This window comes from Pseudomonas baetica (assembly GCF_002813455.1).
GTDB classification, from domain to species: domain Bacteria; phylum Pseudomonadota; class Gammaproteobacteria; order Pseudomonadales; family Pseudomonadaceae; genus Aquipseudomonas; species Aquipseudomonas baetica.
The window spans coordinates 5,848,212-6,073,838 of the sequence record NZ_PHHE01000001.1; the positions used below are offsets into that span (position 1 = coordinate 5,848,212).

215 protein-coding genes, 1 tRNA gene, 1 other RNA gene and 9 pseudogenes (2 of these 226 running past the window's edge) are annotated in these 225,627 nt (G+C 58.2%); 114 read left to right on the forward strand and 112 right to left on the reverse strand.

Features of this window, described 5'->3' with window-relative positions; all coding sequences use genetic code 11:
* From ATI02_RS27085 to ATI02_RS27180, 20 genes and pseudogenes are all read right to left on the reverse strand, one after another.
* Positions 1-138: the beginning of a phage tail assembly protein gene (locus tag ATI02_RS27085; protein WP_100847861.1), read on the reverse strand. The gene continues 192 nt to the left of window position 1, outside the view; the window shows 138 of its 330 coding nt (coding positions 1-138); it begins with the start codon at positions 136-138; its stop codon lies beyond the left edge, outside the window.
* Positions 139-163: 25 nt separating this feature from the next.
* Positions 164-679 (reverse strand): phage major tail tube protein, encoded by a 516-nt coding sequence (locus tag ATI02_RS27090; protein ID WP_100847862.1) that lies wholly within the window; start codon positions 677-679, stop codon positions 164-166.
* A gap of 15 nt (positions 680-694) precedes the next feature.
* Complete coding sequence (locus ATI02_RS27095) at positions 695-1,864, reverse strand: phage tail sheath protein (protein ID WP_100847863.1); 1,170 nt, start codon at positions 1,862-1,864, stop codon at positions 695-697.
* 106 nt (positions 1,865-1,970) lie between these two features.
* Positions 1,971-2,537: a tail fiber assembly protein gene (locus tag ATI02_RS27100; protein ID WP_100847864.1), complete on the reverse strand. Its 567-nt coding sequence runs from the start codon at positions 2,535-2,537 to the stop codon at positions 1,971-1,973.
* A gap of 223 nt (positions 2,538-2,760) precedes the next feature.
* Entirely contained in the window at positions 2,761-4,047 is a 1,287-nt protein-coding gene (locus ATI02_RS27105; RefSeq protein ID WP_100847865.1) for a phage tail protein, read from the reverse strand.
* Entirely contained in the window at positions 4,040-4,663 is a 624-nt protein-coding gene (locus ATI02_RS27110; protein ID WP_100847866.1) for a phage tail protein I, read from the reverse strand. The genes ATI02_RS27105 and ATI02_RS27110 overlap by 8 nt, the downstream gene beginning before the upstream one ends.
* On the reverse strand, positions 4,663-5,574 hold the full coding sequence (locus ATI02_RS27115) for a baseplate assembly protein (RefSeq protein ID WP_100847867.1): 912 nt from the start codon (positions 5,572-5,574) through the stop codon (positions 4,663-4,665). Before ATI02_RS27115 ends, ATI02_RS27110 begins: the two co-directional genes overlap by 1 nt.
* Positions 5,571-5,915, reverse strand: coding sequence for a GPW/gp25 family protein (locus ATI02_RS27120; RefSeq protein WP_100847868.1), 345 nt, complete (start codon positions 5,913-5,915; stop codon positions 5,571-5,573). Before ATI02_RS27120 ends, ATI02_RS27115 begins: the two co-directional genes overlap by 4 nt.
* Positions 5,912-6,484 (reverse strand): phage baseplate assembly protein V, encoded by a 573-nt coding sequence (locus tag ATI02_RS27125; protein ID WP_100847869.1) that lies wholly within the window; start codon positions 6,482-6,484, stop codon positions 5,912-5,914. Before ATI02_RS27125 ends, ATI02_RS27120 begins: the two co-directional genes overlap by 4 nt.
* Before the next feature lie 88 nt (positions 6,485-6,572).
* Complete coding sequence (locus ATI02_RS27130) at positions 6,573-6,863, reverse strand: type II toxin-antitoxin system RelE/ParE family toxin (protein ID WP_100847870.1); 291 nt, start codon at positions 6,861-6,863, stop codon at positions 6,573-6,575.
* Positions 6,826-7,089 (reverse strand): CopG family ribbon-helix-helix protein, encoded by a 264-nt coding sequence (locus ATI02_RS27135; RefSeq protein WP_100847871.1) that lies wholly within the window; start codon positions 7,087-7,089, stop codon positions 6,826-6,828. Before ATI02_RS27135 ends, ATI02_RS27130 begins: the two co-directional genes overlap by 38 nt.
* Positions 7,090-7,330: 241 nt before the next feature.
* The gene (locus ATI02_RS27140) at positions 7,331-7,786 is read right to left on the reverse strand and encodes a phage virion morphogenesis protein (RefSeq protein WP_100848506.1); all 456 of its coding nucleotides are present in this window, start codon (positions 7,784-7,786) and stop codon (positions 7,331-7,333) included.
* Positions 7,783-8,259, reverse strand: a complete 477-nt coding sequence (locus ATI02_RS27145) for a phage tail protein (protein ID WP_100847872.1) — start codon at positions 8,257-8,259, stop codon at positions 7,783-7,785. The genes ATI02_RS27140 and ATI02_RS27145 overlap by 4 nt, the downstream gene beginning before the upstream one ends.
* Before the next feature lie 109 nt (positions 8,260-8,368).
* Positions 8,369-8,851, reverse strand: a complete 483-nt coding sequence (locus ATI02_RS27150) for an NADPH-dependent FMN reductase family protein (protein ID WP_100847873.1) — start codon at positions 8,849-8,851, stop codon at positions 8,369-8,371.
* A gap of 109 nt (positions 8,852-8,960) precedes the next feature.
* Positions 8,961-9,275 carry a phage holin, lambda family gene (locus ATI02_RS27155; protein WP_100847874.1) on the reverse strand — a complete coding sequence of 105 codons (315 nt, stop codon included), beginning with the start codon at positions 9,273-9,275 and terminating at the stop codon, positions 8,961-8,963.
* Positions 9,276-9,320: 45 nt separating this feature from the next.
* Positions 9,321-9,513: pseudogene (locus ATI02_RS27160) on the reverse strand (tail protein X).
* Positions 9,513-9,983, reverse strand: a complete 471-nt coding sequence (locus tag ATI02_RS27165) for a head completion/stabilization protein (RefSeq protein WP_100847875.1) — start codon at positions 9,981-9,983, stop codon at positions 9,513-9,515. The pseudogene ATI02_RS27160 and the gene ATI02_RS27165 overlap by 1 nt, the downstream one beginning before the upstream one ends.
* 104 nt (positions 9,984-10,087) lie before the next feature.
* Entirely contained in the window at positions 10,088-10,786 is a 699-nt protein-coding gene (locus ATI02_RS27170; protein ID WP_100847876.1) for a phage terminase small subunit, read from the reverse strand.
* 10 nt (positions 10,787-10,796) lie between these two features.
* Complete coding sequence (locus ATI02_RS27175; protein WP_100847877.1) at positions 10,797-11,804, reverse strand: phage major capsid protein, P2 family; 1,008 nt, start codon at positions 11,802-11,804, stop codon at positions 10,797-10,799.
* 43 nt (positions 11,805-11,847) lie between these two features.
* Positions 11,848-12,678, reverse strand: a complete 831-nt coding sequence (locus ATI02_RS27180; protein ID WP_100847878.1) for a GPO family capsid scaffolding protein — start codon at positions 12,676-12,678, stop codon at positions 11,848-11,850.
* 154 nt (positions 12,679-12,832) lie between these two features.
* Here ATI02_RS27180 and ATI02_RS27185 point away from each other — a divergent pair, with 154 nt between their 5' ends.
* The 6 genes and pseudogenes from ATI02_RS27185 (at position 12,833) to ATI02_RS27210 (ending at position 19,597) form a co-directional block, all read left to right on the forward strand.
* Positions 12,833-14,590: a terminase ATPase subunit family protein gene (locus ATI02_RS27185; protein WP_100848507.1), complete on the forward strand. Its 1,758-nt coding sequence runs from the start codon at positions 12,833-12,835 to the stop codon at positions 14,588-14,590.
* An 11-nt stretch (positions 14,591-14,601) separates the two neighbouring features.
* On the forward strand, positions 14,602-15,627 hold the full coding sequence (locus tag ATI02_RS27190; RefSeq protein WP_238156301.1) for a phage portal protein: 1,026 nt from the start codon (positions 14,602-14,604) through the stop codon (positions 15,625-15,627).
* Positions 15,628-15,790: 163 nt separating this feature from the next.
* Positions 15,791-17,059 carry an HAD hydrolase-like protein gene (locus ATI02_RS27195; RefSeq protein WP_100847880.1) on the forward strand — a complete coding sequence of 423 codons (1,269 nt, stop codon included), beginning with the start codon at positions 15,791-15,793 and terminating at the stop codon, positions 17,057-17,059.
* Positions 17,060-17,235: 176 nt separating this feature from the next.
* Positions 17,236-18,008 (forward strand): annotated as a pseudogene (locus ATI02_RS32855) (DNA-processing protein DprA).
* 921 nt (positions 18,009-18,929) lie between these two features.
* Positions 18,930-19,250: a YbjQ family protein gene (locus ATI02_RS27205; protein ID WP_095191317.1), complete on the forward strand. Its 321-nt coding sequence runs from the start codon at positions 18,930-18,932 to the stop codon at positions 19,248-19,250.
* A gap of 161 nt (positions 19,251-19,411) precedes the next feature.
* Entirely contained in the window at positions 19,412-19,597 is a 186-nt protein-coding gene (locus tag ATI02_RS27210; protein ID WP_100847881.1) for a hypothetical protein, read from the forward strand.
* Between the two features lie 194 nt (positions 19,598-19,791).
* On the opposite strand, the gene ATI02_RS32860 is transcribed toward ATI02_RS27210, so the two are convergent.
* On the reverse strand, positions 19,792-20,013 hold the full coding sequence (locus ATI02_RS32860) for a hypothetical protein (protein WP_244196567.1): 222 nt from the start codon (positions 20,011-20,013) through the stop codon (positions 19,792-19,794).
* On the opposite strand from ATI02_RS32860, the gene ATI02_RS27215 reads away from it, so the two are divergent.
* Together ATI02_RS27215 and ATI02_RS27220 are read left to right on the forward strand one after the other, a co-directional pair.
* On the forward strand, positions 19,936-21,087 hold the full coding sequence (locus ATI02_RS27215) for an ISL3 family transposase (RefSeq protein ID WP_341866118.1): 1,152 nt from the start codon (positions 19,936-19,938) through the stop codon (positions 21,085-21,087). The two genes, ATI02_RS32860 and ATI02_RS27215, sit on opposite strands and share 78 nt — an antisense overlap.
* A gap of 155 nt (positions 21,088-21,242) precedes the next feature.
* Complete coding sequence (locus tag ATI02_RS27220; protein ID WP_100847883.1) at positions 21,243-21,614, forward strand: glycine zipper domain-containing protein; 372 nt, start codon at positions 21,243-21,245, stop codon at positions 21,612-21,614.
* 46 nt (positions 21,615-21,660) lie between these two features.
* Here the strand turns inward: ATI02_RS27220 and ATI02_RS27225 are convergent, their stop codons facing one another.
* Positions 21,661-22,992, reverse strand: coding sequence for an IS4 family transposase (locus ATI02_RS27225; RefSeq protein ID WP_100845672.1), 1,332 nt, complete (start codon positions 22,990-22,992; stop codon positions 21,661-21,663).
* Positions 22,993-23,184: 192 nt separating this feature from the next.
* On the opposite strand from ATI02_RS27225, the gene ATI02_RS27230 reads away from it, so the two are divergent.
* Together ATI02_RS27230 and ATI02_RS32865 are read left to right on the forward strand one after the other, a co-directional pair.
* Positions 23,185-23,607, forward strand: coding sequence for a glycine zipper domain-containing protein (locus ATI02_RS27230; protein WP_100847884.1), 423 nt, complete (start codon positions 23,185-23,187; stop codon positions 23,605-23,607).
* A 106-nt stretch (positions 23,608-23,713) separates the two neighbouring features.
* A complete protein-coding gene (locus tag ATI02_RS32865) occupies positions 23,714-23,896 on the forward strand; it encodes a hypothetical protein (protein ID WP_100848508.1) in 183 nt (60 codons plus the stop codon).
* A gap of 112 nt (positions 23,897-24,008) precedes the next feature.
* On the opposite strand, the gene ATI02_RS27240 is transcribed toward ATI02_RS32865, so the two are convergent.
* A complete protein-coding gene (locus ATI02_RS27240) occupies positions 24,009-24,395 on the reverse strand; it encodes a hypothetical protein (protein WP_100847885.1) in 387 nt (128 codons plus the stop codon).
* A pseudogene (locus ATI02_RS33400) lies at positions 24,392-29,260 on the reverse strand (RHS repeat-associated core domain-containing protein). The gene ATI02_RS27240 and the pseudogene ATI02_RS33400 overlap by 4 nt, the downstream one beginning before the upstream one ends.
* A 245-nt stretch (positions 29,261-29,505) precedes the next feature.
* Here ATI02_RS33400 and ATI02_RS27250 point away from each other — a divergent pair.
* Positions 29,506-30,201 carry an HAD-IA family hydrolase gene (locus ATI02_RS27250; RefSeq protein WP_100847886.1) on the forward strand — a complete coding sequence of 232 codons (696 nt, stop codon included), beginning with the start codon at positions 29,506-29,508 and terminating at the stop codon, positions 30,199-30,201.
* 83 nt (positions 30,202-30,284) lie between these two features.
* Here the strand turns inward: ATI02_RS27250 and ATI02_RS27255 are convergent, their stop codons facing one another.
* Entirely contained in the window at positions 30,285-31,031 is a 747-nt protein-coding gene (locus ATI02_RS27255) for a 3-oxoacyl-ACP reductase family protein (protein WP_095189419.1), read from the reverse strand.
* Between the two features lie 126 nt (positions 31,032-31,157).
* Here ATI02_RS27255 and ATI02_RS27260 point away from each other — a divergent pair, with 126 nt between their 5' ends.
* Positions 31,158-32,084 (forward strand): LysR family transcriptional regulator, encoded by a 927-nt coding sequence (locus tag ATI02_RS27260; RefSeq protein ID WP_095189420.1) that lies wholly within the window; start codon positions 31,158-31,160, stop codon positions 32,082-32,084.
* Positions 32,085-32,204: 120 nt separating this feature from the next.
* Here the strand turns inward: ATI02_RS27260 and ATI02_RS27265 are convergent, their stop codons facing one another.
* From ATI02_RS27265 to ATI02_RS27275, 3 genes are all read right to left on the reverse strand, one after another.
* Entirely contained in the window at positions 32,205-32,933 is a 729-nt protein-coding gene (locus ATI02_RS27265) for an aspartate/glutamate racemase family protein (RefSeq protein ID WP_095189421.1), read from the reverse strand.
* 55 nt (positions 32,934-32,988) lie between these two features.
* Positions 32,989-34,527: an NCS1 family nucleobase:cation symporter-1 gene (locus ATI02_RS27270; RefSeq protein WP_100847887.1), complete on the reverse strand. Its 1,539-nt coding sequence runs from the start codon at positions 34,525-34,527 to the stop codon at positions 32,989-32,991.
* A gap of 577 nt (positions 34,528-35,104) precedes the next feature.
* Positions 35,105-35,839, reverse strand: coding sequence for a phosphoadenylyl-sulfate reductase (locus ATI02_RS27275; protein WP_100847888.1), 735 nt, complete (start codon positions 35,837-35,839; stop codon positions 35,105-35,107).
* A gap of 164 nt (positions 35,840-36,003) precedes the next feature.
* On the opposite strand from ATI02_RS27275, the gene thrH reads away from it, so the two are divergent.
* Positions 36,004-36,621 carry a bifunctional phosphoserine phosphatase/homoserine phosphotransferase ThrH gene (thrH, locus tag ATI02_RS27280; RefSeq protein ID WP_095189423.1) on the forward strand — a complete coding sequence of 206 codons (618 nt, stop codon included), beginning with the start codon at positions 36,004-36,006 and terminating at the stop codon, positions 36,619-36,621.
* An 87-nt stretch (positions 36,622-36,708) separates the two neighbouring features.
* Here the strand turns inward: thrH and pabB are convergent, their stop codons facing one another.
* The 4 genes from pabB to rloA form a co-directional block, all read right to left on the reverse strand.
* Positions 36,709-38,052, reverse strand: a complete 1,344-nt coding sequence (pabB, locus tag ATI02_RS27285; protein WP_100847889.1) for an aminodeoxychorismate synthase component I — start codon at positions 38,050-38,052, stop codon at positions 36,709-36,711.
* A 311-nt stretch (positions 38,053-38,363) separates the two neighbouring features.
* Positions 38,364-39,350: an alpha-L-glutamate ligase-like protein gene (locus ATI02_RS27290; RefSeq protein WP_095189425.1), complete on the reverse strand. Its 987-nt coding sequence runs from the start codon at positions 39,348-39,350 to the stop codon at positions 38,364-38,366.
* Entirely contained in the window at positions 39,350-40,885 is a 1,536-nt protein-coding gene (rloB, locus tag ATI02_RS27295; RefSeq protein ID WP_095189426.1) for an osmotic stress tolerance membrane protein RloB, read from the reverse strand. The genes ATI02_RS27290 and rloB overlap by 1 nt, the downstream gene beginning before the upstream one ends.
* Before the next feature lie 5 nt (positions 40,886-40,890).
* Positions 40,891-41,427 (reverse strand): retropepsin-like aspartic peptidase RloA, encoded by a 537-nt coding sequence (gene rloA, locus ATI02_RS27300; protein WP_095189427.1) that lies wholly within the window; start codon positions 41,425-41,427, stop codon positions 40,891-40,893.
* Positions 41,428-41,767: 340 nt separating this feature from the next.
* Between rloA and ATI02_RS27305 the strand changes: the two genes are divergently transcribed.
* From ATI02_RS27305 to prpD, 6 genes are all read left to right on the forward strand, one after another.
* Positions 41,768-42,490 carry a GntR family transcriptional regulator gene (locus ATI02_RS27305; protein ID WP_185037038.1) on the forward strand — a complete coding sequence of 241 codons (723 nt, stop codon included), beginning with the start codon at positions 41,768-41,770 and terminating at the stop codon, positions 42,488-42,490.
* Entirely contained in the window at positions 42,487-43,380 is an 894-nt protein-coding gene (prpB, locus tag ATI02_RS27310; RefSeq protein ID WP_100847891.1) for a methylisocitrate lyase, read from the forward strand. The genes ATI02_RS27305 and prpB overlap by 4 nt, the downstream gene beginning before the upstream one ends.
* Before the next feature lie 145 nt (positions 43,381-43,525).
* Positions 43,526-44,653 (forward strand): bifunctional 2-methylcitrate synthase/citrate synthase, encoded by a 1,128-nt coding sequence (gene prpC / locus ATI02_RS27315; RefSeq protein WP_100847892.1) that lies wholly within the window; start codon positions 43,526-43,528, stop codon positions 44,651-44,653.
* A 204-nt stretch (positions 44,654-44,857) separates the two neighbouring features.
* Complete coding sequence (gene acnD / locus ATI02_RS27320; RefSeq protein ID WP_100847893.1) at positions 44,858-47,452, forward strand: Fe/S-dependent 2-methylisocitrate dehydratase AcnD; 2,595 nt, start codon at positions 44,858-44,860, stop codon at positions 47,450-47,452.
* A gap of 54 nt (positions 47,453-47,506) precedes the next feature.
* Positions 47,507-48,697 carry a 2-methylaconitate cis-trans isomerase PrpF gene (gene prpF / locus ATI02_RS27325; protein ID WP_100847894.1) on the forward strand — a complete coding sequence of 397 codons (1,191 nt, stop codon included), beginning with the start codon at positions 47,507-47,509 and terminating at the stop codon, positions 48,695-48,697.
* 189 nt (positions 48,698-48,886) lie between these two features.
* A complete protein-coding gene (gene prpD / locus ATI02_RS27330) occupies positions 48,887-50,371 on the forward strand; it encodes a 2-methylcitrate dehydratase (RefSeq protein ID WP_100847895.1) in 1,485 nt (494 codons plus the stop codon).
* A 3-nt stretch (positions 50,372-50,374) separates the two neighbouring features.
* On the opposite strand, the gene ATI02_RS27335 is transcribed toward prpD, so the two are convergent.
* Both ATI02_RS27335 and ATI02_RS27340 read right to left on the reverse strand, forming a co-directional pair.
* Positions 50,375-51,103 (reverse strand): alanyl-tRNA editing protein, encoded by a 729-nt coding sequence (locus tag ATI02_RS27335; RefSeq protein WP_095189434.1) that lies wholly within the window; start codon positions 51,101-51,103, stop codon positions 50,375-50,377.
* A 15-nt stretch (positions 51,104-51,118) separates the two neighbouring features.
* The gene (locus ATI02_RS27340) at positions 51,119-52,057 is read right to left on the reverse strand and encodes a DMT family transporter (RefSeq protein ID WP_100847896.1); all 939 of its coding nucleotides are present in this window, start codon (positions 52,055-52,057) and stop codon (positions 51,119-51,121) included.
* Between the two features lie 89 nt (positions 52,058-52,146).
* Here ATI02_RS27340 and ATI02_RS27345 point away from each other — a divergent pair, with 89 nt between their 5' ends.
* Positions 52,147-53,556, forward strand: coding sequence for an aminotransferase-like domain-containing protein (locus tag ATI02_RS27345; protein WP_100847897.1), 1,410 nt, complete (start codon positions 52,147-52,149; stop codon positions 53,554-53,556).
* 102 nt (positions 53,557-53,658) lie between these two features.
* On the opposite strand, the gene ATI02_RS32145 is transcribed toward ATI02_RS27345, so the two are convergent.
* Both ATI02_RS32145 and ppsR read right to left on the reverse strand, forming a co-directional pair.
* Entirely contained in the window at positions 53,659-53,820 is a 162-nt protein-coding gene (locus ATI02_RS32145) for a hypothetical protein (protein ID WP_157815151.1), read from the reverse strand.
* A 268-nt stretch (positions 53,821-54,088) separates the two neighbouring features.
* Complete coding sequence (gene ppsR, locus ATI02_RS27350) at positions 54,089-54,907, reverse strand: posphoenolpyruvate synthetase regulatory kinase/phosphorylase PpsR (protein ID WP_095189437.1); 819 nt, start codon at positions 54,905-54,907, stop codon at positions 54,089-54,091.
* Positions 54,908-55,081: 174 nt separating this feature from the next.
* Between ppsR and ppsA the strand changes: the two genes are divergently transcribed.
* The 8 genes from ppsA (at position 55,082) to ATI02_RS27390 (ending at position 63,341) form a co-directional block, all read left to right on the forward strand.
* The gene (gene ppsA, locus ATI02_RS27355) at positions 55,082-57,457 is read left to right on the forward strand and encodes a phosphoenolpyruvate synthase (RefSeq protein ID WP_095189438.1); all 2,376 of its coding nucleotides are present in this window, start codon (positions 55,082-55,084) and stop codon (positions 57,455-57,457) included.
* A 199-nt stretch (positions 57,458-57,656) separates the two neighbouring features.
* Positions 57,657-58,646 (forward strand): alpha/beta fold hydrolase, encoded by a 990-nt coding sequence (locus ATI02_RS27360; protein WP_100847898.1) that lies wholly within the window; start codon positions 57,657-57,659, stop codon positions 58,644-58,646.
* 224 nt (positions 58,647-58,870) lie between these two features.
* Positions 58,871-59,362 (forward strand): ribonuclease E activity regulator RraA, encoded by a 492-nt coding sequence (gene rraA / locus ATI02_RS27365; RefSeq protein WP_100847899.1) that lies wholly within the window; start codon positions 58,871-58,873, stop codon positions 59,360-59,362.
* A 21-nt stretch (positions 59,363-59,383) separates the two neighbouring features.
* A complete protein-coding gene (locus ATI02_RS27370) occupies positions 59,384-60,379 on the forward strand; it encodes a divalent cation transporter CmaX (RefSeq protein ID WP_100847900.1) in 996 nt (331 codons plus the stop codon).
* A 63-nt stretch (positions 60,380-60,442) separates the two neighbouring features.
* Entirely contained in the window at positions 60,443-60,691 is a 249-nt protein-coding gene (locus ATI02_RS27375) for a CrfX protein (protein WP_095189442.1), read from the forward strand.
* A 2-nt stretch (positions 60,692-60,693) separates the two neighbouring features.
* Positions 60,694-61,518, forward strand: coding sequence for a mechanosensitive ion channel family protein (locus tag ATI02_RS27380; RefSeq protein WP_007916401.1), 825 nt, complete (start codon positions 60,694-60,696; stop codon positions 61,516-61,518).
* A 90-nt stretch (positions 61,519-61,608) separates the two neighbouring features.
* Entirely contained in the window at positions 61,609-62,199 is a 591-nt protein-coding gene (sigX, locus tag ATI02_RS27385) for an RNA polymerase sigma factor SigX (RefSeq protein WP_011333251.1), read from the forward strand.
* Between the two features lie 107 nt (positions 62,200-62,306).
* Positions 62,307-63,341, forward strand: coding sequence for an OmpA family protein (locus tag ATI02_RS27390; protein ID WP_100847901.1), 1,035 nt, complete (start codon positions 62,307-62,309; stop codon positions 63,339-63,341).
* A 93-nt stretch (positions 63,342-63,434) separates the two neighbouring features.
* On the opposite strand, the gene cobA is transcribed toward ATI02_RS27390, so the two are convergent.
* The 6 genes from cobA to ATI02_RS27420 all read right to left on the reverse strand — a co-directional run bounded on the left by cobA (position 63,435) and on the right by ATI02_RS27420 (position 72,999).
* Positions 63,435-64,202, reverse strand: coding sequence for a uroporphyrinogen-III C-methyltransferase (gene cobA, locus ATI02_RS27395; protein WP_100847902.1), 768 nt, complete (start codon positions 64,200-64,202; stop codon positions 63,435-63,437).
* A 13-nt stretch (positions 64,203-64,215) separates the two neighbouring features.
* The gene (locus tag ATI02_RS27400; protein ID WP_100847903.1) at positions 64,216-66,930 is read right to left on the reverse strand and encodes a nitrate reductase; all 2,715 of its coding nucleotides are present in this window, start codon (positions 66,928-66,930) and stop codon (positions 64,216-64,218) included.
* Positions 66,930-67,247: a nitrite reductase small subunit NirD gene (nirD, locus tag ATI02_RS27405; protein WP_095189446.1), complete on the reverse strand. Its 318-nt coding sequence runs from the start codon at positions 67,245-67,247 to the stop codon at positions 66,930-66,932. Before nirD ends, ATI02_RS27400 begins: the two co-directional genes overlap by 1 nt.
* Entirely contained in the window at positions 67,244-69,697 is a 2,454-nt protein-coding gene (nirB, locus tag ATI02_RS27410; RefSeq protein ID WP_100847904.1) for a nitrite reductase large subunit NirB, read from the reverse strand. Before nirB ends, nirD begins: the two co-directional genes overlap by 4 nt.
* Before the next feature lie 412 nt (positions 69,698-70,109).
* Positions 70,110-71,780, reverse strand: coding sequence for a bifunctional protein-serine/threonine kinase/phosphatase (locus tag ATI02_RS27415; protein ID WP_100847905.1), 1,671 nt, complete (start codon positions 71,778-71,780; stop codon positions 70,110-70,112).
* 7 nt (positions 71,781-71,787) lie between these two features.
* Positions 71,788-72,999, reverse strand: coding sequence for a nitrate/nitrite transporter (locus ATI02_RS27420; RefSeq protein WP_100847906.1), 1,212 nt, complete (start codon positions 72,997-72,999; stop codon positions 71,788-71,790).
* Positions 73,000-73,035: 36 nt separating this feature from the next.
* Here ATI02_RS27420 and ATI02_RS27425 point away from each other — a divergent pair, with 36 nt between their 5' ends.
* Positions 73,036-73,191: a hypothetical protein gene (locus ATI02_RS27425; protein ID WP_238156293.1), complete on the forward strand. Its 156-nt coding sequence runs from the start codon at positions 73,036-73,038 to the stop codon at positions 73,189-73,191.
* A 143-nt stretch (positions 73,192-73,334) separates the two neighbouring features.
* Here the strand turns inward: ATI02_RS27425 and ATI02_RS27430 are convergent, their stop codons facing one another.
* Both ATI02_RS27430 and ATI02_RS27435 read right to left on the reverse strand, forming a co-directional pair.
* Positions 73,335-73,910 (reverse strand): ANTAR domain-containing response regulator, encoded by a 576-nt coding sequence (locus ATI02_RS27430; RefSeq protein WP_007916390.1) that lies wholly within the window; start codon positions 73,908-73,910, stop codon positions 73,335-73,337.
* A gap of 15 nt (positions 73,911-73,925) precedes the next feature.
* Complete coding sequence (locus ATI02_RS27435) at positions 73,926-75,137, reverse strand: CmpA/NrtA family ABC transporter substrate-binding protein (RefSeq protein ID WP_100847907.1); 1,212 nt, start codon at positions 75,135-75,137, stop codon at positions 73,926-73,928.
* 234 nt (positions 75,138-75,371) lie between these two features.
* Here ATI02_RS27435 and ATI02_RS27440 point away from each other — a divergent pair, with 234 nt between their 5' ends.
* Positions 75,372-76,391 carry a quinone-dependent dihydroorotate dehydrogenase gene (locus ATI02_RS27440; RefSeq protein WP_100848509.1) on the forward strand — a complete coding sequence of 340 codons (1,020 nt, stop codon included), beginning with the start codon at positions 75,372-75,374 and terminating at the stop codon, positions 76,389-76,391.
* A 236-nt stretch (positions 76,392-76,627) separates the two neighbouring features.
* On the opposite strand, the gene rmf is transcribed toward ATI02_RS27440, so the two are convergent.
* Positions 76,628-76,843 (reverse strand): BatR family protein, encoded by a 216-nt coding sequence (gene rmf, locus ATI02_RS27445; RefSeq protein ID WP_003223300.1) that lies wholly within the window; start codon positions 76,841-76,843, stop codon positions 76,628-76,630.
* A 532-nt stretch (positions 76,844-77,375) separates the two neighbouring features.
* Here rmf and rlmKL point away from each other — a divergent pair.
* The gene (rlmKL, locus tag ATI02_RS27450; RefSeq protein ID WP_100847908.1) at positions 77,376-79,646 is read left to right on the forward strand and encodes a bifunctional 23S rRNA (guanine(2069)-N(7))-methyltransferase RlmK/23S rRNA (guanine(2445)-N(2))-methyltransferase RlmL; all 2,271 of its coding nucleotides are present in this window, start codon (positions 77,376-77,378) and stop codon (positions 79,644-79,646) included.
* A 148-nt stretch (positions 79,647-79,794) separates the two neighbouring features.
* Positions 79,795-82,176 (forward strand): sensor domain-containing diguanylate cyclase, encoded by a 2,382-nt coding sequence (locus ATI02_RS27455; protein ID WP_100847909.1) that lies wholly within the window; start codon positions 79,795-79,797, stop codon positions 82,174-82,176.
* 136 nt (positions 82,177-82,312) lie between these two features.
* Here ATI02_RS27455 and dacB read toward each other — a convergent pair whose 3' ends face one another.
* Positions 82,313-83,773, reverse strand: a complete 1,461-nt coding sequence (gene dacB / locus ATI02_RS27460; RefSeq protein ID WP_100847910.1) for a D-alanyl-D-alanine carboxypeptidase/D-alanyl-D-alanine endopeptidase — start codon at positions 83,771-83,773, stop codon at positions 82,313-82,315.
* Between the two features lie 234 nt (positions 83,774-84,007).
* Here dacB and ATI02_RS27465 point away from each other — a divergent pair, with 234 nt between their 5' ends.
* Positions 84,008-84,352: a YggL family protein gene (locus tag ATI02_RS27465; protein ID WP_095189455.1), complete on the forward strand. Its 345-nt coding sequence runs from the start codon at positions 84,008-84,010 to the stop codon at positions 84,350-84,352.
* A gap of 129 nt (positions 84,353-84,481) precedes the next feature.
* Here the strand turns inward: ATI02_RS27465 and ATI02_RS27470 are convergent, their stop codons facing one another.
* A complete protein-coding gene (locus ATI02_RS27470) occupies positions 84,482-85,672 on the reverse strand; it encodes a benzoate/H(+) symporter BenE family transporter (protein WP_100847911.1) in 1,191 nt (396 codons plus the stop codon).
* A gap of 356 nt (positions 85,673-86,028) precedes the next feature.
* On the opposite strand from ATI02_RS27470, the gene ATI02_RS27475 reads away from it, so the two are divergent.
* Positions 86,029-86,793: a GntR family transcriptional regulator gene (locus ATI02_RS27475; RefSeq protein ID WP_007961054.1), complete on the forward strand. Its 765-nt coding sequence runs from the start codon at positions 86,029-86,031 to the stop codon at positions 86,791-86,793.
* Positions 86,794-86,938: 145 nt separating this feature from the next.
* Here ATI02_RS27475 and guaD read toward each other — a convergent pair whose 3' ends face one another.
* The 4 genes from guaD to xdhA form a co-directional block, all read right to left on the reverse strand.
* The gene (gene guaD / locus ATI02_RS27480; RefSeq protein ID WP_100847912.1) at positions 86,939-88,243 is read right to left on the reverse strand and encodes a guanine deaminase; all 1,305 of its coding nucleotides are present in this window, start codon (positions 88,241-88,243) and stop codon (positions 86,939-86,941) included.
* Positions 88,244-88,256: 13 nt separating this feature from the next.
* The gene (gene xdhC / locus ATI02_RS27485; protein ID WP_095189458.1) at positions 88,257-89,114 is read right to left on the reverse strand and encodes a xanthine dehydrogenase accessory protein XdhC; all 858 of its coding nucleotides are present in this window, start codon (positions 89,112-89,114) and stop codon (positions 88,257-88,259) included.
* A gap of 118 nt (positions 89,115-89,232) precedes the next feature.
* Positions 89,233-91,632 carry a xanthine dehydrogenase molybdopterin binding subunit gene (xdhB, locus tag ATI02_RS27490; RefSeq protein ID WP_100847913.1) on the reverse strand — a complete coding sequence of 800 codons (2,400 nt, stop codon included), beginning with the start codon at positions 91,630-91,632 and terminating at the stop codon, positions 89,233-89,235.
* A complete protein-coding gene (gene xdhA, locus ATI02_RS27495) occupies positions 91,625-93,079 on the reverse strand; it encodes a xanthine dehydrogenase small subunit (protein ID WP_100847914.1) in 1,455 nt (484 codons plus the stop codon). The genes xdhB and xdhA overlap by 8 nt, the downstream gene beginning before the upstream one ends.
* 290 nt (positions 93,080-93,369) lie before the next feature.
* On the opposite strand from xdhA, the gene ATI02_RS27500 reads away from it, so the two are divergent.
* From ATI02_RS27500 to ffs, 6 genes are all read left to right on the forward strand, one after another.
* Positions 93,370-94,029 carry a GntR family transcriptional regulator gene (locus tag ATI02_RS27500; protein ID WP_095189461.1) on the forward strand — a complete coding sequence of 220 codons (660 nt, stop codon included), beginning with the start codon at positions 93,370-93,372 and terminating at the stop codon, positions 94,027-94,029.
* A 2-nt stretch (positions 94,030-94,031) separates the two neighbouring features.
* Positions 94,032-97,520 (forward strand): chromosome segregation protein SMC, encoded by a 3,489-nt coding sequence (smc, locus tag ATI02_RS27505; protein ID WP_100847915.1) that lies wholly within the window; start codon positions 94,032-94,034, stop codon positions 97,518-97,520.
* A 259-nt stretch (positions 97,521-97,779) separates the two neighbouring features.
* Positions 97,780-98,640, forward strand: coding sequence for a cell division protein ZipA (gene zipA / locus ATI02_RS27510; RefSeq protein ID WP_095189463.1), 861 nt, complete (start codon positions 97,780-97,782; stop codon positions 98,638-98,640).
* 148 nt (positions 98,641-98,788) lie between these two features.
* Positions 98,789-101,143 (forward strand): NAD-dependent DNA ligase LigA, encoded by a 2,355-nt coding sequence (gene ligA, locus ATI02_RS27515; RefSeq protein WP_100847916.1) that lies wholly within the window; start codon positions 98,789-98,791, stop codon positions 101,141-101,143.
* Between the two features lie 182 nt (positions 101,144-101,325).
* On the forward strand, positions 101,326-102,489 hold the full coding sequence (locus ATI02_RS27520; RefSeq protein ID WP_100847917.1) for a zinc-binding metallopeptidase family protein: 1,164 nt from the start codon (positions 101,326-101,328) through the stop codon (positions 102,487-102,489).
* A gap of 146 nt (positions 102,490-102,635) precedes the next feature.
* Positions 102,636-102,732: signal recognition particle sRNA small type (gene ffs, locus ATI02_RS27525), an RNA gene on the forward strand.
* A gap of 209 nt (positions 102,733-102,941) precedes the next feature.
* Here ffs and ATI02_RS27530 read toward each other — a convergent pair.
* Complete coding sequence (locus ATI02_RS27530) at positions 102,942-103,691, reverse strand: substrate-binding periplasmic protein (RefSeq protein WP_095189466.1); 750 nt, start codon at positions 103,689-103,691, stop codon at positions 102,942-102,944.
* Between the two features lie 145 nt (positions 103,692-103,836).
* On the opposite strand from ATI02_RS27530, the gene dnaX reads away from it, so the two are divergent.
* Both dnaX and ATI02_RS27540 read left to right on the forward strand, forming a co-directional pair.
* Positions 103,837-105,924 (forward strand): DNA polymerase III subunit gamma/tau, encoded by a 2,088-nt coding sequence (gene dnaX / locus ATI02_RS27535; protein ID WP_100847918.1) that lies wholly within the window; start codon positions 103,837-103,839, stop codon positions 105,922-105,924.
* Positions 105,925-105,991: 67 nt separating this feature from the next.
* On the forward strand, positions 105,992-106,330 hold the full coding sequence (locus ATI02_RS27540) for a YbaB/EbfC family nucleoid-associated protein (RefSeq protein WP_093103000.1): 339 nt from the start codon (positions 105,992-105,994) through the stop codon (positions 106,328-106,330).
* Positions 106,331-106,388: 58 nt separating this feature from the next.
* Here the strand turns inward: ATI02_RS27540 and ATI02_RS27545 are convergent, their stop codons facing one another.
* Positions 106,389-107,720 carry an IS4 family transposase gene (locus ATI02_RS27545; RefSeq protein WP_100845361.1) on the reverse strand — a complete coding sequence of 444 codons (1,332 nt, stop codon included), beginning with the start codon at positions 107,718-107,720 and terminating at the stop codon, positions 106,389-106,391.
* A gap of 309 nt (positions 107,721-108,029) precedes the next feature.
* On the opposite strand from ATI02_RS27545, the gene ATI02_RS27550 reads away from it, so the two are divergent.
* From ATI02_RS27550 to ATI02_RS27560, 3 genes are all read left to right on the forward strand, one after another.
* Complete coding sequence (locus ATI02_RS27550; protein WP_100847919.1) at positions 108,030-109,064, forward strand: NADPH-dependent curcumin/dihydrocurcumin reductase; 1,035 nt, start codon at positions 108,030-108,032, stop codon at positions 109,062-109,064.
* Positions 109,065-109,130: 66 nt separating this feature from the next.
* The gene (recR, locus tag ATI02_RS27555; RefSeq protein WP_095189469.1) at positions 109,131-109,733 is read left to right on the forward strand and encodes a recombination mediator RecR; all 603 of its coding nucleotides are present in this window, start codon (positions 109,131-109,133) and stop codon (positions 109,731-109,733) included.
* Positions 109,734-109,934: 201 nt separating this feature from the next.
* Positions 109,935-111,083 (forward strand): acyl-CoA dehydrogenase family protein, encoded by a 1,149-nt coding sequence (locus tag ATI02_RS27560; RefSeq protein WP_095189470.1) that lies wholly within the window; start codon positions 109,935-109,937, stop codon positions 111,081-111,083.
* Positions 111,084-111,193: 110 nt separating this feature from the next.
* On the opposite strand, the gene ATI02_RS27565 is transcribed toward ATI02_RS27560, so the two are convergent.
* The gene (locus ATI02_RS27565; protein WP_100847920.1) at positions 111,194-111,742 is read right to left on the reverse strand and encodes an adenine phosphoribosyltransferase; all 549 of its coding nucleotides are present in this window, start codon (positions 111,740-111,742) and stop codon (positions 111,194-111,196) included.
* A gap of 78 nt (positions 111,743-111,820) precedes the next feature.
* Entirely contained in the window at positions 111,821-112,555 is a 735-nt protein-coding gene (gene fnr, locus ATI02_RS27570; RefSeq protein WP_100847921.1) for a fumarate/nitrate reduction transcriptional regulator Fnr, read from the reverse strand.
* A gap of 154 nt (positions 112,556-112,709) precedes the next feature.
* Between fnr and ATI02_RS27575 the strand changes: the two genes are divergently transcribed.
* On the forward strand, positions 112,710-113,192 hold the full coding sequence (locus ATI02_RS27575; RefSeq protein ID WP_095189472.1) for a hypothetical protein: 483 nt from the start codon (positions 112,710-112,712) through the stop codon (positions 113,190-113,192).
* Here the strand turns inward: ATI02_RS27575 and hemN are convergent.
* The 7 genes from hemN to ATI02_RS32150 all read right to left on the reverse strand — a co-directional run bounded on the left by hemN (position 113,189) and on the right by ATI02_RS32150 (position 120,657).
* A complete protein-coding gene (hemN, locus tag ATI02_RS27580) occupies positions 113,189-114,571 on the reverse strand; it encodes an oxygen-independent coproporphyrinogen III oxidase (RefSeq protein ID WP_100847922.1) in 1,383 nt (460 codons plus the stop codon). The genes ATI02_RS27575 and hemN overlap by 4 nt on opposite strands.
* Positions 114,572-114,771: 200 nt before the next feature.
* Positions 114,772-115,455: a sulfite exporter TauE/SafE family protein gene (locus ATI02_RS27585; RefSeq protein WP_100847923.1), complete on the reverse strand. Its 684-nt coding sequence runs from the start codon at positions 115,453-115,455 to the stop codon at positions 114,772-114,774.
* A complete protein-coding gene (gene ccoS, locus ATI02_RS27590; protein WP_095189475.1) occupies positions 115,448-115,660 on the reverse strand; it encodes a cbb3-type cytochrome oxidase assembly protein CcoS in 213 nt (70 codons plus the stop codon). Before ccoS ends, ATI02_RS27585 begins: the two co-directional genes overlap by 8 nt.
* Positions 115,661-115,682: 22 nt before the next feature.
* Entirely contained in the window at positions 115,683-118,133 is a 2,451-nt protein-coding gene (locus ATI02_RS27595) for a heavy metal translocating P-type ATPase (RefSeq protein ID WP_100847924.1), read from the reverse strand.
* Between the two features lie 123 nt (positions 118,134-118,256).
* Positions 118,257-118,796: a FixH family protein gene (locus tag ATI02_RS27600; RefSeq protein ID WP_095189477.1), complete on the reverse strand. Its 540-nt coding sequence runs from the start codon at positions 118,794-118,796 to the stop codon at positions 118,257-118,259.
* 11 nt (positions 118,797-118,807) lie between these two features.
* Complete coding sequence (gene ccoG, locus ATI02_RS27605) at positions 118,808-120,223, reverse strand: cytochrome c oxidase accessory protein CcoG (RefSeq protein ID WP_100847925.1); 1,416 nt, start codon at positions 120,221-120,223, stop codon at positions 118,808-118,810.
* Positions 120,224-120,480: 257 nt separating this feature from the next.
* The gene (locus ATI02_RS32150) at positions 120,481-120,657 is read right to left on the reverse strand and encodes a hypothetical protein (RefSeq protein ID WP_157815152.1); all 177 of its coding nucleotides are present in this window, start codon (positions 120,655-120,657) and stop codon (positions 120,481-120,483) included.
* A 318-nt stretch (positions 120,658-120,975) separates the two neighbouring features.
* Between ATI02_RS32150 and ATI02_RS27610 the strand changes: the two genes are divergently transcribed.
* The gene (locus ATI02_RS27610; RefSeq protein WP_100848510.1) at positions 120,976-121,977 is read left to right on the forward strand and encodes a metallophosphoesterase family protein; all 1,002 of its coding nucleotides are present in this window, start codon (positions 120,976-120,978) and stop codon (positions 121,975-121,977) included.
* Between the two features lie 55 nt (positions 121,978-122,032).
* Here the strand turns inward: ATI02_RS27610 and ccoP (ATI02_RS27615) are convergent, their stop codons facing one another.
* The 8 genes from ccoP (ATI02_RS27615) to ccoN (ATI02_RS27650) all read right to left on the reverse strand — a co-directional run bounded on the left by ccoP (ATI02_RS27615) (position 122,033) and on the right by ccoN (ATI02_RS27650) (position 128,930).
* Positions 122,033-123,016, reverse strand: a complete 984-nt coding sequence (ccoP, locus tag ATI02_RS27615; RefSeq protein WP_095189479.1) for a cytochrome-c oxidase, cbb3-type subunit III — start codon at positions 123,014-123,016, stop codon at positions 122,033-122,035.
* Positions 123,013-123,198, reverse strand: a complete 186-nt coding sequence (locus tag ATI02_RS27620; RefSeq protein WP_003175465.1) for a CcoQ/FixQ family Cbb3-type cytochrome c oxidase assembly chaperone — start codon at positions 123,196-123,198, stop codon at positions 123,013-123,015. Before ATI02_RS27620 ends, ccoP (ATI02_RS27615) begins: the two co-directional genes overlap by 4 nt.
* Before the next feature lie 5 nt (positions 123,199-123,203).
* On the reverse strand, positions 123,204-123,812 hold the full coding sequence (gene ccoO, locus ATI02_RS27625) for a cytochrome-c oxidase, cbb3-type subunit II (RefSeq protein WP_095047713.1): 609 nt from the start codon (positions 123,810-123,812) through the stop codon (positions 123,204-123,206).
* Complete coding sequence (gene ccoN / locus ATI02_RS27630; RefSeq protein WP_095189480.1) at positions 123,812-125,254, reverse strand: cytochrome-c oxidase, cbb3-type subunit I; 1,443 nt, start codon at positions 125,252-125,254, stop codon at positions 123,812-123,814. The genes ccoO (ATI02_RS27625) and ccoN (ATI02_RS27630) overlap by 1 nt, the downstream gene beginning before the upstream one ends.
* 481 nt (positions 125,255-125,735) lie before the next feature.
* Positions 125,736-126,689, reverse strand: coding sequence for a cytochrome-c oxidase, cbb3-type subunit III (ccoP, locus tag ATI02_RS27635; protein ID WP_095189481.1), 954 nt, complete (start codon positions 126,687-126,689; stop codon positions 125,736-125,738).
* Positions 126,686-126,883, reverse strand: coding sequence for a cbb3-type cytochrome oxidase subunit 3 (locus tag ATI02_RS27640; RefSeq protein WP_095189482.1), 198 nt, complete (start codon positions 126,881-126,883; stop codon positions 126,686-126,688). The genes ccoP (ATI02_RS27635) and ATI02_RS27640 overlap by 4 nt, the downstream gene beginning before the upstream one ends.
* A 3-nt stretch (positions 126,884-126,886) precedes the next feature.
* Complete coding sequence (gene ccoO, locus ATI02_RS27645) at positions 126,887-127,495, reverse strand: cytochrome-c oxidase, cbb3-type subunit II (protein WP_003223389.1); 609 nt, start codon at positions 127,493-127,495, stop codon at positions 126,887-126,889.
* A gap of 10 nt (positions 127,496-127,505) precedes the next feature.
* Positions 127,506-128,930, reverse strand: a complete 1,425-nt coding sequence (gene ccoN, locus ATI02_RS27650; RefSeq protein WP_100847926.1) for a cytochrome-c oxidase, cbb3-type subunit I — start codon at positions 128,928-128,930, stop codon at positions 127,506-127,508.
* Positions 128,931-129,025: 95 nt separating this feature from the next.
* Between ccoN (ATI02_RS27650) and ATI02_RS27655 the strand changes: the two genes are divergently transcribed.
* On the forward strand, positions 129,026-129,706 hold the full coding sequence (locus tag ATI02_RS27655) for an alpha/beta family hydrolase (protein ID WP_100847927.1): 681 nt from the start codon (positions 129,026-129,028) through the stop codon (positions 129,704-129,706).
* Positions 129,707-129,924: 218 nt separating this feature from the next.
* On the opposite strand, the gene ATI02_RS27660 is transcribed toward ATI02_RS27655, so the two are convergent.
* Positions 129,925-131,172, reverse strand: coding sequence for an IS256 family transposase (locus ATI02_RS27660; RefSeq protein ID WP_095191982.1), 1,248 nt, complete (start codon positions 131,170-131,172; stop codon positions 129,925-129,927).
* A 318-nt stretch (positions 131,173-131,490) separates the two neighbouring features.
* Between ATI02_RS27660 and ATI02_RS27670 the strand changes: the two genes are divergently transcribed.
* Both ATI02_RS27670 and ATI02_RS27675 read left to right on the forward strand, forming a co-directional pair.
* Positions 131,491-132,653 (forward strand): IS3 family transposase gene (locus tag ATI02_RS27670; RefSeq protein ID WP_095191983.1). Its coding sequence is split into 2 segments (ribosomal slippage): positions 131,491-131,746 and positions 131,746-132,653, totalling 1,164 coding nucleotides; the frame shifts between segments, so codons are not numbered across the junction.
* A gap of 33 nt (positions 132,654-132,686) precedes the next feature.
* Entirely contained in the window at positions 132,687-133,052 is a 366-nt protein-coding gene (locus ATI02_RS27675) for an avidin-fold protein (RefSeq protein WP_100847929.1), read from the forward strand.
* A gap of 702 nt (positions 133,053-133,754) precedes the next feature.
* Here the strand turns inward: ATI02_RS27675 and sseB are convergent.
* Both sseB and ATI02_RS27690 read right to left on the reverse strand, forming a co-directional pair.
* The gene (sseB, locus tag ATI02_RS27685; protein WP_202864028.1) at positions 133,755-134,555 is read right to left on the reverse strand and encodes an enhanced serine sensitivity protein SseB; all 801 of its coding nucleotides are present in this window, start codon (positions 134,553-134,555) and stop codon (positions 133,755-133,757) included.
* Between the two features lie 128 nt (positions 134,556-134,683).
* Complete coding sequence (locus ATI02_RS27690) at positions 134,684-136,810, reverse strand: TonB-dependent receptor family protein (RefSeq protein ID WP_100847930.1); 2,127 nt, start codon at positions 136,808-136,810, stop codon at positions 134,684-134,686.
* Between the two features lie 274 nt (positions 136,811-137,084).
* Between ATI02_RS27690 and ATI02_RS27695 the strand changes: the two genes are divergently transcribed.
* From ATI02_RS27695 to ATI02_RS27710, 4 genes are all read left to right on the forward strand, one after another.
* Complete coding sequence (locus ATI02_RS27695) at positions 137,085-137,414, forward strand: hypothetical protein (RefSeq protein ID WP_100847931.1); 330 nt, start codon at positions 137,085-137,087, stop codon at positions 137,412-137,414.
* Positions 137,415-137,470: 56 nt separating this feature from the next.
* Entirely contained in the window at positions 137,471-138,424 is a 954-nt protein-coding gene (locus ATI02_RS27700; protein WP_146166122.1) for a hypothetical protein, read from the forward strand.
* Between the two features lie 2 nt (positions 138,425-138,426).
* The gene (locus tag ATI02_RS27705; RefSeq protein WP_100847933.1) at positions 138,427-139,491 is read left to right on the forward strand and encodes a hypothetical protein; all 1,065 of its coding nucleotides are present in this window, start codon (positions 138,427-138,429) and stop codon (positions 139,489-139,491) included.
* 194 nt (positions 139,492-139,685) lie between these two features.
* On the forward strand, positions 139,686-141,881 hold the full coding sequence (locus ATI02_RS27710) for an OsmC domain/YcaO domain-containing protein (RefSeq protein WP_095191922.1): 2,196 nt from the start codon (positions 139,686-139,688) through the stop codon (positions 141,879-141,881).
* Between the two features lie 66 nt (positions 141,882-141,947).
* Here the strand turns inward: ATI02_RS27710 and ATI02_RS27715 are convergent.
* The 3 genes and pseudogenes from ATI02_RS27715 to ATI02_RS27725 all read right to left on the reverse strand — a co-directional run.
* Positions 141,948-142,055, reverse strand: a pseudogene (locus tag ATI02_RS27715) (GNAT family N-acetyltransferase); the annotation flags it as partial.
* A gap of 6 nt (positions 142,056-142,061) precedes the next feature.
* Complete coding sequence (locus ATI02_RS27720) at positions 142,062-142,556, reverse strand: PaaI family thioesterase (protein WP_100847934.1); 495 nt, start codon at positions 142,554-142,556, stop codon at positions 142,062-142,064.
* A 67-nt stretch (positions 142,557-142,623) separates the two neighbouring features.
* Positions 142,624-142,872 (reverse strand): hypothetical protein, encoded by a 249-nt coding sequence (locus ATI02_RS27725; protein ID WP_100847935.1) that lies wholly within the window; start codon positions 142,870-142,872, stop codon positions 142,624-142,626.
* A 169-nt stretch (positions 142,873-143,041) separates the two neighbouring features.
* On the opposite strand from ATI02_RS27725, the gene ATI02_RS27730 reads away from it, so the two are divergent.
* From ATI02_RS27730 to ATI02_RS27745, 4 genes are all read left to right on the forward strand, one after another.
* Positions 143,042-143,680: an ATPase gene (locus ATI02_RS27730; RefSeq protein ID WP_100847936.1), complete on the forward strand. Its 639-nt coding sequence runs from the start codon at positions 143,042-143,044 to the stop codon at positions 143,678-143,680.
* A gap of 86 nt (positions 143,681-143,766) precedes the next feature.
* Positions 143,767-144,108 carry a hypothetical protein gene (locus ATI02_RS27735; RefSeq protein WP_095191918.1) on the forward strand — a complete coding sequence of 114 codons (342 nt, stop codon included), beginning with the start codon at positions 143,767-143,769 and terminating at the stop codon, positions 144,106-144,108.
* A gap of 239 nt (positions 144,109-144,347) precedes the next feature.
* Positions 144,348-145,475 carry a saccharopine dehydrogenase family protein gene (locus ATI02_RS27740; protein ID WP_095190969.1) on the forward strand — a complete coding sequence of 376 codons (1,128 nt, stop codon included), beginning with the start codon at positions 144,348-144,350 and terminating at the stop codon, positions 145,473-145,475.
* A 1-nt stretch (position 145,476) separates the two neighbouring features.
* Positions 145,477-145,968 carry a DUF2269 family protein gene (locus tag ATI02_RS27745; protein ID WP_100847937.1) on the forward strand — a complete coding sequence of 164 codons (492 nt, stop codon included), beginning with the start codon at positions 145,477-145,479 and terminating at the stop codon, positions 145,966-145,968.
* A gap of 227 nt (positions 145,969-146,195) precedes the next feature.
* Here ATI02_RS27745 and ATI02_RS27750 read toward each other — a convergent pair whose 3' ends face one another.
* The 5 genes from ATI02_RS27750 to ATI02_RS27770 form a co-directional block, all read right to left on the reverse strand.
* Complete coding sequence (locus ATI02_RS27750) at positions 146,196-148,367, reverse strand: TonB-dependent siderophore receptor (RefSeq protein ID WP_100847938.1); 2,172 nt, start codon at positions 148,365-148,367, stop codon at positions 146,196-146,198.
* A gap of 280 nt (positions 148,368-148,647) precedes the next feature.
* Positions 148,648-149,487 (reverse strand): glutathione-dependent disulfide-bond oxidoreductase, encoded by an 840-nt coding sequence (gene yghU, locus ATI02_RS27755; RefSeq protein WP_095190966.1) that lies wholly within the window; start codon positions 149,485-149,487, stop codon positions 148,648-148,650.
* Between the two features lie 136 nt (positions 149,488-149,623).
* Positions 149,624-150,007, reverse strand: a complete 384-nt coding sequence (locus ATI02_RS27760) for a hypothetical protein (protein WP_095190965.1) — start codon at positions 150,005-150,007, stop codon at positions 149,624-149,626.
* A gap of 49 nt (positions 150,008-150,056) precedes the next feature.
* Positions 150,057-151,100: an alpha/beta hydrolase family protein gene (locus ATI02_RS27765; RefSeq protein WP_100847939.1), complete on the reverse strand. Its 1,044-nt coding sequence runs from the start codon at positions 151,098-151,100 to the stop codon at positions 150,057-150,059.
* 105 nt (positions 151,101-151,205) lie between these two features.
* Positions 151,206-152,174 carry a LysR family transcriptional regulator gene (locus tag ATI02_RS27770; RefSeq protein ID WP_100847940.1) on the reverse strand — a complete coding sequence of 323 codons (969 nt, stop codon included), beginning with the start codon at positions 152,172-152,174 and terminating at the stop codon, positions 151,206-151,208.
* 127 nt (positions 152,175-152,301) lie between these two features.
* Here ATI02_RS27770 and ATI02_RS27775 point away from each other — a divergent pair, with 127 nt between their 5' ends.
* The gene (locus ATI02_RS27775; RefSeq protein ID WP_095190962.1) at positions 152,302-152,577 is read left to right on the forward strand and encodes a DUF2798 domain-containing protein; all 276 of its coding nucleotides are present in this window, start codon (positions 152,302-152,304) and stop codon (positions 152,575-152,577) included.
* 22 nt (positions 152,578-152,599) lie between these two features.
* Here the strand turns inward: ATI02_RS27775 and ATI02_RS27780 are convergent, their stop codons facing one another.
* Positions 152,600-153,370: an APH(3') family aminoglycoside O-phosphotransferase gene (locus ATI02_RS27780; protein WP_100848512.1), complete on the reverse strand. Its 771-nt coding sequence runs from the start codon at positions 153,368-153,370 to the stop codon at positions 152,600-152,602.
* Positions 153,371-153,568: 198 nt separating this feature from the next.
* Here ATI02_RS27780 and ATI02_RS27785 point away from each other — a divergent pair, with 198 nt between their 5' ends.
* Both ATI02_RS27785 and ATI02_RS27795 read left to right on the forward strand, forming a co-directional pair.
* The gene (locus tag ATI02_RS27785; RefSeq protein WP_100847941.1) at positions 153,569-155,356 is read left to right on the forward strand and encodes a thiamine pyrophosphate-requiring protein; all 1,788 of its coding nucleotides are present in this window, start codon (positions 153,569-153,571) and stop codon (positions 155,354-155,356) included.
* A gap of 132 nt (positions 155,357-155,488) precedes the next feature.
* A pseudogene (locus ATI02_RS27795) lies at positions 155,489-155,955 on the forward strand (DUF72 domain-containing protein).
* Positions 155,956-156,047: 92 nt separating this feature from the next.
* On the opposite strand, the gene ATI02_RS27800 reads toward ATI02_RS27795, so the two are convergent.
* On the reverse strand, positions 156,048-156,266 hold the full coding sequence (locus ATI02_RS27800) for a hypothetical protein (RefSeq protein ID WP_095190959.1): 219 nt from the start codon (positions 156,264-156,266) through the stop codon (positions 156,048-156,050).
* An 86-nt stretch (positions 156,267-156,352) separates the two neighbouring features.
* Positions 156,353-157,288 (reverse strand): LysR substrate-binding domain-containing protein, encoded by a 936-nt coding sequence (locus ATI02_RS27805; protein WP_100847942.1) that lies wholly within the window; start codon positions 157,286-157,288, stop codon positions 156,353-156,355.
* Between the two features lie 206 nt (positions 157,289-157,494).
* Between ATI02_RS27805 and ATI02_RS27810 the strand changes: the two genes are divergently transcribed.
* The 5 genes from ATI02_RS27810 to ATI02_RS27830 all read left to right on the forward strand — a co-directional run bounded on the left by ATI02_RS27810 (position 157,495) and on the right by ATI02_RS27830 (position 162,784).
* Positions 157,495-158,424, forward strand: coding sequence for a LysR family transcriptional regulator (locus ATI02_RS27810; RefSeq protein WP_100848513.1), 930 nt, complete (start codon positions 157,495-157,497; stop codon positions 158,422-158,424).
* A gap of 116 nt (positions 158,425-158,540) precedes the next feature.
* A complete protein-coding gene (locus ATI02_RS27815) occupies positions 158,541-160,052 on the forward strand; it encodes a GMC family oxidoreductase (RefSeq protein ID WP_100847943.1) in 1,512 nt (503 codons plus the stop codon).
* A gap of 19 nt (positions 160,053-160,071) precedes the next feature.
* A complete protein-coding gene (locus tag ATI02_RS27820; RefSeq protein ID WP_095190970.1) occupies positions 160,072-161,529 on the forward strand; it encodes an aldehyde dehydrogenase family protein in 1,458 nt (485 codons plus the stop codon).
* A gap of 98 nt (positions 161,530-161,627) precedes the next feature.
* Entirely contained in the window at positions 161,628-162,557 is a 930-nt protein-coding gene (locus tag ATI02_RS27825; RefSeq protein ID WP_238156292.1) for a catalase family peroxidase, read from the forward strand.
* A complete protein-coding gene (locus ATI02_RS27830) occupies positions 162,554-162,784 on the forward strand; it encodes a putative antibiotic biosynthesis monooxygenase (protein ID WP_047302112.1) in 231 nt (76 codons plus the stop codon). Before ATI02_RS27825 ends, ATI02_RS27830 begins: the two co-directional genes overlap by 4 nt.
* A gap of 43 nt (positions 162,785-162,827) precedes the next feature.
* Here the strand turns inward: ATI02_RS27830 and ATI02_RS27835 are convergent, their stop codons facing one another.
* The 6 genes from ATI02_RS27835 to ATI02_RS27860 all read right to left on the reverse strand — a co-directional run bounded on the left by ATI02_RS27835 (position 162,828) and on the right by ATI02_RS27860 (position 168,575).
* A complete protein-coding gene (locus ATI02_RS27835; RefSeq protein WP_095190955.1) occupies positions 162,828-164,507 on the reverse strand; it encodes an MFS transporter in 1,680 nt (559 codons plus the stop codon).
* A gap of 193 nt (positions 164,508-164,700) precedes the next feature.
* A complete protein-coding gene (gene phnE, locus ATI02_RS27840; protein ID WP_095190954.1) occupies positions 164,701-165,468 on the reverse strand; it encodes a phosphonate ABC transporter, permease protein PhnE in 768 nt (255 codons plus the stop codon).
* Complete coding sequence (locus ATI02_RS27845; RefSeq protein WP_100847945.1) at positions 165,465-166,289, reverse strand: PhnE/PtxC family ABC transporter permease; 825 nt, start codon at positions 166,287-166,289, stop codon at positions 165,465-165,467. Before ATI02_RS27845 ends, phnE begins: the two co-directional genes overlap by 4 nt.
* Positions 166,283-167,080 (reverse strand): phosphonate ABC transporter ATP-binding protein, encoded by a 798-nt coding sequence (locus ATI02_RS27850; protein WP_100847946.1) that lies wholly within the window; start codon positions 167,078-167,080, stop codon positions 166,283-166,285. The genes ATI02_RS27845 and ATI02_RS27850 overlap by 7 nt, the downstream gene beginning before the upstream one ends.
* The gene (locus ATI02_RS27855) at positions 167,077-167,940 is read right to left on the reverse strand and encodes a putative selenate ABC transporter substrate-binding protein (protein WP_095190951.1); all 864 of its coding nucleotides are present in this window, start codon (positions 167,938-167,940) and stop codon (positions 167,077-167,079) included. The genes ATI02_RS27850 and ATI02_RS27855 overlap by 4 nt, the downstream gene beginning before the upstream one ends.
* Positions 167,941-168,173: 233 nt before the next feature.
* Positions 168,174-168,575 carry a RidA family protein gene (locus tag ATI02_RS27860; protein ID WP_100847947.1) on the reverse strand — a complete coding sequence of 134 codons (402 nt, stop codon included), beginning with the start codon at positions 168,573-168,575 and terminating at the stop codon, positions 168,174-168,176.
* A 114-nt stretch (positions 168,576-168,689) separates the two neighbouring features.
* On the opposite strand from ATI02_RS27860, the gene ATI02_RS27865 reads away from it, so the two are divergent.
* The 6 genes from ATI02_RS27865 to ATI02_RS27890 all read left to right on the forward strand — a co-directional run bounded on the left by ATI02_RS27865 (position 168,690) and on the right by ATI02_RS27890 (position 174,663).
* A complete protein-coding gene (locus ATI02_RS27865; protein WP_244196554.1) occupies positions 168,690-169,646 on the forward strand; it encodes a LysR family transcriptional regulator in 957 nt (318 codons plus the stop codon).
* 165 nt (positions 169,647-169,811) lie between these two features.
* On the forward strand, positions 169,812-170,867 hold the full coding sequence (locus ATI02_RS27870) for a radical SAM protein (protein WP_238156291.1): 1,056 nt from the start codon (positions 169,812-169,814) through the stop codon (positions 170,865-170,867).
* A gap of 135 nt (positions 170,868-171,002) precedes the next feature.
* Positions 171,003-172,025 (forward strand): transcriptional regulator SouR, encoded by a 1,023-nt coding sequence (locus tag ATI02_RS27875; protein WP_095190949.1) that lies wholly within the window; start codon positions 171,003-171,005, stop codon positions 172,023-172,025.
* Between the two features lie 152 nt (positions 172,026-172,177).
* Positions 172,178-173,341, forward strand: a complete 1,164-nt coding sequence (locus tag ATI02_RS27880; RefSeq protein ID WP_095190948.1) for a hypothetical protein — start codon at positions 172,178-172,180, stop codon at positions 173,339-173,341.
* 486 nt (positions 173,342-173,827) lie between these two features.
* A complete protein-coding gene (locus ATI02_RS27885; RefSeq protein WP_100847948.1) occupies positions 173,828-174,193 on the forward strand; it encodes a DUF6124 family protein in 366 nt (121 codons plus the stop codon).
* Positions 174,194-174,303: 110 nt separating this feature from the next.
* Complete coding sequence (locus tag ATI02_RS27890; RefSeq protein WP_100847949.1) at positions 174,304-174,663, forward strand: DUF6124 family protein; 360 nt, start codon at positions 174,304-174,306, stop codon at positions 174,661-174,663.
* Positions 174,664-174,733: 70 nt separating this feature from the next.
* Here ATI02_RS27890 and ATI02_RS27895 read toward each other — a convergent pair whose 3' ends face one another.
* Positions 174,734-175,762: an alpha/beta fold hydrolase gene (locus ATI02_RS27895; RefSeq protein ID WP_100847950.1), complete on the reverse strand. Its 1,029-nt coding sequence runs from the start codon at positions 175,760-175,762 to the stop codon at positions 174,734-174,736.
* Positions 175,763-176,080: 318 nt separating this feature from the next.
* Between ATI02_RS27895 and ATI02_RS27900 the strand changes: the two genes are divergently transcribed.
* A tRNA-Gln gene (locus tag ATI02_RS27900) sits at positions 176,081-176,155 on the forward strand.
* Between the two features lie 114 nt (positions 176,156-176,269).
* Here the strand turns inward: ATI02_RS27900 and ATI02_RS27905 are convergent.
* Positions 176,270-178,258 (reverse strand): peptidase U32 family protein, encoded by a 1,989-nt coding sequence (locus ATI02_RS27905; protein WP_095190945.1) that lies wholly within the window; start codon positions 178,256-178,258, stop codon positions 176,270-176,272.
* A gap of 211 nt (positions 178,259-178,469) precedes the next feature.
* Positions 178,470-178,850, reverse strand: coding sequence for a RidA family protein (locus ATI02_RS27910; protein ID WP_100847951.1), 381 nt, complete (start codon positions 178,848-178,850; stop codon positions 178,470-178,472).
* 139 nt (positions 178,851-178,989) lie between these two features.
* Here ATI02_RS27910 and ATI02_RS27915 point away from each other — a divergent pair, with 139 nt between their 5' ends.
* From ATI02_RS27915 to ATI02_RS27930, 4 genes are all read left to right on the forward strand, one after another.
* Complete coding sequence (locus ATI02_RS27915; RefSeq protein WP_157815153.1) at positions 178,990-179,796, forward strand: GNAT family N-acetyltransferase; 807 nt, start codon at positions 178,990-178,992, stop codon at positions 179,794-179,796.
* Positions 179,797-179,799: 3 nt separating this feature from the next.
* Positions 179,800-181,308, forward strand: coding sequence for a hypothetical protein (locus ATI02_RS27920; protein WP_100847953.1), 1,509 nt, complete (start codon positions 179,800-179,802; stop codon positions 181,306-181,308).
* A gap of 388 nt (positions 181,309-181,696) precedes the next feature.
* Complete coding sequence (locus ATI02_RS27925; RefSeq protein ID WP_420875250.1) at positions 181,697-182,065, forward strand: cupin domain-containing protein; 369 nt, start codon at positions 181,697-181,699, stop codon at positions 182,063-182,065.
* Positions 182,066-182,296: 231 nt separating this feature from the next.
* A complete protein-coding gene (locus tag ATI02_RS27930; RefSeq protein WP_100847955.1) occupies positions 182,297-185,596 on the forward strand; it encodes a hypothetical protein in 3,300 nt (1,099 codons plus the stop codon).
* Positions 185,597-185,619: 23 nt separating this feature from the next.
* Here the strand turns inward: ATI02_RS27930 and ATI02_RS33405 are convergent.
* Both ATI02_RS33405 and ATI02_RS27940 read right to left on the reverse strand, forming a co-directional pair.
* Positions 185,620-185,733 (reverse strand): annotated as a pseudogene (locus ATI02_RS33405) (alpha/beta hydrolase); the annotation flags it as partial.
* Positions 185,734-185,770: 37 nt separating this feature from the next.
* Positions 185,771-186,001, reverse strand: a pseudogene (locus ATI02_RS27940) (helix-turn-helix domain-containing protein); the annotation flags it as partial.
* Between the two features lie 244 nt (positions 186,002-186,245).
* On the opposite strand from ATI02_RS27940, the gene ATI02_RS27945 reads away from it, so the two are divergent.
* On the forward strand, positions 186,246-187,349 hold the full coding sequence (locus ATI02_RS27945) for an alkene reductase (RefSeq protein ID WP_238156300.1): 1,104 nt from the start codon (positions 186,246-186,248) through the stop codon (positions 187,347-187,349).
* 47 nt (positions 187,350-187,396) lie between these two features.
* On the opposite strand, the gene ATI02_RS27950 is transcribed toward ATI02_RS27945, so the two are convergent.
* The 5 genes from ATI02_RS27950 to ATI02_RS27970 all read right to left on the reverse strand — a co-directional run bounded on the left by ATI02_RS27950 (position 187,397) and on the right by ATI02_RS27970 (position 193,044).
* The gene (locus ATI02_RS27950; RefSeq protein WP_100847957.1) at positions 187,397-188,281 is read right to left on the reverse strand and encodes a LysR family transcriptional regulator; all 885 of its coding nucleotides are present in this window, start codon (positions 188,279-188,281) and stop codon (positions 187,397-187,399) included.
* A 100-nt stretch (positions 188,282-188,381) separates the two neighbouring features.
* The gene (locus ATI02_RS27955; RefSeq protein WP_100847958.1) at positions 188,382-189,398 is read right to left on the reverse strand and encodes a LecA/PA-IL family lectin; all 1,017 of its coding nucleotides are present in this window, start codon (positions 189,396-189,398) and stop codon (positions 188,382-188,384) included.
* Between the two features lie 480 nt (positions 189,399-189,878).
* Positions 189,879-191,041 (reverse strand): IS3 family transposase gene (locus tag ATI02_RS27960; protein WP_095191983.1). Its coding sequence is split into 2 segments (ribosomal slippage): positions 189,879-190,786 and positions 190,786-191,041, totalling 1,164 coding nucleotides; the frame shifts between segments, so codons are not numbered across the junction.
* Positions 191,042-191,750: 709 nt separating this feature from the next.
* Complete coding sequence (locus ATI02_RS27965) at positions 191,751-192,800, reverse strand: tyrosine-type recombinase/integrase (protein ID WP_100847959.1); 1,050 nt, start codon at positions 192,798-192,800, stop codon at positions 191,751-191,753.
* Position 192,801: 1 nt separating this feature from the next.
* Positions 192,802-193,044 (reverse strand): DUF4224 domain-containing protein, encoded by a 243-nt coding sequence (locus tag ATI02_RS27970; protein ID WP_100847960.1) that lies wholly within the window; start codon positions 193,042-193,044, stop codon positions 192,802-192,804.
* A gap of 273 nt (positions 193,045-193,317) precedes the next feature.
* Here ATI02_RS27970 and ATI02_RS27975 point away from each other — a divergent pair, with 273 nt between their 5' ends.
* Entirely contained in the window at positions 193,318-193,539 is a 222-nt protein-coding gene (locus tag ATI02_RS27975; protein WP_100847961.1) for a hypothetical protein, read from the forward strand.
* A gap of 31 nt (positions 193,540-193,570) precedes the next feature.
* Here ATI02_RS27975 and ATI02_RS27980 read toward each other — a convergent pair.
* Together ATI02_RS27980 and ATI02_RS27985 are read right to left on the reverse strand one after the other, a co-directional pair.
* A pseudogene (locus tag ATI02_RS27980) lies at positions 193,571-194,041 on the reverse strand (TRM11 family methyltransferase).
* A 49-nt stretch (positions 194,042-194,090) separates the two neighbouring features.
* The gene (locus ATI02_RS27985) at positions 194,091-194,417 is read right to left on the reverse strand and encodes a hypothetical protein (protein ID WP_100847962.1); all 327 of its coding nucleotides are present in this window, start codon (positions 194,415-194,417) and stop codon (positions 194,091-194,093) included.
* Positions 194,418-194,507: 90 nt separating this feature from the next.
* Between ATI02_RS27985 and ATI02_RS27990 the strand changes: the two genes are divergently transcribed.
* On the forward strand, positions 194,508-195,173 hold the full coding sequence (locus tag ATI02_RS27990; RefSeq protein WP_100847963.1) for a DUF4145 domain-containing protein: 666 nt from the start codon (positions 194,508-194,510) through the stop codon (positions 195,171-195,173).
* Between the two features lie 36 nt (positions 195,174-195,209).
* Here ATI02_RS27990 and ATI02_RS27995 read toward each other — a convergent pair whose 3' ends face one another.
* Complete coding sequence (locus tag ATI02_RS27995) at positions 195,210-195,524, reverse strand: phiTE_072 family protein (RefSeq protein ID WP_238156289.1); 315 nt, start codon at positions 195,522-195,524, stop codon at positions 195,210-195,212.
* 71 nt (positions 195,525-195,595) lie between these two features.
* Between ATI02_RS27995 and tnpB the strand changes: the two genes are divergently transcribed.
* Together tnpB and tnpC are read left to right on the forward strand one after the other, a co-directional pair.
* Positions 195,596-195,955 (forward strand): IS66 family insertion sequence element accessory protein TnpB, encoded by a 360-nt coding sequence (gene tnpB, locus ATI02_RS28000; RefSeq protein ID WP_244196544.1) that lies wholly within the window; start codon positions 195,596-195,598, stop codon positions 195,953-195,955.
* Positions 195,956-195,973: 18 nt separating this feature from the next.
* Complete coding sequence (gene tnpC / locus ATI02_RS28005; protein WP_100845498.1) at positions 195,974-197,485, forward strand: IS66 family transposase; 1,512 nt, start codon at positions 195,974-195,976, stop codon at positions 197,483-197,485.
* A gap of 29 nt (positions 197,486-197,514) precedes the next feature.
* On the opposite strand, the gene ATI02_RS28010 is transcribed toward tnpC, so the two are convergent.
* Entirely contained in the window at positions 197,515-197,877 is a 363-nt protein-coding gene (locus ATI02_RS28010; RefSeq protein ID WP_420875248.1) for a phiTE_072 family protein, read from the reverse strand.
* Positions 197,878-197,935: 58 nt separating this feature from the next.
* On the opposite strand from ATI02_RS28010, the gene ATI02_RS28015 reads away from it, so the two are divergent.
* Positions 197,936-198,616, forward strand: a complete 681-nt coding sequence (locus ATI02_RS28015; RefSeq protein ID WP_100847964.1) for a hypothetical protein — start codon at positions 197,936-197,938, stop codon at positions 198,614-198,616.
* 567 nt (positions 198,617-199,183) lie between these two features.
* On the opposite strand, the gene ATI02_RS28025 is transcribed toward ATI02_RS28015, so the two are convergent.
* The gene (locus ATI02_RS28025; protein WP_100847966.1) at positions 199,184-199,960 is read right to left on the reverse strand and encodes a DUF2786 domain-containing protein; all 777 of its coding nucleotides are present in this window, start codon (positions 199,958-199,960) and stop codon (positions 199,184-199,186) included.
* Positions 199,961-200,026: 66 nt separating this feature from the next.
* On the opposite strand from ATI02_RS28025, the gene ATI02_RS28030 reads away from it, so the two are divergent.
* Together ATI02_RS28030 and ATI02_RS28035 are read left to right on the forward strand one after the other, a co-directional pair.
* Complete coding sequence (locus tag ATI02_RS28030) at positions 200,027-200,731, forward strand: hypothetical protein (protein WP_100847967.1); 705 nt, start codon at positions 200,027-200,029, stop codon at positions 200,729-200,731.
* Positions 200,732-200,800: 69 nt separating this feature from the next.
* A complete protein-coding gene (locus ATI02_RS28035) occupies positions 200,801-201,079 on the forward strand; it encodes a hypothetical protein (protein ID WP_100847968.1) in 279 nt (92 codons plus the stop codon).
* A 12-nt stretch (positions 201,080-201,091) separates the two neighbouring features.
* Here ATI02_RS28035 and ATI02_RS28040 read toward each other — a convergent pair whose 3' ends face one another.
* Positions 201,092-201,493, reverse strand: coding sequence for a hypothetical protein (locus ATI02_RS28040; RefSeq protein ID WP_100847969.1), 402 nt, complete (start codon positions 201,491-201,493; stop codon positions 201,092-201,094).
* 95 nt (positions 201,494-201,588) lie between these two features.
* Here ATI02_RS28040 and ATI02_RS28045 point away from each other — a divergent pair, with 95 nt between their 5' ends.
* Positions 201,589-201,993 (forward strand): hypothetical protein, encoded by a 405-nt coding sequence (locus tag ATI02_RS28045; protein WP_146166121.1) that lies wholly within the window; start codon positions 201,589-201,591, stop codon positions 201,991-201,993.
* 34 nt (positions 201,994-202,027) lie between these two features.
* On the opposite strand, the gene ATI02_RS28050 is transcribed toward ATI02_RS28045, so the two are convergent.
* The 4 genes from ATI02_RS28050 to ATI02_RS28065 all read right to left on the reverse strand — a co-directional run bounded on the left by ATI02_RS28050 (position 202,028) and on the right by ATI02_RS28065 (position 205,013).
* Positions 202,028-202,342, reverse strand: coding sequence for a hypothetical protein (locus ATI02_RS28050; protein ID WP_100847971.1), 315 nt, complete (start codon positions 202,340-202,342; stop codon positions 202,028-202,030).
* Between the two features lie 81 nt (positions 202,343-202,423).
* Positions 202,424-202,732: a hypothetical protein gene (locus tag ATI02_RS28055; protein WP_100847972.1), complete on the reverse strand. Its 309-nt coding sequence runs from the start codon at positions 202,730-202,732 to the stop codon at positions 202,424-202,426.
* The gene (locus tag ATI02_RS28060; protein ID WP_238156288.1) at positions 202,729-203,031 is read right to left on the reverse strand and encodes a hypothetical protein; all 303 of its coding nucleotides are present in this window, start codon (positions 203,029-203,031) and stop codon (positions 202,729-202,731) included. The genes ATI02_RS28055 and ATI02_RS28060 overlap by 4 nt, the downstream gene beginning before the upstream one ends.
* A gap of 416 nt (positions 203,032-203,447) precedes the next feature.
* Positions 203,448-205,013, reverse strand: coding sequence for a methyl-accepting chemotaxis protein (locus ATI02_RS28065; RefSeq protein ID WP_095190032.1), 1,566 nt, complete (start codon positions 205,011-205,013; stop codon positions 203,448-203,450).
* Between the two features lie 377 nt (positions 205,014-205,390).
* Between ATI02_RS28065 and ATI02_RS28070 the strand changes: the two genes are divergently transcribed.
* Positions 205,391-206,553, forward strand: a protein-coding gene (locus tag ATI02_RS28070) for an IS3 family transposase (RefSeq protein ID WP_095191983.1) whose coding sequence is annotated in 2 segments (ribosomal slippage) — positions 205,391-205,646 and positions 205,646-206,553 — 1,164 coding nt in all. Because the reading frame shifts where the segments join, the coding sequence is not laid out codon by codon here.
* A 217-nt stretch (positions 206,554-206,770) separates the two neighbouring features.
* On the opposite strand, the gene ATI02_RS28075 is transcribed toward ATI02_RS28070, so the two are convergent.
* A complete protein-coding gene (locus ATI02_RS28075; protein ID WP_238156287.1) occupies positions 206,771-207,154 on the reverse strand; it encodes a DUF2388 domain-containing protein in 384 nt (127 codons plus the stop codon).
* Positions 207,155-207,498: 344 nt separating this feature from the next.
* On the opposite strand from ATI02_RS28075, the gene ATI02_RS28080 reads away from it, so the two are divergent.
* The gene (locus tag ATI02_RS28080) at positions 207,499-208,539 is read left to right on the forward strand and encodes a ParA family protein (protein WP_100847974.1); all 1,041 of its coding nucleotides are present in this window, start codon (positions 207,499-207,501) and stop codon (positions 208,537-208,539) included.
* 255 nt (positions 208,540-208,794) lie between these two features.
* Here the strand turns inward: ATI02_RS28080 and ATI02_RS28090 are convergent, their stop codons facing one another.
* Positions 208,795-209,583: a LexA family transcriptional regulator gene (locus ATI02_RS28090; RefSeq protein WP_100848515.1), complete on the reverse strand. Its 789-nt coding sequence runs from the start codon at positions 209,581-209,583 to the stop codon at positions 208,795-208,797.
* A 116-nt stretch (positions 209,584-209,699) separates the two neighbouring features.
* On the opposite strand from ATI02_RS28090, the gene ATI02_RS28095 reads away from it, so the two are divergent.
* The 26 genes and pseudogenes from ATI02_RS28095 to ATI02_RS28220 form a co-directional block, all read left to right on the forward strand.
* Positions 209,700-209,903 (forward strand): Cro/CI family transcriptional regulator, encoded by a 204-nt coding sequence (locus ATI02_RS28095; RefSeq protein WP_025110113.1) that lies wholly within the window; start codon positions 209,700-209,702, stop codon positions 209,901-209,903.
* A gap of 81 nt (positions 209,904-209,984) precedes the next feature.
* A complete protein-coding gene (locus ATI02_RS28100) occupies positions 209,985-210,407 on the forward strand; it encodes a phage regulatory CII family protein (RefSeq protein ID WP_095189993.1) in 423 nt (140 codons plus the stop codon).
* Between the two features lie 201 nt (positions 210,408-210,608).
* Positions 210,609-210,746 (forward strand): annotated as a pseudogene (locus ATI02_RS33410) (helix-turn-helix domain-containing protein); the annotation flags it as partial.
* A 79-nt stretch (positions 210,747-210,825) separates the two neighbouring features.
* On the forward strand, positions 210,826-211,407 hold the full coding sequence (locus tag ATI02_RS28110; RefSeq protein ID WP_420875247.1) for a DnaT-like ssDNA-binding domain-containing protein: 582 nt from the start codon (positions 210,826-210,828) through the stop codon (positions 211,405-211,407).
* Positions 211,404-212,075 carry a replication protein P gene (locus ATI02_RS28115; RefSeq protein ID WP_100847976.1) on the forward strand — a complete coding sequence of 224 codons (672 nt, stop codon included), beginning with the start codon at positions 211,404-211,406 and terminating at the stop codon, positions 212,073-212,075. The genes ATI02_RS28110 and ATI02_RS28115 overlap by 4 nt, the downstream gene beginning before the upstream one ends.
* A complete protein-coding gene (locus ATI02_RS28120; RefSeq protein WP_095189990.1) occupies positions 212,068-212,277 on the forward strand; it encodes a hypothetical protein in 210 nt (69 codons plus the stop codon). The genes ATI02_RS28115 and ATI02_RS28120 overlap by 8 nt, the downstream gene beginning before the upstream one ends.
* Positions 212,268-212,570 carry a nuclease domain-containing protein gene (locus ATI02_RS28125; protein ID WP_100847977.1) on the forward strand — a complete coding sequence of 101 codons (303 nt, stop codon included), beginning with the start codon at positions 212,268-212,270 and terminating at the stop codon, positions 212,568-212,570. Before ATI02_RS28120 ends, ATI02_RS28125 begins: the two co-directional genes overlap by 10 nt.
* A complete protein-coding gene (locus ATI02_RS28130; RefSeq protein WP_100847978.1) occupies positions 212,567-213,847 on the forward strand; it encodes a tyrosine-type recombinase/integrase in 1,281 nt (426 codons plus the stop codon). Before ATI02_RS28125 ends, ATI02_RS28130 begins: the two co-directional genes overlap by 4 nt.
* A 2-nt stretch (positions 213,848-213,849) precedes the next feature.
* Positions 213,850-214,164 carry a hypothetical protein gene (locus ATI02_RS28135; RefSeq protein ID WP_146166120.1) on the forward strand — a complete coding sequence of 105 codons (315 nt, stop codon included), beginning with the start codon at positions 213,850-213,852 and terminating at the stop codon, positions 214,162-214,164.
* Positions 214,165-214,166: 2 nt separating this feature from the next.
* A complete protein-coding gene (locus ATI02_RS28140; protein ID WP_100847980.1) occupies positions 214,167-214,520 on the forward strand; it encodes an antiterminator Q family protein in 354 nt (117 codons plus the stop codon).
* 193 nt (positions 214,521-214,713) lie between these two features.
* Positions 214,714-215,259, forward strand: a complete 546-nt coding sequence (locus ATI02_RS28145) for a hypothetical protein (protein WP_100847981.1) — start codon at positions 214,714-214,716, stop codon at positions 215,257-215,259.
* 184 nt (positions 215,260-215,443) lie between these two features.
* Complete coding sequence (locus ATI02_RS28150) at positions 215,444-215,788, forward strand: phage holin family protein (protein ID WP_100847982.1); 345 nt, start codon at positions 215,444-215,446, stop codon at positions 215,786-215,788.
* Positions 215,789-216,096: 308 nt separating this feature from the next.
* Complete coding sequence (locus ATI02_RS28155; RefSeq protein ID WP_095189985.1) at positions 216,097-216,666, forward strand: terminase small subunit; 570 nt, start codon at positions 216,097-216,099, stop codon at positions 216,664-216,666.
* A 4-nt stretch (positions 216,667-216,670) separates the two neighbouring features.
* Complete coding sequence (locus ATI02_RS28160; RefSeq protein ID WP_095189984.1) at positions 216,671-218,662, forward strand: phage terminase large subunit family protein; 1,992 nt, start codon at positions 216,671-216,673, stop codon at positions 218,660-218,662.
* Position 218,663: 1 nt separating this feature from the next.
* Positions 218,664-218,870, forward strand: coding sequence for a phage head-tail joining protein (locus ATI02_RS28165; RefSeq protein ID WP_041481045.1), 207 nt, complete (start codon positions 218,664-218,666; stop codon positions 218,868-218,870).
* On the forward strand, positions 218,870-220,351 hold the full coding sequence (locus ATI02_RS28170; RefSeq protein WP_100847983.1) for a phage portal protein: 1,482 nt from the start codon (positions 218,870-218,872) through the stop codon (positions 220,349-220,351). The genes ATI02_RS28165 and ATI02_RS28170 overlap by 1 nt, the downstream gene beginning before the upstream one ends.
* Positions 220,348-221,502 carry a head maturation protease, ClpP-related gene (locus ATI02_RS28175; RefSeq protein WP_100847984.1) on the forward strand — a complete coding sequence of 385 codons (1,155 nt, stop codon included), beginning with the start codon at positions 220,348-220,350 and terminating at the stop codon, positions 221,500-221,502. Before ATI02_RS28170 ends, ATI02_RS28175 begins: the two co-directional genes overlap by 4 nt.
* Entirely contained in the window at positions 221,499-221,843 is a 345-nt protein-coding gene (locus ATI02_RS28180; protein ID WP_064391001.1) for a head decoration protein, read from the forward strand. The genes ATI02_RS28175 and ATI02_RS28180 overlap by 4 nt, the downstream gene beginning before the upstream one ends.
* A 62-nt stretch (positions 221,844-221,905) precedes the next feature.
* Positions 221,906-222,901, forward strand: a complete 996-nt coding sequence (locus tag ATI02_RS28185; protein WP_100847985.1) for a major capsid protein — start codon at positions 221,906-221,908, stop codon at positions 222,899-222,901.
* A gap of 2 nt (positions 222,902-222,903) precedes the next feature.
* Positions 222,904-223,224 (forward strand): head-tail joining protein, encoded by a 321-nt coding sequence (locus ATI02_RS28190; protein WP_100847986.1) that lies wholly within the window; start codon positions 222,904-222,906, stop codon positions 223,222-223,224.
* Entirely contained in the window at positions 223,221-223,886 is a 666-nt protein-coding gene (locus ATI02_RS28195) for a hypothetical protein (RefSeq protein ID WP_095189979.1), read from the forward strand. The genes ATI02_RS28190 and ATI02_RS28195 overlap by 4 nt, the downstream gene beginning before the upstream one ends.
* Positions 223,879-224,391: a hypothetical protein gene (locus ATI02_RS28200; RefSeq protein ID WP_095189978.1), complete on the forward strand. Its 513-nt coding sequence runs from the start codon at positions 223,879-223,881 to the stop codon at positions 224,389-224,391. Before ATI02_RS28195 ends, ATI02_RS28200 begins: the two co-directional genes overlap by 8 nt.
* Positions 224,388-224,972, forward strand: a complete 585-nt coding sequence (locus ATI02_RS28205; protein WP_095189977.1) for a phage baseplate assembly protein V — start codon at positions 224,388-224,390, stop codon at positions 224,970-224,972. Before ATI02_RS28200 ends, ATI02_RS28205 begins: the two co-directional genes overlap by 4 nt.
* Positions 224,973-225,028: 56 nt before the next feature.
* Positions 225,029-225,280 carry a hypothetical protein gene (locus tag ATI02_RS28210; protein WP_095189976.1) on the forward strand — a complete coding sequence of 84 codons (252 nt, stop codon included), beginning with the start codon at positions 225,029-225,031 and terminating at the stop codon, positions 225,278-225,280.
* A gap of 5 nt (positions 225,281-225,285) precedes the next feature.
* Positions 225,286-225,612: a GPW/gp25 family protein gene (locus ATI02_RS28215; RefSeq protein WP_095189975.1), complete on the forward strand. Its 327-nt coding sequence runs from the start codon at positions 225,286-225,288 to the stop codon at positions 225,610-225,612.
* Positions 225,609-225,627 carry the 5' end (the start) of a baseplate assembly protein gene (locus ATI02_RS28220; RefSeq protein ID WP_095189974.1) on the forward strand. It continues 869 nt past the right edge of the window, so the window shows 19 of its 888 coding nt (coding positions 1-19); its start codon is at positions 225,609-225,611; its stop codon lies off the right edge, out of view. Before ATI02_RS28215 ends, ATI02_RS28220 begins: the two co-directional genes overlap by 4 nt.

Below are 225,627 nucleotides of genomic sequence, written 5' to 3' on the forward strand. Positions count from 1 at the left end.
GCCGCGCAGTTCGCCCGATTGGGGTTTGCGCAGAGTGAGCGTATCGATCGTGGTTTTGCCGCGAGTGATGGGTGTGTCGAGGGTGACGCTGTTGTCATCGGCAGAAGGGGTGGTTTCGTGTATTTCGGTAGTCTGCATGGGAGTGTCCAAAGGTTTGGGAAGGTCAGAGACCGATCGCGGCACGCTGCTTTTCGAGCATGTCGACGCCGTTCACTTTCTCGATGAAATTGAGCAGATCGATCTCGATGATTTCTTCGTTATCGACGATGAGCTTGTAGTAGGAGCAGGTGGTGGTGATGCTGTGTTCGGTGTCTTCGCCAGGTTGGTTGTCGCCCATCTCGATGGTCTCGTGACGGCCGCGCATGACTACTTCCACTGCACTGACATCGCCGGTGTCGTCTTGCTGGAAGGCGCCGGCAAAACGCAGGGCGATACCTGAAGCATTCACGGCGCCGAACTGGCGCAGCGCGATCAGATCCATCCCGCCGGTCTTCCATTCGAACTGGATGCCGTCGTCGGAGAAACCCAAGTCAGCCTTGACCGGGCCGTTCATGCCGCCGCCGCGATAGCTCTCCATTTTGCGGCCGAGCGGCGGCAGGGTGACGGACTTGACCACGCCGACGTAGCTGTTGGCATCGTTGAACAGGTTGAGGTTTTTCAGTTTGCGCGGCAGGGCCATGGCGCCGTTCTCCGGTTAGCGGTTGATCTGGCTGGCGAAGTTGATGAGGTAGCGGTCGGTGATGCGTTGACGCAGGGTCAGGTCTTCCAGCGGCGGGATCGGCGTGTAGTCATAATCCAGCCAGAGCTTGCCGGCCTTGAGGGTGTCTTTGGTATTGATGTCTTCGGGATACCAGCAGCCCCCGCCGACCAGATACCCTGCCGCGACCTTGGTGCGAAATTCGGCGTTGACCGCCTCGATCATGTCGCGCACCAGTGAGGCGTGCATGGGCTTGTCCATCGCCCACATCTGCGCGCCGGCCATGGTGTCGGCCAACACTTGCGCGGTGCGGGTGTAGTTCTCGAAAGCGAACTGCGGATCGTCGCTGCAGGTGCGGCTACCCCAGAACCGAAAGCCGCCCTCGTTGATCAGCGTGGTGACTTCGTGGCCGTTGAGGTAGTTGGCATCGGTCACCGGGTTTTGCAGATCCCAGAACACGTCGGCGTTGATGCCGGTGACGCCATTCACGGCGACGTTGGATAAGGTTTTGTGCCAGCCGGTTTGCTGATCGATCTTGGCGCGCAGGCCTAGCGCATTGGCCACCGCGCTTGCGTTCACAGTCTTATTGGTAGCGGTGTTCCAGTTGAGGAAGTCAGGCCAGATGACCATGGCTTCTCGCGCCCCGAAGTTGCGACGGTAAGTAACGGCCTCTTCTTTGGTCTGGCAGTCCCAGGCGCTGATGTAGGCGAATGCGCGTAATTGTTGAGCAAGTGCCGTGAGGGCGGTGGCCACGGGCAGCGAGTCGAGTCCGGGCACGCCCAGAATGCGCGGCACCAATCCCAATCGGGATTTAGCGGCAAGCAGCGCTTTCATACCGGTGTATTTGCCGGACTCGGTAGTGGTACCGATCAAGGCGCTGGCCGTTTCCGCTTCGTCCTGACCTTCCTTTACGCGCACGACGATGACGTAGGGTTTGGTCTGATTGGCAATAGCTTGCAGGCTGACGGCCAACGTACCTTTTTCTCCGGCCTTGCCAATGGCGCTCTGAACGCTGCTGATGAGTACCGGCGTGTCCAGTGGAAAGGTCGCGGCATCGGCATCATCGGCGGTGCAAACCATGCCGATGACGGCGGTCGGGATCGTGCGGATCGGGCGTGAGCCATCGTTGAGTTCGATGACTCGGACGCCGTGAAGATAATCGGACATGGAAGCGGCCTGTGCGGTGAGCGTGAAGTCGATGCACAGGTTGCCGCTGGAGGATGATTACTTCACGCAGTGGGCGTTGTAGTCAGGTTGGATACAGCACGCAGCTCTACCGGCGTCGATGCTGGTCAGGAGGTGTTGGCCAATCGATGACGTAGGGGAACTGTTTCTTCTGTTCGATTCGGTTGAGCTCAACGCTGTAGCGCATCCACGTTCCCAACCATTCCTTTTCGGAGTCCGTCGCGCTACCGAGCTGCTGAGCGTATTGCAGCGGGGCAATGCGCAACTGTGCTTCGCGTAATAACTCGTCTCGACGATCGAAAGCCTGCATGGATTGAGTAGCGCGTTGAGCCGGTTCGTCGAGAGCCCACTTACCGCTTTTCCAGATGAAATGTTCGCCGGGTCGAGGTTGGCGAGTGAAGCCTTCGGGCAGATCCCCAAGCGTGTGCCAGGTGTGTTCACTGCCGTCGTCAGTCCGAAAGACTGATCCGCGCAAGTCTCGAGTCTGCTGAGGTTTGCCATCAATCATGGCCCAGACGTGTTCAAGTTTCGCAGGTGCAAGCGCTTTCGACAGTTGCACTGCATTGCCGGGCACTTGCGGGCCAAAACCGGGAATGGGAGGAAATGTTACGGGGCCGGATAATGCGCCGGCGTCGTCTATCAAATAGGTAATCACTGGAACCTCAAATCATCTTGATACAGCCGGGGTAGGCGATGTTTCGTGGACGGGTTTCGGCGTCGCCTATACGGCCGATGTAGGGGGGCGAAAAGTTGTGAGAAACGATGTGCTGCAAACGTGCGCTCCCGCGCGCGACCGATGCAGGGACCAAGGAAAGATGGTCGCCGGTACCTTCGCCGAGCGAAGCAGAATGGGTGTGTTGTTCGAACGCGTCAGAAGTCTATGAGCCGGGCACTCGTCCCGCGACTTTCCAGGTACCGGGGCCTTCTGATTCAGATTTTGATGAAACGACGATTTCCCAGTCCCTCACCGCAATTATTTTGGTGCCACGGGCAAAAGTCCCGCCTTCAAATGGCATCCCGGGTATGAGCGTTGTTTGCGCTCTTACCTCAGTGATGACGGGGCTGCCTATTGTGGCGATGCCGGTAAGTGTGGTTTTTTCGACGTAGCGACCTTGATCGAGCACCCTTAGAAATTCCCCTCGCGCCTCCGGTGAGCGAAACGTTTTCTTTTCGTCTCCACTGCTCCATGCGCCTTCCATGCGTCGCTCTTTGTCCGGATAGAGCATTCCCGAGCGCTGAGCGTGGTCCCATAGCCACGGCCATTCATCTCGTTTGAGCAACTGACCGTTTAAAGCGCCGTAGCCACCTGGGTTGAACACCGTGGTGGTTTCAAAAACCGGGCGCCCCAAAGGCGTACTGTCGAAGCGGCCGACGGGCCACCAACTTCCGGCGCCGTCGCTGCGCAAATGCCACCAATCGCCTGCTCCCATCAACACGAGAAACGGGTAGCCCGAGGGCTTGAGATGAGTGTGAAATTTCAGGGTGTCTTTCTCGGAGGCTTTAACCGTTAACCGGTGGATGCTGTTGTCTTTGCGGTGGACGATGACGTCGCGGGTGCCCAAGGCCGCGTTGGCGGAGGGGAGCTCAACGGACAGCGGGGCAACGCTGGCATCAATCAAAACGATGCCCAGCTCATTGGGCTTCAGGCTTCTGGAAGACGACACGGATGTAAAAACAGGCCCGGCGCGGACCGAGCGATCAACATAGTCACGGGTAGCCATCACCACCGACGGATCAATCTTCAGATGAATATTTGACGTACCGCTGGTGATGATGTGCATACGCACCACTTGGTTTCGACCGGAGCCTTGAACGAGCAGCGGCTTGTAGCTTGGCGCGACGTTGGCAACTGCCGAGAACACGCCATCATCGTCTTCGAGTGCCAGTTCGCGAATCCACCAGCCACCCACATCCGGAGGAAGTACCAACTCGGCGATGAGGACGTTTTCGTCGGTCGCTGAAACGTACAACTGGTTGAGTTGGGCGCGGTATCGCTGATTGATCAGCTTGGTTTGCGCCGTACTGGGCACAGGGTCGGTGCCGTTGGCGTCACCGATCAGCATATAGCTCGGCTGCCACGGAACGCCGAGGGCGTCGCAGTTGGTTTTCTTGGCGGCGCCCAACATCGTGAGCATGCCGCCGAAAATAGAGTTCTGATCAACCATGGGGGTAAACATCCAGTTCGTCGAGGGTGTATAGGCTCAAGCCGCTGTAGCCCCGGACTGAAACGTCGATATCCGGGTTGTTCCACGGGTACACGTCGATATCGTCACCGTCGGAAACGGCGACACCAACGAACGCGTCGAGTCGGGTTTCGAGAATGATGTCGAGGCCGGTCAGGTGGCGGGTGAGGGGCTTGGCGTCGTCGATGAGCCACACCAGTTCCTGGTACATGGCTTCGGTGATGCCGGAGTCGAGGACGCCGATGCGTAAGGTGAAGGTGCCGGGTGTGCCGTGTGGGATGGTCTGCCACCATTCAGCGATTTCAATCAGGTATCCCAGCGGTTCGACCACTCGGCGTAAGGCGCCGATCGTGCCCTTGTGCGAGTGGACGTAGTACGCCGCGCGGCAGGCTGCGCGCTTGGCGGATTCCGGCCATTTGCTGTCCCAGCGATCTACGGAAAAAGCCCAAGCCAGGTAAGGCAGCAAGGGCAGGGGGCATTGGTCAGGGTTATAGAGTGTGCGCAGCGGAATGGGCACGCGTTGGATCTGCACCAACGCTTGCGCGGCTTGGTACTCCAGTGGCGTTGAATTGCGGGGTAGAAGTGGCTGGTAGGTCATCACTCAAACCCCAGCGACAGATCGACATGCGTGCAGTAGGGCGCCTGATATTTGGTGGCGACGATGTCGACCCAGTTCTCCAGCACGACCTTGCGGACGCCCTCGACGTGCAGCGCGGCGTGGACGATGGATTCGGACACCTCCAGCGCCAAACGGCGACGCTGATGGACGAATTGGAGCAGCTGCGCTTCCGCGGCAGCGAGGATCAGTTCGGTTTCCGGGCCGTTGGTCAGCAGGTAGAGCTTGGCTTTGACCTGGTAGTTGAGGATCTTCGCACTCTGAACGGTGAGGCGATCCGCAACGGGCCGGCGGTCATCGTCGCTGAGGTAGGTTTTGACCTTGTCGAGCAGCGTTTGCGATGCAGTGCCATTCCCTAAAATCGACTGCACGGTAACGACGGCTTCGGCCGGCGCGGGGCTTTCAGCGGTGGCGTCGGCGACCTGACCGTCAACGGAGCGGGCGTGGAAGATGTAGCTGTTGCGCGGGCCGGCGGTGCTGAGGCCTTCCCAGGCCATTTGGGCGCGTTCCCTTAAGCTGTCGTCACTTTCCATCAATCTGGGAACTGGCGGGGCGGCTGTCGGGTTCGCGGCCTGAATAATCAGCCGTTTCACGTTGAAGTTGGCGGCAAGCTGTTCGAGGTCAGTGCCCTTGGCCAAGGCCAGCATGTTGGCCACGGACGCCTCGTTGACTCGCTGACGCCAAATCATCTCGCGGTAGGCATTTTCCTCAAGCAGCTTGGTTAACGGCTCCGACTCCATGTTGAGGCGGACGGCAATCTGGGCCTGTTGGTCGACCGGCCAGAGGCTGATGGCGTAGGCCTTGCGCTCGGCGAGGATCTGCTCGTAGTCGATCTGTTCAACGACTTGCGGGGCCGGGAGCTGGCCGAGGTCGATGGCGACGAAAGTGTTCAAACGCTACCCCCCAGTTGCAGAGTCACGCTCAGGCTCAGCGGCTGGTTGCTGTCGACAATAGTGCCCTCAATATCCAGTGACGCTTGGCCTTGCAGATTTGCCCCGACAAATTGCACTCGATTGAGGCTGATGCGAGTTTCCCAGCGCATCAGCGCCATGACGGTGGCGGCGTAGACCTGCAAGCGGGTGACGTCGTTGAAGGGTTGATCAATTAACTCGGGCAGGAGGCTGCCGTACTCGCGGCGCATGACGCGGGTGCCGATGCGGGTGGTCAGGATGTCGGTGATGGACTGGGTGATGTGTTCGACCAAACCGAGGGCTGCGCCGGTTTCTCGGTTCATTCCGGTTTCCCCGTTTTCGCGCTACCGGGCATGACATTCCCGTGCAGGTGCTTCACCAGACTGATGCCGGCTGCGATGACATCTTCGGACACGGTGACCATGCCGGTGACGTTCTGGTTGCCGGTCTGGGTGTAATCGCCCTCATGGGTGATCGGGCCGACGATGTGGATGCCGCCCGTGCTGACCAAGTTTGTAGTGCCGCCTTCGGCCAGCGTGGCGTTGAGGTGGTGCGCGATGCTGTCGTACTCAATGACGGTGCCGTCACGGTAGGTGCAGCGGTGCAGGCCTTCGCGGTCGCCGTTGGCCGGGATGTTGTCGCTGAACAGGCCGGTCAGGACGATGCCGTTGCCGAGTTGGCCGGAGGGGCTGAATAGGATGACTTGCTCGCCTTCGGTGGGTGGGTTCCATTCGCGGTCGGCGCCGGCTCGGGCAGCGACCCATGGGAGCCAGCCGGTGGTGAGCGTTCCGGTTTTGACCTGCACGCGCGGGGGCTTCATCTGGACGGCAGCGATGGTGCCGAGGCGGATGAGGTTTTCGATCAGGCGGGCGAGGGTGGCTAAGTCGTTCATGGCGCCGATGGTGGCGCCACGCGTGCGGGAGTGCAGCTTTTGAGGTTTGTAGGGTTGATACCTACAAACTCATATCCCTACATCACGGTCACCAGTCTTCGGAGCGTTCGGTGCGTTCGTGAAGGATACGAAGAATCTGTACTTCGTTCCCAACCACACGATAAGGGGCAATAAACGGGAATCTGGACAGAACCAACTCTCTAACGTCTGGCGCTTGAGAGGGTCTGCCCAAGCCTGTAAAGGTTTCTAGTCGTTCTAATGACTCAAGTATTTGAGCTACTACGCCGTCCGCTGACTCGGCCCCTATGCGAGTTGCGTAATACTCATGAATCGACTCTAGATCACTGTCCGCTTTGTCCGTCAATGCGATGTTTGGCACGATTCACCCATTTAGCCTTAACGGCTTTCAGATCTGTGAGGTTGCCTGCATCAGCGTCAGCGATACCTTCGGCGATTGCGTTGATGTGCCAAGACTCGGACTCAACGTAACGGGCCAAGGCGCGTTTTAGGTGATATTGACGGTCACGGTCAGTGGCTTCCGCCAACTGGTCAAGCTGTTCGACCAATACCTCTTCGACACGAAACGACAGCACAGGCGAAGCCATAATATATCCCTCTCTCGCATCTGTATACAGTTGCCATTAGTGTCAACACTGTAAACTATAGCCGAGCAGATAAACAACAATTTTGTTGTATTTATGTATTTTTGTCGGTTCTGTTAGTGCCGTAAACACTGGGCGAAGCCGGGTCTGAATTCAAAAACGCCATACACAGCCGGGTTTTGTATCAAACCTATCCTGCGGAAAGGTTAGGTTACCGTTCGTCGGAACTTCCGTTTCATTACTTCTACGTCAGATGGAGTATCAGGCCATCGCGGATCAGATCAATATCTGCTTCGGTGAAACCGATGACTTCCCTTTGTTCGTATCGCACGTTAGGAGCACTGCGATCCGCCCGGTCTTTTAAGCCGAACTGATGCACTCGAGCAATCCGGGCAATCCGACCGGTGAACCCGACGCTGATAGCACTCCCATGGCCTTGCACCTTAAGAAAGCTTGCCTTACGCAACTTCTGAAACATCTTCACTTTTCGCTTAACCCGACCCTGTTTACCGCGCAGGTTGCGTTGCTTGCGTGGCGCATACTTACTGCCGTCCGGGTTCTGCTGAGCAATGATCCGCTGTTGCTGACTGCGACGCAGGGCCTGGCCGATGCTGCGGGCCAGTTTGTTGCGCGATGTCGGTTCAAGCTGCCCGAGCAATCCCGCAGCCCAGTCCTCCAATGCTTCCAGTCGGTTTGTCATTTCGGCAGAACCCATTCACTACCGGTGCCTTGGGCGCCGGGTATCCAGTTCGGATCGAGGAAGTTGGCAGCCCGTTGTGGTTCGCCGGGATGGCGGATGGTGGTGTTGCCCTGGTCGTCCTTGCCTACCATCACACGCTCAGTCAGGGGCAGCGTCAAGCTCATATCAACTTTGCTGTTGTCGAGAATGTCGGCCTCGAACTGGATGCCATCAGCGGCCTTACTCGGCTTCTCCAGCAACTCGGACTGATAAACGCTCAACCACCCAAGCAACGGCAGCATGACGCTGTCGGGATGGCCGGCGAAGTCGGTGAGGATGACCTGTAGGTCGAAGCTGTACTCGAACGACAGCGTCTTCGCTGCGGTGCAGCGGATCTTGCCGTGGTCGATGAAGATCAGCAGGCGGTCGGGGTTGTGCTTGAGTTCTGCCACGGTCGCGAGCAGATGGGCCTTCAGGCTATCGGGCTTGTTCATGGTTGGGTCTGCCGATGTTGGTAGCCTATGTACACTTGGCTGGTGCACGCTGCCCGTGCGAGCTTGTTCATGCCGCCGGCGATTCGTCGTGGTGACTCTTCGAGAGTAATCATTTGAGGAACTCGCCGAGGTATAGCAGGCGGAAGTCTTCACGGCTGTATGACGAACGAGCTTCCTTGAGTATATGAGACATATCGAACGGCCAGGTGTATCTACGGTAGTGCCCGCCGTGGGCTGCAATCAGCCTTAACAGCATGTCGTTTTCTACAGGCAGTCCCGCCTCTCGCAAGCGTTTCGGTGTTGTCGCATAGTAGGCTCCGGGCCGGATTTCAATCGAATCCAGCCAGTCGAATTCGTCGTAAAACCAGACTGCATCGTCGGGATTTTCGTCAGTGGGTAACTCTTCGCCATCTTTCAGAATTGCAGCGCCCGGCAAGCGCCGCCGCGTATCCTCAACCAGCCCCGTTAAGGTGACGAAGCAGACACGCTGGCCGGCCTCAAGGTGAGTCTTCGCATGTTGAATGAGTCGCTCGGTTTTCCCTGTTTGCCTCGGGCTGATATCGAGATAGGCAATTCTGTGTGTTTGACTCATGTCGCCTCCGCCTGACGGCATTGGCAGTCACCGTATTCCTCATAGGTGCGCAGTGAACTGACTCGAAGGGTGCACAACGCCTGCACCCGGTCACAATGGACGAGGAGCGTCATAGTTGGTCTACCTTTCGGTTGAAAATTCTTTTGGCCGCAGCGCGTGTTCCTTCGACGCCGAGTAACCCGATAACTCCGCCGAAAAATGGTGCAGTCGAGGCCGGAATCTCTAGGAGCGCCAGCCCGTGACTGGCAGACAGCGCGAGGGCGCCGCAAAGGGGAGCCTCAATCATCATGCGGCGCACTGTGCCGCCGCCATAGATCACGCGAAGACTCGCGATGACCAGGGCTAGAAGACCGGAGTAAATAGCGGGCCAGTTCTGTTCGAGCCAAGCGGGGAGCCAAGCCCAGGTGTCGGGGCGGTAAGACATACTTCCATCCATGATCAGAGTGATTGGGTTCAGAGGCGCGGCGGTTCAGCTCCATAGATTCACCATTTGCCGTTTCGGGCATCCGCACCAGAAGTCCTTGCGGCAAAATCGGGCCGTGGTCGGCGAGTCCGGGGTTGGCTTCGAGCACTGCTTCGCTCACGCCGGCGGTACGGCCGTAGTGACGCCAACACAGGGCATCGACGGTGTCGTTTTGTTGGGCGCGGATGCTGACGGCCATCAGATCAGCTCCACGGTGGTACGGCCGAGGCCGAGGAAGTCGCGCACGGCCCAGCGCTGGTCGCGGCGCAATTCGTCGATGCTCGGGGTCAGTTCTTCGGCGTTCTGGTTGCCGCTGTTAGTGCTGTCGTAGGAGCGGTAGCGCTCGCAGATTTCCGCACCGGTCGCGGCGTAGATCACCCTTTGGTAGAGGTGAACGAGTTCAGATTTCTTCTCGATTTGTTCGGCCGGTACGTCCGCGAGAGTGGCGTAGCCTTCGGCCTGCTTGGCGCGGCGCCATGTGGTGAACTCGCGGTTCACGCTGATGGCGGCGGCGATGGTCGCGGCTTCCAGACGGATCGGCGTGACACTGGAGTCGATGCGCAAAGTGCCGCGCACGTCGTCGAGATCGATCGACGGCCAGAAGGGGTCGGTGTTGATGTGGCCGCTGGTGACCGGAGTACTGTTGCCGCCCGCTACGAATCCGCTCATGAATCTGCGCTCTGTTGTAGGTCGCCGGTGGTCGGGGCTTCACGTTCAGGAGGAGTGGCCTGGCCGATCCGCCCCGAGCCGGCGGGGTGCGTGGGGACGCTCGGTTAGCTGCCCGCGGCAGCGAGTTTGTTGAGCAGGCGTTCGGCCCGCTCCAGATCCTTTTTGCCACCGCAGGCGTCGTGCAGGTCGATGGCTTTTTTCAGCAGGTCAATGCCGGCTTGTACCTGACCGGGTTGGCCGGGGCGCTCGTCGTTGACGCCTTCCAGCGTTGCGCGGCCCATGGCGAGGAATAGCTTGGCGCATGCCTGATCGGGCATATCCTCGGCGTCGGTAAGTTCAGCGGTGCGTTGCAGAATCGCGAGCTCAAACGATTCGCCGACTTTCAGCGCCTTGAGCGCGACGGTGGCGATTTCTTCCGCGACCAGGCAGCCGGTGGTGCGTTCGAACCGGTCAGGCATGATCAATTTGTGTTTGAGTACGTAGTCGGCAATGTCGAGGGCGCCGTTGAAGTCTTCGGCGTCGATGCGCCAGACCATGATGGTGGTCAGCACTTCATCTTGTGCGCCTTTGCCGCCCTCGAGCACGCCTTGCACGTAGGGGATGTAATCGGGCAGCAACTGACGCTTGAGTTCGGCTTTGCCCTGGTTGGATTGCACCTGTTTCAGGCGCAGACGGTCTTGCAGCAGTTGATTGAGCTGATGTTCGTAGGCCGTGGCGCCGGCCATGGTTTGAGTGGGGTTAGCCGCTGCCGCTTCGATGGCGGCACTGACACGAACAAAATGGCGACGGCAGGGATTGGTCATGGTGTCCGCCTCAGCTCAGGGTGATGTTTTCGGCCATGGCGGCGCAGCCTAGATCTTCGATCACGTAGCTTTCGTTAACCGATTCGAAGTTCTCGATGCGGTCGCGTTTGGCGTTGTCGACGACGGTGCGGCGGCGGGTGCCTTCTTGCCAGTAGATCGACAGGTTGTCGAGGCGAGTCACCAGCAGGCCGTTGGCCGGGAAGTGCGGTACGCGCACAGCCGGCAGATTGCCCAATCGCTTTTGGCTGGTGACGATGTCAGCAGCGAGCATTTCGGTCGGCGCCTGAGTCTTGTTGATGATCGGGAAGTATTTGTCGGCCAATAGTTGGCGGCCGCAGATGACCACCAGATCGGTGTCTTCCTGATACCAAGGGTCGATGAACTCGTTGACCATGCTGACAACCAAGGCGTCGATGTTTTCGAAGTCCTTGCCGGCGCCGATTTCGATCTTGCCACTGCCTGCCACAACTTCGGCCATGACGCGGGCTTCGTTTTCAATGCGCATTTTTTGCAGCCAGCCGATGTTGACGTCCTGCAATAACGGGTTGGTTGCCGGGTTCGAAGTGGCGGCGCGACTGGTGCCGTTCCAGCCGATCATGATCCGGTTGAGCGCCTGAACCTTGATGATCGCGTCACGGATGCGCGCCTGAAAGTCTTTGAATTTCGCCCACTGATCCAGCTTCTGGTAACGCAGGCCGGTGTCAAAGTTGGTTTGGGTGCAGGTGTACCCGCGATTGTCCAAGCTGCTCGGGTCACGGGGTTCGCGATCCTTCACGGTGGTGTCGGTGGTGCTGGCAATGGTGCCGTCGATACCGATGCCGATCTTCTCGCCAGACTGCTCAGATACGCCGTAGATGTTGATCGAGGTGAGGAACGCGCTTGATTCCTGAATGCGGGTTTCGAGCGTCTGGGCAACGCTCGGTGCCGCGGTGAATTTGGTGGTGACGTCGCTCACGCCGTGCAGTTGGGCGAGCTGCTGCAGGTAAGCATTGAACAGAACGCGTGTGTCGTTGCGCATGGTGGTCGTCCTTGGTTATTCGGGGCTGTGGCGGGGCTGACTTTCAGCAGTCAGTCACGACCGAGTTGTCGCCACCGGTTACCGGAGGGCGCGTCTTTTGATTGGGGTCTTGGGTGGTGGAGAGCTGGGTCTTCATTTCGGTGAAGTCTTTGCTCAGTTGATCCAACCGGGTTTGCAGGCTTGTCGAAAACTTCTTCTCGGCTGCCATCTGGGCGGGCAGATCTTTGACGTGTTCGGCGACGGTTTCGACTGCTTGGCTGATGTGGGCGAACTCGTTTTCATCCTTGCTTTGCTTGCCGCCGAGCAGGTTCCTCACCGTGCTGAGTAGGTGAGCGCCGATGCTCGGTTTTTCTTCGAATTCCTCGAACGTCAGCTCTGTTTCCAGCGCCTCGGTGAACATCGAAGTCGCAGAGTAGTGGCGATCCTTGAACGGACTGACGTCCGGTTTCTGGGCCGAGAACGACAAGACGTCGGTGCCAAGGCTGGCCGGTGAATCGGTCACGCCAAGACCCACGATGTAGGCCTCACCGGTATCAGCGAAGCTGTCGTCGATTTCGATTGAGGTGTAGATCTTCTGTTTTGCTTTGTTCATGGCGATCAGGTCAGCCGTCGGCTCGACCTGGGCGAACAGGGCCAGTTTCTTTTGTCCGTTGATGTCCACTTCCTCGGTTCTCACCGCCAGAACATCGCCGTAGGCCTTGAATGGGCTGTCGGGTAGCAAGCTACGGAAATGCTCAAGCCAGATCCGCGCGCCATAGGTGGACGGGTTGAAGTTCTTCGCAGCCTGTTCCAGCCAGTTGCGTTTGATGGTGCGCTTGTCCGAGGTAGCGCCCTCGACGGCGACGCGGAACCAGTTGCTGCGGAATTTCTTCATGTCGGGAAACCTCATTTGCTTGGGCGCTGATTGCCTGCGATGAGGGGCATGGTCGTGACGCGCGCGAGTTGCGGCAATGAGGCGGGACTGTAGGGAAGGGCGGTACAAGAGGCGCCGCTATTGAGTCGTCGGCATGGGCGGCAGCATCGCGGCCATGATTACGACCGCACTGCTGCCCATGGATCCGCGCCGCCAATCCAAGTTTCTGTATTGGATGGGGTGGCGCGTCTGCGAGATTGCCGAGGCTACTGGCGAAAAGGAAAAGACGCTACATAGCTGGAAGGCCCGCGATCAGTGGGACCGCGCCGACAATGTCGAGCGAATCGGCGGGGCACTGGAAGCGCGGTTAGTGCAACTGATCCTCAAGGACGGGAAAAGCGGCAGCGATTTCAAAGAGATTGATTTGCTGCACCGGCAGTTGGAGCGGCAGGCGCGCATCCAGCGCTTTCAGGGGGGCGGTACCGAAACCGACCTCAACCCGAATCTAGCGAAACGCAACGCCGAGCCGAAGAAAAAGGCCGTCAAGAACGAGATTGACGAAGACCAGATCGAGCTGCTGCGTGAGGCCTTTATCGATGGCTGTTTCGACTACCAGAAAGACTGGTACCGCGCCGGCAATCAGCGCACCCGCGTCATTCTCAAGAGTCGGCAGATCGGCGCGACTTACTACTTCGCCCGCGAGGCGTTCATCGATGCGCTGGAGACCGGCCGCAACCAGATTTTCCTGTCGGCTTCGAAGAACCAGGCCTACCTGTTCCGGGGCTACATTCAAGCGTTCTGCCGCGAGATTATCGGCGTCGAGCTGACTGGCGATCCCATCGTTTTGCCCAACGGCGCCGAGCTGTTTTTCCTCGGTACCAACGCCCGCACTGCCCAGGGCTATCACGGCAATTTCTACTTCGATGAGTTCTTCTGGACGTTCAAGTTTGAAGAGCTGAATAAGGTCGCCTCGGGCATGGCGATGCACAAGAAGTGGCGCAAGACCTACTTTTCTACGCCGTCGAGCATGGCCCACGAGGCGTACACCTTCTGGACGGGCGAGCGCTTCAACAAGGGCAAGCCCGCCGCACAGCATACGAAGGTTGACGTGTCCCACGGTGCGCTCCAGCAGGGCCGGTTCTGTGAGGATCGGTTGTGGCGGCAGATCGTCACGATTCTGGATGCGGAGCGGGGCGGTTGTGACCTGTTCGATATTGAGGAACTGCGCCGCGAGTACAGCCCCGAGGCGTTCGCCAACCTGCTGATGTGCGAGTTCGTCGACGATGGCGCGAGCATCTTTCCGCTGACCCTTTTGCAGTCGTGCATGGTGGACAGTTGGGTCGAGTGGGCCGAGGACTACAAACCCTTCGCCATGCGCCCGTTCGGCGACCGCCAGGTTTGGATCGGCTATGACCCGGCCGAGACGGGCGACTGTTCCGGCATGGTGGTGGTCGCGCCGCCACTGGTTCCGGGCGGCAAGTTCCGCATCCTCGAGCGTCACCAGTTCCGGGGCATGGACTTCGCCGCGCAGGCCGCGTTCATCAAGAGCGTCTGCGACCGCTACTGGGTGACCTACATCGGGATCGACGTGACCGGTCTGGGCAGCGGCGTGGCCCAACTGGTGCGCCAGTTCTTCCCAGCAGTGACTACCTTCAGCTACTCGCCCGAAGTCAAAACCCGCCTCGTACTCAAGGCCTACGACGTAATCCACAAGGGACGGCTCGAATTCGACGCCGGCTGGACCGACATGGCCCAGTCGCTGATGGCAATCCGAAAGACCATCACCGCCGGCGGACGCCAGTACACCTACACCGCCGGCCGTAACGACAACACCGGCCACGCCGACCTGGCCTGGGCGCTCTTTCACGCATTGCACCACGAACCGCTTGAGGGGCAGACCACTGCCAACACCGGGCGCATGGAGATTTACTGATGACCGAACAAATGGCCAACCAGACGTTGCCCGCGACTACACCCGCCACAGGCGCCGGGACTCAGGTGTTTTCCTTCGGCGAGCCGACGCCGGTGCTGGGTGGTCGGGAGGTTTTCGATTACCTGGAGTGCTGGTTCAACGGGCGGTGGTATGAGCCGCCGCTTTCGCTGGATGGGCTGGCTCGTTCGGTGGGGGCGAGCGTGCATCTGCATTCGGGACTGATGTTCAAACGCAATCTGTTGAGCAAGACGTTTATCCCGCATCCGCTGCTGTCGCGGGCTTCGTTTGAGCAGTTTGCGTTGGATTTTTTGTGCTTGGGTAATGGCTATTTCGAGGGGCGTCGGTCGCGGTTGGGCGGGGTTCGGAAGCTGGATACGCCATTGGCCAAGTACATGCGTGCTGGGCCGGACGGGCAGTTTTACCAGGTGCGTGGGTGGAAGGATGAGCATGCGTTTGAGCCGGACAGCATTTTTCATCTGCGTGAGGCGGATCTGCATCAAGAGATTTATGGGTTGCCGGAGTGGATCAGTGCTTTGCAGTCGGCGTTGTTGAACGAGTCGGCGACGTTGTTTCGGCGCAAGTATTACGAGAACGGTAGTCACGCTGGTTTCATCTTGTACATGACGGACGCGGCCCAGACAGAGGCGGACATTGATGCATTGCGCAAGGCTCTGAAGGAATCGAAGGGGCCAGGAAATTTCCGGAATTTGTTCGTGTACTCGCCGACCGGCAAAAAGGACGGGATTCAACTGATTCCGGTGAGCGAGGTGGCGGCTAAGGATGAATTCAACTCGATTAAGAATCAGACTAGGGATGACGTGTTGGCGAGCCTCCGGATTCCACCGCAGTTGATGGGTATTGTTCCGCAGCACGCAGGTGGCTTTGGCTCGGTTAAAGAGGCATCTGAGCTTTGGGTTTGCAATGAGCTGCTACCACTCCAAGCTAGATTTGAACAAGTCAATGAGTGGTGCTGCGATGAGGTAATAAGATTCACTTGTTCAGGAGTTTTCTTGAGTAATCGCATAACCAAAGTGTGATCTAAAAATCCGTGCAATCTATAGATAAAAACTATCGAATGGCTGATTTAGATAGATAAAATCAGTCGCATGAAAGCTCAATTGTAATGATGTCGTATTGACATGTTGCATGTAAAAGCGCGAGGCTTGGCCATCTAAGGACTGATTTACAGGGAATTTCTAGATGGTTGATTTAATTATATTTGATTTGGACAACACTCTCGTAAAGACTGACGATCTTATAGAGTTTCGCGGCAAAGAAAATGTCAATGTAAGTGATGAGGACTACTTGGCGCGACTGAGAGCAAAAGCTACATCGCTCCAGCGGAGAATATTATCTAGCGATTTTTTTATAAAGCTTTCTGAAAGCCTCCCTAGTGTACAAGTTGCTGTTGTTACTCGATCTCCTCGAGCTTACGCTCGGGAATTATTGAATATCGTATACCCTGAAATCAAGTGGGCAGCTATCGTAGGCTATGAGGATGTCGATCGACCTAAGCCTCAGCCGGATGGATTGTATCTAGCGGCAAAGCATGCGGGAGTAGATGACCGAGAAAAGGTTATCCTCGTTGGCGATGATGTAAGTGATGCGGACGCTGCGTATAGAGGAGGATGCTGGTTTGTCTTAAGTGAAGTAGGGCTGGCGAAACCAAGTTATGCCGCACGCAATAGAATTCCTGATGCGATCGTGAAGAAGGAAAATACGCTACTTCGTGCTATTACTTCAATTAAGTCAAAGTTGCCATGGCTTGAGAAGGTTGTGTTGGAAGAGCCTTTAGATGAAAATTATCCCGAGCGTGTTTGTGCAACTTCACATTTTACACCGGATGGTTTTGGGGAACCCGGGAAACCCTTTCGAGTGCTTTCGCTTGGACGTTTGTTTGCTGAGCATCAAGCAACAAAAAACAAAAGAGAGTGGCATTTATTAACTGACGAAATTCTTAAATATAAAGATACCGATACATTTCCTCAGGAGTGGGCAGTCTGTGTTCGGGATGCTATGCAGAATCAGATATCAGCACTAAGGGAAAGTGAGGGTTTTTTACAGAGGCGAAAAAAATACAAATATGAAGTTATTGTAACAGTTGCGCCCTCGAAATTAGGTAGAAAGCCTAGGATGGAGAACTTCCTTGCCTATATTGAAGAGGCGAATAGTCATGATGCAATCAGTGACGGTGTCGTGAGTTTTGCACCCACTGCATTCAAATTTTCGGATGCAGCCAAATCACACCATGGCGAGTTCCTAAACGGTGTGCAGCGATTTGAGAACGTACGAGATTGTCTGAGTTGTGAAAATCCCGAGCAGTTCGACGGCAAAGTGGTGTTTGTCCTAGATGATGTGGTTACTACTGGAGCAACTCTTTTCTTCATGGACAAAATCTGCAGGGATAATGGCGCTGTGCATGTGATTTGCGTATGCTTAGCGCAAACGATTTCAATCAAGGATAGGTGATGTTAAGCCAGAACGCCTTTTTAGCTCTAGTGCTCAGCGCATTGAAGGGTATCGGTGCAAGTACTATTAATAAGGCGCTTTCTTTACATAATCCGAATGGGACAATTTTTGAGTTGTGCGAGATGGCATCTTCGCTTCGAAAAATCCCATTTGATGCATCTATATATGACGCAGCGATGAGTAGCGCTGAGTTTCAGAAGAAAGCCGCAGAAACAAATGGGATTGAAGTTGTATCCACATTGGACGGAAAATATTCAGAGTTGTTGCGTGGTTCTGGTTCGGCTCCCGCGTTGTTATTTTTACAAGGAAACTCTCAGTTATTAAACAAAAAAAGTGTTGCGGTGATTGGTACTCGCGAACCTACTGAACACGGCAAGATAATAGCTCAGCGAATTACTGAGTATGTCGTGGGTCAGGGATGGGTGATTGTCAGTGGCTTAGCCATTGGGTGTGATGCTATCGCGCATAGACAAGCATTAGATAGCGGGGGGGGACAGTTGCGGTACTTGCACATGGTTTGCAAATGATCGCTCCGCGCCAGAATCAGGAGTTGGCTAGAGATATCGTATCGAAAGGGGGACTTCTAGTTTCTGAGTTTGCGTTCGGCGTAAAAGCTTCTGGACCTAACTTTGTGATTCGAGATAAAACTCAGGCAGGGCTTTCTAGTGGTGTAATCATGATTCAGTCTGATTTGAAGGGCGGGAGCCTACATGCGTCTAGAAGCGCTATTAAGTTTGGTCGCAGTTTAATTGTTCCGTATCCAACTGTGCGAGATATAGAAAATGCAGAGCCGAAGATATCTGCAAATTTGATGCTTTCAGAAGGTGATAGTGTCGCTCGATGTAACTTGTTAAAGGCGACAGCTTCTGAGTTAAGCAACTTGATGGTCTTGAAAAGCAAGTTTGATTATCCAGATATGCTCAAGAGTCTAGATCGAGTTATTAAATAAAACTACTAGAAGTCGCGTGAAACTGCTTTGTTTACATAATATTTACTGGGCAATTTGCACGGTGAAATTTTATTGGCGCGCGTCGTCGTCCCCCCACCTCGCCTACGGGCTAAATGGGTCTTTTTTTCCGCAGTCCTGCGATCCGCCGAGCGCAGCCTCGGCTGGGCTTTGTGATGCTGAATGAAGTAGACAAAAAGCCTGCGAATCCCTGCGAAGGGTAGGGTACCCGATGCATTTTCCCTGGCTCGTTTGTTCGTCAGACATGAGGCACCGTCAGGCGCTGATTTTCAGCAGCCCAGTCGGAAAAAAGTAATGTGGTAATTCGGATATCGGTCGACCGCTGAAAGCCCCGTTTTCATTGGTTTTACTGAATTACTTCAAAAAGTAATTTTGAGTAATGAAAAGGTAATGTTGGCGTAAGTTGCTGATTTATAAGAGGTAAATGAATAGAAAAATTACTCCCTTAAAAGGTAATTACCTTACCTTTACATTACTTAAAAATTACCTTGTGCCGATACCTTGCAGGTCAGTTGAATCAAGGCTCTTAGGCCGGTTATTTGATTTAGTTACCGAAATTACCTTTTTCCGATGCCGTTCCCAAAAAAACGGGTAACCACCGTATCGCCCTTTGCGCGTTCGACTGCCGCACAAATCTATGGGACTGCCATGGGAACCCTTGCGCGCTAACTATCGCCCTGAAACCCTTAAAAACCGGGGCCAGACTTCGCGAAAATTGTAATCGGGCGGTTTCGAATCTCTCCTTCACCGCCATATTCGATTACACAAAACCCCTGATTTCGGAAGAAGTCAGGGGTTTTGTGGTTTCTGGCGTCTGCATTTTTTGGGCGTCAACTGAAAATCGGCTTCATCCTCGATTGAATTACAATCGCGGTTTTTATCTGCCAGAAAAGGACTGTTTCCATGATCATTTCCACCACTCAAGCCATCGAAGGCCGTCAGATCACCGCCTATCTGGACATAGTCAGTGCGGAGTCGGTGCAGGGCGTCAATGTGATCCGCGACATGTTTGCCGGCATGCGTGATTTTTTTGGCGGTCGGTCGCAAACGCTGGAGCGGGCATTGAAAGAAGCTCGCATTCAGGCCACGGACGAGATCAAGGAACGAGCGCGTGCCTTGCAGGCAGATGCGGTGGTCGGATTGGATTTCGAGATCAGCATGCCGGCGGGCAAGGGCGGCATGGTTGTGGTGTTTGTGACGGGAACAGCGGTGAAGCTGCGCTGAGCGGCCGCCGCGGCGTTGAATTTTTGTAGGCCATTCGTCGGGCGTCAGGCGTTCTGAATAACAAGTCCATTAATGACCAGCTAGTCTCAAAATCCTGAGGGGTCGATATTTTTCAGGCAAGATGGTTTGCCGGTGTCGACCTATTACGAAGGGGAGAGGGCATGACTCAACCGTATATCGAAGACGATGGCGCTGAATTTTCCTTCAACAACTGCGTACGCTGCGGACAGAGCGAGTACCAGTCGGGTTTTGGTGAAGACACGATTCAGAACGCCAAAATCAAATCCATGGCGCCGAAAGGGCCGAAGGCGAAATTCCTTCCCAAGGTGGCGCGGGCCAGAAAATAAGCTTTCTCGACATAAACCCCGTCATTGAACGGGGTTTTTTTACGTCTGATCGGTGACTTCCGAAACGTTCTACGAATGGTTTAAAGAACTCGGTTTTTTTTCACAAACTTTTCACGTAGTCCGGATTAAGGTGAAGCCATCCGTTAGAAAGCAAGTCTCCAGCCCGTCTCCCCAGCGGGCTTTTTTTTGGTTCTTCACGGAATCCCGGGAAACACAGAAACAAGAACGCCGATTTGCTTGATGATGTTCGTGCGAGCAAACACATCTAACAAACCGGCGTTCTTATGCGCGATATTAATACTTTCCTTCCTTTTTGGGAGGGCTTTTCTGTCGTCACGATCAAGCCTGATGGTGATGCCCTCCTGATCGATCTTACACCCCACGCCACCCGATTCCCTTCCTGTGGTGGGTGCCAAAAACCCTGTTCAACCACGCATGAGTATTGCCAGCGAGTCATTCGTGATTTACCCATTCTCGGTCGCGCAGTACGCCTGAGCGTTTTGCTCCGACGCGTTGGTTGCCGCGACTGTGGCAAACGCATGGAGGCCGTCAGTTGGCTGGATCGCTATGCCCGTATGACACGGCGTCTGGCAGAGGCGGTCATTCAAGCCTGTGAACGCCTTCCCACGTTGCACGTAGCGCAGATGTTTGGGCTGCATTGGGAGACCGTTCGGGTGCTGGAGCGTCGAGCCTTGCAAGCAGCATTGAGCGTTTTGCCAAAGGCGCAACCGCGACGCTTGGTGATGGACGAGTTCGCATTATTCAAAGGTCATCGTTATGCCAGCGTTGTTCTGGACGCGGATACGCGACGGGTGCTGTGGATCGGCGAAGGCCGCAGCCGGGCGGCGGTCAGGCCATTTTTCGAAGAGCTGGGGCCAGAGGGGTGCGCCCGAATCGAAGCGGTGGCAATGGACATGAACACCGCTTTTGATCTGGAGGTTCGTCAGCACTGCCCAAAAGCGCGAGTGGTCTACGATCTTTTCCATGTGGTGGCCAAATATGGCCGAGAGGTGATTGATCGGGTTCGCGTCGACGAAGCCAATCGACTGCGTCACGACAAGCCGGCCCGAAAGGTCATCAAGCAAGCGCGTTGGCTGCTCCTGCGCAACCCGCAGAACCTGAAAACACCGGAGCAACAGGTCCGCTTGGAGGATTTGCTGGCGGCCAACCAAGCGTTGATGACGGTCTACTTGATGAAAGCTGAACTCAAAACGCTCTGGACGCCAAGTACCGCCTGGGGCTGGAGATCAGCCTGGAAGCAATGGCTGCGCCACGCTGATGAAAGCGCGATACCGGCTCTGATCCTGTTCGCCAAACGGCTAAAGGGTTATTGGCGGGGAATCGTCAGCCGGGTTCGCTGGCCGATGCACACGGGGCAGTTGGAAGGCATAAACAATCGAATAAAGGTTATCAAACGGATGGCGTACGGTTACCGGGATAGCGAATTCTTTTTCATGAAAATCAAGAGCGTCTTTCCCGGTAATCCGTGAAGAACCTTTTTTTTGCCTGTCGTAAAACCTTTTCCAGAATCGCTGTCAAATCGGCGCCAAGTGCTTGCTGCGCTTTGGTTCCGTCTGGACTTTTGCGCAGCTACGGCATTAAATCCCGCCCCCTTTTTGTCATCCCGATTTTTGAGGTTTTCGTCATGCGTTTAACACTGCCTGCTCTGGTTCTGGGGCTTTTCGTTGCTCAAGGTGCGATGGCTGCCGGTGACGGCACCGCTGCGCTGGGCGGTGGTCTGGGTGGCGCGCTGGGTAATGTCGTCGGCCAGAAAATGGGCGGCAGCACCGGCGCCGCGATTGGTGCCGGTGTGGCGGGCGCAGCGGGTAGTGCAGTGGCGGCACGCAAAGGCAGCCGGACCAAAGCGGCCATCGGCGGCGGTGTTGGCGCTGCCGGCGGTTCGGTGATCGGCAACAGCCTGGGCGGCAGAAATGGCGCCACCATCGGTGCTGGTCTGGGTGGTGCTGCGGGCGGCGCGGTGGGCAGCAACCTGTCCAAAGGCCACAAGCGTCACTGAGATTGATTGCGTGCCAGAAAAGCCCGACTGGATGTCGTAATGCTGTTCACTTAAGCGGAGCAGCCTTACGGTCCACCGGAAACCGGGTTTTTGAGATCTTCACCGTCCTTGGCCTCGAAGGCCTTGGACGGTGATCCAGAAACAGCCCGCCAACGCCTTTTCTAAGTTCCGCCAACCGTCTACCCGTCGCTGAAACAGGATTGGCCGCTGCCATTACGATCAACTGCACGGCGATGTACTGGCAAGCCGGCTTGAAACGGATGTCCGACGGCGCTCGACCAAACGCGACTGCTGCCTGACTTGCCTCCCGACGAATCACGTTGTAAGCCAGCAACAACCCCCACACTTCCTGGTAGATCAAATCGACCTTTTTGCTGCGCAAGGTCATTGCGTTTTGCTGCATTGAGCTTTTGATATCCCTGAAGCCCAATTCGATTTCCCAGCGCTCCTGATAAAGCTTGGCAACAGACTTGGTGCTGTAGATCTTGGCCGGCAACGACGTCATGACTGTTTTTACTTTGCCTTGAATTTCATAACTGACTTCACGCGCCTCCCAGTGTGTAGGAAGAGTCGGATTTCGCTTTCTGGCTTGCGGCGACACTTTCATACGCACCAAACGATCATGCTGGTTGTAACGGGCTACCTCCTCGCAAACCAATCCCTTTTTTGCCGGAATCAGCCAATGACGGTGACTGCCGTCGCCGCTCAGGCTGAGCATGAGATCGGCGCTCCAGAACCCTTTATCGAATAGCGTCACGGAGTGGTCGGGGATCTGCTGCAAAAACTCATCGGCCAGACGCATTTCGCTGCGTCGGTAAGGGCTAAGCTGTGCATCCAGGATCAGGTGTGAACGCACATTCATCAGCGCCACCAGGCGCAGCATGGGAAAGGGAGTCTGGCGGTCGGTCGAGGTGTTTCCAGAACCGAAATGGTCTCGCAACTCCGGTGTATCCGGCGTGCGCAGAAGCGCACCATCGACTGCAAATACTTGCAGATCCTGCCAGGCATCATCGGGATAGCGCTGCGCGCCCCATTGAGTACCCGTTTTGCGAAACAACCACTCAACCGGGTCGGCCCCCAGCCGCTTGCGGGCTTCGGATACACCGCTACGGGCCAATAGATGGTCAGAAGCCAGACCTTGGGCGCAGATGTTCAAACGTCGGGCGACCTCATGAACGGGCTCGTCGCGAAACAATGCCATGCCGAGCACCAGCCAGAGCACTTGGTCGGCAGGCAAGCGACGCCGTCGGATAGTGGCCTGGCTGGACAGATCCAGCGCAGACGCGACCCACTCGATGGGAATATTTTGAGTGAATGTGCTCAAGTCACAGAAGTTGAAAAGGTCGCCGAGGTCGAGCAAGTCCTGTTGAACAGACATAAAAAATCCGATGCCAGAGATCTGACATCGGATTTTCGAAGAAGCCCGGCGAGGATTCAAATGCTTAAGTGAACAGCATTAGGCTTGATGCCGGGCTTTTTCATGCCTGAACGTTTTTACGGAAAACGTCTCCAATCGTATATAAGTCCATACTTCGTCGGACTGTCCCGATTCGGGAACTGTGAGGTTCATATGCGTTTGTCATTATCTGCACTGTTTTTCGGATTGTTGGTTGCCCAGGGCGCGATGGCGGCCGGGGATGGTTCCGCAGCGGCTGGCGGTGGGCTGGGTGGCGTGCTGGGCAATGTGGTCGGCGGGCAACTCGGTGGCAGCACGGGGGCTGCGGTCGGTGCGGGTGTGGGTGGCGCGGCGGGCAGCGCCGTCGGCGCGAATAAACGCAGTCGTACGGAAGCCGCCATTGGTGGTGGCCTTGGTGCAGCTGGCGGCTCAGTGATCGGTAACAGCCTGGGCGGTTCGACCGGTTCGGCTGTTGGTGCCGGATTGGGTGGCGCGGCGGGTGGTGCGGTGGGCAACAACTTGGGTGACGATGGTGGGAAGTCTCATTCTGATGGTGGTCATAAGCATAAGAACAAGCATAAAAACAAACATCATTGATTGATGATTGGATAGGAACCCGGCCTTGTGCCGGGTTTTCCGTTTCTGCAGGTTCGACTCGGGAACGATTGGCAGCAGGGCCTTTCGAACGTCATACACTCCGCGAATACATGAGGTTTGCCATGACTCCCGAACCGAAGGCAAGGAAGAGAAAGGTCCAAGTGGACTGCCGTTTATCAATGATCCGGGGAATGAGGATCCGGGGTCGCAGATGGATGCTCCGGTGCCGCTGATTGATTCGGATGATGAATTGGATGGCGAGTTTGATGAGGATGAAGATGAGCAGTGAGCGAATGCACGGGTTACTCCCCGGGGTCGCTAGCGTGTTAAAGCCTTTAATTCTCAGGGGCCTGTCGGTGCAGGCCCTGTGAGTGTTAGGTAGAGTTGTGTGGTGTCATGAATTAAAAGGACTTTAACCATGCACGATAGAACGCCTTTTGGTCCTCTATGTTATTTGTTAGGTCTCTGTCTTCGTAATCGAAAATGCGAACTATATCTTCCTCTTCTGAGGGACGTCCTTCACGGAGCTCATAGGCAGTAAGTCCGCAGGACATTTGTGAACTCATGCTTGACGGGTGGACGTTGATTTTAGAACCCTTACATAAAAAAGTAACCTCTGGAAATTCTGACCTCAGCGCACCAAAACAGCCATAAAGATCGTAAGACGTATAGGTTTTTTTTAGGCCATCTTTTCTTGTAAATGTTAGCGCTCTATTCCTTCTGTCACATTCAATAAAAGCTGCTTCCAGACCTTCAGCTGTTTTAATCTGAATTTCTATCGGTTTCATTGTTTACTCCTGTTTGGGTTGAGCACTGAATAACCTTTATAGCTGCCATCTTCGTAGACTGGCGTGGCTCCTACAATGTCTTTACTTTTAATACCCCCTGGAACTGCAATTTCTACTTCACGTCGATGGGGTGAAAGGGCACCAAGTTCTTTGTTTACGTCAATCCCTTTAACGTTCTTCAGTACATATATGTAACCGTCGGCAATGCCGTAGCCCGTAGCAAATTTTGCTGCCTGCTGTTCTGAGAAAGAAGTACTCACATACCAGCTTGGTGGAATTTTATTGTCCAAAGCATGCAGGAAAAGATCTTTACTATCGCCCCATGGTTCAAATCCGGCATCAAAAATTTCCCATGGTTCTCGATCATCGCCTCGGTACAAATAATGGTTTTCTTGTTTCGGGGCTGGAGTTGCAGGTGCCCCTTCCTCTACACCGACTTTGCTAAAAGTGTGGACTTCACGTGAGGGTTTTCCGCAATTATCCCCACCCGGACAATCACTCAACCCCAACGGATCCACCCACCCCGTCGGATTCGGCACGTACTGGTACTGATTAATCCCACCCGCCAATTTGATCGGGTCCGGCGTCAAATACCGTCCCAGCCTTGGGTCGTAATACCGGTGCCGGTTGTAATGCAGCCCACTTTCCCCATCGAAATACTGCCCCTGAAAGCGCAGCGGCTGGTCCAGGTAGTCCTCGCCGGCGAGGGTGATCGCGGCGACTTTGCCGTAGGCGTCGTATTGCGCCGACCAGACGATTTCGCCGCTGTAGTCGGTGAGTTCCTGCGGGGTGCCGAGGTGGTCGAGCTGGTAGTAGAACGGGCAGGCTTTTTTCGGGCCCTTGCCATCGAGTAGCGCCAGCGGGCGAAAGGTGCCGGGTTCGTAGACGTAGCTGCGGTACTGGCTTTGGCTGCTTTCGGCGACGAGGTGATCGCCTTGCCAGAAGAACTCGGTGGTGGTGCCGTCGACGGTTTTGCGGATGCGTCGGCCGAAGGCGTCGTATTGGTACGTCGCGGTTTTGCCGTCGGGACGGGTCAGGCCGATGAGCCGGTGCTGGCTGTCGTAGCGGTATTCGGTGACGAGTTTCTGCCCGGTGCCACGGCGTTCGCGGATCAGGTTGCCGAAGGCGTCGTAGTCGTAGTGGCGGTCGCCCTGCATCAGCAGGCGGTTGCCTTTTATCTGCGTCGGGCCGGGGCGGTCCTGCATCAGCAGGTTGCCGGCCGGGTCGTGAGCGAAGGATTCCGGCAGTTCATCGCGTGAGTGTCGTACGCGAATCTGCCGGTCGAGGGCGTCGTAGCCGTAGGTGCGCTGGCCGTGGCGGGTGTCGGCGATGTGTTGCAGATTGCCGTTGGCGCTGTAGGCATAATCGCGCCGATACAACGAAGCGTGCTCATGGCCTACGGCGTGAGCGAGCAAACGGCCCTGATCGTCGTAGGCATATTCGCTGAGCAGCAGGCCTTGCTGACGATGCTGTTCGCGACCGGCGCGGTAGACATGCTGCGTCAGTGGCGCGCCGTTGAGGTGGATCGCGGTCAGCGCACCGCCCTTGGCGTAGTGGTAATCGAGCTTGCTGTTGTCCGGCAGACGCTGGCGCTTGAGCTGGCCGCAGGCGTCGTAGGTGTAACGCAGGGTGCCCCAGCCTTGATGCTCGGTGATCAGCCGGTCCTGCAGGTCGTATTCGAAGGCCAGTGGGTGTTTCTGGCCGTCGTCGACGCCGGTTAAACGACCGAGGCGGTCGTAGCGGTATTCGACCTTGATCCCGTCCGGCAGGGTTTTGATCAGCAAGCGTCCGGCGGTATCGCGCTCGTATCCGGTGACCAACGTCGAGCCGTCATCGCCGAACTCGGTCTTTTCCAGCAGGTGACCATTGAGGTCATAGGCGTAGGCCGTGCGCCGACCGTCGAAGCCGGTTTCCTGTCGGATCAGTCCGGTGGACGTGTAGTCCAGACGGTACTTTTCGCCGGACTCGTTTTCGATCTCGGTGAGCAGCAGTTGCGCATGGTCGTAGCGGTACTGCACCCGCGTGCCGTCTGGGTTGATCCGCCGCGAAACCAGATGCAGGTCGTCGTCATATTCGTAGCGGGTGATGCGCCCGAGTTCGTCGCGTTCAGCCGTGACTTGACCATATGAGCCGTAGCTGTAGGCACGGGTGGCCCCGCCCGCAAACGTGGTATGCACCAGTCGGCCCACGGCGTCCCAATGCTGACGCGTGATCGCGCCATGTTCGTCCTGCGTTGTGCTCCGTCGCCCGAGCGCATCGTAGGAAAAACGCCGCACGCCACCGTCGGGCAGCGTCTCTTCAGTCAGTTGGCCGAGGTCGTTCCACACCAGCACATGGCGGCTGGTGTCCGGGTAACGGATCGATAGCAATTGCCCACGGGCGTCGTAGTGGTAATGGCTGACATGACCGTCAGGATCAACCGCTTCGGTGACATCGCCCTGGGCATTGCGCCGATACGTCCACACTGCTTCGCCACGCGAGCGGCTGTGCAGGAAACCGTTGCGGTACTCGTAGGACGTTGGCTCGTCATCCGGCGGAAGCAGCGCGATCAGCCGTCCGACATCGTCGTAGCGGTATTCGGTGATGGCGCCTAAAGGGTCCTGCTCGGCGATCAATCGGCCCTGATCGTCGTAAGCCTTGAGGTGCTCGCCACCGTCAGCCTCGACCTTGCGCACCAGTCGTGCCCGGTCGTCGTGGACGTAGGTTTCTTCGGTGCCGTCGACGTAATGCACCGCAACACTGCCGTCGTCGCTCCAGACATAACGCGTGTTCATCTGCGAGAACGACGCCCAATGGCGCACGCAACGCGCCGACTTCCCGGCCCGTTCCCACTCCCAGAAGAAACTCGCGCCGCCGGTCAACTGGCGCTGGAGGATGACGTGTTGATCGTCGTAGTCGTAGCGCTCGCTGTCGCCGACGGCATTACACGCTTCGATCAGGTGCTGATAAGCGTCGTAGCGGTAACTGACGAGGGTTTGCTCAGTGAGCCAAGGCTCGGCCAGGTTCTGCGACGGGTCAAAACGCTGGTAATCAACCGCGATCAGATGTGAGCGGTCGTAACGCAACAACAACGCCCGGCCCGCGCCATTGTCCAAACGCTCAATGCGATCCTGCCGATCCCGCAAAATACGCAGACGGTTGTCATACGCATCACTGATCGCCGTCAGCCGCCCGGTGCGAAAGTGATAAAACCGCGCCGCATCCCCCGCCAGCGCAAGAATCAACTCCTGCGGTTCATCCCCGAGAAAAATCGCCGCCCGCGACAGACTGTTGTGAATCGCCGGCCGCTCGACATTCGGCGCTGGAAACTGCGTGCGACGATTTTCGTGATCCACCCAAACAACAAAATCGCCATCAAACTCCAGCCGATGCGCCAGCGAATGGCTCCAGCCAAAACCCAGCCCGACATCGATCTCGGCGGCGCTGGTGCGATACAACCGGGTGAACTCGAACGGCAACACGCCATCGAGCACACCATCGGTCAGGGTCAACAGTTCTTCACCCGTGACCATCGACACCGGGCAGCCATTGGTGCAGGTCGAGGGCACGCAATCGGCGCTGTCGCCGTTGGGGTTTTTCGCCTGATTCGGTGCGTCGTCATGAGGCTCATGACGCTCCATCCGGCTCGAACCGCCAGACTTGTCTCGCGCAAGAGGCGCCGGGTTCGGCACCGTCAACACGAGCGAATCGGCTTGACGAATGTTCAGCGGTATCGACGGCGTCGGTTTCAGCTCAACGTCACGCGCGTGGAACATCAGCGGCTTTAAAGCGCCCGCGTGGTTATTCAGTTGCGGCGCAGAAGTCAGCTCCGCCAGCCGCAACGCGGACGCCGCCAACCATTCCCGCGCCCTCGGCGACTTGATCTTTGCCAGCACCTTGCTGCTCAAACGCAAGGGCACGCCGACGCCACCCGACAACCCCATCAGCAGAAAGCTGATCAGCAGTTCGACACGAACTTCGGCAACCACTTCGGCCAGATATTGCGGCGGCAGCATCTTCAGCCAACTGGTGAACGCAGCCAGATGAATGAACAGCAGCGGCTCGTCGCTGAGGATCAGCAGACCGTTGGCGATGGCCTAGCTGGAGGCTTGCAGCAGTGCCTGGAGTTCACTATCGCTCAGGTATTCCAGCAGCTTTTCGCTGTTGGCCTGCAAGTCGGCAAGCAGGGCGAACACTTGCCTGATGTCATCCCAAACGCCATTCAGGGCGCTCTCGAAACCGCGCCAATCGGCTTGTTGCAACTGACCGTAACGGTCAACAAATCCTGCGCTGGAAAACGCCGTCCACAGCGGTTGAAACCCTGTCCACTCACCGCGCAACCAGCCCTCAAGGCCATCGATGATGCCCTGATAGGAGGCATACAACGTCTTGACATGATCGGGGGAAACATCGGGAAAGAAGGTGATGCGATAACGCTGGCCCCGATCACAATCGTTGACTTGCAGAATGCCGCTTGGCCCGATGGTGTGATTGAGCGGTTCGCCAAAGGTCAGAACACCGCCAACATCGGCAACCACAGGTTCGAGCGTTACCGGGGTGTTGCCAATTGGCACGAACCGCGCGGCGTCGAACATGTGCACCAACGTCAGCGGCCCACTGGCGGGGCACATGACCACCGATGAACTGAGTGGTTTGCGGGACCCCAGTGGCGCACTGAGGCGCACGTCGTTGCCGACGGTAAATACCTGTTCGACATCCAGCGCGGTTCCTGTCCAGAACTGCTCGGCCCAGGCCTCGTAGTTGTTCAGGCACAGACGGAACTCGCGGATCAGGGTGTCGAAGTCGGGGTGTTGGGGGTTGAGGGCGGCAACCACCAGCAGGCCGATGCTGTTGTTCAGGGGCAGAAGCCGATCGGGTGGAAGCATTCGCAGTCTCTCGCGCACGTCAAAAAGGTGCGGGGACTTTGCGGGGGATCAATCAGGAAAGAAGTCGGGCGAGTAGGCGATGCTTGTAGGATGTTTCGCTAAATGTTCGCGAGTTGTTCATCGTCACAACGGACATTGACCGTTGCTCAATGTCTGCTGCGCTCGTTATGCTGCTGAACCCATTAATCAGATCCGCGCCGCGGCGCTATTCGCCGCCCGGGATGTCTTTGATAACGGATCCGATGATGAATGCACCGCTGAAGGCGTTCGGCCCGATAAAGGCCGTGATTTTCGATATGGACGGTTTGTTGCTGGACACCGAGGGCATTTACACCGAGGTCACCTCGCTGATTGCCGGGCGCTACGGGCGGACTTTCGACTGGAGCATCAAGCAGAACATCATTGGCCGTGGCGCCAACGATCTGGCCAACTACGTGGTGCAAGCGCTGGATCTGCCAATCACCGCCGAAGAATTTCTGGTGATCCGCGAGCCGCTGATGCGTGAGCGTTTTCCCACGGCGCAAGCCATGCCCGGTGCCGAGGAGCTGATTCGCCACCTCAAGGCGCACAACATTCCAATCGCCGTGGGTACCAGTTCGTCGCGTCAGTCGTTCGGTCAGAAGACCACGTTGCACCGTGACTGGTTTGCGCTATTCGATTTCATCGTTACGGCGGACGATCCGGAAGTCGGTGCGGCCAAACCGGCACCGGATATTTTCCTCACCGCAGCACGTCGCCTGGGTGTAGCGCCTGAGGATTGTCTGGTGTTCGAGGACTCGCCGTTTGGCGTGACGGCTGCGAAAGCGGCAGGGATGACCGCGATCGCCATTCCCGATGCGGCCATGGCTGATGAAAAATACGCCCACGCCGACGGGATTCTTCGCTCATTGAAAGGGTTTATCCCGAGCGCCTGCGGCCTGCCGGCACTGGAGTGGAGCTGATCGAGCGATCATTCGATAAACAAAAAACGCCGCCCCTCCGTTAAAGGAGGGGCGGCGTTTTTCGTACAGACGACGCAGACCGGTCAGGCGCCGAAACCACCGTCGATGGTCAGGCTGGCACCGGTGATGTAGCCGGCTTCCGGCCCCGCCAGATAGGCGACGAAGCTGGCGATTTCTTCGGCTTTACCGTAGCGACCCACGGCCATCAAGGGAATCAGGCTGTCGGCGAATTCGCCGTGCGCCGGGTTCATGTCGGTGTCGACCGGGCCGGGTTGCACGTTGTTGATGGTGATGCCGCGTGGGCCGAGATCGCGGGCCAGGCCTTTGGTCAGGCCGACCAGTGCTGATTTGCTCATCGCATACACACCGCCACCGGCGAAGGGCATGCGGTCGGCGTTGGTGCTGCCGATGTTGATGATGCGGGCGCCTTCACCCATGTGTTTGGCCGCTTCCTGCGAGGCGATGAATACGCTGCGCACGTTGATCGCCAGGGTCTGGTCGAAATCTTCCAGAGTGAAGTCTTCCAGCGGGGCGACGGCCAGTACGCCGGCGTTGTTGACCAGGATGTCGAGGCGGCCAAAGGCTTCGACAGTGGCGCTGACGGCATGACGGATGGCTGCGGCGTCAGCGCTGTCGGCTTTGATCGCCAGGGCTTTGCCACCGTTTGCGGTGATGCTGTTCTGCAATTCTTCAGCTTTTGCGCTGGAGCTGACGTAAGTGAAGGCAACTGCAGCGCCTTCAGCGGCCAGGCGTTTGACGATGGCGGCGCCGATACCGCGGGAACCGCCTTGAATCAGAGCGACTTTGCCGCCGAGGTGTTGAGTGGTCATGTTCGATCTCCAGAATATTCAAGGCGGGAAGCCTTGTTGTTGGAGCCGAGTATCGACCTCTGATCCACAACCCACTAGCCCATGATTGCTATAGTCTGTGTAAACCGAAAGTTTACAGTGGTGAGCATGGAAAACTTCAACAGTATCGAATGCTTCGTGCGCAGCGCTGAAGTCGGCAGCTTTGCCGAAGCGGCACGGCGCTTGAGCCTGACCCCGGCGGCGGTCGGTAAAAGTGTGGCGAAACTTGAGGCGCGGCTCGGCGTGCGCTTGTTTCAGCGTAGTACGCGTAGCCTGACGTTGACCGAGGCGGGGCAGCTATTTTTGAGTCAGGTCAGTGCCAGTCTGACGACCATCCAGAACGCGGTGGCTAATCTGGCCAGTGTCGAAGGCCTGCCAGCGGGGACTTTGAAAGTCAGTATGGGCACGGTGTTCGGACGCTTGTACGTCGTGCCGTTGCTGGAAGAGTTTTTACGTCGTTTTCCGGCGATCAATCCTGATTGGCATTTTGATAACCGTCAGGTCGATCTGATCGGGCAGGGGTTCGATGCGGCGATTGGCGGAGGGTTTGAATTGCCCCAAGGCGTCGTCGCACGCAAATTGGCACCCGCGCATCGCGTGTTGGTGGCGTCTGCTGACTATCTGGAAAAGCACGAGGCGATCGCCGAGCCGGACGACCTGCAATATCACGATGGCATTCTGATTCGTTCGCCGCAAACCGGTCGAGTGCGCTCTTGGCAGTTGATCAGTAGTGGCAGTCAGCTCTGTCGACCACTGACCCTGAAGACGCGAATGACCATGAGCGATTCCGAGGCAGCCTGCGCGACGGCGGCGCAAGGTCTGGGGATTGCACTGGTGAGCATGCCGTTTGCGGTGGGTTATCTGGAGGCGGGCACGTTGCAGCGGGTGCTGCCGGACTGGTACATCGATGACGGCAATATTTCGATCTACTACGCCGAGCATAAATTGTTGCCGGGCAAGACGCGGGCGTTTGTGGATTTTGTGATTGAGCAGTTTGCGCAGCAGGGGCTGGCTCAGCGGTTCAGTGCTGTTTGAGCAAGGCTTGAGACCGAGTTGCCCCATTCGCGAGCAGGCTCGCTCCCACAATTGGAATGCATTTCCCCTGTGGGAGCGAGCCTGCTCGCGAATGGGTCGACTCGGTCTCCGATGATGAACTCAGCGAGCAAACCGCTCCGCCCAGCCAATGATCTTCTTCGGGCGCGGCGTCGCATATGTCCGCACCTTGGACGTCGACAACCCCAAGCGCACCAGCGCCTCCGCAATGGTCACCGCCGCCGTCACTCCGTCCACCACCGGCACCCCGGTACGTCGACGAATCTGCTCATCCAGCCCGGCCATACCGCCACAACCGAGGCAAATCACTTCGGCCTTGTCCTGTGTCACTGCTAGTTCAGCCTGATGCACGATCGCCTCCAGCGCGCGTTGTGGCTCATGTTCCAGTTCCAGCACCGCCAAGCCACTGGCCCGCACAGATGCACAGCGATCCCAAAGGCCAGAGAGTTTCAGGCGATCTTCAATCAGCGGCACGGTGCGATCCAGCGTCGTCACCACCGAATAAGCGTGACCGAGAAACATCGCCGTACTGGCCGCCGCGTCGGTGATATCCACCACTGGCACGTTGAGCAGTTCCTGCAAGCCTTCACGGCCATGTTCGCCATAGCCGGCCTGAATCACCGCGTCGAACGGCTGATCGTAAGACATCACCCGATCCATTACGGCGATGGCGGCCAGATAGCTTTCGAAGTTGCCTTCAATCGAGTCGGCGCCGAAGTGCGGCGTCAGGCCGACGATCTCCGTGCCGGGTGAGGCGACGGCCTGCGCCGAGCGGGCGATGGCCTGGGTGATGGATTCGGTGGTGTTGACGTTGACCACGAGAATACGCATGGAAAGTCCTTATGGCAGGGTGGTTCTGCGGCCCGAAAAGCGGGCCGCCAAAGGTTTAGTGACAGACGTTGTCGACTGCGATGGCTTCGCCACTGACGTCGGCGTAGTGCGCTTGGCGTTTGGCGATGATCAGGTAGAGCATGGCGGCGATGCCGGCACCGATCAGCCAGGAGAATGGCGAAACACTGTGGAAACCCGGTACCAGGGCCAGAACAATGGCGATCAATGCCGCCGGAATAAACGCCGCCACGGCGCGTAAATTGACGCCTCGGCTGTAGTAATAAGCGCCATTCGGGTCTTCGCTATAGAGCTGCGGGACGTTGATCCGGCCTCTGCGGATCAGCCAGTAGTCGACCATGATCACCCCGTACAACGGGCCGAGCAGGGCGCCGAGACCGGACAGGAAGTACACGATCACCAACGGGCTGTTGTAGAGGTTCCACGGCAGGATCAGCACGGCGATGGTCGCGCTGATCAGCCCGGCGCGGCGGAAGGTCAGGTACTTCGGCGCCAGGTTGCTCAGCACGAACGCCGGGGCGACGAAGTTGGCCATGATGTTCACCGCCACCGTGACGATCAGGAACGCCAGGCAACCCAGCACCAGGAAGAACGTGTTGGGGATCGAGGCAATGATCTCGGTCGGGCTTTCGATGATCCGGCCGTTGATTTGAAATTGCGCGCCACACAGCAGGACGGTAATTGCCGCGAACAGCAGAATGTTCACCGGCAAGCCCCAGAAATTTCCTACCTTGATGGTCTTGCGGCACGGCGAGGAGCGGGCGAAATCGCAGAAATTGAGGATCAACGTGCCGTAGATCGCCAGCCACAGTGCACCGCCGGCAAAAATGTTGCGCCACATCTCGCCGCCGGTCAGTGGTTCGCGAATTGACCAGGCGATGGTCGCGTTGGCTTGCGTGTACATCCACACGGCGAGAGCGGCAACAGTCAGCAGAATCACGGGACCTGCAAACGCTTCGTAGCGGCGAACCATCTCCATGCCGTAGGCGAGGATCGCCAGTTGCACCAACCAGATCGCCACGAAACACACCCAGCCCAGCGTCGACAGGCCGAGGATCGAGTTGTGGTCGTAATCGGCGAAGCCGGGATGCACTGCCGTGAGCAACACGCGAAACACCACTGACGCAAGATACGTCTGAATCCCGAACCAGGCGATGGCGATAACCGCCCGGATCAGCGCAGGAATTTGCGCACCGTGGATGCCGAAACTGATCCGGCTGATCACCGGAAACGGCACCCCGGTTTTCTGCCCCATGTAACCGGACAGGTTCATGAAGAAGTACACCAGCGCCGCACCGATCCCCAACGACAGCAGAATCTGCCAGCCGCCCAGGCCCAGCGCGTAGAGGCCGATGGCGAATGAATAGTTGGCGATGTTGTGCACGTCGTTCGTCCACAGGGCAAAGATGCTGTATTTGCCCCAGCGCCGACCTTCGGCCTTGGTCGGTGCCAGGTCGCTGTTGTGCAGGCGCGGGCTCAGTTGCAGCGGCTCGTCCAGCCCGTCGTGGGGCAAGGGTTGATCGAGGGCAGAGGAGGGCAGATTCAGCGCGATGTTATTCGAGAGACTTGTACGCATTCCGGCAGGCTCCTGATGTTCAGGGCCGCGATGACTGTGCATGAGCCGTCGGGCTCGACATATCTTCGTCGCGGCAGTGAAAGCATCACTGGTTACGGGGCATCTGCAGCCTGTACGGGATAGGGCGCTTCAGGCTTGCGGATCGAAAGTGTGCATGTTTTGCAGTTTTGTATACAAAACATGTATGCACTAAAGCCAGAACTATGCCAGTTGGCGATCTATGAATAGCGTCGCTCATTTCGAAAGGTTATCGACTGACGCTAAGTGCCTGAAATCAGGTGAGTAAAAATTGACCACTTGAACAGGTATTTATTTTTTTCAGAAGGGTATGGCGGGGATGGAACGAACGGGCTTTTTAGAAGGGATGTAACTTTTCAGGGCGCGCAAATAAAAAGTGCACACATAAATGGCACTGATGGTGACATTCCTGTGTACACATTTTTGGCGTGCCACTGCGAAACAAATGTGGGAGCGGGCTTGCTCGCGAAGGCGTCTTTTCAGTCAACAAATCCAGTGACTGAAAGACCGCTTTCGCGAGCAAGCCGGCTCCCACAGGGGACGTCATTGCGGCAAAGGTTTACGCCTTGCTGATGATATTCCCCGCATGCAACCCGCATTCTTTCTGGGTCGCTTCTTCCCACCACCAACGGCCTTCGCGCTCGTGCTGGTTTGGCAGGACCGGGCGGGTGCACGGTTCGCAACCGATGCTGATGAAGCCGCGTTCATGCAGGCTGCTGTACGGCAGCTCAAGCATGCGGATGTAGCCCCAGATCTCTTCGCTGGTCATCTGTGCCAGCGGGTTGAACTTGTACAGGGTGCGTTCCGGCGTGGAGAACGCCGTATCGATTTCCATCACGGCAACGGCGCTGCGCGTGCCCGGGCTCTGGTCGCGGCGCTGGCCGGTGGCCCAGGCTTTGACGCCAGACAGTTTGCGCCGCAGCGGTTCGATCTTGCGGATCCCGCAGCATTCGCCATGGCCGTCCTTGTAGAAGCTGAACAGGCCTTTTTCCTTCACGAACGGCTCGAGTTTCGTGTAGTCCGGCGAGACCAGTTCGATGTCGATCTTGTAGTGTTCGCGCACCTGATCGATGAAGCGATAGGTTTCCGGATGCAGGCGGCCGGTGTCGAGGCTGAACACCTTGACGTTTTTGTTCAGCTTCCAGGCCATGTCCACCAGCACCACATCCTCGGCGCCACTGAAAGATATCCACAGCTCATCACCGAACTCGGCAAACGCGAGTTTAAGGATGTCTTGAGCGGATTTGTTGGCATAGGTCGTGGCGAGTTCCACGACATCGAACGTTGGGCTCATCAGGGCGGCTTCCTACAGGTCGGTGGCGCTGGGCGCTCTATATGGCGGCGATGTTAACAAAAAGTGGCGGCGCTCGGGGCGTCCTGTGCGTTGCGTGCTTGAGTTTGAGTCGCTAGAGTTCGGCTTCGCTCGACTCAAATAATCAATACAAACGGGAGTGTTTTGTGGAAATTGCTTGCCTGGATCTTGAAGGGGTGTTGGTGCCGGAAATCTGGATCGCCTTCGCCGAAAAAACCGGAATCGAATCCCTCAAGGCCACCACCCGGGACATCCCCGACTACGACGTGCTGATGAAGCAGCGTCTGCGCATTCTCGATGAACACGGCTTGAAGCTGTCGGACATTCAGGAAGTGATCGCCACGCTCAAGCCGCTAGACGGCGCGGTGGAGTTCGTCAACTGGCTGCGCGAGCGCTTCCAGGTGGTGATTCTCTCGGACACCTTCTATGAGTTCTCCCAGCCGCTGATGCGCCAACTGGGCTTCCCGACCTTGCTTTGCCATCGTCTGATTACTGATGAAACCGGGCGGGTAACCAGCTATCAGTTGCGTCAGAAAGATCCGAAACGGCAGTCGGTGCTGTCGTTCAAGAGTTTGTATTACCGGGTGATTGCGGCGGGGGATTCGTATAACGACACGACGATGCTGGGCGAAGCGGATGCGGGGATTCTGTTCCATGCGCCGGACAATGTGATCCGTGAGTTCCCGCAGTTTCCGGCGGTGCACACCTTCGATGAACTGAAACAGGAATTCCTCAAGGCTTCTAATCGCGACCTGAGTTTGTAGTCGTCTGGAAGGACGCTTTCGCGGGCAAGCCCGCTCCCACATTTGAAATGCATTCCAAGTGTGGGAGCGGGCTTGCTCGCGATGCTTTTAGAGGTTCTGCAGGGTTTTCAGGAGGATTTTCACTTTAGTGATCGACTCCTGATACTCGGCCTGCCAGTCCGAATCCGCGACAATCCCGCCGCCACCCCAGCAGCACACCTGCCCATCCTTGACCAGCAGACTGCGAATCGCGATGGAGCTGTCCATCTCGCCGCGCACGTCCAGATACAGCAGCGAGCCGCAATACAACCCGCGCCGGGTCGGCTCCAGCTCATCGATGATCTGCATCGCGCGAATCTTCGGCGCGCCGGTGATCGAGCCGCCGGGGAAGCTGCCGGCGATCAGGTCCAGCGCGTCACGATCCGGCGCCAGTTCGCCGGTCACGCTGCTGACCAGATGATGCACGTTCGGATAGCTTTCCAGGTTGAACAACTCCGGCACCCGCACCGAGCCGATGCGGCAGCTGCGACCGAGGTCGCTGCGTAGCAAGTCGACGATCATCAGGTTCTCCGCGCGATCCTTGGGGCTGGCCAGCAGTTCGGCGGCGTTGGCGGCGTCTTCGGCGGGCGTCAGGCCACGGGGGCGGGTGCCCTTGATCGGGCGGGTTTCCACTTGGCGCTGGCTGACTTTGACGAAGCGCTCTGGGGACAGGCTCAACACAGCGCCGCCGTCGGGCAGGCTCTGGAAACCGGAAAACGGGGTAGGGCAGGCTTTGCGCAACGCACAATAGGCCAGCCATGGATCGCCTTGGCATTGCGCACGGAAACGCTGGGCAAAGTTGACCTGATAACAGTCGCCGGCCTGAATGTAATGCTGAATGCGTTCGAACGCCTGACGGTAGTCGTCAGCCGAAAGGTCGGCGCTCATCGGCTGGTTCAGCGTGAACGGTGTCAGCGAGGTCGAGGCCGGTTCAGAGAACAGCTTGATCAGGCGTTGCCGCTCACTGTCGCCCACCGACGGATGAAAGACCAATTGGCTGGTGGCGTTCTGGTGATCGCTGACCAAGGCCCAGTCATACAACCCGAACCGCGCGTCGGGCAATTGCAGATCATCCCGTGCCTGGCTCGGCAGGTTTTCCAGGTGCCGACCGAAGTCATAGCTCAGGTAACCGATCAAACCGCCGGCGAACGGCAGTTCATAACCGGCAGGTATGTGCGCTTCACCCAAACGGCTCAGAATGTCGCGCAAGCGTTGCAGAAAATGGCTGCCGCTTTCATCCGGCGACACCGCCAATTGTTCCATCGGCCAGGCGCTGAGCAAGTCATAACGGCCACGCTCGGCACTCGGCCGGCCACTGTCGAGCAGCACGGCACCGGGGGCGTTGCGGATTGCCGCGAAGTAGTCGGCGGGATTGGCACGGTAGGGCAGTGGGTGTACGGAACAGGTCAACATGGGCGGGGCAGATCGGCCATCGAGGCGGGGTGGGGATTGTAGTCTTCTGTGGGAATTGCTCCTAGAGGGGATGTCGGGGATTGGCAGATTGGCGGCAGGGTTGAGCCTTGTGGTGGCAGGGGAGCCGCTTTCGCGAGCAGGCTCGCTCCCACAGGAGGATGGATTCCAAAGTGGGAGCGGGCTTGCTCGCGAAGGCCGTGACTCAGATTCGGATCAACCTTATCGCCGCCATGGACGCTCTGCGTCCACTGTGACGCGGAGCGTCACGGGATGCATTCCCACGCAGAGCGTGGGAACGATCATCGGGGGGATCAGCCTTCGACGGCTGGAATATGCCCAAACATTTCCTGGGTAAACGCCACCCGCTCTTCAACCGACTCGGTCACGCCACGCGCTTTGAGCTCTTCCAGTCGTGCTTCCACCGCATGGGTACGCAACGTCAGCCCGCAGTCGTTGGCAATCTGAATGTTCAGCCCCGGCCGCGCATTCAGCTCCAGAATCAGCGGGCCCTTTTCCTGGTCGAGCACCATGTCCACGCCGATGTAACCCAACCCGCACAGCTCGTAACAACCAGCGGCGAGTTTCATGAAACCGTCCCAGTAGGGCAGTTGCACGCCGTCCACCGCGTTGGTGGTGTCCGGGTGTTTGGTGATGATGTTGTTCAGCCAGGTGCCGCGCAGTGTCAGGCCGGTCGCCAGATCGACGCCGACGCCGATGGCGCCCTGGTGCAGGTTGGCCTTGCCGCCGGATTGACGGGTTGGCAGACGCAACATGGCCATCACCGGATAACCCATCAGCACGATGATGCGAATGTCCGGCACGCCTTCGTAGCTGATGCTTTTGAAAATCTGATCCGGGGTCACGCGGTATTCGATCAGCGCGCGATCGCGATGGCCGCCCAGCGAATACAGACCGGTGAGGATGCTGGAGATGTGATGTTCCAGCTCCTCGTGGGCAAGGATCTTGCCCGACACCGTGCGATAGCGTCCTTCGAAACGGTCGGCAATCACGATGATGCCGTCACCGCCGGCGCCCTGGGCCGGTTTGATCACGAAGTCGCTGCGCCCGCCGATGATCTCGCCGAGCTTGTCGATTTCCTTCTCGGTGGAGATCACGCCATACAGTTCCGGCACATGAATGCCAGCCGCGATGGCGCGTTCCTTGGTGATGATCTTGTCATCGACGATTGGGTACAGGCTGCGCTTGTTGTACTTGAGCACGTAGTCGGCATTACGCCGATTGATGCCCATGATGCCCCGGGCCTCCAGAGCCTTCCAGGTCTTCCAGAAACCGAACATCAGTGATCAGCCTTGTTCAGGAACGCCTTGAAACGCACCAGCTCGGTCAGGCGGTAACCGCGATAGCGACCCATTGCCAGCATGAAGCCCACCAGAATCAGCAGGATCGCCGGGAAAGTGAACACGAAGTAAACCAGTTCCGGCACAGTCATGATCAGGTGTGCCAGAGACGCCGCAAACAGCGTACCGATCGCGACTTTCATCGCATGGCTGGCACCGCGTTCTTCCCAGGTGATCGACAGGCGTTCGATGGTCATGGTCAGAATCACCATCGGGAACAGCGCCACGGACAGACCGCGCTCCAGCCCGAGCTTATGGCTGAACAGACTGATCGCCGCGATCAACACCACCACAAAGGTCAGCACCACCGACAGTCGCGGCAGCATTTGCAGCTTCAGGTGTTCCAGGTACGAACGTAACGACAGGCCCAGCGCCGTGATCACGGTAAACAGCAGGATGCCGAAGCCCAGTTGCGTTTCACGGAAGGCGAGGGCGATCAGTACCGGGGTAAACGTGCCGAGGGTCTGCAGGCCGATCAGGTTGCGCAGGATCAGGATCACCAGCACGCCGATCGGGATCATCACCATGATCATGAACGTTTGCTGAGTCTGCAGCGGCAAGCCGTATAGCGAATATTCGAGGAAGTTGGCGTCGGTGTTTTCGTCGGTCAGCTTGGCCAGACGAATTGCGTTCATCTCGCTGTTGTTCAGGCTGAAGGTCACGTTGGCTTTCTTGCCGCCGTCGACGGTGATCAGGTTTTCATCGCCGGTCCACCACAACAGGCGGTCGGTCGGCAGGCCCTGTTCGCCGGTTTCCGGGTTGAAGTACAGCCAGTCGTTGCCGTTGAAGCTGCGCAGCCACAGTTCAGGGGTTTGTGGCTGGTCGGCGACGAGGCGGATGGTGTGGACTTTTTCCACCGGCACGTGGGCGATGGACAACAGCAGTTCGACGATTTTGGCTTTGTGCGGCGTCGACGGGTCGCCGGCCAGCAGCAGCTTCACGTTGTCATCGTTGACGTTGTTGACCCGTTTGATCGCCTCGCCAATGAAGGTTTCGACGTCGGCCGAGTGTTGGCGGATCGGCGCGAGCAGGGCTTCGGCAGCGATCTTTTCCGGGCCTTCAATGGCGATGCTGTCGCGGAAGGTCGGGCCCTTGATCTTGGATTTTTCGGCGGTGTAGCGCTTGGTCAGCACCAGACGGTAATAAAGGGTCTGGTTGCCCTTGGCCCGTCGCGCCGACCACGTCACCTTGCGGTTGCCATCGACGCGGTTCACGGCCACGCCGTAGTTATTGGAAATGAAGCTCTCGTTGAGGCTGACGTAATCGCGGCTCAGCGGCGGCACGAACATCTGGATCTTCACCGGATCCTTGGTGCTGGCGACGAACTCGACTTTGGCGTCGATGTTCCACAAGTCGTCGGTGGCGTCTTCGGTCACCGGGATGCCGAGCACGAAAATCTGATAGGCCGTAACCGAAACGCCCAGTAACACCAGAATGGTGATCAGGATTTTCAGGTGGAAGGTTAGAGAACGCATGAAAATTACTCGGCGGTATGAGCGGCGATGGTGCAGGCGGGTTTGCCTGCAGCGTATTTAAGGCTTGGATCGACCAGCGCGTCGAAGCGTTTCAGCGCTTCGGAGCCGATCAAAAGCGGGTATTGGAACGCACTTCGGTCGGTCAGGTTCACTTCGATGCTGCGCAGCGCCGTGCCCATGCAAATATCCAGCTCGATTACCGGGCGGGCGGTGTACTTTTTGCCTTCTTCCGGATCGTAGTCGCCAGCGCGACGCTTGATCTTGCTGACCCGGGCCAGCGGTCGTTCGATCGGGTGCGAATGCGCGGCGTCGATGGCCAGATAGAAGCGCACCCAGGATTCGCCGTCGCGTTTGAAACGTTTGATGTCGCGGGCGCTCAGCGACGCGGTTTTCGCCCCGGTGTCGAGCTTGGCCGCGACTTCCAGATTGATGCCATCAAGGGACGCGTATTCGTTGAGGCCGTACACGGTTTTTTCCCCCGCCGCAGCGAGGCCGGGCAGGCAGAACAGAGCAAAAAATGTGGGGAAAGGCTTGAGTCTCATAAATCCTGGTGCGCAGCGTTCCGTTTTCGGTTCAGGTCGTTGGCAAAAGTTGCGCAAGACCCTTCGTGTGCCTATCAGCTTTTTATGACAAGCCGTACAAATGGCCAGCAAATGCGGGCGGCATTCTAGCACGGTGGTTTTATGGCGCCAGCGCCTGCGCCGGTCTATAACCCTTTGGGAACCTTGTGGGAGCGAGCCTGCTCCCACAGGGATTAATCGACCAATGGGAGATTGCCTACGGTTATTAGACGATTGTCGACAATATCTATTTATCCTTTGACTGGTGCGGGCTAATTGGCTAGTTTTTGCCGCACTGGATTTAAAGGTGTCGACAATCATGCTGGATCAACTCGATCCCCCGGTCATCAGCGGCGACGATTCCGAGACGCTCTCGGAAAACGTCTTCCGGCGTATTCAGGCGGCCATCGTCAAAGGTGAGATCGCCCCGGGCAGCAAAATCTCCGAGCCGGAACTGGCGCGCACCTATGGCATCAGCCGCGGGCCGCTGCGTGAAGCCATTCATCGTCTGGAAGGCCAGCGCCTGCTGGTACGTGTACCGCACGTCGGCGCGCGAGTGGTGTCGCTGAGCCACGCCGAACTGATCGAACTCTACGAAATCCGCGAATCCCTCGAAGGCATGGCTTGCCGTCTGGCGGCCGAGCGCATGAGCGTCGAAGAAATCGACGAGCTGCGCCGGGTGCTGGAAACCCATGAGCGCGACGCGGCGTTTCAAGCGGGCGTCGGCTACTACCAGCAGGAAGGCGATTTCGATTTCCATTACCGGATCATTCAGGGCAGCGGCAACCGCACGCTGACCCAGATGCTCTGCGGCGAGCTTTATCAACTGGTGCGTATGTACCGCATCCAGTTTTCCACCACGCCGAACCGCCCACGCCAGGCGTTCGCCGAACACCACCGGATTCTCGATGCCATCGCCGACCGTGACGGCGAGCTCGCGGAATTGTTGATGCGCCGCCACATCGGCGCCTCGAAACGCAATATCGCCCGTCATTATCAGGACGGCGCCCACAATAAGACAGCCACTGAACGAGGTGAGTCATGAGTTCCAACCCGAACACTCCAGGCCAGCGTTTCCGCGATGCGGTCGCCAGCGAGCACCCCTTGCAAGTGGTCGGTGCGATCAACGCCAACCACGCGCTGTTGGCCAAACGTGCCGGATTCAAGGCGATCTACCTGTCCGGTGGCGGGGTGGCCGCAGGCTCGCTCGGCGTTCCTGACCTGGGTATTACCGGTCTGGATGATGTGCTGACCGACGTGCGCCGCATCACCGACGTTTGCGATCTGCCGCTGCTGGTGGACGTCGATACCGGTTTCGGTTCGTCGGCGTTCAACGTGGCGCGCACCGTCAAGTCGATGATCAAGTTCGGCGCGGCGGCGATTCACATCGAGGATCAGGTCGGCGCCAAGCGCTGTGGCCACCGTCCGAACAAAGAGATCGTCAGTCAGCAGGAAATGGTCGACCGCATCAAAGCCGCCGTCGATGCTCGCACCGATGACAGCTTCGTGATCATGGCGCGCACCGATGCGCTGGCCGTTGAAGGCCTGGAATCGGCACTGGATCGCGCTGCGGCGTGCATTGAGGCCGGTGCCGACATGATCTTCCCGGAAGCCATCACTGAACTGGAGATGTATAAGCTGTTCGCCAACCGTGTGAAGGCGCCGATTCTGGCCAACATCACCGAGTTCGGCGCGACGCCGCTGTACACCACCGAGCAACTGGCCGGCGCCGACGTGTCGCTGGTGCTGTATCCGCTGTCGGCGTTCCGCGCGATGAACAAAGCGGCGGAAAACGTCTACACCGCGATCCGCCGCGACGGCACGCAGCAGAATGTCATCGACACCATGCAGACTCGCATGGAGCTCTACGATCGTATCGATTACCACACCTTCGAGCAGAAGCTCGACGCGTTGTTTGCACAAAAGAAAGGCTGATTCAAACCCTGTGGGAGCGAGCCTGCTCGCGAAGGACGCCAACGATAACGCGGTGTCCTTGATGGACCGAGGTGTTGCGACAACCTTCGCGAGCAGGCTCGCTCCCACAAGTTTCCCCTAACAAATTCAAAAATTGGAGACAGCAATGGCCGAAGCAAAAGTACTCAGTGGCGCCGGGCTCCGGGGCCAGGTTGCCGGGCAAACCGCACTGTCCACCGTAGGCCAGGCCGGTGCCGGGCTGACTTATCGCGGCTACGACGTGCGCGAACTGGCCGCAGACGCACAATTCGAAGAAGTGGCGTACCTGCTGCTGTACGGCGAACTGCCGACCCAGGCGCAACTCGACGCCTACCAGAACAAGCTGAGCAAGCTGCGCGACCTGCCGCAAGCGCTGAAAGAAGTGCTGGAACGCATCCCCGCCGACGCCCACCCGATGGACGTGATGCGCACCGGTTGCTCGTTCCTCGGCAACATCGAACCGGAGAAAGACTTCTCCGAACAACGCGACAAGACCGACCGTCTGCTGGCCGCGTTCCCGGCGATCATGTGCTACTGGTATCGCTTCAGCCACGACGGCAAACGCATCAACTGCGTCAGCGACGAACCGACCATCGGCGGCCACTTCCTGCACTTGCTGCACGACAAGAAACCGAGCGAGCTGCACGTCAAAGTGATGAACGTCTCGTTGATCCTCTACGCCGAGCACGAATTCAACGCCTCGACCTTCACCGCCCGTGTTTGCGCTTCGACCCTGTCCGATCTGTATTCCTGCGTCACGGCGGCCATCGGTTCGCTACGTGGCCCGCTGCACGGCGGCGCCAACGAAGCCGCGATGGAAATGATCGAGCGCTTCACGTCGCCGCAAGAGGCGATCAAAGGCACCCTCGGCATGCTTGAGCGCAAAGACAAGATCATGGGCTTCGGCCATGCGATCTATAAGGACAGCGATCCGCGCAACGAGGTGATCAAGGGCTGGTCGAAAAAACTCGCGGACGAAGTCGGTGACGAGGTGCTGTTCGCGGTTTCCGAAGCCATCGACAAGACCATGTGGGAGCAGAAAAAACTGTTCCCGAACGCCGACTTCTACCATGCCTCGGCGTACCACTTCATGGGCATCCCGACCAAGCTGTTCACGCCGATCTTCGTCTGCTCGCGCCTGACCGGCTGGGCCGCGCATGTGTTCGAGCAACGCGCCAACAATCGCATCATCCGCCCAAGCGCCGAGTACACCGGCGTCGAACAGCGCAAGTTCGTGCCAATCGAACGTCGCTGAATGGTGAGCCCTCCGCATCGGTAACTGGATAAACCGGGAACCAATGTGGGAGGGGGCTTGCTCCCGAATGCGGTGTATCAGTCAATGAGGCTTCAATGACACACCGCATTCGGGAGCAAGCCCCCTCCCACCATTGACCGAGTCCACTTCAGTGCCGGTGCAGTGCTCACCCTTTGCAATCACCGTGACCCGAGTCCTGACCCGATGAACACAGAATTCCGCAAAAACCTGCCCGGCAGCCCGCTGGATTACTACGACACCCGCGCGGCAGTCGATGCGATCCTGCCCGGCAGCTACGACACCCTGCCGTACACCTCCCGCGTGCTGGCGGAAAACCTCGTGCGTCGCTGCGATCCGGCCACGCTCACCGATTCCCTGAAACAACTGATCGAACGCAAACGCGATCTCGACTTCCCGTGGTTCCCGGCGCGTGTGGTGTGCCACGACATTCTTGGTCAGACCGCACTGGTCGATCTCGCCGGCCTGCGTGACGCGATTGCGTTGCAGGGTGGCGACCCGGCGCAAGTCAACCCGGTGGTGCCGACGCAACTGATCGTCGACCACTCGCTGGCGGTAGAGGCGGGCGGGTTTGATGCGCAGGCGTTCGAGAAAAACCGCGCCATTGAAGATCGCCGTAACGAAGACCGTTTCCACTTCATCAACTGGACCAAAAAGGCCTTCAAGAACGTCGACGTGATCCCGCCGGGCAACGGCATCATGCACCAGATCAACCTGGAGAAAATGTCGCCGGTGATCCAGGTGCGTGACGGCGTAGCGTTCCCCGACACCTGCGTCGGCACCGACAGCCACACCCCGCACGTCGATGCGCTGGGCGTGATCGCCATCGGCGTCGGTGGGCTTGAAGCCGAAAGCGTGATGCTTGGCCGCGCCTCGTGGATGCGCCTGCCGGAAAGCGTCGGCGTCGAACTGACGGGCAAGCTGCAACCTGGCATCACCGCCACCGACATGGTGCTGGCGCTGACCGAATACCTGCGTAAGCAGAAAGTCGTCGGCGCGTGGCTGGAGTTCTTCGGCGAAGGCGCCTGCGCGCTGACCCTCGGCGACCGCGCGACCATCTCCAACATGGCCCCGGAATACGGCGCCACTGCCGCGATGTTCTACATCGATCAGCAGACCATCGATTACTTGAAACTGACGGGGCGCGAAGACCAGCAGGTGCAACTGGTCGAGCACTATGCCAAAACCACCGGCCTGTGGGCTGACAGCCTCAAAGGCGCGCAATATGAGCGTGGTTTGACCTTCGATCTGTCATCGGTCGTGCGCAACATGGCCGGCCCGAGCAACCCGCACGCTCGCGTCGCCACCAGCGATCTGGCCGCCAAAGGCATCTCTGGTCAGTGGGAAGATGTGCCGGGCCAGATGCCCGACGGCGCAGTCATCATCGCCGCCATCACCAGTTGCACCAACACCAGCAACCCGCGCAACGTGATTGCCGCCGGCCTGATTGCGCGCAATGCCAACAAACTTGGCCTGACCCGCAAACCGTGGGTGAAATCGTCGCTGGCACCGGGCTCGAAGACCGTGGCGCTGTACCTCGACGAAGCCGGGTTGACCACCGAACTGGAACAGCTCGGTTTCGGCGTCGTCGCGTTCGCTTGCACCACCTGCAATGGCATGTCCGGCGCGCTGGACCCGGTGATCCAGCAGGAAATCATCGACCGCGACCTCTACGCCACCGCCGTGCTCTCCGGCAATCGCAACTTCGACGGCCGGATTCATCCGTACGCCAAGCAAGCGTTCCTCGCTTCGCCGCCGCTGGTGGTTGCTTACGCGATCGCCGGCACCATCCGTTTCGACATCGAAAAAGACGTGTTGGGCGTGGTCGATGGCAAGGAAATCCGCCTCAAAGACATCTGGCCGAGCGACGAGGAAATCGACGCGGTGGTGAAGTCTTCGGTCAAGCCTGAGCAGTTCCGTCAGGTCTACATCCCGATGTTCGCTGTCCACGAAGACACCGGCCCGAAAATCACGCCGCTGTACGACTGGCGCGAGATGAGCACTTACATCCGCCGTCCGCCGTACTGGGAAGGCGCGCTGGCTGGCGCGCGGCCGCTCAAGGGCATGCGCCCGCTGGCGGTGCTGCCGGACAACATCACCACCGATCACCTGTCGCCCTCGAACGCGATCATGCTCGACAGCGCCGCCGGTGAGTACCTGGCGAAAATGGGCCTGCCGGAAGAGGATTTCAACTCTTACGCAACGCACCGTGGCGACCACTTGACTGCGCAGCGCGCGACGTTTGCCAACCCGAAACTGTTCAACGAAATGGTGGTGGAAAACGGCAAGGTCAAACAGGGTTCGCTGGCCCGTGTCGAGCCGGAAGGCAAAGTGATGCGCATGTGGGAAGCCATCGAAACCTACATGGAGCGCAAACAGCCGCTGATCATCATTGCCGGCGCCGATTACGGTCAGGGTTCGTCCCGCGACTGGGCGGCCAAAGGCGTGCGGCTGGCCGGTGTTGAAGCAATTGCCGCTGAAGGTTTCGAGCGCATTCACCGCACCAATCTGGTGGGCATGGGTGTGTTGCCGCTGGAGTTCAAACTCGGCACCGACCGTCACACTCTGGCCATCGACGGCAGCGAAACTTACGACGTGATCGGCGATCGCAAGCCGCGCGCCGATCTGACGCTGGTGATCCACCGCAAGAATGGCGAGCGTGTCGAGGTGCCGGTGACTTGCCGTCTCGATACCGCTGAAGAAGTGTCGATCTACGAGGCCGGCGGCGTGTTGCAGCGCTTCGCCCAGGATTTCCTCGAAGAGTCGGCGGTTGCCGTTTAAATCATCGGATGTGGGCGTGGGATTTTAAGTCTCGCGCCTTCGTTAAGGAGCACCATGGCCCACGCACCTCAAATAAAGATCCCCGCCACCTACATGCGCGGCGGCACCAGCAAAGGCGTGTTCTTCAGCCTCAAGGATCTACCCGAAGTCGCGCAGACTCCCGGCCCGGCCCGTGATGCCTTGCTGCTGCGCGTGATCGGCAGCCCCGACCCGTACGACAAGCAGATCGACGGCATGGGCGGCGCTACGTCCAGCACCAGCAAAACCGTGATCCTGTCGAAAAGCATCAAGGCCGATCACGACGTCGATTACCTGTTTGGTCAGGTCTCCATCGACAAACCGTTCGTCGACTGGAGCGGCAACTGCGGCAACCTCTCGGCAGCGGTCGGTTCGTTCGCCATCAGCAACGGTCTGGTCGACGCCAGCCGCATTCCGCACAACGGTGTTGCCGTGGTGCGCGTGTGGCAGGCCAACATCGGCAAAACCATCATCGCTCACGTGCCGATCACCAACGGCGAAGTGCAGGAAACCGGTGATTTCGAACTCGACGGCGTGACCTTTCCCGCCGCCGAAGTGCAAGTCGAATTCATGAACCCGGCGGCGGAAGAAGAGGGCGGCGGCGGTTCGATGTTTCCCACTGGCAACCTGGTCGATGAGCTGGAAGTGCCGGGTGTCGGCACGTTCAAGGCAACCATGATCAATGCCGGGATCCCGACGATCTTCGTCAACGCTGAAGACATCGGCTACACCGGCACCGAACTGCAAGGCGCGATCAACAGCGACCCGAAAGCGTTGCAGATGTTCGAAACCATCCGTGCTTACGGTGCGCTGCGCATGGGCCTGATCTCCAATCTGGATGACGCGGCCAAGCGCCAACACACACCCAAAGTGGCGTTCGTGGCCAAGCCTGTGGATTACCTGGCGTCCAGCGGCAAAGCCGTGGCGGCTGGCGATGTTGATTTGCTGGTGCGCGCGTTGTCGATGGGCAAGTTGCACCACGCGATGATGGGCACGGCGGCGGTGGCGATCGGTACCGCAGCAGCCATTTCCGGTACCTTGGTCAACCTTGCCGCGGGCGGTGTTGAACGCAACGCCGTGCGCTTCGGTCATCCGTCCGGGACCTTGCGCGTCGGCGCCGAGGCCAACCTTGAAAACGGTGAGTGGGTCGTTAAGAAAGCCATCATGAGCCGCAGTGCGCGGGTGTTGATGGAAGGTTACGTCCGGATCCCCGGTGATTCTTTCTGACCCGGCACCGAACAAAACTGTAGGAGTGAGCCTGCTCGCGATAGCGCACTGACATTCAGCATCAATGTTGCCTGACACGCCGCCATCGCGAGCAGGCTCACTCCTACAGTTATCTGCATTTCAGCCATAAGAAATCGTTAGCCCTGAACCGAGGTCCCATCAACGAACCACTTCAAGAGTGAATCGAACATGAGCGCCAACGTCGACCTGAACAACCGCCCCGACTACGACCGTGTCCTGCAGGACATCGCCGATTACGTCCTCACCTACAAAATCGAATCCACCGAAGCCCTCGACACCGCCCGCAATTGCCTGATGGACACGCTCGGCTGTGGCTTGCTGGCCCTGCGTTTCCCCGAATGCACCAAACACCTCGGCCCCCTCGTCGAAGGCACTGTCGTGCCGTTTGGCGCGCGGGTTCCGGGTACCAGTTATCGCCTCGACCCGGTGAAAGCCGCGTGGGACATCGGCTGCATCGTCCGTTGGCTCGACTACAACGACACCTGGCTCGCCGCTGAATGGGGGCATCCGTCGGACAACCTCGGCGGCATTCTTGCGGTGGCTGATCACCTTTCGCAAAAACGTCTGGCCAATGGCGAAGCACCGATGACGATTCGCGATGTGCTCGAAGCGATGATCATGGCCCACGAGATTCAAGGCATCATCGCCCTGGAAAACTCCTTCAACCGCGTAGGACTCGACCACGTCATTCTGGTGAAAGTCGCCTCGACCGCTGTGACCGCCAAACTGATGGGCGCCAACCGCGAGCAACTGCTGTCGGCGTTGTCCCATGCGTTTGCTGATGGGCAGGCGTTGCGCACCTATCGCCATGCGCCGAATGCCGGTTCGCGAAAATCCTGGGCGGCGGGGGATGCGTCAAGCCGTGGCGTGCGTCTGGCCGACATCGCCCTTCGCGGCGAGATGGGCATTCCCGGTGTTTTGAGCGCTAAACAGTGGGGCTTCTACGACGTGCTGTTCAGCCACACCAACAACGATCTGGCGTTGAAGCCGGAGGACAAACGCAGCTTCAGCTTCTCGCGCCCTTTCGGCAGTTACGTAATGGAGAACGTGCTGTTCAAGATCAGCTTCCCCGCCGAATTTCACGCGCAAACGGCCTGCGAGGCCGCCGTCACCCTGCATCCACAAGTGCGCAATCGCCTGCATGAAATCGACCGGATCGTCATCACCACCCACCAATCGGCGATCCGCATCATTTCCAAGGTCGGGCCGCTGGCCAACGCCGCCGACCGCGATCACTGCATCCAGTACATGACCGCCGTGCCGCTGGCGTTTGGCGATCTGGTGGCCGAGCAATACGAAGATGACTTCCACAAGGCCCATCCGATCATCGATGTGCTGCGCGAAAAAATGGTCATCGTCGAAGAGCCGCGCTTCACCCGCGAATACCTGGAAGCCGACAAACGCTCGATTGCCAACGCCGTGCAGGTGTTTTTCAAGGACGGCTCAAGTACCGACAACGTGGTGGTGGAATACCCGATCGGCCATCGTCGCCGTCGTGCCGAGGGCATTGCGCTGCTCGAAGACAAGTTCAAGGCGAACCTGGCAACCCGTTTCACTGGGCAACGCAGCGGCGAGATCTTCGCGCTGTGCAAAGATCAGGCGCAGCTTGAGGCGACTCCGGTGAACCGCTTTGTCGATCTATTCGTGATCTAAGGCTCATGCAAACCGCAGGATCACCCTTCGGTTGGTCCTGCTCTTTTTCTCGATTTTTTCGCAAAACACCCGGCCGATTTCCCGGGTGTTCTGCACGTGGGTGCCGCCACAGGGCTGGATATCGATGCCGATGACTTCAACCAGCCGCAGCTCACCCTGAATCGCTGGGGGTTTAACCGTTTGGCTGGCGGTTTTTTCCAGCAGTGCGGGGTATTCCGAGGCGGGCATCGACAGAGTGGTGACTGGAATGGCCTGCTCGATCAGCGCGTTGAGGTCGCGGGTGAGGCTGTCCTTGTCGAGGGTCATTTCCGGCAGGTCGAAGTCCAGACGTCCCTTGTCGGCGCTGATGCTGCATCCCGTCACCGGTGCATTGATGATCGAGCCCAGCAGGTGCAGGCAGGTGTGCATCTTCATGTGTTGATAACGACGCGCCCAGTCGAGGCTGGCATTGAGCAGGGTGCCGACGCACAGTTGAGGCGGGCATTGCGCCACGTTGTGCCAGATGATCGATGGCAGCAACGGGTCGCGCAGCGTTTCCGTCACTTCGATCCGTGTGCCATCCGGCAGGCTGAAGTGTCCGGTGTCCCCCGGCTGCCCGCCACCGGTGGGATAGAACAGCGTGTGTTCGAGGACGACGGCCTGATCAACCACCGCGATCACCCGCGCGCTGAACTCACGCTGGTAGGGGGCGTTGTTAAACAGGCTGAGGGTTTCCATGGTGTGTACCGACATTTGAACCTCCGATGTTCAATGCATGGTTTTTCGACGTTTGGCTTGCAATTTGGTGATCGCAAAACCGCCCAGCAGGATGGCCGAATAGAGCATCAGCTCCCGAGAGATTTTCGTGCCTTCGTACCCGGCGCCGATGATCACGGCGAACACCGGAAAGATGATGAAAACGAACGACAGCAGGACCGGACTCAAGCGTTTGAGCAACACGAAATAGACGATGAAGCCGCCGACCGACGCCACCAGTCCGAGGTAGAGCAGGGCGCCCCACGAGCGTGGAGTGATGGTGGCGAACGTCGGGTTTTCTAGCGACAGGCCAGCGACCAGCAGCATCAAACCGGCGATACCAATGGGCAGGGTGTTATAGGTGATCACGCTGATCGCGCTGCCGTGCTTTTTGGTCACCACGTAACACAGCGCATGCATGATCGCCGCGCTGAGAATCGCAACCACACCGAGCCATTCCGCCTGATCCAGATGCAAACCCTGGCTGCGGATAATCATGAACAGACTGCCGAAACCAATAGCGATGCCGAGCATCTGCGCCGGGTGGATTTTCTCGCGCAGAAACAGCGCAGAGAAAATCAGGATGAACACCGGCATGCAGCTGAACAGCAAGGCTGTCAGGCCTGACGACACATGCATCTCGCCATAGTTGAGCAGGTAGTAGGGCAGGCTGAAATACGACAGCGTGACGAACACAAAGAACCAGCGACTCTGCCGGGGGAACAGCAGCGGCTCCTTGCGCAATACGGCGAAGCCGAGGAACAGCGGAAAGGCAATCAGAAAGCGCAGCCCGGCGGCGGTCAGGGGCGGCACGCTTTCCACGGCAATCTTGATCCCCAGCCAGGTCGTGCCCCAGCTCAGGCAGACGATCAGAAACAGGAGGCTGGTGATCAGCCCGGTCAGCCACGGGCGGGCAATGTTCGACGGCGTGCCGATGGTGGCGGTGGACATGCTTTGAGCTCCTGCGGTGACATTGACCTGGTATGGGAAAAGGTCTATCCCTGATTGCACCTGTTTTGAGTACGCTATTCGGGGCCAGAATGACTGTCAAAGTAAGTATTGCCATGGTGTCAATCCTCCGTGATGGCCTCGCCCATGGCGTTGGCGTGAAGTACAAGCGCCTCGCCGACGCGGTCGAGAAGGCCATCGCTGCCGGTGTTATCGAGGCGGGTTGCAAGTTGCCGCCCCACAGGTTGTTGGCCGATAGCCTCGGCGTGACCATCGGTACCATCAGTCGTGCCTACGGCGAACTGGAGCGTGTGGGATTGGTCGTGGCCCGTGTAGGAGACGGCACTTACGTGCGTCAGCGCGGGATGGAGCGCCCGCAGGACAAGGGCTTTCGCAATGTCAGCGATGAGCCGCCAGCCTGCCTCGACATGAGTCGGAATCAGCCGATTCCCGGGCAGGAAACGGCTTTGATGAGCCAGACCCTACAGGCGCTGGCCGGTGATCCGCGCCGCTTGCAGCAGTTGACGGGATACACCGCCGAAGGAGGGCTGCCACGGCATCGAGCGGCGGGTGCCGAATGGCTGCGCCACGGTGACTTTGTCCCGCACACCGATCAGGTGCTGTGCGTCAACGGTGGCCAGCATGGCCTGCTTTGCGCATTGATGGGTTTGCTCAAGGCCGGTGACACGGTGGTCACCGAGCATTTGTCCTACCCCGGATTGATCAGCGTCGCACGTCAGCTCGGGATCAAACTGATCGGTGTAGGGATGGATGACGAAGGATTGTTGCCGTCTGCGCTGGAGGAAGTTTGCCGTCAGCACCGCGTCTCGGCGTTGTATTGCACGCCAACGATCCAGAATCCGACGGCTGCGGTCATGTCGGTCCCTCGGCGTGAGGCGATTGCCGAGGTATGTCGCCAGCACAATCTGCTGATCCTCGAAGACGACGCCCACGCGGTCCTGGATCGCCAGCGGCCGTTGCCACTGAGTTATTTCGCCCCGCAACGATCGGTGTTGATCGGCAGCTTGAGCAAGGCGGTTTCAGCGGGTTTGCGGGTTGGATATCTGCATGCGCCGCAAGCGTTGATCGGGCGTATCAGTTCAGCCATTCGCGGTACCTGCTGGATGGCCAATCCATTGACCATGGAGGTGGCGAGTCTGTGGATCGAAAACGGCATGGCCGAGCGCTTGCTGGATGAGCAGATCGGCGAGATCGGCCGGCGCAAGGCATTGGTGGCGGGAGCGCTGGAGGGATTGAGCTACAAGACACATACCCACAGCCCGCATTTCTGGCTGCAAGTGCCTGAGTTGTGGCGCGCCTCGCAAATTGCCGCGGAATTGAAAGAGAACAACTATCTGGTGGCGACCGCTGAGGCGTTTGCGGTGGGGCATGCGGCGGTGCCGCAGTGTATTCGGGTGAGTGTGTGTAATTCGGTGGGGGATGATGGGTTGTTGCTGGGTGGGTTTGAGGCTTTGGCCCGGGCATTAACAGAGACCGCGTAATCGTTCTTCGCGAGCAAGCCCGCTCCCACAGGTTTCTCTGGTGTTTGCAAAACTTGCATTCACAACAAATCCCTGGGGAGGACACTGACTGAAACCGCGTAATCATTCATCGCGAGCAAGCCCGCTCCCACAGGTTTCTCTGGTGTTTGCAAAACTCGCATTCACCACAAATCCCTGTGGGACGGCATTGACTGAAACCGTGTAATCGTTCTTCGCGGGCAAGCCCGCTCCCACAGGTTTTTCTGGTGTTTGCAAAACTTGCATTCACCACAAATCCCTGTGGGAGGGCATTGACTGAAACCGCGTAATCGTTCTTCGCGGGCAAGCCCGCTCCCACAGGTTTCTCTGGTGTTTGCAAAACTCGCATTCACCACAAATCCCTGTGGGACGGCATTGACTGAAACCGTGTAATCGTTCTTCGCGGGCAAGCCCGCTCCCACAGGTTTTTCTGGTGTTTGCAAAACTTGCATTCACCACAAAATCCTGTGGGAGCTGGCTTGCCAGCGAAGGCGTCAGACCAGACACCGCCAATCTATTTGAACCGCCGCTCCACGCCTTTCTCCACGAGAATCTTCGCCGAAATCTCTTCCACCGAAAAATGCGTGGAGTTGATGTTCGGGATGTTCTCGCGGCGGAACAGGTTTTCCACTTCGCGTACTTCGAATTCGCACTGGGCGTAGCTCGAGTAGCGGCTGTTGGGTTTGCGCTCGTTGCGGATCGCGGTGAGGCGGTCCGGGTCGATGGTCAGGCCGAACAGCTTGTGCTGGTGCGCGCGCAGGGCCGCTGGCAGGGTCAGGCGCTCCATGTCGTCTTCGGTCAGCGGGTAGTTGGCCGCGCGGATGCCGAATTGCATGGCCATGTACAGGCACGTCGGCGTCTTACCGCATCGCGACACGCCCACTAGTATCAGATCGGCCTTGTCGTAATAGTGGGTGCGCGCGCCGTCGTCGTTGTCGAGGGCGAAGTTCACCGCCTCGATACGCTCCATGTAATTGGAGTTATGGCCGATCGAATGGGATTTGCCAACGGTGTAGGAAGAATGCTCGGTTAGTTCCTGTTCGAGAGGCGCCAGGAAGGTCGAGAAAATGTCGATCATGAAACCATTGGACGTTGCGAGAATCTCACGGATGTCCTGATTGACGATGGTGTCGAAGATAATCGGCCGAAAGCCGTCTGTTTCGGCGGCTTTGTTGATTTGTTGTACCATGGCCCGCGCTTTATCCACGCTGTCGATGTACGGTCGCGTGAATTTGCTGAAGGTAATGTTTTCGAACTGCGCCAAGAGGCTTTGACCCAGGGTTTCGGCGGTGATGCCGGTGCCATCGGAGATAAAGAAAGCAGATCGTTTCATTTGCACCTTGGGCCTTAAGCTAGTGACGATTCTTGGATATGATAGGCGCGATTTGCCGGCCGCCATTGGCCCGCATTCTCACTTATTTTCCAGGTCCAGGCCATACAACCGGCCAACGCTCCCCCGAGCTGCCGGTTTCTGAGCTTTTCCAACACAGTTAGTGGAGAGATCACCTTGGTAGAGTACGTAGTTTCCCTCGATAAGCTCGGCAAACACGATGTTGAGCATGTGGGGGGCAAGAACGCATCCCTGGGCGAGATGATCAGCAACCTGGCAGGTGCCGGTGTGTCGGTCCCTGGCGGCTTTGCCACCACCGCGCAGGCCTATCGCGACTTCCTCGAACTGAGCGGTTTGAACGATCAGATCCACCAGGCCCTCGATGCTCTGGACGTCGATGACGTCAATGCTCTGGCCAAGACCGGCGCTCAGATCCGCCAATGGATCATGGAAGCCGAATTCCCCGAAAAACTGAATGCCGAGATCCGCACCGCGTTCGCCGCGCTGTCGGCCGGTAACCCTGACGTGGCCGTGGCCGTGCGTTCTTCCGCCACCGCCGAGGACTTGCCGGACGCGTCTTTTGCCGGTCAGCAGGAAACCTTCCTGAACATCCGTGGTGTGGAAAACGTTATCCGCGCCGCCAAAGAGGTGTTCGCCTCCTTGTTCAACGACCGTGCGATTTCCTACCGTGTGCACCAGGGCTTCGACCACAAACTGGTCGCCCTGTCGGCTGGCGTGCAGCGCATGGTGCGTTCGGAAACCGGCACTGCCGGTGTGATGTTCACCCTCGATACCGAATCCGGTTTCCGTGACGTGGTGTTCATCACCGGCGCTTACGGTTTGGGCGAAACCGTCGTTCAAGGCGCGGTCAACCCGGATGAGTTCTACGTGCACAAGGGCACGCTGGAAGCCGGTCGTCCGGCGATCCTGCGTCGCAACCTGGGCAGCAAAGCGATCAAGATGATCTACGGCGACGAGGCCAAGGCCGGTCGTTCGGTCAAGACCATCGACGTCGACAAGGCTGACCGCGCACGTTTCTGCCTCAGCGACGCTGAAGTCAGCGAACTCGCCAAGCAAGCGATGATTATCGAAAAGCACTACGGCTGCCCGATGGACATCGAGTGGGCCAAGGACGGTGATGACGGCAAGCTGTACATCGTGCAGGCTCGTCCGGAAACCGTGAAAAGCCGCACTCAGGCCAACGTCATGGAGCGTTACCTGCTAAAAGAAACCGGCACCGTGCTGGTTGAAGGTCGCGCCATCGGCCAGCGCATCGGCGCTGGCAAGGTACGCATCATCAAGGACGTGTCCGAGATGGACAAAGTCCAGCCGGGCGACGTGCTGGTCTCCGACATGACCGACCCGGACTGGGAACCGGTGATGAAACGCGCCAGCGCCATCGTCACCAACCGTGGTGGCCGCACCTGCCACGCGGCGATCATCGCCCGTGAATTGGGCATTCCTGCCGTTGTCGGTTGCGGCAACGCCACCCAACTGCTCAAGGACGGCCAAGGCGTGACCGTGTCCTGCGCCGAAGGCGACACGGGTTACATCTTCGAAGGCGAGCTGGGCTTCGACATCAAGAAGAACTCCGTCGACGCCATGCCGGAGCTGCCGTTCAAGATCATGATGAACGTCGGCAACCCGGACCGCGCTTTCGACTTTGCGCAACTGCCGAACGCCGGTGTGGGCCTGGCCCGTCTGGAGTTCATCATCAACCGTATGATCGGCGTGCATCCGAAAGCACTGCTGAATTACGACGGTCTGCCGCAGGAAATCAAGGAAAGCGTCGACAAGCGCATCGCCGGTTACGACGATCCGGTCGGCTTCTACGTCGAAAAACTGGTTGAAGGCATCAGCACCCTCGCTGCCGCGTTTGCACCGAAGAAGGTCATCGTGCGTCTGTCGGACTTCAAGTCCAACGAATACGCCAACCTGATCGGCGGCAAGCTGTACGAGCCGGAAGAAGAAAACCCGATGCTGGGCTTCCGTGGCGCTTCGCGTTACATCAGTGAATCGTTCCGTGACTGTTTCGAACTCGAATGCCGCGCGCTGAAACGCGTGCGCAACGAGATGGGCCTGACCAACGTCGAAATCATGGTGCCGTTCGTGCGCACCCTCGGCGAAGCCAGCCAGGTGGTCGATTTGCTGGCCGAGAATGGCTTGAAGCGCGGCGAGAACGGTTTGCGCGTCATCATGATGTGCGAACTGCCATCGAACGCGATTCTCGCGGAAGAATTCCTTGAGTTCTTTGACGGTTTCTCGATCGGTTCCAACGACCTGACTCAACTGACCTTGGGTCTGGACCGTGATTCGGGCATCATCGCGCACCTGTTCGACGAGCGTAATCCGGCGGTCAAAAAACTGTTGGCCAATGCGATTGCCGCCTGCAACAAGGCTGGCAAGTACATCGGTATCTGCGGTCAGGGCCCGTCCGACCACCCGGATCTGGCCAAGTGGCTGATGGAGCAGGGCATCGAAAGCGTGTCGCTGAACCCGGACACTGTGCTGGAAACCTGGTTCTTCCTCGCGGAAGGCCAGACACCGGCTTAAAGAGTATGTGAACGGCCCGCTTTCCTTGTGGGAGCGAGCCTGCTCCGGGCGGCGTTCCGACGAAGACGGAGCAACATTCAACAGTGATGTTGGCTGACACTCCGCTTTCGCGAGCAGGCTCGCTCCCACAGGAGGCGGGTTTTGAGATTCAAGTAGGGCGGGCTCCTGTAGATGCCGCCCTTTTTTGTGCAAGAGCATTATGCAAAGCAGCAGCAACCTATTTCCTGTCGCCCTGATCAGCGCCGAACGACGCGGCGATCTGAGCGAAGACGTTTATCGATTGAAACCCGGCAACAGCCCGGACTGGTCTGTGGAAATCGCCGTCACCCGACTGGGCATGGCCGATGAACCGGCGGTGCGCGGCGTGCCGGTGATTCTGCTGCATGGCAGTTTTTCCAACCGGCGCTTCTGGTTTTCGCCCAAAGGTCTGGGGCTGGGCGCGTATCTGGCGCGTCTGGGCTTCGACGTGTGGATTCCGGAGATGCGCGGCCACGGCCTGTCGCAGCGTAACGAGGAGTACCGGCGCAATCGTGTTGCCGACTACGCTCGCTACGATCTGCCGGCGATTGCCGCGTTTGTCCGTGAGCAGAGCGGGCAGGTGCCGCACTGGATCGGTCACTCGCTGGGTGGCATCACGCTGGCGGCCGCGCTCGGTGGCGAATACCTGGGCGAGCCTGCCGTGGCTTCTGCGGCGTTTTTCGGCACGCAAGTGAGCCGCACCTATTGGCCGCTGAAAATTCCGCCGGTGGAGTGGAGCAGCCGCTTCATTCTCAAGCGCTTTGCGCAGCTGTCCGGTTCACGTTTCAAGCGCGGCCCGGAAGACGAGCCGATCGGCCTGGCCATTGAAAGCATGCGTTGGTATGGCCTGTTCGGTCGCTTTGGCGACAAGGACAAGGATTGGTGGGCAGGGCTTGCCGACGTTCAGGTGCCGGTGCTGGCGGTCAGCGCTGCGGGGGATCACCAGGACCCGAGTTGGGCTTGCCGCAAACTGTTCGAACAGGTGGGCTCAGAGCATAAGCAGTTCATCGAGTTGGGGCGCACTCAGGGCTTCAAGGACAACTTCGGGCATGTCGAGATGCTCGTGAGCAAGGCCGCGCAGGCCGAAGTCTGGCCGTTGGTGGCGTGTTGGTTGAACGATCAGCGCACGCCATTGCTGGGCGAGAAGCCGGATCTGGCCGCTGCCGTCTGATGGAGCGCTCTAAAAGGGCGTTTCGTTCGGATCGGCTTGCGGCTAAGATATGACGCATTGTGCGGTTCTGGTCATATTGGGTGGCTGTTTCGCTATTGCGTTTCAGCGTTTGTTCAGGTTTGTTCAGCGACCATTGGATGAACTAAGGTAAACAGCGACCGCCGGGACTCGTTTCAAAAGAGTGCGGCATCCTTGATCGTCTTCCTTTTTACAGGAGTTTTTCGATGAACCATTACCTCACGCCTGACCTGTGCGACGCCTATCCGGAGCTGGTGCAGGTGCTGGAACCGATGTTCAGCAATTTCGGCGGCCGTGATTCGTTCGGCGGCGAAATCGTGACCATCAAATGCTTCGAAGACAACTCGCGGGTCAAGGAGCAGGTCGAGCTCAAGGGGAATGGCAAGGTACTGGTGGTCGACGGTGGTGGTTCGCTGCGTCACGCCCTGTTGGGGGACATGCTGGCCGAGAAAGCCGCGAAAAACGGTTGGGAAGGGCTGGTGATCTACGGTTGCATCCGCGACGTCGATATCATTGCGCAGACCGATCTGGGCGTGCAGGCCCTTGCTAGCCACCCGAGGAAGTCCAACAGGCGCGGGCTCGGCGACCTTGATGTTCCAGTCACTTTTGCCGGTGTGACGTTTCACCCGGGCCACTACATCTATGCGGACAACAACGGCGTAATCATCTCGCCGAGCCCGCTGAAGATGCCTGAATAAGCTTTCGACAAAGGGATGCGGATGTTCGAGGAAGAAAACGCGCAGTGGGGGCTGGTGCATGCCCTGGTGCTGGACGGTAAAGGCGGTGCGCGTTCGATAGCCCGGACTGAACTCGACGATTTGCAACTGCAGGCCCATGAAAGCCTGTGGCTGCATTGGGACCGCAGTCATCCGCAAACCCAGACCTGGCTACGCAAATCCAGCGGCCTCATTGAGTTCACCTGCGACCTGCTGTTGGAAGAGAACACCCGGCCGCGTCTGTTGCCGTTGCCGGATTCCGAGCTGCTGCTGTTCTTGCGCGGGGTCAACCTCAATCCGGGCGCCGAGCCGGAAGACATGGTCTCGGTGCGGATTTTTGCCTCCGCTCAGCGCGTTATCTCCCTGCGTTTGCGTCCGTTGCGTGCCACTGATGAATTGCTGGCGATGCTGGAGGAGGGCAAGGGCCCGAAAACCTCTTCTGAGCTGATGCTTTATCTGGCGCAGTTGCTCACTAACAAGGTGCAGGATCTGGTCACTTGCCTCTCGGAAATCGCCGATGAGGAAGAAGAAAAAATGGATGCCGACGAACGGTATACCCCTGAGCATGGCGCCATTTTGCACATCCGTCGCAGGGCGGCCGGACTGAAGCGGTTTCTTGCTCCGCAACGGGATATTTTCGGACAACTGACGCGGATAAAACTGCCTTGGTTTGTCGATGACGATGCCGACTACTGGAACGAATTGAACAACAGCCTGACCCGCTATCTGGAAGAGCTCGAATTGACACGAGAGCGCGTGGGGCTTGTGCTGGAGGCTGAAGACCGGCGTTTGAGCCTGCGCATGAATCGCACGATGTATCGCTTCGGCATCATCACCTGCATCTTCTTGCCGATGAGTTTTATCACCGGGCTACTGGGTATCAATGTCGGCGGAATTCCCTTCGCGAGTAGCCCTTATGGTTTCCTGATTGCCTGTTTGACGGTGCTCGCAATGGCCTTCGGACAATGGTGGTTATTCCGCCGTTTGCGCTGGGTTTGAAAATGGCGCATGTGACCCGACCAAATTTGCCCGCGTCTTTCACAGACATCACGAGAGGTGCGTATGCACGATCCGTTTGAACAGTCTTTGCGCGACATGCTCAACGCTTCGCCGTCCAGCCGCGACGACGATGCATGCCTGGGGCGCGTACTCAAAACCGCCAACCGCCAGGTGGGTGCCGGTGATCTGTTCAGCCTGCTGGGCCGCTGGCTGCCCGCGCTGATGATCGCCCTGAATAATGGATCGGCCCATGTGTCGCCGGTTTCCCGTCTTCGTAAACCTGTTGCTCGCACTGCTGATAAGGCTGATTGAATATGGAACTTGATCTCTGGACTCAGAGCCTCGTCACTGCAATGACTGCGTTGTGGACCAAAGTCGCCAACTTCATCCCGAACCTGTTCGGCGCACTGGTTGTGCTGCTGTTGGGTTTCGTCGTGGCCAAGCTGCTCGACACCTTGTTGTCCAAGTTGCTCGCCAAGCTGGGCCTGGATCGCCTGATGGGTGGCACCGGGCTGACCAAATTGATGTCACGTGCCGGGCTGCAAGTGCCGATCTCGACCCTGATCGGCAAGATCGTCTATTGGTTCGTTCTGCTGATTTTTCTGGTTTCTGCAGCAGAATCCCTTGGACTTGAGCGAGTTTCAGCTACGCTGGACATGTTGGCGCTGTATTTGCCGAAAGTATTCGGCGCCGCGCTGGTGTTGCTGGTAGGCGTTTTGCTCGCACAATTGGCCAATGGGCTGGTGCGCGGGGCGGCAGAAGGCGTAGGCCTGGACTACGCTTCGGGGCTGGGGCGAATTGCTCAGGGGCTGGTGATCATCATCAGCATCTCGGTCGCGATCAGTCAGCTTGAAGTGAAGACTGACCTGCTGAACCATGTGATTGTCATCGTATTGATTACCGTTGGTCTGGCCGTTGCGCTGGCCATGGGCCTGGGAAGCCGGGAAATTGCCGGTCAGATTCTTGCGGGAATCTATGTGCGTGAGCTGTATCAGGTTGGGCAACAAGTGCGTGTTGGCGAGGTCGAAGGCCAGATCGAAGAGATCGGCACGGTTAAAACCACATTGCTGACCGATGAGGGTGAGCTAGTCTCTCTCTCCAATCGGATCCTGCTGGAACAGCATGTGAGTAGCCGCTAACCCGGCAAACCCTGCTAATGTATGCCGCCGCGAAATGCCAGCTGATGCTGGTTGCGGTGGACATTGACCTGACTGTCGGCACGACTTGTTTTGAATAAAGCCCAAACGCTATCCACGCGCTACGACCCCCGCGAACTCTCTGATGAGGAGTTGGTCGCGCGCTCGCATACCGAGCTTTTTCACGTAACGCGCGCTTATGAAGAACTGATGCGGCGTTACCAGCGAACATTATTTAACGTTTGTGCGAGATATCTTGGGAACGATCGCGACGCAGACGATGTCTGTCAGGAAGTCATGTTGAAGGTGCTGTACGGCCTGAAGAACTTCGAGGGCAAATCGAAGTTCAAGACATGGCTATACAGCATCACGTACAACGAATGTATTACGCAGTATCGGAAGGAACGGCGAAAGCGTCGCTTGATGGACGCATTGAGTCTTGACCCCCTCGAGGAAGCGTCCGAAGAAAAGGCGCCAAAACCCGAGGAGAAGGGCGGGCTTGATCGCTGGCTGGTGTATGTGAACCCGATTGACCGCGAAATTCTGGTGCTACGATTTGTCGCAGAGCTGGAATTTCAGGAGATCGCAGACATCATGCACATGGGTTTGAGTGCGACAAAAATGCGTTACAAACGTGCTCTAGATAAATTGCGTGAGAAATTTGCAGGCATTGCTGAAACTTAGTTCGGCGCAAATATCTCTTACGTGTAGGCAAGTTCTGATAGACTTGCCGCCGAGTTGTCCCCCGGTTTGCGGGACTGCTTCACAATCACCAGATGGGGATTTAACGGATGAAACTGAAAAACACCTTGGGCTTGGCCATTGGTTCTCTGATTGCCGCCACTTCGTTCGGCGCTCTGGCACAAGGCCAAGGCGCAGTTGAAATCGAAGGCTTCGCAAAGAAAGAACAATTCGACAGCGCTCGTAACTTCAAAAACAACGGCAACCTGTTCGGTGCCTCTGTCGGTTACTTCGTAACTGACGACGTTGAACTGCGTCTGGGCTACGACGAAGTGCACAACGTACGTGCCAACGATGGCAAGAACGTAAAGGGCGCTAACACCGCTCTGGACGCTCTGTACCACTTCAACAACCCGGGCGACATGCTGCGTCCGTACGTTTCGGCCGGTTTCTCTGACCAGAGCATCGACCAGAACGGTTCGAACGGTCGCAACCGTTCCACCTTCGCCAACGTTGGCGGCGGTGCCAAGCTGTACTTCACTGACAACTTCTACGCCCGCGCTGGCGTTGAAGCTCAGTACAACATCGACCAGGGCGACACCGAGTGGGCTCCAAGCGTCGGTATCGGTGTGAACTTCGGTGGCGGCTCCAAGCCTGCTGCTGCTCCAGTTCCAGCACCAGCTGAAGTCTGCTCCGACAGCGACAACGACGGCGTTTGCGACAACGTTGACAAGTGCCCGGACACCCCAGCCAACGTAACTGTTGATGCTGACGGCTGCCCAGCAGTTGCTGAAGTTGTTCGTGTTGAGCTGGACGTTAAGTTCGACTTCGACAAGTCGGTTGTGAAGCCAAACAGCTACGGCGACATCAAGAACCTGGCTGACTTCATGAAGCAGTACCCATCCACCAGCACTACTGTTGAAGGTCACACTGACTCCGTCGGTCCTGACGCTTACAACCAGAAACTGTCTGAGCGTCGTGCAAACGCCGTTAAGCAGGTTCTGACCAATCAGTACGGTGTTGAATCGTCCCGCGTTCAGTCTGTTGGCTACGGCGAATCCCGCCCAGTTGCTGACAACAAAACTGAAGCTGGCCGTGCTGTTAACCGTCGCGTAGAAGCGCAGGTTGAAGCTCAAGCTAAGTAATTAGCTGCCGCTGCGAGAAAAGCCCGGCTTAGGCCGGGCTTTTCTTTGTCTGCGATTTGGCTACTACTAAAAGATCCCAGCCTGCGGCAGCTGCTACAGGACGTATGCACCTCCCATGTAGGAGCTGCCGAACGCTGCGATCTTTTGATCTTGCGCAACAGCAGCAACAGTACCAATCACCAGGATGGCCGGACTTTTCAGCTCAAACGCAGAGGCATCCAACTCCATCGCCAGCAGATCACTGCGGCACTCCCGCTGCTCTGGCAAAGATGCATTCTCGATCATCGCCACTGGCGTATCCGCCGCCATGCCCCCCGCCAGCAGTTGTTCACGAATCTCGCCGAGCTTGGCCACCCCCATGTAAATCACCAGCGTCGTCCCGCCCTGCGCCAGTGCCTGCCAGTTCAATTGGCTGTCGTCCTGGGTATGCGCGGTCACCAGCGTTACGCCGCGCGCCACACCGCGCAACGTCAGAGGAATATCGCACTGCGTCGCCCCCGCCAGCCCGGCGGTAATGCCGTTGACCAGCTCTGCCTCGACACCACGTTCACGCAACCACTGCGCTTCCTCGCCGCCCCGGCCGAAAATGCATGGATCCCCGCCCTTGAGTCGCACCACGCATTTGCCGTGACGGGCATATCTCAACATCAAGCGGTGGATGAACGCCTGCGGTGTCGAGCGGCAACCACCACGCTTACCCACCGCAATGATTCGCGCGGTGGGGCAGTGTTCAAGCACCGCGTCGTTGACCAGGTCATCAATCAACACCACATCGGCTTCGCGCAAGGCGCGCACTGCTTTGAGGGTCAGCAGTTCCGGATCGCCAGGGCCTGCGCCCACCAGCCAGACTTTTGCATTCATGGTGTTTTCCTCATCAGATGGCGGCAATCGGCTGCACATCGGCGGCCAGCAAGCGTTTTATTTCCGGGACGCACGAGCCGCACTGCGTGCCGCATCCCAATTGGTTTTTCAAACCTTGTAGATCCAGGCCTTGGCGGATGCCGGCACAGACTGCGTTGAGGCTGACGTTTTTGCAGTTGCACAAGGTTCTGTCGCTGGCGATGTAGCCCGCGGCGCTGCCCGGCGGCGCGCTCATTGGCGCCAGTAGCCAGCGGCGCAGTTGCTCGTCTGCACGGCCTTCCAGCCACAGGCCTTGCAGCCAGTGCCGGGCAAGGGTTTCGCCGGCCAGGCGAATGGCGGTGATCCGGCCGTTTTCAATGCGTACACGCTTGCCGATGGCCCGGCGTGGGTCGTCGTAGGCCAACACCGGCCCCTCGATCAGTGACAGACATTGGTCGATTTCACGCAGCAATTGCGGATCCGGCGCTTCGCTGCTGGCTGCGCGTATCAGCAATGCCGATCGCTCACGTCCGACAAGGCTGAGACTCACGTAGGAAAACGCCTCACAGAGCGGTCGTAGCGCCTCGAAATGCCGTTGAACGTCACCCTCGATCAGTGCGAAAAGCTGCCACGGCAGATTGACCGACTCCAGGCGCACGCCGCTGTGCTTGAGTTCCGGTTGCTTGGACAGAGGATCGAAGGCCGACAGGGTCAGGCTGTTCACGCCGCCCTTGAGAAAACGGTCGCCCCAATGCATCGGCAAAAACGCCTGACCCGGGCGCACGCTGTCATCGCTGCCAACCGCGACGATCACTGCGCCGCGACGGCTTTTCAGATTGACCAGATCCCCCGGCTGCAAACGATGCCTGCGCAATTCGTCCGGGTGCAGGCTCAACACCGCTTCACTGACGTGGCCGAACAATTGCGCAGCAGTGCCGGTGCGGCTCATGCCATGCCACTGATCGCGCAGGCGGCCGGTGATCAACGTCAGCGGGAAGCGCGCATCGCGTTGCTCCTTGGCGGCGCGATACGGATCGGCGATGAACTGTGCCCGCCCGTTGGCCGTAGGAAAAATACCGTCGCCATACAAGCGTGGCGTCCCCTGTTTGGCGCCGGCAGGGAAGGGCCACTGTTGCGGCCCGATCTCGTCGATCAAGGCATGGCTGATCCCCGACAGATCCAGATCACGTCCACGGGTCAGCAGTTTGAACTCATCAAACAGCTGCGCGGGTTGATCAAAGGCAAACAGGCTTGGCGCTTGTGGGCGCAGACGTTTCTCCAGGCGCTGTGCGAAATCCACGGTGATCGCCCAGTCCGGCCGCGCTTCACCCGGTGCGAGAACAGCTTTGCGCACGTGGGAAATCCTTCGCTCGGAGTTGGTGACTGACCCTTCCTTCTCGCCCCAACTGGCGGCGGGCAACAGCAGGTCGGCGAATGCAGCGGTTTCGGTGGTGCGAAACGCTTCCTGCAACACCACAAAGGGGCAAGTTTCCAGCGCCGTCCGCACCGAGCTCTGGTCCGGCATCGATTGCGCAGGATTGGTGCAGGCAATCCACAACGCCTTGATCTGGCCGCTGCGCACTTGCTCGAACAGTTCAATGGCGCTCAGCCCCGTGGTTTCCGGCAACCGGTCAACGCCCCAGTAAGTCGCCACTTCAGCACGATGCTCAGGATTGGCGGCTTCACGATGGCCGGGCAGCAGGTTTGACAGACTGCCGGTTTCCCGGCCACCCATGGCATTCGGCTGACCGGTGAGGGAGAAAGGTCCTGCTCCGGGACGGCCGATTTGCCCGGTGGCCAGGTGCAGATTGATCAGCGCGCTGTTCTTCGCGCTACCCGCGGTGGACTGGTTCAAACCCATGCACCACAACGACAGGAAACCCGGCGAAGTGCCCACCCATTCGGCGCACTGCTGTAACTGCTCGACACTGATCCCGCACAGTTGCGAAACCATTTGCGGAGTGTAATCACGTACCAGACTTTTCAGTTCCGCCAGACCGTCGGTGTGGGCCTTGATAAAGTCGCGGTCGACCCAGTCTTCCCACAGCAGCAGATGCAAAATCCCATGGAATAAAGCGACATCGGTACCAGGCAAAATCGCCAGATGCAGATCCGCCAGGTCGCAGGTGTCGGTGCGTCGTGGATCGATAACGATGACTTTCATCTGCGGGCGCTGGGATTTGGCTTCTTCCAGCCGACGAAACAGCACCGGATGGGCGTAGGCCATGTTGCTGCCGACGATCATCACGCAATCGCTGAGTTCCAGGTCCTCATAGCTGCACGGCGGCGCATCGGCGCCGAGGCTGCGTTTGTAGCCGACCACCGCCGAAGACATGCACAGCCGCGAATTGCTGTCGATGTTGTTGGTGCCGACCAGCGCCCTGGCGAGTTTATTGAACGCGTAGTAATCCTCGGTGAGCAATTGCCCGGAGATGTAGAACGCCACGCTGTCCGGGCCGTGTTCGGCGATGGTCTCGGCGAATACATTGGCGGCGTGCTCAAGCGCCGTATCCCAATCCGTGCGGCTGCGCGCCAGCCCCTTGCCCAGGCGCAGTTCCGGGTACAGCGCTCGCGCCGTAAGGTCGCCGGTCAGGTGCAGGGTCGAGCCTTTGCTGCAGAGTTTGCCGAAGTTGGCCGGATGTGCCGGATCGCCGCTGACGCCGAGGATGCGCTCGCCGTCATGCTCGATCAGCACGCCGCAGCCGACCCCGCAGTAACAGCAGGTCGAGGCGGTCGTCTGGCGGTTCATCAGATTGCGTCCCGCAGGGCCAGTTGCACCCGGCCGTTTTCAACCCGGGCCGGGTGGTGGTGCGCGCAACCGACGTCAGGTGCCTGAGCTTCGCCCGACGCCAGATCAATCTGCCAGTTATGCAGCGGGCAGGCCACGCGTTTGCCGTAGATCAATCCCTGTGACAATGGCCCGCCCTTATGTGGGCAGCGGTCGTCGAGGGCGAAAACCTCATCGTCACTCGTACGAAAAATCGCGATGTCCCCTTTGGGCCCGGCAATGATCCGCGAACCGAGGGCGTTGATGTCTTCCAGAGCACAGATATCGAGCCAGTTCATGCCGGCACCTCCAGGTTTTTCACGGAAATCACGTCGAATTCTTTCTTCAGTTGCGGCTGCGCCAGACGTTCTTTCCACGGATCCTGTTCAAACGACAGGGAGAATTGCAGGCGTTCGTTCAGCGCTTTGCGACGTTCCGGGTCTTCCAGCACGGCTTTCTTGATGTGCTCCATGCCGACCCGTTGCAGGTAGTGCACGGTGCGTTCGAGGTAGAAGGCTTCTTCGCGATACAGCTGCAGGAAGGCGCCGTTGTATTCGCGGACTTCTTCGGCGGTTTTCAGCTTGACGAAGAACTCGGCGACTTCGGTTTTGATCCCGCCGTTGCCGCCGATGTACATCTCCCAGCCGGAATCGACGCCGATGATGCCTACGTCCTTGATCCCCGCTTCCGAGCAGTTGCGTGGGCATCCGGAGACGGCCAGTTTGACTTTGTGCGGCGACCACATGTTGAACAAGTCGTGCTCAAGCTCGATGCCCAGTTGCGTCGAGTTCTGCGTGCCGAAGCGGCAGAACTCGCTGCCGACGCAAGTCTTCACGGTGCGGATGGATTTGCCGTAGGCATGACCGGACGGCATGTCGAGGTCTTTCCAGACGCCGGGCAGATCCTGCTTTTTGATGCCGAGCAAGTCGATGCGCTGGCCGCCGGTGACCTTGACCATCGGTACGTTGTACTTGTCCGCCACGTCGGCAATCCGCCGCAGTTCCGAAGGGTTGGTCACACCACCCCACATCCGTGGCACCACAGAATAGGTGCCGTCTTTCTGGATGTTGGCGTGGGCGCGTTCGTTGATCAGGCGCGATTGCGGATCGTCCTTGGCTTCGCCGGGCCAGGTGGAAATCAGGTAATAGTTGAGCGCCGGGCGGCACGTCGCGCAGCCGTTCGGCGTGCGCCAGTTGAGGTAGCTCATGGTGCCGGCGATGGTCAGCAGATGCTGCTCGCGAATGGCCTGACGAATCTGCCCGTGATTGAGGTCGCTGCAACCGCAGATGGCTTTTTCGCTTTTCGGTTTGACGTCGGCCGCGCCGCCGACGGTGTTGATCAGGATCTGTTCGACCAAACCAGCGCAGGAACCACAGGAACTGGCAGCCTTGGTGTGTTTTTTCACCTCGTCGACACTGAACAGGCCGTGTTCCTGAATCGCTTTGACGATGGTGCCCTTGCACACGCCATTGCAGCCGCAGACTTCAGCGGTGTCGGCCATGCTCATGGCTTTGTCCTGGCCCTGATGTCCTACATCGCCTAAAGCGTTTTCTCCAAACATGAGGTGATCGCGGATCTCGCCGATGGCGTGATTCTCACGAATCTGCCGGAAATACCAACCGCCATCTGCCGTATCGCCGTACAGACAGGCGCCGACCAGTACGTCATCCTTGATCACCAGTTTTTTGTACACCCCACCGATCGGGTCGGAGAGGGTGATGGTTTCGGTGCCTTCGCCGCCCATGAAGTCGCCGGCGGAAAACAGATCGATGCCAGTAACTTTCAATTTGGTCGAAGTCACCGAGCCTTGGTAACGAGCAAAGCCCAATTGCGCGAGGTGGTTGGCGCAGACCTTGGCCTGTTCAAACAGCGGCGCGACCAGGCCGTAAGCAATGCCGCGATGGCTGGCGCATTCGCCGATGGCATAGATGCGCGGGTCGTAGGTTTGCAGGGTGTCGTTGACCAGAATCCCGCGATTGCAGGGGATGCCGGCCTTTTCCGCCAGTTCGGTATTGGGGCGAATGCCGGCAGCCATCACCACCAGATCGGCAGGGATGATGTCACCGTTCTTGAATTGCACCGAACCGACGCGGCCATTGCCGGCGTCGTGCAGGGCCTGAGTCTGTTCGCACAGGCGAAAGTGCAGGCCACGGGATTGGAGGGCGGTTTGCAGCAGTTGGCCGCTGGTTTTGTCCAGTTGCCGCTCCAGCAGCCATTCGCCGAGGTGCACCACGGTGACGTGCATGCCGCGCAGCATCAGGCCGTTGGCGGCTTCGAGGCCGAGCAGGCCGCCGCCGATCACTACGGCGTGCTTGTGGGTTTTTGCGGTGTCGATCATCGCCTGGGTGTCGGCGATGTCGCGATAACCGATCACACCCTGCAAGGTGTTACCGGGGATTGGCAGGATAAACGGCGTTGAGCCGGTGGCGATCAGCAAACGATCATATTCAGCCTCGGTACCGTCTTCGGCGATTACCCGGCGCTTGACCCGGTCGATCTCCACCACTTTGCGGTTGAGCAGCAACTTGATGTTGTTTTCCAGATACCAGTCGAGGTCGTTGAGCACGATCTCTTCAAAGGTTTGCTCGCCGGCCAGCACCGGCGACAACAGAATGCGGTTGTAGTTGGTGTGCGGTTCGGCACCGAAGACTGTGATGTCGTACAGCTCGTTGCTCAGCTTGAGCAGTTCCTCCAGGGTGCGGACCCCGGCCATGCCATTGCCGATCATCACCAGTTTGAGTTTTTTCATCAGGTTCTCCGGGGGAGCGGCGGCTGGCCTCTTGTGGGCAGTCAGGCCTTGCTCGAGAAATTTTGCGCAAACAAAAAAAGGCGTCCCGCTAGTTGCCTAGCGAGGACGCCTTTGTCCTGGTCCCGTTCTCTCGGGAAGCGCAGCCTTCGTCGTTGAAGGCTGGGCTTTATGTGTGTGTTGAGAGGGGTAATGCAGTGGTTGTGCCAAGTGGGGGTGGGGGCGGGTTTATTGGGGGTTCGCGGGTTTTGAGGGTGATTTTCTGCACTGAATCGAGGCGGGTTGCTCGTTCGTGGGGCGTTGAACTGATGGAATTTCAGTGCCTGTAAGGACGCCTTCGCGAGCAGGCTCGCTCCCACATTTAAAATGCATTCCCCTGTGGGAGCGGGCTTGCTCGCGAATGGCGCGACGCGGTTCAACTGTGAAACAACAAAACCAGCAGCACCAGATTTCCCAATAGGGCCACCAACGCCATCGTCCGCCACACCTTCAACGGCTCACGCTCCAGCAACGGCCGAGGCCGCACGCTCAAACTGCGGCGCTCTCCCTGTTCCAGTACCAACAACCATTCTTCCGCTGTTTCAAAGCGTTGCTGCGGATCAGCCGCCACCCCGCGCTCCAGGCTCTGTGCCAGCCATTCCGGCAGATCCGGTCGATAACGACCGGCACTCACCGGCAGACCAAAGCGTGGCCGCTGAAAGGCTTCGATCTCGCCATAGGGAAAGTGCCCTGTGAGCAGGAAATACAGGGTCACGCCCACTGCATACAAGTCCTGTTGCGCACTCGGCGGATCACCGCGAAAGCCTTCCGGGGCGATATAACTCGGTGTTCCCGGCAGCGTTGACGGTGCGTCTTCGGACAGTCCCGGACAATACGCCAGGCCAAAATCCAGCAGCCGCAGCTCACCGTCATCCCCCCCATGCAGATTTTCCGGTTTGATGTCCCGATGCAGAATCTGCCGCCGATGCAGCAGCCCCACCGCACGCAGCAGTCGCTCCGCCAATTCCTGCCACTGCGCCAATGGCAGCGGGCCGTTGCGCGCGAACAGCTGCGCCAGCGTCGTCCCCGAATATTCCCGCATCACGTAGTACACATGCTGTCGCTGAGGGCAGGCGTGGACTTCAGGAAAATGCCGCCCGGCCACGCGCTTGAGAAACCATTCTTCCGCCAGCAGCGCTTGCCCCGCCATGGGGTCATCGGCTGAATGCGCGGGAAGGGTTTTCAGTAGCCACGTCTGGTCTTGTCCATCGAGGACCCGATACAGCAGCGACTGCTGGCTCTGTCCGACTACGCCCTGCACCTGCCAGCCTTCGAAAGACTGGCCGGGTTTGAGCGGCGGCGGCAGCGGCCATTGCTGCAGATGGATCAAGGCATCGCCGATGCTCGCTTCACCGACGGCATCGACCCGCACCAGCAAAGCGCTGGCGTTGTCCTGACTGCCGGCCAGATGGGCGGCGGCGACCAGTGTTTTTGCGGCGCTGTGCAGATCCGGTTGATCGCGCAGAATCGCCGCAATCGCGCTATCGCCCAGCGTCGCCCAGACGCCGTCACTGAGCAGCACGAAACACTCGCCGTCGTGCAATTCGCCATCGAGAAAATCCAGTACCAAGTGCTGATCCAGCCCCAGCGCACGCTTGAGTACATGTTGCATACCCTGCTGATCCCAAACGTGATCGTTGGTGATTCGCTGCAAGCTCTCGGCGTGCCAGCGATAGACACGGCAATCGCCGACATGGGCCAAGGTAAAACGCCGACCGCGGATGACCAAAGCGCTGACAGTGGTGAGCAGCGGCTGCCCACCACCATTGGCCTGCAACCAGCGGTTCTGCGCGAGCAGCAAGCGATCCAAGGCCTGTGCCACGCCCCAGGTTTGCGGGGTGGCGTAGTAGTCGAGCGCCAGTGCCTGCAAAGTCGAACGCGCGGCGAGGCCGCCATCGGCGCACTGGCTGACGCCGTCGGCGATGGCGAACAGATAGCCTTTGCTCGCTGCCAGCGCCGGAGCGGGCGTGACCAGACGCAAGGCGTCCTGATTCTCCGCTCGCGGGCCGGTGGCGCTGGCTTCGGCGAAACTCAGTTGCAGGGCCATTGATTGCTCAGACCCGCGCCGCCGTCACGGCTGCCGAACCCCAGGTGGTTCTCCAGCGGCGCTTGACACCGTGCAGACCGAACCACGCTAATACCCCCAGGCTGGCGAACAACCACAGCGCCCATTGATAACTGCCGGTGCTTTGTTTGATTGCTCCCATGCCGGCGGCCAAGGCAAACCCACCGATACCGCCGGCCATGCCGATCAGCCCGGTCATCACGCCGATTTCCAGGCGAAAACGCTGCGGCACCAGTTGGAATACCGCGCCATTGCCTGCACCCAGACCGAGCATGGTGCAGACGAAAAGGGCCAGCGCCGCGTAGGAACTTGGCAGATTAAAGCCGACGATGGCGATGCAGATGGCCGCCACGGTGTACATCCCCAACAACGTGCGGATGCCGCCGAAGCGATCCGCCAGTGCGCCGCCCAATGGCCGCATCAGGCTGCCGCCGAACACGCAAGCCGCGGTGTAATAACCCGCCGTGACCGGGCTCAAGCCGTATTGATCGTTGAAGTAACCGGGCAGGGCGCTGGCCAGGCCAATGAAGCCGCCGAAAGTCACGCTGTAGAAAAACATGAACCACCAACTGTCGCGGTCGCCGAGGGCCTTGAAGTAGTCGGCGACGGCTTTGGCTTTCGGGCGTTGCGGCGCGTTTTTCGCCAGCCAGGCGAACAACACCAGCGTGATGATCAACGGAATCACTGCGAAGCCGAAGACGTTGCCCCAGCCGAAGGACGCGGCGAGTACCGGTGCGAGCAGTGCAGCGAACACGGTGCCGGAATTGCCCGCACCGGCAATGCCCATGGCTTTGCCCTGATGTTGCGGTGGATACCACTGCGAGGCCAGTGGCAGGGCCACGGCAAACGACGCGCCGGCCATGCCGAGGAACAGGCCCAGAACCAACGCCTGTTCGTAACTGTGGATGCCGAGTTTCCAGGCGCCAAACAGCGCGCAGATGACAATCACCTGGCCGATCAGCCCAGCGGTTTTCGGCGACAGGCGATCGGCGAGCATGCCCATTGCGAAGCGCAGCACGGCGCCGGCAAGGATCGGCGTGGCGACCACCAACCCACGTTGTTGCGTGGTCAGGTGCAGGTCGGCGGCGATTTGCACCGCCAGCGGGCCGAGCAGGTACCAGACCATGAAACTCAGGTCGAAATAGAGGAAGGCCGCGAACAGGGTCGGGGTGTGGCCGGATTTCCAGAAGCTTGAATTCATCGCGCACCTCAGCTGAAAAGAGTCTCGAAAGGAGTCATGCACAGCAGGTGGGGCGCCGCCACGGCCGCACCACCGGCCCCGGTCTGTGGGGCCAAAACGCAAAAACGCCGCTACCTGGATCGCCTGAAAGCGATGGAGGTGAGCGACGTCTTTGTCGTGGGTGGGGCAACCGCCGTTGGTTACCTGTGCTGAATGCTTAGCGAGATTTGTGCCAACAGGTTGAGACCGAGACGCAGCCTATCGCTGGCAAGCCAGCTCCCACAGGTTCTGTGGTGTTCGCAAATCCTGTGGGAGCTGGCTTGCCAGCGATGAGGCGCGTACAGGCTCAGCAAACCTCAGCCAAGCAACTCACTCATCGCAATGATCTGCTCCGCCACCTGAATCAGCTTCTGCTGCCTGCTCATCGCCTGGCGGCGCATCAAGGTGTAGGCCTCTTCCTCGTTGCAGTCCTTCATCTTCATCAACAAACCCTTGGCCAGTTCGATGCGCTTGCGCTCAGCCAATTGCTGATCACGCGCCTGCAACTGCGCGCGCAAGGCCTGATCGCTCTCGAAACGGGCCATGGCCACATCAAGAATCGGCTGCAAACGCTGTGCGTGAATGCCTTCGACGATGTAGGCACTGACCCCGGATTTGATCGCCTGACGCATCACGCCGGGGTCATGTTCATCGGTAAACATCACGATCGGCCGAGGCTGATCGCGGCTGACCAATACCACTTGTTCCATGACGTCGCGGCTCGGTGACTCGGTATCGATCAGGATCACATCCGGGCGCACTGTTTCGACGCGTGCCGGCAGGTCGATGGTCAGCCCGGACTCGTCGATCACCTCGAAGCCGGCCTCGGTCAGCGCGGCTTTCAGGCGCCCGACTTTTTTTGCGGTGTCGTTGATCAGCAGAATGCGCAGCATGTTCGCGGTCTCCTGTCAGCGGCGGGCGAGAAGGCGAGCGTCGTCGCTCAGGGCGTGCAGCTTGAAGCTGCGGGCGTACCCGGCTGGATCGCTGCCGTCCCAGATTTTGCCGTCGAGCAACTGACTGCTGCGCATGTCCGTGCCCCACGCGGCGACGCCCACGGCGGTTGCCGCTTCGCGATAGATGTCCAGTTGCTGCACCTGACCCGCCACGGCGAGGTAATCCGGGTCTTCGCGCAGCAAACCCCAGCGACGGAACTGGGTCATGAACCACATGCCGTCGGACAAGTACGGCAGATTCACTTCTCCCTTAGCGTGAAAGCGCAACGCGTGTGGATCCTGCCAGCGATTGCCGAGGCCATCGGCGTAATCGCCGAGAAAACGCGGCTCGATGCAGGCCGCGGGGGCGTCGAGGTATTCCGGCGCACTCAACAGTTGCGCGGTGCTGCGGCGGTTTTCCGGGCTTTCTTCGATGAAGCGGCTGGCTTCAAGGATCGCCATCACCAGCGCCCGCGCGGTGTTCGGGTACTGCTCGACGAAGGCGCGGGTGCAGCCGAGGACTTTTTCCGGGTGATCGGGCCAGATGGTCTGGCTGGTGGCCAGGGTGAAACCGAGATCCTGCTGCACCGCGCTGGCGGCCCACGGTTCGCCGACACAGAATCCGTCGATGCGCCCGGCCTGCAGGTGCGCGACCATTTGCGGCGGTGGCACCACCACGCTGTCGACATCCTGTAATGGGTGAATGCCCTGGCTCGCCAGCCAGTAATAAAGCCACATCGCGTGTGTGCCGGTCGGGAAGGTCTGGGCGAAAGTCAGTTTTGCGCGGGATTGGTGCACGTGGCGATCCAGCGCTTCAGGACTGCTCACGCCGAGGCTTTGTAGGCCGTGGGACAGGTTGAGGCTCTGACCGTTTTGGTTGAGGCCCATCAACACGGCCATGTCGGTGGATGCGACGCCGCCGATGCCCAAATGCACGGCGTAGATCAAACCGTACAGGCTGTGGGCGGCATCGAGTTCGCCGCTGACCAGTTTGTCGCGCAAATTGGCCCATGACGTCTGACGTTTCAGGTTCAGCGTCAGGCCATAAGGCTGGGCGAAACCCTGAGTGGCGGCGACGACCACCGAGGCGCAATCGCTCAGGGCCATGAAACCGAGGTTGATCGCGCTTTTTTCCGGGGCGTCGCTGCCGTTGACCCAGGCCAGTGGCCCGACGGAGGGTTCATTCATCGCATGCACCTGCAAAAGCCGCCTTGAAAAAAAACGTCGCCCCAGGCTTTGCGCAGGCAAACCCGAAGACGACGCCATTGTCCTTGCCTGCACGCCGTCATTGGCCTGCCGGCTGATAACAAGGAGGGTGCAAGGCATATGCCAGTCGCGCTGATTTGCGCATGCGCCTCGCGCGGCAGGTGGATGCCCGGCTATAATCGCCGCCTCTTTTCGCCGCCCGAGTCATCGCCGCCCATGTATTCCCTGGCCCGTCAGCTGTTGTTCAAACTTTCCCCGGAAACCTCCCACGATCTGTCGCTGGATCTGATCGGCGCGGGTGGGCGTTTGGGCCTCAACGGCTTGCTGTGCAAGGCGCCGGCGAAGGTGCCGGTGACAGTCATGGGTCTGGACTTCCCGAACCCGGTAGGGTTGGCAGCCGGTCTGGACAAGAACGGCGCGGCCATCGACGGCTTTGCGCAGTTGGGTTTCGGTTTTGTCGAAATCGGCACCGTGACCCCGCGTCCGCAGCCGGGCAACCCGAAACCACGGATCTTCCGCCTGCCGGAAGCCGAGGCGATCATCAACCGCATGGGCTTCAACAACCTCGGTGTCGATAACCTGCTGGCGCGGGTGGCTGCAGCAAAATATAAAGGCGTGTTGGGCATCAACATCGGCAAGAACTTCGATACGCCGGTTGAGCGTGCGGTTGACGATTACCTGATCTGCCTGGACAAAGTCTACGCCCACGCCAGTTACATCACGGTCAACGTCAGCTCGCCGAATACCCCGGGCCTGCGCAGTCTGCAATTTGGTGATTCGCTAAAGCAGTTGCTCGCGGACCTGGCCACGCGCCGCGCTGAACTGGCCTTGCGTCATGGCAAGCATGTGCCGTTGGCGATCAAGATCGCGCCGGACATGACCGACGAAGAAACCGCGCAGGTGGCGCAAGCGCTGATCGAAACCGGCATGGACGCAGTGATCGCGACCAATACCACCCTGAGCCGTGTTGGCGTTGAAGGCATGGAGCATGGTGACGAGGCGGGCGGCCTGTCCGGCGCGCCAGTGCGTGACAAGAGCACCCACACGGTGAAAGTGCTGGCGGCTGAGATGGGTGGTCGGTTGCCGATTATTGCGGCGGGCGGAATTACTGAAGGCAAGCATGCGGCAGAAAAGATCACGGCCGGTGCGAGCCTGGTGCAGATTTACTCGGGCTTCATCTATAAGGGCCCGGCGTTGATTCGCGAATCCGTAGACGCGATCGCCGCCCTGCGCTGATCCTTGTGGGAGCGAGCCTGCTAGCGAAGGAAGTGTATCTGTCGCTAATAATGTGACTGGACGAAGGCTTTCGCGAGCAGGCTCGCTCCCACAGGGTTGTGCCCGGCACAAGAAACTGCAGGCATAAAAAAGGGCTCCTCGAAGGAGCCCCTGGGCCGAAGCCCGCCGTCCGGGAAGGACGTGCGTGGTTAATGCGGTACAAATTCAGATTGTCGTGTCGGAATTAATGCCCTGTGTCAGCCGACGGCGTGAAGTTCGTTGAGTCTGTGGATTCCCGCAGTGCCGGTCATACCGTCCCAGTTGTCGCCGCGTCCTTCTCGCCAGCCGTTGATCCAGGCTTGACGTACCGACGGTAGAGTAAATGGGCAAAGCTCACGGGATTTGCCACCAACGCCATATTGATATCCGCGCAAAAATGCTCTTTCCAACGGATCACGCTTAAGTCTTCTCATAGGGTGTTTCCCTCACTTGTTGACTGTTTGTGTCGCGTTGACCTCAACCGAGGTCTGGCAGAAAAAACTCTGCCTTGGGGCGGCTCGCTGCCGGCGTGGCGAGCCAAGGTGTTGACGCCGTTGCGACGTCAACCTGTGGTCAGTTCTAACCAATGAGTCACAGCGATGGAATGACCGTTTTGTCATAAGGACGTAACGAAAAAGATGCTATAGCGATAAGTAACCGTGTATTTGTTCAATGTTTATTGAGCAAACCCCGGTATGATCGGCCTCGCGCTGGATGATGGGGTTAATTCTTTAGTGAGAATGACCTACGGGTGCAGTCGGGTACTATTCGACGAAGGGTTGCTTTGAGTCATTTTGTTGCACCAACTTTTTTCTCTGTCCTTGCATCTAAGCTCTTTTAACCCGAGCAGCGGGGATGGAACGGCACACCTTCGTGCCACGCGGGCGTTCTTGTAGAAAAGCGCCTGATTGAAAACCGGGTCGGCAATGCGTTGCCGATCCACTAGCCAAAGGCTCTGGAAATACCATGTCCGACCGTTTCGAACTCTTCCTCACTTGCCCCAAAGGCCTTGAAGGCCTGCTTATCGAGGAAGCCGTCGGGCTTGGCCTTGAAGAAGCCCGCGAGCACACCTCCGCCGTGCGTGGCATGGCGACCATGGAAACCGCTTATCGCCTGTGCCTCTGGTCGCGTCTGGCCAACCGCGTGTTGCTGGTGCTCAAGCGCTTCCCGATGAAGGACGCTGAAGACCTGTACCACGGCGTGCTCGACGTCGAGTGGCAGGATCACATGCTCAGCGATGGCACCCTGGCCGTCGAATTCAGCGGCCACGGCTCAGGCATCGACAACACCCACTTCGGCGCCTTGAAAGTCAAAGACGCCATCGTCGACAAACTGCGCACCCCGCAGGGCGACCGTCCGTCGATCGACAAGCTCAACCCGGATCTGCGCATTCACTTGCGCCTGGATCGCGGCGAAGCAATCCTTTCTCTCGACCTTTCCGGCCACAGCCTGCACCAGCGCGGCTATCGCTTGCAGCAGGGCGCGGCGCCGCTGAAGGAAAACCTCGCGGCAGCGATCCTGATCCGTTCCGGCTGGCCACGCATTGCGGCCGAAGGCGGCGCACTGGCTGACCCGATGTGCGGTGTCGGTACGTTCCTGGTAGAAGCCGGCATGATCGCCGCCGACATGGCACCGAACCTGCGTCGTGAGCAGTGGGGCTTCACCGCGTGGCTTGGTCACGTCCCGGCGCTGTGGAAAAAACTCCATGAAGAAGCTTCCCAGCGTGCGGCTGCCGGTCTGGCCAAGCCACCGCTGTGGATTCGCGGTTACGAAGCTGATCCACGCCTGATTCAACCGGGTCGCAACAACGTTGAGCGTGCGGGCCTGAGCGAGTGGATCAAGATCTACCAGGGCGAAGTGGCGACCTTCGAGCCGCGTCCGGATCAGAACCAGAAAGGTCTGGTGATCTGCAACCCGCCGTACGGCGAGCGTCTGGGTGATGAAGCCAGCCTGCTGTATCTCTACCAGAACCTCGGCGAGCGTCTGCGTCAGGCCTGTCTGAACTGGGAAGCGGCGGTGTTCACCGGCGCCCCGGATCTGGGCAAGCGCATGGGCATCCGCAGCCACAAACAGTATTCGTTCTGGAACGGCGCGCTGCCGTGCAAGCTGCTGCTGATCAAAGTGCTGCCGGATCAATTCGTCACTGGCGAGCGTCGTACTCCGGAGCAGCGTCAGGCCGAGCGTGAGCAGGCCGCTTACGATCAAACCCCGGACGAGCCGCAAGAGCGCAAGTTCAACAAGAACGGCAACCCGATCAAACCAACGCCAGCCCCGGCGCCCGTGATCGAGCAGCCGCGCTTGAGCGAAGGCGGGCAGATGTTTGCCAACCGCCTGCAAAAGAACCTCAAGGCGATGAGCAAGTGGGTCAAGCGTGAAGGCATCGATTGCTACCGCGTCTACGATGCCGACATGCCGGAATATGCTATGGCCATCGACCTGTACCACGATTGGGTGCACGTCCAGGAATACGCCGCGCCGAAGTCCATCGACCCGGAAAAAGCCTCGGCCCGCATGTTTGACGCGCTGGCGGCGATTCCTCAGGCGTTGAACGTCGACAAGAGCCGCGTGGTGGTCAAACGCCGCGAGCGTCAGAGCGGCACCAAGCAGTACGAGCGTCAGGCTGCGCAGGGCAAGTTCAATGAAGTCAGCGAGGGCGGCGTGAAGTTGCTGGTCAACCTCACCGACTACCTCGATACCGGTCTGTTCCTCGATCACCGGCCAATCCGCATGCGCATTCAGAAAGAGGCCGCCGGCAAGCGCTTCCTCAATCTGTTCTGCTACACCGCGACGGCCAGTGTGCACGCGGCCAAGGGTGGCGCGCGCAGCACCACCAGTGTCGACCTGTCGAAAACCTACCTCGACTGGGCACGTCGCAACCTGTCGCTGAACGGCTATTCGGACAAGAATCGTCTGGAGCAGGGTGACGTGATGGCGTGGCTGGAAAGCTGCCGCGAAGAGTACGATTTGATCTTTATCGATCCGCCGACGTTCTCCAACTCCAAGCGCATGGAGGGTATTTTCGACGTGCAGCGTGATCAGGTGCAGTTGATCGACCTGGCCATGGCCCGTCTGGCACCGGGCGGTGTGCTGTACTTCTCCAACAACTTCCGCAAGTTCCAGTTGGAGGAGAACCTGGCCGAGCGTTACGCGGTCGAGGAAATCAGCGCGCAGACCATTGATCCGGATTTCGCGCGCAACACCAAGATCCACCGCGCCTGGAAAATCACGGCTCGTTGACGCTTGAGCTGGTTGGATCCACAGAGCCTTGATTTTTAAAGGCTCTTGGATCCGTTCAGCGCTAGCCAAATTAATGGCTAATAGCTATAAATCACTCATGGCCAAAGGGGGGCCTTCCCCGGAATAACTGGCGTAGTGAGTTGCCCTTATGTCGTTGCACCCCGTGCGCCCGAAGATTCTGGGTTTTATCAGCGAAGACGTCTCGGCCTGGCTGGTCGCGATGCTGGTATTGCTCGCCGGCGGGATTCTCACGGGGCTGCTTGCCTGGGCGACCTTCAATCAATTTCAGCACCAACTGCGTCAGCGCTTCCAACTGCTGGCCAATGAGCGTTACAGCCGCATCGAAGAGCGCTTTCAGGATCAGGAACAACGGCTCGATGGTCTGCGCCGCTTCTTCGCCAACTCCGAATCGGTGTCCCGTGCCGAATTCGACGGTTATACCCAACCCTTGTTGCTGCGTACCCAGGCCTATTCGTTTGCGCCCAGGGTCAGCGCTGCCGAGCGCGCCGCGTTCGAACAGCGTGTGCGTGATGAAGGCCTGAGCACCTTTACGATTCGTGAACTCAACACGCAGGGCGAATTGCAACTGGCCGCCGACCGTGATGAATACGTGCCGGTGCTATACAGCCAGACGCAAAGCCGCCTTGGCTCGCCGCTGGGTTACGACCTGCTGGCGCAACCCCTGCGCCGCGACACCCTGCAGCGTGCCGACAAACTCGGCAATCTGGCAGTGTCGCAACCGCTGCATTTGGTGAGCATCGAGCCGTCCTATGCGCGCGGTGTGCTGCTGGTCGCGCCGGTGCTGCGCGAAGGCAAGCGACCGCCGTCGGGCTACGTGATGGCAGTGATCAGCATGCGCCAGTTGTTGGCAGATGGCTTGCCGGATGCGTTCCACGACTATTTGTCAGTGCGCATTCTCGACCTGTCGACCAATGATCAACACGAGGTGTTGTTCGAGTCCACCAATGAACCGGCCCCCAGTGATCTGGCGGTGACGCGGCTGGTGCGTATGGCTGACCATGACTACCAGGTCGACATCCTGCCAAGCGATGCCTTTATCCAGGCCAACCATTCCTCGGTCGGCAGCGTGATCATTCTGGGTGGCTTGCTGAGTGTGCTGCTCAGTGCGTTGCTTTATGTGCTGGTCAGCCAACGCCAGCGGGCCCTGCGCCTGGTCGAGTTGCGCACGCAGGAATTGCACGAGCGTGAACAGGAGCTGCGCGGCACTCACGGGCAGCTGCGTGGCGTGCTGAATGCCGCCACCCAAGTGGCAATCATCGCCACCGATTTGCGCGGCGTGATCAACACCTTCAACCCCGGCGCGGAACAGATGCTCGGCTACAGCGCTGGCGATGTCGTCGGCCGCATGACCCTGGAAAATCTGCATCTGCCACGCGAGTTGATGGCACGTTCCGCCGAGTTGAGCGCGCGGTACGGCAAGCGCATACCCAACTGTCACGCGATGCTGGTCGAGGGCGGTGAAGTCGGCGGCCATGAGGCCCGTGAGTGGACGCTGGTGCGCAGCGATGGCAGTCATCTGCCGGTGAACATGCTCGCTACCCCGGTCCTGGACGAGCAGGGCCTGTGGGTCGGGCATCTGGCAATCTGCATCGATATTACCGAGCGCAAGCGCGTACACGAGGCGCTGGCGGCGCGGGACGTGTTGTTAAAGAAGCTCAGCGCCCACGTTCCGGGCGGTATCTATCAATGCAAAATGGAGTTCGGCGGGCGTTTCAGCGTGATCTATGCCAGCGATGGTATTCGCGATATTTACGAGCTGGAGCCGGACGTGCTGTTGCTCGACGCCGAGGCGATCTTTTCTCGCATCCACCCGCAAGACATCACCCGTGTACGTACGTCGATCCGTGATTCGGCCGACGACCTCAGCCCATGGCGCGAGGAGTACCGTGTGCAGTTGCCCGAACGCGGCCTGCGCTGGGTGCGCGGTGAGGCGACGCCGGAAGAGCTGCCCGGCGGCGGGGTGCTGTGGCATGGCTACATCTCGGACATTTCCGACCTCAAACGCGTGGAGGAAGAACTGCGCGCGTTGTCGGTGACCGATTCATTGACCGGTATTCATAACCGCCGCTACTTTCAGGAGCGCCTGACCACCGAAATGGCCCGAGTCGAGCGCGGCGGTGGTGAGCTGTCGGTGATCATGCTCGACATCGACCATTTCAAACGCATCAACGACCAGTACGGCCATGCCGTCGGCGACCGGGTACTGCAAGCCGTGTGCGAACGCATCGGCCATCGCTTGCGGCGCACCGATGTGTTCTGCCGCTTGGGTGGCGAGGAGTTCATGGTGTTGTGCCCGGACATCGACGGCCAACACGCGTACAGGCTGGCCGAGGAGTTATGGCGTGGCTTGCGCAGTGCACCGGTGGATGTGGTCGGCGTGGTGACCGCGAGCTTCGGTATCGCCAGTTGGCGACCGGGCGAGGGCGCCGATTCGCTGCTGCTGCGCGCCGATTCCGGTGTGTACATGGCGAAGCAGCGCGGGCGGGATCGGGTCGAGCAGATGAGTTAGGCCCTGCCACCAAACCAATGTGGGAGCGAGCCTGCTCGCGAAGGCGGTGTATCAGTCAGCACATTTATTGACTGACCTGACGCCTTCGCGAGCAGGCTCGCTCCCACAGGGTTTTGTGGTGTTGCTTGAACTTGGGTTACAGGACCGAAGCCGTCTGGGCCGTCTTCGGCTGGCGATACAGATCCAACAGCACCTGATCCAGCACCGACGACGCACCAAACGGCGCCTTGTCGTTGAGGATCGCCACCACCGCCCAGGTATTGCCATTGACGTCGCGGCTGAAACCGGCAATCGCGCGCACGGTGTTCAGGGTGCCGGTCTTGACGTGGGCTTCGCCGCGCATCGCGGTGGTCTTCAGGCGTTTGCGCATGGTGCCGTCGGTGCCGGCGATCGGCAACGAGCTGATGTATTCGGCGGCATACGGGCTGTGCCATGCCGCCTGCAGCATGCCAGCCATCTCGCGGGCGCTGACGCGTTCAGCGCGGGACAGACCGGAGCCGTTTTCCATCACCAGATGTGGCGCGGTGATGCCTTTCTTCGCCAACCACTGACGCACCACACGTTGCGCGGCTTTGGCGTCGTCACCGTCGGCGTCGTTGCGGAATTTCTGCCCCAGGCTCAGGAACAGTTGCTGGGCCATGGTGTTGTTACTGTATTTGTTGATATCGCGGATGATTTCCGCCAGATCCGGCGAGTAGGCGCGGGCCAGCAGCTTGGCGTTTTTCGGGGTCGCCGCGAGACGATCCTTGCCCTGAATGCTGCCGCCCAGTTCCTTCCAGATCGCGCGCACGGCGCCCGCGGTGTAGGTCGCGTGGTCGAGCAGCGACAGGTAGGTTTGCGAACTGCAACCTTCGCCCAGTTGCCCGGCGACGGTGACGGTCACGCTGCCATCGGGTTGCGCCACCGGGTTGTAGCGCACACCACCGGTGCATTGCTTGGAGTTGAGGGCTTTGACGGTGTTCTCGATGCGGATGCTGGCAATCGGCGGTTCCACCGAGATCAGCACACGCCCACCATCGTTGCGGGCGACAAAGCGCAGGGCCTTGAGGTTGACCAGCAGCGAGTCGGGCTTGACCAGGAACGGCTTGTTCTCGTCGTTGCCGTCGTCATTGAATTCCGGCAGTTGCGGCTGCACGAAGAAGTTGCGGTCCAGCACCAGATCACCGGTGATCTGCGTCACGCCGTTGGCGCGCAGGTCACGCATCAACAGCCAGAGTTTTTCCATGTTCAGTTTCGGATCGCCGCCACCCTTGAGGTAGAGGTTGCCGTTGAGGATGCCGCCGTTCAGGTCGCCGTCGGTGTAGAACTCGGTTTTCCATTGATGATTGGGGCCGAGCATTTCCAGCGCTGCATAAGTGGTGACCAGTTTCATGGTCGAGGCCGGGTTGACCGACACGTCGGCGTTGTACACGGTCGGGTTGCCCGGGCCGTCCAGCGGCACCATGACCAGCGACAGGGCCGAAGGCTGCAGCTTGCTGGCCTTCAGGGCTTTTTCGACGTTAGGCGTGAGGGAAGTGTTGATGGTGGCAGCAGAAACAGGCAGGGCCAGAGGAAGAAGAAGGCCGGCCAGCAATAGAGGACGCAACGATTTGATCATATGAAATAAAACCCTGCAGAAGAGGGGAAAAAAGGCGAGGACATGGATGAAAAAGCCCTCAGTGGTCATGAAAGTGTCGGCATTATGCCCCAAGGTGTTACCGCTTGTGCCGTCCCGGAGGGGGCTAATCGGTGATTTTTTTACAGGCGGTCGGCCGCAGCGTCCATAGAGGCGGGCAATTGACGTCTTAAACTGGTAAAGTGCCCGCCGTATTTACTTAAGAGGATTGTTCCAATGGCGACTAACCGTTCCCAGCGTCTGCGCAAAAAACTGTGCGTTGATGAATTTCAAGAGCTGGGTTTCGAACTGAACCTGGACTTCAAAGAAGACTTGTCCGAAGAAGCCATTGACGCTTTCCTCGAAGCATTCATCAAAGAAGCCATGGAAGCCAACGGTCTGGGTTATGTTGGCGGCGACGACTTCGGTCTGGTATGCCTGCAGAAGCGTGGCTCGGTCAACGAAGAGCAGCGTGCTGCCGTTGAAGCCTGGCTGAAAAACCGTTCCGAGCTGACCAAGGCTGAAATCAGCCCGCTGCTGGACGTTTGGTATCCGGAAAAGCCGATCAACGCGGCTAAGTGACACTGAAAAAAACGGCGACCTGAAGGTCGCCGTTTTTTTTCGTGAATCAAAAGATCGCAGCCTGCGGCAGCTCCTACATGGGAATGGTGTACACCCTGTAGGAGCTGCCGCAGGCTGCGATCTTTGCTTTTAAGCTTTACGCCAATTCAAAATCACCAACGTCAAAACCCCCGCCACAATCCCCCAGAATGCCGAACCGATGGAAAACAGCGTCAACCCTGACGCCGTGACCATAAAGGTGATCAGCGCCGCCTCACGTTCCTTCACCTCGGTCATGGCAATGCTCAAGCCATTGATGATCGAACCAAACAACGCCAGTGCGGCAATCGACAGCACCAGTTCCTTCGGCAGCGCGGCAAACAATGCCGCCAATGTGGCGCCGAACACCCCGGCGATGCCGTAGAAAATTCCGCACCACACCGCTGTGGTATAGCGCTTGTTACGATCTTCATGGGCGTGCGGCCCGGTGCAGATTGCCGCGCTGATGGCGGCGAGGTTGATGCCGTGGGAGCCGAATGGCGCCAGCAGCAGCGAGGCGATGCCGGTGGTGGTGATCAGCGGCGAGGCCGGGACGTTGTAGCCGTCGGCACGCAGCACGGCGATACCAGGCATGTTTTGCGAGGTCATGGCGACGACAAACAGCGGAATGCCGATGCTGATGGTTGCGGCGAGGGAGAAGTGCGGCGTTGTCCACACCGGCGTCGCCACTTCCAGATGAAAACCGCTGAAGTCCAGCAGCCCCATGAAACCCGACAGCGCCGTGCCGATCAGCAGTGCGGCCAGCACGGCATAACGTGGCGACAGGCGTTTGACCAGCAGATAAGTGAAGAACATCCCCAGCACCAGACCGGTGCGGTGTTGCGCGGCGACGAAGATTTCGCTGCCGATCTTGAACAGAATTCCCGCCAGCAGCGCGGCCGCCAGTGAGGCCGGAATCTTTTTGACCAGTCGTTCAAAACTGCCGGTCAACCCGCAAATGGTCACCAGCACGGCGCAAGTGATGTAGGCGCCGATGGCTTCGCCATAACTGACGCCACTCAGACTGGTGATCAGCAACGCCGCCCCTGGCGTCGACCAGGCAATGGTGATCGGCGTGCGATAGCGCAGCGACAGGCCGATCGAGCACACCGCCATGCCGATCGAAATCGCCCAGATCCACGAAGAAATCTGCCCGCTGCTCAGGCCCGCCGCTTGCCCGGCCTGAAACATCAGCACCAGTGAACTGGTGTAGCCGGTCATCATCGCGATGAACCCGGCGACGATGGCCGAGGGCGATGTGTCGGAGATGGGGCGCAGTTGCGTGTGCGTGGCGTCGTTCATGACGGCGGTGTTCCTTATATCAATGAAGATCCCCGCCACAGCGCAAATCCTTGTGGGAGCGAGCCTGCTCGCGAAGGCGGTGTGTCAGTCGACATTCATTTTGAATGTGACATGGCTTTCGCGAGCAGGCTCGCTCCCACAGGGATTGTGTGCTGAAGGCGGATTCTGCGATCAAGCCTAAACTCAATCGTAACGGATCGTTGCAATACAGCCGTGGTCACAAACAGCCATACAGTCGTGTTGCCACCATCCATTGTGTACAATCGCGCTGTTTTTTACGCGATACTTGCCAGCGACCTACTGTGCCGTATTACAGTCACGGTCTATTCGCCGCAGTTCTCCCGACTCGAGTGCCCATGAACGAACAGTTGCAACCCCTCAAGAAACAACCGCGAGCAGGCAAAGCCGGCCGCAGCGGAACCCAGGACGATATTGTCTACGCGCACATCTTCGAGGCCATCCTCGAACAGCGTCTGGCGCCCGGCACCAAGTTGAGCGAAGAAGCGCTGGGGGAAATCTTTGGGGTCAGCCGCACCATCATTCGCCGCGCCTTATCGCGTCTGGCCCATGAAGGCGTGGTGCTGTTGCGGCCAAACCGTGGCGCCGTGGTTGCAAGCCCGAGCGTTGAGGAAGCTCGCCAGGTGTTCATGGCCCGCCGTCTGGTCGAGCGTGCGATCACTGAACTGGCTGTGCAGCACGCTACCGCCGAACAGATTGCCGAGCTGCGCCAGATGGTCAACGATGAGCGCGACAGCTTCTCGCGCGGTGATCGCGGCGCCGGTATTCGTTTGTCGGGTGAATTTCACCTGAAACTGGCGGAAGCGGCGAAGAACGCGCCGTTGATCAGCTTCCAGCGCAGCCTGGTCTCGCAGACCTCGCTGATCATCGCCCAGTATGAAAGCGGCAACCGCTCGCATTGTTCCTATGACGAACACACTCAGTTGATCGACGCCATCGAAGCGCGCAACGGTGAGCTGGCGGTCGACCTGATGATGCATCACATGGATCACATCGACAGCAAGCTTAACCTCGACGAGGAAAGCGCTTCGGATGATCTGCATGCAGTGTTCTCGCATTTGTTGCAGACCAAGAAGCCGGGGCGTCCTGCGGCGAAGCTTTGAGCTGATACCGAGTCGCGGCCTTCGCGAGCAAGCCCGCTCCCACAGGGGAATGCATTTCAAATGTGGGAGCGCGAAGGTGTCCTGACAGGCAATAAAAATCCCCCGGGGTGAACGCCACCGGGGGATTTTTTTGCCTGGGGAAAACTCAGCGCTGATGCACCAGCGCACCCGCCGCATACGTCTGCTGCACCGTGCGGTCATCGCCCAGCGTCATCAACACAAACAACGTCTCGGCAATGTTGTTGGCCTGCTTCAAGCGATAGCTGAGCAGCGGTGTGGCGTTGTAATCGAGCACCAGGAAGTCGGCATCGCTGCCCGGTTGCAGGTTGCCGATCTTGTCTTCCAGACGCAGTGCCCGCGCACCGCCCAGTGTGGCCAGGTACAACGACTTGAACGGACTCAACCGCGCACCTTGTAACTGCATGACTTTGTAAGCTTCGTTCAGGGTTTGCAGCAGGGAAAAACTGGTGCCGCCGCCGACGTCAGTGCCGAGGCCGACATTCAATTTGTGCTTCTCGGCCATCGGCAGGTTGAACAAACCGCTGCCGAGGAAGAAGTTAGATGTCGGGCAGAACGAGATCGCCGAGCCGGTTTCCGCCAGACGCGCGCACTCGTCATCGCACAGGTGTACGCCGTGGGCGAATACCGAGCGCTCGCCGAGCAGTTTGTAGTGATCGTAAACGTCGAGGTAGCCCTTGCGCTCCGGGAACAGTTCCTTGACCCACTCGATTTCCTTGAGGTTCTCGCTGATGTGGGTCTGCATGTACAAATCCGGGTATTCGGTCAGCAATTGCCCGGCGAGGGTCAGTTGTTCCGGGGTACTGGTCGGGGCGAAACGCGGGGTGACTGCGTAGTGCAGACGACCCTTGCCGTGCCAGCGCTCGATCAGCGCCTTGCTCTCGACGTAGCTCGATTCGGCGGTGTCGGTCAGATAGTCCGGGGCGTTGCGGTCCATCATCACTTTGCCGGCGATCATGCGCAGATCAAGCTTCTCGGCCGCTTCAAAGAAAGAGTTCACCGACTGCGGGTGCACGCTGCCGAACACCAGTGCGGTGGTGGTGCCGTTGCGCAGCAGTTCCTTGATGAAGATGTCGGCGACGTCGTCAGCGTGGGCCTTGTCACCGAACTGGCTTTCGCACGGGAAGGTGTAGGTGTTCAGCCAGTCGAGCAGTTGTTCGCCATAGGCGCCGACCATGCCGGTTTGCGGCAGGTGGATGTGGGTGTCGATGAAGCCTGGAGTAATCAGCGCATCTTGATAGTGGTTGATCTCGATGTCCGCCGGCAGGGTCGGCAGCAGTTCGCTGGCGTGGCCGAGGGCGCTGATCTTGCCGCCATCGACCACCAGCAGGCCGTCCTCGAAATATTCGTAGGAGGCTTCGATCCCGACGTCGGCGGGGTCGGCGATGCTGTGCAGGATGGCGGCGCGGTAGGCTTTGCGAGTCAGAGGCATGAGGGTTCTCTAATCAATTTGAGGCTTTGAGTTTGGCGGCTTCACTGCGGCGCGAAACGGGCAGCAGTTTGGCAATCGGTTCGGCGCTGGCGGTGTGCTGGCCGAAATTGGCGTTATAGGTGGCGATGATTTCGCCGGCGATGGAGATGGCGATTTCCACAGGCAGTTTGCCTTTGACTTCGCTGATGCCCATCGGGCAGCGCATGCGTTGCACGACGCTGGCGTCGAAACCGCGATCACGCAAGCGGTGTTCGAATTTGGCGCGTTTGGTCTTCGAGCCGATCAGGCCGAACCAGGTGAAATCGTTGCGCTTGAGGATCGCGGCGGTCAGCTCCAGATCCAGCTGATGGTTGTGGGTCATGACGATGCAGTAGCTGCCGGCGGGCAGGTCATCGATTTCATCCACCGGCTCTTCGGCGACGATTTTACGCACGCCATGGGGAATCTGTTCGGGGAATTCCTCTTCCCGCGAATCGATCCAGCGCACCCGGCAGGGCAGGCTGGCGAGCAACGGTACCAGTGCGCGGCCGACGTGGCCGGCACCGAACACGGCGATCTGCGCCTGCACCTGGCCCATCGGTTCGAACAGCAACACGGTGGCGCCACCGCAGCATTGGCCCAGACTGGCGCCCAGGCTGAAGCGCTCCAGATGGGTGTCCTGCTTGCCGCTGGCGAGCATCTCGCGGGCGATCTGCATGGCTTTGTATTCCAGATGCCCGCCACCGATGGTGTCGAAGATCTGTCTGGCGCTGACGACCATTTTCGAGCCGGCATTGCGTGGCGTCGAGCCGAGTTCTTCGATGATCGTCACCAGCACACAGGGTTCGCCCTGGTTCTGCAGGTCGGCGAGGGCGTCGATCCAGTTGTACATAGTTCACCCCTACAACATCGTTGTCTGTTCGGGCCTCTTCGCGAGCAGGCTCGCTCCCACAGGGGAATGCATTCCAAATGTGGGAGCGAGCCTGCTCGCGAATGGCCGCGCCTCGGTCCTAGAGCGGAGCCAACTCGGTTTCAGCTTCAACGGCTTTCACCGCTTTCAGCTGGCGCATCTGCTCACACCCCCACAACACCCGCTCGGGTGTCGCCGGCGCATCGATCTGCGGCTGATGCTTGTAGTCACCGAGGCTCGCCACTGCATCCTTGATCGCACACCACGCGGCAATCCCGAGCATGAACGGCGGCTCACCCACAGCCTTGGAATGGAACACCGTGTCTTCCGGGTTCTTGCGGTTTTCCACCAGCTTCACCCGCAAGTCCAGCGGCATGTCCGCCACGGCCGGGATCTTGTAGCTGGCCGGGCCGTTGGTCATCAGCTTGCCTTTGTTGTTCCAGACCAGCTCTTCCATGGTCAGCCAGCCCATGCCCTGCACGAAGCCACCTTCAACCTGACCGATGTCGATGGACGGGTTCAGCGAGGCGCCGACGTCGTGAAGAATGTCGGTACGCAGCATCTTGTACTCGCCGGTCAGGGTGTCGACGATCACTTCGCAGCACGCCGCGCCGAAGGCGAAGTAGTAGAACGGACGGCCGCGGGCCTGGCTGCGGTCGTAGTAGATTTTCGGGGTCTTGTAGAAACCGGTGCTCGACAGCGAGACCTGATTGAAATACGCCTGCTGGATCAGCGCTTCGAAAGTCAGGATGTGATCGCGAACGCGCACATGGCCGTTGTGGAATTCGACGTCTTCTTCGCTGACTTTGAAGTGCCGTGCGGCAAATTCGACCAGACGTTGTTTGATGATCTCGGCGGCATTCTGCGCGGCTTTACCGTTAAGGTCAGCGCCACTCGACGCAGCGGTCGGCGAGGTGTTGGGCACCTTGTCGGTATTGGTCGCGGTGATTTGCACGCGGTCGATTTCGACCTGGAACACTTCGGCCACGACCTGCGCGACTTTGGTGTTCAGGCCTTGGCCCATTTCCGTGCCGCCGTGGTTCAGGTGGATGCTGCCGTCGGTGTAGATGTGGATCAGCGCACCGGCCTGGTTGAGGAAGCTCGCGGTGAAGGAGATGCCGAATTTCACCGGGGTCAGCGCCAGGCCTTTTTTCAGGATCGGGCTGTTGGCGTTGTAGCGACGAATCGCTTCGCGGCGCTCGGCGTACTGGCTGCTTTCTTCCAGTTCGGCGGTCATCTCTTCGAGCATGTTGTGCTCGACGGTCTGGTAGTAATGGGTGACGTTGCGTTCGGTCTTGCCGTAATAGTTGGCCTTGCGCACGGCGAGTGGATCGAGGTTGAGGTGGCGGGCAATCGCGTCCATCACTTCTTCGATGGCGACCATGCCTTGCGGGCCACCGAAACCACGGTACGCGGTGTTCGACGCGGTATTGGTCTTGCAGCGGTGACCGTTGATGGTCGCGTCGCCGAGGTAGTACGAGTTGTCCGAGTGGAACATCGCCCGGTCAACGATCGACGCGGACAAGTCCGGCGAGCAGCCGCAGTTACCGGCCAGGTCCATGTTGATCCCGTGCAGGCGCCCGGTGCTGTCGAAACCGACGTCGTACTCGACATAGAACGGGTGACGCTTGCCGGTCATCAGCATGTCTTCGACGCGCGGCAGGCGCATCTTGGTCGGCTGACCGGTGAGGTGCGCGACCACCGCGCACAGGCACGCCGGGCTCGCGGCCTGAGTTTCCTTGCCACCGAAACCGCCGCCCATGCGGCGCATGTCGACGACGATCTTGTTCATCGAAACGTCGAGCACTTCGGCGACCAGTTTCTGCACTTCGGTCGGGTTTTGCGTGGAGCAGTAAACGATCATGCCGCCGTCTTCGGTTGGCATCACCGAGGAGATCTGCGTCTCCAGATAGAAGTGTTCCTGACCGCCAATGTGCAGCGTGCCTTGAATGCGGTGTTCAGCCGTGGCCAACGCACCGGCCGAATCACCACGTTGGTGGGTGTGGCTGTCGAGCACGAAGTGGCGTTTGCGCAGGGCTTCAACCACGTCGAGTACAGGCTCGAGATCTTCGTATTCGATGATCGCGGCCATTGCCGCTTTGCGTGCGGTTTCCAGATCTTTCGCCGCCACGGCCAGCACCGGTTGACCGACAAATTGCACGTCATCGATGGCCAACAGCGGATCGCCGGGCATCAACGGGCCAATGTCTTTCAGGCCCGGTACGTCTTCGTGGGTGATGGCAATGCGCACGCCTTCGAAGGCGTAGCAGGGCTTGGTATCGATGCTGATGATTTTTGCGTGGGCGCGGTCCGACAGGCGTGCATACAGGTGCAACTGATTCGGGAATTCCAGCCGATCATCGATGTACTGCGCTTCACCGGACACATGCTTGGCGGCGCTGTCGTGCTTGACGCTGCGGCCGACACCAGTGGTCAGGTCCTTGGCGAACAGCTCGGCCAATTCAGCCTGGGTCTTCTCTACGGCGTGATGGTTAGACATAAGCGGTCACCCGAGTCTCGATGTGCGGTGTTTGCAGTTCGATGAAGTATTTGCGCAGCAGGTTCTGCGCGCTGAGCAGGCGATATTCCTTGCTGGCGCGGAAGTCCGAGAGCGGCGTGAAGTCTTCGGCCAGTGCGGCGCAGGCGCGTTCGATCACGGTGTTGTTGAACGGTGCACCGATCAGCACGGCCTCGCAGTGGGTGGCGCGTTTCGGGATCGCGGCCATGCCACCAAACGCCATGCGCGCATCGGTGATCACACCGTTTTCGACGCGCAGGTTGAACGCGGCGCAGACGGCGGAGATGTCATCGTCCAGACGCTTGGAGACTTTGTAGGCGCGGAACAACTGCTCGGCGCTGGCGCGTGGGACGATGATCTTCTCGATGAATTCACTTTCCTGACGGGCCGTGACTTTGTAATCGATGAAGTAATCTTCCAGGTTCAGGGTGCGGCGGGTTTCGCCTTTGCACAGCACCACCTGTGCGCCGAGGGCGATCAGCAGCGGTGGCGAGTCACCAATCGGCGAGGCGTTGCCGATGTTGCCGCCGAGGGTGCCCTGGTTGCGGATTTGCAGGGAGGCGAAGCGGTGCAGCAATTCGCCGAAGTCCGGGTATTCGGCGTTCAGCGCTTCGTAGCAGTCGGAGAGGGCGGTGGCCGCGCCGATTTCGATGCGGTCGTCGAAGCGGTCGATGCGCTTCATCTCGGCGACGTTGCCGACGTAGATCATTACCGGCAAGGTGCGGTGGAACTGGGTGACTTCCAGTGCCAGATCGGTACCGCCGGCGAGCAGTCGCGCTTGTGGATAAGCGTCATAGAGATCGGCCAGATCGGCGACGGTCAGCGGCACCAAGCAGCGTTTGTCACCGCTGTTGAGTTCGCCGATATCGGTCGGGGCAATGGCTTTGAGGCGAGCGATGGTGTCCGCTTCGCGGGCATCGAACTGGTCCGGTTGCTTACCGCAGCAGGATTGTTCGGCAGCGGCCAGAATCGGCCGGTAGCCGGTGCAGCGGCAGAGGTTGCCGGCCAGCGCTTCGTGGGCTTTGGCCTGATCCGGGGCATCACTGTTCTTTTGCAGGGCAAACAGCGACATGACGAAACCGGGGGTGCAGAAACCGCACTGCGAACCGTGGCACTCGACCATGGCTTTTTGCACGCTGTGCAGTTCGCCTTGGTGCTTGAGGTCTTCGACGCTGATCAGTTGCTTGCCGTGCAGCGACGAAACGAACGTCAGGCACGAGTTGAGGCTGCGATAGCGAATGTGTTCGCGACCATCGTCATCCGTTTGCAACTCGCCGACCACCACGGTGCAGGCGCCGCAGTCACCGCTGGCGCAACCTTCTTTGGTGCCGGATTTGCCTACGTGTTCACGCAAGTAATTGAGCACAGTCAGATTCGGGTCCAGGGCGTGCTCGCTACGGAGTTCCTGGTTAAGTAAAAACTGGATCACGGAAGGCCTCGCAGACTCATTATTGTTGTTAACCGACTTGAGCCGAATTTAGCATCTCTGACTTTTCGGTCAATGGTTTTCTGACCTAAAGGTCAAGAAAACGCATTTCGTCGATCAGCAACGTGTCTATTCAGTATTGACCCTCATTGAGTCACCTGGTTTTTTGTTTGTTTTTCTATAGAAAGTTGCGGGATTCGTGCCAAAAACCGCTGAGTGGGCACTCCGCCATGCCCGTGCATTTGCGCTACACTGCGCCGCTTGTGCAGATCGATAGAGTTTGAAGGACAACCATGACGTTCAAGGCGCCGGACAGCCTCGCCGAGCAAATTGCTCACCACCTCGCCGAACGCATCATTCGTGGCGAAATGAAGCCGGGAGAGCGCATCCAGGAACAGAAGGTCACGCTGGCACTGAATGTCAGCCGCGGATCGGTCCGCGAAGCCTTGCTGATCCTCGAGCGCCGTCACCTGATCGCTATCCTGCCGCGCCGTGGCGCGCACGTCACCGAACTGACGGCGCACAAGGTGCAGAGCCTGTGCACGCTGATGAGCGAGTTGTACATCCTGCTCGGCAACTCGGTGGCCGATGGCTGGCAGACCCAGGCCGACATGGCGCCGTTCGTGCAGATCCAGCAGCGCCTGACCGCCAGCTACGAGCGTCAGGACATCCGCGCGTTTGTCGATGACAGCTTCGCGGTGATGCGCGCCGCCTATCCGTTTGCCAACAACCCGTACCTGCAAGAGACCGTCGAGAACCTGCAACCGGCCATGAGCCGCGCGTACTTCCTCGCCCTCGAACAGCGCAAGGCCGAAATGAGCGAATTCCTCGAACTGTTCGAACGCTTGCTGGCCGCTGTGCTTGCCCGTGATCTGCCGCAGATCCGCATCGTGCTGACGGCTTACGCCCAGCGCAGTTGCGATCTGGTGGTGTCTGCCCTGACGGTCGCCTAAGCGTGCGGCTCAAGTGCATCAAACTGGCGGGATTCAAATCCTTCGTCGACCCGACCACGGTGAACTTCCCCAGTAACATGGCGGCGGTCGTCGGGCCGAACGGTTGCGGCAAGTCGAACATCATCGACGCCGTACGCTGGGTGATGGGCGAAAGTTCGGCGAAGAACCTTCGTGGCGAGTCGATGACCGACGTCATCTTCAACGGCTCGACCAGTCGTAAACCGGTGAGCCAGGCGAGCATCGAACTGGTGTTCGACAACTCCGACGGCACACTGCTGGGCGAATACGCGGCTTACGCGGAAATCTCCATTCGCCGCAAAGTCACCCGCGACAGCCAGACCACGTATTACCTCAACGGCACCAAATGCCGTCGTCGCGACATCACCGATATCTTCCTCGGCACCGGCCTCGGCCCGCGCAGTTACTCGATCATCGAGCAGGGGATGATCTCCAAGCTGATCGAGTCCAAACCTGAAGATCTGCGCAACTTTATTGAAGAAGCCGCGGGCATCTCAAAGTACAAGGAACGTCGGCGCGAGACCGAAAACCGCATCCGCCGCACCCATGAAAACCTCGCCCGTCTGACTGACCTGCGCGACGAGCTTGAGCGTCAACTCGAACGCTTGCACCGCCAGGCCGAGGCCGCCAAGAAGTATCAGGAATTCAAAGCCGAGGAGCGTCAGCTCAAGGCGCAGCTGTCGGCCTTGCGCTGGCAGGATCTGAACGATCAGGTCGGCCAGCGCGAGTCGATCATCGGCACCCAGGAAGTCAGTTTCGAAGCGCTGGTTGCCGAGCAGCGTAACGCTGACGCGGCCATCGAGCGCCTGCGCGACGGGCACCATGATCTGTCGGAACGCTTCAATCTGGTGCAGGGACGCTTCTATTCGGTCGGCGGCGACATTGCCCGGGTCGAGCAGAGCATCCAGCATGGTCAGCAACGCTTGCGCCAGTTGCAGGACGACTTGAAAGAAGCCGAGCGCGCGCGCCTGGAAACCGAATCTCACCTGGGTCATGACCGCACGCTGCTGCTGACCCTCGGCGAAGAGCTGGACATGCTCACGCCCGAGCAGGAAGTCACCAGCGCCGCCGCCGAAGAGGCCGCCGCTGCGCTGGAAGATTCCGAAGCCGTCATGCACGGCTGGCAGGAGCAGTGGGACACGTTCAACCTGACCGCTGCCGAACCGCGCCGCCAGGCCGAAGTGCAGCAGTCGCGCATCCAGCAACTGGAAACCAGCATGGAGCGCCTGGCCGACCGGCAGAAACGCCTCGGCGAAGAGCGCGCGCTGCTGTCGGCCGATCCGGAAGACGCGGCGATCATGGAACTCAACGAGCAGCTCGCCGAGTCCGAAGCGACCCTCGAAGATTTGCAGACCAGCGAAGAGGCCCAAGTCGAAAAGCTCGAACAACTGCGTCAGGAGTTGCAGCAAGCGTTGACCGCGCAGCAACAGGCGCAGGGTGATTTGCAGCGCCTCAACGGTCGCTTGGCTTCTCTGGAAGCCTTGCAGCAAGCCGCGCTCGATCCGGGCACCGGCACCGCCGAATGGCTGAAGGAACACAACCTTGCTGAACGTCCGCGTCTGGCCGAAGGCCTGAAGGTGGAAGCGGGTTGGGAGCTGGCGGTGGAAACCGTGCTCGGCGCGGATCTGCAAGCGGTGCTGGTCGATGATTTCAGCGGCTTCGATCTGTCCGGTTTCACCCAAGGCGATTTGCGCCTGCTCAGCCCCGGCACCGATGGCGCACGCGTGGCCGGCAGCTTGTTGGATAAAGTCGAGGCGCAGATCGATCTGTCGCCGTGGCTCGGTCAGGTCAAACCGGTCGACAGTCTGGAGCAGGCGTTGGCCTTGCGCGGTCAGTTGAGCGCCGGGCAGAGCCTGATCAGCCGCGACGGCTACTGGGTCGGTCGGCACTTTCTGCGCGTGCGTCGCGCCAGTGAAGCCGAAAGTGGCATGCTCGCCCGTGGCCAGGAAATCGAGGCGCTGCATCTGGAACGCGAAGAGAAAGAAGCCACCGTCGAGGCCATGGAAACCCGCCTGCAAACCCTGCGTGCGCAACAGCGTCAGCAGGAAAACGGTCGCGAACATTTGCGTCGTTTGCTGCAGGACGAAGCCCGTCAGCAAGGTGAATTGAAAGCCCAGTTGTCTGCCGGCAAAGCCAAGGCCGAACAACTGACGCTGCGCCGCACGCGTCTTGATGAAGAGCTGGTCGAACTCGGTGAACAACGCGAGCTTGAGCACGAACAAGTCGGCGAAGCGCGCATGCAATTGCAGGAAGCGCTGGACGCCATGGCGCTGGATACCGAGCAGCGTGAATTGTTGCTGGCCCAGCGCGACAGCTTGCGCGAACGCCTCGATCGCGTGCGTCAGGAAGCGCGGCAGCACAAGGATCACGCGCATCAGTTGGCCGTGCGGCTCGGATCGTTGCGCGCCCAGCACGACTCCACGCGCCAGGCGCTGGAACGTCTGGAAATGCAGGCCGAGCGTCTGACCGAAAAGCGCGAACAGTTGAGTCTGAATCTGGAGGAGGGCGAGGCGCCGCTGGAAGAGCTGCGCCTCAAACTTGAAGAGCTGCTCGACAAACGCATGACGGTTGACGAGGAACTCAAGACCGCGCAGATCGCCCTGGAAGATGCTGATCGCGAACTGCGCGACGCGGAAAAACGCCGGACTCAAGCCGAGCAGCAATCGCAACTGATCCGTGGCCAGCTCGAACAGCAACGCATGGAATGGCAAGCCCTGACCGTGCGCCGCAAGGCATTGCAGGATCAACTGCTCGAAGACGGCTACGATCTCAATGGCGTGCTTGCGACGTTGACGGCGCAGGCCAGTGAACGCGAAGCCGAAGAAGAACTCGAACGGATCAATGCGCGGATTCAGCGCCTGGGTGCGATCAACCTCGCGGCCATCGACGAATACACGCAACAATCGGAGCGTAAACGTTATCTGGATGCTCAGGACGCCGATCTGGTCGAAGCCCTGGAGACCCTGGAAAACGTTATCCGCAAGATCGACAAGGAAACCCGCAACCGTTTCAAAGATACCTTTGATCAGATCAATGGCGGTTTACAGGCACTTTTTCCAAAAGTTTTCGGTGGTGGACGGGCGTATTTGGAACTGACGGGCGAAGATCTACTCGATACAGGGGTAACGATCATGGCGCAGCCGCCAGGAAAGAAGAACAGCACCATCCATTTGCTCTCCGGCGGGGAAAAAGCCCTGACCGCACTGGCACTGGTTTTTGCGATCTTCAAATTGAATCCGGCGCCGTTCTGCATGCTCGATGAGGTTGACGCGCCACTGGATGACGCTAACGTTGGACGCTACGCACGATTGGTCAAAGAGATGTCGCAGACCGTGCAGTTCATCTATATCACCCACAACAAGATCGCCATGGAAATGGCCGAGCAGTTGATGGGCGTAACGATGCATGAGCCAGGTTGTTCGCGACTGGTAGCCGTGGATGTCGAGGAGGCGATGGCGATGGTGGACGCCTGAGCCAATGTGGTGTCGGAAAGGTATTAGAGGGTTGTAGGACTTTTTTACCGGCTTCGACTTGCTGGCCAATCGACATATTCGCGCAAGCCAATGAGACAGACGGTGTAAAGTTGTCTTTGGTCGTGCTAGTTTAATGTCAATTTTTCGTATACGTGGGCAAAACGCCTGTCAGAACATAGAGTTGGCGCCACGTTTTAAAGCGGTTTGCACAGTGTAAACCCCTTATTTTTCGGCATTTTTTATAGAGGCACGGGATTACATGGAAATCGGTCTGCGCGAGTGGCTGATCGTCATCGGCATCATTGTGATAGCCGGTATTCTTTTCGATGGCTGGCGCCGTATGCGCGGCGGCAAGGGAAAACTGAAATTCCGTCTTGACCGAAGTCTGTCCAACCTGCCGGACGAGGACACCAGCGCCGAGCTGTTGGGCCCGGCCCGCGTTCTGGATACGCACAAAGAACCGCAACTGGACGAGCACGATCTGCCGTCGGTGAGCATGCCGGCCCGCGAAGCACGCGAGCCTCGCGAATCCGGTTCGAAACGTGGCAAGCGCGGCAGCAACGGTCCGGCCCAGGGCGACCTGAACCTCGACCTGGACCTGGACGGCGGCCCGAGCTTCAGCAGCCGTGACGACTTCGTCGAAGACAGCAAGCCTGCGCCTGCCGTGGTCGACAAGGATCAGCCGCAAGCTGAAGAAGTTTTGGTGATCAGCGTGATCTGCCGCGACGCCGCCGGCTTCAAAGGCCCGGCGCTGTTGCAGAACATTCTGGAAAGCGGTCTGCGTTTTGGTGAAATGGACATTTTCCACCGTCACGAAAGCATGGCCGGCAACGGCGAAGTGCTGTTCTCCATGGCCAATGCGGTCAAGCCGGGCATCTTCGATCTGGACGACATCGACCATTTCAGCACCCCGGCCGTGAGCTTCTTCCTCGGCCTGCCAGGTCCGCGTCATCCCAAGCAAGCCTTCGACGTGATGGTGGCGGCAGCTCGCAAGCTGTCGCAGGAACTGAACGGCGAGCTGAAAGATGACCAGCGCAGCGTCCTCACTGCGCAGACCATCGAGCACTACCGTCAGCGCATCGTCGAATTCGAACGCCGCGCATTGACCCAGAAGCGCTAAAGGCCAAGATCAAAAGATCGCAGCCTTCGGCAGCTCCTACAGAGGAACGCGATCCCTGTAGGAGCTGTCGAGAGCAACGAGGCTGCGATCTTTAAATGATGAAACTGGAGCAGCCTCGGCTGCTCTTTTGCTTTATGAGAGAACACCCATGACCGCCGCCAAAAACCGCATTCTAGAGCTGCGTGCTGAACTCGATCAGCACAACTACCGTTACCACGTCCTCGACGAGCCGAGCATTCCGGACGCCGAGTACGACCGGTTGTTTAGAGAGCTGAAGAATTTAGAGGATGAGCATCCGGAGTTTTTCAGTTCGGACTCTCCAACTCAAAGGGTTGGCAGTGTAGTTAGTTCTGTCTTCACAAAGGTTCAGCACGACGTTCCCATGTTGAGCCTGGACAACGCGTTCAGTGAAGCCGAAATGATCGATTTTGATCGGAGAGTGGGGAAGGGGCTAGGCCTCGCTTCTGGAGATCTATTCGGTCCAGGGGAAGTCGAATATAGCTGTGAGCCGAAACTAGATGGTTTAGCGATTAGCTTGCTCTATGAGGATGGAAAGCTAGTTCGCGGTGCTACGCGCGGTGATGGTGCTGTTGGTGAAGACGTGACTGCTAACGTGCGGGTTGTTCGCAGTATCCCGTTAAAACTTAGTGGAAAGGATTGGCCGCGACTTTTAGAGATTCGTGGCGAAGTATTCATGACTAAGGCGGGGCTCGATAAGCTTAATGAGACGCAGGCTGAGGCTGGTGCAAAGCTCTTCGCAAATCCGCGTAACGCCGCTGCTGGCAGCCTACGACAGTTAGACTCTAGTATTACTGCAAAGCGTCCACTTCAGTTTTGTAGTTACGGGGTTGGGCATGTTGAGGGGGAGTTGCCAGAAAAATATACAGAAGTTCTTTCAGCTCTCAAAGAGTGGGGGGTGCCAGTTAGTCATGAGTTGGTCGTGGCGCGAGGCATAGATCAATGCTTGGCGTACTATGAGGATATTGGACGGCGCAGAAGCTCACTTCCTTATGATATTGATGGCGTGGTGTTTAAGGTAAATGATGTCACTCAGCAGCGAATGCTGGGTTTTAGTGCGAGAGTTCCTCGTTGGGCAATTGCTCAGAAATTTCCTGCTGTGGAAGAATTAACAACCCTGCTGAATATTGACTTTCAGGTTGGTCGCACAGGTGCTGTAACTCCAGTTGCTAGATTGCAGCCGGTAAAGGTTGGTGGTGTAGTTGTTTCTAACGCCACCTTGCACAATATGGCTCAAGTCGAAAAACTTGATTTGAAGATAGGGGACATCGTAACGGTGCGACGCGCCGGTGATGTGATCCCTCAAGTTATCGGGGTCACTTTAGAGCGGCGACCCGATAATGCTTCGCCTGTAGTTATCCCAAGTTTATGTCCTGCTTGCGGAGCCCGGGTTGAAAGAACGAAACTGGTCAGGCATACCAAGGCGGGTAAGATTTTTACCGAAGGTGCAATCTATCGCTGTGTTGCGGGTTTGAACTGCAGTGCTCAGTTGAAGCAGTCAATAATTCATTTTGTCTCACGTCGCGCTATGAACATAGATGGGCTTGGAGAAAAGATTGTTGAGCAACTGGTTGAGGAGGGGCTGGTTGCATCTCCTGCAGATTTGTATTCCCTTAAATTTGAGCAGATAGTTGATTTGGAGGGCTTTGCGAAACTCTCCAGTAGTAATCTGCTAGAGTCTATTGTCCTCAGTAAAGCACCTACGCTGGCTCGGTTTATATACGCATTAGGTATTTCTAATGTTGGTGAGGAAACGGCGAAGGTATTGGCTAGATCGCTTGGGTCCCTAGATCGAATTATTCTGGCCCTTCCTGAAGTTCTGACCTATCTTCCGGATATTGGGTGTGAAGCTGCTGAAGATATTCATAATTACTTCATCGATGAGCGAAATGCGCTGACGGTAAAGCAGTTGCGAAAAGAACTGGCTATTGTTGAATCTGGAGAGCTGCATGGGGAGCTGGCATCCAGTGTCTCTCTTGGGAGCTTGATAGAAAAGTTACATATAAATTCCATTGGTTCCACTGCAGCTGAAAAGCTTGATAAGAAATTCGGTGGTGAATTAGATAAGTTGATCGATGCTGACTGGTTGGAGCTTGCAACGGTTCTGACAACCGCTCAGTGGAAAAATGTTCGTGCTTTTTTTGATGTTGAAGAAAATAGAAAGAAAGCTCAGTCTATTGAAGATCAGTTGCGGGAATTTGGTATGCATTGGGCGTTGGTGAAAAAAGACGTCACTGCGCTGCCTGAGAGCGGAAAAACTTGGGTGTTGACTGGAGCACTGGAGTTTATGAGTAGAGAAGTTGCCAAGGAATATTTGGAAAAATTAGGTGCCAAGGTTTCTGGCTCCGTATCGGCTAAAACCTATCGTGTAGTGGCGGGGCCGGGTGCCGGATCTAAACTGACCAAGGCAAACGAATTGGGTGTGGAAGTAATGGACGAAGAAAACTTCATCTCCTTCCTCAAAGACCGTGGCTTTCAGGTCTGACACGAAACCTGTGGTGAGGGGATTTATTTGATCGTTCCCACGCTCCCGCGTGGGAACGCCGCCCCGGACGCTCCGCGTCCGCTGTGACGCAGAGCGTCACTGGATGCATTCCCACGCAGAGCGTTGGAACGATCAACCCGCAAGAATGATCTAGTCTTGGCAAGCCCCAGGGAGAGATCGCCATGTACCGCTTTTTCGAGCAGCTCAGTTCCCGCATCGTCGCGCCGTTCATGGGCGAATCCTCGCGCAACAGCAAAGTCTGGCCGTGCCGCTGCGGTCAGTCGCTGTTCTTTCGCAACAGCCAGTGCCTGGCCTGCAACGCGTTGCTCGGCTATCAACCCGAAGAAAGTCGCCTGACTTCATTGCAACCGGGGCCGCAGGACGGCACCTGGACGCTCGACGCCGATCCCGATGCCGGGTTGTTCCGCCGTTGCGCCAACCTCGATACGCCAGCAGCGTGCAACTGGTTACTGCCGTTCAACGGTCATGACACTTTGTGCATCGCCTGTAGCCTCAATCGCACCATCCCCGACCTGTCTGATCCGGAAAACCCCGAACGCTGGCGCAAAGTGGAAATCGCCAAGCGTCGTCTGGTCGCACAACTGATCACTTTGGGCCTGCAGGTCACCCCGAAAACCGTGGACGAGGAAACCGGGCTGGCCTTCGACTTCATCGGCGTCGACCTCGAAGGCAATGCGCCGATGACTGGCCACGCCAACGGCCTGATCACCCTCGACATCAAGGAGGCCGACGACGCCCACCGTGAGCAGGTGAGGGCGCAAATGCATGAACCCTATCGCACCTTGCTCGGGCATTTTCGCCATGAGGTCGGGCACTACTATTGGGATCGGTTGATCGCCAATGGCCCGTGGCTTGAATCATTCCGCAACCTGTTCGGCGACGAGCGCGCCAGTTATGCCGAGTCGCTGGATCGACACTACCAGCAGGGCGCCCCACTGGACTGGCCGCAACACTACGTCAGCGCCTACGCGACCATGCACCCATGGGAAGACTGGGCGGAAACCTGGGCGCATTACCTGCACATGATGGACGCGGTAGACACCGCGCTGGGCTTCGGCATGAGCGCGCGGGAGATGGACTTCGACTACCAGCCGTTTCTGCCGAGCACCTTGTTCGATCCGTCGCACCCCGGCGGTGAGGCGTTTCTGTCCTTCGTCAACGCATGGATCGAACTGGCCGGGATGCTCAACGAATTGTCACGCAGCATGGGCCAGCCGGATTTCTACCCGTTTGTGCTGCCGGCGGCGGCGATCACCAAGCTGCATTTCATTCACTTGGTGATCCAGCGGGTGGGCGGCCGGGCGGACGAGGTGTTATCCCTGTAGGAGCGGCCGCGGGCTGCAATCTTTTGCCGTCATCGCATGTCCTTGAAGCCATTCATATTTTTTATCTACAACCAACGGTTGTAACTTCATCTCAGATAGGTACAATGGCGCGGCTCGCCGACTGGCGAGTGTCGTTATGGTGACCCCATCGGTCCCCCCGCAACGATTACCCGTGAACCTGGTCAGAGCCGGAAGGCAGCAGCCACAGCGGGAACATTGTGTGCCGGGGTGTGGCTGGTGGGGTTACCACCTTAACGAACAATCGAACGCTTCAACAGAACTGCATGGGTTTCGCCCACTGCGGTTTTTTTGCGTCTGCGATTTAACGTGCCGACACAAATCCCGCTGCTGATGAGGATCCTGTGGGAGCTGGCTTGCCAGCGATAGCGGTGGGTCAGGTTCATCTATTTCACTGAAAATCCGCAATCGCTGGCAAGCCAGCTCCCACAGGGTTATGGGGTGTTCTCAGGGTTGCCGGTATAGAGCCGAATAATCTCATCAATCTCCCCCGACATTTTCATCCTCAGCAACGTGCGCAAAATGCGCTGCACCGGCACCTTCGGATCATTCCTCACGTAACAACCGACTTTCTGCTCCTGCAGCACCGCCACGCCTTGCAGTTGCTGCTCCGGCATCAATCGCTGGTTAAACCAGTCCAGCGTCCACTGATTGCTCACTGCATACCGGTAGCGCCCGGCCAGCAGTTTCTCCAGCACCTGCTCCTGATTGCGCGCATCTTCGCGTTGCAGCCGATCAGCATCAAACAGCGGTTGCAGAGTAGGGTAGCTGTAGCCCAGAACGGTGCCGATGGATTGGCGGGGCAGGTGAGCGGGATCGACACTGGCAGGTTGATCCTTGCGGCTGATCAACAGATCGCGCTGGAAGAACAACGGCAGACTCCAGATGTAATCCCCCGACTGATTCGGCAGCCATGACTGCGCGGCATAGCAGCGCACATCTATTTCGCCATGTTCCATGGCGCTCTGCACGCGTGCGCGGGGCAGGACGTGAAACTCGGCCGGTACGCCGACCTGCGTGGCCAGGCTGAGCATCAGATCGTAGAGAATGCCCTGCGTCGGTCGCCCGCGTTCATATTGCACCATCGGCATCGCCCAGCTGTCGGGCATGGCGAAGCGCAACGGGGCTTGCGCTGCCGTCACATTCAGGCTGATTCCCAGCAACGCCCCCACGGCCCAACGCATAAACGCTCCGGTAATTCCCGATCCCGAGCCGATAAAAGCCCCTGCTGATGCAGCTTAGCCATATTAGACAAGGACACCGGATGCAATTTTGCCCTTGCTCCGCTAGCATTAGCCGCTTCAGCTTCCTTCGTTGCGACGGTTTTCGATGAGTTATCAGGTTCTTGCACGTAAATGGCGTCCGCGCTCGTTCCGCGAAATGGTCGGCCAGACCCATGTGCTCAAGGCTCTGATCAATGCCTTGGACAGCCAGCGGCTGCACCACGCGTACCTGTTCACCGGTACGCGCGGGGTGGGTAAAACCACGATTGCGCGGATCATTGCCAAATGCCTGAACTGTGAGACAGGTATCACTTCCAGCCCTTGCGGCGAATGTTCGGTGTGCCGCGAGATTGACGAGGGCCGCTTCGTCGACCTGATCGAGATCGACGCCGCGAGCCGCACCAAGGTCGAAGACACCCGCGAGCTGCTCGACAACGTGCAGTACGCGCCAAGCCGCGGGCGCTTCAAGGTCTACCTGATCGACGAAGTGCACATGCTCTCCAGCCATTCCTTCAATGCGCTGCTGAAAACCCTCGAAGAGCCGCCGCCCTACGTCAAGTTCATCCTGGCGACCACTGACCCGCAGAAACTTCCGGCAACGATTTTGTCGCGGTGCCTGCAGTTCTCCCTGAAGAACATGACGCCGGAGCGCGTGGTCGAGCATTTGACCCACGTTCTCAGCGCCGAAAACGTGCCGTTCGAAGACGACGCGCTGTGGTTGCTCGGTCGCGCGGCTGACGGTTCGATGCGTGACGCCATGAGCCTGACCGATCAGGCAATTGCCTTCGGTGAAGGCAAGGTTCTGGCCACCGACGTGCGGGCGATGCTCGGTACGCTGGATCATGGGCAGGTCTATGACGTTCTGCATTCGCTGATCGAAGGCGACGCCAAGGCATTGCTTGAAGCCGTGCGTCACCTGGCCGAACAGGGCCCGGACTGGAACGGCGTGCTCTCGGAAATTCTCAATGTGCTGCACCGCGTGGCCATCGCTCAGGCGTTGCCGGAAGGCGTCGACAATGGCCATGGCGACCGTGATCGTGTGTTGGCATTGGCCCAGGCCTTGCCGGCCGAAGACGTGCAGTTCTATTACCAGATGGGCCTGATCGGGCGCCGCGATTTGCCGCTGGCGCCGGATCCGCGTGGTGGTTTCGAAATGGTGCTGCTGCGGATGCTGGCCTTCCGGCCGGCAGACACGACGGACGCCCCGAGACAGCCGCTAAAGCCAGTGGGGATCAGCCAGGCCACAGTTGATTCCGCAAATTCAGTGGCTGCCGCGCCTAAACCCGCGCCGGTAGTCGCTGCGGCAGTTGCACCGGCACCGACGCCAGCGCCTGTGGTTGCACCGGCCCCTGAGCCTGTGCTTGCCGTTGAGCCGGAACCTGCAACTGAGCCTGAGCCTGAGCCCGAACCGGCTGCCGTCGAGGCCGCCGTCGACCTGCCATGGAACGACCCGGTAGAACCGGCGCCTGAGCCTGTACAGCAACCCGCCGTCGAGCCTGTACTGGAAACCGCCGCCGAGCAGCCCGAGTTGCCGCCGATGCCGCTGCCGACCCCGGACAGCGTCGTGCCGGACGCACCCGAGTGGGCTGCCGCGCCGATTCCCGAGCCGTCTGTCGCCGACGTCGATGCTGCCACACCGGGCATGGACATGGACGACGAGCCGCCGCTGGACGAGGATTACATCGAGCCGGACATGGATTCGGCCTACAGCTACCTCGACGAGCTGGCCAGTGAACACGCCGCAGAACCGGCCCCGGAACCCGAGCCTGAGCCTGCTGCGGCACCCGCCACCGGTCTGGCCCTGCAATGGCTGGAGCTGTTCCCGAAATTGCCGATCTCCGGCATGACCGGCAGCATCGCCGCCAACTGCACGTTGATCGCCGTCGATGGCGACCATTGGCTGATGCATCTGGACCCAGCTCACAGTGCACTGTTCAACGCCACGCAACAGCGCCGTCTCAACGATGCGTTGAACCAGTTCCACGGCCGCACGCTGAGCCTGACCATCGAACTGATCAAGCCCGAGCAGGAAACCCCGGCTCAGGCCGCTTCCCGTCGGCGTGCCAATCGTCAGCGCGAGGCGGAGGAGTCGATCCACGGCGATCCGTTCATCCAGCAGATGGTCCAGCAGTTCGGTGCGGTGGTGCGACACGATACTATTGAACCTGTCGATGCCTTGGTCGCCCAAGGCTAATAACTGAAGGTGTCCGGTCTTGATTGCCGGACGCTGTTTTGATCCAAGTACTTTTGAGGTGATTTCCATGATGAAAGGTGGCATGGCCGGCCTGATGAAGCAGGCGCAGCAGATGCAGGAAAAAATGGCCAAGATGCAGGAAGAACTGGCCAATGCCGAAGTCATCGGTAAGGCCGGTGGCGATATGGTCACCGTGGTAATGACCGGTCGTCACGACGTGAAAAGCGTCACTATCGACCCAAGCCTGGTTGAAGGCATGAGCGAAGACGACAAGGAAATGCTGGAGGCCGTGGTGGCTTCCGCCGTCAACGACGCCGTGCGCAAGATTGAAGCCAACAGCCAGGAAAAAATGGGCAGCATGACCGCCGGCATGAACCTGCCAGCCGGTATGAAACTGCCATTCTGATTCGCCATTGCGCGTCAGATGAGCTACACAAAATGCCAGGCATCGCGCCTAATGCCAGTCAGTTAAGCTGACTGGCATTTTTGTTTTTGATCGGATACTTCGGCGATTTGAGCCTGATTGCCCGAGGATAAATGCGCTCCTCGCGTCGATGTGGCAGGACATAATGCGGGGCTGAGGCATGCAACTCTGCGAGATATTTGGGGATGTTCCCCGAACGATCCGCAGAAACGCCGTTGATAAACCCCAAGATCGCCCAAGTGCACGCGGTGAAGCTCAGTTCGCATGGATGGATGCCTGGACAATGGCGGCTCATCTCCACCATCTGATAACGCAACAGGTTGTAGCCCAACAACACGCCCCACAGTTCCTGCTCAATCATTTCGGGCGTCTTGCTGCGCAGCGTATAGCTGCTGTTCAGCAGGGTCTGCTTCATTTCTCTAAACCCTAACTCGATCTCCCATCGCTGGCTGTAGAGATCGACGATTTCGTCGGACGGGAAGCGTAATGAGTCGGCCATCGACGTCAGTATCTGACAAACCTTGCCCTTGACGGTTTTGCTCAGAAGCCGCGCAGTCAGGCGCTCCGGCAATCCAGGCCATTGCTTGCGGGCCTGCGGCGAAGTACTCAACGAGACCACAGCATCGTGGCGCCCCAAACGCTGAAGCACTTCGTACTGCGAGCCTTTTTTCAGCGGCATCAACCAATGTCGCTCGATGCCTGCTTGCTGCCATTGATGCAGCAACCCCAAGGAATAAAAGCCGCGATCGAACAGCGTCAGCGAGTGATCGGGGGTGGTTTCGATCAGTTGCTCCGCCAGTTTCATCTCGTTGCTGCGATAGCCGTCAAACGCGCTGCCAATCAGTAAGTGACTGGTCAATTCCATTTGGCAAACCATGCGCACCTGAGGAAAACCAGTATCGCCATGCTGGTTGCTGGCGGAGTCGTAACGCGCACGGTTTTCCGGTGTATCGGGCGTACGCCAGACGACGCCGTCGACACCCAGCAAGCGCAACCCGGCCCAGGTCGGATGACTGGCCGCTTCATGCCAGCTTTTCTGAGTCAGATCGAAGACTTGTCGTACGGCCTCGCTGCCCAGCCGCTGACGGGCTTGGACTACGGCGCTGGGCGCGACCAGCGGACGTTGCCCAGGCAGCATGATGTTCATGCGACTGACCACATCCCACGCCGACATGCGTCGAAAAAACGCCATGGAGATGACGCACCAAAGCATCATTTCCAAAGGTAAGCGTCGCCTGCGCAAAGTGGCTACACCGGCCTGCTCCAATGCCTGTTCGACCAGAGATGGATCAAGCAACGAGTCCAACCCTTCGAGGGAGTTGGGAGTCGAGACGAAGTTGTGGGTGAGTTCCAGTGCCCGAGCCAGACGCATAAAAAAATCCGATGCCTATTCAGGCATCGGATTTTGATTTCTTGCGGCCAAAGGTCAAGCAAAAGGGCTTAACTGATCGGCATTAGGCATCGCGCCTGGCATTTTTGTTTCTGGTCGGTAGAGATGTGTTGGCTGTAATGACGCCTTCGCGAGCAAGCCCGCTCCCACATGGGATTGCATTTCAAATGTGGGAGCGGGCTTGCTCGCGAAAGCGTCAACACGATTTACCGGAATAAACATCGAACGCGCCACCGCCACAAAGGTCTGCTCCCTATACCTTCGAATTCCTCATTCACAGGAGACGCTGACATGTCCGACCCTCTGACCCTCAATCAACGCATCGTCCTGGCCTCCCGCCCGGTGGGTGCGCCGACCCCGGAAAACTTCCGCCTGGAGCGCGAAGCACTGGCGGATCTGGAAGACGGCCAGGTGCTGCTGAAAACCCTGTACCTGTCGCTCGATCCCTACATGCGCGGACGCATGAGCGACGCGCCGTCCTACGCCGCGCCGGTAGAAATCGGTGAGGTGATGACCGGTGGCGCTGTCAGCCGTGTCGAGCGCTCGCGTCATCCGAAATTCCACGAAGGCGATCTGGTGGTCGGCGCGACCGGTTGGCAGAGCCATAGCATCAGCGACGGGCGCAACATCATTCCGATTCCGTCCGGGCTGCCGAGTCCGTCAATGGCGCTTGGCGTGTTGGGCATGCCCGGGATGACGGCGTACATGGGCCTGATGGACATCGGTCAGCCGAAAGAAGGCGAGACTTTGGTCGTGGCGGCCGCGTCGGGTGCTGTCGGCTCGGTGGTCGGACAAGTGGCGAAAATCAAAGGCCTGCGCACGGTCGGCGTGGCCGGCGGTGCCGAGAAGTGCAAATACGTGGTCGAAGAGTTGGGCTTCGACGCCTGCATCGATCACAAGTCTGCGGACTTCGCCGAGCAATTGGCCAAGGCCTGCCCGGATGGCATTGACGTTTATTACGAGAACGTCGGTGGTCATGTCTTCGATGCAGTGGTGCCGCTGCTGAACGCCAAGGCACGCATTCCGCTGTGCGGGCTGATTGCCGGTTACAACGCCACCGAAGCACCGAAAGGCCCGGATCGCCTGCCGATGTTGCAGCGCACGCTGTTGACCAAGCGCGTGCGGATTCAGGGCTTCATCGTGTTCGACGACTACGGTGATCGTCAGCCGGAATTCATCAGCCACATGGTGCCGTGGGTGCGCGAGGGCAAGGTCAAATTCCGCGAAGACGTGGTCGAGGGCCTGGAGCAGGCGCCCGACGCGTTTATCGGTCTGCTGGAAGGGCGCAACTTCGGCAAACTGGTGGTGAAGGTCGCCCAGGACTGAGTATTTGACGCTGGCCGGAGGCGCGGGTATAAACCGCGTCTCGTTGTTTTGTCGGACTTTTTACCCATGAGCTTCAGCCCTTTGATTCGCCAACTGATCGATTCCCTGCGAATTCTGCCGGGTGTGGGTCAGAAAACTGCCCAGCGCATGGCGTTGCAGTTGCTCGAACGTGATCGCAGTGGCGGTCTGCGCCTGGCTCAATCCTTGAGTCAGGCCATGGAAGGGGTCGGTCACTGCCGCCAGTGCCGCACGCTGACCGAAGACGACCTGTGCCCGCAATGCGCCGATACCCGCCGTGACGATACGTTGCTGTGCGTGGTGGAAGGGCCGATGGACGTTTACGCGGTCGAGCAGACCGGTTTCCGTGGCCGTTACTTTGTGCTCAAGGGCCATTTGTCGCCGCTCGACGGGCTCGGGCCTGAGGCCATCGGCATTCCGCAGTTGATGGCGCGGATTGAAGAGGCCGGTACGTTTACCGAAGTGATCCTCGCCACCAACCCGACCGTGGAAGGTGAGGCGACAGCGCATTACATCGCTCAACTGCTCAACAACAAAGGCTTGATCGCCTCGCGGATTGCCCACGGCGTGCCGCTGGGTGGTGAGCTGGAGTTGGTGGACGGCGGGACTCTGGCGCATTCGTTTGCCGGGCGTAAACCGATCGCCCTCTGAGTTATAGGGTGTCTGAATAGACGTCTTCGCGAGCAAGCCCGCTCCCACATTCGACCGCATTCAATCTGAATGAACGCGATCAACTGTGGGAGCGGGCTTGCTCGCGAACGGGGCGCCTCGGTTGATCTGATTCACACAATTGAGTTGAAAACCAAGCAAGCGCTCGGTTAACGTCGGCGAACTCTTCGATGGAGCTCGCCCATGCCTGCCTTTCAGGAATATTTCGATCCCGGCCACCAATTGGTCCGCGACAGCGTCAGACGTTTCGTCGAACGCGAGATCCTGCCGGACATTGATCTGTGGGAAGAAGCCGAAAGCTTCCCTCGTGAGCTGTACCTGAAGGCGGGCGCTGCCGGCATCCTCGGTATCGGTTACCCCGAAGCGCTGGGTGGCAGTCATGAGGGCGATCTGTTCGCCAAGGTCGCCGCCAGTGAAGAGTTGATGCGCTGTGGCTCTGGCGGCCTGGTAGCGGGGCTGGGTTCGCTGGATATCGGCCTGCCGCCAATCGTCAAATGGGCACGCCCCGACGTCCGTGACCGCGTGGTGCCACAAGTGCTCAGTGGCGAGAAGATCAGCGCGCTGGCCGTCACTGAGCCCGGCGGCGGTTCAGATGTCGCCAACCTGCAAACCCGCGCCGTGCGTGACGGCGATGTCTACCGGGTCAGCGGTAGCAAAACCTTTATCACTAGCGGCGTGCGCGCCGATTTCTACACGGTTGCGGTGCGTACTGGCGATCCCGGTTTCGGCGGCATCAGCCTGTTGCTGATCGAGAAGGGTACGCCGGGGTTCACCCTCGGTCGGCAGTTGAAGAAAATGGGCTGGTGGGCGTCGGACACGGCTGAATTGTTCTTTGACGATTGCCGGGTGCCTGTGGGAAATCTGATCGGTGCCGAGAACATGGGCTTCGCCTGCATCATGGGCAACTTTCAGAGCGAGCGGCTGGCCCTCGCGCTGATGGCCAACATGACCGCGCAGCTTGCGCTTGAGGAGAGCCTGAAGTGGGCGCGCGAGCGTGAGGCCTTCGGCAAACCGATCGGCAAGTTTCAGGTGATCAAGCATCGCCTCGCCGAAATGGCCACGGCGCTGGAAGTGTCGCGCGAGTTCACGTATCGGCAGGCAGCCAAAATGGCCGCCGGAAAAAGTGTGATCAAGGAAATTTCCATGGCGAAGAACTTTGCCACGGACACGTCAGACCGGATCACTACCGAGGCGGTGCAGATTCTGGGCGGGATGGGTTATATGCGTGAGAGTCTGGTTGAGCGGTTGTATCGGGATAACCGCATCTTGTCGATTGGCGGCGGGACGCGGGAGGTGATGAACGAGATCATCAGCAAGCAGATGGGGCTTTAGGTTTTGCGTTGAGGCGGCCGACGCCTTCGCGAGCAGGCTCGCTCCCACAGGAGAATGCATTCCAAATGTGGGAGCGAGCCTGCTCGCGAAAGCGGTCTGAAAGGCGCTACTTACTTATCAGTCAAGGCGAACTGCGTCAGGCAGAACGTCGGAATTCCCATGTCTTCCAGACGCTGCGAACCTTGCAGCTCCGGCAAATCAATGATCGCCGCCGCTTCATGCACACGCGCACCCATGCGGCGGATCAGGTTGGCCGCCGCAATCAGCGTGCCGCCAGTGGCGATCAAATCATCAAACATCACTACCGAATCACCCTCACACAGGCTGTCGGCATGCACTTCCAGAAACGCTTCGCCGTACTCGGTCGCGTAACCTTCGGCTAACACGTCCGCAGGCAGTTTGCCTTGCTTGCGGAACAGCACCAGCGGCTTGTTCAACTGATAAGCCAGCACCGAACCGATCAGGAAACCGCGGGCGTCCATCGCGCCGATCTGGGTGAAGTCGGCCTCCACATAGCGGTGGGCGAAGCTGTCCATCACCAGGCGCAAAGCCGTTGGCGACTGGAACAGCGGGGTGATGTCGCGAAAGATCACGCCCGGTTTCGGGAAGTCGATCACGGGGCGGATCAGGGATTTGATGTCGAAGGAGTCGAAGACCATCGTCGAGGTGTCCTGGCAGGGCTGCAAACGGCGCAGTATACCCGCGGCTGAAACGATTCGCTCGGCCGCGGGTCGAGATCAGCCGTCGAGCGAGCCGCCGGCCAGGGCGCAGAGCTGGATCGGGTCGAGGATGTGAATCTCTTTGCCCTCGGCGGCGATCAGTTTGTTTTGCTGGAACCGGGTAAACACCCGCGACACGGTTTCCACCGCCAGGCCCAGGTAATTGCCGATTTCATTGCGCGACATGCTCAGACGGAACTGGTTGGCCGAGAACCCGCGAGCGCGGAAGCGTGCCGACAGGTTGACCAGGAAGGTGGCGATGCGCTCGTCGGCGGTTTTCTTCGACAGCAGTAGCATCATTTGCTGGTCGTCGCGAATCTCGCGGCTCATCACACGCATCAACTGGCGGCGCAGTTGCGGCAGTTGCAGGGCCAGTTCGTCGAGGCGTTCGAAAGGGATTTCGCACACCGAGGTGGTTTCCAGTGCCTGGGCGGAAACCGGGTGTTTCTCGGTGTCCATGCCGGACAGGCCGACCAGTTCGCTCGGCAGGTGGAAACCGGTCAGTTGCTCTTCGCCGCTGTCGCTGAGGCTGAAGGTCTTCAGGGCGCCGGAGCGTACTGCATAAACGGAATCGAACGTGTCGCCCTGACGGAACAGGAACTCACCCTTTTTCAGCGGGCGGCCGCGTTTAACGATTTCGTCCAGCGCATCCATGTCTTCCAGATTCAGAGAAAGTGGCAGGCAGAGAGGGGCCAGGCTGCAATCCTTGCAATGGGCCTGGTTGTGAGCGCGCAGTTTAACTGGCTCGGACATTTCTTTAATCCTTGTGGGAAAACACACATAAGCCGTAAGGGTAACCCACGGGAGGACATTCAGGCCAGCGTATGGCGAGTTTGGCCCTCAGCCGTAAAGCCGCCGGGCAACTGGCCGATAAACTGTGATCATCACGCATCAAGGAATCGCTTCGATGGCTGCCATTGGTACGCTGGGCCCCGGTAGCAGCGGCGTTGAGACGCTGTCGGAAACGTTTAAATCCCCCGCCGACCACGGCCACGACACCGACTCGACAATTGATGCAACCCCGACCTTGGTCGAGGGCGTCAAAGTGTCGCTGTCCGGTGCCGCGATCGAAAAGTCGGCCGGAGCCGGCGGCGACAATCGCGACATCGAAGAAAGCGGTTTGCCCGAGAACATCCAGCAATTGCTGAAGATGATCCGCAAGTTGCAAAAGCAGATTGCCGAGAAAAAGGCGCAGATCGAAAAGATCATGGCCGACAAGCGCCTTTCCAACGAAGAAAAAATTATCAAGGTCGCCGCGCTTCGCGGCGCCATTGCCGCGTTGAACACCGGGTTGATCACCGCCAATCTGGCTTTGTCCAAAGTGGTGGGGCAGTCGGGTCTGACGTCAGAGCAAAACATGCAAGTGGGTTCGCTGCTGATGAAAAACTAAATCACCCGGGAAAACCGCTGGCGGTTCTGCTGCTCAAGGTAAGCGTCGAAGACCATGCACACCGAGCGCACCAACAGGCGTCCCGCCGGCAATACTTCGATCCGATCGCTGTCCAGCGTAATCAGGCCATCCTTGGCCATGCCTTGCAGCTGCGGCCATAGCGCGAGGAAGTAACCCTGGAAATCGATGTTGAACTGCTGCTCGATCTCGGCGAAGTCCAGGCTGAAATTGCAGATCAACTGTTGAATCACTTCCCGACGCAAGCGGTCATCGGCGTTGCACACAAGGCCACGGCTGGTCGCCAGTTGCGCGGAGGCGAGGGTGTTCTGGTATTCGTTGAGATCGCTGCTGTTCTGGCAGTACAGGTCGCCGATCTGGCTGATCGCCGACACCCCCAGACCAATCAGATCGCAGTGACCGTGGGTGGTGTAGCCCTGGAAGTTGCGCTGCAGGGTTTCTTCTTCCTGAGCACTCGCCAGCTCATCGTCGGGCAGGGCGAAATGATCCATACCGATGTAGCGGTAGCCGGCAGCCGTCAGTTGCTCGATGGTGCGCTGGAGCATTTCCAGTTTTTGCGCCGGGCTCGGCAATTCATTGCCGTTGATTCGCCGCTGCGGCATGAAGCGTTCGGGTAAGTGCGCGTAGTTGAACACCGAGAGCCGGTCCGGTTGCAGGCTGATGACTTCTTCCACCGTGCGGGCGAAATTGTCCGGCGTCTGCTTGGGCAGGCCGTAGATCAGGTCAATGTTGATCGAGCGAAATTGCAGGGTGCGTGCGGCGTCGATCACGGCGCGGGTTTCTTCCAGGCTTTGCAGGCGATTGACCGCCCGTTGCACCGCCGGGTCGAGGTCTTGCAGGCCGATGCTGACACGGTTGAAGCCCAGTTCACGCAGCAGACCCATGGTCGACCAGTCGGCTTCACGCGGATCGATTTCGATGCCGTAATCGCCGGAGTCGTCATCGAGCAGATTGAAATGCTTGCGCAGGTGCGCCATCAGTTGGCGCAGTTCGTCATGGCTGAGGAAGGTCGGTGTGCCGCCGCCAAAGTGCAGTTGCTCGACTTTTTGCGCCGGGTCGAGGTGGCAGGCGATCAGCTGGATTTCCTGTTCGAGCCGTTGCAGATACGGCAAAGCGCGACCGCGATCCTTGGTGATGACTTTGTTGCAGGCGCAGTAGTAGCAAATGTTCGCGCAGAACGGCACATGCACGTACAGCGATAACGGACGCAGGGCCTTGCGGCTGTCGCGCAGGGCATGGAACAGATCGAACGTACCGACCTGACTGTTGAATTGCACGGCCGTCGGATACGAGGTGTAGCGCGGCCCCGCCAGGTCGTAGCGGCGGATCAGATCTGTGTCCCAACGAATGGCGTCGAGCATGCGGGCGTTCCCCCGGATAGGCTGGCAGTGTGGCGAGTCTAGGGGAGGGTGTAGCGGGGCATCTTGATTTGCATCAACAGCAAAGAGGTGTGTTGATCGTGCGGGCCTCTTCGCGAGCAGGCTCGCTCCCACATTGGATCGGTGGTGCTACACAAATCCCCTGTGGGAGCGAGCCTGCTCGCGAAGGCCGCGGCGCCGATCTAATGGCCCATCAACCAATGCTGATGCGGGCCGGGCAGGGTCCAGAGGCCGAACAGGATCACTAAAATCCCACCGGCCATGCGCACGCTGCGTTTGCGCAAAATGGCGGTGACGCGTTCTGCCGCAAGGCCTGTGGCGAGCAGGACCGGCCAAGTGCCTAGTCCGAACGCGAGCATCAGCAACGCACTGTCCAGCGCGTTGCCCTGGCTCGCCGACCACAGCAACGTGCTGTAAACCAGCCCGCACGGCAGCCAGCCCCATAACGCGCCAAGCAGCAAGGCGCGGGGCAGGCTCGACACCGGCAGCAAGCGGTTGGCCACCGGTTGAATGTAACGCCACAAGCCGCGACCGAGGCTTTCGATGCGGGTCAGTCCGCTCCACCAGCCGGCCAGATACAGGCCCATGGCGATCAACAGCAGCCCCGCCAATACGCGCATAAATAACGCGGCGGGACTGTTGGCCACTGCCCACCCCGCGAGGCCGATCAGCAATCCGGCCGTGGCATAACTGAGAATGCGCCCAAGGTTATACGCCAGCAGCAGGCGAAAGCGCCGACTGCGCTGTTCCTTGGGAATCGCCAGGGTCAGCGCGCCCATCAAACCGCCGCACATGCCCAGGCAATGGCCACCGCCGAGCAAGCCGAGAATCAGCGCCGAGATCAGCAGGGGCGCCAGTTCAAGCATGGGGTGGCGCCTTGTCGTGCGGTTTGCTCGCGTTGGCTTCGTCGACGGCGGCGGTGTGGTTCGGATCCTGGTCGTCAAACAGGATGCTGTGGGCCGGGCCATCGAGGTCGTCGTACTGGCCGCTGTCCACCGCCCAGAAGAAGATGTACACGGCGATGGCGACGATCAGCAGCGCGGCCGGAATCATCACGTAGAGAGCTGGCATCGGTACTCCATGCCCGCGCGGCTCAGGCCGGCAACGGGCGGGTTTCTGATCGGGTGTTTAAAACCGGCGCGCTCGGCAGGCGAGTCAGGCGCAGGGCGTTGAGCACCACGGTCAACGAACTGACCGACATACCGACCGCGGCCCACACCGGAGTGATCCAGCCGAGGGCGGCGAACGGCAACATGAGGCCATTGTACAGCGCGGCCCACAGCAGGTTTTCGATGATTACCCGGCGAGTCCGTCGGGCCAGGGTAAAAGCCTGCACCAAGGCGTCGAGGCGGTTGGACAGCAGCACGGCGTCGGCGCTGGTTTTCGCCAGATCGGTGGCCGAGCCCATGGCCACGCTGATGTCGGCAGCGGCCAGCACTGGCACATCGTTGACGCCGTCGCCGAGCATCAGCACTTTGCGGCCTTCTTTGTGCAGTTGTTGCAGCACTTGCAGCTTGTCATCCGGACGCAGCCCGCCACGGGCTTCGTCGATACCCAGTTCAGCGGCGACGCTGGCGACCATCGGCGAGCTGTCGCCGGACAGCAGCAAGGTGCGCCAGCCACGGGCCTTGCAGGCGGCGAGCAGGGCGGGGGCATCGTCACGCAAGCGGTCGTCGAGAACGAACCAGGCCAATGGCCCCGAGCTGTCGCCGAGCAGCAGCCACTGGCCCGGCTCGTCCGGCATCACAGGCACAACGGCGCCGCTCAGGGCGCAGACAAATGCCGGCTCGCCAATGCGCAGACGCTGCTCGCCGACCAGGCCTTCGAGCCCCAGTCCTGGCGTGCTGTGGACTTCTTCAGCCGCCAACGGCGCACGACCGAAGGCGCGAGCAATGGGATGTTCCGAACGGTTCTCGAGTGCGGCGGCAAGGCTCAGGCATTGGTCGCTGTCCAGCTCACCCAGCGGACGAATCGAACGCAGCACAAGGCGACCTTCGGTGAGCGTGCCGGTCTTGTCGAAGATCACCGTGTCGATCTGGTTCAAACCTTCCAGCACATGCCCGCGAGTCAGCAGCAAGCCGAGTTTGTGCAGGGTGCCGGTGGCGGCTGTGAGCGCAGTCGGCGTCGCCAGCGACAGGGCGCAAGGGCAGGTCGCGACCAGCATGGCGAGGACGATCCAGAACGCGCGCGCTGAGTCCAGCTCCCACCACAACAGACCGATGGCGGCTGCGGCGATCAGTGACAACAACAGGAACCATTGCGCGGCGCGGTCGGCGATTTCCGCCAGGCGCGGTTTCTCGGCTTGAGCGCGATCGAGTAAACGCACGATGGCTGACAATCGCGTGTCCTGCCCCAGCGCCGACACTTCAACAGTCAGCGCACCTTCGACGTTGAGGGTGCCGGCAGTGACCGCATCGCCGAGGGAGCGCGGTTGCGGCAGGTATTCACCGGTCAGCAGTGATTCGTCGATGCTCGACTGGCCGTCGAGAATCCTGCCGTCCGCCGGCAGAATCGAACCCGGTTGCACCAGCACCCGGTCACCGAGGCGCAATTCGCTGAGCAGGATACGCTCGCCTTGGCCAGCATCATCGAGACGCAGGCACGACGCCGGTAACAGATTCACCAGTTGCGCGGTGGCGGCGGCAGTGCGCTCGCGGGCGCGGCGTTCCAGATAACGTCCGGCGAGCAGGAACAGCGCGAACATGCCAACCGCATCGAAATACAACTCGCCGACGCCAGTGATCGACGTCCAGATCCCGGCAATGTAAGCGCTGCCGATGGCCAGCGAGACCGAAACATCCATGGTCAGATGACGAGTGCGCAAGTCGCGCATCGCGCCTTTGAAAAACGGCGCGCAGCTGTAGAACACGATCGGTGTGGTCAGGAACAACGCGACCCAGCGCAAAATCGTGTGCAGTTCGGGGCTGAGGTCGATGTTGAATTCCGGCCAGGTCGCCATGGTCGCCATCATTGCCTGAAACCACAGCAGGCCCGCGACGCCAAGTTGACGCAGGGCGAGGCGGTTTTCGCTGGCCAGTTGTTCGCTGGCGCGGTCGGCCTGATACGGGTGGGCGGCGTAACCGATATGGCGCAGTTCGGCGAGCAGTTGGCTCAGCGGCAATTGCCCGTCGGCCCAACGTACATGCAAGCGATGGTTGGACAGGTTCAACCGGGCTTCGTCGACCGCCGGCAGCGTGCGCAGGTGTTTCTCGATCAGCCAGCCACAAGCGGCGCAACTGATGCCTTCCATCAACAGGGTGGTTTCGGCGAGTTCGCCTTCGTGGCGGACGAAGGGTTTTTGCACGTCGGCGCGGTCGTACAGCGCTAGCTCATCCACCAGTTGCACCGGCAACGCTTCGGGGTTGGCCGAGGCTTCGCTGCGATGCTGGTAGTAGCTTTCCAGGCCGCCGGCCACGATGGCTTCGGCCACGGCCTGGCAGCCCGGGCAGCAGAACTCGCGGGACTCGCCGAGTACGACAGCGGTGAAGCGGCTGCCGGACGGAACGGGCAGGGCGCAGTGGTAGCAGGGCAGTGGGGTGGTCATCAGAGGAAATCTTTATTGTCCGCAAGGGCCTCTTCGCGAGCAGGCTCGCTCCCACAGGTTTTGAGGACACTGGAGATCCACTGTGGGAGCGAGCCTGCTCGCGAATGCGCGAAGCGCAGTTTTTTACTTCTTCAGGTCTTCGGCGCCTTGCAGCGGTTCATCACCGAGCAGCAACTCTTTGTCATGGTTGACCAGTTCTTCTTCGAACATGCGCCATACATGGTCGTCCTGCGAACCCAGCAACTCGACAAACCGGCGGCCATCGACCTTGTCGCTCAACTGGCCAATGTAACGACCGGTTTCAGTTTCGCTGCGCGTCAGGACGATCTTGCGATCCTTTTCCGGCTGGGTCGGCGAGATCAGGTTCAGTTCCAGCGTTTTCGGCTGGCTGTCGCCGCTCAAACGCAGGTCGACTTCGCCGGTCACGTCATCCAGATGCACCGCCGCGCGCATTTTCAGGGTTTGCGCCAGCAGTTCGCGATCCAGCGAGCGGTTGATGCCTTTGCCGGCCTCGTAGTAGTTGTCGTTGACCAGGTTGTCCGGGTTGTTCACCGCGATGGTCACCATGGACAAGGTCAGCGTCACCGAACAGGCCAGAATCGCGATGATGATCCAGGGCCATAGGTGCTTGTACCAAGGGCTTGCGGCGTTTGCTACGGGCATGTTCAGTTCTCTCAACGGATTTGTGGGCCGATGAATCGGCTCTTGGCTTCAACGTGGACGCTGTCGTCATCGGCGTCCTTGAGGATGAATTTCACCTCGTTGGTGCTCGATGGCAGTTGTTCCGGCGCGCTCGACAGTTCGACCGGCATGCTGACGATGTCTCCCGCGGCGACCTTGATCTCGCGCTTGCCTTGCAGGCGCAGATCCGGCAGGCCGGCGGCTTCCAGCACGTAGGTGTGATCGCGCTGATCCTTGTTCATGATCTTCAGGCTGTAGACGTTCTCGATCCGGCCTTCGGCGTTCTCGCGGTACAGTACGCGGTCCTTGCTGACGTCGAAACCGACCAGCGAGCGCATGACGAACGCGGTCACCAACAGGCTGATCATCGCCAGCAACACCACCGCGTAGCCGATCAGGCGTGGTCGCAGTTTATGGGTTTTCTGCCCGGACAGGTTGTGTTCGGTGGTATAGCTGATCAGGCCGCGCGGGTAGTCCATCTTGTCCATGATGTTGTCACAGGCATCGATACACGCAGCGCAGCCGATGCACTCGATCTGCAGGCCGTCGCGAATGTCGATACCGGTCGGGCACACCTGAACACACATGGTGCAGTCGATGCAGTCACCCAGGCCCATGGCCTTGTAGTCCACGCCTTTCTTGCGCGGGCCACGGCTTTCGCCCCGGCGCGGGTCGTAGGAGACGATCAACGTGTCCTTGTCGAACATCACGCTCTGGAAACGGGCGTACGGGCACATGTAAATGCACACCTGCTCACGCAACCAGCCGGCGTTGCCGTAGGTGGCGAGGGTGAAGAAACCGACCCAGAAATACGACCAGCCATCGGCCTGCCCGGTGAAGAACTCGAACACCAGTTCGCGGATCGGCGAGAAATAGCCGACGAAGGTCATGCCGGTGACGAAGCCGATCAACAGCCACAGCGAGTGCTTGGCGAGTTTGCGCAGTAACTTGTTGCCGCTCATCGGCGCCTTGTCGAGCTTGATGCGCTGGTTGCGGTCGCCTTCGGTGACCTTCTCGCACCACATGAAAATCCACGTCCACACACTTTGCGGGCAGGTGTAGCCGCACCAGACGCGGCCGGCATACACGGTGATGAAGAACAGGCCGAACGCGGCAATGATCAGCAGGCCCGACAGTAGAATGAAGTCCTGGGGCCAGAAGGTCGCACCGAAGATGAAGAACTTGCGCTCCGGCAGGTTCCACCACACGGCCTGATGGCCACCCCAGTTCAGCCAGACCGTGCCGAAATACAGCAGGAACAGCGCGGCGCCGCCCATCATCCGCAGATTGCGGAACAGACCGGTGAAAGCACGGGTGTAGATTTTTTCTCGAGAGGCGTAAAGATCGACGCTGTTGTTCGCGTTTTTACTCGGTGGCGTGACGTCGTGTACCGGAATCTGGTTGCTCATCATTGCATCCCACGGCAGTGGAAAAATGCCTCGGTCGATACGTGCCGACCGCGGTCAGAAAGGGCGTTGCAGTGGCGTGATGATACGCCTGTCACGCCGACGAACGGGTGCGACCTTTGGTCGCGTTGGGGGAGTGGTTGAAATGGTGTAGCAGATGTAACAAGTCCTGACCCAGATCAATTGACTATAGACGACGCATGAGACTCGCTCTGGCGAGCGAGTCCCTCTTTTGTGTCGACAGTCGAGTCGAAAACCCGTCAGAGCAGCCTTCCGCCGCCAAGCCCGTCTAACCCGCTGTCTTTGTTTTTTTTGACGGCGTGGTCAGTCGTGGCGTCATCGATGGCAGGTGTATGCGCAGTGGAAGTCTCAGCAGCTTGTTCGGCGTAAGTGAAATTCTCGAATGGCTGGACGCAATCGTGATCGGATTCTCGCATGGCTTTCTTCCTTGAAACGTGTGGGTTAATGGGGCGGCCTGACGATGCTCGTCAAGCGCAAAGACAACTTACACACCGTTGAAAATCAAATCCATCGAGCATACGCCTCGATTCGTAAATTTTTCTGTTAGTTGAGGAATGGCACTTTATGTTGATGCGCTTGCTTTGCGCATTGATTGTTGTCGGTGTTTACAGTTTTGAAATAAAAGTAATTGATTGGTCATGATTGTGTATTTGAGGTTTTGGTTCTTTTCGAATAGTTTGAGATTTGACGGCATGAGGTCGTCATTGTATTTGATTAAATGGAAGTGTTATCTGATGACTAACAATAAGGTTCAATGTTTTATTCTGGGTGTCTGTTTGTTATTTTCGTTTGTCCCGGCTCATTCAATGGAGAATACTCCGAAGCACATGGTGTTTGCATCGGATACACAATATCCCTGGACGGATAAGACCGATCGCCGTCAGCCCGAATCCGACGCAGACTTCAAGGTCCGCTCCAAGTGGCTGGTAGAGACTCAACTCGCCAGCATCGCTGACTTTAGAGACCACCACGACGGGCAGGCACAAGTTCCACTGATGATCAACGGCGATATCACCGCTTTCGGTCATGGCTGGCAACGTGACTATATGGCGGCGACATTGAAGAAGCACTTTGGGACGGATTATCTGTATGGCTTGGGCAATCACGATTATGAAAATAATGTAGATGACTGTGTCACTAATAATTGTGCGGCGGGCAGTATTGTTGAGTTTAAAGAGCATCATGCGAACAAGGTAGACAGTTTTGATCTGAGTATTACTGGCTGGCCATTCCCGCTGTATTCCGGGAGCCTTGCTTATTCCAAGAATATTGGTGAAGTTCATCTGGTTCAGCTCAATAACGAGCCGACGTACACAACCAGGATTTCAAGTTTTTTGAACCCGACGACGTTCGAGATCAATAGCGCACTGGATTGGCTGGAGAAAGACCTCAGTCTGGCGAGGGTTGAGGGTTACGCGATCATCATCAACATGCACAAGCCGTTTGGCATGATGGGCGACAACGCGCAGCAGAGGCGCTTCCGGGAAATGCTCGACAAGTATCAGGTTACTGCCGTCTTTGCCGGTCATATGCATGAGGGGGGCGGCGAAGCCTATTGGCTGGGCAAGGTGCCGATGTACCTGAGCGGGGCCACCTCTCAACAAACCTACCTGATCACCAGTTTCACCGAGGATCGCAAGCAACTGCAGATCTATCTGGTGGAGAACAATCAATGGCGCAGCCGTACGCTGATCGATACGATCCCGGTGAAATCAATCTGGGCCAATCGTCCATAAAAAAGACCCGGCCAATTCTCATTGGCCGGGTCTTTCTGTGCATCAAGCGTCGGCCTTACTCGGCGTTCGCTTCCGGAGCTTTTTCACCGTGGGACAGGCTGTAAACATACGCCGCCAGCAGGTGCACCTTGTCGTTGCCTTGCAGCTGTTCCTGCGCCGGCATCTGGCCCTGACGGCCATAACGGATGGTCTGCTGCAGTTGCGCGAAGCTCGAACCGTAGATGAACGCACCCGGGTGAGTCAGGTCAGGCGCGCCCATGGCTGGGGTGCCTTTGCCCGCTGGGCCGTGGCAGGCCACGCAGTTGGCGGCGAACAGTTTGCCGCCGTTGGCTGGATCAGCCTTGGTGCCTTCCGGCAGCTTGCGGCCATCAAGGTTCGTGATCACGTAAGCGGCGACGTCGGCAACGCCTTGCTCACCAATCACTTCAGCCCAGGCTGGCATCACCGCGTGACGACCGCCCATGATGGTGGTCTTGATGGTTTCCGGTTCGCCGCCCCAGCGCCAGTCGGCGTCGGTCAGGTTAGGGAAGCCATAGGCGCCCTTGGCGTCGGAACCGTGGCAGACCGAGCAGTTGGAGGCGAACAGGCGGCCACCCATCTTCAGTGCTTGCGGGTCCTTGGCCACTTCTTCAATCGGCATGGCGGCGAACTTGGCGAAGATCGGACCGAACTTGGCGTCCGAGCGCGCCATTTCCTTTTCCCACTCGTGAACGCCGGTCCAGCCGGTCTGGCCGTTGGCGAACGCGGTCTGCTTGTCGGTATCGAGGTAGTTGTAGCCCGGCAGCAGGCCTTTCCAGTTGCCCAGGCCCGGGTACAGCACCAGATAACCCAGCGCAAACACGATGGTGCCGACGAACAGCATGAACCACCATTTCGGCAGCGGGTTGTCGTACTCCTCGATCCCGTCGAAGGAGTGGCCGACCGTCTCGTCCGTCTGTTCGCTGCGCTGGCCCTTGCGGGTCGACAGCAGCAGCCAGGTCAGGGCGAAGATCGTACCGAGACTGAGGACTGTGACGTACAGACTCCAGAATGTAGTCATTCTTTGTTACTCCTAGAAGCTTGCTCGACGTGCTTGATGGCTTCGGGATCATCCGCAAAAGGCAGCAAGGTCGCGTCTTCAAACTCCGACTTGCGCTTGGGACTGAACACCCACAACGCCAGACCGATGAAGGCCACCATCACGACAACGGTGCCCAGGCCACGAATCATCCCGATATCCATCGAATTCACCGTTTGCTTTTGATGATGGTGCCCAGGCCTTGAAGGTAGGCCACCAGCGCGTCCATTTCGGTTTTGCCCTTCACGGCATCTTTTGCACCGGCGATGTCTTCGTCGGTGTAAGGGACGCCGAGCGTGCGCAACACTTCCATTTTCTTGGCCGTGTCTTTGCCGTCGAGCTTGTTTTCCACGAGGAACGGGTAAGCCGGCATTTTCGACTCAGGCACCACGTTGCGCGGGTTGTACAAGTGCGCACGTTGCCAGTCATCGGAGTAACGACCGCCCACACGGGCCAGGTCCGGACCGGTACGCTTGGATCCCCACAGGAACGGGTGATCCCAGACGCTTTCCCCGGCAACCGAGTAGTGGCCATAGCGTTCGGTTTCAGCGCGGAACGGACGGATCATCTGCGAGTGGCAGCCGACACAACCGTTGGCGATGTAGACGTCGCGGCCTTCCAGTTCCAGCGCCGAACGCGGCTTCATGCCTTCGACCGGCTTGTTGGTGACGTCCTGGAAAAACAGCGGAACGATTTGGGTCAGGCCGCCAACGCTGACGGCGATGACCATGAAGAAGGCCAGCAGGCCAATATTCTTCTCGACAGCTTCATGCTTCATCAGTGAGCTCCAACGACAGCGATCTGGGCGGCGGCTTCGGCTTCAGCCGGGTTCGAGGCGCGCACGGTGCGCCAGACGTTGTAAGCCATCAGGAACATGCCGCTGGCGAAGAAGGCACCGCCCAGCGCACGGACGATGAAGCCCGGGTGGCTGGCTTGCAGCGCTTCGACGAACGAGTAGGTGAGGGTGCCGTCGTCGTTGATTGCACGCCACATCAGGCCCTGGGTGATGCCGTTGACCCACATCGACGCGATGTACAGCACGGTACCGATGGTCGCGAGCCAGAAGTGCGCGTTGATCAGGCCGACACTGTGCATCTGCGCACGGCCGAACAGTTTCGGGATCATGTGGTAGATCGCGCCGATCGAGATCATCGCCACCCAGCCCAAAGCGCCGGCGTGTACGTGGCCGATGGTCCAGTCGGTGTAGTGCGAGAGCGAGTTGACGGTCTTGATCGCCATCATCGGACCTTCGAAGGTCGACATGCCGTAGAACGCCAGCGATACCACGAGGAAGCGCAGAATCGGGTCGGTGCGCAGCTTATGCCAGGCGCCCGAGAGGGTCATCATGCCGTTGATCATGCCGCCCCAGCTTGGCGCCAGGAGGATGATCGACATCGCCATGCCCAGCGATTGTGCCCAATCCGGCAGCGCGGTGTAGTGCAAGTGGTGCGGGCCGGCCCAGATGTACAGGGTGATCAGCGCCCAGAAGTGCACGATCGACAGGCGATAGGAGTAGATCGGACGTTCGGCCTGCTTCGGCACGAAGTAATACATCATCCCCAGGAAGCCGGTGGTCAGGAAGAAACCCACGGCGTTGTGGCCGTACCACCACTGGATCATCGCGTCGGTGGCACCCGAGTAAGCCGAATACGACTTGAACAGGCTGACCGGCAGCGACATGTGGTTGACGATGTGCAGCATCGCGGTCACGACGATGAACGCGCCGTAGAACCAGTTACCGACATAGATGTGCTTGGTGTTGCGCTTGGTAATGGTGCCGAAGAACACCAGACCGTAGGTGACCCAGACAATGGCCAGGAGAATGGCGAGTGGCCATTCCAGTTCCGCGTATTCCTTGGTGGTGGTGTAACCCAGCGGCAAGGTAATGATCGCGCCGACAATGACCGCTTGCCATCCCCAGAAGGTGAAGGCGGCGAGGCTGTCGGAAATCAGTCGCGTCTGGCAGGTTCGCTGCACGACATAGTAGGAAGTGGCAAACAGTGCACAGCCACCGAAGGCAAAAATCACCAGGTTTGTGTGCAACGGGCGCAGGCGTCCAAAGCTCGTCCACGGCAGACCGAAGTTCAATTCCGGCCAGACCAGTTGCGAGGCGATGAAGACACCGAGCCCCATGCCAAGGATCCCCCAGACCACCGTCATGATGGCGAACTGGCGGACTACCTTATAGTTATAAGCAGTCGGACTGATTGCTGTGCTCATTCTAAGGTTCCACGGTTTGGGTGTTTTATTAGGATTAAAATCGGCCGCAAGTATGCAGAGAGCAGGGGGTCATTGCAACGCGCCATGACCTGGGTCAATGCTTTCCAACGCTGATTCTGCGGCCTTTCCATGCGCCGCGTAAGGTCAAAATTGGCCTCGGACAAAATGTCGCAGCGGACGAAAAAAGCGAGGGGTTCAGATCGCGCGTAACGGGGTGTGTTCAAACGATTCGTTCGGGTGACGGACGGTAAATGGCACGACAGCCGGTATCTACCGGCCTTTGCGGCCACGTCAGTCAGCCGGTTCGAAGAACACAGCGGTTAGCGTTGACCTGGAACCGGCGCGAGCCAGTCCGCATCGACCAAGCGTAGACCCGAATCCGGGGAACCGAAAGGAGAGGGTGTAAAGGGGTGCGACAATGCGTCGCAAAGGGGCGGGATCTGCCGCACCGAGAATGGTGCGGCAGAGATGTACGCAATATTTACTGTTTATTGTCTTCGGTAATCAGTTTTTCTGTATTCAATCCATTGCTTAGGCTGTACACATAAGCCGCCAGCAATTGCACTTTATCGTTGCCCAGCAGTTCGTTCTGCGCCGGCATGTGGCCTTGGCGACCATGGCGAATGGTCTGTTCAAGCTGGGTCAGGCTGGTGCCATAGATAAATCCGGCCGGGTGCGTCAGATTCGGCGCGCCCATGGCTTCAGTGCCGTGGCCGGTTGCCCCATGACAGGCGACGCAGGTCGTGCTGAACGCCTGTTGTCCGGCTTGCAGATCAGCCTTGTTGTCGGCCGGCAATGGCAGCCCGGCCAGTTCATGACGAACGTAGGCAGCAACGTTCTTCACCCCGGCCTCACCCAGTACTTCGCCCCAGGCTGGCATCGCCGCCATCCGCCCACCCATGATGGTGGTCTTGATGGTGTCGGCATCGCCGCCCCAGCGCCAGTCGCTGTCAGCCAGGTTAGGGAAGCCGAAGGCACCCTTGGCGTCCGAGCCGTGGCACACCGAGCAGTTGGAGGCGAACAAGCGGCCGCCCATTTTCAGCGCCTGCGGATCCTTCGCCACTTCTTCCACCGGCATGGCGGCGAACTTGGCGAAGATCGGGCCGAATTTGGCATCCGCCTTGTTCATCTCCTTTTCCCACTCGTGGACGCCGGTCCAGCCGTCCTCGTAGCCCGGCAGAATGCCTTTCCAGTTGCCCAGGCCCGGATACAGGATCAGATAGCCCACGGAAAACACCAGCGTGCCGGCGAACAGCATGAACCACCACTGCGGCAGCGGGTTGTCGTACTCCTCGATGCCGTCGAAGCTGTGGCCCATGGTCTGGTCGACGCTGCCCTTGGTCTCGCCCCGGCGGGTGCCGATCAGCAGCCAGGTCAGGCCGATCAGGCTGCCGATGGTCAGTACGCAGATCCACGTACTCCAGAAGGTGGTCATGGCCGGGTACTCCTTGGTTCAGATACTGGGGTTGTGTCGGGTAGCGGTTCGTCGGCGAATGGCAGCAGGCGCGCTTCGGCGAATTCCGGGGTGCGCTTGCGGTTGAACACCCACAGCGTCAGCCCGACGAAGGCGACGAACACCACGACCGTGCCGAGGCCGCGAATCAGGCCTGCACTCATTTCAATGACCATGGCTCACCTCTTGCTCTTGATCGCAGTGCCGAGCACTTGCAGGTAGGAGACGAGCGCGTCCATTTCGGTCTTGCCCTTGAGGCTGGCCACCGCGCCGCTGATGTCGTCGTCGGTGTATGGCACGCCGAGGGTGCGCATGGTCTTGAGCTTGGTTTCGGTGTGGCTGCTGTCGACCGCTTGCGTGACCAGCCACGGATAGGCCGGCATTTTCGATTCAGGCACGACGTTGCGCGGGTTGTACAAGTGCGCGCGGTGCCAGTCATCCGAGTAACGCGCGCCAACCCGGGCCAGGTCCGGGCCGGTACGCTTCGAACCCCACAGGAACGGGTGATCCCAGACGCTTTCACCGGCCACCGAGTAGTGCCCGTAGCGTTCGGTTTCGGCGCGGAACGGTCGGATCATCTGCGAGTGGCAACCGACGCAGCCTTCGCGGATGTAAATGTCGCGGCCTTCCAGTTGCAGCGCGGTGTAGGGCTTCATGCCTTCCACCGGTTTGTTGGTGACGTCCTGGAAGAACAGCGGGACGATCTGGGTCAGGCCGCCGATGCTCACGGCGAACACCATCAGCAACATCAACAGGCCGACGTTCTTTTCAATCGTTTCGTGTTTCATGGCGGACTCCTCAGGCCATCTGCGCGGCAGCGACGACGTCAGCAGGCTGCGAGGCCCGCACGGTGCGCCAGGTGTTGTAAGCCATCAGGAACATGCCGCTGAGGAAGATCGCCCCACCAATCAGCCGCACGACAAAGCCTGGGTGGCTGGCCACCAGGGTTTCGACGAAGGAGTAGGTCAGCGTGCCGTCCTCGTTCACCGCGCGCCACATCAGGCCTTGGGCGATGCCGTTGACCCACATCGAGGCGATGTAGAGCACGGTGCCGATGGTCGCGAGCCAGAAATGCGCGTTGATCAGACCGACACTGTGCATCTGCTCTTTGCCGAAGATTTTCGGAATCATGTGATACAGCGCGCCGATCGAGATCATCGCCACCCAGCCGAGGGCGCCGGCGTGTACGTGGCCGATGGTCCAGTCGGTGTAGTGGGAGAGGGCGTTGACCGTTTTGATCGCCATCATCGGGCCTTCGAAAGTCGACATGCCGTAGAACGCCAGCGACACCACGAGGAAGCGCAGGATCGGGTCGCTGCGCAATTTATGCCAGGCGCCCGAGAGGGTCATCATGCCGTTGATCATGCCGCCCCAGCTCGGTGCCAGCAGAATCAGCGACATCACCATGCCCAGCGACTGCGCCCAGTCCGGCAGGGCGGTGTAGTGCAAGTGGTGCGGGCCGGCCCAGATGTACAAGGTGATCAGGGCCCAGAAGTGCACGATCGACAGGCGATACGAGTACACCGGACGTTCGGCCTGTTTCGGTACGAAGTAGTACATCATCCCGAGGAAACCGGCGGTGAGGAAAAAGCCCACGGCGTTGTGGCCGTACCACCATTGCACCATCGCGTCGGTTGCACCGGCGTACACCGAGTAGGACTTGGTGAAACTCACCGGCAACTCAAGGTTGTTGACGATGTGCAGAATCGCCACGGTGATGATGAACGCGCCGAAGAACCAGTTGCCCACATAAATGTGCTTGGTCTTGCGCTGCATGATCGTGCCGAAGAACACGATGGCGTAGGCGACCCAGACGATGGTGATCAGGATGTCGATCGGCCATTCCAGCTCGGCGTATTCCTTGGAACTGGTGTAACCCAGTGGCAGGCTGATGGCCGCCAGCAGGATCACCAGTTGCCAGCCCCAGAAGCAGAACGCGGCGATTTTCGGCGCAAACAGCTGAGTCTGGCAGGTGCGTTGCACCGAGTAGAACGAACTGGCGAACAGCGCACAGCCACCGAACGCGAAGATCACCGCGTTGGTGTGCAGTGGGCGCAGACGGCCGAAACTGGTCCAGGGTAAATCGAAGTTGAGTTCGGGCCAGACCAATTGGGCCGCGAGAAAAACCCCGAGCCCCATGCCGACGATGCCCCACACCACCGTCATAATGGCGAATTGGCGGACCACCTTGTAGTTGTAGGCGGTACTGATAGAAGTGTTCATGGTTCCCCATCCACGGTTCAGCCGAAGTGAGCGCACGCAGAAAACGCTGCGAATCCTTCGTCTGGAGTTATAGGCAGACTAAAAGCGAGGCAAGCATGGACAAACAGCACAAGGCCAGTATTGACGGGGATCAATGGGCGCAGTGCGTGCTCGATCATGGATGGCTTTGGGATGCCGCCAGTGGTGGGGCTTCGGCGACGCTGATCCTGGCGCATGGGGCTGGGGCGCCGATGGATAGCGACTGGATGACTGACATAGCTCGGCGCCTTGCTGCACTTGGGGTCAACGTGTTGCGCTTTGAGTTTCCTTATATGGCGCAGCGGCGCGTTGATGGGGTGAAGCGACCGCCGAATCCTGCTGTGAAATTGCAGGAATGCTGGCGTGAGGTGTATGCCGAGGTGCGACGTCATGTCGCTGGGGTTTTGGCCATTGGCGGGAAGTCGATGGGGGGGCGGATGGCCAGTCTCTTGGCCGACGAGTTGGGGGCTGATGCGTTGGTTTGTCTGGGGTATCCGTTTTATGCGGTGGGGAAGCCGGAGAAGCCACGGGTTGAGCATTTGGCTGGTTTGCAGACGCGGACGTTGATTGTGCAGGGGGAGCGGGATGCGTTGGGCAATCGTGAGGCGGTTGGGGCTTACACCTTGTCACCGAGTATTGAGGTGGCGTGGTTAGCGGCCGGGGATCATGACCTGAAGCCATTGAAGGTTTCCGGGTTTACCCATGAACAGCATTTGGCTAGCGCCGCGCAGAATATATCCGAGTTTCTCAGCAAGTGACCGAGCCGGGCTGAGATTTTGAACTGCATGAAGATCTGCTCCCTTCCCCCTCGCCCCCCATGGGGGCGGTCCGACGTTTCGGGAGGGCTGGGGGGTATCGATTTCAGCTACGACATATTTTTTGGGTACATATCCATTCCTGCGGTAACGGCCACTTAGAGAGTGTCAGATTTTTTGTGTGCGGGCCGGTAATGGCCTGCCGTCAGGCAGGCCGGGTTTTACCAGGTCGGCCTGATAAATCGATCTCCGTACAGAATCGCAAATTGGTTCATCGCACTCTTCCAGTCATGAGCCGCCGAGCCCCAGTTTGCCGTGATGTTACGCAGCCCAAGCCAGATCAGCTTGGTCGCTGCGTCATCCGTCGGGAAGTGGCCCCGGGTCTTGATGATCTTGCGTAGCTGAGCGTTGATGCTTTCGATAGCGTTGGTCGTATAGATCACTTTTCGAATGGCAGGCGGGAAGACAAAAAATGGAATCACTCGATCCCAGGCTCGTCTCCAGGCCGCCACCACCGTTGGGTATTGCTTACCCCAAGGGCCATTTTCAAAGGCATCCAGTGCTTCCTCAGCCGCTTCTGCGTTGATGGCTTGATAGATCGGTTTTAGCGCCTTGGCCAGCTCACGGCGCTTGTCCCACGCCGCGTAATCGAGGCTGTTGCGGATCAAGTGGACGATGCATGTTTGCAGCGTTGTTGCCGGAAATACTGCGCTTAGCGCCTCTGGCATGCCTTTGAGACCGTCAGTCACGGCGATCAGCACGTCCTCTACGCCGCGGGTCTTGAGGTCGTTGAAGACCTTCATCCAGAACTTCGCACCCTCGGTGTTTTCGATCCAGATACCAAGAATATCGCGCGTTCCATCGGGTAAAACACCCAGCGCCAAGTAAATCGCCTTGTTGCGGACAAGGCCTTCTTCTCGGATCTTGACCCGCAGCGCATCGAAGAAAATGACTGGGTACATCGGCTCAAGCGGTCGCTGTTGCCACGCACCAATTTCCTCCATCACCTCGTGCGTGACTGAGCTGATGAAGTCATGGGAAACGTCCGTCCCGTATTGCTCAGAGAGGAAAGCGCGGATTTCTCGAACGGTCATGCCTCGGGCATACATGGCGATGATCTTGTCATCAAAACCGGTGTAACGCCGCTCATGCTTGGGGATCAGAATGGGGGCAAAACTGCCATCCCGATCACGGGGAATCTCCAGCCGCAGCGGGCCATCCCCCGTCAAAATCGTCTTGCCCGTTTTGCCATTGCGCTGGTTGGTTTCATCCTCTGGGCGCTGCGCGCCCGGCGGATACCCCAGGTGGTGACCGAGCTCGGCACTCAATGCTCGCTCAATCAAGGCCTTCTTGAAGGCCGCAGAAGCGTCTTCAATAGCCTCTGCGGTAATCAGCCCCTCACCGAACTCTTCGAGCAGCTCCTTGGGGATTTTTGGTAGGTCACGCAGGGGTTTCTTTTTGGTTGGCATACATGCACCTCTTACTCATGTTATGCCCGAACACAAAATTTCTGACACCCCCGCCACTTAGGGTTCCGCCCCTACGGCGGGTCACTTTTTACAAACGCCTAAAAAGTAACCAAAAACGCTTGCTCCTACGTGCGGCCCGCTCGCTGAGGCTCGGGGTCCCTTCGCTCCGGAATCGATCCGGGCGCAGCGCCTACGGTTTGCTTCGCTGCACCTCCTCTCGCTGTGTTTGGCTGCGCCAAACGGTCGCTGCGCTCTGTAGTGGTCTAATGAAACCGGACACCCATTTAGGCGAGAATGCTCGCCAGATAGAGGTGTCTGATGACCAAACAACGTCGTTCTTTTTCCGCTGAATTCAAACGCGAGGCCGCAGGCCTCGTGCTCGATCAAGGCTATAGCCATATCGAAGCCAGCCGCTCGCTTGGTGTGGTTGAGTCCGCGTTGCGCCGCTGGGTTAATCAGCTTCAGCAGGAGCGCACTGGCGTTACTCCGCAGAGTAAAGCGCTGACGCCAGAGCAACAGAAAATCCAGGAATTGGAAGCTCGAATCGCTCGACTTGAGCGGGAGAAATCCATTTTAAAAAAGGCTACCGCGCTCTTGATGTCGGAAGAGCACGAGCGCACGCGCTGATTGATCAACTGAGCCCCCAAGAGCCGGTTGATTGGCTTTGCGCAGTCTTTGACGTCACTCGTTCGTGTTACTACGCCCATCGTCTCAGGCGCCGAACTCCAGACGTTGAGCGGCTTCGGTTGCGCAGCCGGGTTAACGAACTGTTTACGCAAAGTCGAAGCGCCGCCGGTAGCCGCAGCATCGTGTCGATGATGCAGGAAGACGGCGAGCAAATTGGGCGGTTCAAGGTGCGAGGCCTGATGCGGGAACTGGAGTTGGTCAGTAAACAACCTGGATCACATGCCTACAAACAAGCGACGGTTGAGCGGCCTGACATTCCGAACATATTGAATCGAGAGTTTGATGTGCCGGCGCCGAATCAGGTCTGGTGTGGCGACATCACCTACATCTGGGCTCAAGGGAAATGGCATTACCTGGCTGTCGTTATGGATCTTTACGCGCGCCGAGTGGTGGGCTGGGCGCTGTCGAACAAGCCGGATGCGGATCTGGTCATCAAGGCGTTGGACATGGCTTACGAACAGCGTGGCAGGCCTCAAGGGCTTCTGTTTCACTCGGATCAGGGCTCGCAATATGGCAGTCGCCAGTTTCGCCAACGGCTCTGGCGTTACCGCATGCGCCAAAGCATGAGCCGTCGTGGAAACTGCTGGGATAACGCGCCGATGGAGCGTGTGTTTCGCAGCTTGAAAACTGAATGGATACCGACCGTGGGCTACATGACAGCTCAAGAAGCGCACCGCGACATCAGTCATTACCTGATGCATCGGTACAACTGGATTAGACCGCACCAATTCAACAACGGACTGGCCCCAGCTCAGGCCGAGAAAAAACTTAACGTCGTGTCCGGGATTAGTTGACCACTACACTCTCGACCAAAGGACGCGACACACATGGAAACTGCCTTCGCTCAAATCACCGAACGTTTGAACAACCGCCGATTCTCCGTAGCGAACAACGCCCAAGGGCTGTCCGATGCACGCACAGTCTTTCACTACCATGTCGAGGGCGAGGCGGTTTGGGGGACTTATCAGGGCGGGCATATCCGCATCGGCAATCAGGTCGGACGCGTGACCGGGCCCAATACCATCGAACTGCTTTATCAGTGCATCACCGTGGAAGGCGAGATTCGCGCGGGTTGTTCGCGCGGCACGGTTGGCGTTGATGAGGCGGGGCGCACTACGTTGAGTTTCGTATGGGGTTGGTTGTCGGGGGCGAGCGGGGGCGGGGAGTCGAGTTATGTTGAGTTGGTCGCGTAACGGAAGGTCTTAATCCATGTGGAAGCCGGGATGGTGATTCTGTTCAGCTTCCAAGCTACCTCGCCTCCTTAGGATTTAGAGAGCAATATCTCGAAGCGGTGGCTTCGGACATGTTGAACGCAAACCGTCGATATGCTCCATCAGCCCATCGGGGATGCTTTGCCACATCGGGTCGAGTATGAAGGGTGGGCTGTAGCCCATCGATGAACAAGGTCAGCAGCACGTTCAGCATTGAACGCATTGTGAGGTTCAATCCTTCGAAAGCGCTTGATGAAAAAGGCGCCATCGACCAATACCGCTGTGGGCATGCTTTCTTCCTGATAACAAAACGCCCAAGGGTTTGGCACGTCCTGGATGGTTAGGACGGCGTACTGCCTTGGGCGGGATGGGAGCAGATTAGGCGGGGTCGACGTAGACGTCAACCGCTCCTTCTCGGTTTGATCAAGCTCGCGTCATATCTTGTAGGTCCAGTGCCCTTTAGCGGTTGGACAGTGACGAACGGAACGATAAGGCTGAAGGGAAAAGCATGCAAGCCAGCCACTTCCGCAAGTTCTGTAGGCAATGACACGGCCCCCTGTAGTCCTGATGTGAAGCTGCGCATCAGGCACATTTGCGTCGGATGTGCTGCCAACTCTCCCAAGGATCTTGCCCACGGCCACTGGCTTGCTGGATTTTTCAGAAGCAGACTGGCGCTGAGCGCTGTTACGCCTTGCCAAAACCAAAGAACGAACGCCATTTACTCACTGGCTTGCGCTCATAAAAGGGCGCTGTTTCTCTAAGAAAATAGTCACTCAAGCCCGATTCACTTGCAGTCACGCGGTACAGGTCAACCGGCTCACCGGGCGCAGCAGTATCTCCCGCGACATTCCCGGCTTCGCGCATCACCCGCTCGAAGTCGCCATCGACCTCGATGCCCACGATCAGATGAGGTTTTTCGTCGATTGATGTGTCGTGCATCATCGCCAGAAAGGCGCGCGATACGTTGGGGTGTTTGGCGAGTAGCTGTGTGAGCGACTGCACCATCTTCGTCGGGTACTGCGCTGGTTGCCCAAGCAGGACTTTCGTTTCTTTTTCCACCGTGCGCGTTGTTGCTTTTTGGCCAACCTGATCGGAGAGCAGATTGCGTACTTCTTCCGGGAAGAACTCTTTGCCATACGGCGACTTTGGATTCAGAAACAGGGTGGCGCCCTGCGTCATCTCGAACAAAGATCTGGCCGGCAGTTCCAGGTAGGACTCTTCACTGTCGATGGATTTTTGCAGGGTTTGCAGCGAGGAGAAAAACGGGATGACAGGGTTGCCATCGGCTTTTTCCCAATGCGCGATGCTGACTTTGCTTCCCGCTTCGAGATTCACGACGCCGTCGCTCGTGCCCGTCGTACCGAGCACGTAAACAGACGCGCTCAGTAAGGTTCGGAAAAACTCTGGCCGATGCGCGGGTTCGTCGGCGGCCAGGCGGAGGCTTTTTTCGAGCGCGTTTTCTTGCTGGGTGTCCATGATGTCCATCCGTACTCCATAAAAAACAGACAACAACCGATGATAAACGCCGAGGTGTTATTTCACTGACTTCAATAGTGAATGGGCATTCGCTTTCGCGAGCAGGCTCGCGCCTACATTGGAAATCGTTCGTCGCCTCAGAGCAAACTCCACGAAACCCCAACATAAACCCCTATCCCTTCACCCGGTGTCGACCGCGCTGCATCCAGCCCTTTGTCGTCATACCCTGGCGTAACCGTCGCCGCATAGTGCTTGTTGGTCAGGTTGCGCATGTCCACCCAAGTCTGCCAGTCACCCTTTGGTGCGTTGTAACCCACGGTCGCGCCAAACAGCGCGTACGGATCGGCGTAGTAACTGTTGGCGTAATCCACCGCGACTTTCGACACCAGTTGCGTATTCACAGCAGCGAAGAATCCCTGCGGCCAGTCATAACGCAACTCGCCCTGGTAGTAGTGCATCGGCAACCCCGGCAAGCGGTTGTCGCCAAAACGGTCATCATCGCGGTAATGGAAGTCGCTGAAAGTGTACGCCTGACGCAGGCTTAATTGGCGGCCATCAGCGGCTGACCAGAGTTTGCTGTTCAGGCTGGCTTCGACGCCTTGATGCACGGTCGGGCTGGCGTTGAGTTCATAAGGCGTCACGGCGTTGGCGTCCGGGAGTACCGAAAGCAATTCGTGGCGCACTTGCGCGTAGTACCAGGCCAGGCTCCATTCGCCGAATGCGCTGTCGCCGCGTCCACCGAGTTCGAGGGTGGTGGCGGTCTGGTTTTGCAGTTTGATCGGGTCTTTCTGGGTGCCGGTCGCCGCACCGTTACCAGCCGGGAAGCGCACGTTGGAACTGTAAATCAGCGACCACGGGTGCGGTGCTTCGACCGAGCGGCTTAGGTTACCGAACACTTGCACGTCCGGCGTGATCTGGTAGCGCAGGCCGAGGCGGGGGGCGTAGTCCCAGTCGTTCATGCTGGTTTTGCCGCCGCCCTCGGGGTAAGTGACGGCGCTTTCGCGACGGGTGTAGAGGGCGGCCAGGCCGGTGGTCAGCCACAAGTCGTCAGCAATTTCCAGGTCGTTGCCAACGTGCAGGACGGTGTCCGAGCCTTGATAAGTGAAATTGCGCATGCGCGTGCCCGACGCGTAGCCAGCGGTGTTGCCCGTTGGGATGCGCACAAATTCACTGGCGCCGTCGTTGGGCAAATGTTTGGTCACGCGCAGGCCGACGGTGCTGCGGCTTTCCATGCCAAACAGGGTGTCGCGGCGCTTGTAGTCGAAGGTGCCGCTGACGTCGGTGTAGGCGACCTTCAGACGATTCGGGCCTTCACGCAGATCCATCGGGTAGTCGTGGTAGACGAGGCCGGTCTGGATGCTCGAATCGTCGTCGATGTAGAACGTGGTTTTATTGCCGATGAAGGTGCTGCCCGGTTGTTTGCGGCTGTCGTCGCGCGACACATAGGCCGGGTTGGCTGCCCGTGGACTGTGCTCGATGGCGTGTTTGGTCACGCGCCCGGCGAGGTCGTTGTCGGTCTCGCGATAACGAATGTAGAAGCGCGTTTCCAGGTTCGGGTTGAAGCGATAGCCGAAGTTGGCGATTACGCCTTTGCTCTCGCTGGCGGTGTGATCCTGATAGCCGTCGGCGTTCGAATCGGTCAGCGAGACGTAGTAATCAAAGTCGCCCAGCACCTGCCCGGAACTGACCTGACGCTGCTGATAACCGTGGCTGCCGGTGGCGTAGCGCACCTGCAATTTCGGCGCGGTATAGCCGGTGTGGCTGACGTAATCGATGGCGCCGCCCAACGCCAGTGCGCCACGGTCGAAGCCATTGGCACCGCGCAGCACTTCAACATGATCAACCCACAGTGGCTCGAGCAATTCGTAAGGCGTACCGCCCGGACCGGTCAGCGGCAGGCCATCGAGCAGCGTATACAGCCCGGAAGCATGAGCGCCGGGTGCGCGGTTGATGCCCGAACCACGGATCGAAATTTTCACCCCTTCATTACCCGCCGACTGCGCGTAAACCCCCGGTTGATACGCCAGCACATCCTGATTGCTCGCCACGCGACCCTGCAACGGCTGGCGCATGTCGACCACGTTGCTGCCGCCGGGCACCTCGGCCAGGCGCGCTTTGGCGTCCTCAACGGAGGCGTCGGCGCCGCTGCGCTCCTCGGCCGAAATCAGCACCTGGCCCAGCTCCATACCTTGGGTTTCGGCCACGGCCGGGCAGGCAAGGGCCAGGCCCAGCAGGGTAACGGGCAGGGATTTGGGCGCGGGCATTGAAGAACTCCAGACGGTCAAAAACAGGCGATGAACAGTGCGACGTAGAAAGGAGAGATGGAAACACATGGCGACTTTGTTTTTTGCCCATGGGGTGAAATTAAACAGCAGATTCGTTCACGGGATCTACGCTAATCCACTGGGCAAGGAGCCAGCGGCGAGGCATTGGATAGGCCGGTCAGTCATCTTGCATCTGAAAGGCTGTTGAACACTGTCACTGCCGCCAATGGTCACGCATTCATCGATCAGCGCACTTCAGCAAGGACTGCAACCCATGCACATTATTCGGTCAGAACAGACAGCTTTTTTTTCCGACGATTTAATCTTGAAGTTCGCCCGGCAAATTTTTCCGGACATGAAAGCCGCTCATGCAGAGGCGGTCGCTGGAGGAACTGATACAGCGTGGCTCGCACGCTTGACGCATTGCATCCGTGAAGCGCACGCCTATGGGTTCACGCAGGATCGGGACATTATTTCGTTTGTAGAATTATCCCTTTCATTGGGCGGGGATTTCATGCGGCAGAACGATGTTCATCAGCTCTTGATTGATCAACGTATTACACCCCATGAGCGTATGGGGAGGATGTTGCTGGCTTTGACATAAATGGACTAACGGTCTCAGTCTTTGGGGGCCTCCTCGCACTCTGCTCGGACGCTTATATGAAATGCCACCTCTGCGAAACCATTGAGCGCTTCAACCACGGTTCATCGAGCGCAAGCTCGATAGTAGCCTGCCAGTGCCCCTTGAATCCGTTGAATGTCTGCGCTGCAACCAGCGCCAAGCCTGCATCGGCATTAAACCCGGAAAGTCTGCGGCCCGCTATTCAATACACATCGATACAGAGACTCACAGCGAAGGAGTACATCGAGTCGCAACGTGATTATCAGAATGCTTTGTCAGGGACGTGCATGCGCAGGCTAATGAGGGAACATAATACTGTAGGGTTTGAGTTCGAATTTATCGGGCATGACTATAAGGGATTGGACGCCCATGTGATTTTTACCACCTCCGGGCCGCTTTCGAACTTGTTCGAATTGGGGTTCGTTCTGGAAAGTGATGCCAACGATATCGTTGAGATCGGTATGCCGCCGTTTCTTATTCCCAAAATAGATGGAAAGCCGAATAAGCCAGAGATCGGGGCGGTTTATCTCAAGATGGAAGCCGCCATGCGCCAAATCAAAAAGATGGCATTGAAGGACAAAGCGATTCATGCAGAAATTGATGCTTTGGATAAAAGTATTGTCGGACTCGTCAACGAGGATGATGCTTCAAAGTCGTCAGCCAATCAGGAAGTTTCAGCAGAGATTGAGGCTTTGCAGCTTTCGGAAGTAGAACCTGTGCCCGTCAAAAAAGAATCAATCAAGCCGGGAGGGGAAAAAGATATTAACCTTGCGAAGTTGGTTGATCTTTGCAAGGAGTACCTGTTTGCGCAAGGGTGGTCTGATATTCGCCATGGCGATATTGGAATAATTAACGCCGAAGTGAAAAAGGCGGGTGGGGCGGCTGTTTATTCTCAAATGAATATTTCAATGGATGGCTTCGAAAGTGCGGAATTGATTGTGGTCGCACGCGAGCTTTTTTTAAAAGGAATTTTTGCGAGGACTCTCCTATAGGGTTGGCATACTTTGCTCTCCAGGATGAGGGTATCAACGAAGCTGACTATAAGGGTAAGTTGGCACAGTTTGTTCATGTCAATAAAGCCTTGGTAAGTATATTGGCGATTCCTTCCATTTTGTTCAGGCAGCGAAATGGCGATGTTATCTCGGGTGATGATGATCTTTCATCGGCTGTAAAAGAACTGGCGAGTGTCTGGGTAAAGGATGCATTGCCGAATATCCTGTCAACATTAGGCGTTTTTGACAGGGAAGTGTTGGCGACTCATGCAGTCAAAGCCAAAAACACGGTTATCAAGGAAAACCTGGACTCATTGATGGTAGGGGTGAACGCCGCAGAGGACTATTTGAATGGGTCGATCGAAACAAAAGTAAAAAACTGGACGCTGATGAATAACTTGTGTTGTAGCGCAATTGATAAAGGCACCTACCAGGAAATTCTAAGGTGTGCGCATGTGCTGGGATTACCACCGGGATGTGTAATTCAGGAAGCTGCCAGAGTAGCGAGTGCGTGCCTGGATGATACCGGAGAGTATCTGGTCGGGGAGGCTGCGAAGAGGCGTCTGGATGACTTGAAACAGGCGCCAGAAAGAAATCCTGAAATCACAGATATGGATTATTTATCGGTCTGTGAAGTGAAAACTGCCGCACTATATGATCAGAAATGTGCATTTTTAAAAAAAGAGGTATTGGAACAGGTTAAGGCAGTGGAGGCATCTGAGGCGCGACACGATTTTATTGTGGGCAAGGTAAACCGTGAAATAGATGCACTGATTGAACGTATTCGCGATCCATCCATTGTTACCTTCGATCGGCCTGCGTTTACCGCAGAACAGTACGGTGATGGTATGGGGGTGCGAAAAGACACCTTTATCAACGGCCGGGTATATCCATGTTGCGGAAAAGAGGGCATGAAGGGCATTGAATACAACATTGTCGAGCTTCGAAGTATGCCTGCTGTCGGCAAGTATCTGGGGCTTGACCGCAATCCTGAATCGCAAGCGGCTTCCTCGTCCTCAAAGCTGACACAGTCCGACAAGGGGCCTTCAAGCGTGTTGAAAGAGTAATTTCCATCAAAAAAGCAGCCTTTTGACGCGTTGCTGCGTGCGTTCGCGATGGGCTCTACAGGCTTTGGCAAACCGCATGAACGCTGCACCAGCGGCGTGCTGCCGGCCAGCGGCGAATCCCGAAAGGGCAAGACTTCCCGCGGAAAAACCGGATAATGGCGACCATTCGTTTAGCCGTATTCTGGTAATCCCGCATGGAAATCAAGGTCAACTTTCTCGACAACCTTCGACTTGAAGCCAAGTTCGATGACTTCACGGTGATCGCCGATCAGCCCATTCGCTACAAGGGCGATGGTTCGGCACCGGGGCCGTTCGATTACTTTCTGGCTTCGTCGGCCTTGTGTGCGGCGTACTTTGTAAAGTTGTACTGCGACACACGCAACATCCCCACCGAAAACATTCGGCTGTCGCAAAACAACATTGTCGACCCGGAAAACCGCTACAACCAGATCTTCAAGATTCAGGTCGAATTGCCCGCGGACATCTCTGAAAAAGATCGCCTCGGTATCCTGCGTTCGATCGATCGCTGTACGGTGAAGAAAGTCGTGCAGACCGGCCCTGAGTTTGTCATCGAGGAAGTCGAGAACCTCGACGCCGACGCCCAGGCGCTGCTGATGCCGCATGGCGGCTCGCAGGCGGGCACTTACATCGCCGGTAAGGACCTGCCGCTGGAACAAACCATCGCCAACATGTCGGGGATTCTCGCCGACCTCGGCATGAAGATCGAAATTGCTTCGTGGCGCAACATTGTGCCCAACGTCTGGTCGTTGCATATCCGCGACGCGCATTCGCCGATGTGCTTTACCAACGGCAAGGGCGCAACCAAAGAAGGCGCGTTGGCCTCGGCGTTGGGCGAGTTCATCGAGCGTCTGAACTGCAACTTCTTCTACAACGATCAGTTCTGGGGCGAAGACATCGCCACTGCCGAGTTCGTGCATTACCCGGACGAGCGCTGGTTCAAGCCGGGGCCGAAAGACGAGTTGCCGCCGGAGATCCTCGATCCATACTGCCTGGATATTTACAACCGCGACGGCGAATTGCGGGGTTCGAACCTGTTCGACACCAACTCCGGCAATACCCAGCGCGGCATTGTTTCGCTGCCGTTTGTGCGTCAGTCGGACAGTGAAGTGGTGTACTTCCCGTCCAACCTGATCGAAAACCTGTTCCTCAGCAACGGCATGAGCGCCGGCAACACCTTGGCCGAGGCGCAGGTGCAGTGCCTGTCGGAAATCTTCGAGCGCGCGGTCAAGCGTGAAATTCTCGAAGGCGAAATGGCGCTGCCGGACGTACCGCAGGAAGTCCTGGAGAAGTATCCGAGCATTCTGGCCGGCATTAAGGGTCTGGAGGAGCAGGGCTTTCCGGTGTTGGTGAAAGATGCGTCGCTGGGTGGTGAGTTTCCGGTGATGTGCGTCACGTTGATGAACCCGCGCACCGGTGGCGTATTTGCCTCTTTCGGCGCGCACCCAAGCCTGGAAGTCGCATTGGAGCGCAGCCTCACCGAGTTGCTGCAGGGTCGCAGTTTTGAAGGTTTGAACGACTTGCCGCAGCCGACCTTCTCGGGTCAGGCGGTGACCGAGCCAAACAACTTCGTCGAGCATTTCATCGATTCCAGCGGTGTGGTGTCGTGGCGCTTCTTCAGTGCCAAGGCGGACTTCGAATTCGTCGAATGGGATTTCTCCGGCCAAGGTGAAAACTCCAACGCCGAGGAAGCCGCCACCCTGTTCGGCATCCTCGAAGACATGGGCAAAGAAGTCTACATGGCGGTTTACGAGCACATCGGTGCCAAGGCCTGTCGCATTCTGGTGCCGGGTTACTCGGAGATCTATCCGGTCGAAGACCTGATCTGGGACAACACCAACAAGGCCCTGCAATTTCGCGCCGATATCCTCAACCTGCACAACTTGAGCAAAGTAGGCCTGCGTAACCTGGCCCAGGGTCTGGAAAACAGCGAGCAGGATGATTACACCGACATCACCACGCTGATCGGCATCGAGTTTGACGACAACACGCCGTGGGGCAAGTTGACCATCCTCGAACTACGCCTGCTGATCTATCTCGCCCTGCAGAAGTTCGAGCAGGCGAAAGATCTGGTCGAAGCCTTCCTGCAATACAACGACAACACGGTCGAACGCGGTCTGTTTTACCAAGCCGTGAACGTAGTGCTGGAAATGGAGCTGGACGAGGATCTGGAACTGGCCGACTACGAAGCCAACTTCCGCCGCATGTTCGGTGATGAGCGGATGGATGCGGCGATTGGTTCGGTGAACGGTAGTGTGCGTTTCTATGGTTTGACGCCGACGAGCATGAAGCTGGAAGGTCTTGATCGGCATTTGCGTTTGATCGAGAGCTACAAGAAGCTGCATGCGGCGCGGGCCAAAATCGCTAGCTGATTTTCGACGTGTGCGCTTAAAACCTGTGGCGAGGGCGCAAGTCCCTCGCCAAGGTTTTGCCGGCCGTCACGCCTGACTCAACCGTTTCTCCATGATGATCGTGCGCTCGACGCCATGAAACTTATCGCGGATCTTCTCGAAGCCCAGTGAGGCATAAAAACCTTCGGCGATGATGCAGCCTTAACGCCCGTGCGCGGCGTTAGCCAGTTGCCCGGTATCGACCCGCACAAACACCGAGTCGCCCACCGCCGTCAGTACATCCCCCGCGAAGACCTCACAGATTACCCGGGTCTTGCGCCCGACTTCCCCTTCGACTTTCGCCCGCAGGGTCAGCGTTACGCCCATTGGCGTCGGTTTGATGAACTTGACGCCCAGGTTGCCGGTAACGCAGTCGATGCGCGGCAGGGTGCCGGGTTCGCGGTTTTCAGCGCGATAGTGATAAGCCATTGCCGTCCAGTTGGAGTGGCAGTCGACCAGCATCGCGATCAGCCCGCCGTAGACCAGGTCCGGCCAGCCGCAGTATTTGGCGTCCGGCACATGCTCCGCGAGAACGTGCACGCCGTCTTCATGCCAATAACTCTTTATATGCAGGCCGTGCGGATTGCTGCCGCCGCAGCCGTAACAAACGCCTTGCGGCGCGGCGCTGTCTTGCAGTGAGGTGTCGAGGCTGGACATGGGTGTGGTCATCCTGGAGTGGTGAGGCCGGTCAGGCGCATGCGGCATTCGGCGACGCGCCGATCCGTTATTGCTCGGGCGTGAGCCATGTGTCGACAACCCGTCGGTCCAGCTCTTCCCAATACGCCATGCCCAGTACCCGCGTGGTGTTCAGCCCGCGCAGATAACCGCGCAACTGATGAGCGGTGTCCCTGATGAGCTGCGGATCGGTGGCGTTTTTGTTCAACAGCACGCTTTCGTACTGGATCAGGTATTCAGCCACTCGCTCGCGGAAATCGGGCAGGACGGCGTCGCGGATCAGGTCAAACGTTCTCAAGAAGGGATCCTCTTTCGATTTTTTTCTAGTTGTATTGAGTGTGTATCAGTCTTCGTACCGCGCAACTATTGCTAGAAGTAATAGTGACCATCAAGAAACGCAAGTTCTGCTTTGTCGGCAATGAGCGGAAAATCGCCTCCATCGAACACGCAGCCAAGGAATTTGCGCGATGAACACTCTGACTCGACTGGCTTTTGTCGCCCTGCTGATGGGCGCTGCCGCTGCACCGACCTACGCAGATGACGCCCGGTCGTATCACTTTCAGACCATCACCGGCAGCAGTGCGACGTTACAGCACTCGCAAACAGTCGGTGTGTTGTACAGCGACAACACGCTGGACAATCTGCAATACCTTGAGCGTTACCACAACATGGCGGTCAACGGCGCGAAAGATGCGCTCGACTCGCGGATCCGCGAGGCCTTCGTCGAAAGCTCCGACCCGGAACTGGCTGTTGACTGGTTAGTGAGTTCGTTACAGCAGCAGTTCTTGTCCGTGACCGTCTACGACAGCCTGGACGAGTTGGTGCAGGCCCATCCGGATGTCGTGGTGAAACTCGACACCTTCAATCGCCTGTTGACCCAGCGTAACGATCGGGTCGAAGCCCGATTCACCGCGCACTTCTACGACGCCAACCTGCAATACATCGGCAAGGCCGAAGGCGCCGTGGAAAAACAGTTGCCATCGGTTTGGGTTCACAACCAGGCGGCGCCGCAAATCGCCGCGCAGATCGAGAAACAACGTGACCTGCAACTCACGGCATTAAAACAGTTCGACAGTTCGCTCAAGGCGCTGGTGTCGGCAAGCTGAACACTTAAAACATAAATGGCGACGGCGGCGCCGTGAAGCTGCACCGTTGCCGGTTGAACCGAACCTTTATTTTCAGGATTACACCGATGCGTCATTTATTCCTGCCGGCCCTGGCCGTTGCTTCGTTGCTGTTTGGCGGTTGTGCCTCTGCACCGAACGACCCGACGCTGACCTTGCAGACCAGCAAGACGCCGGCGCAGTACGCCGATTGCGTTGTGCCGAAATTGCAGGGCAGTGCACTGAACCCGAGCGTCTCGCAGACTCAGCGCAGTTACCGGATTGTGGTGCCGAGCAAGGTCGCGGCAGACAACGTGCTGGAAGCCTACAAGGCTGGCAGCGGCGGCAAAGTGTTCATTTACGAGCGCCATTTGCTCGCCTCGAATTTCCTCCCGTCAAGTTTCGAACGCGCCGCGCAGGACTGCATCTGAGTGAGGCGTTGACCCCGTTTTAACCGAGCTCCTTTGGTTGGCCGCAACCAACCAATTTTTTGCCCCGTACCGCATTAGGTTACGGGGTTTTTTTTGCCTGTCGGATAGCGCAATGACTGCCATCGGCCCCCCTTGCTCAATCCAGTGTTCGCGTGTCGGCTCAAGCGTACTTGCCTGACCTGGCGATATCAGGGAAGCTCGCCGCCATTGTGCGTGATCATGGTCCAGGGAAGAATTGCATGACGTTAAGGGTGTTGGTAGTCGGCGGTTACGGAAACTTTGGCAGCATTGTCTGCCGGCATCTGGCAGTGATGCGCGACGTCGATTTGTTCATTTCGGGCCGTGACGCCCACAAGCTGCGGCACAAGGTCGATGAACTGAAAAAACAATCGGCGACTGACTGCGGGAGTTGGTGTGGCGACGCCATGGGCGCCGGGCTCGCGTCAGCGCTGCGGGCGATGAACATTGAGTGGGTGATCCACACCGGCGGGCCCTTTCAGGGGCAATCCTATGCCGTCGCCGAAAGCTGCATCGATGCCGGGGTGAACTATTGCGACTTGTCCGATTGCCGCACCTTCGTCAACGGCATCGGCGTACTCGATGCCCGAGCGAAGCAGGCCGGTGTAGTGATCCTCAGCGGTTGCAGTTCGGTGCCGACCCTGTCCTCAGCCATCATCGATGAGCAGCGCCAGCGCTTTTCACGCATTGACTCGATCGAGCACGGCATTTCTTCTTCGGCCAAAATGCCGGGGCTGTCGACCGTCGAAGGCGTCTTGGCCTACGCCGGCAAACCGATCAAACAACTCAGAAACGGCCGCGTACATGAGGTGCTCGGCTGGCAGGACCTGACGCTGCGCAAAATGCCGGATCTGGGCTTTCGAGTGCTGGCCAATGTCGACGTGCCGGATATGGACATTTTCGCCAGTCGTTATGGCGCGCAAACCCTGCGGTTCAAAGCGGGGGCCGGCCTGAAGCTTGGCGGTGTCGCCAATTATCTGCTGGCTCAGGCGTTGCGCAGCGGGCTGGTCCGCGATCATCTTCGCTGGGCGGCAAGATTGCATCGTCTGGGCACCTGGTTCGAGCGTTTTGGCGATGGCAAAAGTGCGATGTACATCGATATTCAAGGCCTCGGCGTGGACGGTAAGCCACTGTCGATGACGGCACAGTTGATCGCCCTTAATGACAAAGGTCCGCAGATTCCAAGCTGTGCAGCCGTTGCCCTCGCCGCGAAAGTCACCAAAGGCTACGTGCCCGCCGCCGGCGCCCGACCTTGTGTGGGCGAAATCAGCGTCGCTGAGTACATGGCTGCGATCAACGACCCGCGTAACCTCAGCCTGACCGTTAAGTTTTCGGACGGGCAACGCTGACATGCTCTATCTGTGCCTCAAGTACATCCATTTCATCGCGGCGATTTTTCTGTTCGGCTTCGGCATGGGCTCCTACCTTTATCTGATCGCCGCCAGCCGTTCGGGTAATCCCCAAGTGATTGCCCATGTGGCCAGAATGGTCGTGCGCTTCGACACCTGGATCACCACACCGGCGGGTTTCATTCAGATCGTGTCGGGTTACTTTTTGCTGAGATTTTCGGGCCTGGCGCTGACCACCGAGTGGGTGCTGATGTCGCTGCTGATCTTCTTCTGTGTGGGCGCTCTGTGGCTACCGGTGCTGTTGCTGCAGAAACGCTTGCAGGTTCTGGCTTTGAACGCGAGCGAGGCGGGCAGGGCGCTGGATGAGACCTACCGGTCGCTGTACCGCAAATGGTTCTGGCTGGGTGTCTGCGGATTTTCGGGGATGTTTGTGATTGTGCTGATGATGGTGACGAAAATGACCCCGTGGCAATTGTTGGGGGTGTTGGTCTGAAACGGTTTTTGCCGGTTTTCGCGGCGGCGTTGCCGGGCGGTTGCGCTAAGCCGGATCGCTTCCTGTTTGTTCTACCTCGGTATCAAGCAGTTGTGCAAAAAGGGCCCGATGCTGCCGGACGGTATCAGCGACGACGTTCATTGGTTTGGGTGCGGCGATTCTGACGATGCGACGCCAGGCGAGTTAAACGGGGCGAAGGCGTCATCCATGACGCCGACAACACTCAGTCAGAACTTGTATTTGGCGGTGAGCATGTAGCTGCGCGGGTTGCCGTAGTTGTCGTTGGAACCCCAGGTCACGTTGCTGCCGATGGCGGAGTAGTAGACGCGGTCGAAGATATTGTTTGCGTTGACCTGCAGGTCCAGGTGCTGGTTGACCTCGTAGCCGGCCATCAGGTCGGTGACTGCGTAGCCGCCTTGCTGGAGGCGATAGCTGCCGCCGCTGGCGAGTACCACGTCGTTGTACATGCGGCTCTGCCAATAAACGTTGCCGCCGACGCGGAGTTTTTCCAGCGGGCCCTGCAGGCGGTAAACGGTCGAGACCTTGAACAGGTGCTCAGGCGTGTCGGTTTTGAATTGCTGATTATTGTTGGCCGGGTTTTCGTCCTTGATGTAGTGCGTGCGGGTATAGGTGTAGCCAGCGCCGAGCTGCCAGTTTTCGGTCAGCGCGCCTTGCAGCTCCATGTCAACGCCTTGGCTGCGCACTTTGCCGGAGGCGTTGTAGCAGGTCATGACCGGGCAACCGCGTTGATCTTGCGCCAGGGTCGAGCGGTTGCTCTGGTCCATCTGGAACACGGCCAGGCTGGTGTTGAGGGCGCCGTTGAAATACTCGCCCTTGATGCCGACCTCGTAGTTTTCACCGACGATCGGCTTCAGCACTTTGCCGGAAAGGTCCTTCGATGTTTGCGGGGTGAAAATGTCGGTGTAGCTGGCGTACACGGAGTGGTGGTCGTCCAGCTTGTAGATCAGGCCGGCGTAACGGGTCAGGTTGCGGGTGACTTTGTAGTCGCCATCGGTGGTGCGGTCATCGTAGTCGTACCAGTCCAGACGGCTGCCGAGGATCAGCGTCAACGGGTCGGTCAGGCTCAAGCGGGTGGTCAGGTAGACGGCATCCTGAGTGGTGACGTTGCGGGTCTTGCCGTCACGCACGAAGTCGGGCTTGGGCGCACCGATCGGCCAGGCGGTGGTGTAAGGATCGTATTCCTTGGTCGTAGCATCGTAGACACGGTTGCTGGCGCCGACGACCAGTTCGTGGGTGCGGCCGAAGGCTTCGAACGGGCCGCTGGCAAAACCGTGGACTGCGGTTTGCTTGTCGGTGTTGTGCGATTGGTAAGCCGTGGTTTCCAGCGGGCCGGCGTAACGCGACAGGTAAGTGCCGGAGAACTCGCCGTTGAGTGTCGATGAAGAACCGGCGACATGCAGTTTCCAGTCGTTGTCGAAGCGATGCTCGACTTCACCGAAGACCGTGTCGATCTGCAGCTTCTTGTTTTCCCAGTCGCTGCCGGGGTAGGTGGAGCGGGGCAGGTCGAGGTGGTGGCCGTCGGCACCGATCGGCAAGCCGCCCCAGAAATAGTTGGTCTGCTCATTTTGACGAGAGAAGCCCAGCGTCGCGGTAGTTGCTTCGCTCAGGTCAGCTTCACCAATGGCGTAGAACAGGCCGTGATCGTTTTGTTCTTTATCGCGGAAACTGTCGGCGCCCTGATAGGAGCCCACCACACGGCCACGCAACGTGCCGTTTTCGTTCAGCGGACCGGAGGCGTCGATCTCGCCGCGATAATCATCCCAGCTGCCAGCTGCACCGGTGAGTGACACCTGCGGGGTCGCGGTCGGGCGTTTGCGCACCATGTTGATGGCGGCCGACGGGTTGCCGGCACCGGTGACAAGGCCGGTCGCGCCGCGAACGATTTCTACCCGGTCAAACATGGCCAGATTCGGTTGCACCGCCATCGAGTACGGCTGGTAAGAGCTGGGCAGGCCGTCGTACATGATGTTATCGATGTCGAAACCGCGAGCGCTATAAGCCTGCCGGCCGGGGCCGCTGGACTGATTGAGAAACAAACCGGGCGTGGCCCGCACGACATCGTTGATGCTGGTCATGCCTTGATCGTCCATGCGCTGACGGGTGATCACCGTCACCGCCTGGGGCGTTTCGCGCATGGTCAGAGAGAGCTTGGTCGCGGTCTGCATCGGGCCGGTGGTGTAGGACTGCGAACCCTCGGTGGTGCTGCTCATCTGTGTGGCGCCGATTTCGGTCGCGCCGAGCTCCAGCGTCGCCGGTGCGGCGGTGTTTTCTGGCGTGGCGTCTTCGGCCGCAGCCGGTGCGACGCTGGCCATGCAGATAGCCAGTGCCAACAGGTTAGGTGCGAGGTTCGAACGGTGGTGGATGGTCTGAAACGACATCAATCTGCTTCCCCAAGGTTTACTAAAAAGAATCTGATGCATATGCGTGTAGGAATTATTCGCATTAGTCTGTCAGATTGATTCTCTTGAAGAAAGGCGTACTCAGCCGTTAGTTAACGAATTTTTCATATTTGGTGGTGGCCGAGGCGTGAGGGATTCTCCAGAAGGTCTGGATATCAACGGGATTAAAACGGGTAACGCAGAGCAGGAATGGCCAGCAGCGGCCGATCATTGGCGTTGATCGACGACGCTGCCAGCGCGTGGTTGAAGCACTGAAACGTTAGTCCAGATCGGCCGCCTGATGCCGCTCCGGGACCTGGCTTTCTTCATCGCCCCATGTGCGATTGACGCGCATCCCGCGAACCACCGCCGGCCGCTTGGCGATCTCCTCGGCCCAGCGCTGCACGTGGGTGTATTCCTGCGCCGACAGAAACTCGGCCGCCGAATACACGTTGTTGCGCACCAGTTGCCCGTACCACGGCCACACCGCGATGTCGGCGATGGTGTAGCTGTCGCCGGCCAGGTAACGGCTCTCGGCCAGGCGTCGGTCCAGCACATCAAGCTGACGCTTGGCTTCCATGGTGAAGCGGTTGATCGGGTACTCCATTTTTTCCGGTGCATAGGCATAGAAATGCCCGAAACCGCCGCCCAGATAGGGCGCCGAGCCCATCTGCCAGAACAGCCAGTTGAGGGTCTCAGTGCGTCCCGCCGGATCGGTGGGCAGGAACGCGCCAAACTTCTCGGCGAGATAAAGCAGGATCGAACCCGACTCGAATACGCGAAGGGGCGGCTCGACGCTGCGATCCAGCAACGCAGGAATCTTCGAATTCGGATTGATCTCGACAAACCCGCTGGAGAACTGATCGCCCTCACCAATGCGGATCAACCACGCGTCATATTCGGCAGCGGTATGCCCCTGCGCCAGCAACTCCTCAAGCAGGATGGTGACCTTCACGCCATTGGGGGTGGCCAGCGAGTAGAGCTGCAAGGGATGCTTGCCGACTGGCAAGGTTTTGTCATGCGTCGGCCCGGCGATCGGGCGGTTGATGCTGGCGAACTGGCCGCCGGACGCAGCTTCGTTTTTCCAGACCTTGGGCGGAACGTAAGACGCATTGCTCATGAAGACCTCATCGTTACTGGCTGAAAGTAGAGTGACACCGTAAGGAAAAATCCCCTCGCGTGCCAGACGGAACTCGGGTTATTTGATATTCCGTGATCACCGAGTGTCCCGGCAGAAGTACCGACGGCTGCTGCAGTCAGTCGGCGCGAAGATAGCGCAGCCATTCGATCAACTTGACGACACCACAGAAAACCAACACGGAAAAGGCAATGAGCGCGACGGCCGCGCCGATCAGACTCAGGTCCGTTGTTATCTGGATGTAGGCGGCCAGCGACAACGCAAGAGCAGCATAGCCAGTGAGGAATTTCCTTCGCGCGATCAATAACATCGGAACCATCAGGACGACAAACAGATGCACCGCGATGGTGATGACCAATTGCGCGACCAATTGAGTGAGCGTCCTGCCGGATGACGCTTGGGCGAGGATGATTTCGCCGTCGTACAGAAACACTTGCAGCGTTATTACGGCGGCGGCTGCGATCCCGACAGCGGGCAATGCGGCGGTTTTCGAGATGTTCATAGGGTGTGCAATTCCAACGACCTGGGCATATCGGTTTGATCTCTATTCTTCATTTGTCAGATGACCGCTGCAAAAACTCGCTGATCATCGAAACCGTCTGCTGCTGGATCACCTCACGCGGGCGTCCGCCGTCGCCATCTGTGCAAATGATGCCGTCGCCGGGCGCGTCTTCTTCAAGCATGGCTATCGCTCCCGGCTTGCACAGCGACATAAAGCTGAAATGGCTGGCGTCTTTGATCTCGACATATTGACTCGACGTTTTCGGCAGGCGCCTCGCCAGGTCGGCGGACTCCAGTTCAGCGGGCAGATCTTGCGACGGCACGCCCGCTGCGATCACCAGCACCGGTACCGGCAACGCCTCCAGACTGGCATCGGTAAAGCCGCGTGACAGGCCCAGATCCAACGCCACCACGGCCGTGACGCGCTTGTCGCGCAAATCGGCGCCCAGGCGGGTCTTCGCTGCCGGGTGACTGGCGGGATTCATGGTTTGGTAAACGGAACAACTGGCTAACTTCAGATGAACGCTGCAGTCGCGGGCAAATCGCTCGGCGTCGAAACGCGCACCGGCGATTTCCAAAGCCGTCCAGCCGCCGAGTGAATGGCCGACCACCGCCACTCGCCGCTGCGTGACGGCGCCAAATTGTTTCGGCTGAGCCGTCACCGCATCAATGGCCCGGCCGATGTCCGCAGGACGCAGCCATAACTGTGCCGCCGCCTGGGGGCTACGGTCATGCGTGGTGCTGCCGGGGTGATTGACCGCTGCGACGATGTAGCCCTTGCGCGCCAGTGCGCTGGCCAGCCATGCCTGGTTAGTCCAGTTGCCGCGATAACCGTGAGAGAGCACCACCAAAGGATGTTCGCCTTCGGTCGGTGGTGCATTGTCTACGGCCATGACGCCGACAAACGCCGGGTTGTCAGCAATCAACGTTGCCGGGCGAGTGCTTGCCCGGGCGGGGTACCAGACAACCATCTCCAGCGGCCGCTCATTGTTCGCGTCCGGCAGCGTCGAACGCTGGAAACCGATCGGGTGGTTGTCAGCCAATACCTGGGTGCTCAGGCAGATCAGAAGCAGGGCGCCGAAAGCTTTTTTCATTGTTGTTTTCGTCCTTGAGGGTGCCGATTGGCGAAGTGGACTTTGCCTTAATCCGCGCGTTTCAGCGAGTCCGTTTTGAACGTTGTGTTGGCGATCGCGCTGACGTCAGTTGCCGTTGCCAGCTCCGCTGTGTTGCTCGATACCAGGTGCACAGGCGGGTGGCCAGCGCTCTTTCAAGTGTTCGACCAAGTAATCCAGAAAGGCTTTGACCTTTGGCGTCATCGCCGCGCGTTCCTGCACACAGGCATAAATGTCCATCGGCTCGACAACCGCGTGCGCCTCACCGTTGGGCCGTGCAAACAGCGGCACCAGTTGACCGCTGGCCAGATAAGGCGCCGCGACGAACTCTGCCAGGCGTGTAATACCCGCACCGCTGGCGGCCATCTGCACCAGTGCGTCGATGTCGTTGCTGATGGCCGTGACGTTGAGGTTGGCATCAAAGCGCTGGCCGTCACGCACAAAACGCCAACGCAGAAAACGCCCGTCCAAGGGGTATCGAAACGCCAGGCACGCGTGGTTTTGCAAATCGTCCGGCGATTGCGGCCAACCGGCGCGTTCCAGGTAAACAGGGGCGGCGCACATGACGAAGGGCAGGGAAACGATCTTGCGCGCGATGATGCCATCCTCCAGTTGCGGTTCGATCCGCAGGCTTACATCGATTCCCTCCTGGATATGGCTGATCTTGCCGTTGGTGGTCGACAGCTCAAGGAGCAGGCGCGGGTGTTGCGCCGCAAAACCCGCGATCAGCGGTGCGATGACATGGCGGCCGAAGGCGGAAGTCGAGGCGATGCTCAACCGTCCTTGCAGTTCGGTTTCGTCATTGCAGATCGAGCTTTGCGCCGACTCCAGATCCGCTGCGATGCGCTTGACCTTGTCGTAATACACCGCGCCGTTTTCAGTCAGCGCCATGCTCCGCGTCGTGCGTTGCAGCAGCCGCACGCCGAGGTGCGCTTCCAGACGATTGATCGTCTGGCTGACCGCCGCTGCACTGACGCCGAGGGTTTTCGCGGCGCCGACAATGGAGCCCGACTCCACCACTTTGATAAAACTGGCAATTGCCGCTAACAGATTCATCCATGGCCTGCCGAGTAGGAGGTTATTCGTAAGTTTTTCTTTATAAAGCACCAGCGAAGGGGCGTCTAGTTGAGCGGGATCCGCCTTGCTAAGGTGCCCGCTCCCTGTCGATGGATGGAAAAGCCCTATGAATCAACCCAGCCGTTCCGATGCTCTGTATGTCAGCCGCCGCAAGCTGTCAGCACGTGCCACACCCTATGTGTTTGCGTTGTACATGGCGACGATCATGGCGTTTCTGATGTCGCTGGTGATCACCGCCGCCAACTCCGGCATTGATAACGACTACCTGAGTAATGCGCTGCACGCCTACAAAACGGCAATGCCGGTGGCATTCCTGTGCATCCTCGTCGTCCGGCCCATCGTGATCAAACTGGTGGCGCTGACGGTGCATCCGCATCGTTGATTGCGGGCACCGTCCGAGCGCCTCAAAACAATTCGTCGAGCAATTGATAAAAGGCGATCAATCGCTGATCGGGTTCTACGCCATAGACCTCGAAAAACATCGGTACCCACTGTTTGCCGAGGTTGGAGCCAATGCTGTGTGTGGCCAAGGCGAGATCCTGATAACGATCGGCGACGCCGAGCCGCCCGCAGTCGACAAAGCCGCTGAATTGGCCGTTTTCAGCGAGCAGGTTCGGCAGGCAGGCATCGCCATGGGTCACCACCAGATCTTCATGATCAGGACGTTCGGCCAGTATCTGCTGGAACACATTCTCGGCCGTGCAGCCGATGCGCGCGTCGTCGAAATCCTGTTCGTCAATCAACCCGGCGAGCACGTGCTCCCGAGCCAGTGGGATTTTCTGATCAAGACGATGATCGAACGGGCAACGATTGATGGCCACCGCGTGCAGCGATCGCAAGGCATTGGCGGCCAGAGTGACGATCTGCTGCGGCGCCAGGTGTGCGCTGCTGGCCAGGTCCCGGCCCGGTATGGCGGTCATCAGTAACCAATTGCGATCCGCTTCGGTGGCGGTTTCCAGTACCCGTGGCGCGGGCAGATCCTGGCTCGCCATCCAGCGCAAACGTTGCACTTCCCCGGGCAACTCGCCCCAGATCATCACTTGCTCGGACTTCACAAACAGCGGCACTGAACCTTCAGGTGTGATCCGCAGAACGTCGGCACGGGATTCGCCGATCGTTTGCTGTTCGATGAGGGCGTCGGCGAACCGCTTGCGCCTTTGCTCTGGTAACACCATGTTCATGCGTCCCTTGCGGTCACGTAGAAGGCGCGCATTGTGCCGCGCCAGCGATGTTCTGCGCAAACGCTGCGCCGGGACTTGTCTGCCGGCAATCAATCGAAACTTCGTCATCCGCCTGACTGTCCAGACCCTTACACCTTCCGGCAGATGCGCTGCCGGAAAGGCTCCATGCACCGGTGAAAGGCGAGGAACACGATGACGATGACAGTGGGAGATTTTCTGGTTGAGCGGCTCAGCCAATGGGGCGTTACGCGGATATTTGGTTATCCGGGTGACGGTATCAACGGCGTGTTCGGCGCGCTCGACCGGGCCAAGGGAAAGATCGAATTCATCCAGGCGCGCCACGAAGAAATGGCGGCGTTCATGGCCTCGGCCCATGCCAAATTCACCGGCGAACTGGGCGTGTGCATCGCCACCTCAGGCCCAGGCGCGTCGCACCTGATCACCGGGCTCTACGATGCGCGGATGGACCACATGCCGGTGCTGGCAATTGTCGGTCAGCAGGCGCGCACGGCATTGGGCAGTCATTACCAGCAGGAGCTGGATCTGGTCTCGATGTTCAAGGACGTTGCCGGGGCTTTTGTGCAGCAGGCTTCGGCGCCATCGCAGGTCCGCCATTTGCTTGATCGCGCAGTGCGCACGGCAGTCGGCGAACGTCGCGTCACCGCGATTATCCTGCCCAATGACCTGCAGGATCTCCCTTACGAAGCCCCGGCCCGAGCCCATGGCACGGCGCATTCCGGTGTCGGTTACAGCAAGCCGAAAGTGCTGCCCTACGAGGCGGATTTGCAGCGCGCCGCCGAGGTGTTGAACGCAGGGGAAAAGGTCGCGATTCTCGTCGGCGCCGGTGCTCTGGAGGCGACCGATGAAGTGATTGCCGTGGCGGAAAAACTCGGTGCCGGGGTGGCCAAAGCACTACTCGGTAAAGCCGTGCTGCCCGACGATCTGCCGTGGGTCACCGGCAGCATCGGCTTGCTCGGCACCGAGCCGAGTTACAAGATGATGAGCGAGTGCGACACCTTGCTGGTGATCGGCTCGGGTTTCCCATATTCCGAATTCTTGCCCAAGGAAGGCCAGGCGCGTGGTGTGCAGATCGATCTGCAGCCCGACATGCTCAGCCTGCGCTACCCGATGGAGGTCAATCTGCAGGGCGACGCGGCTGAAACACTCGCGGCGTTACTGCCGCTGCTCGAACAGAAAACCTCGGGAAAATGGCGCAAGAAAGTCGAAGGCTGGCGCGGCAGCTGGGAGAAAACCCTGGAAAAACGCGCCATGGTCAAAGCCAAACCGATCAATTCGCAGCGAGTGGTGTACGAGTTGTCGCCGCGCGTGCCTGATCAGGCGATCATCACCAGTGACTCGGGCTCGTGCGCCAACTGGTACGCCCGCGACTTGAAGATTCGCCGTGGCATGAAGTGCTCCTTGTCCGGCGGGCTCGCCTCGATGGGCGCCGCCGTGCCTTACGCCATCGCGGCCAAATTCGCTTATCCCGAGCGCTCGGTGATCGCCTTGGTGGGCGATGGCGCGATGCAGATGAACAACATGGCCGAACTGATCACCGTCGCCAAATACTGGCGGCAGTGGGCGAGTCCGAAATGGATCTGCGCGGTGTTCAACAACGAGGATCTCAATCAGGTCACCTGGGAGCAGCGAGTGATGGAGGGCGATCCGAAATTCGAAGCGTCGCAGAGCATCCCGGATGTGCCTTATCACTTGTTCGCCATCTCCATTGGCCTGAAAGGCATCTTCGTCGACCGCGAAGAAGACGTTGCCGCTGCCTGGGAGCAGGCACTGGCCTCGGATGTGCCGGTGCTGATCGAGTTCAAGACCGACCCGAACGTGGCGCCGTTGCCTCCGCACATCAAACTTGAGCAAGCGAAGAAGTTCGCCACGACGTTGCTCAAGGGCGATCCGGACGAAGCCGGGATCATTATACAAACCGCCAAGCAGGTACTGAGCTCCGTTCTACCCGGAAAAAAATAACCCGAAACCCACTGACGACCCTGTAGGAGCTGCCGCAGGCTGCGATCTTTTGATTTTGTTTTTCAAGATCAAAAGATCGCAGCCTGCGGCAGCTCCTACACGGGGGCGACACAAAATCTGGAGGGGATCGATTTGATTTACATCGGCTGCGCAGGCTGGAATCTGGCGCGCGAACATTGGTCGTCGTTCCCGGCTGACGGCACGCACCTGCAACGCTAAGCCGCGCAATTCAACAGCGTTGAAATCAACAGTTCGTTCTGCGTTTCGCCGGTGCCGTGGTGCTGGAACCACGCCATGAATCGTGGATCAGTGCCGAGCCTTTGCTGATCACGCAGCAGATTACCCATGCGGCGGTCGATCCTTCGCGTATCAGCAGCGATCCGTTGCCGGGTGGCTGGAACGGAGTGAAGTATTGGCGCCTGCACGGTTCTGCGCGTATCTACCACAGCGCCTACGAATCGCCGTACCTGCAGCAACTGGCTCAGGCGTTGCGAAGCGCCGCTGCCGAAGGTGCCGCGACCTGGTGCATCTTCGACAATACCGCCAGCGGTGCTGCGCTTGGCAATGCGTTGAGCCTCGCCGGCCTGATCGCCGACTAGAGTTTTTGCACCGTATCCGTTGAGTCACCCCGACCCTCTCGCCAAAAGAAAAGGCTGGGGTGAGGGGTTAAGTCTAACTGACAGCACAAGCCTTAATTTCCGTCTGCCACCTTGCGCTCAATCTCATCGACCTTGCGCTGTAACGTTTCGGCATCCTGCTCTTTAACGCGTGTGGAAGACGGCGTGATGACCTCATCCACCGCGTTGGTGTCATCGTCCCGATCCTGAAGATCGCGCTCGACCACGTTCACCGGTTTACCGGACGTATCGGTAGGCGGGGCGTTTGGTGTTTTGTTGTCGTTACTGTTCATATCGTTGACCTCCGTGGGTGTAACCATTGGAGGAGGGACTGTGGCGAGCGTTCGATTTTTTTCAGAGGCTGTGAATGAGCGGTATTTCAGGCCCGCGGCGTGTTTCTCATGCCTCGCAGCGGATCATCCAGCAGACGAAACTGCTCAAGCATGAAATCGAGCAGTAACCGCGTTGACGGCAGCATCCCTTGCCGTGTCGCAAATACGGCGTGAATCATTTCTGTTCGGGGTGTCCAGTGCGGCAAAACCACGGCCAGTTCCCCGCGCTCGATGTAGTCGTGTACCAGTGACATGGGCATCTGTGCGACGCCGATGCTGTCGATAGCCGCGCAACGCAACATCGGCAGGCCTCTGGTAATGAGCTGCGGTCGGTGTTGCAGGGTGAATTCGCGGCCATCTTCATGGAACAGCGTCCAGCTGTAATCGCGTTGTGGGCTGCCGTGATGAACGCTGGGAAAGCGCGCTAGATCTTCCGGTCCGTCGGGTGTGCCCAAACGGTTCAAAAGCGCCGGACTGGCAACCAGGCACTGTGGCCGTTGCGACATGACGCGGCTGACCAGATTGGAGTCCTGAAGCGGCAAGGGGCGAACCCTCAACGCCAGATCTACGCCTTCGGCAACCACATCGACCTGACGATCACTGGCTTCCAGATGCACTTCCATGCGCGGGTGCATGGCCATGAACCGCGTGATGATTGCGCCAACGCATTCCTCTAGCAGCGCAGTCGGACAGGTGACACGCAGCACGCCGCCCGGCTCGGAGTGGGTCATGGCGATTGCCGCTTCTGCGGCTTCGGCCTCTTTGAGCATGGCGCGGCAATGGTCGTAATAGCTCTGCCCCAGTTCCGTCACCGAGAAGTTTCGGGTGTTGCGGATGATCAGGCGCACACCCAGCCGTTCTTCGAGGTGCGCGATGCGCCGGCTCAGGTTGGATTTTGGAATACCCAGCGCACGTGCGGTCGGCGCGAAACCGCCGTGGTCCACCACCATAACGAAGTACTGAAGGTCATTGAGATCCAGCACAGTCGAATTCCATTCAGTCAGAAGGCGTCAACTATACAAGGCTGATCGTCCCTTGTATGGGAATCAGCAGGCCGTTTTTTGCGACTACCGCGCCGGCCAGCCGGGGCTTTAAATTGCGGCCCTTGAATGACCGCCTCGGCATCCGCCTGAACCGTCAGCCCTGCGCACTGGCTGCGCAGTTTTTGCTGTTTCTCTGGATCTATAACGTGAACAAACTCTGTGAGATGCATTCTTTCGTGACGGTGGTCGACACCGGCAGTATTTCCGAAGCCGCGCGGCGCATGGGCGTTGCCAAATCGATGGTCAGTCAACGTCTTCAGCAACTGGAAAAGCGTTTGGGCAGTATTTTGCTGGAGCGCGGCCGGCATGCGCGCCTGACCGAATCGGGCGAGGTGTTCTACCGGTACTGTGTGCGTATCCTGGCGGATGTCGACGACGCCGAAGGCGCCGTTCAAACGTTCCAGTCAAGCCTGCACGGGAGCTTGCGAATCGCCGCGCCGATGGCGTTCAGTATTCGTTATCTGACGCCGATTCTGTCGTCGTTCGCCGTGCGTTATCCGCAGTTGCAACTGGACGTCGATTTTGACGACCGCCATGTCAATCTGCACGAAGAGCGCTACGACGCGGCCATCCGTATCGGTGAACTGCCAGACTCCTCGCTGGTGGCGAAAACTATCACGCCCAATCGCCACATCATTTGCGCCAGTCCTGAGTATCTGGCGGCGCATGGCGCGCCGCAAACCCCTCAGGAACTGTCCCGACACTTCGCGATGCTTTACGTGAACCGCGAGCCGCACGGCATGTGGACCTTGCCCGTGAACAATGCGCTGGAATCGTTTCGTGTCCGTTGTCGACTGCGTACCAACAATGCTCACCAACTCATGGAAGCGGCCAAGGCAGGCATGGGCCTGGCGATTCTGCCAACGTTCCTGGCCGCACAATCGATCGTCGCCGGCGAGTTGCAGGAGGTGCTGGCGCCTTATGCTCCGCGCGGTGGCAATATCTCGGTGGTGTACCGGCAATCACTGCGCGCATCGCCCAAGCTGCACGCCTTGGTGAGCTTTCTGACTGAGCAGATCGGCAGTCCGCCAGAGTGGGAGCAGATGCTTGCCACTCTGGCGCGGCAAGCAGGCTGAGTCGTTCGGAATTAACGAAACGCCGATTCGCTTTTTGCCTGCTTATGGGCCTTCGTGCCGTTCCTTAAGCTTTCCCTGAAAGGCGCCATCTCGAGTGCCTGACAGGGAAGACATGCATGAATAACACCCTTGATAAAGTCGACGTGGTGATAGTCGGCGGCGGTTCGGCTGGCGCGGTACTGGCGCGCCGACTCAGTGAGAACAACCAGCGTCAAGTGTTGCTGCTGGAGGCAGGCAAAAGCTTTTTACCCAACGAGTATCCGGACTTCGTGGCCAGCAGCGACATTGTCGGAGCCAACGCAGACCCAGCGTTCGAATGGGGTTTCAAAACCCGCCCCGGCTACATCGACCATCCCATCGGTGCCTTGCGCGGCAAGGTATTGGGGGGCAGTTCGGCGATCAACGGTGCCGTAGCGATCCGCGCCCGTGCCAGTGATTTTCAGCGCTGGGATCTGCCAGGGTGGAGTTATGAAGACGTACTGCCCGCCTTCAAGAAACTGGAGAGCCATAGCCGTGGTGCCAGCGACTTGCATGGCCATGATGGGCCACTGCCGGTCAAGCAACTGAGCAATCTGGACGTCACACCGATGCAGCGGGCGTTTATTCAGGCCACGTTTGCTTACGGCTACAAGATCATTGATGACTTTGACGGCGCGGATGCCAACGGCGTCGGCCCCTATCCGATGAATATCGTCGACGGCGTGCGCATCAACACCGGCATGGCCTATCTCACTGAACAGGTGCGAGCGCGCAGCAACCTGCAGATCCAGGCGAGCCGTGTGGTCGACAAAGTGCTGTTCGAGGGCCCGCGTGCCATAGGCGTACAAATGAGTGATGGCACGCAACGGTTGGCCAGTGAGGTGATCCTGTGCGCGGGCAGTTATGGTAGTGCGGCGATTCTGCTGCGCTCCGGCATTGGCCCTGCCGCTGATCTGGACGCTTTGCAGATTCCGCTGGTTGCGGATCTGCCGGTGGGTCAGCGTTTGATGGATCACCCGTTCTACTACAACGCCTATGCCACCCGTGCGGATTTGATCGGTCGGCAATCACCGGCCATCGGGGCCAAGCTGTGGACACACAGCCGCAGCGCCGAGAAAGGTGAGCTTGATCTGCATATCACCGCCACGCACCTGTTTCCTCACGAGCAGAGTCCGACCGGTGTCGGCTTCGTGCTCGCGGTCGCACTCACCCGGCCACAATCGCGCGGCAGCGTCACGCTGGCGAGTCGTGATCCGCTGGTGGCGCCCAATATTGACCTGAACTTCCTCGCCGAACCTGAGGATCGCCTGCGTCTGCTGGAGGGTATTCGCCTGGCGCGCAAAATCGGCGCCGCAGCGCCGTTGAACGCGTTTATCCACTCGGAGCTCAATCCGGGGGCGGTCCATGAGTCGGATGAAGCGCTGTTGGCGAGCGTGCGGGCGAGCCTGGACACGTATCACCACCCGACCTCAACCGCGCCCATGGGCAAGCCCGGTGATACCGCCGCAGTGGTCGATTTGCAGGCTCGTGTCATTGGCCTGCAAGGGCTGCGCGTGGTCGACGCATCGATCTTCCCGGATGTGCCGTCGGTCGCCACCAACATCACTGTGATTGCCGTTGCGGAAAAAATCGCCGCGCTCTACGCCTGACTTGAGGTCTCTAATGACTATGAACAACACACCGGTTTTGAACTGGATCGATGGCCTGTGGCTCGATTCGGGTATTTACAAAGACTCCATCGACCCTGCGACGTCTGAGCGGATCGGGCGATACGCCGAGGGCGGTGCCCATGAAGCGCAGCAGGGCATTGAAGCGGCGTTACGCTCGTTCGCACAAACATCGTGGAAAGATGACCGCACCCTGCGCGCCACGGTGCTGTTGGAGTTGGCGGACGCTTTCGAGCGCAATGCCGAAGAACTGATCGACACGTTGGCACTGGAAAACGGCAAGATCCGCCCTGAAGCCGAATTTGAAGTGCGGATGGTGCCGTCCAAGTTGCGCTATTACGCGGCAATGACGCGGGCCGAGTATGGGCGAGCGGCAGAGCCGAAACCCGGCAGGATTTCCATGGTATTGCGCCAGGCCGTGGGTGTGGCGGGCATCATCGTGCCGTGGAATTCACCGGTGGTATTGATGATTCGATCGTTGGCGCCGGCGCTGGCCGCCGGTTGCACCACGATCGTCAAAATGCCGGGGCAGACCGCCCAGACCAACGCGCTATTGGCACGAATCATGAGCGAGGCGCGGTCTTTGCCTCGCGGGGTCATCAATCTGTTCAGCGAACTGGGGGCGGCGGGTTCCATCCATCTGGTCGAGTCCCCCAAGGTGCCGGTGATCAGCTTTACCGGCAGCACCGGTACCGGCCGGGCGATCTCGGCGGCGGGGGCGCAACACCTCAAACGCTTCGGTCTGGAGCTGGGCGGGAAGACCCCGATGCTGGTATTCAACGATGCCGATCTTGAAGTCACGGTGCCGGTCTTGCTCAAGGCCCTGACGGTGTTCGCCGGGCAGTTCTGCATGACCGGTTCACGGCTATTGGTCCAGCGCGATATTGCGCCCGCGCTGATCGAACGTCTGGCTGCACGCCTTGAGGCCGTGCGCGTGGGGCCGGCGGCGGATCCGGTCAGTGAGATGGGGCCGTTGATCGACAAAGCCAATGTGCAACGCGTCAACCAAGTGGTCGAGGAGGCGATGGCTGCCGGTGCGCAAGTCATCGTGCGCGGCGGGCCGGTCACTGAAGGGCCGCTGGCCAAAGGCGCGTTTTATCGGCCGACGCTGTTGCGCGTCAGTGATCAGCACATGGCAATTGTCCAGCGCGAAACCTTCGGCCCGGTGCTGACATTGCAAGTGTTCGACACTGAGGCCGAGGCGATTGAACTGGCCAACAACAGCGAGTTCGGCCTGGCCGCCAGCGTCTGGACCCGTGATGTCGATCGCGCCCTGCGAGTCGCACGCGAGCTGGAGGCCGGCACTGTCTGGGTCAACGACTGGGCCATGGTGTTCGACGAGTTCGAGGAGGGCGGTTTCAAGCAATCGGGGCAGGGGCGGCTCAATGGGGTGGCGGCCATGGACGACTTCATTGAGTACAAACACATCGCGCTCAATCCCGGTCTGCGCCAGGTATGACCGCCATGCGATTGCAGCGCTTAATGATCGGGGCGGTGCTGGCCGGGACGCTGACAACATCCTCGGTCCTGCTCGCCACTGAAACAAGGAAAAACGCTATGCCCCAGGAGCGGTTGTACGATGCGTTGCTCGATGCGCTCACTGCGACGTTCGGCCGTCACCCCGGATTCAGGGCAACCCATGCCAAGGGTCTGCTGGTGAACGGCACATTCACCGCTTCACGCATCGCCGGCTCGATCAGCCGGGCAGCCCACTTGCAAGGGCAAACGGTGCCGGTGGTGCTGCGGTTCTCCAACTTCAGTGGCGTACCGGCTACCGCTGACGGCGATCCGATGGCGAGCCCTAAGGGGGTGGCGGTGCGTTTTGCCCTGCCGAACGGCGCGTTCACCGATATCGTGGCGCACTCGTTCGACGGCTTTCCGGTGGCCACGCCAGAAGACTTTCTGAGTTTTCTGCAAGGCATTGCCGCCAATGGCGCGACACCGCCGGATCCCCAGCCACTGCAAACCTTTCTGGCGAACCATCCACGGGCTGAGCATTTCCTGGAAGCGCCCAAACCGGCACCCCGTAGCTATGTGGCACTCGAGTACTTCGGTGTTAACGCGTTGGTGTTCATCAACCGCAATGGCGATCAGCTGATTGGCCGTTACCGCATCGAACCACTGCTCATGCTGCCATCATTGAGTGACGCCCAAGCGGCGGCGATGCCCGCTGATTACCTGCAGGAGGAAATCAGCGCGCGACTGAGCAAGGGTTCGTTGAAGATGCGCTTGGTGCTGCAATTGGCAGCGTCGGGAGACGTTGTCGAAGATGGCTCAATCCCGTGGTCACGTCAGAACGAGGAGCTTGAGCTGGGGATTTTCAGCCTTGATGCCCTGGAACCGGCCGAAACGCAGCAACTCGCCCAGCAACGTCTGGCGTTCAGCCCGGGGCGCTTGCTCGACGGCATCAACCTCAGTGCCGACCCGATGACGCTGGCGCGTGATCGTATTTATCAACGGGCGGTATTCAGGCGACAGCAACCATGAGTAGCAATACAGGCGCTCGCTGGAAGCAGTGGGTGTTGTCATGGTTGGTCGTCTTGCCGCTGACGGTGAGCATGCCATGGGGATTGGCGACGCTGCTGGAACTGGCAGACCTGGAATGGCCGGGTTGGCTGTTCAAAGTGGTGGTGGCCGGGTTGATCTCTTTCAACATGGTCTACTGGATGCTGCCGTTGAGTGCGCGACTGCTGTCACGCTGGATGCTGCGTTAGGGTCTGTGCTCCGCCCTCCGTTCAAGAGGGCGGAGCACTGGACTCAGTCCTTAAGAATGTCGCGATCCTTGGTTTCCGGCAGGAAGAACGTGCCGAGTATCGCGGTCATCACCGCAATGACGATCGGGTACCACAGCCCGTAATAAATATCCCCGGTGGCCGCGACCATCGCGAAGGCCACGGTCGGCAGGAAGCCGCCGAACCAGCCATTGCCGATGTGATAGGGCAGCGACATCGAGGTGTAGCGGATGCGGGTCGGGAACAGCTCGACCAGCCACGCCGCAATCGGGCCGTACACCATGGTCACGTAGATCACCAGAATGGTCAGCAGGAGCAAGACCATCGGGTAATTGGTTTTGGCCGGATCGGCTTTCTCCGGGTAGCCCGCTTCCTTCAGTGCGCCACTCAGGTTGGCGGTAAACGCATCGTTACGCGCCTTGAAGTCAGCGGCGGGCAGGGTGCTGCCCTCGAAACTTTCGATGACTTTGTCGCCGATGCGCACTTGCGCGACGGTGCCCGGTTCGGCCTCTACGTTCTCATACGGGATCGCCCGTTTCGCCAGCAGGGTCTTGGCCACGTCGCAGGAACTGGTGAATTTGGCCTTGCCCACCGGGTCGAACTGGAACGAGCACTGATCGGAATTGGCGATCACCTTGACCGGGTTTTTCTCCTGGGCGATGAACACGTCGGGGTTACCGTACTGGGTCAACGCATGGAAGATTGGAAAGTAGGTCAGCGCCGCCAGAATGCAGCCGACCATGATGATCGGCTTGCGGCCAATACGGTCGGACAGGCTGCCGAAGATCACGAAGAACGGCGTGCCGATCAGCAGCGAACCGGCGATCAGCAGGTTGGCGGTTTGCGGGTCGATCTTCAGTGTCTGCAATAGAAAGAACAGCGCATAGAACTGCCCGGTGTACCAGACCACCGCCTGCCCGGCGGTGCCGCCGAGCAGCGACATGATCACCACTTTGAGGTTGTCCCAACGGGCGAAGGACTCGGTCAGCGGCGCCTTGGAGGCCTTGCCTTCAGCCTTCATCTTCTGGAACACCGGCGACTCGCTCAGTTGCAGGCGGATGTACACCGAAACGATCAGCAGCAGGATCGACAGCAGGAACGGAATTCGCCAGCCCCATGCTTCAAACGCTTCGGTGCCCAGCGCGGTGCGGCAGGCCAGAATCACCAGCAGCGAGAGGAACAGGCCGAGGGTGGCGGTGGTTTGAATCCATGAAGTGAAGAAACCACGTCTGCCCGGCGGCGCGTGTTCGGCCACGTAAGTCGCTGCACCGCCGTACTCACCGCCCAGCGCCAGACCTTGCAGTAGCCGCAGAGTGATCAGAATCACAGGCGCGGCGACACCGATAGTCGCGTAGCCGGGCAGCAGACCGACGATGGCCGTGGACACACCCATGATCACAATGGTGATCAGGAACGTGTGTTTGCGTCCGATCATGTCGCCGAGCCGGCCAAACACGATGGCGCCGAACGGCCGTACCGCGAATCCAGCAGCGAAGGCGAGCAGGGCAAAGATGAACGCGGTGGTCTCGTTGACGCCGGCGAAAAAGTGTTTGGCGATGATCGCCGCCAGTGAGCCATAGAGGTAAAAGTCGTACCACTCGAATACCGTACCGAGGGACGAAGCGAAGATGACCTTGCGCTCCTCCTTGGTGATGCCGCCGCTACGGGGTGGACTGCCTGAGGATGTCGTGTCGATTGTGGCCATGGGTGTACTCCGTCGTGCTTGTTTTTTTGTAGGCCGGAGTCCCCCCAATACCGCTTTATTGCACCCTGGCCTTGTGGCGTATGCCGCAATTGCTGTCGCGTGAAACCTGCACAGTCTGACCGCCTCGCCGGTGTGCGAGGTTTCCTGAAGCATAATCAGCTTCTGGCAGATATCCACTCGCCAGCACTGGCACCTACGCCTTGACCCAGCGCTGGCGGCTCCACGCACTCAACCAGTCCACCGCAAACACCAGCACCAGCATCGCCAGAATCACCGTACTGGCCTGCGCCTCCTGAAACAGGCTCAGGCTCACATACAACATCTGGCCCAAACCGCCCGCGCCGACGAAACCCAGCACGCTGGCCATGCGAATGTTGTTTTCCCAACGATAGAGGATGTAGGCGAGCAGTTGCGGGGCGAGGTTGGGCAGGGTGCCGTAGCAGAAGGCGAGGACAGGGTTGCCACCCTGCAAGCGGATCGCTTCGGCCGGTTGCGGCGGGGTGTTTTCCAGCGCTTCGGCAAACAGGCGGCCGAGTACGCCGGTGGTGTGCAGGGCGAGGGCGAGGGTGCCGGCGTTCGGGCCGAGCCCGGCGGCGAGCACCATCAGCGCGGCCCAGACCAGTTCCGGAATTGCCCGCAGGCCATTGAGCAGCAGGCGCGAAGCACTGCGCAGCGGCCAGCCGAATCGCCCGGCGGCGGGCAGGGCAAGGACGATGCCGAAGACTGCCGCCAGCAGGGTGCCGAGGGCCGACATGGCCAGGGTTTCCAGCGAGCCATGGAGGATCGCTTTCAAGTAATCGGCGCTCAGATCCGGGCTGAGAAAGCGCTGCACGTACGCGCCCATCTGTTTCAGGCTGGTGGCAGTGCCCAGTTCGCCGAGGTCGAGCCCTAAGTAAATGAACGAAGCGACGACGGCCACGCCGATGCCAGCAATCAGCAACAGATTGATCAGGCGGTTCATGTCAGCCTCCAGCGCAGCAAGCGGCTGAGTTGATCGGCTACCAGCACCAGCAGCAGGAAGGTCAGCAGAATGCTGGCGACTTCACCGCCCGCGAACATGCGGATCGACAGGTCGATCTGCTGGCCCAGGCCACCGGCACCAACAAACCCCATCACTACCGAAGCGCGGATCGCGCACTCCCAGCGATAGACCGTGTACGAGAGCAGTTCTGCACCGACATTGGGCAAAATTCCGTAGGCAAAAGCTGCCAGACGTCCACTGCCCGATTGCAACAGGGCATGCGCCGGGCGTTGGTTGGTGGATTCGAAAATCTCTGCGTAGACCTTGCCGAGCATGCCGCTGTAAGTGATCGCAATCGCCAGCACGCCCGCCGCCGGGCCGAGGCCGACTGCACGCACAAACAGCAACGCCCAGACAATCTCCGGCACGCTGCGCAGGAAGATCAGTAATCCGCGAATCGGCCAGCGCAACAAACGCCCGAGCCGATTCGGCACGCCACCCCGGGAAGCCGCAGACAGCGACAAGGCGCGACTGGCCAGGAGGCCGGCGGGCACCGCCAACAGCAATGCCAACGCCATGCCGGCGGTGGCTATCGCCAGGGTTTGCAGCGTGGCTTTGAGCAACAACTGCAAAAAGTCCTCATCGTGCGCAGGCGGCCAGAACTGCGCGACAAACCGGCCCATTTCATTCTGGGTGTCGGGCAGCAGCACGCCCAGATTTAGCTCGCTGAGTTGGACCCCCGGCCATAGCAACGCAATCGCCAATACCGTCAGCAGCAGACGTGGCCAGGCAGCGGGATCCCGTGAATCGGCCTTCAGCATCGTGGAATCTGCACAGTTAAAGGCGTAACCGCCACTGTCGGTGACTGCAGTTGTTCGTTGGCGTACAGCGCGTCGAGCATCTTGCGGCTGACTTGATCGGCAGGGCTGTCGAACAGAATCTGCCCGTCACGCAAGCCGATGATGCGCGGGAAGTGCGACAGCGCGAGGTCCACCGCATGCAGGCTCGCCACCAGCGTGACGCTGTGCTCGCGGGCATGGCGTGACAGTACCGACAGCGTGTGCCCGGCCATGACCGGGTCCATCGCCGATACCGGCTCGTCAGCCAGCAGAATCTCCGGTGCCTGATACAGCACGCGGGCAATGCCGACGCGCTGCAATTGGCCGCCCGACAGTTGCTGGCAATGGGCGAACAATTTGTCGGCCAGATCCAGGCGTGCCAATGCTGCCCGAGCGCCGGGTACATCCAGTGGGTGCAGCAAATTAATCAGGCTTTTCAGCAGGCTCCATTGCCCGAGTTTGCCGGCCAGCACCGCCGTCACCACGCGCTGCCGCAATGGCAGCGGCGGCGCCTGATGCACCAGACCGATCCGGGCACGCAGCCGTTGTCGTTGTCGCGAAGACAAATGCCAGGCGCGCTCGCCGAGCACTTCGATCTCGCCGCTGCTGGGCCGCAGTGCGGTGGCCAGCAGGTTGAGCAAACTCGATTTACCGGCCCCGGACGGGCCGATGATCGCGACTTGTTCGCCGACGCCAATCTGCAAGTCGACGCCGCGCAGGGCATCGACTCCATTGGCGTGGCGCAGGCTGCCTTGAGTGAGGCGTAGCGTCATTTCAGCAGTTCGGCAGCGCGGGCGGCTTCCTCGATGCCCTTGTAGTTCTCAGGCTTGGTGTCGATGAATTTGCTGGCGGCTTGCAGATCAAGGATCTTCTTCTGCTCAGGGTTGGCCGGGTCGAGATCAAGGAAGGCTTTCTTGATCTTCGCCGCCAGGGCTGGATCGAGCGTGCCGCGCACGGTCCAGTTGTAATCGAAGTAGGTCGGGGTGGTGGCGAAGACTTTGACCTTGTTGGTGTCGACCTTGCCGGCATCCACCAGTTTCTGCCAGACACTGGCGTTCAGAACCCCTGCATCGACCTTGCCGGCCTGCACCCAGGCAACGGTGGCATCGTGGGCGCCGGAATAGGCCACGCGGCTGAAATACGCTTCAGGCTTGATGCCGTCATTTTTCAGCATGAAGTAACGCGGCATCAGACTGCCGGAGGTAGACGATACCGAACCGAAGGCAAAAGTCTTGCCTTTGAGGTCGGCGAGGCTTTTGACGTTCGGGTCGGCGGTGATGAATTTGCTGGTGAACTGTGCATCCTGCTCACGCTGCACCAGCGGGATCACCGGGGTAGTGGCGTCGGTCTTCAGGCGCGCCTGTACGAAGGTGAAACCGCCCAGCCAGGCCATGTCGAGACGGTCGGTGGCCAGCGCTTCAACCACCGCCGGGTAATCGGCCACCGGGACGAACTGCACCTTCATGCCCAATTGCTGCTCCAGATAAGCACCCAATGGCTCGAACTTGCGCAGCAGTTCGGTCGGGGCTTCATCGGGAATGGCGCTGACCCGCAACACATCAGCGGCTTGCGCTGCCAGCGCGGAAAGGGACAGGGCCAGGCCGGCCGTCAGTGCCAGGGTTCGTTTGAGCATGGAATTCTCCGTTTCGTGAGCGTCAAAGTCGAAGCGCCGCCGTTGTGCAGTCGAGGCTGGGCGCAAAGTCAGGTTAGACGAAACGGCGAGGTTATACGCATTTGAGGGTTTAAAGGCCAGCACACGATATTTGCGTTAGGTTTCACCTGTAGGAGCTGCCGCAGGCTGCGATCTTTTGATCTTGTTTTTAAAAGTCAAAAGATCGCAGCCTTCGGCAACTCCTACAGGGGTGATCAATGGTTTTCTGGCAGTTTGGCGATGACCTTGATCTCGAAGTCGAAACCATACAGCCAGGTCACGCCTATGGCCGTCGCGGTCGGGTGGGGAGCGTTGCCCCAGAATTCGGAGACGACGATATTCCAGATCGTTTCGAACTTCGATTGCGGGTCGACGATAAACACGGTGACATCCACTACATCCTCAAAACTGCTCCCGGCAGCCTTCAGGATCGCATTGAGGTTGTCGAAGGCTCGCCGCACTTGGGTTTCCAGATCCGGTTCGGGCGATCCGTCGTCGGTGCTGCCAACTTGTCCCGAGACAAACAGAAAGCCGTTAGAGCGTACGGCCGGGGAGTAATGATGGCGTTCGTAAAGTGCCCGGCGCCCAGGTGGAAAAACAACATCGCGCTGCGTCATGGGGTGTCTCCATCAGTGAGTTGATGAAGTGACTGTAGGGCCTTGCATCGAAGCGATAAACGCGCAACCTTGGCGCTCACTGTTTGCGAAATACAAACAATCAGAGGGCGCGAAGTGGACCGTTTCGATGCAATGCAGGCGTTTGCCCGGGTAGTCGAGGCCGGCAGTTTTACCAAAGCCGCCGAGACCCTGCACATGAGCAAGACCACCGTGACCCAACTGGTCCAGCAACTGGAGGCACGGTTGCGGGTCAGATTGCTCAATCGCACAACGCGCAAGGTCAATGTCACGGCCGATGGCGCGGCGTATTACGAGCGAGTGATCAAGCTGCTGGCCGACATGGAAGACGCTGAAACCAGCTTGCCTGGCGCGGCAGCGATCCCCAGGGGGCGCCTGCGCGTCGATGTGCCGAGCCCGTTTGCGCGACTGATTCTGATGCCGGCATTGCCCGAATTTCACGCGCGTTACCCGGACATTCAGATCGATATGGGCGTCAGCGATCGCATCGTCGACATCATTGATGAGAACGTCGATTGCGTGGTGCGTGGCGGTGAGCTGCTCGATCAGTCGCTGATGGCGCGCAAGGTCGCGGACTTGCAACCGGGCGTGTTTGCCGCGCCCGCCTATCTGGCCCGCGCCGGCACGCCGGTGCATCCGCAAGCGCTGGAAGACTCGCATCATCGGGTGGTCGGCTTCTTGTGGGCACGCACCGGCAAGCCCGTGCCTTACGCCTTGCATAACAACAGCGAACATCTGCAAATCAAGGGCCGCCATGTGCTGGCGGTCGATGACGGCAATGCCTACCTTGCGGCGGGTCTGGCCGGTATGGGTGTGCTTTGGCTACCCCGTTACATGTCCGATGCGCACGTAGCCAGGGGCGAGCTGATGCCGTTGTTCGAGGATTGGCAGCTTGAGCCGATGCCGCTCTATGTGGCTTACCCGCCGAACCGGCATGTCAGCCTGAAGTTGCGAGTGTTTATCGATTGGATTGTCGAGTTGATGACGGCCCGCGCGATTGGTGGAGTTATTGCTAGCACGGATGCAAAGCCGTCAAATAACCAACACCCCTGACAACCCGAAGGCCTGCGGCGTTGATCAGAAGAGCGTAGCGCTCAAGGAGCTTCTCTCGTCATGAATATGTACATCGATATCGTTGGCACCTGCAATTTGAGTTGCCCATCCTGCCCGATGGGTAACTCGGAGAATCTGAATTTCAAATAGTCCATGCAGATCGACATGTTCAGGCAGATCGTCGAGAAAGCCAAAGGCGAAGGCGTGCGCGAGATTTATCTCTACAACTGGACTGAGCCACTGGTGCATCCAAAGATTGGCGAGTTCATCGAGATTATCAATGCGGCCGGCATGAAGAGCGGCATCAGCACTAACCTCAATCTCGCCAAGAACATGGAAAAGGCCTTGATGGCCCAGCCAGGTTACTTCCGTGTTTCGCTGTCAGGGTTTTATCAGGAAACCTACGCGAAGGGGCATGCCGGTGGTGACATTGAAGTTGTCAAACAGAACATGATCAAACTGTCTGAAATTAAGCAGCAGTTTAATTTGCAGACAGAGGTCGACGTTTACTATCACCGCTACCTCGACAACATGGAAGAAGAAGGCTTGATGCGCGAGTTCAGCGAGCGCCTCGGCTTCAAGTTCAGCACCGGTTACTCGGTGATGATGCCGCTGGAAAAGACCCAGGCCATTGTCGCGCACGACCCATCGGTGACGGACACTGACCACGAAACCTTGAAAAGGCTCGCGTTACCGCCTTACGCGGACCTGATCAACATGGTCCAGCACTTCCCCCGAGAGGCGTGCACGCTCAAAGACAACTGGCTGGTGATTGACTGCAACGGCAATACGGTTCTGGGCTGCGCAGTGTTCAATCAATCCGAATATCAGGTTGGCAAATACCTCGATATGCCGCTCGATGAACTGACCCGGCGCAAATCCACACAGGAAAACTGCGCCGACATGTGCGACCGTTGCGCCAGCAAGGGCCTGCATGTCTACGCGATGTACCCCAACCAAGGGGTGCTGGAAAAGCATGCGGTCAATCGCATCATTGATTTCCAGCGACGCATCATTCTTGATCAGCCCATCGAGAGCGAGCGACTTGGCCGGGCCGGCGAAGTCAGTGCGGAAAACTTCGATGAAGAGCAGTATTTTCAATTGAACGAAGACGTCCGCGCTGCCTTTTCCACCGGCGCCTTCGCCAGTGCCTATCATCACTATGTGCTGTTCGGCCGTCTGGAAGGGCGATTGGGCGCTGGTGTGTTTTCAGAGGTTTGAACGATCTCGGCATGACTGCAGAGGGTTCGATAGCCAAGTGTCAGAACATTTGGCCATCGGATCATTTTCAATGTCAGCGGCGCGATTGACTCTGGCGCAGAACAGGCCAACTATCGGCGGATAACAACATGACCGATGGACCCGACCTTGATCGAACGACGCCAATTCAGCGGAGGCATGAAGGGGAAAAACCTCCGCTATCTGAATGAGCAATCCACTGACAGCCGCGTGACCCGCACCGGTTTCCTGCTGCTCGAACACTTTTCACTGCCGGCCTTCACCCAAGCGCTGGACACGATCATCACCGCCAATCTGTTGCGTGCAGAGCTGTTTGCTTCGCGTACGTTCGGCTTGGGTGACGATGAGGTCGTCAGCGATTTGGGCCTGGTCATTCGCCCGGATGCACGGATTGATCCGGCTGCGCTCCACGATTTGGATCTGCTGGTGGTGTGTGGCGGTTATCGCACCGAACTGAAGGCGACGGATGAGTTGATCAGCTTGTTGCGCACGGCGGCGGAGCGGGGCGTGTCGCTCGCCGGTTTGTGGAATGGCGCTTGGTTTCTCGGGCGCGCCGGATTACTCGATGGCTATCGCTGCGCGATCCACCCGGAACATCGTCCGGCGCTCACCGAAATTGCCAAATCCACGCAAGTCAGCAGCGAGCCTTATGTGATTGATCGCGACCGGCTCACGGCGTCGAGTCCGTCCGGGGCGTTCCACATGGCGCTGGACTGGATCAAAGGCTTGCACGGCAAGGCGTTGGTCGAGGGCATCGAAGATATTCTGGCGTTTGAAGAGTCGCGGTATCGACGGATCAAACCGGATGAAAACATCTGCGTCAGTGCGCCGTTGCGTGAAGTGGTGAAGCTGATGGATGCCAATCTGGAGGAACCGCTGGAGCTGGAGCAACTGGCGGTGTACGCCGGACGGTCACGTCGCCAGTTGGAGCGCTTGTTCAAGGAACAACTGGGCACCACGCCGCAGCGCTATTACCTGGAACTGCGCATCACCGAAGCACGGCGTTTGCTGCAACACACGGAGCTGTCACAAGTGGAAGTGCTCGTAGCGTGCGGCTTCGTTTCCCCAAGCCATTTCAGCAAATGCTACAGCTCATATTTCGGCTACAGACCTTCCAAAGAAAAACGGCTGGTCAAATAGCTTTAATGCCGTGTTGGGGGCCTTTACCGGAGGGACAGCTGACGCAGTCGGTGGCGTACATCCCAAAAGTGATGTCACAATGCCTTGGCTGATTGCGGGTCGCCTGATCCACGCAATAAGTCAACCATGAGCAATCTAGAACAGGAGTTCAGATGAGTACCTTCGATAGCAATCATAAACTGATAATTGCTGCCTTCTTGGCCTTGAAAAACAAGGCCATTATTTTGGAAAAGCACACGCTGCGCGGCAATTACCAGATCAACAAGAACCGCCTGCCGTTCTTTATGGTGCACAACTACTACTCGCACCTCAGGGATGTATGCGACCTGCCGATCGTTTTCATGATGAATGAGGAATTGTCCAACACCGCTGCGAGACACTTGTGCCCCGAATTGGTGGTTGAGATGCTGGAGGAGCAACATTTGACACCTCGTGTACAGGTCGATGGCAAGGGGGCCGCTCTGGAGCATGAGGATTTCAAAGCGTCGTTGTCCGATATCAGTGCGCTTTTCTCCGATCGTATCAATGGAATGGTGGGGAGCTTGATGCTGGACTTCACGGTTTCGGCGTTTTCCTGCTTCGAACACTGGATTACGAAGCTCTACGGCGGCTATGCCGAGACGCTTGAGGCGGATTACGAAAAAAGCCGGAAGGATAAAGTCAGCAAGCTGCTCAAGCGACATGGCGAATCGAACTCGGACGAGGATAGGTCGAAGTACCTGAACGAAATTCTGGAGGTGCGAGGTCCTCACCGATCTATCCCGGACAAGATCAATGCGCTTTACAAGATGGTCGACGAGCAGAAGTACGGGCGGAACATCAACCACGATAAGAACATCATCCAATTCTTGGGTGCCTGCCGGAACACAGTTCATAACGCAGGCTTGCATCGAAAGGACCCGCTACAGATTATCTGTAACGGAATTACCTATTCCCTGGATACAGACAGACCCTGGTATAACGCTAGCTATCCTCAATCGATTGCGTTGCTGGGTGAGCTAGTGGATATCTATAGCCACCTCATCAGATCTCTGGATGATTATCCTTTGGACGCAGTCTGTGAGGAAATCAAGCGGCAGCCAGATATGATGCTTTTCGAAACGGCTGTCGAGCATGCCTATAGGTCTGATGGGCAAACTCCGCTCGAATATATACTCGTCGAGGAATTTGAGGTCGGCGAGGTACAGGCGGCGAACATTGCGAAACGTCTTGCGAGGATCAAGGCCGACACCTCCCGGGACCCTGATGAGTTTTGCATCTTTGAGATCCTGTCAGGCGACCTGCTGAAACCCCTCGAGACTCAACCTGTGCCCTGATCCTCGGCCGCTCGTAAGCGCGGGTACCCAAGCCTTTTCGGGGGCTTGGGAAACACCTTTGATTAGGCGACTGCGCGGCCCTTTACGAGTGATTCAGTACTTCGGTCACAGTGCTTAAACATCATTCCGCACACACGTTTAACTTACACGCACTGTTACGCCATAACGGCTACAACACCTTGCGCCGTTGCCTACGCGTAAGCCAGAATCCGCCGGCTTACGCGCCTTGAGGCGGGCTGTATCGTTTCCCTGTCACTGCAAAAAACAGTGATCGGGTTTGGTAGCCCGTTTCTTGATAGCCGTATCGCGTCACCCTATGCAGTCTCTTTTTGGGGCTCAGCTTTATATGGTGGCCATGCGTGGGGCTCCTTCGGGGGCGCCGGGGGTTCGCTGTCTTGACCGGTCTACCAACCCACGTATGGCCGCCACCCTTCGTTTGGTAGCGAGAGTGTCGGCTCCTCATTCTTTCAAGATGGCGAGTCCTTTATGTTCAAAATTACACCTAACCCACCAGAAACCGATCCAATCCCCTACGACGCCGCGCTCGAACCTCAAAACATCAAAGAGGCCACCGACCGCGCGATCAACTTCTACCTCAATCCCTCTGCGCTGAAGACTTCAATACCCACCCGCAAGACCGGCAAGATCTACCTCATCGACCCCACCGTGGATGACGAAACGCTGCTGGTCGAGGCGACTGAAACCTTGTCTTCCGCCAGTGACATGGCGCGTGAATTCGCCGAGTTGATGGACGGGCCACATCGCAAAAAGATGCTGATCCTGCAACAGGTGATCATGCTCAGCGAATTGGTGGTCGGTCGAGTCCTGGACAACCAGCGCTTGCCGAACTAACCGCGAAGCAGATGAGTGAGGGGCATTTGCCCCTCACTGCAAAGAAGCGTCACCGGTCGCGATCGTGACGCTTCACGCCTTCTATCAAACTCTTATCGGAGTTTCAGCTGATGTCCAAGACACCCGAACCACCGGTCACAGACCCCGCATCCCCGTACGCCTCACCCAACTCAAGAAAGCTCCACGAAGCGGCAGAACGTGCGCTTGACCATTACCTCCTGCCTGCGGCAGCGATCATGGCCACAGCCTATACGCCCAGCACCCTGTTTATGGCCAACCCGCAAGCCGACACCGAGTCCTTGCTGACCAATGCCAGCGGCTCCTTGGCATCCGCCACGGTCATGCTCGGAAATTTTGCCGGGGTGCTGGAGGGATCAAACCGCCATACCCTGTTAGGCATTGCGCAAGTGGTCATGTTGGGGGAGTTGGCGGTGAACAAGGCGTTGGATAACGTTGTGCCAACCGAGTAATCACGTCCGTTATTGATCAAGCAGTCAGCCTTTGCGGCTGACTGTTTTTTTGTTGGGGCAGGGTGACGCTCTACAGGTGATCCGCATCAATCACAGCCTTGGCAAACGCCTGCGGATCTTCCTGCGGCAAGTTGTGGCCAATCCCGCCGTTGATCAAGCGGAACTGGTACTTGCCGGTGAAGCGCTTGGCGTAGTCTTCAGGCGCCGGGTGCGGTGCGCCGTTGGCATCGCCTTCCATAGTGATGGTCGGCACGCTGATCGGCGGGGCGGTGGCCAGTTTCTGTTCCAGCGCCGCGTATTTCGCTTCGCCCTGCACCAGGCCCAGGCGCCAGCGATAGTTGAACACGGTGATGTCGACGTGATCCGGGTTCTGCAGCGCTTTGGCGGAGCGGTCGAACGTGGCGTCATCGAAGTTCCACTGCGGTGACGCCGTTTGCCAGATCAGCTTGGCGAAGTCGTGGGTGTTCTTCGCGTAACCGGCGCGGCCACGGTCGGTGGCGAAGTAGAACTGATACCACCACTGCAATTCCGCCTTGGGTGGCAGCGGGTTCTGGCCGGCGGCCTGATTGCCGATCAAATAGCCGCTGACCGACACCAGTGCCTTCACGCGTTCTGGCCACAACGCCGAAACAATGTCCGCCGAGCGTGCGCCCCAGTCATAGCCGCCAAGCACCGCTTGCTTGATCTTCAGCGCATCCATGAAATCGATGACGTCGCTGGCCAGCGCCGCGGGTTGGCCATTGCGCAGGGTGTCTTTGGAGAGGAACTGCGTATCGCCATAACCGCGCGCATACGGCATTAATACGCGATAACCCTTGGCCGTCAGCAACGGCGCGACTTCGTCGTAGCTGTGGATGTCGTAGGGCCAACCGTGCAACAGAATCACCACCGGGCCATCGACGGGGCCGGTTTCAGCGTAGGCGACATCCAGCACGCCGGCCTTCACATGCTTGAGCGGGCCGAAGGGCGAGGGCGCAGAATAGCTGAGCGCCGCAGGTTCAGTGGTTTGTGCCTGAGCCACGCCAAAAGTGCCGAACAGCGACAGCGCCAGAATCGAAAGTCCGAAAGCGCTTTTGCGGGTGTGCAGTGCCATCTTCATGGTGACGTCTCCTGTGCGAACCTTTGGCCAAGGGTTGGGAATGAACCCTTCAAACCTTGGGTGCATTTGAGCGCAGGGACGTATCTGGCCTGTGTCGAATCGAGGCTTTGTTGAAAGGCGCTGTGTCGCGGCGGGCTTCGTACACAGTGTGATACACACCGCGAAACAGGCTGATCCTTGGCCTGAATCGGTCAAAAATAATAAGTCGCTGTTTTAAAACAAAAAATATTTCATTTCGTGCTTCACAAACGAAAGGAATGTTGGTAAATTTCGCCCCGTTCTCACAGCGAACCTCACAGAGGCGCTGGACAGAGCAGTAGGGGCGTCGCCAAGCGGTAAGGCAGCAGGTTTTGATCCTGCCATGCGTTGGTTCGAATCCAGCCGCCCCTGCCATATTCGAAAAAACGCCAACTTCGCAAGAAGTTGGCGTTTTTTTATGCCTGCAATTTGGCTTCTGCGCAGAAGGGCGGGCGAGTACGGCGCCGCAGCACCGTACTCGCTAACCAATCAATGCGGTGCGCGCGGGATGGTTTTCATCAGGTCTTCGGGGCTGATGTGGCCGACCACGCTGCCCGGTTGCGGCAGGTTGAGGATGTGGCCCTTCATCTTGCCGATGATGTGCATCTCGCACGGCTTGCAGTCGAACTTCAGCGTCAGCACTTCATCGCCGTGGATCAACTGCATCGGCGCCACTTTGGTGCGCACGCCGGTCACGCCTTTGGCCTGTTTCGGGCACAGGTTGAAGGAGAAGCGCAGGCAGTGCTTGGTGATCATCACCGGCACTTCGCCTGGCTCTTCGTGCGCTTCGTACGCCGCGTCGATCAACTTCACGCCGTGACGGTGGTAGAAATCGCGGGCCTTCTGGTTGTACACGTTGGCCAAGAACGTCAGGTGCGAATCCGGGTACACCGGCGGTGGGCTGGTCTCGGCTTTACGGCTGCCACGCGGATGCGCGGCAACACGGGCGGCAGTCAGCGCTTCGATCACTTCACGGCGCAGGGATTTGAGCTGCGAGTTAGGGATGAAGAAGGCCTGCGGCGCATCCAGTTTGATGTCGGTGGCGTGGTACTGCGTGGTGCCGAGCTGGCCGAGCAGATCGCGCAGTTGCTCCAGCGCCTGCTCCGGCTTGTTGGCAACGCCGAACGGGCCGTTGAGGGTGACGCTGGCGCTGATGCCTTCTTCGCTGGTGGCGGTGATTTCCAGCTGCTCTTCACGCAAGCGTGCGAACCAGCTCAACGCTACACGGCGTTCGGAGGAAGTCTTTTGCAGCGCCTGTTGCCAGTTGTGGTCGAGGTTACGATTCAACGGGTGGTTCGGGCGCAGCTTGAACAGGCCTTCGGGCATTTCGTTAGGCTCGACGCGATAGCGGTAGCGCTTCTCGCCGTCTTCTTCGAACTCACCTTTCGGCTCGGCAATGTTGGCGCGGAAACCGACCACTTCACGCTTGACCAGCACGTTCAAGCCGTCGCCGTTGGACAGCGGCTCCCGGGTCACGACCTGCATGTCTCGCTTGCCGACTTTTTCGACCGTACCCACCGGCAGACCGGTGAAGGTCGGCGAATCGAACGCGCCGATGTCGATCTTGCGATCGGTGACGAAGTAATCAGTGCTGCCACGGTGGAAGGTTTTTTCCGGGTCCGGCAGGAAGAAGTGCGCGGTGCGGCCGCTGGAGGCGCGGGCCAGATCCGGACGATCTTCGAGCACGTCGTCGAGGCGCTGGCGGTAGTAGGCGGTGATGTTCTTCACATAGCCCATGTCCTTGTAGCGACCTTCGATCTTGAACGAACGCACGCCGGCTTCAACCAGGGCGCGGATGTTGGCGCTCTGGTTGTTGTCTTTCATCGACAGCAGGTGTTTTTCGTAGGCGATCACGCCACCCTTTTCATCTTTGAGGGTGTACGGCAAGCGGCAGGCCTGGGAGCAGTCGCCACGGTTGGCGCTGCGCCCGGTCTGCGCGTGGGAAATGTTGCACTGGCCGGAGAACGCCACGCACAACGCGCCATGGATGAAGAACTCGATAGCAGCATCGGTTTCATCGGCGATGGCGCGGATTTCTTGCAGGTTCAGCTCACGGGCCAGTACCAGTTGCGAGAAACCGGCCTGGTCGAGGAACTTCGCCCGCTCCAGCGTGCGGATGTCGGTCTGGGTCGAGGCGTGCAGCTCGATCGGCGGAATGTCCAGCTCCATCACGCCCAGATCCTGAACGATCAGCGCATCGACACCAGCGTCGTACAATTGATGGATCAGCTTGCGCGCCGGCTCCAGTTCGTTGTCGTGCAGGATGGTGTTGATGGTGGTGAAGATGCGCGCGTGATACTTGCGGGCGAACTCCACCAGTTCGGCGATTTCGCCGACTTCGTTGCAGGCGTTGTGGCGCGCGCCGAAGCTCGGGCCGCCGATGTACACGGCGTCGGCGCCGTGCAGGATGGCCTCACGGGCGATGGCCACATCGCGGGCAGGGCTGAGCAATTCCAGGTGATGCTTGGGCAAGGACATAGTTTTTTTAGTCAGGCTGTCACGGTTAGGCGCGCATTCTACCCGCGAAACGCGCGCCCGGCACGCCTGTGCTGCCCGATGGCTATTGCAGACCTGGTCTCGCTTTTGCAGGAGCTGCGGCACGCTGCGATCTTTTGATCTTGATTTCAAAGATCAAAAGATCGCAGCCTCGCTCCACTCGACAGCTCCTACAGAGATTTATGTTGTCCGGTCAGGCCTTGGCGGCCATCGCGGTAACTTCCACACGCATGCCTTCGACAGCCAGGGAGGCCACGCCCACCGCTGCACGCACTGGCCAAGGCTTGGCGAAGAAGCGCTTGTAAACCTCGTTGAACGCAGCGCGATCCGCCATATCGGTGAGGTAGATGGTCAGGTGCATCACGCGGTCCATCGAACTGCCGGCACGTTCCAGGGCCACTTTCAGTGCTTGCAGCGTGCATTCGCTTTGTTCGGTGATGCCGCCCAGTTCCAGGCTGCCGTCGGCACGGGTCGGGATCTGAGTAGAAACCATGATGCCGTTGAAAGTGCTGACGTCGGAAGAAATCGAGTCCGCGTCCGGATCGGGAGTGAAGATGATGTCTTGGTTGGCCATGCTGATCCCTTGTTTGCTCAAGTAAAAGATCGCGCCAGTTTACAGATTCCCTGCGCACATGGCCCGTTTGCCCATTCGGTTCCATACTCTTGGGCACAAGGAACGTCTTTTCAATTCATTTGGCTCAGGCAGAACATCAATGCTTGTGATTCGCTCCCGTCAACTATCGGTCCTTGAACAGGGCTGTCGTCGCCAAATCGCCCAGTCTGTCCTCGCCGAGTTGCGTTGTTCGACGCCTCACGCCGTGGCCGGGCTATCGCCGGTCGAAATCGATGATCGACTCGATACCGCAGTCTCCCGCTCCGTCTTGCAGCAACTTGACGCCCGTGATGATATCGAAGCGTTCATACGCGTTTCGCTGATCGTTGGACCGCATTTCGACGAGTACCCGCCGTTCAAAAAAACGCTGGCCAGTCATGACAGCCAGAGCCGCATTCCCGCGTTGTTTTCTCTGGCCAGCGCCGGGGACTGGAACAACGCCAGCCAGTTCGACATCGTCAGCCGCTACCGGAAACTGCCGGGGCGGGTGGATGTGTCGCTAACGCCCCTGCAAGAGTGTCACGCCGAGGCTTACTGTCGCCATGCGCTGCATCCTGATGTCTGGCGTCTCGGCCGGATGAAACCGATGATCGCTGCCGACGATGTGCTGCAAAAGATTCGAGGCCTCGAGGCAAACGCAACGACAGGCTTTGCCATCGTAGATGGTGAGGGTCGATTGTTGGGCGCCATCTTCGCGGGGACCGGAGAGGCGGCCATTGCCATTTCCTACTGGGTCGCCCGCCCGGCATGGGGGCAGGGCATCGCCAGTCAGGCGCTGATGCAACTTCAGGCTGCAAGGAACAATGAAAAGTTGATGCTGACCATCGATCCCGGCAACGCCCCGTCAGTTAAAGTCGCCACTCACTGTGGCTTTCAGCAAACCGGTTCACTCACGTTCGTGGCTTGAAAAATGGATAGAAGCGTTGATACGACCCTCACGGATGATATCGCTGCTCTCGTTGGTAAATACTGGGGCAAAAAAGATATTGATCCCCATTCGAGCCAACTGAAAGCGCTGTTCAAGCAGATGAAAGATGCCGCCGATGAAGGCGCCTTGCCTGTCAGCAAACAAATTTCCATCGCTATCGAAACTTGCCCCGATAAGTCGGCGAATGCCAAGCGGCTCGACGCGCTGCGTGAGAAGCAGAAGATCCTCTATGAAGAGGCTTGTGCCCTTCGCGATGAAGCCCGTGGAAAGGCCCGCGCGATCCGCAATCAAGCGCGCAAATTGCGGGATAAGGAAACACTCGATGGATGCCCGGATATGTGTATTCAATTTGAGGATCTGGACTGGAGTGACTATTACACTTTGAACTCCAATATCAAATACCCGGATGTTCGCCAGATCCAGCCCAAGGTCTGTGGGGGAGGGCTGGTTGAATACATGAAACTTTTCGACCTCCTGCAAAGCCAACGCGAGCAATGTTGTTCATTTGATCCGCTTGAGTTGCCTGACTTCACAGCGCTGGTGGAAAAGTTTCCGACCTTGCCCGCCATCCTGATTCCCTCAGGCGGCAGGCAGCGGTCCTGGCTGGAAACTGTCAAGGACAAACCCGAACAGTTCTGGTGGTATCGATTCGCTGGACAGGTGCCGGTTGTGTTCCTCGTTTCAAATGAGGATATTTCCGATTACCGGGATTTAGAGGACGTCGGTGTAACGCTCGTTGGGTACGATGGTTTTGGCATAGGCTGTGGGCGAGCGGCGGGCGTGCGTGTCGCAGAAAGGCTCAATCGCCTTTGTTTCATGGCCGATGATCGAACCCGGAATCTTTTTTATAGTTACGAAGGGTTCGACTATCCCGTCACGCTCGATTACCTTCAGGATATCGGTGATCTGGAGAAGCAACTTCCCTGGATCAGCGGCGTCGGTCCCAAAGGCGAATTGAACATCCTCACGATCATCAACCCCAAAACGAGTGAGACAGCCAAAGTTGCTTTTCCGAAATATTTCATAGCCTCGAAAGAAGACAAAGCGCTCGCTCGTTATTGTGAAATGCTGCGGCTATTTGCTGGAAAATGGCGCGTGGGGCTGGACACAGGAATGATTGCGGTTGGGGCGGAGGTTGAAGGCAAGGCAAATTTCCCGTTTCATTTTCGGGTTGAGTTCGATGCCAATAATCCTCCCTATGCAAATGTCCCAGACTCATTCACTGGCGTGAAGGACAAAGAAATAGGTGGCATCGTCAAGTGTGACCGATACAAATCGCTGGGGAACAACAGCTACCCGATAGATTGGGCGCGCCTAAGCACCAGCAAGGGTTTCCTCAACCGATGGGACGCGGTCAAAATGCAGGACTCTGCGATGTACCTGCTATTGACGGAAATCTGTGCCGGGTTGAAAGCAAAAAAAATAGCCGAAACGTTGAGCAAAACGGACGCGGAAGACTTTAAAAAATACATAACGCCCTGGTTCAGTTGAGTGTCTACTAATCCAGAGCAAATGCCGGTCCATAAAAGAAGCCCTGACACTCATCGAGTTCAGGGCTTTTTCGCACCTGGCCTTCAAACAATCAAAATCTTATGAGCGTTAGCGGTTCTAATGGTCGCCAGAACTCCTTCCCTCAATGGACTGAGAGTATTTGAATCGGCTGCTCGCCATATGAGTTTCCAACTGACCCGGCGGGGGCGGGGTTTGTACCGGCGTGTATCCGCCACCCGGCCATACACACGTGATCAACAACCCCCGATTTTTTGACACATCGCGTGTACATCTTGCGGTCACAGTGGAGGCCATCACACAGCTACTGATTGAGGGCTGCATCATGCAACGTAATCGACTGATCGCCACTGCCGGCATTCTCTTCGCAATGAGCGGTTTTGCTCACGCCGACGATGCCCAGGCCATGAGCTGGCAAAAAGGGCTGAGCCGCACGGACCTGGTGCGCGAGGACCTCGGCGCTGCCGACCGTGAAGTCATTCAGGCCCGCGTTGACTTCGAGCCGGGCGTCGCCGCACCCCGGCATGTACATCCGGGGGTCGAGGTGGCTTACGTGATCAGTGGCACCTTGGAGTATCAACTGCAAGGCCGGGCGCCAGTGACGCTCAAGGCCGGAGAGTCGTTGCTGATTCCGCAAGGCGTAGCGCACATTGCCCGCAACGTCGGCGCGGGCAAGGCTTCGGAGTTGGCCACTTATGTTGTCAGGAAGGGGGAGCCACTGCTGGTTCTGCAGCCGTGATGTTGCCTCAGTGCAGAAAAATTGCTGCGACGAGTGCGATGCCGAGGTACGGGCGACCTTGCGCCGGGATTTGACGGCACGTATGCAACTCCATAAAAGTGCGCTTCCTGCAAAGTGATTCGCCATCCGCCACGCGTGTGGTTGCAGTGTCAGGAAGCGCTGGCGCCTGTCTTCAATTTTGATCAATAAAGAGTTTTCGGGGTGTGTTTGCACCTCGGCAAAGGAGAATGTTTGAAGGATTCAGAGGCTTTTATCGACGTTGATTACCGCACTTTCCGTCAGCGAATCCTGCACGACTGCCCGTCCTGTCGCGACGCCAGTCCATCCTGGTATGAATTCGACGCCGACGAGTCCCCCCATCGTTATCAGACGTTGCGCAAGAGGGTGCGCGAGTTCCGCGAACAGGTGCGCCGTAGTGTCCGCCAGTTGATGCAGGACAGTCCCGGTCATGAGCCGTTGATTCGACGGGCGCTGGGCATTCCCGCCGAGATTCCTTTGATCGTCGAGCGATGGTCGTGTATCCGCCACTTTGGCCAGAGCTTTGTGCCGCTGTTCCTCACCTGGCCAGCGGTGCAGTCGTTGGCGAATCAGGTCCGCACTTACGAAGGGCGTGAGTATCTGTTCGATACTCGACTCGAACGCATGCTGAGTGCCGATCTCGGGTCGTTCAATTCAGGAATTGATCTTGCCCTGCGTCGGTTGCCGGCACCGTCTTTCGATCAGTTGCGGGCGTTGCGGTCGCTGGACCCGGAATGGATACAGGTCTGTTTTCGCGTCGGCGTGCGCAGCGTGGCGGAAATGGAGCCCTATTCGCGCAACGGAAATTATTCGTTGGCCGGTGAGTTGGCCTTGATGCTGGTGGAAGAAGGTGTAATTGCCCGCAAGGAAGAGTTTGCCTGGATCAAGGCGAGCTATGAGTGGCGCTCGCTGCAGGATCACAGCCGTGAACATCTGCTGGCGAAATCCCGTCGGTTGGTACGTGTGTTGCGAACTCACGGCATTGAGCGCCAGCGCATCGCAACGATTTTCGAGTATTGCATCACCAGTTTTGACGGCAAACGATGCGAAGCGAATCTGGCGGTTGTGCAACGCGCCGGTATAGGAGATCTGACGGCTTTATACGATGGCTGCGGCGAGGCGTTGTGGCGGTCATTGCCGGCGAGCTGGGCGTTTGTAACAGACACCATTGGCGCTTGCAGCGTCGCGCAAGTGCAGTCATTCAAGCGTCTGATCGACAGCCGTCAGCAACTGTCGGTCGAGTGCGTCACGTTCCTGAAAAGCCTCGGCGCCGGTATCAACGAACTGGCCGAATGTCAGTCGCTGATTCTGCACGTCAGCAACAAGGACCAGGCTGCGCCGGCAGTTGTCGGTCTCAATCTGCTGGCTGGCGCGCCGCACCTGCTGAGTATCCAACAGTTGACGCAGTGCCTTGCGTACCTGTCCTACCCCGAGAAACTGCCTGAGTATCTGCAAGTCCTGGCCAGATTCGGGTACGGCTCCGCGGCGAGCGTATTGGCATTCCAGAAATGCTATGCAAACAGTTCTGCCTGGTCGCTGGAGCGGTGGATGAAGGTGCTCGGCACTCGCCGTGACGGCGAGCTGGCCGATGTGGTCGATTGGGTTTTGCAGGCGAGCAAAAGTGCCGATGCAGAGGTTTACGACTATCTGGAAGGCGCTGTGCCTTTACCGGATTTCAAGCATCTGCAACAGGTGCTGCCGATCTGCGTACTCGGTCGCCAGTTGCTGCAATTTCTGGTCGAGCGTAAAGGCATGAGTAGCGTCCACGCGATACGCCACTGGTATTTCAAGGTGGTCAAAGGCATTCAAGGCTTTCGCTGGTGGGGTAAGGCTGATGATGTGTATTTCCTGCTGCTGGAGGATGCTTACGGCCGCAACAATTTCAGTCCGGTCGAGGCGAACCAGAGTTGTGTCAGGGCGGTTGTCGAGGCCCGTTGCCTTGACGTGTTGGGCAGTCGGCTGTCCTGTGCCGACGATGCCGCCAGGGTCGCCTATGACCAGGCCAAGGCAGCACTGTTTGCCAAAGAACTGGGCCTGTTGATGCCGGTGTTGCCGAAGATTCTCGACGAGACCGCTGGTGTGGTGCTCAAGAGCGTTCTGCGTGCTGCATGGGAGCCAGCGCACGTACTCGATGAAAAGCTCGCCGCGATCAATCCGTTGATCGACGATCTGGTCGCCGGTCGAGGGCCTTCGGGCGCGCAATTGACTGAACTGGAAGCCGACGCGGTGTCCATGCTTTACCGGACTGCGGTCGACGTGGTGCAGCAGACGTGGCCCGAAGTCGTCGGGCAAGAGCACGATCTCGGCGGGCTGAAGTTGCAAGGTCACTACGCGATGTCCTGGGACAACGCCTTTCGCAGCCTTCGCGTCGGGTTCAAGCTTGAACGGCAAAGTCTCAATGGCCTGGCCTATGCCGCGGCGTACTCGGCAAACTTTCAGTCGCATAACTACGAGAGTATTGCCACCGCCTGCAAACCACTGTTCCCCAAGCGCTTGAATCAGGCTGCTCGTGATCCCTGGTCGCTGGCGGCGCATCTGGGCGTGTTGTTGGCGGCGGCGCGGGAAGATTCTGCGGTGGCGCGCTGGATCAGCGACGACCTGGACGTGGTCGCCCAGATGGCCGGGGAGGGCAGGCAAGCTTTCGAGCGGTTCGAACAACTGAACAAGTTGTTCGGCAGCACCTTGCCGGATGCACTGGATGAACACGCCGAGCGCTTCCTTGCCCGGTTCAGCGAGGCGGACGCCTTGTCTTTTGCCAACCGGCTTGTGCCGTCTGCCGAGGGTTTGTCCGGCAGCGGCCGGGAGCAATTGCACGCTGCTTTCAGACTGGTGAGGGAGAGGGTTCTGCAAACCTGTTTGCGATGGGTCGCCAGAGAACAGGCGAAGTTTGCGAAGGAAAAGACCGAGAATCTGTCCACGGCATTGACGGCGACATTGTCAAAGCATCCGGCGGCGTTTTTTGCCAAACACGCGGCGGCTCTCTGCACGCGGTCCAATACGCTGATGTGGAAAGAGGCCAGGCATGCTCACCTCGTGGTCTTCGACCCGGCGCATCGGCGCCTGGCGGGCATGGCACTGGTGTACATCGAGTTGATCCCTGCGCTGCACCGGGACAAAAAGTGTCTGATCATCAGAGCGATCAACCCGATGGATGACATGCTGGCGGCCCATACCGCCTCATCGATTGTCGACGCATTTTTCAATGTCGCCATTCAGATCGCCGAAGAGAATTCACTGGCGGCTGTCGCCTTTCCCGGATGCGGCGGCGCTGATTTGCTCTCCAACCAGGACGCGATACAAAAGGACATCGTCAAGCGTTACACACAAAAGACTGTGAACGGGTTCGGTCATGCAGCGGGCACTGACCTCAGTGAAAGCCCGGAGCATTGGCGCAGGCATCCGCGGCACGTCGGCGCGAGCTTTTTCGCTTATGAGCAGGGCAAGGAAAAGGTCAGTGAGGTTTACGCCATCTGGCCGGGCGATGCCCTACGAACGCAACAACCTGTGGCTTGATTGTCTGATTCTGTGCGTCGCGCTCACCCGGCTTCTGTGGCGTTGATTCGCCGGGTGATCCATTCGCGACTGCAGGCAAGCACGCGGTCTGCGACGGCAGTCGGGAAAGGGATAAAACCGTGGGGAGAGGAGGGCAACCCAAGTGATATTCGCAGTGACCTTGTATGAAAAATCCTAACCCTGTTGCTCGGCTAAATAGCGACTCGGCACTTCCCCCAGCAATTGCTTGAACACTGTGGCAAGCGCACTTGAACTGCTGTACCCCAACGCCATGGCGACCTGGGTGACCGGCTGCCCCTTACCCAGCATGACTACCGCTGCGAGCAAACAGGCCTGTTGCCGCCATTCGATATAGCTGACCCCGGTGTGCAATCGAAAATACCGAGTAAATGTCCGCCTGCTCATCTGCTGGTGCTGGTGCTGGTGCTGGTGGCGATCGTTTTGGGGGCAGGGCACCTGCAGTGCGGGTGGTTGCGCCGTCGCGTAGTCTGACCGGGCATCGATCTTGCGCGAGGAACTCATCGGCACGCTTGCGTATCGATTATGCGGATTGAGCGCAATATGTTTTCGCGATCCGGTCGATTATCAGAAAGCCTCATCGGCAATAGTCTGGCGTTCAGAAGATCCATTCAAACTTGCCGAGGAAACGCTGATGTCCACACTTTTTACGCCTGGCGCTGTTGGTAACCTGCGCACTCCCAATCGCGTGGTCATGGCCCCGATGACACGCTCGCGAAGCACTCAGCCTGGCGATGTGCCTAACGCCATGAACGCGGTCTACTACGCGCAGCGCGCATCGGCCGCATTCATCGTCACCGAAGCCACGCAAATTTCGCCACAGGGCAAAGGCTATTCCTATACGCCGGGTATTTACAGCGACGAACAGGTTGCAGGCTGGCGCTTGGTGACCGACGCCGTGCATGCCGCGGGCGGTCGTATTTTCCTGCAACTGTGGCACGTAGGGCGGATGTCGCACCCCGACTTCCACAATGGAGCGCTGCCGGTTGCGCCTTCTGCTATCCCGTTCGAGGGCAGCATCTGGAAAGTCGACCCCGAGACCGGCGTGGGCAGCATGGCTGAATGTCCAACGCCTCAAGCCCTGAGTCGTGAAGGCATAGACGCCATCATCGATGATTTCCGCAAGGCTGCTCGTAATGCCCTGAAGGCAGGTTTTGACGGGGTCGAAGTACACGGGGCGAATGGCTACCTGATCGACCAGTTCCTACGCACCACCTCCAACGTGCGCACGGATGAGTACGGCGGCTCACGGGAAAACCGCCTGCGCTTTCTCAAAGATGTCATGGATGCCGTGATCGAAGAAGTGGGTGCCGAGCGCACAGCGATTCGGCTGGCGCCATTTCTGACGGCGCGAGGCATGGCGTGCCCGGACATTCTGCCGACGATATTGGAAGCGGCGACTTATTTGCAGGATAAAGGCATTGCGTACCTGCATCTGGTGGAAGCGGACTGGGACGATGCACCGACGTTTCCAGAAGAGTTTCGCCAGGCCGTGCGCGGGCGTTTTCGCAACGCCATCGTGGTGGCCGGGAAGTACGACCTGGATCGCGCAGAGTGGGTGTTGACCAAGGGCTACGCAGACTTTGTCGCCTTCGGCCGAAAATTTGTCGCCAATCCCGATCTGCCACTGCGTCTGGAAAAGGGCTATCCATTGGCCGGTCTGGAGGGCGCTGAGTTATTTGGCGGTACCGAACGGGGTTACTCTGATTTTCCCGCCTGGTCTCGGCAGGCCTGAGCGCTCAGGCCCGGCCAGATGTAAATGAAACTCGCCTTGAAACTGGCTCAGTTCGTCAGTTTCAAGGCGATTTCGTCCATCAGCAATTTGACTCGACGTGGCAGTGCGTGGCCGGACGGGTAGACAATTTGCAAGTCCACACCCGGTAAGGAATAGGCCTGCAGCACCTCGATCAACCGCCCGGTGTTCAAGTCTTCGCGCACATCGATGTACGACTTGATACACAGGCCATGCCCGGCAAGACACCATTGCCGCACCTGATCGCCGTCGTTGGCGATGCGCCTGCCCGAAACCGACACCTTAAAAGAGCGACCGTCGCTGCGGAACTGCCATTCACGGTGGATGTTGTTGCCGAAGCGCATCAGGATGCACGGGTGCTGTGCCAATTCTGCCGGGTGCTGAGGCTCGCCATGGGCCCTGAGATAGGCAGGCGATGCGCACACGACCCGGCGCCCCTCGCTGAGTTTTCTGACGCGCAGCGTACTGTCGGGCAACGCCCCGTAACGAATGGCAAAGTCGATGCCTTGACCCGCGAGATCAAGGACGCCGTCAGTCAGATTCAAGTCAACGCTGACTTCAGGATTCTCCTCCAGAAATTGATCGAGAATCGGCACGATGTGGTTTCGGCCCAAGTCAACGGGCGCACTCAGCCGTATCAGACCTGAAATGTGGTCCGTGCCCAGTTTGATACTGCTCTCAATGTGTTCAGCGTCTGCCAGCAGTCGGCGCGCGCCCTCCAGTAGCAACCGCCCTTCATCGGTCAAACTGATGGAACGCGTCGTGCGAGTCAGAAGGGTCGCTGCGTAATGCTTCTCCAGAGCGGCGAGCCGTTCCGAAACCGAGGTGGGTGATAACCCTGCCTCTCGGCCTGCCGCCGACAACCCGCCTTTCTCGACAATCAACAAAAACAGCGCCAGGTTTTCAATGAGCATGTTTCGGATTTCCCTGAACAGGATTGCGCGCTGGATTCTACGCCAGATTATTCAGGGAAATCGTTTCTCAAAGCACCTTGAGGGGAGACACGACCAAGGCCTATCGTGCCGTAGGGCCAGATGTCAGGGCCCTCAAGACCTTCCAGCTCCCGGTACCGACGCCGGCCCTGTTCGGAGAGCGGTTTGTATAGACTTGATAACCCGCACTTTTTCTTCCTGCGAAATGATTACAGGTATCCAGGTATCCACCTTGAGAATTGTTGTATTCGTTCCGGAGGCTGACCGCGTCTCCGATGTAGATCTGTGAGCCGACAGCGCCGAACAAAATGACCCAATCGAGAGTTTTGTGACCGGTTTTTTCCACTCCGCGATTCGCCTTTTCGGCGGTGGAGACGTTGTAAAGCTCTGGTGCAGCGGCGTAATTGTTCGTGTCGAGGTAACCGCCGCCGTTTTTGTCGCTGTATCCCGGACCGTCTCCGTACAGATTCAATAGTCTGATGGTGTCGCCAGAGCGCACCCTGTCACCGTCTGGCTTACCCGTTGCGGATCCGATCAACCAAGTGTCGATAGGGCCTTCTTTTTCTGGTGATAGAACGGACACAACATCGTACTTGGCCCCGGCTTCCTTGGACTCGTCATAGACCGAGAGATAGCCGCCGTTCCAATCCGCATAACCGTTGAGAAAGCGGACTTTGTCACCATATTTGAGGACATCGGCCTTGGGCTCAGTGTTGAGCGTTTTCTTCTCGACGCTGACGTTGAATGAGCCGCTGTTGTTCCCGTAATCTCCGGCCAAATCATTGATGAGAAAGGTGAGTTCTCCGTCGGTCGGTACTGTCCAGCGGAACACTCCGTTATTGATCGGGGTGAGATAGTCATCGCCGATCTTCATCAAGAGCGCACCGACAAGTCCGTCCGGATAAACCAACCCGGCTGGCTTGTACGAACCCACGAGACTCTCATCCCCTTGAGGACCGTAGGCCCTGCCTGAGCCTCGCTCCACCCAGCCCGAGGCGATAATCGTAATGACGTCTCCCTTTTTGACCTTGAAACCGGTCTTTTTGCCGCTCTCCAGCTTCGCATCGACCGTGCCGGACCAGATATCGGGTTGAGACATGGTGAAGCTCCTTTTCTATAGTGATTTTCCGTGGCATTGGCCGGGAGGCAACAGCGTTTTTCCGCGTTGTGACCTGCGTATTCACTAGTAAAGGAACCCTCGTTTCAAAGGTACGAACTGGCTAGCTCCATGCTCATACTGACAGTTTGGGATCCCTTCCCGCAGGTCGTGAACTGAATATAGGGGCTGATTTTGAGCTGTCAAAAAATCAGGCTGTATCGTTAACAATTGTCCGTTTCTGGCGGCAAGCAGACGATCACCTTTGTGGTGTTTTCCTGCCACGTGGCTGTCTTCGGCGTCGCGCTCATTCTAATGCTTCATGAATAGTTGGCTTACAAGGCCACTTTTATGGCGTGCAAAGGTAGTTTGACTGTCATTTCTGACAGTCGCGCGGGGTGGCCGCTCACGCTAAGGTCGGGGCTGTAGACAGCTGCTCAACCCATATCTAATTAAGAAGAGTGAAAGGAATGAATGTAGTGGTCAACTAATCCCGGACACGACGTTAAGTTTTTTCTCGGCCTGAGCTGGGGCCAGTCCGTTGTTGAATTGGTGCGGTCTAATCCAGTTGTACCGATGCATCAGGTAATGACTGATGTCGCGGTGCGCTTCTTGAGCTGTCATGTAGCCCACGGTCGGTATCCATTCAGTTTTCAAGCTGCGAAACACACGCTCCATCGGCGCGTTATCCCAGCAGTTTCCACGACGGCTCATGCTTTGGCGCATGCGGTAACGCCAGAGCCGTTGGCGAAACTGGCGACTGCCATATTGCGAGCCCTGATCCGAGTGAAACAGAAGCCCTTGAGGCCTGCCACGCTGTTCGTAAGCCATGTCCAACGCCTTGATGACCAGATCCGCATCCGGCTTGTTCGACAGCGCCCAGCCCACCACTCGGCGCGCGTAAAGATCCATAACGACAGCCAGGTAATGCCATTTCCCTTGAGCCCAGATGTAGGTGATGTCGCCACACCAGACCTGATTCGGCGCCGGCACATCAAACTCTCGATTCAATATGTTCGGAATGTCAGGCCGCTCAACCGTCGCTTGTTTGTAGGCATGTGATCCAGGTTGTTTACTGACCAACTCCAGTTCCCGCATCAGGCCTCGCACCTTGAACCGCCCAATTTGCTCGCCGTCTTCCTGCATCATCGACACGATGCTGCGGCTACCGGCGGCGCTTCGACTTTGCGTAAACAGTTCGTTAACCCGGCTGCGCAACCGAAGCCGCTCAACGTCTGGAGTTCGGCGCCTGAGACGATGGGCGTAGTAACACGAACGAGTGACGTCAAAGACTGCGCAAAGCCAATCAACCGGCTCTTGGGGGCTCAGTTGATCAATCAGCGCGTGCGCTCGTGCTCTTCCGACATCAAGAGCGCGGTAGCCTTTTTTAAAATGGATTTCTCCCGCTCAAGTCGAGCGATTCGAGCTTCCAATTCCTGGATTTTCTGTTGCTCTGGCGTCAGCGCTTTACTCTGCGGAGTAACGCCAGTGCGCTCCTGCTGAAGCTGATTAACCCAGCGGCGCAACGCGGACTCAACCACACCAAGCGAGCGGCTGGCTTCGATATGGCTATAGCCTTGATCGAGCACGAGGCCTGCGGCCTCGCGTTTGAATTCAGCGGAAAAAGAACGACGTTGTTTGGTCATCAGACACCTCTATCTGGCGAGCATTCTCGCCTAAATGGGTGTCCGGTTTCATTAGACCACTACAGAGCAAGGCCGAAATCAAGGCTATGACCGACGCCCTTGGCCCAGTGGCCAAGGAGGCCTGGAAGAAAAAACTCGAAAAGGAAGGGAAGAAAGAGGACTAGAGCGTATGCGCAAGGGCCTTATGATCTGCTAGTGCCGCCCACCGTGTAGACGCGACCTGGTGTTCCAGCTGCGCCTAATTGGCAGGATTTAGAGGAGGTGTGATTCAGATCATTTCCCACATTGCACATGCAGGGGCCTGTAAGGGTTGAGATCCGAGTTGGAGGGTATGCTATTGGCTGGAAGCTGCCTATTGAAGGTTGCTCCGTAACTTGAGTTTCGAAGTCGCACCAGTGATGTCGAGGGCAGGGTTGCGGAAATGACCGAAAAGATGCGGAAACGATCCATGAAAAGAGGCGCAAAATTTCTGAATGCCAGAAACGACAAAGCCCTGAATAATCAGGGCTTTGTCGATACAAAATATGGCGGAGGCGATGGGATTCGAACTCATGGACCTGTTACAGTCGACGGTTTTCAAGACCGATATGCAAAGCCAATGAAACCGGGGCCTGTAGCCGCTTTTCGTTAAGATACGTTTATTTTTTGACACCTCTACAGCCCGCATTCTACAAGGGGCGGATTTTGAGTTTTGTAACGGTTTTTGGGGCTATTTCGATGGCTTGGCAATGGCGCCAATCCGTCGATAGACGCGCTCGGTAATGTCTCCTTTGGTGTGCCCCAAGAGTAGGCTCGCATCGCCGACGTCGAGGATTTCCGACGCCGCTTTCGGCCTGATGTCTCTGAACTGGAAGCCTCCGATTTTCTCAGCCAGCTGAACATCGCCTTTTTCTTCAGCTTCTTTCTTGGCCCTTTCTCTGGCGTCGTCCCATCGATCGCGAAGCATCTTCGCTGTCATCCGCTTGCCGCGTGCGCTCACGATCAAATAGCTGCAAATGTGCTGAGCATTGCGCTCGGCCATTTTTCCGATCAACAAGCCCAGACTGTTTGGCTCATCACCGTCAGTTATCTGGATACGCAGCTTTTTGTGTGTTTTGTTCTGCTGCACACCCAAGTAATTTCCCTCGACATCGTCCTTCCTCATGACCAGGACATCTGCCGGTCTTTGCCCGGTCAGATAGGCCAAGTCCATCGCGTCCTTCAGCTCTTGAGCTGCCTTCATGTAAACAGCATCCCAAACCACATCATTTGCGTAATAGTCCCTCGGCGTTTCCTTGTTTTTTCGCACGCCCTGGCAGGGATTTTCTTTGGTCGTCAGTCCCCATTCTCGAGCAATGTTGAAAACGTGGGAGAGGGTGGCAATCTCGCGATTCGCTCGAACCTTGGCGGTCCGCGCGTCGCGGTACCCTGCGATAGTTGATGGGGTGATTGAGTCGATGGGAGCGCTGTCGAACATGGGCCGAAGCTGCTTGATCTCCGCCAAATTGTCCTTCTGTGTCCTTGCCGCTTTCTTCGATACGATGTCGCGGATATATCGGTCGAAAATGCCTTTCATGGTGCGCAGATCAAGCGGCTTTTCTTTCGCCTCCAGCTCCGCCCATTTGACCCGGGCCAAGTCCAGATCCTTGCCCAGCGGGATCGCCTTGCCTGTCATATCCAGATAGTAATAGGCGATCCAAACCTTTCCGCTTTTTCGTGTTCGTGTCCACTGGTACATCCGAGGCGGCAAGCTGCGTGTGTCGGCCTTGCGGGGGCGCATATCAATTCACTCGCGAGTAGTCTGGTGTCCATACCGGTGCTGCCGGCGGCGGGTTCGGATCGGCAATCGTAGGGCTGATCATGCCCAGCCTCATGCGGGCATACATACGGCCTACCAGCGGGCGCTTGCCACGGCTTTCGACGAACACCCACTGGCGATCAATCAGCCAGCGGCGTTGGTAGGCCCGGGCCTTGTAGCCGGTGAGTGCGGCCAGTTCCTCGTCGGAGAGGATTTCTGTTTCCATTGTGATGCTCCATGCCGCGCGTGGCGGCATAAGGTGGTTATTGGGTGGCTTTCCTGATCGCGGCCCGAGCGTCGAACCGCCCGGCGGCAAGCTGGCGCTGATTTTCTCCAGCGCATCGCTCGCTGTTTCTTGAAAGCGGTTCAGTGCGGACATACGAATTGCTCGCCCGTCGTATACCGGCTGGCATATAGGGGGATTGGGGTGGGTAATTGCCATCATTATGCAAAGGTCCTACTATCGAGGGCCTTAAATGAGTCTTATGGATGAGTACCAATGACAACGTCTAAAGATGCGGTGAAAGCTCTTATTGATCTCATGAACACCAAGACCGGAGTTACGGTGGCGCTGAGGGTCTCGGCTGCTGAAGGGCTTGGGCATGCAGGCGGGGATGAAGCCCGTGCAGCTCTTTTAAAGGTGATGACAACTAAGACTGGTATTTCTGCCGAGTTGAAAAACGCCGCAGCAAAGGCTTTGGGTCAAGCATCAAAGGGCTAGGAATCGATTAGCTGAGACAGAATACGAGCAGTTAGCCCTGCTTCATAAACGTGACCCAGTGCGTTTTCTCGCGCTTCCCGGACTTGTGGCCAAAAAGCGGCTGCTCATCGGTAAGGGCAAGTATTTCGCTGACCCGGATCTGGGGTTCGTTCCACTTGAAGATCAGAAACTAGCCCGGCTTCAGCACCCGAAAGCATTCGGCAAAGCCTTGGCGAAGATCCTCACGCCAGTCGTCTGTGAGGATTCCGTACTTCAACCTCAGCCAGCTTTCACGGCCGGCACGCACCAGATGGGGTGGGTCGAACACAACCATGCTGAAGCTAGCATCGGGGAATGGCAGTTTGCGGAAGTCCATGATGACGTCTGGCTCAACCTTCAACACCCGGCCATCGCACAGAAGGTGCTCTTCGTCGCGGATGTCGCCAAACAAAGCGCGCTGGTCACCCTTGTCGAACCATATCATTCGGCTGGCGCTGCAGGGATCGAGAACTTGCGCATTCATCGCCAAGGCCCCTTGTAGATGAGGTAGGTCGTGCATAGCGGGGCGAGGATCATGGCGCCACCTCCCGGCGCGCCCACCAGCAGACGGGGCCATCGTCAGAGTCGTGGATCGCTAGGCAAAACCAGCCTTCGCCGCCTGGGCGATCAGGTTCCCAGTAGCTGTAGTCCGGGTCGCCGGATTCGAAGTAGCGGTCAGCAACCGCCTCATCGGCATATTCCAGGCATACCTGCGTAACTTTCAGACCCTGATCCGCAACCCAGGCCTTGCACTTGTCGCCGTCACCCTCATCGAAGTCGGGCATATCCGGGTGCTGGAAAGAACCCATTTCGTCGCGCACGACTGGGGCTGGCTGGATCAAAACGATTTCTTCAGGCATGACTTCGTCCTTGCCGCTATAGCGGCTGACTTTGAAGGGGGAGGATGGTTTTCTGTTACAGTTCACGGAATTACAAGGAGATTGATTGAGATGGTACGGACAATAAAGAAAGACAAAACAGCTGGCGAAAAGCTAAAGCTGATATGTGTAGAGTGCCGCATTCCTCAAAATCATGTAGTGCTAACTTCCATGGAAGACTGCATTGACGAGAGTAATTTTGAATCTCAAAAGTCGTACCAAATAGTTCAGTGCCTTAACTGTGAAGCACTCTGTTTTCGTAGTGAGTATGATGATTCTCAATCTCATGCTTATGATATGGAAACAGGGGAAGACTTTCATTGGACTGAAGTGGATATTTTCCCCCATAGAACTGCAGGGAGGTTCAAGATCAAAGACTCATTCTTGCTACCGCCCATCGTTCGTAAAGCCTATGATGAACTAGTTGATGCTATGAATGCTGGCCAAACAATTCTCGCAGGCCTAGGGATTCGTGTTGTTCTTGAGTCAATTTGCGTCGACCTTAAGGCTGAGGGCGATAATTTGTTTAAGAAAATAAACGATCTTTTGGTGAAGGGTGCGATAACTAAAAGTGATGTTTTGATTCTTCACAAATTGAGATCGCTAGGAAATACAGCAGCTCATGAAGCAAAGCCAAGTAGCACGGAACAGCTTGACTTGGCGATGAACGTGCTTGAACACTTACTGCTCGGTACGTATTTGCATCCGAGGCTTGCTGATAATGTTTTCAAAACATAATTTTATTAAACGGTAGATCTTCGAAAGTGACGAACTTCATGCGGCAGCCTGCTGATGTTCCTGCCGCAGCGCTTCCTGAACTGTCTCAACAACGCGGTGTAGATACGTGAATTCGTGATTTTCCTCGACGGCCTTGTCGCCGACTGGGTAGTGCCACTCATCACCGAAAAGCTCGGTCAGCAACTTGCTGTGATGCCAGCATTCGTTTGGTGACTCGATGCTTAGCAGAACATCGATCTCGTGCCAGAGCTCGCGGGCTTCACCCTTACTCAGCTCATCCAGTTCCCAGTCGTGACGGCCGGTCTGTTGCCGGCGGCGCTGAACGATGCACTTCTTGGGTAACCGCTCCACAAACCCCACATTCAAAGCCGCGATTTGATGCCTGATGCTGTGCTCCCGATCTCTTTCAGAAGCCAGCGGCCATGATGCGTCCCGACGCCAAAGTTGAAAAAGTGTACCTCTACCCTAAACCCGTAGACTTACGAAAATCCATCGACGGCCTAGCCGCACTGGTGGAGCTGGATATCAAAGTGGCGGTGTTCGATCCGGTGCTTTTCGTCTTTCTCAACAAACCCCGCAATCGGGTGAAGATTTTGTATTGGGAACGCAACGGCTTTTGCCTTTGGCTCAAACGCCTTGAATCCGAACGCTTCAAAACATCGCCCGATCACAGCGACGAAGCCATCGTGCTGACGGTCCAGGAGCTGAACTGGCTGCTCGATGGTTTTGATCTGTGGCGCAACCGTCCACATCAGGTTTTGACACCTCGATTTGTCGCCTGATTCGGTATAATCCACGGCATGATTTCCATGCCCGACAACCTTCCCGATGACCTGACTGCGCTCAAGCAATTACTTGCTCAGATGCAGTCCAAGGTTGTTCATCTTGAAGAAGAAAATGCGCTGCTACGTCAGCGTCTCTTCGGACGTAAATCCGAACAATCAGTCGACCCAGCGACCCCGCAATTGGCTCTTTTTAATGAAGCCGAAAGTGTCGCTGAGCCTGCCGCCGAAGAGGCGGAGGAAGAAGTCGTCGCTCCGACCAAACGCCGTGGCAAACGCAAGCCTCTGTCCGCCGACTTGCCCCGTATCGAAGTCATCCACGAACTGCCCGAGCACGAGCTGATGTGTGCTTGCGGCTGCCGCAAGCACGCCATCGGCGAAGAAACCAGCGAGCAGTTGGAAATCGTGCCGATGCAGATCCGCGTGATCAAACATATCCGCAAGGTCTACGCCTGCCGTGGCTGTGAAACCGCGCCGGTCACCGCTGACAAGCCAGCGCAATTGATTGAAAAGAGCATGGCCAGTCCCAGTGTGTTGGCGATGTTGCTGACCACCAAATACGTCGACGGTCTGCCGCTGCATCGCTTCGAAAAAGTACTCGGTCGCCACGGCGTCGATATTCCACGACAAACCTTGGCACGTTGGGTCATCCAGTGCGGCGAACACCTGCAACCGCTGCTCAACTTGATGCGTGACAGGCTGCTGGAAAGTCACGTAATCCACTGCGACGAAACGCGTGTCCAGGTGATGAAAGAGCCTGATCGAGAGCCGACTAGCCAGTCCTGGATGTGGGTACAAACCGGCGGACCGCCGAATCAGCCAGTGATCCTTTTTGATTACTCGACCAGCCGAGCGCAAGAGGTACCGTCGCGCCTGCTCGAAGGTTATCGCGGCTATCTGATGACCGACGATTACGCCGGCTATAACGCCTTGGGCGCGCAGGCTGGTGTCGAACGTTTAGGCTGCTGGGCACATGCGCGACGCAAGTTTGTCGAGGCGCAAAAAGTGCAACCCAAGGGCAAAACCGGGCGTGCCGATATAGCCCTGAATCTGATCAACAAGCTGTACGGTATCGAGCGAGATTTAAAAGAAGTCGGCGATGAACATCGCCATGAAGGTCGACAGCAAAACAGCCTGCCAGTCCTGGCGCAGTTACGCGCCTGGCTGGAGAGAACGCAGCCTCAGGTGACGGCGCAAAACGCGCTGGGCAAAGCCATCAGTTATCTGGCCAGCAACTGGGACAAGTTAGTGCGCTACACCGAAGCCGGTTCTTTGCCGATCGACAACAACGCAGCAGAGCGTGCGATCAGGCCCTTCGTAATAGGGCGCAAGAACTGGCTGTTCAGCGACACGCCCAAAGGCGCGACGGCCAGTGCTCAACTTTACAGTTTGGTCGAGACGGCTAAAGCCAACGGCCAAGAGCCCTATGCGTGGCTGCGCCACGCACTTGAACGATTGCCGCAAGCCGCAGCGGTAGAGGACTTCGAAGCCTTGCTGCCGTGGAACTGCACTCCGCAAATACCAAGATAACTATACGCCCCGCCTTTAAAATGTGGGGTTCATGGATCGCATACCTTCTTGGCCAGAGCGTGAAGGGCGTTACCGCGGAACACGGTGGGGCTGATCCCGCGATCCAAGCAGTTGAGGATGTAATGCCAGTCGCAGTCGGCGACAAACTCCGCGACGGTGCGCGGGCCCATGCCACCCCAGTAGGCGTTCCAGCTGTTGTCCCAGCAGTTGATCGTGATCTTGCCCTGGGCGGTCTGATAGCTCGGGTCGGATTCAGTAGGGCAGTCGCGGCGGCCGAAGTCCTCGAGGAACACGGTAATCGCGTCGAGACGCGGCGCGCCGGTGATCACCAGCTTCGTGACTGTCGAACGCTCAACTTTCAGCGGTTCGGCCGGTTTGTTTTCTGTGGGCATGGGGTGTCCTCGATGCTTAAGGTAAACTCAAAAGTAGAATTAAAAAGGAGAGATGTTCATGGGAAGATTGCTTGCTCTAATAGGGATTGCGCTTACGGTTTTATATGCTGTTTTCAGCTGGTGGCTAATTGGTGATCGCGTTCATACATTGCAGTCAATGGATCTCAATGAGGTTGGAGACTTTTTGGCTGGGGCTTTCGGCCCTGTTGCAATCCTCTGGCTTGTCCTCGGGTACTTCCAACAGGGTATAGAATTGCGCCAAGGTACCGCAGCTTTGAACTTCCAAGGCGAGGAATTAAGAAACGCTGTCGAGCAGCAGCGGCTGTTGGCAACTGTTTCATTGAAAACACTTGAGCATGAGCGTGAAGCCAGGCTTGAAGAGGCTGTTCGATATCGACAGAGCCTCCGTCCGATTCTTCATCTACAGGGAGTAGGAGTTGAATTTGAGGACGGCTACTGGAAGGCGAGCTGTAGGCTGTTCAATGACGGAGCCCAAATATACGGCTTAACGCTGGTGCTTCATAAAGGCGGAAATGAGCATCATTTCGCAACTTTTAGAACTTTAGAACGAAGCGGTATGGTTGAATTCAAATGTATCTGGCATAAGGATTCTCCGGGTGATGTAGTTGCTATTGAAGTTATCTATAGGGAGCGCGATGCCGCAGAAGGAACTTGTAGGTTTATTCCTGATAGTGATGTCGACGTGGGAGCTATTGGCTTCGTCCGTGAAGAAGGTTAGTCGCCACAAAAACACTCAATGTCTTCTGAGGGATATTCGAAATCAAAGTCGGTCTCCCGGGAACGTTGCTCGGCAGACCAGCCCATCGTCTTGTAATCAGCGTGATCCTGCCGGAACACCTGGCCAAACCGTTCTTCGGTGCCTGACCACATGACCCGCGACGGGTCGTTTCGTTGTGAGTTTCCTTTCTTTTGGCGTAGTGGCGTCCTTTGCCGGGCATGCCCGGGCGGTGGAGGGTGGCTAGAGATCAGCTACAGTTGAATGGTCATTCACAAGGAGCGCTGAAAATGACGTGTTTGATTTGCATGTCCGAGGATAAATCTGTGGGGTTTGGTGGGACTTTGGTGGAAAGGGTCTGTTCGCAGTGCGGTCGTTACGGCATCCAAAGCGCACTGATTGAGCAAATGGAAAAGCTAGGCCAGAGGTTTCACATAGGTCGCACCAGAGACTATCTGGTCATGCGCATTGAAAGCGGGGAAAACCCTTGGATCACTCCGGTCGACATCAACAATTACAGCCTACTCGACTCTTAACTACGCCCTAGATCTTCGGAGCGATAGCGCTAGATCAGAAGCTCGCCGATATTGCTAGGTGGTCATCGCCGCCGCGCGCAATGCCGGCATGCAGGTCCACCCTGCGGCCGGCGAGTATTCCCGCAATTTGCGCATTCAGGTCGATATCGACATCGCGCGCTTTGCGGGCTTTGCCCACGCCTTTGTTTGCGAGGTACGCGGTGATCAGCGCCTTGTCTTGCGCTTCGACGGCAATGATGTCGCGGCCGCCGCTTGCTGAGGCGATATCAATTTCGCCTTTCGGCACAAGGGCGCTCAGCTTTCCGTAAACCTCGTTGACCCATGCCAGGGCGAAGTGGTCGCCTGCTGTTTCAGCTGAGTACGAGCTGCGGTGCAATCCCGCACGCACCGCAGCGACGTATTGCTTGCGAGCAAATTTCAGCTTTGTCAGCAGCGCCTCGAACGCATACAGCGCGATGTGCTGGGCAGGTGTCACTCCCACGAAGGATGTTCTGGCGATGATCCGATCCTTTTCCTTGCAGTACTGCCGACCGTACAGTGAGGTGCACCCGAAAACGTGGGCAACTGCTCCGCTCAGGTTCCGCTCCCACGTCGGCAGGCGCTCGACCCGGGAGAATTGCGACTCGACTTCGCCGACGTCGCTCAAATTCACATCCATTTCGGTCAGCCGATACTCGCGCATCAGCGCCTGGGCCTGCCGAAGCGCCGTCGCCGCCTCGTTCTCGTTGGCGCTCTGGGCCAGTGCAAGGCACTGCTTGATCTTGCGGATCGCGCGCTCGAGTTTCTTTTCGTCGATCTGTTGTGCGGACATAGGGGATCCTCGCTGATGGCGTTTTGATTCGGCATAATCGCTTGACGGATCAAACGGGATATTTGCATGAAGCAGGATTGGGTTATCTGGACTGGGTGTGGATTATTATTTTGCGCTGGAGCAATTTGGGGTGGGGGGCGGCTTGATATTGCGTTTTTTAAAGTCGCAAATATTCACGATTTATTTGAAATATTCTCGTCGCTTGCTACGGTAGCAGCGGTTTTCCTTGCTTTTTCTGGTGTTAATGCCTGGCGCCAACAGCTTGGTGCGCAATCGGATCACGCTCTAGCGCAACGTGTTGCGATTGCAGCACTTAAATATAAAGAAATATCTCGGTCAGCATATGACGACGCACTATTTTCTGTGACGCAGTTTCGGTACGGATTGGAGAGCGTGCCGGAATCTGTTCTTGATAGATACATTGCGGGCATGGAGGATAATTTAAAGGCAAATAAAAACTCCAAGGCTGAGTTCTGTGCAGTGTTGCTAGAGTCCCGAGCACTTTGGGGGGCTGGCTTTTCAGAGAAGTACGATGAGCTTCTGGCTTTAACGGATGATTTTTACGGCTGTATTCAGGTATTTATAAAGTGGGCCAGACTCGATCCAAACGATAGCTTTATCCAAGCATTTCAATCTGCAATGCAAAGGCACTATGACTACTTTGAAAGGCAAGAGTGGCTTATACCAATTGCCGAAAAACTACCAAAATTTGATGAGCTGACTCGATCAGCAGATGCGGAACTTAGGGAGAAACTATTCGGATCCAGTTAGCATCTCCTCGCCGGCTGGCGTGATTCGTAAAAGTGGGGTAAACAACGTTGAAACTTTTGGAGCTTGAGAATGGAAAACCTGAAGGCCTTTTTCACGTTCGTACTGTGTGCCAGCTCAGTCATCTCATGTGCGCTTTGGGTGCGCTCCGCAACAGTAAAAGCTCCGTATGTGCCGAAGCGAGATGAAAGCGGAATGTGGGAGGCGAGTATTTCCGTTCAAACAGAAAGCGGTCATTTCGACGTGCTCGAAACCGCAGAGCTTCAAACAAAGTGGAATAAATGGGCTGCTGGATTTGCAGCGATTGCGGCGGTGAGCCAAGCGATCCTTGCCTACATCCCGGCGCCGTAGTCGAGACGCGGTTCAGGCGCGCCGGACTTTGAAATGGAGCATCGCTCTGATGCTGTGGCAGTAATCCTGAAGCCGCTCGTAGGCTTTGTATTTAGCCTGACCTCGAGTTGCTGCCCACACCTTGACCAGATCTTCGCGGGCTTCTCGGTTCCAGTCGAGATCGTCCCAGTCATGCTTGAAAGGCAGGACCAGCCATTCTTTCAGCGGCAGCGTCTCGGCCATTTCGCCGTACTGCATTTCGTGGGTGGGATGGTGGTTTCTGATCCGCTTCTTCGGATCTTCGTCCAGCACCACGCCGATGTAATGACCGCGATCTGCCAGGATGACGCCGGGCTTGCCGTAGGCGATGACGCGGCGGCCGATTTCGGCGGGCACCTGATAGTGCTGCCGGACGTATGCGCAGTTGTGGCTCATGGATTATCTCCAGTCAGGCGCCGCCCTTCGGTTACCGATGGTGGCAATATGAAATTGAATAGGGTATCTATGATTTCTTTGGGAGCGGAATGGGCATGGAAGTGAAGCTTGATGAATTTATCACAGCGTTTTTTGCGAACGCGGATTGGACTAGTATTGTTTTGGCTGCCAGCCTTGCGGGGTTTAGTGTTTACAGATATTTCTCTATAAAGAAGGATGAATTTGAAGCCCGGGAGTTCGAAAATTACCACCGCATGGTTCAGAGCCTAGTTAGAGGTCCCGACGAGGATCGAAAACCATATATCGACGCTCAAATTGCGGTGATTTTTGAGCTCAGATTCATGAAGAAGTATCACTCCGTGACACTCAGGATACTTGAGCGTTCTCTGCCTGGATGGAGGGCGAGCAAAACGTCATTCGTCGACAGTGTTGCAAACGAAGCGCAGATGACAATTGACTATATAGTTCGCAAAAGAGGAGGGGCGATCAAGAACTGTTAACTTCTTTTTCCGAATAGAGAGACATTCGAACTGACTAACTCTCTTCGGCGTCGAGCCGTAATGCTTGGCGCTGGCCATGGCTGTAGAGTTGATGCGCCACGTTTTCGTCAATGACGATTTCGTGGCGCGGATAACGCAAGAACTCGATCAGCTCGTCGTCGCCCATCAAGTCCATCTTCATGATGGCGATCTGCAAGACTTCGCTGATGATCGACACCTGGCCGCGCAGCCGAATACGCTCCATGGCCTGCTCGATGCCTGGCCTGACCTTGTGCCGCAATTCCTTCTCGGCGACCGCCAGCCGCTTCTGCGCAGCCTTGGCCGATCGTTCCTGAACAGTCTTCGCCATGGCCTACCTCTTCAATTCCGCTGGCCGGTAAGTCCAGCCAGGTCTGTCGTTTGCGATGTTGCACCTGCCGGGTGATACGCCTCATGAATCGACAAACTTGAACTTGTTCTCGCTGGCGATCAGCGCAACCCGCTTGACGTGCATATGCAGGGCCTTGGCTGTCTCGCGGATGGTTTTACCAGCTTCGGCCAGCTCGCGCACCTTTGGGGCGATCTTGTTGCGCTCGACACGCAGGCGGTCGTGGTGCGGGGTGGAAGCCAACTTCGGATCGCCGCTGAATCCGATGGGGATTTGCTGAGCCTTGCCGCCGCCGCTGAAGAACTGATCCAGCTGCTCGTTCAGATTTGCGACGATGCAGTCGCGGGGATTGGGTTGTGGTAGGCCGATCAATGCACACCCTCCGCCAGGCGATTGGCCTGCTTCTCGAATGCGATCGCCATGTTCAGTGCTACCTGATAGTTGAAGCGGAAAGCCTTTGTCTTGCCGGTGACCAGGTCAACGATGTGGTAGGCATTGCCGACCGACTTCACCTGGAAGCGCACTTTCTTATCCGACGCTGCCAGACCAGCAAGGCGGGCGAATTCTCCACGGGCTGCGTGGGTGCGAATCAACAAGGCGTCGAGAACTTCCCGGCGCTGCTGCATCAGAGGGTGCATTTCGACCTGAGCAATTTCTGTTGCGTGCTTCATGGTTGATTACCTATCGGTTGTCATCCCAAGCAGCCCTCGCGAGAAGGCTGCTCAGTGATGCTTTCCGTTTCTCGCTGCACTTCGACGCCGGAGTCCTCGCTCTGCCCGCTGCCGCTACTGGCGTCACATCGGGTGGCTGTGCAACTTTGCGTGCTCTCATGAGGGAGCCCGGCCAGTTCCAGAGCTGGCATGGGGATCGAAATTTGTGTTTCGCGCTGTTCCCGTTGCCGGGGATCGATCCGCGAAGATTCCAGATTGTGAAAGAGCGGCGCGGCTTTCGCTGCTGGGCCGTTGTTGTCCGGCTTGGGGAATAAAAGTAGCAGTGCTGCTTTTTAAGGTAAATAGCGCTGCTAATAATATTTTCTGCGCGCGTAAAAAAACCCGCACTGGGCGGGTTTCTTGCGGAAATTGTTTAGCTAACGGTTAAAGCGCTCAACCAACGAATACTGCGTAGACGCTGTCTTGGTCAACTCCTTGTTTAGGTTTGCCGATTCGTGTGCTTGCCCGGAAGTTTGGTCGGCTAAGTGGGCGATCGTTGTGATGTTGCGACTGATTTCCTCGGCCACGGCGCTTTGCTCTTCCGTGGCAGCAGCAATCTGCGTGGTCATGTCCGTGATATTGGAGACCGCCTCGCTGATACCCACCAAGGCTTTGTCCGCCTCAAGTACCCAAGAAACGCCTTCTTGGGCTTGGCGGTGACCGCTTTCCATTGTTTGTACCGCGTTGTTGGACGAAGTCTGTAGCTTGGTTATCAGATCATGGATCTGAGTAGTCGATTGCGAAGTGCGCTGGGCTAATTGGCGAACCTCATCAGCTACTACCGCGAAGCCTCGGCCCATGTCGCCAGCGCGCGCAGCCTCGATTGCGGCATTCAGCGCCAATAGATTGGTTTGATCGGCGATGCCTTTGATTACGTCGACGACTGTGCCTATTTCGCTACTGTCCTTGGCCAACTGTGCGACCGTCAGGCTTGTTTCGCCAACAACAGCAGAGAGCCGCTCGATAGCCTCACGGGTATCCCGAGCCACATCACGACCTCGACTGGTCAGCTGGTTGGCTTGTTGGGTAGCATCAGCCGTCCTCTGGACGTGGCTGGCAACTTCCTGGGTGGTTGCAGCCATCTGATTGACCGCGGCAGAGACTTGCTCTGTTTCTACACGCTGGCGATCCAGGCCTTTCGAGCTGACCGCGGCAAGCACGTCGGATTGCTCCGCCAGCGTACTGAGTTGTTCGGCCGTGTCTTGCAGGCGTGTCAGACAAGTTTTCAGGCGCGAAGTCTGACTGACGAAGGCTGTCTCCAAACGGGCTTCTGGCCCGCTTGCATCGCTGTACATCTGAGCGATCAATGCGTCGGAGGTGGAGGGTTCGGCCATCTGCAAGAGCCGCAGAGTTCCTCGAGTCTGCCAGCGCGAAGAGAGCAACCCGATCGGCAATGCTGTGCCTATAGCCATGGCTGTAGCTATAGGTGCGCTGAGGAACAAACCGAATGAGGAGCCTGCCAAACCAATGGCTATATACGGCAGGCATTTCGTTAGAGCGGGTAGCCAGCGGTCCTGAAGAGGGATTGCCGACTTTCCCTGACTGATGCGCTTATATAGGGATTCAGCGCGGCGTATCTGATCAGTAGTTGGTTTCACTCTGACTGATTCAAAGCCCACCACCTGGCAGCCTTCAAATATTGGGGTGACGTAGGCGTTGACCCAGTAATGATCTCCATTTCTGGAGCGGTTCTTAACGATGCCCATCCATGGCCTGCCTTGCTTAAGGGCAGTCCACATATGGGCAAAGACAGCAGGGGGGACGTCAGGATGACGGACGATATTTTGAGGAGCACCAATTAGATCGGCTTTATCAAAACCGCTGATCTCTACAAAGGCGTCATTGCAGTACGTAATGACTCCTCGAGCATCTGTCGTCGAGATGAGCTTTTGCTGAGGTGCGAGTGAAATCTCACGCTGTGTTACGGGCTGATTGTTTCTCATTCCGATGACTCCATGGTTCCTTAGGAAGTCATCGGCCAAAGCGGAAATAAGGTGAGCGTATTTTAGAAAAAATCTTTTAATAACAATGAGTTGCATTTAATTCGTTCGGTATTTTGGATCCAAGTTTCTACCGTAGATATGCTTTTGATTTTGATCGGGAAAAGACCTCCGTTGCCTAGGTGAAATTGGCAAATCACCAGGTATCCGCCACAAGTGACGATCGAAAACGGTATGCGCCGGCCGCCCGGTTCAAATTACGTGAAGAGACCGAAATCCGTGTGGGCGTTGAGCAGTAGTGTGACGGACTGCTGGGTGTAGTGGTCTAATGAAACCGGACACCCATTTAGGCGAGAATGCTCGCCAGATAGAGGTGTCTGATGACCAAACAACGTCGTTCTTTTTCCGCTGAATTCAAACGCGAGGCCGCAGGCCTCGTGCTCGATCAAGGCTATAGCCATATCGAAGCCAGCCGCTCGCTTGGTGTGGTTGAGTCCGCGTTGCGCCGCTGGGTTAATCAGCTTCAGCAGGAGCGCACTGGCGTTACTCCGCAGAGTAAAGCGCTGACGCCAGAGCAACAGAAAATCCAGGAATTGGAAGCTCGAATCGCTCGACTTGAGCGGGAGAAATCCATTTTAAAAAAGGCTACCGCGCTCTTGATGTCGGAAGAGCACGAGCGCACGCGCTGATTGATCAACTGAGCCCCCAAGAGCCGGTTGATTGGCTTTGCGCAGTCTTTGACGTCACTCGTTCGTGTTACTACGCCCATCGTCTCAGGCGCCGAACTCCAGACGTTGAGCGGCTTCGGTTGCGCAGCCGGGTTAACGAACTGTTTACGCAAAGTCGAAGCGCCGCCGGTAGCCGCAGCATCGTGTCGATGATGCAGGAAGACGGCGAGCAAATTGGGCGGTTCAAGGTGCGAGGCCTGATGCGGGAACTGGAGTTGGTCAGTAAACAACCTGGATCACATGCCTACAAACAAGCGACGGTTGAGCGGCCTGACATTCCGAACATATTGAATCGAGAGTTTGATGTGCCGGCGCCGAATCAGGTCTGGTGTGGCGACATCACCTACATCTGGGCTCAAGGGAAATGGCATTACCTGGCTGTCGTTATGGATCTTTACGCGCGCCGAGTGGTGGGCTGGGCGCTGTCGAACAAGCCGGATGCGGATCTGGTCATCAAGGCGTTGGACATGGCTTACGAACAGCGTGGCAGGCCTCAAGGGCTTCTGTTTCACTCGGATCAGGGCTCGCAATATGGCAGTCGCCAGTTTCGCCAACGGCTCTGGCGTTACCGCATGCGCCAAAGCATGAGCCGTCGTGGAAACTGCTGGGATAACGCGCCGATGGAGCGTGTGTTTCGCAGCTTGAAAACTGAATGGATACCGACCGTGGGCTACATGACAGCTCAAGAAGCGCACCGCGACATCAGTCATTACCTGATGCATCGGTACAACTGGATTAGACCGCACCAATTCAACAACGGACTGGCCCCAGCTCAGGCCGAGAAAAAACTTAACGTCGTGTCCGGGATTAGTTGACCACTACAAGGAGTGCTAACCACGAGCGTCTATTAGGAATAGCCGAGCACATCTTCCCTTGCCTTCCCCCCAAGAGGAGAGGTTAGCGCATGACAGTTAACCATCAAAACTCCTCGAGCCACGAACTTATCATCGCACAGCTCTGTGTTCAAAAAATCAGTTCGGGTGGTGGTTAGCGATGCGCTTCAGCGCCAGGTGTACTTTTCCGGCACCAGTTTCAAAAAGTCGAGGCGATTGCTTGGGCGAGCTGCATGTCGGTCATCAAAGGCGAGCCGTACGTTGAGCGGTAGTATCGAGACGCTTGCTCAAATTGAGCGCCGCGTATCTCGCCATCTGAGCCAATGAATGCAAGAGCATCAGCCTTCGCAGGCTTGAAGTTTCTTGTCGCCAACTCAGACAGTCCAGTGGTTCCTGACAGGAGTAATGTTGGAGCCATCGTTATCATCATCATCGAGTTTTCGTACGAGCCCTTATCTTCCGCAAGGACTTGGGTGCAAATCAGTGCGATAGCGATGATGCCGAAGGCTTTCCATGAGTCCATATTACAACCGCTTCCTTGCTGTCTAATGTGATGGCGCAAAGATAGCAGAGTGGTGCGCATTCGCGAACCAGCTGCCTAGTGCAAGGTGGGATCTATTACTGCTTGGAAACCCTGACCCGCGCCTGATCGACAGGGGCGATTGGTGTGAGCTGGTGGAGGAGGCGACAGCCTTCTATGCGCACTCGAGTGAGGGGGCTGGTGGCGGGACGTAGCATTCAAATGCAGGGATTACAGATGGCTCTTTGGGTGGGTGATGATTGAGCAGGTACTCAAAAATTGCAGCAATATTTGACCTGCAAAATCTCGGTCGGCCTGCACTTAAGTGAACGGCCTGCAATAAAGTTGACGACCTGCGTTTTTTTGGATAGCCTGTGGATCTCTCCCGAATGTTGAGGAATAGCACCATGGCTGCTGGACTTTCAAGAATTATTGATAATCATGATCGGTCTCTAGAAGAGACCTATACTGCTACGACATCTTTCAAAAGAAAATCCTACGCTGTGTCAAACCTGCGGGGTGGTATCGGTAAATCAACGCTGTCGTTCAATTTGGCGTGGATGTTTACTCGGCACCATTCAACGCTCATGGCTGATCTTTGTCCTCAGCGCAATTTCACCGAGTCCTTAATGAGGGGCGCGCGCCCCGAAATTACTATCGGTGATGCTTTGCGTCCTAAAGTACTTGGGCCAGCATTTGGTGATGTTCCTGAGGACATTTCTTATCGTGTAAGCTCCTACAATGATCATTTTAAGGGTGGTAAGCCTGGTTTTTTCGTACCCGGTGATGGTCAGCTCTTCGCATTTCCATCAGCACTTTATCAACAGCTTCAGCAAGCTATGGCAGCCAGCAATAAAAAAGCGGTCCATAATATTCTGTTTAGTTTAAAAACTATTCTGGAGGCAGAGGCAAAAGAGAAAAAGTGTGAAAAAATTCTGATGGACTGCAGCCCCTTTTATGGGGGCGGTACTCACTTGGCATGGTGTGCTGCTGACGCTCTGATCATTCCAGTCCGCGTCGATGAGCACTCAATTGAATCGCTGGATATCACCCTAGATATGCTGGCGAATCCTGACAGCGACTACAATATTTGGGCCGATCGCGCTGGCGGTATGAAACCTCCCAGAGTAGCTGCAATCGTGATGACGATGGTGGGAGCCCGCAGTCCGAAAAAAGGCGTTAAAGATAGAGCTTCACAAATGTATGTCGAAAAGGCTTACCAAGTTGCAGCAAAATATCCTGACCTTTTCGATGTAGATGATCCAGCAGATGCTTTCGCAATCACGGATGACTTTATGTCAGCCGGTCGCATCAGCGGTGCTGAAGGAATTCCAATTCCAAAACTAAAAGTTGGTCAGTTTCATACGGTCAACGGAAGCCGACTACAAGTAAACCAGTCGCAGAACAAGTATCGGAAGGAATTAGAGTATCTTTTAAGTATTATCTAAAAACTGGCCCGTGAGGGCCTTTTTTTTTTGGTTGTTTTTCTAGATGTATCGCTTTTTTAACTCGATTGGAATTAGACATGTGCAAAGATGTTTAATTGAATTTCTCGGTCGCGAGCGAAGGGGCAGCGTAGAGCTGCTTTTCGAGTTCCGTCTTTTCCTTCAGAGCCCTACTGCAACCGGTTAATAGGGTAGTCATCAGTAATGTGGTTGAGGGATAAAAACACACATCCAATTTCAAGTGTAATATCAATTCTTTCAGCGCGAATACATCGCCCACCAGAACACATGTCCTAGAATCGCGATCTGCTGCTCCTGGATCTGCTGGAACGTGTAGTCCTCATCCGGATGCTCATCACGGTTGAAGCTGCGCAGGCGAAGCCCGATCGGAATACGGTAGACCTGTTTCACACGAAGCTGACCGTTGTGGTTGATAGCGTACATCTCGCCATCGACGATATCGCTGAGGGAGTTTTTCCCCACGTTAACGCCAACCGTAGCTCCGTCGCGCAGCACAGGCATCATGCTGTTCCCGCCAACCCTGACGCACTTCGCGTTACTGAACTGTACACCGTTATGACGCAGGTCTTTCTTAAAGAAGCGCAGCCGAGAGGTATCGCTTTCCTGAATAGCAAACCTTCCAGACCCAGCCGCCAGCTCAACTTCCTGAAGGAAAGGGACATAGACCTCGTCATCATCGAGCGGGGTTTCGTCGTCCCAGGTCTCGATAGTCCCAAGTTTTACGCTGGGATGGATGCGCTCTTGCTGGACAGTGGCAACCGTGGACATCAGCCGGGAGCTGACGTCTTGTGCGTCGAAATTCAACGCCTTCGCGAGCTTCAATAGCGCTTCCACATTCAGCGGGACCTTGCCGGTGGCGTATTGGCTGAATGCACTTTGCCCAGACCATCCGCACGCCTCGGCAACATCCGCCTGCGTCAGGCTGCGGCCGGCAGCTTTTGCAGCTGATTTCCGCTGTTCGTAGATGGCCTTGAGCCTGGCGCTCTCAGCGACTTCTTCGGGGGTAAGGGGGCGGCGTATTTTCATACGGACAAGAGTATTAGCAGAGCTGATACCCAAGCAAATAGCGCTGCTATTATTTTGTTGCTGATAAAAAGCAGCGCTGCTACTATCCATGGCAGATACCAAGCCGTGGAAATTCCATGAAAAAGATCCCTTTGAGCAAATACCTAGAAGAGCACGGCACTCAAGCCGCGCTTGCTGCTGCTCTTGGCGTGAACCAGAGCGCGATCTCGCAAATGGTTCGAGCCGGCAGAAGCATTGAAATCACCCTTTATGACGACGGGCGCATTGAGGCGAACGAGATTCGCCCGATCCCTGCGCGGCCCAAACGCACAGCAGCTTGAAACGTTCGTTGCTGACTGCCTGAACAAATACTCTCCCACGCAATGGCAGCGCGCCACGGAAATAAATTTGAGGTTTTACGAATGGAAGATTTTCTGCGGGCTTGCCAGAGCGCTGTCCTGGACAACGAAGCCAAGACCCTTGCTGCAAAGATGGGCGTTCCTCACGTTGGCCTGCTTCAGCGCGCCAATCCAGACAACGATGCACACCACCTGACCGTGGAGCATCTGTTCGGGATTCTGCTGCACACCGGCGACATGCGGCCTCTGGCTGCACTGGCGAACGAGTTTGGTTTCGACCTCGTTACGAAAACCGCGCCCGCGCCACAAGCGCTCACCAAGTCGCTGATCAATGTCGGCAAAGAGGTCGCCGATCTGACCATCGCAGTTCACCAGGCGCTGGATGACAACCACGTCAGTTCTTTCGAGAAAAACTTGATCCGCCAAGAGATCAATCACGTTCGGCAGAGCCTAGACGTGATGGATGCCTCGGTGAAGGCCGCCTGAATCCTGGGCACAAAAAAGCCGACGGAGAAGGTCGGCTGATTCGCAAAACTAGAGAGGCCCGATTATGCAGAGCCAGCCAAATTCTGGCAATACCCAGAACAATGTCGCGACACGTTTTCAGAGTTCGCAAAGCGTGTCGCAACACACGTCATCTCGTTCTGCCGAATTGAATATCGGAGCCTCGCTGTGAGCGTTCAAGCAATGTCATGGGCGCTGTCTTTGTCCACGGCTGTTCTCAAGGACGCCAGTGCCCGGCACGTTCTGCTGTGCCTGGCCAACTATGCCGGATCGAACGGCACTGGCGCGTTTCCGTCAGCTTCCACCCTAGCTCAGGACACCGGTCTATCCGAGCGCACCGTGCGTTACAAGTTAGATGACCTGGAGAAGTCGGGACTGATCAAGCAGGGCAATCAAGCGATTGCTGCTGTTCACATTGATCGCCATGACCGACGCCCAGTCGTTTACGACCTTCAAATATTGCGGGGTGCAAATGCTGCACCCCGTTCCGAACGGGGTGCAAATGACGGCACGGGGTGCAATCCACAACAGAACGGGGTGCAATCTACGACAGAACGGGGTGCAATCTACGACAGAACGGGGTGCAGCGGCTGCACCCAATACGTCAATTAACCATCAGGTAACCGAACAGCAGCTGCAGCGCGAGTTTTCTGGCGTGGTCGATGATCAGGATCGACAAGCTCTCGATGCTCTCGAAGATCCTCGCCAGCGCTTTTCGATGTTTGCCGACTGGGAGTTCAGCGCTAAACAGTTGGAAGACCAGCTTCGCCTGATGTGCTTGCCGATCTCATCGGCTACCGATGAGTTGATTAACTCGTTCAAAGGTTTCTTCATCGCCAAACCCGATACCCGTGACAACGCCGCCGGCTGGTGCCACCGCCTTGCCAAATGGATCAAGCGTGATCGCGCAGTGAAGTCCGGCGACATTGAGGAAGGGATGGATGCGACCGGTGACTGGACTGCCAAGGGGGTTCGGGTATGAAATCTGCACGCGATCTTATTGCCGAACGGCGAACCGACCCTACCTACAAGCCGACGTCCGACCCAGTAGTGGCCGAGGTTGATCCATCGACCAAAGCTGTCATCGACGACTTGTTCCTGCGTCTTCGCGGTGCCTGTGGCGCATGGCGCCAGTCTTGGCCGACTGAGGCCGTGATGAACGCCTCGAAGCTTGAATGGCTCGGCGAGTTCATGCGCTCCGGGATCAACCGGATGGAGCAAATAGACCACGGCATGCGCGTCCTGAGTGCGAGTAAGTCGGCATTTGTTCCGGCGCCTGGCGTTTTCGTTAGCTGGTGCTTTGCCCCTGAAGGGCTGGGATTGCCGAGCGTCGAAAAGGCGTACGCCCAGGGTCTTCGCAACTGCCATCCCGCTATGCGTGATTCGGCCAAGTGGATGCACGCTGCGGTCTACCACGCTACTGCGGCCGCTGGTTTTCATGGCCTGCCATTGCTCTCGCGTGAACTTGGTTTGGCGAGCTTCGAGCGTCACTACTTGGCCCAGTGCAGGAAGATCTGGAAGGGTGAACCCCTAGGCTCTATCCCTATTGCTGAACTTGCTGCGCCTAAGCCTGATCGCAACCCCGAAGTGGGTAACACCGCTTTGGCCAACTTGCGCGCGATGCGTGCGGGGAGGGCAGAACGTGTGTGACCGTCGCCTTGCTGTACCCGAAATCGATACCTATCGCTTCGCAGTGTTCTGCTGCTCGTTCAAGGTCGATTTGAGTTCGCCACCTGATCACGCGCTGGCGCTGTTTGCCGACGAGGCCATGGCCAAGCGTTATGGCTCGTGGATGTGGCCGGGGACCTATGAAGTCGTTGACGTCGTGAGGGGGAAGCCTTCATGCGAGTGAGCTCGAAGAAGCTTCGCGCCTCGGCCAATGGCCAAGAGTGCACTGTCCGGATGCCAGGCATCTGCAATCACAATCCAGAAACCACCGTCCTCGCGCATCTGCCTTGCGGGCAGAAGGGCATGGGCATGAAAGGCTTTGACACCGTGGCGGTGTACGCGTGCAGCGCTTGCCACGACGTGATCGACGGCCGCGCCGCCGGCGAGATCGACTGGCAGGACGTGCCGCCCGCCATCGCCGAAACGCACGAAGCCCTGATCAGGGCTGGAATTCTCACAGTGAAGGGGGCCGCATGAGTACCGCCGCGGTGAAAATCACCGAAGCTGAGATTAAGCGCCAAGTGGCCGGCACCGTACAGGACGTACGCGACATTGAGAATAAGGGCCTGTACCTGCGCTTCAACAAGGCTCGAACCCGTGGCTCGTGGTACCTGGTGTTGAAGGGCAAGTGGAATCCCATCGGCACGTTCCCCGAGCTGACTCACAAGCAGGTTGTAGCGGCGCTGCCGTCGCTTCGGCTGCGTCTGGCCGCCGGGGAGGGCGCGAGCCTGTCGAAGTGGAACGCTGTTGGCGAACTGCTGGACTGGTTCGCTGACCGCATGTCGCGCGATCGTAATCTGTCGACCAAACGCAAAAACACCGGCGCCTCGATCATCAAGTGCCACCTGAAACCGCGTCTCGGTGAGCTGCCCCTGATCGGCGTCGACAAGGCCGCACTCGACACCCTGTTGATGTGGCCGCTGCAGGAGACGGTTTCCATCGACTACGTGCGTTCCGCGTTCCAGCTGTTGGCCCTGGCATTCCGGCAGGCGGCCAAGCTGGGGATGATCACGCCCAACCCGATGGCTGCGATCCGGTTCAACGATTTCTCCAAGGCGAAGGTCGGCATCAAGCCGTCTCGCCTGCGCGGCGTTCAACTGCAAGGCCTGCTGCAACAGTTGGCCGAGGTCAAGGTCACCGCACCGCTGGATTCAATGCTGGCCCTGATGATGTTGTGCCACGGCACACGGATCGGCGAAACCCGCATGGCGCGCTGGTCGCACATCAGCTTGGCAGAGCGCGAGTGGTTCATACCGGCCGAAAACACCAAGACCGGCGTCGAACATCATCTGCCCTTGACCGAGCAGGTTTGTGCGTTGTTGGTCCGGTACCGTGAAGGGCAGCACGCCCGAGGTTACGACGGTCAGTTCCTGTTCCCGGCACGCAACGGCAAGGCGCTGGGGGAGGCTCAAGGCTGTGCCGTGTTTCGTCGGTTGGGGCAGGGCGAGTGGACCAGTCACGACTTGCGCAAGGTGGCCCGCACCGGCTGGGCAGACCTTGGTATTGACCACCTGATCGGCGAGCTGCTGATCAACCACGCGATGGGGCACAACGTGAAGGTGTACATCCAGTCGGACGTGATGAGCCGCAAACGTGATGCTCTCGAACAGTGGCACGCGCATCTAGATCAGAAGGGCTTTGCAATCATTCACGGATTGACCGGCTTTAGATTTGAAGATTCCGGTAATTCGCTGCAAGCCACAGACCATAAGGCCTGCAAGGCCATTGAAGAAACAACCATAGGCGAGGTTTAAAAATGGATAAAAGAACACACGGCCCCGCCTTTGTGCGCCGCCAGATCCCACTCACCGACTGCCCATCCTGTGCCGGAAAGGGGTTGGTCAAGGGCGTGTTTCATCAGCTTGATTGCATCGGTTGCCATGCCTCCGGCCTGGTAGATGCCGAAACACTGGAGCCGCTCCCGGTGGACGATCTGATCGTTCAGCTCGGCATGCTGATCCGGCAAGAGCGCCACGTTGCGACATTGCCGCGGGAGCCATTGACCATGGCCGATCTGTACCAGCAAACCAACACTCGCGGGCCCGGTGGCTCAGCCATTAAAGGGGACTGATCATGGCGAGAACGAAGAACTTGACCGAGCGCAGCGCCGAAGATCTGCTGGAGCATTGGGGTCGCTGGGTTGTGCTGGGCTCGGGTGTGTCGTGCTGCGCATCCCGCGAGAACACGCTGCACACTCCGATGATCACTGATGACGATGCGCTGATGATTGACGGTTTAATGGGCCGGCTGCTGAAGCGCTACCCGGAATGCGGCAATGTGTTGATGAAGTACTACACCGCCCGGGACAAGGCTCTGATCGATGTCGGCAAGAAAATGGGCTTCGGCGAAGAGAAGACTCGCCAACTCTGGAAGGCTGGAATTGCATGGATTGACGGTGCTCTGGATTTTCGGCGCGAAGCCGCTTGACAGGCCCGGGGACTGGCTATAGATTTCAGTTACTTTGCGGTTTTTCCGCGTGCAAAGCCCGACCCAAGAGTCGGGCTTTTTGCTGTCGTAAGACGGTAACCCAGTTTAAGTGGTTTGTTACTTGTCGAGATTAGGTTTTAATCTCAGCATCAGTATTCCTGAAAGCTATGTGTCGTTTCTTAAGGAACAAGAAGTGGAAGTAGTCAATGTCTCAGTTTGGATTCCTATAATTACTCTTGTTGTAGGTATATTTCTGAAAGGCGTGTTTGACGCCTGGATGGAAAATAAAAAAACAAACTTCGAGCGTGAATCAAGAATGGAGAAGCGTAAAGAAATAATATTGTTGCAGCGCATTGAGTCACAGAGGAAAGCTCTCGGTGAACTGCAGGTTGCTCTTGCTGACTTGATGCGTTCAACCACCAAACTACACCGTTACGATTTAAAGCAGCACAAGGAACAAGGATACTGGGATCGTGAGAGCGCGCCAGAGGAGCTGACTGAAAAGTCTAGGGATAATTTTCGAGCCGTCACGCTGATAAAGGTAAGGATAGGTAGTGGGAAACTCAGAGATTTAACCAGTAAGTTAACTTTGTTGTGTGCTGGTCTTCCCCACACTGACTCTCCTGAAGTGGCTGCTGAGAATTATGATGCCTCAACGATTCTATATTCAAAGTTGAATAAGAAAATAGGGAAGGCGCTCATAGCTTTAGAGCGTGAGGAGCAAGCACTATTTCAGTGATTGGCTTTATTTTAGTTGTTTGAAATAAAGAGTCAGGTTAGGAACCGGGCTTTTGCTTTGTACATTCAATGAGCCTCGGCATTCGCCGGGGCTTTTTCGTTTTCGGTTCCACCACACCCATCGCTCCGAGCTGGGAGTGCTGCTGGGGCCGAGCCTATCAATGACGCCACCAAGGCTTTGAGCAATGACAAACGAGCAGCAAGCGCTGGCAGACATGCCGATTTGGTTAGTGATCGTCCTGGCTCTGGTCGGTGGCGTATCGGGAGAGATGTGGCGGGCCGACAAGGATGGGGCGCGTGGCTGGGCATTGTTGCGCAGGCTGGCACTTCGGTCCGGCGCCTGCATTGTGTGCGGGGTATCGGCGATGATGCTGATGATCGCCGCCGGCATGACAATCTGGACGGCGGGCGCCTTGGGTTGCCTAACTGCGATGGCAGGTGCAGATGTGGCCATCGGGTTGTACGAACGCTGGGCTGCCAAGCGGCTTGGCGTGTGCGATGTCCCGCCGAATGGCGGCGGACCAGCCTGAAACCGCCGGGGACCCTGGAGTTATTCGAAGGGTACGGGGTCGGAAACCCGCGGGAAAGCGTTAGCCACAGGGCTGGAAAGTTAGTTGACAGCGGTTGACAGGTTGACAAGGAATTCTGTGTTTTCAGCGACAGGGTTCGCATGATCCAAACAGTGTTTTTTAGTGGAGTCCCCCCGGTTCTATTGGGCTGTAGGCGTTTTCATGCCTGTTCAATTTCTTGAACAGCAGCCCCTGTGCAATGGCCAGAAGGCTTGTCAACTAAGCCGGGTTAGTTGACAGGCTTAACAAGCCACGACGATGGAGGCCGCATGGCTTTTGTAACTCGCAAGGAGTACTGCGAGCTGAAGGGGTGGTCTCGGCAGTACGTTGGTAAGCTGGTCAAGAATGAACGACTGGTTCTGAATGCTGCCGGGCAGATTGATGTGGAGGCCAGCGAGCAGCTTCTGGCCATGACGAGCGACCCGAGCAAGGCCGCCGTCGCCGCTCGACATGAACGCAATCGCCCGAAGCGGAGTGATCAGCGACCGCTGGAAATAGTCATCGCAGACTTTGTAGATGACCCCTCTGGTCAGGTACCCGACTTTCAAAAGTCACGCGCTCTTCGTGAGCACTACCTATCGCTTCAGGAAAAAGACAACTTCCTTAAAGCCCGAGGCACCTTGGTAGAGCGCAAAGCGGTCGAAGATGCGGCCTATAACGCCGGTCGCTTACTGCGTGATCTTTTGCTTGGAATGGCGCCACAGCTATCGCCGGAACTGGCCTCGCTGTCTGATCCATGGCAAATCGAAAAGCGTCTGACGTCGGCTTTGCGACAAACACTGGAAGATGCTGAGCGGCTGTCAGCAGCAGATCTACAACAAGCCATTACCCCGAGCTAAACCTATGTCCTTAGAAATGTCGAACGGTGCGACGGTGTACCGCGAAGCGTATTTCCGTGGGCAGCGACCAGAGCCAGATGTCTGGATTGATCAGTGGGCCGACGAGTACATGCGCATCCCGCGCGACACGGGTGCGGCCGAGCCTGGTCAATACCACACTTCGCGTACCCCTTATGCGCGTGAGCCGATGCGCTGTCTGTCACCAGCCCACCCGTGCAAACGCGTGGTGACTATGGTGGCTTCGCAGTTGATGAAAACGCAGATCGCCTTGAACTGGATCGGTGGCCTGATCCATATGGCACCGTCCAACATCCTCACGTTGTTGCCCAGTCTTGGGTTGGCCAAGCGGGTATCGTCGCGGATTGGTAAAACCATCAAGGCCACGCCGGTGCTGCGTGAGCGCGTGGCGTCCAACCGCTCGCGGGATGCGCGCAACACCATGGACACGAAGGAGTTCGAGGGTGGTTCGCTGTACATCACCACGGCCGGTTCAGCGGCCAACCTGGCGGAGCTTTCCGCACGCTACATCTACGGCGACGAGGTTGATCGCTGGAGTGTGGACGTGGGCGAAGAGGGCGATCCGGTCGAACTGGCCGAGACTCGCGGCAGTACTTTCGGCCGTAACGCCAAATTTTATTTTTCCAGTTCGCCGACGGTCAGGGGGGCGTCACGGATCGCTGATTTGTTTGAGGTCAGCGATCAGCGTTACTACTACGTGCCGTGCCCAACCTGTGACCACATGCAGGTTCTCGAATGGGAGCGTTTGCATTACTCGGCGGACTTTCAGGTTGTGCATTACCAATGTGCCGGCCCCGACTGCGACGTCCTGATCGATGAGCGCTATAAGGGCGAGATGCTGGCGAAAGGGGAGTGGCGGGCACACACCCAAGGCGATGGCGAAACCATTGGTTTTAACTTGAATGCGCTGTACTCGCCGCCCGGCTGGACGGGTTGGGCGTCGTTGGCCAAGCAATTCGAGAAGGCTAAAAAGGCTCAGGCCAAAGGCGATCTGGAGCCGATGCAGGTGTTTTATAACACCCGTCTGGCCAAGGTCTGGGATAGCGCTCAGGAGCAAACCTCTGCCGGTGTGCTGATGGATCGGGCGCGACTGGAAAGCTACGGGCTTGGCTCAATGCCCGACGGCGTATTGATGTTGACCGCTTCCGTTGACACCCAAGCCAACCGCCTGGAACTGATGGTGATGGGTTGGGGCGCTGGCATGGAGCGCTGGGTGGTCGACTTTCAAGTGGTCTCCGGCGACCCTGCCGATGAGCGCACCTGGGTGGCGCTGGATGAGTTACTCAAGGCCCGTTACCGACACCCTTGTGGTGCTGAGCTGATGATCATGGCTACTGCGGTCGACTCCGGTGGTAACCATACGGATGAGGTCTATCAGTTCTGTCGTATGCGCCGCTGGCGCAGTGTGTTCGCCATCAAAGGGGCGAGCAAGCGGGGCCGGCCGGTGATCGCGCAGCGACCTTCGATGGTCGACGTGACATGGAAGGGCCTGACTGAACGGCATGGCGCCGAGCTATGGATTGTCGGTACCGACACGGCGAAGGACTGGATCTACAACCGCTATGCATTCGACACCGGCCCGGGAGCGCTGCACTTTGCCAACGACCTGCCGGATGACTTTTTCGCCCAGTGTGTGGCTGAGCGCAAAGTCACCCGTTACGTCAGGGGGCATAAACGCATCGAATGGACCAAGGGCAAGGCCGAGCGCAACGAAGCGCTCGACCTGTTGGTTTACAACCTGGCCATGGCCCATTACCTCGGCATCAATCGCTACCAGGATCACGATTGGGCGCGGATTCGGCAGGCGGTCATCCAGTCGGCTTCGGGCGATAGTGGCCAACCCGTTCAGAGCGAGCGGCTCAGCCGGCCAGTCGAAACACCGGCAGCACCACAGGCGCAACCAGCCGTGAAATCACGTCCGGCAGCCGCTCCCCCACAACGCCGCAGCTCCACCAGTGGCTACCTGAAGAGACGCTGATATGTCATTTACGAAAAAGCACCTCGACGCGGTTGAGGCGGCCATTGCTCGCGGTGAGAAAACTGTGCGCTACACCGACCGTACCGTGGAATACCGCACGGTCGATGAGCTGCTCAAGGCGCGCGAAGAAATACGCTCGTCGCTGGCCAGCGCCGCCGGGCCACGTTCGCGCGTGGTTCGCCTTTATCACGGAGGCAAGGGACTTTAATGGCCCGACATTTTCCGACGTTGACCCGTAACGGCTTTGTGCTGCCGTCCAACATCAAGGCCAGTTACGAAGGCGCTGGTGAAGGCCGCCGATCCGCTAACTGGGACGCTCCCGACAACGGGATCAACAGCATCAACACCCCGGCACTGCGCAATTTGCGGTCGCGCTCCCGGGCAGCGGTTCGCAATGACCCGTATGCCTTCAACGTCATCGACAAGCGCGTCAGCAACCTGATCGGCACCGGCATCACCCCTCGGCCAGCGACCGATGATGATGCCCTGCGCAAGCTGCTGCAGGAGCTGTGGAGCGATTGGGTTGATGAATCTGATGCGGATGACCGCACCGACTTTTACGGCCAGCAGGCGCTGGTGGCGCGCACGGTGGAAACATCGGGTGAATGCTTTGTTCGCTTGCGTCCTCGCAGTCGGGACGAAGGCCTGGCGGTTCCGCTGCAGTTGCAGATTCTGGCGCCGGAGTTCGTGCCGCACGACAAATTCGAGAGCACCAAGAACGGCAACGTCATCCGCGCCGGCATCGAGTTCACGCCCGGCGGCAAGCGGGTCGCGTATTGGATGTACCTGTCGCACCCGCGTGATGCGGCCTCGTTGAACGCCGGCTACAACCAGCTAGTGCGCGTCCCGGCCGCGCAGGTGCTGCACATCTTCGAACCGGTGGAGCCTGGCCAGTTGCGCGGTGTGCCGCGATTGTCGCCGGTACTCAAACGGCTGCGCAGTTTGGACAACTACGACGACGCGGTGCTGTTCCGTCAGGAGGTGGCCAACCTGTTCGCCGGTTTCATCAAGCGCCCGTCGCCTGACTCGGGTCCGGCTCCACGCGATCCGGTCACCGGCGCGTTGCTGGATTTGGACCGTGACGGTTTCACCCCCATGGTCGCGCTCGAACCCGGCACCATGCAGGAACTTGGGCCGGGAGAGGAGGTTGAGTTTTCCAAACCGCCGGATGCGGGCAACAACTACCCGGACTTCATGCGGCAGCAATTGATGGCTGCAGCAGCGGGATTGGGCACGCCTTACGAGATCCTCACCGGCGACATGCGCGGCATCAACGATCGAGCGCTGCGGGTGGTACTCAACGAGTTTCGGCGTCGCCTGGAACAACTGCAGTTCAGCGTGTACGTGCATCAACTCTGCCGCCCGGTACGGGCTGCGTGGATGGACATGGCGGTGCTGTCGGGTGTCTTGGTGCTGGACGATTACGCACAGAAGCGCCGCCAATACCTGCGCACCCGCTGGGTGCCACAAGGCTGGGCTTACATCCAGCCGGTGCAGGACGTGCAGGCGCGAGCGATGGAGGTTAGAGCCGGTTTTTCGTCGCGCAGCGAGATGGTTTTGCGCACTGGCTACGACGCCGAAACGGTCGATCTGGAAAACGCTGCTGATCTGGCACGCGCCACCTTATTGGGCCTCAACTACAACACCCTTGATGCCGTCGAAGACACCGACGACAAGGAGCAACCATGAGCAAGAGCGCGAAACCGCGTATTTACAACCGCGCCGGCAAACGCGTCGAGGTTAAGGACAAGACCTGGTACGCCGTTCATGCCAGCGGCGAGGCCGCCGAGCGAGTGATCGAGGTCTTCGTCTATGGCGAGATCGGCGCGTGGGGTATCACTGCCAATCAGTTCGTGCAGGATCTGCGCGCCATGGATGATGGTGTGTCGCCGGTGGTCGCCGCGTTCAACAGTATCGGCGGTGACCTTTTCGACGGTCTGGCCATGCACAACGCGCTGTCGCGGCTGGGCGAACGCTGCACCGGCCGGATCGATGCACTGGCAGCGAGTGCCGCCAGTGTGGCCGTGTGCGGCGCACACCGCGTAGTAATCGCGGCCAACGCCATGTTGATGATTCACAACCCATACACCTATACAGGCGGTAGCGCTGAGGACTTCCGCCGGGTTGCTGAAGTATTGGATCAGACCTTGGAGGCGATCATCGCGGCCTATAAGGCCAAGGCGCCCGACATTGATGACGCCGAACTGCGGCGAATGGTTGATGCTGAAACTTGGCTGACCGCCAACGAAGCGGTGGCTTTGGGGCTGGCCGATGAAGTGGGCGACGGCGTCAAGGTCAAAGCCTGTCTCGGTCAAGGCGCGGTGCTGCAACGATTCCAGAACGCACCGGCTGATTTGCTGGCCCAGCTCGAAGAGCCACCTGAAGCGGATCCTGATCTTGATCCTGTCGATCCGCCGCTGGTGCCGCCAGTAGTCGACTCGGCCAAGTTGGCATTGATGGTCACTCAGCGCTGCACGGCGGCGGGCATCAGCAACCTGGTCGAGCCGCTGCTCAAGTCAACCCAGCTTGAAAGCGAAGAGATCGTTTTAGCCGGTCTGGCGCGCGCCAAGGCGGTAAACGACCTCTGCATGGCTGCGCGGCTGCCGGAATTCAGCGCCGAGTATGTCGCTGCAGGTCTGGACGAGGCGGCGGTGCGGGCGCGTCTGTTCGACAAGATTGTCACCAGCGGTAAGGGCTTTGAAATCGACAACAGTCTGCCGCTGGCGGACGACCTGGCGCCCAAGGTGCTGGCCAAACAACCTGACCCCAACTCGATTTGGGCTGCTCGCCAAGCGGCCCAAACTGGAACCGCGCAAAGCGCGAAAGGAGCAAGAGCATGACCATCAAACAGGAACCGATGCACGCGGGTGAATTCCTGCTGTCCGAAGGCGCCGGCAATATTTCGCGTGAAGCGATCAACGTCGCGGCCGGTCCAGAGTTGTGGCCCGGACAAATCCTCGGACTGGTGACCGCCTCCGGCGAATTCGCACCGTACGAACCGACGGCAGAGGACGGCACTGAAAACGCGGTCGCCATTCTGTACGGCCCGCTCGGTGAATCCGATGTGGTGCGTCGCGGTCGCGCCGTGGTGCGGTTGGCCGAGGTCAGCGAAGCGCACCTGACCGGTCTGGATCTGGCCGCCGAGAAAGCGCTCGCCACTCATTTCGTGATCGTCCGCTAAGTCGATCCTTCTTTTGTATGCATCCCGCCGCGTGCGGGATTTTTCGTTTCTGGAGAGTACCCATGGCCGATATCGCCATTTTTGAAGACGAAGCGTTTACCGTTATCTCGCTGACCGCTGCGCTCAATGATCAACCCTACCTGCCGGGCCGCATCAGCGCCCTGGGCCTGTTCCGCGAGGAAGGCATTACCACCCTGACCGTGCAGATTGAAAAGGACGGTGACACCCTGGCACTCGTGCCTGCCGGTGAGCGCGGTGGTTCTGGCCTGGTGGTTGCTGCCAGCAAGCGCAACCTAATCCCGTTCAACACCGTGCACCTGCCGGAGCGTTTCACCATCAAGGCGGATGAGATCCAAGGCATCCGCGCCTTCGGCACTCGCACTGAGCTGCAGGCGGTGCAGGACGTGGTCAATGCCCGTCTGGCTAAGGCGCGTCGTCAGTTGGACGCAACGCATGAGTTCCAGCGCATGGGCGCACTCAACGGCCAGATCCTCGACGCCGATGGCCAGACCGTACTGCTGGATCTCTATGAGCGCTTCGGTGTGCAGCGTCAGAAGATGTCCATGGGGCTGACTAAGGCCGATACCGAGCTGCGCGTCATGTGCGGTGAGGCGCTGGACATGCAGGAGGATGCGCTGGGCAGCGTGACCAGTACCGGTTCGCGCGCTTTCTGCGGCAAGAACTTCTGGAACAAGCTGATCGTTCATAAGTCGGTCAAAGAGACCTACCTCAACAGTCAGCAAGCGGCAGCGCTGCGTGGCGACGCCCGGGAAAGCTTCGAGTTCGGCGGCATCATCTGGGAACGTTACCGTGGCAAGGTCGCCGGCGTGTCTTTTGTCCACGACGACAAGGCGCTGCTGGTTCCCGAAGGCGTGCCCGATCTTTACATCTCGGTGTTCGCGCCGGCCGACTACATGGAAACGGTCAACACCCAGGGTATCCCGTACTACAGCATGATTGAGCCGCTGCCCTTCAACAAAGGTATGGCCGGTGAGGCTCAGTCCAACCCGTTGCACCTGTGCACTCGACCGCGCGCTCAGATCCTGCTGGAACTCTGACCGTGGGCTTTCGCGATCTGATCGCCGACATCGACGCGGTGGTGTTCGAAACGCTGGGTGATACGGCGCGGATCGAGGGTCGCGAAGAGCCAGTGTTCGGCATGTTTGCCGCGCCCTGGCTGCAACCCAAGTTCGGCAAGCTCAACACCGGTTTGCGAGAGCCGCGCTTCGAGATTCGTGTCAGCGATTCGCAAGGTCTGGAGCAGGGCATGCTGGTCAGCGTTGACCTGCCTGCCCTGGATGGCGGCGGTGACTACGACTTGATCCAGATTGAACCGAGCGGCGACGGTCTGGTCGCCCTGATTCTGAGGTTGCGGCCATGAGCGTCGGCAGCTATTTCAAACCCTCGGCCGGGGGCGGGATGATCTCTATCCAGTCCTCGGCCGCAGATTTTCAGGCGTTCCAGGACTTTGCCAAGGTGGTGCCGAAAGCGGCTGCTGCGGCGCATCGGCGCGCGATCAACAAGACGTTGGGAAGGTTGCGCACGCACATCGCCCGAGCCGTCAGCCGGTCAGAGCGCATTGCCGTAGCAGCGGTGCGTCAGCGGTTGCGCAGCTATCCAGTTTCCGGCGCGGCCGCGAGCGGCAAACTGTGGTTCGGGTTGAACACCATCGAATCCAGCCGGATCGGCCGGGCGCGGCAGACCGGGAGCGGTGTGTCGGTGGCGGGGCGGCGTTACGAAGGTGCCTTTCTCAAGAAGGTCTATGGCAATAAGCCCGACATCTGGATCCGCACAGCCAGCAAGCATTTCAACAGTGACGACTACCCGGACAGCACGGTGTCCCCCGGTCGCGGGCCGAGTTCGGGTTGGGTCGCCGAAAACGGTAGTCGTTTCCCGCTGGCCAAAGCCAAGGTGTCGCTGGAGAAAGCCCGGCCGCATTTCGACAGCTGGGTAAAAAAGGCAGATGAGATCCTGTTGGCGATTCTCAAGCAGGAACTCAACTTTGAGCTGCAGAAATACCTTAAGAGGATAGGCAATGTCTGACGAACCGTTCAGCCTGGACCAGCTTTATCGGGCGGTAGAACAGCATCTGCGTACCCACTTGCCTGGCGTGCAGGCCGTCACAGCCTGGCCAGACATTAAGGATCGCGTGTTGCTGCCGGCGGTTTTTCTGGAGGTGGCCGAGATCGAGCCGGGTACCGATATCGGCACCGGCGAAACCTCGTTGGTTTGCAAGTTCGAGGCTCGGATCATTGTTGACCCGATCAAGCCGCATCATCATCAACAGGCCGTGCAATTGGCGACCCAGTTGGCGGTGCTGCTGCGTGCGCAGACGTGGGGGTTGGCAGTTGAGCCCGCCGAGTTTGTGCAATCGCTGCAGGACTGGACGCAGCCGCACCTGGATGGATACACCGTGTGGCTGGTGGAGTGGACTCAGCAGGTTTACCTCGGCGTTGAGGAATGGCCGTGGCGGAATGAACCACCAAGAACGTTGGTATTTGAAGCTGATCCTGGCGACGGGCCATTCAGGCCCGAGGATCTGCCGTGAGTTACGCGCTCGCCCAACATGACCGCATGATCGCGGGGGCGGTCAAGGCTTGCTACGTGGTCGCGGTGGATCTATCCGCTTCACCGCCGGTATGTCGGGTGTCCGATGGCAGTGATTGGGTCAGCGCATGGGTGCGTTGGCACAGCATCGCCGCCGGCAAAGCCCGACATTGGCGGGCACCGTCCATGGGCGAGCAGGGCAGCTTGATCAGTCCCAGCGGTGACGTGTCGCAAGGCACGTTCGTGCCGGGCCTGTACGGGAATGCCGGTCCACCACCGGACAACCGCGATCATGTCGAGGTCTGGCGTTTCGATGATGGCGGCTCGCTGGTCTACGACTGGCAGGCGAAGTCTTACACCATCACCCTGCCGAGTGGCACGGTGGCGATCAAGGTCGGCGGCACGGACGTCGTCGTTACGGATAACGCGGTAACGGTGAAGTCGGGAACGATCGATCTTGAAGCGACCGTGAATATCAAAGGGCCTGTCAATATCGACGGCGCGTTATCCGTAACGGGCAACATCGACAGCGCTGGCAACATCATGGCCGCCGGCGACAGCGACAACCACCACAAGCATTAACCCAAACATTCATCTAGCCCGCCGCGTGCGGGCTTTTTTGTACCTGGAGAAAATACATGGCCAAGATCAATGACCAGTCTGTCGAGGAGCAATCGCTGCCATTAACTCGACAGCCCGCTACCGCTCTCCTGCGAGCGCCGGATCTGCTGCTGAAGTTTCGCGACAAGCTCTACACCTCACGCACCCTGTGCATCCCAGGAACGGATCGCACGCTGGCAGTGGCGAAGCATGTGGTCGAGGTGTCGGCGTCCGATGAGCAGGCGGTCAGCTTCCTGAAGACGCATCCCGAACTGGAACCGCTGGAGTGACATAGATGATCGGAATGGATCGCCACACCGGCCAACCCATTTCCGGCATCGCTCACTTGCGCCAGTCGATTTCCGACATTCTGGGCACGCCGCTGGGTAGTCGGCGGCACCGGCCCGAGTACGGCAGCAAGCTCCGGCGATTTATCGACTTGCCTGTTAACAAGGGGTGGATCAGCGCCGTGCAGGCTGAAGTCGCTCGCGCGCTGGGCCGCTGGGAGCCGCGTTTGAAGCTGGATCGGGTGAGCGTCGTTTCGGTGATCGGCGGGCAAATCAATCTGAAAATCGTCGGTCAGTACCTGGGCGACAGCGTCACGCTAGAGGTGGCCGTATGAATATCGTGGATCTGT

Bases quoted from the DNA above. Each gene is read 5' to 3' on its own strand.
- ATI02_RS28010 (WP_420875248.1), bottom strand. From the start codon at position 197,877: ATGCCCACAGAAAACAAACCGGCCGAACCGCTGAAAGTTGAGCGTTCG.
- tnpC (WP_100845498.1), top strand. From the start codon at position 195,974: ATGATTTCCATGCCCGACAACCTTCCCGATGACCTGACTGCGCTCAAG.
- cobA (WP_100847902.1), bottom strand. From the start codon at position 64,202: ATGAATGCAAAAGTCTGGCTGGTGGGCGCAGGCCCTGGCGATCCGGAA.
- ATI02_RS27110 (WP_100847866.1), bottom strand. From the start codon at position 4,663: ATGACCTACCAGCCACTTCTACCCCGCAATTCAACGCCACTGGAGTAC.
- ATI02_RS27125 (WP_100847869.1), bottom strand. From the start codon at position 6,484: ATGAACGACTTAGCCACCCTCGCCCGCCTGATCGAAAACCTCATCCGC.
- ATI02_RS28140 (WP_100847980.1), top strand. From the start codon at position 214,167: ATGGCGAGAACGAAGAACTTGACCGAGCGCAGCGCCGAAGATCTGCTG.
- ATI02_RS27195 (WP_100847880.1), top strand. From the start codon at position 15,791: ATGGTTGATTTAATTATATTTGATTTGGACAACACTCTCGTAAAGACT.
- ATI02_RS27545 (WP_100845361.1), bottom strand. From the start codon at position 107,720: ATGCGTCTGGCTCGGGCACTGGAACTCACCCACAACTTCGTCTCGACT.
- ATI02_RS27750 (WP_100847938.1), bottom strand. From the start codon at position 148,367: ATGTCGTTTCAGACCATCCACCACCGTTCGAACCTCGCACCTAACCTG.
- ATI02_RS27270 (WP_100847887.1), bottom strand. From the start codon at position 34,527: ATGCGTACAAGTCTCTCGAATAACATCGCGCTGAATCTGCCCTCCTCT.
- ATI02_RS27540 (WP_093103000.1), top strand. From the start codon at position 105,992: ATGATGAAAGGTGGCATGGCCGGCCTGATGAAGCAGGCGCAGCAGATG.
- prpB (WP_100847891.1), top strand. From the start codon at position 42,487: ATGAGTTCCAACCCGAACACTCCAGGCCAGCGTTTCCGCGATGCGGTC.
- ATI02_RS27165 (WP_100847875.1), bottom strand. From the start codon at position 9,983: ATGAGCGGATTCGTAGCGGGCGGCAACAGTACTCCGGTCACCAGCGGC.
- ATI02_RS28125 (WP_100847977.1), top strand. From the start codon at position 212,268: ATGCGAGTGAGCTCGAAGAAGCTTCGCGCCTCGGCCAATGGCCAAGAG.
- phnE (WP_095190954.1), bottom strand. From the start codon at position 165,468: ATGAACCGCCTGATCAATCTGTTGCTGATTGCTGGCATCGGCGTGGCC.
- ATI02_RS27885 (WP_100847948.1), top strand. From the start codon at position 173,828: ATGTTCAAAATTACACCTAACCCACCAGAAACCGATCCAATCCCCTAC.
- ATI02_RS27430 (WP_007916390.1), bottom strand. From the start codon at position 73,910: ATGCTGCGCATTCTGCTGATCAACGACACCGCAAAAAAAGTCGGGCGC.
- ATI02_RS27500 (WP_095189461.1), top strand. From the start codon at position 93,370: ATGACGTTCAAGGCGCCGGACAGCCTCGCCGAGCAAATTGCTCACCAC.
- ATI02_RS27815 (WP_100847943.1), top strand. From the start codon at position 158,541: ATGAATAACACCCTTGATAAAGTCGACGTGGTGATAGTCGGCGGCGGT.
- prpD (WP_100847895.1), top strand. From the start codon at position 48,887: ATGAGCGCCAACGTCGACCTGAACAACCGCCCCGACTACGACCGTGTC.
- ATI02_RS27845 (WP_100847945.1), bottom strand. From the start codon at position 166,289: ATGCTGAAGGCCGATTCACGGGATCCCGCTGCCTGGCCACGTCTGCTG.
- ATI02_RS27850 (WP_100847946.1), bottom strand. From the start codon at position 167,080: ATGACGCTACGCCTCACTCAAGGCAGCCTGCGCCACGCCAATGGAGTC.
- ATI02_RS27575 (WP_095189472.1), top strand. From the start codon at position 112,710: ATGGCTGCCATTGGTACGCTGGGCCCCGGTAGCAGCGGCGTTGAGACG.
- ATI02_RS27770 (WP_100847940.1), bottom strand. From the start codon at position 152,174: ATGAATCTGTTAGCGGCAATTGCCAGTTTTATCAAAGTGGTGGAGTCG.
- ATI02_RS27560 (WP_095189470.1), top strand. From the start codon at position 109,935: ATGCCTGCCTTTCAGGAATATTTCGATCCCGGCCACCAATTGGTCCGC.
- ATI02_RS27475 (WP_007961054.1), top strand. From the start codon at position 86,029: ATGAACGAACAGTTGCAACCCCTCAAGAAACAACCGCGAGCAGGCAAA.
- recR (WP_095189469.1), top strand. From the start codon at position 109,131: ATGAGCTTCAGCCCTTTGATTCGCCAACTGATCGATTCCCTGCGAATT.
- sseB (WP_202864028.1), bottom strand. From the start codon at position 134,555: ATGGACATCATGGACACCCAGCAAGAAAACGCGCTCGAAAAAAGCCTC.
- ATI02_RS28215 (WP_095189975.1), top strand. From the start codon at position 225,286: ATGATCGGAATGGATCGCCACACCGGCCAACCCATTTCCGGCATCGCT.
- ccoO (WP_095047713.1), bottom strand. From the start codon at position 123,812: ATGAAGCATGAAGCTGTCGAGAAGAATATTGGCCTGCTGGCCTTCTTC.
- ATI02_RS27740 (WP_095190969.1), top strand. From the start codon at position 144,348: ATGACGTTAAGGGTGTTGGTAGTCGGCGGTTACGGAAACTTTGGCAGC.
- ATI02_RS27230 (WP_100847884.1), top strand. From the start codon at position 23,185: ATGCGTTTGTCATTATCTGCACTGTTTTTCGGATTGTTGGTTGCCCAG.
- ATI02_RS27265 (WP_095189421.1), bottom strand. From the start codon at position 32,933: ATGCGTATTCTCGTGGTCAACGTCAACACCACCGAATCCATCACCCAG.
- ATI02_RS27915 (WP_157815153.1), top strand. From the start codon at position 178,990: ATGCTTGTGATTCGCTCCCGTCAACTATCGGTCCTTGAACAGGGCTGT.
- ATI02_RS27550 (WP_100847919.1), top strand. From the start codon at position 108,030: ATGTCCGACCCTCTGACCCTCAATCAACGCATCGTCCTGGCCTCCCGC.
- ATI02_RS27240 (WP_100847885.1), bottom strand. From the start codon at position 24,395: ATGAAACCGATAGAAATTCAGATTAAAACAGCTGAAGGTCTGGAAGCA.
- ATI02_RS27620 (WP_003175465.1), bottom strand. From the start codon at position 123,198: ATGGATATCGGGATGATTCGTGGCCTGGGCACCGTTGTCGTGATGGTG.
- ATI02_RS27970 (WP_100847960.1), bottom strand. From the start codon at position 193,044: ATGGAAACAGAAATCCTCTCCGACGAGGAACTGGCCGCACTCACCGGC.
- ATI02_RS27210 (WP_100847881.1), top strand. From the start codon at position 19,412: ATGACTCAACCGTATATCGAAGACGATGGCGCTGAATTTTCCTTCAAC.
- ATI02_RS27345 (WP_100847897.1), top strand. From the start codon at position 52,147: ATGACTGTCAAAGTAAGTATTGCCATGGTGTCAATCCTCCGTGATGGC.
- ATI02_RS27520 (WP_100847917.1), top strand. From the start codon at position 101,326: ATGTACCGCTTTTTCGAGCAGCTCAGTTCCCGCATCGTCGCGCCGTTC.
- ATI02_RS28095 (WP_025110113.1), top strand. From the start codon at position 209,700: ATGAAAAAGATCCCTTTGAGCAAATACCTAGAAGAGCACGGCACTCAA.
- ATI02_RS28195 (WP_095189979.1), top strand. From the start codon at position 223,221: ATGAGCGTCGGCAGCTATTTCAAACCCTCGGCCGGGGGCGGGATGATC.
- tnpB (WP_244196544.1), top strand. From the start codon at position 195,596: ATGATGCGTCCCGACGCCAAAGTTGAAAAAGTGTACCTCTACCCTAAA.
- ATI02_RS27760 (WP_095190965.1), bottom strand. From the start codon at position 150,007: ATGAACATCTCGAAAACCGCCGCATTGCCCGCTGTCGGGATCGCAGCC.
- ATI02_RS27695 (WP_100847931.1), top strand. From the start codon at position 137,085: ATGCACATTATTCGGTCAGAACAGACAGCTTTTTTTTCCGACGATTTA.
- ATI02_RS27185 (WP_100848507.1), top strand. From the start codon at position 12,833: ATGATTACGACCGCACTGCTGCCCATGGATCCGCGCCGCCAATCCAAG.
- ATI02_RS27720 (WP_100847934.1), bottom strand. From the start codon at position 142,556: ATGTCCAGCCTCGACACCTCACTGCAAGACAGCGCCGCGCCGCAAGGC.
- ATI02_RS27335 (WP_095189434.1), bottom strand. From the start codon at position 51,103: ATGTCGGTACACACCATGGAAACCCTCAGCCTGTTTAACAACGCCCCC.
- pabB (WP_100847889.1), bottom strand. From the start codon at position 38,052: ATGTTGACCTGTTCCGTACACCCACTGCCCTACCGTGCCAATCCCGCC.
- ATI02_RS27965 (WP_100847959.1), bottom strand. From the start codon at position 192,800: ATGCGCCCCCGCAAGGCCGACACACGCAGCTTGCCGCCTCGGATGTAC.
- ATI02_RS27470 (WP_100847911.1), bottom strand. From the start codon at position 85,672: ATGAACGACGCCACGCACACGCAACTGCGCCCCATCTCCGACACATCG.
- ATI02_RS27220 (WP_100847883.1), top strand. From the start codon at position 21,243: ATGCGTTTAACACTGCCTGCTCTGGTTCTGGGGCTTTTCGTTGCTCAA.
- ATI02_RS27660 (WP_095191982.1), bottom strand. From the start codon at position 131,172: ATGCCAACCAAAAAGAAACCCCTGCGTGACCTACCAAAAATCCCCAAG.
- ATI02_RS28130 (WP_100847978.1), top strand. From the start codon at position 212,567: ATGAGTACCGCCGCGGTGAAAATCACCGAAGCTGAGATTAAGCGCCAA.
- dnaX (WP_100847918.1), top strand. From the start codon at position 103,837: ATGAGTTATCAGGTTCTTGCACGTAAATGGCGTCCGCGCTCGTTCCGC.
- prpC (WP_100847892.1), top strand. From the start codon at position 43,526: ATGGCCGAAGCAAAAGTACTCAGTGGCGCCGGGCTCCGGGGCCAGGTT.
- ppsR (WP_095189437.1), bottom strand. From the start codon at position 54,907: ATGAAACGATCTGCTTTCTTTATCTCCGATGGCACCGGCATCACCGCC.
- ATI02_RS27205 (WP_095191317.1), top strand. From the start codon at position 18,930: ATGATCATTTCCACCACTCAAGCCATCGAAGGCCGTCAGATCACCGCC.
- ATI02_RS27675 (WP_100847929.1), top strand. From the start codon at position 132,687: ATGGAAACTGCCTTCGCTCAAATCACCGAACGTTTGAACAACCGCCGA.
- rloB (WP_095189426.1), bottom strand. From the start codon at position 40,885: ATGCGTTCTCTAACCTTCCACCTGAAAATCCTGATCACCATTCTGGTG.
- ATI02_RS28185 (WP_100847985.1), top strand. From the start codon at position 221,906: ATGGCCGATATCGCCATTTTTGAAGACGAAGCGTTTACCGTTATCTCG.
- ATI02_RS27415 (WP_100847905.1), bottom strand. From the start codon at position 71,780: ATGGCCCTGCAACTGAGTTTCGCCGAAGCCAGCGCCACCGGCCCGCGA.
- ATI02_RS28040 (WP_100847969.1), bottom strand. From the start codon at position 201,493: ATGAGCCACAACTGCGCATACGTCCGGCAGCACTATCAGGTGCCCGCC.
- ATI02_RS27655 (WP_100847927.1), top strand. From the start codon at position 129,026: ATGGACAAACAGCACAAGGCCAGTATTGACGGGGATCAATGGGCGCAG.
- ATI02_RS27730 (WP_100847936.1), top strand. From the start codon at position 143,042: ATGAACACTCTGACTCGACTGGCTTTTGTCGCCCTGCTGATGGGCGCT.
- dacB (WP_100847910.1), bottom strand. From the start codon at position 83,773: ATGATCAAATCGTTGCGTCCTCTATTGCTGGCCGGCCTTCTTCTTCCT.
- ATI02_RS27380 (WP_007916401.1), top strand. From the start codon at position 60,694: ATGGAACTTGATCTCTGGACTCAGAGCCTCGTCACTGCAATGACTGCG.
- ATI02_RS28180 (WP_064391001.1), top strand. From the start codon at position 221,499: ATGACCATCAAACAGGAACCGATGCACGCGGGTGAATTCCTGCTGTCC.
- ATI02_RS27260 (WP_095189420.1), top strand. From the start codon at position 31,158: ATGGAAAACTTCAACAGTATCGAATGCTTCGTGCGCAGCGCTGAAGTC.
- ATI02_RS32145 (WP_157815151.1), bottom strand. From the start codon at position 53,820: ATGCAAGTTTTGCAAACACCAGAAAAACCTGTGGGAGCGGGCTTGCCC.
- ATI02_RS27700 (WP_146166122.1), top strand. From the start codon at position 137,471: ATGAAATGCCACCTCTGCGAAACCATTGAGCGCTTCAACCACGGTTCA.
- ATI02_RS27955 (WP_100847958.1), bottom strand. From the start codon at position 189,398: ATGTCTCAACCCGATATCTGGTCCGGCACGGTCGATGCGAAGCTGGAG.
- ATI02_RS28045 (WP_146166121.1), top strand. From the start codon at position 201,589: ATGGAAGTGAAGCTTGATGAATTTATCACAGCGTTTTTTGCGAACGCG.
- acnD (WP_100847893.1), top strand. From the start codon at position 44,858: ATGAACACAGAATTCCGCAAAAACCTGCCCGGCAGCCCGCTGGATTAC.
- ATI02_RS27825 (WP_238156292.1), top strand. From the start codon at position 161,628: ATGCCCCAGGAGCGGTTGTACGATGCGTTGCTCGATGCGCTCACTGCG.
- ATI02_RS27425 (WP_238156293.1), top strand. From the start codon at position 73,036: ATGCACAGCAGGTGGGGCGCCGCCACGGCCGCACCACCGGCCCCGGTC.
- ligA (WP_100847916.1), top strand. From the start codon at position 98,789: ATGACCGCCGCCAAAAACCGCATTCTAGAGCTGCGTGCTGAACTCGAT.
- ATI02_RS27985 (WP_100847962.1), bottom strand. From the start codon at position 194,417: ATGCCTGAAGAAATCGTTTTGATCCAGCCAGCCCCAGTCGTGCGCGAC.
- ATI02_RS28150 (WP_100847982.1), top strand. From the start codon at position 215,444: ATGACAAACGAGCAGCAAGCGCTGGCAGACATGCCGATTTGGTTAGTG.
- zipA (WP_095189463.1), top strand. From the start codon at position 97,780: ATGGAAATCGGTCTGCGCGAGTGGCTGATCGTCATCGGCATCATTGTG.
- ATI02_RS27920 (WP_100847953.1), top strand. From the start codon at position 179,800: ATGGATAGAAGCGTTGATACGACCCTCACGGATGATATCGCTGCTCTC.
- rraA (WP_100847899.1), top strand. From the start codon at position 58,871: ATGAACCATTACCTCACGCCTGACCTGTGCGACGCCTATCCGGAGCTG.
- ATI02_RS27095 (WP_100847863.1), bottom strand. From the start codon at position 1,864: ATGTCCGATTATCTTCACGGCGTCCGAGTCATCGAACTCAACGATGGC.
- ATI02_RS27255 (WP_095189419.1), bottom strand. From the start codon at position 31,031: ATGACCACTCAACACCTCGGCGGCAAAGTCGCTCTGATTCAAGGCGGT.
- fnr (WP_100847921.1), bottom strand. From the start codon at position 112,555: ATGTCCGAGCCAGTTAAACTGCGCGCTCACAACCAGGCCCATTGCAAG.
- xdhB (WP_100847913.1), bottom strand. From the start codon at position 91,632: ATGTCTAACCATCACGCCGTAGAGAAGACCCAGGCTGAATTGGCCGAG.
- ATI02_RS27800 (WP_095190959.1), bottom strand. From the start codon at position 156,266: ATGAACAGTAACGACAACAAAACACCAAACGCCCCGCCTACCGATACG.
- rloA (WP_095189427.1), bottom strand. From the start codon at position 41,427: ATGAGACTCAAGCCTTTCCCCACATTTTTTGCTCTGTTCTGCCTGCCC.
- ATI02_RS27370 (WP_100847900.1), top strand. From the start codon at position 59,384: ATGTTCGAGGAAGAAAACGCGCAGTGGGGGCTGGTGCATGCCCTGGTG.
- ATI02_RS27780 (WP_100848512.1), bottom strand. From the start codon at position 153,370: ATGGTGTTACCAGAGCAAAGGCGCAAGCGGTTCGCCGACGCCCTCATC.
- ATI02_RS28065 (WP_095190032.1), bottom strand. From the start codon at position 205,013: ATGAGAAACAATCAGCCCGTAACACAGCGTGAGATTTCACTCGCACCT.
- ATI02_RS28165 (WP_041481045.1), top strand. From the start codon at position 218,664: ATGTCATTTACGAAAAAGCACCTCGACGCGGTTGAGGCGGCCATTGCT.
- ccoP (WP_095189479.1), bottom strand. From the start codon at position 123,016: ATGACTACATTCTGGAGTCTGTACGTCACAGTCCTCAGTCTCGGTACG.
- ATI02_RS27745 (WP_100847937.1), top strand. From the start codon at position 145,477: ATGCTCTATCTGTGCCTCAAGTACATCCATTTCATCGCGGCGATTTTT.
- ccoG (WP_100847925.1), bottom strand. From the start codon at position 120,223: ATGAGCAACCAGATTCCGGTACACGACGTCACGCCACCGAGTAAAAAC.
- ATI02_RS28155 (WP_095189985.1), top strand. From the start codon at position 216,097: ATGGCTTTTGTAACTCGCAAGGAGTACTGCGAGCTGAAGGGGTGGTCT.
- ATI02_RS27340 (WP_100847896.1), bottom strand. From the start codon at position 52,057: ATGTCCACCGCCACCATCGGCACGCCGTCGAACATTGCCCGCCCGTGG.
- ATI02_RS28060 (WP_238156288.1), bottom strand. From the start codon at position 203,031: ATGAAGCACGCAACAGAAATTGCTCAGGTCGAAATGCACCCTCTGATG.
- ATI02_RS27975 (WP_100847961.1), top strand. From the start codon at position 193,318: ATGACAACGTCTAAAGATGCGGTGAAAGCTCTTATTGATCTCATGAAC.
- ATI02_RS27225 (WP_100845672.1), bottom strand. From the start codon at position 22,992: ATGTCTGTTCAACAGGACTTGCTCGACCTCGGCGACCTTTTCAACTTC.
- ATI02_RS32150 (WP_157815152.1), bottom strand. From the start codon at position 120,657: ATGCGAGAATCCGATCACGATTGCGTCCAGCCATTCGAGAATTTCACT.
- hemN (WP_100847922.1), bottom strand. From the start codon at position 114,571: ATGCTCGACGCCATTCGTTGGGACACAGATCTGATCCGCCGCTACGAC.
- ATI02_RS27455 (WP_100847909.1), top strand. From the start codon at position 79,795: ATGTCGTTGCACCCCGTGCGCCCGAAGATTCTGGGTTTTATCAGCGAA.
- ATI02_RS27830 (WP_047302112.1), top strand. From the start codon at position 162,554: ATGAGTAGCAATACAGGCGCTCGCTGGAAGCAGTGGGTGTTGTCATGG.
- ATI02_RS27775 (WP_095190962.1), top strand. From the start codon at position 152,302: ATGAATCAACCCAGCCGTTCCGATGCTCTGTATGTCAGCCGCCGCAAG.
- ATI02_RS27925 (WP_420875250.1), top strand. From the start codon at position 181,697: ATGAGCGGTTTTGCTCACGCCGACGATGCCCAGGCCATGAGCTGGCAA.
- ccoO (WP_003223389.1), bottom strand. From the start codon at position 127,495: ATGAAACACGAAACGATTGAAAAGAACGTCGGCCTGTTGATGTTGCTG.
- ATI02_RS27820 (WP_095190970.1), top strand. From the start codon at position 160,072: ATGAACAACACACCGGTTTTGAACTGGATCGATGGCCTGTGGCTCGAT.
- ATI02_RS28160 (WP_095189984.1), top strand. From the start codon at position 216,671: ATGTCCTTAGAAATGTCGAACGGTGCGACGGTGTACCGCGAAGCGTAT.
- ATI02_RS27610 (WP_100848510.1), top strand. From the start codon at position 120,976: ATGACTAACAATAAGGTTCAATGTTTTATTCTGGGTGTCTGTTTGTTA.
- ATI02_RS27275 (WP_100847888.1), bottom strand. From the start codon at position 35,839: ATGAGCCCAACGTTCGATGTCGTGGAACTCGCCACGACCTATGCCAAC.
- ATI02_RS27990 (WP_100847963.1), top strand. From the start codon at position 194,508: ATGGTACGGACAATAAAGAAAGACAAAACAGCTGGCGAAAAGCTAAAG.
- ATI02_RS27905 (WP_095190945.1), bottom strand. From the start codon at position 178,258: ATGTCCTTGCCCAAGCATCACCTGGAATTGCTCAGCCCTGCCCGCGAT.
- ATI02_RS27735 (WP_095191918.1), top strand. From the start codon at position 143,767: ATGCGTCATTTATTCCTGCCGGCCCTGGCCGTTGCTTCGTTGCTGTTT.
- ATI02_RS28050 (WP_100847971.1), bottom strand. From the start codon at position 202,342: ATGGCGAAGACTGTTCAGGAACGATCGGCCAAGGCTGCGCAGAAGCGG.
- ATI02_RS27855 (WP_095190951.1), bottom strand. From the start codon at position 167,940: ATGCTCAAACGAACCCTGGCACTGACGGCCGGCCTGGCCCTGTCCCTT.
- ATI02_RS27600 (WP_095189477.1), bottom strand. From the start codon at position 118,796: ATGCCCGTAGCAAACGCCGCAAGCCCTTGGTACAAGCACCTATGGCCC.
- ATI02_RS27595 (WP_100847924.1), bottom strand. From the start codon at position 118,133: ATGACCACCCCACTGCCCTGCTACCACTGCGCCCTGCCCGTTCCGTCC.
- ATI02_RS27950 (WP_100847957.1), bottom strand. From the start codon at position 188,281: ATGCTCATTGAAAACCTGGCGCTGTTTTTGTTGATTGTCGAGAAAGGC.
- ccoS (WP_095189475.1), bottom strand. From the start codon at position 115,660: ATGCCAGCTCTCTACGTGATGATTCCGGCCGCGCTGCTGATCGTCGCC.
- ATI02_RS27180 (WP_100847878.1), bottom strand. From the start codon at position 12,678: ATGAAGAAATTCCGCAGCAACTGGTTCCGCGTCGCCGTCGAGGGCGCT.
- ATI02_RS27360 (WP_100847898.1), top strand. From the start codon at position 57,657: ATGCAAAGCAGCAGCAACCTATTTCCTGTCGCCCTGATCAGCGCCGAA.
- ATI02_RS28035 (WP_100847968.1), top strand. From the start codon at position 200,801: ATGGAAAACCTGAAGGCCTTTTTCACGTTCGTACTGTGTGCCAGCTCA.
- ATI02_RS27875 (WP_095190949.1), top strand. From the start codon at position 171,003: ATGGACCCGACCTTGATCGAACGACGCCAATTCAGCGGAGGCATGAAG.
- ATI02_RS27585 (WP_100847923.1), bottom strand. From the start codon at position 115,455: ATGCTTGAACTGGCGCCCCTGCTGATCTCGGCGCTGATTCTCGGCTTG.
- ATI02_RS27870 (WP_238156291.1), top strand. From the start codon at position 169,812: ATGTTCAGGCAGATCGTCGAGAAAGCCAAAGGCGAAGGCGTGCGCGAG.
- ATI02_RS27465 (WP_095189455.1), top strand. From the start codon at position 84,008: ATGGCGACTAACCGTTCCCAGCGTCTGCGCAAAAAACTGTGCGTTGAT.
- ATI02_RS27420 (WP_100847906.1), bottom strand. From the start codon at position 72,999: ATGAATTCAAGCTTCTGGAAATCCGGCCACACCCCGACCCTGTTCGCG.
- yghU (WP_095190966.1), bottom strand. From the start codon at position 149,487: ATGAGCAATGCGTCTTACGTTCCGCCCAAGGTCTGGAAAAACGAAGCT.
- ATI02_RS28015 (WP_100847964.1), top strand. From the start codon at position 197,936: ATGGGAAGATTGCTTGCTCTAATAGGGATTGCGCTTACGGTTTTATAT.
- ATI02_RS28175 (WP_100847984.1), top strand. From the start codon at position 220,348: ATGAGCAAGAGCGCGAAACCGCGTATTTACAACCGCGCCGGCAAACGC.
- ATI02_RS27910 (WP_100847951.1), bottom strand. From the start codon at position 178,850: ATGGCCAACCAAGACATCATCTTCACTCCCGATCCGGACGCGGACTCG.
- ATI02_RS27895 (WP_100847950.1), bottom strand. From the start codon at position 175,762: ATGAAGATGGCACTGCACACCCGCAAAAGCGCTTTCGGACTTTCGATT.
- prpF (WP_100847894.1), top strand. From the start codon at position 47,507: ATGGCCCACGCACCTCAAATAAAGATCCCCGCCACCTACATGCGCGGC.
- ATI02_RS27890 (WP_100847949.1), top strand. From the start codon at position 174,304: ATGTCCAAGACACCCGAACCACCGGTCACAGACCCCGCATCCCCGTAC.
- ATI02_RS27290 (WP_095189425.1), bottom strand. From the start codon at position 39,350: ATGTTCGGTTTCTGGAAGACCTGGAAGGCTCTGGAGGCCCGGGGCATC.
- ATI02_RS27150 (WP_100847873.1), bottom strand. From the start codon at position 8,851: ATGAGTCAAACACACAGAATTGCCTATCTCGATATCAGCCCGAGGCAA.
- ATI02_RS28210 (WP_095189976.1), top strand. From the start codon at position 225,029: ATGGCCAAGATCAATGACCAGTCTGTCGAGGAGCAATCGCTGCCATTA.
- ATI02_RS27090 (WP_100847862.1), bottom strand. From the start codon at position 679: ATGGCCCTGCCGCGCAAACTGAAAAACCTCAACCTGTTCAACGATGCC.
- ATI02_RS27400 (WP_100847903.1), bottom strand. From the start codon at position 66,930: ATGAACCGCCAGACGACCGCCTCGACCTGCTGTTACTGCGGGGTCGGC.
- nirD (WP_095189446.1), bottom strand. From the start codon at position 67,247: ATGAACTGGCTCGATATCTGTGCTCTGGAAGACATCAACGCCCTCGGT.
- ATI02_RS27145 (WP_100847872.1), bottom strand. From the start codon at position 8,259: ATGAACAAGCCCGATAGCCTGAAGGCCCATCTGCTCGCGACCGTGGCA.
- xdhC (WP_095189458.1), bottom strand. From the start codon at position 89,114: ATGTACAACTGGATCGACGCCCTCGCCGACCTGCAGAACCAGGGCGAA.
- ATI02_RS28200 (WP_095189978.1), top strand. From the start codon at position 223,879: ATGTCTGACGAACCGTTCAGCCTGGACCAGCTTTATCGGGCGGTAGAA.
- ATI02_RS27190 (WP_238156301.1), top strand. From the start codon at position 14,602: ATGGCCAACCAGACGTTGCCCGCGACTACACCCGCCACAGGCGCCGGG.
- ATI02_RS27140 (WP_100848506.1), bottom strand. From the start codon at position 7,786: ATGACAAACCGACTGGAAGCATTGGAGGACTGGGCTGCGGGATTGCTC.
- ccoP (WP_095189481.1), bottom strand. From the start codon at position 126,689: ATGACCACCTTCTGGAGTACGTGGATCTGCGTACTGACCATCGGCAGC.
- ATI02_RS27765 (WP_100847939.1), bottom strand. From the start codon at position 151,100: ATGAAAAAAGCTTTCGGCGCCCTGCTTCTGATCTGCCTGAGCACCCAG.
- ATI02_RS27375 (WP_095189442.1), top strand. From the start codon at position 60,443: ATGCACGATCCGTTTGAACAGTCTTTGCGCGACATGCTCAACGCTTCG.
- ATI02_RS28135 (WP_146166120.1), top strand. From the start codon at position 213,850: ATGGATAAAAGAACACACGGCCCCGCCTTTGTGCGCCGCCAGATCCCA.
- ATI02_RS27880 (WP_095190948.1), top strand. From the start codon at position 172,178: ATGAGTACCTTCGATAGCAATCATAAACTGATAATTGCTGCCTTCTTG.
- ATI02_RS27155 (WP_100847874.1), bottom strand. From the start codon at position 9,275: ATGTCTTACCGCCCCGACACCTGGGCTTGGCTCCCCGCTTGGCTCGAA.
- rmf (WP_003223300.1), bottom strand. From the start codon at position 76,843: ATGAGAAGACTTAAGCGTGATCCGTTGGAAAGAGCATTTTTGCGCGGA.
- ATI02_RS27785 (WP_100847941.1), top strand. From the start codon at position 153,569: ATGACGATGACAGTGGGAGATTTTCTGGTTGAGCGGCTCAGCCAATGG.
- ATI02_RS27170 (WP_100847876.1), bottom strand. From the start codon at position 10,786: ATGACCAATCCCTGCCGTCGCCATTTTGTTCGTGTCAGTGCCGCCATC.
- ATI02_RS27120 (WP_100847868.1), bottom strand. From the start codon at position 5,915: ATGAACCGAGAAACCGGCGCAGCCCTCGGTTTGGTCGAACACATCACC.
- ATI02_RS27690 (WP_100847930.1), bottom strand. From the start codon at position 136,810: ATGCCCGCGCCCAAATCCCTGCCCGTTACCCTGCTGGGCCTGGCCCTT.
- ATI02_RS28100 (WP_095189993.1), top strand. From the start codon at position 209,985: ATGGAAGATTTTCTGCGGGCTTGCCAGAGCGCTGTCCTGGACAACGAA.
- ATI02_RS27530 (WP_095189466.1), bottom strand. From the start codon at position 103,691: ATGCGTTGGGCCGTGGGGGCGTTGCTGGGAATCAGCCTGAATGTGACG.
- ATI02_RS27860 (WP_100847947.1), bottom strand. From the start codon at position 168,575: ATGACGCAGCGCGATGTTGTTTTTCCACCTGGGCGCCGGGCACTTTAC.
- ATI02_RS27565 (WP_100847920.1), bottom strand. From the start codon at position 111,742: ATGGTCTTCGACTCCTTCGACATCAAATCCCTGATCCGCCCCGTGATC.
- ATI02_RS27835 (WP_095190955.1), bottom strand. From the start codon at position 164,507: ATGGCCACAATCGACACGACATCCTCAGGCAGTCCACCCCGTAGCGGC.
- ATI02_RS28030 (WP_100847967.1), top strand. From the start codon at position 200,027: ATGAAGCAGGATTGGGTTATCTGGACTGGGTGTGGATTATTATTTTGC.
- ccoN (WP_100847926.1), bottom strand. From the start codon at position 128,930: ATGAACACTTCTATCAGTACCGCCTACAACTACAAGGTGGTCCGCCAA.
- rlmKL (WP_100847908.1), top strand. From the start codon at position 77,376: ATGTCCGACCGTTTCGAACTCTTCCTCACTTGCCCCAAAGGCCTTGAA.
- ATI02_RS28090 (WP_100848515.1), bottom strand. From the start codon at position 209,583: ATGAAAATACGCCGCCCCCTTACCCCCGAAGAAGTCGCTGAGAGCGCC.
- ATI02_RS27640 (WP_095189482.1), bottom strand. From the start codon at position 126,883: ATGGTCATTGAAATGAGTGCAGGCCTGATTCGCGGCCTCGGCACGGTC.
- ccoN (WP_095189480.1), bottom strand. From the start codon at position 125,254: ATGAGCACAGCAATCAGTCCGACTGCTTATAACTATAAGGTAGTCCGC.
- ATI02_RS28115 (WP_100847976.1), top strand. From the start codon at position 211,404: ATGAAATCTGCACGCGATCTTATTGCCGAACGGCGAACCGACCCTACC.
- ATI02_RS27435 (WP_100847907.1), bottom strand. From the start codon at position 75,137: ATGAATGAACCCTCCGTCGGGCCACTGGCCTGGGTCAACGGCAGCGAC.
- ATI02_RS28080 (WP_100847974.1), top strand. From the start codon at position 207,499: ATGGCTGCTGGACTTTCAAGAATTATTGATAATCATGATCGGTCTCTA.
- ATI02_RS27390 (WP_100847901.1), top strand. From the start codon at position 62,307: ATGAAACTGAAAAACACCTTGGGCTTGGCCATTGGTTCTCTGATTGCC.
- guaD (WP_100847912.1), bottom strand. From the start codon at position 88,243: ATGCCTCTGACTCGCAAAGCCTACCGCGCCGCCATCCTGCACAGCATC.
- ATI02_RS27250 (WP_100847886.1), top strand. From the start codon at position 29,506: ATGAATGCACCGCTGAAGGCGTTCGGCCCGATAAAGGCCGTGATTTTC.
- ATI02_RS27105 (WP_100847865.1), bottom strand. From the start codon at position 4,047: ATGGTTGATCAGAACTCTATTTTCGGCGGCATGCTCACGATGTTGGGC.
- ATI02_RS28075 (WP_238156287.1), bottom strand. From the start codon at position 207,154: ATGCGCACCACTCTGCTATCTTTGCGCCATCACATTAGACAGCAAGGA.
- ATI02_RS27440 (WP_100848509.1), top strand. From the start codon at position 75,372: ATGTATTCCCTGGCCCGTCAGCTGTTGTTCAAACTTTCCCCGGAAACC.
- ATI02_RS27135 (WP_100847871.1), bottom strand. From the start codon at position 7,089: ATGGCTTCGCCTGTGCTGTCGTTTCGTGTCGAAGAGGTATTGGTCGAA.
- ATI02_RS28025 (WP_100847966.1), bottom strand. From the start codon at position 199,960: ATGTCCGCACAACAGATCGACGAAAAGAAACTCGAGCGCGCGATCCGC.
- nirB (WP_100847904.1), bottom strand. From the start codon at position 69,697: ATGAAAAAACTCAAACTGGTGATGATCGGCAATGGCATGGCCGGGGTC.
- ATI02_RS28170 (WP_100847983.1), top strand. From the start codon at position 218,870: ATGGCCCGACATTTTCCGACGTTGACCCGTAACGGCTTTGTGCTGCCG.
- ATI02_RS27175 (WP_100847877.1), bottom strand. From the start codon at position 11,804: ATGCGCAACGACACACGCGTTCTGTTCAATGCTTACCTGCAGCAGCTC.
- ATI02_RS27710 (WP_095191922.1), top strand. From the start codon at position 139,686: ATGGAAATCAAGGTCAACTTTCTCGACAACCTTCGACTTGAAGCCAAG.